Source organism: Agromyces capsici (assembly GCF_058349965.1).
This window is the reverse complement of the sequence record NZ_JBYRET010000001.1, coordinates 554,516-775,236: the sequence shown is the minus strand read 5'-3', so window position 1 is coordinate 775,236 and position 220,721 is coordinate 554,516. Positions and strand designations below refer to the sequence as shown.

General features: G+C 72.8%; 218 protein-coding genes and 1 pseudogene (1 of these 219 cut by a window edge). 106 read left to right on the top strand and 113 right to left on the bottom strand.

From position 1 onward, the window contains the following. Positions 1–13: 13 nt before the first annotated feature. Positions 14–391 (top strand): DUF485 domain-containing protein, encoded by a 378-nt coding sequence (locus AC3RKB_RS03830; RefSeq protein WP_491434651.1) that lies wholly within the window; start codon positions 14–16, stop codon positions 389–391. Beyond that, positions 391–2,004 carry a monocarboxylic acid transporter gene (locus AC3RKB_RS03825; RefSeq protein WP_491434650.1) on the top strand — a complete coding sequence of 538 codons (1,614 nt, stop codon included), beginning with the start codon at positions 391–393 and terminating at the stop codon, positions 2,002–2,004. The genes AC3RKB_RS03830 and AC3RKB_RS03825 overlap by 1 nt, the downstream gene beginning before the upstream one ends. Before the next feature lie 210 nt (positions 2,005–2,214). Here the strand turns inward: AC3RKB_RS03825 and AC3RKB_RS03820 are convergent, their stop codons facing one another. Both AC3RKB_RS03820 and lpdA read right to left on the bottom strand, forming a co-directional pair. Continuing rightward, complete coding sequence (locus tag AC3RKB_RS03820) at positions 2,215–2,733, bottom strand: hypothetical protein (RefSeq protein ID WP_491434649.1); 519 nt, start codon at positions 2,731–2,733, stop codon at positions 2,215–2,217. Between the two features lie 181 nt (positions 2,734–2,914). Continuing rightward, positions 2,915–4,315, bottom strand: coding sequence for a dihydrolipoyl dehydrogenase (gene lpdA / locus AC3RKB_RS03815; RefSeq protein ID WP_491434648.1), 1,401 nt, complete (start codon positions 4,313–4,315; stop codon positions 2,915–2,917). A 173-nt stretch (positions 4,316–4,488) separates the two neighbouring features. Here lpdA and AC3RKB_RS03810 point away from each other — a divergent pair, with 173 nt between their 5' ends. The 8 genes from AC3RKB_RS03810 to AC3RKB_RS03775 all read left to right on the top strand — a co-directional run bounded on the left by AC3RKB_RS03810 (position 4,489) and on the right by AC3RKB_RS03775 (position 11,254). Beyond that, positions 4,489–5,493 (top strand): DMT family transporter, encoded by a 1,005-nt coding sequence (locus tag AC3RKB_RS03810; RefSeq protein WP_491434647.1) that lies wholly within the window; start codon positions 4,489–4,491, stop codon positions 5,491–5,493. Between the two features lie 242 nt (positions 5,494–5,735). Then, on the top strand, positions 5,736–5,945 hold the full coding sequence (locus AC3RKB_RS03805) for a heavy-metal-associated domain-containing protein (protein WP_491434646.1): 210 nt from the start codon (positions 5,736–5,738) through the stop codon (positions 5,943–5,945). 11 nt (positions 5,946–5,956) lie between these two features. Further along, positions 5,957–6,961 (top strand): DUF8832 domain-containing protein, encoded by a 1,005-nt coding sequence (locus AC3RKB_RS03800; RefSeq protein ID WP_491434645.1) that lies wholly within the window; start codon positions 5,957–5,959, stop codon positions 6,959–6,961. Continuing rightward, positions 6,961–9,285: a heavy metal translocating P-type ATPase gene (locus tag AC3RKB_RS03795; RefSeq protein ID WP_491434644.1), complete on the top strand. Its 2,325-nt coding sequence runs from the start codon at positions 6,961–6,963 to the stop codon at positions 9,283–9,285. The genes AC3RKB_RS03800 and AC3RKB_RS03795 overlap by 1 nt, the downstream gene beginning before the upstream one ends. A 19-nt stretch (positions 9,286–9,304) precedes the next feature. Then, a complete protein-coding gene (locus AC3RKB_RS03790) occupies positions 9,305–9,664 on the top strand; it encodes a chorismate mutase (protein WP_491434643.1) in 360 nt (119 codons plus the stop codon). Next, positions 9,661–10,629 carry an SDR family NAD(P)-dependent oxidoreductase gene (locus tag AC3RKB_RS03785; RefSeq protein ID WP_491434642.1) on the top strand — a complete coding sequence of 323 codons (969 nt, stop codon included), beginning with the start codon at positions 9,661–9,663 and terminating at the stop codon, positions 10,627–10,629. Before AC3RKB_RS03790 ends, AC3RKB_RS03785 begins: the two co-directional genes overlap by 4 nt. After that, positions 10,626–10,838, top strand: coding sequence for a hypothetical protein (locus AC3RKB_RS03780; protein WP_491434641.1), 213 nt, complete (start codon positions 10,626–10,628; stop codon positions 10,836–10,838). The genes AC3RKB_RS03785 and AC3RKB_RS03780 overlap by 4 nt, the downstream gene beginning before the upstream one ends. After that, positions 10,835–11,254, top strand: coding sequence for a pilus assembly protein CpaE (locus AC3RKB_RS03775; protein WP_491434640.1), 420 nt, complete (start codon positions 10,835–10,837; stop codon positions 11,252–11,254). Before AC3RKB_RS03780 ends, AC3RKB_RS03775 begins: the two co-directional genes overlap by 4 nt. 64 nt (positions 11,255–11,318) lie before the next feature. Here the strand turns inward: AC3RKB_RS03775 and AC3RKB_RS03770 are convergent, their stop codons facing one another. Then, positions 11,319–11,708, bottom strand: coding sequence for an SHOCT domain-containing protein (locus AC3RKB_RS03770; RefSeq protein ID WP_491434639.1), 390 nt, complete (start codon positions 11,706–11,708; stop codon positions 11,319–11,321). Between the two features lie 129 nt (positions 11,709–11,837). Here AC3RKB_RS03770 and AC3RKB_RS03765 point away from each other — a divergent pair, with 129 nt between their 5' ends. After that, positions 11,838–12,374: a hypothetical protein gene (locus AC3RKB_RS03765; protein ID WP_491434638.1), complete on the top strand. Its 537-nt coding sequence runs from the start codon at positions 11,838–11,840 to the stop codon at positions 12,372–12,374. Positions 12,375–12,383: 9 nt separating this feature from the next. Here the strand turns inward: AC3RKB_RS03765 and AC3RKB_RS03760 are convergent, their stop codons facing one another. The 3 genes from AC3RKB_RS03760 to purL are packed head-to-tail and all read right to left on the bottom strand — an operon-like array spanning position 12,384 to position 15,469. After that, on the bottom strand, positions 12,384–12,638 hold the full coding sequence (locus tag AC3RKB_RS03760; RefSeq protein WP_491434637.1) for a hypothetical protein: 255 nt from the start codon (positions 12,636–12,638) through the stop codon (positions 12,384–12,386). Between the two features lies 1 nt (position 12,639). Continuing rightward, positions 12,640–13,137: an NUDIX domain-containing protein gene (locus AC3RKB_RS03755; protein ID WP_491434636.1), complete on the bottom strand. Its 498-nt coding sequence runs from the start codon at positions 13,135–13,137 to the stop codon at positions 12,640–12,642. 19 nt (positions 13,138–13,156) lie between these two features. After that, positions 13,157–15,469 (bottom strand): phosphoribosylformylglycinamidine synthase subunit PurL, encoded by a 2,313-nt coding sequence (gene purL, locus AC3RKB_RS03750; RefSeq protein ID WP_491436746.1) that lies wholly within the window; start codon positions 15,467–15,469, stop codon positions 13,157–13,159. 217 nt (positions 15,470–15,686) lie between these two features. Between purL and AC3RKB_RS03745 the strand changes: the two genes are divergently transcribed. Next, positions 15,687–16,220: a tetratricopeptide repeat protein gene (locus AC3RKB_RS03745; RefSeq protein ID WP_491434635.1), complete on the top strand. Its 534-nt coding sequence runs from the start codon at positions 15,687–15,689 to the stop codon at positions 16,218–16,220. A gap of 31 nt (positions 16,221–16,251) precedes the next feature. On the opposite strand, the gene AC3RKB_RS03740 is transcribed toward AC3RKB_RS03745, so the two are convergent. Then, complete coding sequence (locus AC3RKB_RS03740) at positions 16,252–17,067, bottom strand: shikimate 5-dehydrogenase (protein WP_491434634.1); 816 nt, start codon at positions 17,065–17,067, stop codon at positions 16,252–16,254. Between the two features lie 331 nt (positions 17,068–17,398). On the opposite strand from AC3RKB_RS03740, the gene AC3RKB_RS03735 reads away from it, so the two are divergent. Then, positions 17,399–20,581, top strand: a complete 3,183-nt coding sequence (locus AC3RKB_RS03735) for a carbohydrate binding domain-containing protein (RefSeq protein WP_491434633.1) — start codon at positions 17,399–17,401, stop codon at positions 20,579–20,581. Positions 20,582–20,677: 96 nt separating this feature from the next. Here the strand turns inward: AC3RKB_RS03735 and AC3RKB_RS03730 are convergent, their stop codons facing one another. Both AC3RKB_RS03730 and AC3RKB_RS03725 read right to left on the bottom strand, forming a co-directional pair. After that, entirely contained in the window at positions 20,678–22,189 is a 1,512-nt protein-coding gene (locus AC3RKB_RS03730) for a M28 family metallopeptidase (RefSeq protein WP_491434632.1), read from the bottom strand. Positions 22,190–22,309: 120 nt separating this feature from the next. After that, positions 22,310–22,771 (bottom strand): DUF3817 domain-containing protein, encoded by a 462-nt coding sequence (locus tag AC3RKB_RS03725; RefSeq protein ID WP_491434631.1) that lies wholly within the window; start codon positions 22,769–22,771, stop codon positions 22,310–22,312. A gap of 125 nt (positions 22,772–22,896) precedes the next feature. On the opposite strand from AC3RKB_RS03725, the gene AC3RKB_RS03720 reads away from it, so the two are divergent. The 3 genes from AC3RKB_RS03720 to AC3RKB_RS03710 all read left to right on the top strand — a co-directional run bounded on the left by AC3RKB_RS03720 (position 22,897) and on the right by AC3RKB_RS03710 (position 24,822). Further along, entirely contained in the window at positions 22,897–23,442 is a 546-nt protein-coding gene (locus AC3RKB_RS03720; protein ID WP_491434630.1) for a hypothetical protein, read from the top strand. 38 nt (positions 23,443–23,480) lie between these two features. Next, positions 23,481–24,014, top strand: a complete 534-nt coding sequence (locus AC3RKB_RS03715) for an adenine phosphoribosyltransferase (RefSeq protein WP_491434629.1) — start codon at positions 23,481–23,483, stop codon at positions 24,012–24,014. A 73-nt stretch (positions 24,015–24,087) separates the two neighbouring features. Beyond that, positions 24,088–24,822 carry a flavodoxin family protein gene (locus AC3RKB_RS03710; protein ID WP_491434628.1) on the top strand — a complete coding sequence of 245 codons (735 nt, stop codon included), beginning with the start codon at positions 24,088–24,090 and terminating at the stop codon, positions 24,820–24,822. 9 nt (positions 24,823–24,831) lie between these two features. Here AC3RKB_RS03710 and AC3RKB_RS03705 read toward each other — a convergent pair whose 3' ends face one another. Further along, positions 24,832–25,674 (bottom strand): formylglycine-generating enzyme family protein, encoded by an 843-nt coding sequence (locus tag AC3RKB_RS03705; RefSeq protein ID WP_491436745.1) that lies wholly within the window; start codon positions 25,672–25,674, stop codon positions 24,832–24,834. Between the two features lie 115 nt (positions 25,675–25,789). Between AC3RKB_RS03705 and AC3RKB_RS03700 the strand changes: the two genes are divergently transcribed. Further along, complete coding sequence (locus tag AC3RKB_RS03700; RefSeq protein ID WP_491434627.1) at positions 25,790–26,155, top strand: DUF1801 domain-containing protein; 366 nt, start codon at positions 25,790–25,792, stop codon at positions 26,153–26,155. Between the two features lie 2 nt (positions 26,156–26,157). Here the strand turns inward: AC3RKB_RS03700 and AC3RKB_RS03695 are convergent, their stop codons facing one another. Continuing rightward, positions 26,158–26,616: a hypothetical protein gene (locus AC3RKB_RS03695; RefSeq protein ID WP_491434626.1), complete on the bottom strand. Its 459-nt coding sequence runs from the start codon at positions 26,614–26,616 to the stop codon at positions 26,158–26,160. A gap of 160 nt (positions 26,617–26,776) precedes the next feature. On the opposite strand from AC3RKB_RS03695, the gene AC3RKB_RS03690 reads away from it, so the two are divergent. The 4 genes from AC3RKB_RS03690 (at position 26,777) to AC3RKB_RS03675 (ending at position 31,627) form a co-directional block, all read left to right on the top strand. After that, the gene (locus AC3RKB_RS03690; RefSeq protein WP_491434625.1) at positions 26,777–27,217 is read left to right on the top strand and encodes a Fur family transcriptional regulator; all 441 of its coding nucleotides are present in this window, start codon (positions 26,777–26,779) and stop codon (positions 27,215–27,217) included. Positions 27,218–27,345: 128 nt separating this feature from the next. Further along, positions 27,346–28,872 (top strand): catalase, encoded by a 1,527-nt coding sequence (locus AC3RKB_RS03685; protein WP_491434624.1) that lies wholly within the window; start codon positions 27,346–27,348, stop codon positions 28,870–28,872. 219 nt (positions 28,873–29,091) lie between these two features. After that, a complete protein-coding gene (locus tag AC3RKB_RS03680) occupies positions 29,092–30,240 on the top strand; it encodes a M14 family zinc carboxypeptidase (RefSeq protein ID WP_491434623.1) in 1,149 nt (382 codons plus the stop codon). A gap of 121 nt (positions 30,241–30,361) precedes the next feature. Next, entirely contained in the window at positions 30,362–31,627 is a 1,266-nt protein-coding gene (locus tag AC3RKB_RS03675) for a mechanosensitive ion channel family protein (RefSeq protein WP_491434622.1), read from the top strand. Positions 31,628–31,639: 12 nt separating this feature from the next. On the opposite strand, the gene purQ is transcribed toward AC3RKB_RS03675, so the two are convergent. Continuing rightward, entirely contained in the window at positions 31,640–32,338 is a 699-nt protein-coding gene (gene purQ, locus AC3RKB_RS03670; protein ID WP_491434621.1) for a phosphoribosylformylglycinamidine synthase subunit PurQ, read from the bottom strand. A 22-nt stretch (positions 32,339–32,360) separates the two neighbouring features. After that, positions 32,361–32,687 carry a phosphoribosylformylglycinamidine synthase subunit PurS gene (gene purS / locus AC3RKB_RS03665; RefSeq protein WP_491434620.1) on the bottom strand — a complete coding sequence of 109 codons (327 nt, stop codon included), beginning with the start codon at positions 32,685–32,687 and terminating at the stop codon, positions 32,361–32,363. 120 nt (positions 32,688–32,807) lie between these two features. Between purS and AC3RKB_RS03660 the strand changes: the two genes are divergently transcribed. Next, positions 32,808–34,136 carry a wax ester/triacylglycerol synthase domain-containing protein gene (locus AC3RKB_RS03660; protein ID WP_491434619.1) on the top strand — a complete coding sequence of 443 codons (1,329 nt, stop codon included), beginning with the start codon at positions 32,808–32,810 and terminating at the stop codon, positions 34,134–34,136. A gap of 8 nt (positions 34,137–34,144) precedes the next feature. Here the strand turns inward: AC3RKB_RS03660 and AC3RKB_RS03655 are convergent, their stop codons facing one another. From AC3RKB_RS03655 to AC3RKB_RS03645, 3 genes are all read right to left on the bottom strand, one after another. Then, positions 34,145–35,449, bottom strand: a complete 1,305-nt coding sequence (locus tag AC3RKB_RS03655) for an MFS transporter (RefSeq protein ID WP_491434618.1) — start codon at positions 35,447–35,449, stop codon at positions 34,145–34,147. A 10-nt stretch (positions 35,450–35,459) separates the two neighbouring features. After that, a complete protein-coding gene (locus AC3RKB_RS03650; RefSeq protein WP_491434617.1) occupies positions 35,460–35,834 on the bottom strand; it encodes a hypothetical protein in 375 nt (124 codons plus the stop codon). Positions 35,835–35,916: 82 nt separating this feature from the next. After that, the gene (locus AC3RKB_RS03645) at positions 35,917–36,324 is read right to left on the bottom strand and encodes a hypothetical protein (protein ID WP_491434616.1); all 408 of its coding nucleotides are present in this window, start codon (positions 36,322–36,324) and stop codon (positions 35,917–35,919) included. A gap of 195 nt (positions 36,325–36,519) precedes the next feature. Between AC3RKB_RS03645 and AC3RKB_RS03640 the strand changes: the two genes are divergently transcribed. Further along, positions 36,520–36,957 carry a DUF1304 family protein gene (locus AC3RKB_RS03640; RefSeq protein ID WP_491434615.1) on the top strand — a complete coding sequence of 146 codons (438 nt, stop codon included), beginning with the start codon at positions 36,520–36,522 and terminating at the stop codon, positions 36,955–36,957. Here the strand turns inward: AC3RKB_RS03640 and AC3RKB_RS03635 are convergent, their stop codons facing one another. The 3 genes from AC3RKB_RS03635 to kynA are packed head-to-tail and all read right to left on the bottom strand — an operon-like array spanning position 36,958 to position 40,147. Then, positions 36,958–38,211 carry a kynureninase gene (locus AC3RKB_RS03635; RefSeq protein ID WP_491434614.1) on the bottom strand — a complete coding sequence of 418 codons (1,254 nt, stop codon included), beginning with the start codon at positions 38,209–38,211 and terminating at the stop codon, positions 36,958–36,960. It lies immediately after the preceding gene. Positions 38,212–38,213: 2 nt separating this feature from the next. Then, complete coding sequence (locus AC3RKB_RS03630; RefSeq protein ID WP_491436744.1) at positions 38,214–39,257, bottom strand: amidohydrolase family protein; 1,044 nt, start codon at positions 39,255–39,257, stop codon at positions 38,214–38,216. Between the two features lie 5 nt (positions 39,258–39,262). Continuing rightward, entirely contained in the window at positions 39,263–40,147 is an 885-nt protein-coding gene (kynA, locus tag AC3RKB_RS03625) for a tryptophan 2,3-dioxygenase (RefSeq protein WP_491434613.1), read from the bottom strand. A 128-nt stretch (positions 40,148–40,275) separates the two neighbouring features. Between kynA and AC3RKB_RS03620 the strand changes: the two genes are divergently transcribed. The 3 genes from AC3RKB_RS03620 to AC3RKB_RS03610 all read left to right on the top strand — a co-directional run bounded on the left by AC3RKB_RS03620 (position 40,276) and on the right by AC3RKB_RS03610 (position 42,145). Continuing rightward, on the top strand, positions 40,276–40,572 hold the full coding sequence (locus AC3RKB_RS03620) for a DUF1905 domain-containing protein (RefSeq protein ID WP_491434612.1): 297 nt from the start codon (positions 40,276–40,278) through the stop codon (positions 40,570–40,572). Between the two features lie 256 nt (positions 40,573–40,828). Then, positions 40,829–41,470 (top strand): TetR/AcrR family transcriptional regulator, encoded by a 642-nt coding sequence (locus AC3RKB_RS03615; protein WP_491434611.1) that lies wholly within the window; start codon positions 40,829–40,831, stop codon positions 41,468–41,470. Between the two features lie 156 nt (positions 41,471–41,626). Continuing rightward, positions 41,627–42,145 carry a DUF1269 domain-containing protein gene (locus AC3RKB_RS03610; protein ID WP_491434610.1) on the top strand — a complete coding sequence of 173 codons (519 nt, stop codon included), beginning with the start codon at positions 41,627–41,629 and terminating at the stop codon, positions 42,143–42,145. Positions 42,146–42,170: 25 nt separating this feature from the next. Here AC3RKB_RS03610 and AC3RKB_RS03605 read toward each other — a convergent pair whose 3' ends face one another. Next, positions 42,171–43,112, bottom strand: coding sequence for a phosphoribosylaminoimidazolesuccinocarboxamide synthase (locus tag AC3RKB_RS03605; protein WP_491434609.1), 942 nt, complete (start codon positions 43,110–43,112; stop codon positions 42,171–42,173). Between the two features lie 49 nt (positions 43,113–43,161). Beyond that, the gene (gene purD, locus AC3RKB_RS03600; RefSeq protein ID WP_491434608.1) at positions 43,162–44,472 is read right to left on the bottom strand and encodes a phosphoribosylamine--glycine ligase; all 1,311 of its coding nucleotides are present in this window, start codon (positions 44,470–44,472) and stop codon (positions 43,162–43,164) included. Positions 44,473–44,620: 148 nt separating this feature from the next. Here purD and AC3RKB_RS03595 point away from each other — a divergent pair, with 148 nt between their 5' ends. Then, complete coding sequence (locus AC3RKB_RS03595) at positions 44,621–45,022, top strand: sterol carrier family protein (protein WP_491434607.1); 402 nt, start codon at positions 44,621–44,623, stop codon at positions 45,020–45,022. A 67-nt stretch (positions 45,023–45,089) separates the two neighbouring features. Next, entirely contained in the window at positions 45,090–45,581 is a 492-nt protein-coding gene (locus tag AC3RKB_RS03590; RefSeq protein ID WP_491434606.1) for a hypothetical protein, read from the top strand. Between the two features lie 3 nt (positions 45,582–45,584). Here the strand turns inward: AC3RKB_RS03590 and purF are convergent, their stop codons facing one another. Beyond that, positions 45,585–47,042, bottom strand: coding sequence for an amidophosphoribosyltransferase (gene purF / locus AC3RKB_RS03585; protein ID WP_491434605.1), 1,458 nt, complete (start codon positions 47,040–47,042; stop codon positions 45,585–45,587). A 311-nt stretch (positions 47,043–47,353) separates the two neighbouring features. Between purF and AC3RKB_RS03580 the strand changes: the two genes are divergently transcribed. Together AC3RKB_RS03580 and AC3RKB_RS03575 are read left to right on the top strand one after the other, a co-directional pair. Next, positions 47,354–48,304, top strand: coding sequence for a trypsin-like serine peptidase (locus AC3RKB_RS03580; protein ID WP_491434604.1), 951 nt, complete (start codon positions 47,354–47,356; stop codon positions 48,302–48,304). A gap of 102 nt (positions 48,305–48,406) precedes the next feature. Beyond that, complete coding sequence (locus AC3RKB_RS03575; protein ID WP_491434603.1) at positions 48,407–49,603, top strand: adenylate/guanylate cyclase domain-containing protein; 1,197 nt, start codon at positions 48,407–48,409, stop codon at positions 49,601–49,603. A gap of 24 nt (positions 49,604–49,627) precedes the next feature. On the opposite strand, the gene AC3RKB_RS03570 is transcribed toward AC3RKB_RS03575, so the two are convergent. Continuing rightward, positions 49,628–50,359 carry a glutamine amidotransferase gene (locus AC3RKB_RS03570; RefSeq protein WP_491434602.1) on the bottom strand — a complete coding sequence of 244 codons (732 nt, stop codon included), beginning with the start codon at positions 50,357–50,359 and terminating at the stop codon, positions 49,628–49,630. 32 nt (positions 50,360–50,391) lie between these two features. Next, complete coding sequence (locus tag AC3RKB_RS03565; protein ID WP_491434601.1) at positions 50,392–50,826, bottom strand: hotdog fold thioesterase; 435 nt, start codon at positions 50,824–50,826, stop codon at positions 50,392–50,394. Positions 50,827–50,888: 62 nt separating this feature from the next. On the opposite strand from AC3RKB_RS03565, the gene AC3RKB_RS03560 reads away from it, so the two are divergent. Beyond that, positions 50,889–52,217, top strand: coding sequence for an acyltransferase family protein (locus tag AC3RKB_RS03560; RefSeq protein WP_491434600.1), 1,329 nt, complete (start codon positions 50,889–50,891; stop codon positions 52,215–52,217). Here AC3RKB_RS03560 and AC3RKB_RS03555 read toward each other — a convergent pair. Further along, positions 52,198–52,815 carry a zinc-binding alcohol dehydrogenase gene (locus tag AC3RKB_RS03555; RefSeq protein ID WP_491434599.1) on the bottom strand — a complete coding sequence of 206 codons (618 nt, stop codon included), beginning with the start codon at positions 52,813–52,815 and terminating at the stop codon, positions 52,198–52,200. The genes AC3RKB_RS03560 and AC3RKB_RS03555 overlap by 20 nt on opposite strands. Positions 52,816–52,842: 27 nt before the next feature. Between AC3RKB_RS03555 and purM the strand changes: the two genes are divergently transcribed. From purM to AC3RKB_RS03540, 3 genes are all read left to right on the top strand, one after another. Beyond that, complete coding sequence (gene purM, locus AC3RKB_RS03550; protein WP_491434598.1) at positions 52,843–53,997, top strand: phosphoribosylformylglycinamidine cyclo-ligase; 1,155 nt, start codon at positions 52,843–52,845, stop codon at positions 53,995–53,997. Between the two features lie 2 nt (positions 53,998–53,999). Beyond that, complete coding sequence (locus AC3RKB_RS03545) at positions 54,000–54,761, top strand: LLM class flavin-dependent oxidoreductase (protein WP_491434597.1); 762 nt, start codon at positions 54,000–54,002, stop codon at positions 54,759–54,761. A gap of 62 nt (positions 54,762–54,823) precedes the next feature. Then, positions 54,824–55,483 (top strand): hypothetical protein, encoded by a 660-nt coding sequence (locus AC3RKB_RS03540; RefSeq protein WP_491434596.1) that lies wholly within the window; start codon positions 54,824–54,826, stop codon positions 55,481–55,483. A gap of 80 nt (positions 55,484–55,563) precedes the next feature. Here AC3RKB_RS03540 and AC3RKB_RS03535 read toward each other — a convergent pair whose 3' ends face one another. Beyond that, positions 55,564–55,761, bottom strand: a complete 198-nt coding sequence (locus tag AC3RKB_RS03535) for a DUF3073 domain-containing protein (protein WP_491434595.1) — start codon at positions 55,759–55,761, stop codon at positions 55,564–55,566. A gap of 177 nt (positions 55,762–55,938) precedes the next feature. Here AC3RKB_RS03535 and AC3RKB_RS03530 point away from each other — a divergent pair, with 177 nt between their 5' ends. Next, positions 55,939–57,108, top strand: a complete 1,170-nt coding sequence (locus AC3RKB_RS03530) for an FAD-dependent oxidoreductase (protein ID WP_491434594.1) — start codon at positions 55,939–55,941, stop codon at positions 57,106–57,108. An 18-nt stretch (positions 57,109–57,126) separates the two neighbouring features. Here AC3RKB_RS03530 and crcB read toward each other — a convergent pair whose 3' ends face one another. The 4 genes from crcB to AC3RKB_RS03510 form a co-directional block, all read right to left on the bottom strand. Then, positions 57,127–57,501: a fluoride efflux transporter CrcB gene (crcB, locus tag AC3RKB_RS03525; RefSeq protein ID WP_491434593.1), complete on the bottom strand. Its 375-nt coding sequence runs from the start codon at positions 57,499–57,501 to the stop codon at positions 57,127–57,129. Further along, complete coding sequence (locus AC3RKB_RS03520) at positions 57,498–57,917, bottom strand: fluoride efflux transporter FluC (RefSeq protein ID WP_491434592.1); 420 nt, start codon at positions 57,915–57,917, stop codon at positions 57,498–57,500. The genes crcB and AC3RKB_RS03520 overlap by 4 nt, the downstream gene beginning before the upstream one ends. A gap of 277 nt (positions 57,918–58,194) precedes the next feature. Then, the gene (locus tag AC3RKB_RS03515) at positions 58,195–58,806 is read right to left on the bottom strand and encodes a PadR family transcriptional regulator (protein WP_491434591.1); all 612 of its coding nucleotides are present in this window, start codon (positions 58,804–58,806) and stop codon (positions 58,195–58,197) included. After that, entirely contained in the window at positions 58,803–59,645 is an 843-nt protein-coding gene (locus AC3RKB_RS03510; RefSeq protein WP_491434590.1) for a DUF4097 family beta strand repeat-containing protein, read from the bottom strand. Before AC3RKB_RS03510 ends, AC3RKB_RS03515 begins: the two co-directional genes overlap by 4 nt. A 233-nt stretch (positions 59,646–59,878) precedes the next feature. Here AC3RKB_RS03510 and AC3RKB_RS03505 point away from each other — a divergent pair, with 233 nt between their 5' ends. Next, positions 59,879–60,637, top strand: a complete 759-nt coding sequence (locus tag AC3RKB_RS03505; RefSeq protein ID WP_491434589.1) for a MerR family transcriptional regulator — start codon at positions 59,879–59,881, stop codon at positions 60,635–60,637. A gap of 78 nt (positions 60,638–60,715) precedes the next feature. Here AC3RKB_RS03505 and AC3RKB_RS03500 read toward each other — a convergent pair whose 3' ends face one another. Continuing rightward, positions 60,716–60,973, bottom strand: coding sequence for a hypothetical protein (locus tag AC3RKB_RS03500; RefSeq protein ID WP_491434588.1), 258 nt, complete (start codon positions 60,971–60,973; stop codon positions 60,716–60,718). Positions 60,974–61,100: 127 nt separating this feature from the next. Continuing rightward, a complete protein-coding gene (yczE, locus tag AC3RKB_RS03495; protein ID WP_491434587.1) occupies positions 61,101–61,844 on the bottom strand; it encodes a membrane protein YczE in 744 nt (247 codons plus the stop codon). Positions 61,845–61,910: 66 nt separating this feature from the next. Between yczE and yczR the strand changes: the two genes are divergently transcribed. The 6 genes from yczR (at position 61,911) to AC3RKB_RS03465 (ending at position 70,676) form a co-directional block, all read left to right on the top strand. Beyond that, positions 61,911–63,353, top strand: coding sequence for a MocR-like transcription factor YczR (gene yczR, locus AC3RKB_RS03490; protein ID WP_491434586.1), 1,443 nt, complete (start codon positions 61,911–61,913; stop codon positions 63,351–63,353). Positions 63,354–63,449: 96 nt separating this feature from the next. Next, on the top strand, positions 63,450–65,177 hold the full coding sequence (locus AC3RKB_RS03485) for a choice-of-anchor I family protein (protein ID WP_491434585.1): 1,728 nt from the start codon (positions 63,450–63,452) through the stop codon (positions 65,175–65,177). Positions 65,178–65,387: 210 nt separating this feature from the next. Then, the gene (locus tag AC3RKB_RS03480; protein ID WP_491434584.1) at positions 65,388–68,834 is read left to right on the top strand and encodes an efflux RND transporter permease subunit; all 3,447 of its coding nucleotides are present in this window, start codon (positions 65,388–65,390) and stop codon (positions 68,832–68,834) included. 46 nt (positions 68,835–68,880) lie between these two features. Continuing rightward, complete coding sequence (locus AC3RKB_RS03475; RefSeq protein ID WP_491434583.1) at positions 68,881–69,312, top strand: hypothetical protein; 432 nt, start codon at positions 68,881–68,883, stop codon at positions 69,310–69,312. A 90-nt stretch (positions 69,313–69,402) separates the two neighbouring features. Beyond that, on the top strand, positions 69,403–70,170 hold the full coding sequence (locus AC3RKB_RS03470; protein ID WP_491434582.1) for a GntR family transcriptional regulator: 768 nt from the start codon (positions 69,403–69,405) through the stop codon (positions 70,168–70,170). Next, the gene (locus AC3RKB_RS03465) at positions 70,167–70,676 is read left to right on the top strand and encodes an HAD family hydrolase (protein ID WP_491434581.1); all 510 of its coding nucleotides are present in this window, start codon (positions 70,167–70,169) and stop codon (positions 70,674–70,676) included. The genes AC3RKB_RS03470 and AC3RKB_RS03465 overlap by 4 nt, the downstream gene beginning before the upstream one ends. A 6-nt stretch (positions 70,677–70,682) precedes the next feature. Here AC3RKB_RS03465 and AC3RKB_RS03460 read toward each other — a convergent pair whose 3' ends face one another. Together AC3RKB_RS03460 and AC3RKB_RS03455 are read right to left on the bottom strand one after the other, a co-directional pair. Beyond that, a complete protein-coding gene (locus AC3RKB_RS03460; RefSeq protein ID WP_491434580.1) occupies positions 70,683–71,054 on the bottom strand; it encodes a nuclear transport factor 2 family protein in 372 nt (123 codons plus the stop codon). Positions 71,055–71,189: 135 nt separating this feature from the next. Beyond that, a complete protein-coding gene (locus tag AC3RKB_RS03455) occupies positions 71,190–73,487 on the bottom strand; it encodes a heavy metal translocating P-type ATPase (RefSeq protein ID WP_491434579.1) in 2,298 nt (765 codons plus the stop codon). A 159-nt stretch (positions 73,488–73,646) separates the two neighbouring features. Here AC3RKB_RS03455 and AC3RKB_RS03450 point away from each other — a divergent pair, with 159 nt between their 5' ends. The 5 genes from AC3RKB_RS03450 (at position 73,647) to AC3RKB_RS03430 (ending at position 79,524) form a co-directional block, all read left to right on the top strand. Further along, positions 73,647–76,502 (top strand): cation-translocating P-type ATPase, encoded by a 2,856-nt coding sequence (locus AC3RKB_RS03450; RefSeq protein WP_491434578.1) that lies wholly within the window; start codon positions 73,647–73,649, stop codon positions 76,500–76,502. Between the two features lie 82 nt (positions 76,503–76,584). After that, positions 76,585–77,577 carry an NAD-dependent epimerase/dehydratase family protein gene (locus tag AC3RKB_RS03445; RefSeq protein ID WP_491434577.1) on the top strand — a complete coding sequence of 331 codons (993 nt, stop codon included), beginning with the start codon at positions 76,585–76,587 and terminating at the stop codon, positions 77,575–77,577. Between the two features lie 71 nt (positions 77,578–77,648). Beyond that, the gene (locus AC3RKB_RS03440; protein WP_491434576.1) at positions 77,649–77,936 is read left to right on the top strand and encodes an SHOCT domain-containing protein; all 288 of its coding nucleotides are present in this window, start codon (positions 77,649–77,651) and stop codon (positions 77,934–77,936) included. A 96-nt stretch (positions 77,937–78,032) separates the two neighbouring features. Then, positions 78,033–79,004, top strand: a complete 972-nt coding sequence (locus tag AC3RKB_RS03435; RefSeq protein WP_491434575.1) for an arginase family protein — start codon at positions 78,033–78,035, stop codon at positions 79,002–79,004. A 37-nt stretch (positions 79,005–79,041) separates the two neighbouring features. Continuing rightward, positions 79,042–79,524: a SixA phosphatase family protein gene (locus AC3RKB_RS03430; protein ID WP_491434574.1), complete on the top strand. Its 483-nt coding sequence runs from the start codon at positions 79,042–79,044 to the stop codon at positions 79,522–79,524. 48 nt (positions 79,525–79,572) lie between these two features. Here AC3RKB_RS03430 and AC3RKB_RS03425 read toward each other — a convergent pair whose 3' ends face one another. The 5 genes from AC3RKB_RS03425 to AC3RKB_RS03405 all read right to left on the bottom strand — a co-directional run bounded on the left by AC3RKB_RS03425 (position 79,573) and on the right by AC3RKB_RS03405 (position 83,086). Then, positions 79,573–80,310 carry an ABC transporter ATP-binding protein gene (locus tag AC3RKB_RS03425; RefSeq protein WP_491434573.1) on the bottom strand — a complete coding sequence of 246 codons (738 nt, stop codon included), beginning with the start codon at positions 80,308–80,310 and terminating at the stop codon, positions 79,573–79,575. Next, positions 80,307–81,131, bottom strand: a complete 825-nt coding sequence (locus tag AC3RKB_RS03420; RefSeq protein ID WP_491434572.1) for an ABC transporter permease — start codon at positions 81,129–81,131, stop codon at positions 80,307–80,309. Before AC3RKB_RS03420 ends, AC3RKB_RS03425 begins: the two co-directional genes overlap by 4 nt. Beyond that, the gene (gene modA / locus AC3RKB_RS03415; protein WP_491434571.1) at positions 81,131–81,925 is read right to left on the bottom strand and encodes a molybdate ABC transporter substrate-binding protein; all 795 of its coding nucleotides are present in this window, start codon (positions 81,923–81,925) and stop codon (positions 81,131–81,133) included. The genes AC3RKB_RS03420 and modA overlap by 1 nt, the downstream gene beginning before the upstream one ends. Positions 81,926–81,930: 5 nt before the next feature. Further along, positions 81,931–82,347 (bottom strand): TOBE domain-containing protein, encoded by a 417-nt coding sequence (locus AC3RKB_RS03410; protein ID WP_491434570.1) that lies wholly within the window; start codon positions 82,345–82,347, stop codon positions 81,931–81,933. 61 nt (positions 82,348–82,408) lie between these two features. Then, positions 82,409–83,086 (bottom strand): GNAT family N-acetyltransferase, encoded by a 678-nt coding sequence (locus tag AC3RKB_RS03405; protein WP_491434569.1) that lies wholly within the window; start codon positions 83,084–83,086, stop codon positions 82,409–82,411. Positions 83,087–83,304: 218 nt separating this feature from the next. Between AC3RKB_RS03405 and AC3RKB_RS03400 the strand changes: the two genes are divergently transcribed. Genes AC3RKB_RS03400 through AC3RKB_RS03385 form a run of 4 tightly spaced genes read left to right on the top strand, consistent with a single transcriptional unit; the run spans position 83,305 to position 87,188 of the window. Further along, positions 83,305–84,438: a ThiF family adenylyltransferase gene (locus AC3RKB_RS03400; protein ID WP_491434568.1), complete on the top strand. Its 1,134-nt coding sequence runs from the start codon at positions 83,305–83,307 to the stop codon at positions 84,436–84,438. Continuing rightward, positions 84,438–85,634, top strand: a complete 1,197-nt coding sequence (locus AC3RKB_RS03395) for a molybdopterin molybdotransferase MoeA (RefSeq protein WP_491434567.1) — start codon at positions 84,438–84,440, stop codon at positions 85,632–85,634. The genes AC3RKB_RS03400 and AC3RKB_RS03395 overlap by 1 nt, the downstream gene beginning before the upstream one ends. Beyond that, a complete protein-coding gene (moaCB, locus tag AC3RKB_RS03390; RefSeq protein WP_491434566.1) occupies positions 85,631–86,776 on the top strand; it encodes a bifunctional molybdenum cofactor biosynthesis protein MoaC/MoaB in 1,146 nt (381 codons plus the stop codon). The genes AC3RKB_RS03395 and moaCB overlap by 4 nt, the downstream gene beginning before the upstream one ends. Beyond that, on the top strand, positions 86,769–87,188 hold the full coding sequence (locus tag AC3RKB_RS03385) for a molybdenum cofactor biosynthesis protein MoaE (protein ID WP_491434565.1): 420 nt from the start codon (positions 86,769–86,771) through the stop codon (positions 87,186–87,188). The genes moaCB and AC3RKB_RS03385 overlap by 8 nt, the downstream gene beginning before the upstream one ends. 200 nt (positions 87,189–87,388) lie before the next feature. Here the strand turns inward: AC3RKB_RS03385 and AC3RKB_RS03380 are convergent. Next, positions 87,389–87,598, bottom strand: a pseudogene (locus tag AC3RKB_RS03380) (GntR family transcriptional regulator); the annotation flags it as partial. Between the two features lie 41 nt (positions 87,599–87,639). On the opposite strand from AC3RKB_RS03380, the gene AC3RKB_RS03375 reads away from it, so the two are divergent. Both AC3RKB_RS03375 and AC3RKB_RS03370 read left to right on the top strand, forming a co-directional pair. Further along, complete coding sequence (locus AC3RKB_RS03375) at positions 87,640–88,737, top strand: hypothetical protein (RefSeq protein WP_491434564.1); 1,098 nt, start codon at positions 87,640–87,642, stop codon at positions 88,735–88,737. 160 nt (positions 88,738–88,897) lie between these two features. Next, entirely contained in the window at positions 88,898–89,440 is a 543-nt protein-coding gene (locus AC3RKB_RS03370) for a hypothetical protein (RefSeq protein WP_491434563.1), read from the top strand. A 29-nt stretch (positions 89,441–89,469) separates the two neighbouring features. Here AC3RKB_RS03370 and AC3RKB_RS03365 read toward each other — a convergent pair whose 3' ends face one another. The 5 genes from AC3RKB_RS03365 to AC3RKB_RS03345 are packed head-to-tail and all read right to left on the bottom strand — an operon-like array spanning position 89,470 to position 93,015. Next, a complete protein-coding gene (locus tag AC3RKB_RS03365; RefSeq protein ID WP_491434562.1) occupies positions 89,470–89,769 on the bottom strand; it encodes a MoaD/ThiS family protein in 300 nt (99 codons plus the stop codon). Further along, complete coding sequence (gene moaA / locus AC3RKB_RS03360) at positions 89,762–90,829, bottom strand: GTP 3',8-cyclase MoaA (protein WP_491434561.1); 1,068 nt, start codon at positions 90,827–90,829, stop codon at positions 89,762–89,764. Before moaA ends, AC3RKB_RS03365 begins: the two co-directional genes overlap by 8 nt. Before the next feature lie 43 nt (positions 90,830–90,872). After that, the gene (locus AC3RKB_RS03355) at positions 90,873–91,148 is read right to left on the bottom strand and encodes a DUF6457 domain-containing protein (RefSeq protein WP_491434560.1); all 276 of its coding nucleotides are present in this window, start codon (positions 91,146–91,148) and stop codon (positions 90,873–90,875) included. Further along, complete coding sequence (mobA, locus tag AC3RKB_RS03350; protein WP_491434559.1) at positions 91,145–91,762, bottom strand: molybdenum cofactor guanylyltransferase; 618 nt, start codon at positions 91,760–91,762, stop codon at positions 91,145–91,147. The genes AC3RKB_RS03355 and mobA overlap by 4 nt, the downstream gene beginning before the upstream one ends. Next, positions 91,759–93,015, bottom strand: a complete 1,257-nt coding sequence (locus AC3RKB_RS03345) for a molybdopterin molybdotransferase MoeA (protein WP_491434558.1) — start codon at positions 93,013–93,015, stop codon at positions 91,759–91,761. Before AC3RKB_RS03345 ends, mobA begins: the two co-directional genes overlap by 4 nt. Before the next feature lie 93 nt (positions 93,016–93,108). Here AC3RKB_RS03345 and AC3RKB_RS03340 point away from each other — a divergent pair, with 93 nt between their 5' ends. From AC3RKB_RS03340 to AC3RKB_RS03330, 3 genes are read left to right on the top strand one after another with little or no spacing between them, the layout of a single operon-like run. Further along, positions 93,109–93,702, top strand: coding sequence for a sulfite oxidase-like oxidoreductase (locus AC3RKB_RS03340; protein WP_491434557.1), 594 nt, complete (start codon positions 93,109–93,111; stop codon positions 93,700–93,702). Further along, the gene (locus AC3RKB_RS03335; RefSeq protein WP_491434556.1) at positions 93,699–94,496 is read left to right on the top strand and encodes an FAD-binding oxidoreductase; all 798 of its coding nucleotides are present in this window, start codon (positions 93,699–93,701) and stop codon (positions 94,494–94,496) included. Before AC3RKB_RS03340 ends, AC3RKB_RS03335 begins: the two co-directional genes overlap by 4 nt. After that, complete coding sequence (locus AC3RKB_RS03330; RefSeq protein WP_491434555.1) at positions 94,496–94,753, top strand: DUF6510 family protein; 258 nt, start codon at positions 94,496–94,498, stop codon at positions 94,751–94,753. Before AC3RKB_RS03335 ends, AC3RKB_RS03330 begins: the two co-directional genes overlap by 1 nt. 84 nt (positions 94,754–94,837) lie before the next feature. Here AC3RKB_RS03330 and AC3RKB_RS03325 read toward each other — a convergent pair whose 3' ends face one another. After that, positions 94,838–95,512: a TetR/AcrR family transcriptional regulator gene (locus AC3RKB_RS03325; RefSeq protein WP_491434554.1), complete on the bottom strand. Its 675-nt coding sequence runs from the start codon at positions 95,510–95,512 to the stop codon at positions 94,838–94,840. Positions 95,513–95,639: 127 nt separating this feature from the next. Between AC3RKB_RS03325 and AC3RKB_RS03320 the strand changes: the two genes are divergently transcribed. From AC3RKB_RS03320 to AC3RKB_RS03300, 5 genes are all read left to right on the top strand, one after another. Then, positions 95,640–96,680, top strand: coding sequence for an NAD(P)-dependent alcohol dehydrogenase (locus AC3RKB_RS03320; RefSeq protein WP_491434553.1), 1,041 nt, complete (start codon positions 95,640–95,642; stop codon positions 96,678–96,680). Positions 96,681–96,774: 94 nt separating this feature from the next. Then, a complete protein-coding gene (locus AC3RKB_RS03315) occupies positions 96,775–97,263 on the top strand; it encodes a DUF6326 family protein (protein WP_491434552.1) in 489 nt (162 codons plus the stop codon). A 406-nt stretch (positions 97,264–97,669) separates the two neighbouring features. Beyond that, positions 97,670–98,809, top strand: coding sequence for a choice-of-anchor L domain-containing protein (locus AC3RKB_RS03310; RefSeq protein WP_491434551.1), 1,140 nt, complete (start codon positions 97,670–97,672; stop codon positions 98,807–98,809). Between the two features lie 155 nt (positions 98,810–98,964). Continuing rightward, positions 98,965–99,708, top strand: coding sequence for a hypothetical protein (locus AC3RKB_RS03305; RefSeq protein ID WP_491434550.1), 744 nt, complete (start codon positions 98,965–98,967; stop codon positions 99,706–99,708). A 62-nt stretch (positions 99,709–99,770) separates the two neighbouring features. After that, complete coding sequence (locus AC3RKB_RS03300) at positions 99,771–100,067, top strand: DUF503 domain-containing protein (RefSeq protein WP_491436743.1); 297 nt, start codon at positions 99,771–99,773, stop codon at positions 100,065–100,067. Between the two features lie 26 nt (positions 100,068–100,093). On the opposite strand, the gene hutI is transcribed toward AC3RKB_RS03300, so the two are convergent. From hutI to hutH, 4 genes are all read right to left on the bottom strand, one after another. After that, positions 100,094–101,422: an imidazolonepropionase gene (gene hutI / locus AC3RKB_RS03295; protein WP_491434549.1), complete on the bottom strand. Its 1,329-nt coding sequence runs from the start codon at positions 101,420–101,422 to the stop codon at positions 100,094–100,096. A gap of 10 nt (positions 101,423–101,432) precedes the next feature. Beyond that, the gene (hutU, locus tag AC3RKB_RS03290; RefSeq protein WP_491434548.1) at positions 101,433–103,154 is read right to left on the bottom strand and encodes a urocanate hydratase; all 1,722 of its coding nucleotides are present in this window, start codon (positions 103,152–103,154) and stop codon (positions 101,433–101,435) included. A 78-nt stretch (positions 103,155–103,232) separates the two neighbouring features. Next, positions 103,233–104,774 (bottom strand): M23 family metallopeptidase, encoded by a 1,542-nt coding sequence (locus AC3RKB_RS03285; RefSeq protein ID WP_491434547.1) that lies wholly within the window; start codon positions 104,772–104,774, stop codon positions 103,233–103,235. A gap of 239 nt (positions 104,775–105,013) precedes the next feature. After that, positions 105,014–106,657 carry a histidine ammonia-lyase gene (gene hutH, locus AC3RKB_RS03280; protein WP_491434546.1) on the bottom strand — a complete coding sequence of 548 codons (1,644 nt, stop codon included), beginning with the start codon at positions 106,655–106,657 and terminating at the stop codon, positions 105,014–105,016. 82 nt (positions 106,658–106,739) lie between these two features. On the opposite strand from hutH, the gene AC3RKB_RS03275 reads away from it, so the two are divergent. Next, a complete protein-coding gene (locus AC3RKB_RS03275; protein WP_491434545.1) occupies positions 106,740–107,516 on the top strand; it encodes an IclR family transcriptional regulator in 777 nt (258 codons plus the stop codon). Between the two features lie 19 nt (positions 107,517–107,535). Here the strand turns inward: AC3RKB_RS03275 and AC3RKB_RS03270 are convergent, their stop codons facing one another. The 6 genes from AC3RKB_RS03270 to AC3RKB_RS03245 all read right to left on the bottom strand — a co-directional run bounded on the left by AC3RKB_RS03270 (position 107,536) and on the right by AC3RKB_RS03245 (position 114,014). Next, entirely contained in the window at positions 107,536–109,419 is a 1,884-nt protein-coding gene (locus AC3RKB_RS03270; RefSeq protein ID WP_491434544.1) for a glycosyltransferase, read from the bottom strand. Continuing rightward, entirely contained in the window at positions 109,398–109,994 is a 597-nt protein-coding gene (locus AC3RKB_RS03265; protein WP_491434543.1) for an antibiotic biosynthesis monooxygenase, read from the bottom strand. The genes AC3RKB_RS03270 and AC3RKB_RS03265 overlap by 22 nt, the downstream gene beginning before the upstream one ends. Before the next feature lie 89 nt (positions 109,995–110,083). After that, positions 110,084–111,109 (bottom strand): YihY/virulence factor BrkB family protein, encoded by a 1,026-nt coding sequence (locus AC3RKB_RS03260; protein ID WP_491434542.1) that lies wholly within the window; start codon positions 111,107–111,109, stop codon positions 110,084–110,086. A 44-nt stretch (positions 111,110–111,153) separates the two neighbouring features. Continuing rightward, the gene (locus AC3RKB_RS03255) at positions 111,154–112,170 is read right to left on the bottom strand and encodes an alpha/beta hydrolase fold domain-containing protein (RefSeq protein ID WP_491434541.1); all 1,017 of its coding nucleotides are present in this window, start codon (positions 112,168–112,170) and stop codon (positions 111,154–111,156) included. Between the two features lie 88 nt (positions 112,171–112,258). Next, positions 112,259–113,401 carry a hypothetical protein gene (locus tag AC3RKB_RS03250; RefSeq protein ID WP_491434540.1) on the bottom strand — a complete coding sequence of 381 codons (1,143 nt, stop codon included), beginning with the start codon at positions 113,399–113,401 and terminating at the stop codon, positions 112,259–112,261. A gap of 94 nt (positions 113,402–113,495) precedes the next feature. Further along, on the bottom strand, positions 113,496–114,014 hold the full coding sequence (locus tag AC3RKB_RS03245; protein WP_491434539.1) for a GNAT family N-acetyltransferase: 519 nt from the start codon (positions 114,012–114,014) through the stop codon (positions 113,496–113,498). Between the two features lie 291 nt (positions 114,015–114,305). Between AC3RKB_RS03245 and AC3RKB_RS03240 the strand changes: the two genes are divergently transcribed. From AC3RKB_RS03240 to paaZ, 6 genes are all read left to right on the top strand, one after another. Beyond that, entirely contained in the window at positions 114,306–116,282 is a 1,977-nt protein-coding gene (locus AC3RKB_RS03240) for a DEAD/DEAH box helicase (RefSeq protein WP_491434538.1), read from the top strand. Between the two features lie 188 nt (positions 116,283–116,470). After that, positions 116,471–117,190, top strand: coding sequence for a hypothetical protein (locus tag AC3RKB_RS03235; RefSeq protein WP_491434537.1), 720 nt, complete (start codon positions 116,471–116,473; stop codon positions 117,188–117,190). A 161-nt stretch (positions 117,191–117,351) separates the two neighbouring features. Continuing rightward, positions 117,352–118,554 carry an acetyl-CoA C-acyltransferase gene (locus AC3RKB_RS03230; RefSeq protein WP_491434536.1) on the top strand — a complete coding sequence of 401 codons (1,203 nt, stop codon included), beginning with the start codon at positions 117,352–117,354 and terminating at the stop codon, positions 118,552–118,554. Between the two features lie 2 nt (positions 118,555–118,556). Further along, positions 118,557–119,321, top strand: coding sequence for an enoyl-CoA hydratase/isomerase family protein (locus AC3RKB_RS03225; protein WP_491436742.1), 765 nt, complete (start codon positions 118,557–118,559; stop codon positions 119,319–119,321). A gap of 47 nt (positions 119,322–119,368) precedes the next feature. Continuing rightward, the gene (locus AC3RKB_RS03220; RefSeq protein WP_491436741.1) at positions 119,369–120,181 is read left to right on the top strand and encodes a 3-hydroxyacyl-CoA dehydrogenase family protein; all 813 of its coding nucleotides are present in this window, start codon (positions 119,369–119,371) and stop codon (positions 120,179–120,181) included. A 127-nt stretch (positions 120,182–120,308) separates the two neighbouring features. Further along, positions 120,309–122,378 carry a phenylacetic acid degradation bifunctional protein PaaZ gene (gene paaZ / locus AC3RKB_RS03215; protein WP_491436739.1) on the top strand — a complete coding sequence of 690 codons (2,070 nt, stop codon included), beginning with the start codon at positions 120,309–120,311 and terminating at the stop codon, positions 122,376–122,378. A gap of 75 nt (positions 122,379–122,453) precedes the next feature. Here paaZ and AC3RKB_RS03210 read toward each other — a convergent pair whose 3' ends face one another. Then, positions 122,454–123,359 carry an SGNH/GDSL hydrolase family protein gene (locus AC3RKB_RS03210; RefSeq protein WP_491434535.1) on the bottom strand — a complete coding sequence of 302 codons (906 nt, stop codon included), beginning with the start codon at positions 123,357–123,359 and terminating at the stop codon, positions 122,454–122,456. Between the two features lie 126 nt (positions 123,360–123,485). Between AC3RKB_RS03210 and AC3RKB_RS03205 the strand changes: the two genes are divergently transcribed. Then, on the top strand, positions 123,486–124,607 hold the full coding sequence (locus tag AC3RKB_RS03205; RefSeq protein WP_491434534.1) for an acyltransferase family protein: 1,122 nt from the start codon (positions 123,486–123,488) through the stop codon (positions 124,605–124,607). 9 nt (positions 124,608–124,616) lie between these two features. On the opposite strand, the gene AC3RKB_RS03200 is transcribed toward AC3RKB_RS03205, so the two are convergent. From AC3RKB_RS03200 to AC3RKB_RS03180, 5 genes are read right to left on the bottom strand one after another with little or no spacing between them, the layout of a single operon-like run. Then, positions 124,617–125,015: an allophanate hydrolase-related protein gene (locus AC3RKB_RS03200; protein WP_491434533.1), complete on the bottom strand. Its 399-nt coding sequence runs from the start codon at positions 125,013–125,015 to the stop codon at positions 124,617–124,619. Continuing rightward, the gene (gene atzF / locus AC3RKB_RS03195) at positions 125,012–126,301 is read right to left on the bottom strand and encodes an allophanate hydrolase (protein ID WP_491434532.1); all 1,290 of its coding nucleotides are present in this window, start codon (positions 126,299–126,301) and stop codon (positions 125,012–125,014) included. Before atzF ends, AC3RKB_RS03200 begins: the two co-directional genes overlap by 4 nt. Then, positions 126,298–129,915: an urea carboxylase gene (gene uca, locus AC3RKB_RS03190; protein ID WP_491434531.1), complete on the bottom strand. Its 3,618-nt coding sequence runs from the start codon at positions 129,913–129,915 to the stop codon at positions 126,298–126,300. Before uca ends, atzF begins: the two co-directional genes overlap by 4 nt. Further along, positions 129,912–130,547, bottom strand: coding sequence for an urea amidolyase associated protein UAAP2 (locus tag AC3RKB_RS03185; protein ID WP_491434530.1), 636 nt, complete (start codon positions 130,545–130,547; stop codon positions 129,912–129,914). The genes uca and AC3RKB_RS03185 overlap by 4 nt, the downstream gene beginning before the upstream one ends. Continuing rightward, positions 130,544–131,389 (bottom strand): urea amidolyase associated protein UAAP1, encoded by an 846-nt coding sequence (locus AC3RKB_RS03180; protein ID WP_491434529.1) that lies wholly within the window; start codon positions 131,387–131,389, stop codon positions 130,544–130,546. The genes AC3RKB_RS03185 and AC3RKB_RS03180 overlap by 4 nt, the downstream gene beginning before the upstream one ends. 144 nt (positions 131,390–131,533) lie before the next feature. On the opposite strand from AC3RKB_RS03180, the gene AC3RKB_RS03175 reads away from it, so the two are divergent. Both AC3RKB_RS03175 and AC3RKB_RS03170 read left to right on the top strand, forming a co-directional pair. Further along, on the top strand, positions 131,534–132,202 hold the full coding sequence (locus tag AC3RKB_RS03175) for a TetR/AcrR family transcriptional regulator (RefSeq protein WP_491434528.1): 669 nt from the start codon (positions 131,534–131,536) through the stop codon (positions 132,200–132,202). Positions 132,203–132,339: 137 nt separating this feature from the next. After that, entirely contained in the window at positions 132,340–133,860 is a 1,521-nt protein-coding gene (locus AC3RKB_RS03170) for a high affinity choline transporter 1 (RefSeq protein WP_491434527.1), read from the top strand. A 174-nt stretch (positions 133,861–134,034) separates the two neighbouring features. Here the strand turns inward: AC3RKB_RS03170 and AC3RKB_RS03165 are convergent, their stop codons facing one another. Further along, positions 134,035–134,412, bottom strand: coding sequence for a SpoIIAA family protein (locus tag AC3RKB_RS03165; RefSeq protein WP_491434526.1), 378 nt, complete (start codon positions 134,410–134,412; stop codon positions 134,035–134,037). Positions 134,413–134,444: 32 nt separating this feature from the next. Beyond that, positions 134,445–136,547 (bottom strand): RecQ family ATP-dependent DNA helicase, encoded by a 2,103-nt coding sequence (locus tag AC3RKB_RS03160; RefSeq protein WP_491434525.1) that lies wholly within the window; start codon positions 136,545–136,547, stop codon positions 134,445–134,447. A 129-nt stretch (positions 136,548–136,676) separates the two neighbouring features. Between AC3RKB_RS03160 and AC3RKB_RS03155 the strand changes: the two genes are divergently transcribed. From AC3RKB_RS03155 to AC3RKB_RS03140, 4 genes are read left to right on the top strand one after another with little or no spacing between them, the layout of a single operon-like run. Next, a complete protein-coding gene (locus AC3RKB_RS03155) occupies positions 136,677–136,925 on the top strand; it encodes a hypothetical protein (protein ID WP_491434524.1) in 249 nt (82 codons plus the stop codon). Between the two features lie 52 nt (positions 136,926–136,977). Next, the gene (locus AC3RKB_RS03150; RefSeq protein ID WP_491434523.1) at positions 136,978–137,544 is read left to right on the top strand and encodes a TetR/AcrR family transcriptional regulator; all 567 of its coding nucleotides are present in this window, start codon (positions 136,978–136,980) and stop codon (positions 137,542–137,544) included. Continuing rightward, the gene (locus tag AC3RKB_RS03145; protein ID WP_491434522.1) at positions 137,541–138,287 is read left to right on the top strand and encodes an ABC transporter ATP-binding protein; all 747 of its coding nucleotides are present in this window, start codon (positions 137,541–137,543) and stop codon (positions 138,285–138,287) included. Before AC3RKB_RS03150 ends, AC3RKB_RS03145 begins: the two co-directional genes overlap by 4 nt. Further along, positions 138,284–139,081 carry an ABC transporter permease gene (locus AC3RKB_RS03140; protein ID WP_491434521.1) on the top strand — a complete coding sequence of 266 codons (798 nt, stop codon included), beginning with the start codon at positions 138,284–138,286 and terminating at the stop codon, positions 139,079–139,081. Before AC3RKB_RS03145 ends, AC3RKB_RS03140 begins: the two co-directional genes overlap by 4 nt. 61 nt (positions 139,082–139,142) lie before the next feature. Here the strand turns inward: AC3RKB_RS03140 and AC3RKB_RS03135 are convergent, their stop codons facing one another. The 3 genes from AC3RKB_RS03135 to paaI are packed head-to-tail and all read right to left on the bottom strand — an operon-like array spanning position 139,143 to position 141,634. Beyond that, positions 139,143–139,766: a TetR/AcrR family transcriptional regulator gene (locus AC3RKB_RS03135; RefSeq protein WP_491434520.1), complete on the bottom strand. Its 624-nt coding sequence runs from the start codon at positions 139,764–139,766 to the stop codon at positions 139,143–139,145. A 34-nt stretch (positions 139,767–139,800) separates the two neighbouring features. Next, entirely contained in the window at positions 139,801–141,147 is a 1,347-nt protein-coding gene (gene paaK / locus AC3RKB_RS03130; protein ID WP_491434519.1) for a phenylacetate--CoA ligase PaaK, read from the bottom strand. Between the two features lie 22 nt (positions 141,148–141,169). After that, entirely contained in the window at positions 141,170–141,634 is a 465-nt protein-coding gene (paaI, locus tag AC3RKB_RS03125; protein ID WP_491434518.1) for a hydroxyphenylacetyl-CoA thioesterase PaaI, read from the bottom strand. Between the two features lie 150 nt (positions 141,635–141,784). Between paaI and paaA the strand changes: the two genes are divergently transcribed. The 6 genes from paaA to AC3RKB_RS03095 all read left to right on the top strand — a co-directional run bounded on the left by paaA (position 141,785) and on the right by AC3RKB_RS03095 (position 146,734). Continuing rightward, entirely contained in the window at positions 141,785–142,756 is a 972-nt protein-coding gene (paaA, locus tag AC3RKB_RS03120) for a 1,2-phenylacetyl-CoA epoxidase subunit PaaA (RefSeq protein ID WP_491434517.1), read from the top strand. A 70-nt stretch (positions 142,757–142,826) separates the two neighbouring features. Next, positions 142,827–143,132, top strand: a complete 306-nt coding sequence (paaB, locus tag AC3RKB_RS03115; RefSeq protein ID WP_491434516.1) for a 1,2-phenylacetyl-CoA epoxidase subunit PaaB — start codon at positions 142,827–142,829, stop codon at positions 143,130–143,132. Beyond that, complete coding sequence (gene paaC, locus AC3RKB_RS03110) at positions 143,129–143,977, top strand: 1,2-phenylacetyl-CoA epoxidase subunit PaaC (protein WP_491434515.1); 849 nt, start codon at positions 143,129–143,131, stop codon at positions 143,975–143,977. The genes paaB and paaC overlap by 4 nt, the downstream gene beginning before the upstream one ends. 125 nt (positions 143,978–144,102) lie before the next feature. After that, the gene (gene paaD, locus AC3RKB_RS03105) at positions 144,103–144,603 is read left to right on the top strand and encodes a 1,2-phenylacetyl-CoA epoxidase subunit PaaD (RefSeq protein WP_491436738.1); all 501 of its coding nucleotides are present in this window, start codon (positions 144,103–144,105) and stop codon (positions 144,601–144,603) included. A 23-nt stretch (positions 144,604–144,626) separates the two neighbouring features. Further along, entirely contained in the window at positions 144,627–145,820 is a 1,194-nt protein-coding gene (gene paaE / locus AC3RKB_RS03100) for a 1,2-phenylacetyl-CoA epoxidase subunit PaaE (protein WP_491434514.1), read from the top strand. Between the two features lie 140 nt (positions 145,821–145,960). Continuing rightward, positions 145,961–146,734 (top strand): enoyl-CoA hydratase/isomerase family protein, encoded by a 774-nt coding sequence (locus tag AC3RKB_RS03095; RefSeq protein ID WP_491434513.1) that lies wholly within the window; start codon positions 145,961–145,963, stop codon positions 146,732–146,734. On the opposite strand, the gene AC3RKB_RS03090 is transcribed toward AC3RKB_RS03095, so the two are convergent. From AC3RKB_RS03090 to AC3RKB_RS03045, 10 genes are all read right to left on the bottom strand, one after another. Next, on the bottom strand, positions 146,718–148,343 hold the full coding sequence (locus AC3RKB_RS03090; protein ID WP_491434512.1) for a peptide ligase PGM1-related protein: 1,626 nt from the start codon (positions 148,341–148,343) through the stop codon (positions 146,718–146,720). The genes AC3RKB_RS03095 and AC3RKB_RS03090 overlap by 17 nt on opposite strands. Continuing rightward, positions 148,340–149,485: an adenylate/guanylate cyclase domain-containing protein gene (locus AC3RKB_RS03085; protein WP_491434511.1), complete on the bottom strand. Its 1,146-nt coding sequence runs from the start codon at positions 149,483–149,485 to the stop codon at positions 148,340–148,342. Before AC3RKB_RS03085 ends, AC3RKB_RS03090 begins: the two co-directional genes overlap by 4 nt. Beyond that, a complete protein-coding gene (locus AC3RKB_RS03080; protein WP_491434510.1) occupies positions 149,475–149,864 on the bottom strand; it encodes a response regulator in 390 nt (129 codons plus the stop codon). Before AC3RKB_RS03080 ends, AC3RKB_RS03085 begins: the two co-directional genes overlap by 11 nt. Next, a complete protein-coding gene (locus AC3RKB_RS03075; RefSeq protein ID WP_491434509.1) occupies positions 149,864–152,146 on the bottom strand; it encodes a hybrid sensor histidine kinase/response regulator in 2,283 nt (760 codons plus the stop codon). Before AC3RKB_RS03075 ends, AC3RKB_RS03080 begins: the two co-directional genes overlap by 1 nt. An 80-nt stretch (positions 152,147–152,226) precedes the next feature. Further along, on the bottom strand, positions 152,227–152,634 hold the full coding sequence (mnhG, locus tag AC3RKB_RS03070) for a monovalent cation/H(+) antiporter subunit G (protein WP_491434508.1): 408 nt from the start codon (positions 152,632–152,634) through the stop codon (positions 152,227–152,229). Then, positions 152,631–152,903 (bottom strand): MrpF/PhaF family protein, encoded by a 273-nt coding sequence (locus tag AC3RKB_RS03065; protein ID WP_491434507.1) that lies wholly within the window; start codon positions 152,901–152,903, stop codon positions 152,631–152,633. The genes mnhG and AC3RKB_RS03065 overlap by 4 nt, the downstream gene beginning before the upstream one ends. Beyond that, positions 152,900–153,577: a Na+/H+ antiporter subunit E gene (locus tag AC3RKB_RS03060; protein ID WP_491434506.1), complete on the bottom strand. Its 678-nt coding sequence runs from the start codon at positions 153,575–153,577 to the stop codon at positions 152,900–152,902. Before AC3RKB_RS03060 ends, AC3RKB_RS03065 begins: the two co-directional genes overlap by 4 nt. Beyond that, positions 153,574–155,166, bottom strand: coding sequence for a Na+/H+ antiporter subunit D (locus tag AC3RKB_RS03055; protein ID WP_491436737.1), 1,593 nt, complete (start codon positions 155,164–155,166; stop codon positions 153,574–153,576). Before AC3RKB_RS03055 ends, AC3RKB_RS03060 begins: the two co-directional genes overlap by 4 nt. A 20-nt stretch (positions 155,167–155,186) precedes the next feature. Beyond that, complete coding sequence (locus tag AC3RKB_RS03050; RefSeq protein WP_491434505.1) at positions 155,187–155,642, bottom strand: sodium:proton antiporter; 456 nt, start codon at positions 155,640–155,642, stop codon at positions 155,187–155,189. Next, positions 155,639–158,587 (bottom strand): Na+/H+ antiporter subunit A, encoded by a 2,949-nt coding sequence (locus AC3RKB_RS03045; RefSeq protein ID WP_491434504.1) that lies wholly within the window; start codon positions 158,585–158,587, stop codon positions 155,639–155,641. The genes AC3RKB_RS03050 and AC3RKB_RS03045 overlap by 4 nt, the downstream gene beginning before the upstream one ends. Before the next feature lie 138 nt (positions 158,588–158,725). Here AC3RKB_RS03045 and AC3RKB_RS03040 point away from each other — a divergent pair, with 138 nt between their 5' ends. Beyond that, positions 158,726–159,616: a sulfurtransferase gene (locus AC3RKB_RS03040; protein WP_491434503.1), complete on the top strand. Its 891-nt coding sequence runs from the start codon at positions 158,726–158,728 to the stop codon at positions 159,614–159,616. On the opposite strand, the gene AC3RKB_RS03035 is transcribed toward AC3RKB_RS03040, so the two are convergent. Continuing rightward, entirely contained in the window at positions 159,582–160,391 is an 810-nt protein-coding gene (locus AC3RKB_RS03035; RefSeq protein WP_491434502.1) for a class I SAM-dependent methyltransferase, read from the bottom strand. The two genes, AC3RKB_RS03040 and AC3RKB_RS03035, sit on opposite strands and share 35 nt — an antisense overlap. A 111-nt stretch (positions 160,392–160,502) precedes the next feature. Between AC3RKB_RS03035 and AC3RKB_RS03030 the strand changes: the two genes are divergently transcribed. Then, the gene (locus tag AC3RKB_RS03030; protein WP_491434501.1) at positions 160,503–161,474 is read left to right on the top strand and encodes an FKBP-type peptidyl-prolyl cis-trans isomerase; all 972 of its coding nucleotides are present in this window, start codon (positions 160,503–160,505) and stop codon (positions 161,472–161,474) included. Between the two features lie 225 nt (positions 161,475–161,699). Here the strand turns inward: AC3RKB_RS03030 and AC3RKB_RS03025 are convergent, their stop codons facing one another. Further along, entirely contained in the window at positions 161,700–163,013 is a 1,314-nt protein-coding gene (locus tag AC3RKB_RS03025) for a glycosyltransferase (protein WP_491434500.1), read from the bottom strand. Between the two features lie 243 nt (positions 163,014–163,256). Between AC3RKB_RS03025 and AC3RKB_RS03020 the strand changes: the two genes are divergently transcribed. Next, positions 163,257–163,673 carry a transferase gene (locus AC3RKB_RS03020; RefSeq protein ID WP_491434499.1) on the top strand — a complete coding sequence of 139 codons (417 nt, stop codon included), beginning with the start codon at positions 163,257–163,259 and terminating at the stop codon, positions 163,671–163,673. 111 nt (positions 163,674–163,784) lie between these two features. Next, on the top strand, positions 163,785–165,542 hold the full coding sequence (locus AC3RKB_RS03015) for an alpha-glucosidase (RefSeq protein WP_491434498.1): 1,758 nt from the start codon (positions 163,785–163,787) through the stop codon (positions 165,540–165,542). Between the two features lie 46 nt (positions 165,543–165,588). Here the strand turns inward: AC3RKB_RS03015 and AC3RKB_RS03010 are convergent, their stop codons facing one another. The 7 genes from AC3RKB_RS03010 to AC3RKB_RS02980 form a co-directional block, all read right to left on the bottom strand. Next, entirely contained in the window at positions 165,589–167,373 is a 1,785-nt protein-coding gene (locus tag AC3RKB_RS03010; RefSeq protein WP_491434497.1) for a carbohydrate-binding domain-containing protein, read from the bottom strand. A 97-nt stretch (positions 167,374–167,470) separates the two neighbouring features. After that, positions 167,471–168,310, bottom strand: a complete 840-nt coding sequence (locus tag AC3RKB_RS03005; protein ID WP_491434496.1) for a polyphosphate polymerase domain-containing protein — start codon at positions 168,308–168,310, stop codon at positions 167,471–167,473. After that, positions 168,307–169,011, bottom strand: a complete 705-nt coding sequence (locus AC3RKB_RS03000; protein WP_491434495.1) for a DUF4956 domain-containing protein — start codon at positions 169,009–169,011, stop codon at positions 168,307–168,309. Before AC3RKB_RS03000 ends, AC3RKB_RS03005 begins: the two co-directional genes overlap by 4 nt. A 167-nt stretch (positions 169,012–169,178) precedes the next feature. Then, positions 169,179–169,571 carry a hypothetical protein gene (locus AC3RKB_RS02995; RefSeq protein ID WP_491434494.1) on the bottom strand — a complete coding sequence of 131 codons (393 nt, stop codon included), beginning with the start codon at positions 169,569–169,571 and terminating at the stop codon, positions 169,179–169,181. Positions 169,572–169,664: 93 nt separating this feature from the next. Then, entirely contained in the window at positions 169,665–171,071 is a 1,407-nt protein-coding gene (locus tag AC3RKB_RS02990; RefSeq protein ID WP_491434493.1) for a sensor histidine kinase, read from the bottom strand. Further along, positions 171,064–171,741, bottom strand: a complete 678-nt coding sequence (locus AC3RKB_RS02985; RefSeq protein WP_491434492.1) for a response regulator transcription factor — start codon at positions 171,739–171,741, stop codon at positions 171,064–171,066. The genes AC3RKB_RS02990 and AC3RKB_RS02985 overlap by 8 nt, the downstream gene beginning before the upstream one ends. Positions 171,742–171,938: 197 nt before the next feature. Beyond that, positions 171,939–172,988 carry an LLM class flavin-dependent oxidoreductase gene (locus AC3RKB_RS02980; protein WP_491434491.1) on the bottom strand — a complete coding sequence of 350 codons (1,050 nt, stop codon included), beginning with the start codon at positions 172,986–172,988 and terminating at the stop codon, positions 171,939–171,941. A 217-nt stretch (positions 172,989–173,205) separates the two neighbouring features. Between AC3RKB_RS02980 and AC3RKB_RS02975 the strand changes: the two genes are divergently transcribed. Then, positions 173,206–174,642: an FAD-binding oxidoreductase gene (locus AC3RKB_RS02975; protein ID WP_491434490.1), complete on the top strand. Its 1,437-nt coding sequence runs from the start codon at positions 173,206–173,208 to the stop codon at positions 174,640–174,642. Between the two features lie 172 nt (positions 174,643–174,814). Then, on the top strand, positions 174,815–176,002 hold the full coding sequence (locus AC3RKB_RS02970) for a baeRF3 domain-containing protein (RefSeq protein ID WP_491434489.1): 1,188 nt from the start codon (positions 174,815–174,817) through the stop codon (positions 176,000–176,002). 44 nt (positions 176,003–176,046) lie between these two features. On the opposite strand, the gene AC3RKB_RS02965 is transcribed toward AC3RKB_RS02970, so the two are convergent. After that, positions 176,047–176,568, bottom strand: a complete 522-nt coding sequence (locus AC3RKB_RS02965; protein WP_491434488.1) for a hypothetical protein — start codon at positions 176,566–176,568, stop codon at positions 176,047–176,049. Positions 176,569–176,641: 73 nt separating this feature from the next. On the opposite strand from AC3RKB_RS02965, the gene AC3RKB_RS02960 reads away from it, so the two are divergent. Continuing rightward, positions 176,642–177,643: an LLM class F420-dependent oxidoreductase gene (locus tag AC3RKB_RS02960; protein WP_491434487.1), complete on the top strand. Its 1,002-nt coding sequence runs from the start codon at positions 176,642–176,644 to the stop codon at positions 177,641–177,643. A 299-nt stretch (positions 177,644–177,942) separates the two neighbouring features. On the opposite strand, the gene AC3RKB_RS02955 is transcribed toward AC3RKB_RS02960, so the two are convergent. The 3 genes from AC3RKB_RS02955 to AC3RKB_RS02945 all read right to left on the bottom strand — a co-directional run bounded on the left by AC3RKB_RS02955 (position 177,943) and on the right by AC3RKB_RS02945 (position 183,018). Beyond that, positions 177,943–178,230, bottom strand: coding sequence for a glutaredoxin family protein (locus AC3RKB_RS02955; RefSeq protein WP_491434486.1), 288 nt, complete (start codon positions 178,228–178,230; stop codon positions 177,943–177,945). A gap of 116 nt (positions 178,231–178,346) precedes the next feature. Continuing rightward, positions 178,347–181,919, bottom strand: a complete 3,573-nt coding sequence (locus tag AC3RKB_RS02950) for a TM0106 family RecB-like putative nuclease (RefSeq protein WP_491434485.1) — start codon at positions 181,917–181,919, stop codon at positions 178,347–178,349. 82 nt (positions 181,920–182,001) lie between these two features. Next, a complete protein-coding gene (locus tag AC3RKB_RS02945; RefSeq protein ID WP_491434484.1) occupies positions 182,002–183,018 on the bottom strand; it encodes a zinc-binding alcohol dehydrogenase family protein in 1,017 nt (338 codons plus the stop codon). Between the two features lie 64 nt (positions 183,019–183,082). On the opposite strand from AC3RKB_RS02945, the gene AC3RKB_RS02940 reads away from it, so the two are divergent. Beyond that, on the top strand, positions 183,083–183,475 hold the full coding sequence (locus AC3RKB_RS02940) for an MmcQ/YjbR family DNA-binding protein (RefSeq protein ID WP_491434483.1): 393 nt from the start codon (positions 183,083–183,085) through the stop codon (positions 183,473–183,475). A gap of 54 nt (positions 183,476–183,529) precedes the next feature. On the opposite strand, the gene AC3RKB_RS02935 is transcribed toward AC3RKB_RS02940, so the two are convergent. After that, positions 183,530–184,159: a TetR/AcrR family transcriptional regulator gene (locus tag AC3RKB_RS02935; RefSeq protein ID WP_491434482.1), complete on the bottom strand. Its 630-nt coding sequence runs from the start codon at positions 184,157–184,159 to the stop codon at positions 183,530–183,532. Between the two features lie 84 nt (positions 184,160–184,243). On the opposite strand from AC3RKB_RS02935, the gene AC3RKB_RS02930 reads away from it, so the two are divergent. From AC3RKB_RS02930 to AC3RKB_RS02920, 3 genes are all read left to right on the top strand, one after another. After that, on the top strand, positions 184,244–185,881 hold the full coding sequence (locus AC3RKB_RS02930; protein ID WP_491434481.1) for a purine-cytosine permease family protein: 1,638 nt from the start codon (positions 184,244–184,246) through the stop codon (positions 185,879–185,881). Further along, complete coding sequence (locus AC3RKB_RS02925) at positions 185,878–186,927, top strand: agmatine deiminase family protein (RefSeq protein ID WP_491434480.1); 1,050 nt, start codon at positions 185,878–185,880, stop codon at positions 186,925–186,927. Before AC3RKB_RS02930 ends, AC3RKB_RS02925 begins: the two co-directional genes overlap by 4 nt. A 127-nt stretch (positions 186,928–187,054) precedes the next feature. Next, positions 187,055–188,800: an amidase gene (locus AC3RKB_RS02920; RefSeq protein WP_491434479.1), complete on the top strand. Its 1,746-nt coding sequence runs from the start codon at positions 187,055–187,057 to the stop codon at positions 188,798–188,800. Positions 188,801–188,809: 9 nt separating this feature from the next. Here AC3RKB_RS02920 and AC3RKB_RS02915 read toward each other — a convergent pair whose 3' ends face one another. Further along, on the bottom strand, positions 188,810–189,280 hold the full coding sequence (locus AC3RKB_RS02915; protein WP_491434478.1) for a hypothetical protein: 471 nt from the start codon (positions 189,278–189,280) through the stop codon (positions 188,810–188,812). A gap of 312 nt (positions 189,281–189,592) precedes the next feature. On the opposite strand from AC3RKB_RS02915, the gene AC3RKB_RS02910 reads away from it, so the two are divergent. Continuing rightward, positions 189,593–189,958, top strand: coding sequence for an HNH endonuclease (locus AC3RKB_RS02910; RefSeq protein WP_491434477.1), 366 nt, complete (start codon positions 189,593–189,595; stop codon positions 189,956–189,958). Positions 189,959–190,083: 125 nt separating this feature from the next. Beyond that, positions 190,084–190,839: an SDR family NAD(P)-dependent oxidoreductase gene (locus tag AC3RKB_RS02905; protein ID WP_491434476.1), complete on the top strand. Its 756-nt coding sequence runs from the start codon at positions 190,084–190,086 to the stop codon at positions 190,837–190,839. A gap of 30 nt (positions 190,840–190,869) precedes the next feature. Here the strand turns inward: AC3RKB_RS02905 and AC3RKB_RS02900 are convergent, their stop codons facing one another. From AC3RKB_RS02900 to AC3RKB_RS02875, 6 genes are all read right to left on the bottom strand, one after another. Then, the gene (locus AC3RKB_RS02900; RefSeq protein WP_491434475.1) at positions 190,870–191,295 is read right to left on the bottom strand and encodes a TM2 domain-containing protein; all 426 of its coding nucleotides are present in this window, start codon (positions 191,293–191,295) and stop codon (positions 190,870–190,872) included. 79 nt (positions 191,296–191,374) lie between these two features. Next, entirely contained in the window at positions 191,375–192,073 is a 699-nt protein-coding gene (locus AC3RKB_RS02895; RefSeq protein WP_491434474.1) for an alpha/beta hydrolase family protein, read from the bottom strand. Further along, positions 192,070–192,993: a TspO-related membrane protein gene (locus AC3RKB_RS02890; protein ID WP_491434473.1), complete on the bottom strand. Its 924-nt coding sequence runs from the start codon at positions 192,991–192,993 to the stop codon at positions 192,070–192,072. Before AC3RKB_RS02890 ends, AC3RKB_RS02895 begins: the two co-directional genes overlap by 4 nt. A gap of 98 nt (positions 192,994–193,091) precedes the next feature. Next, complete coding sequence (locus tag AC3RKB_RS02885; RefSeq protein WP_491434472.1) at positions 193,092–194,312, bottom strand: carboxylate-amine ligase; 1,221 nt, start codon at positions 194,310–194,312, stop codon at positions 193,092–193,094. Between the two features lie 163 nt (positions 194,313–194,475). Continuing rightward, positions 194,476–195,684 carry an adenylate/guanylate cyclase domain-containing protein gene (locus tag AC3RKB_RS02880; protein ID WP_491434471.1) on the bottom strand — a complete coding sequence of 403 codons (1,209 nt, stop codon included), beginning with the start codon at positions 195,682–195,684 and terminating at the stop codon, positions 194,476–194,478. A 40-nt stretch (positions 195,685–195,724) separates the two neighbouring features. After that, positions 195,725–198,673, bottom strand: a complete 2,949-nt coding sequence (locus AC3RKB_RS02875) for an aminotransferase class III-fold pyridoxal phosphate-dependent enzyme (RefSeq protein WP_491434470.1) — start codon at positions 198,671–198,673, stop codon at positions 195,725–195,727. A 132-nt stretch (positions 198,674–198,805) separates the two neighbouring features. On the opposite strand from AC3RKB_RS02875, the gene AC3RKB_RS02870 reads away from it, so the two are divergent. Next, positions 198,806–199,024 (top strand): hypothetical protein, encoded by a 219-nt coding sequence (locus AC3RKB_RS02870; protein WP_491434469.1) that lies wholly within the window; start codon positions 198,806–198,808, stop codon positions 199,022–199,024. On the opposite strand, the gene AC3RKB_RS02865 is transcribed toward AC3RKB_RS02870, so the two are convergent. The 5 genes from AC3RKB_RS02865 to msrB form a co-directional block, all read right to left on the bottom strand. Then, on the bottom strand, positions 199,017–199,574 hold the full coding sequence (locus AC3RKB_RS02865) for a hypothetical protein (protein WP_491434468.1): 558 nt from the start codon (positions 199,572–199,574) through the stop codon (positions 199,017–199,019). The genes AC3RKB_RS02870 and AC3RKB_RS02865 overlap by 8 nt on opposite strands. 261 nt (positions 199,575–199,835) lie before the next feature. Beyond that, on the bottom strand, positions 199,836–200,591 hold the full coding sequence (locus AC3RKB_RS02860; protein ID WP_491434467.1) for a DUF8692 domain-containing protein: 756 nt from the start codon (positions 200,589–200,591) through the stop codon (positions 199,836–199,838). Positions 200,592–200,656: 65 nt separating this feature from the next. After that, a complete protein-coding gene (locus AC3RKB_RS02855) occupies positions 200,657–201,709 on the bottom strand; it encodes an FUSC family protein (protein ID WP_491434466.1) in 1,053 nt (350 codons plus the stop codon). Positions 201,710–201,752: 43 nt separating this feature from the next. Next, a complete protein-coding gene (gene msrA / locus AC3RKB_RS02850; RefSeq protein WP_491434465.1) occupies positions 201,753–202,298 on the bottom strand; it encodes a peptide-methionine (S)-S-oxide reductase MsrA in 546 nt (181 codons plus the stop codon). Further along, positions 202,295–202,768 (bottom strand): peptide-methionine (R)-S-oxide reductase MsrB, encoded by a 474-nt coding sequence (gene msrB, locus AC3RKB_RS02845; RefSeq protein WP_491434464.1) that lies wholly within the window; start codon positions 202,766–202,768, stop codon positions 202,295–202,297. The genes msrA and msrB overlap by 4 nt, the downstream gene beginning before the upstream one ends. Before the next feature lie 229 nt (positions 202,769–202,997). On the opposite strand from msrB, the gene AC3RKB_RS02840 reads away from it, so the two are divergent. Beyond that, complete coding sequence (locus AC3RKB_RS02840) at positions 202,998–203,951, top strand: 5'-3' exonuclease (RefSeq protein WP_491434463.1); 954 nt, start codon at positions 202,998–203,000, stop codon at positions 203,949–203,951. Positions 203,952–204,064: 113 nt separating this feature from the next. Here AC3RKB_RS02840 and AC3RKB_RS02835 read toward each other — a convergent pair whose 3' ends face one another. Further along, positions 204,065–204,544, bottom strand: a complete 480-nt coding sequence (locus tag AC3RKB_RS02835) for a PKD domain-containing protein (protein WP_491434462.1) — start codon at positions 204,542–204,544, stop codon at positions 204,065–204,067. Between the two features lie 329 nt (positions 204,545–204,873). Next, entirely contained in the window at positions 204,874–205,434 is a 561-nt protein-coding gene (locus tag AC3RKB_RS02830; RefSeq protein WP_491434461.1) for a hypothetical protein, read from the bottom strand. A gap of 113 nt (positions 205,435–205,547) precedes the next feature. Here AC3RKB_RS02830 and AC3RKB_RS02825 point away from each other — a divergent pair, with 113 nt between their 5' ends. Beyond that, positions 205,548–206,036: a nucleoside deaminase gene (locus AC3RKB_RS02825; RefSeq protein ID WP_491434460.1), complete on the top strand. Its 489-nt coding sequence runs from the start codon at positions 205,548–205,550 to the stop codon at positions 206,034–206,036. 12 nt (positions 206,037–206,048) lie between these two features. Here the strand turns inward: AC3RKB_RS02825 and AC3RKB_RS02820 are convergent, their stop codons facing one another. Continuing rightward, the gene (locus AC3RKB_RS02820; protein WP_491434459.1) at positions 206,049–206,861 is read right to left on the bottom strand and encodes a class I SAM-dependent methyltransferase; all 813 of its coding nucleotides are present in this window, start codon (positions 206,859–206,861) and stop codon (positions 206,049–206,051) included. 131 nt (positions 206,862–206,992) lie between these two features. Here AC3RKB_RS02820 and AC3RKB_RS02815 point away from each other — a divergent pair, with 131 nt between their 5' ends. Next, positions 206,993–207,583 (top strand): hypothetical protein, encoded by a 591-nt coding sequence (locus AC3RKB_RS02815; protein WP_491434458.1) that lies wholly within the window; start codon positions 206,993–206,995, stop codon positions 207,581–207,583. Between the two features lie 36 nt (positions 207,584–207,619). Here the strand turns inward: AC3RKB_RS02815 and AC3RKB_RS02810 are convergent, their stop codons facing one another. Then, on the bottom strand, positions 207,620–208,102 hold the full coding sequence (locus tag AC3RKB_RS02810; protein WP_491434457.1) for a hypothetical protein: 483 nt from the start codon (positions 208,100–208,102) through the stop codon (positions 207,620–207,622). Between the two features lie 248 nt (positions 208,103–208,350). On the opposite strand from AC3RKB_RS02810, the gene AC3RKB_RS02805 reads away from it, so the two are divergent. The 3 genes from AC3RKB_RS02805 to AC3RKB_RS02795 all read left to right on the top strand — a co-directional run bounded on the left by AC3RKB_RS02805 (position 208,351) and on the right by AC3RKB_RS02795 (position 211,815). Beyond that, on the top strand, positions 208,351–209,139 hold the full coding sequence (locus tag AC3RKB_RS02805) for a transglutaminase-like domain-containing protein (protein WP_491434456.1): 789 nt from the start codon (positions 208,351–208,353) through the stop codon (positions 209,137–209,139). Positions 209,140–209,168: 29 nt separating this feature from the next. Then, on the top strand, positions 209,169–210,059 hold the full coding sequence (locus tag AC3RKB_RS02800) for an NAD-dependent epimerase/dehydratase family protein (RefSeq protein ID WP_491434455.1): 891 nt from the start codon (positions 209,169–209,171) through the stop codon (positions 210,057–210,059). A 118-nt stretch (positions 210,060–210,177) separates the two neighbouring features. Continuing rightward, positions 210,178–211,815 carry a hypothetical protein gene (locus AC3RKB_RS02795; protein ID WP_491434454.1) on the top strand — a complete coding sequence of 546 codons (1,638 nt, stop codon included), beginning with the start codon at positions 210,178–210,180 and terminating at the stop codon, positions 211,813–211,815. A gap of 14 nt (positions 211,816–211,829) precedes the next feature. On the opposite strand, the gene AC3RKB_RS02790 is transcribed toward AC3RKB_RS02795, so the two are convergent. Further along, the gene (locus AC3RKB_RS02790) at positions 211,830–212,174 is read right to left on the bottom strand and encodes a hypothetical protein (protein WP_491434453.1); all 345 of its coding nucleotides are present in this window, start codon (positions 212,172–212,174) and stop codon (positions 211,830–211,832) included. 323 nt (positions 212,175–212,497) lie between these two features. Here AC3RKB_RS02790 and AC3RKB_RS02785 point away from each other — a divergent pair, with 323 nt between their 5' ends. Next, positions 212,498–213,241: a glucose 1-dehydrogenase gene (locus AC3RKB_RS02785; RefSeq protein ID WP_491434452.1), complete on the top strand. Its 744-nt coding sequence runs from the start codon at positions 212,498–212,500 to the stop codon at positions 213,239–213,241. A 2-nt stretch (positions 213,242–213,243) separates the two neighbouring features. Here the strand turns inward: AC3RKB_RS02785 and AC3RKB_RS02780 are convergent, their stop codons facing one another. Continuing rightward, a complete protein-coding gene (locus tag AC3RKB_RS02780) occupies positions 213,244–214,272 on the bottom strand; it encodes an NAD-dependent epimerase/dehydratase family protein (protein ID WP_491434451.1) in 1,029 nt (342 codons plus the stop codon). A 68-nt stretch (positions 214,273–214,340) separates the two neighbouring features. On the opposite strand from AC3RKB_RS02780, the gene AC3RKB_RS02775 reads away from it, so the two are divergent. Further along, a complete protein-coding gene (locus tag AC3RKB_RS02775; protein ID WP_491434450.1) occupies positions 214,341–214,976 on the top strand; it encodes a TetR/AcrR family transcriptional regulator in 636 nt (211 codons plus the stop codon). Here AC3RKB_RS02775 and AC3RKB_RS02770 read toward each other — a convergent pair. Further along, positions 214,945–215,334, bottom strand: a complete 390-nt coding sequence (locus tag AC3RKB_RS02770) for a hypothetical protein (protein WP_491434449.1) — start codon at positions 215,332–215,334, stop codon at positions 214,945–214,947. The two genes, AC3RKB_RS02775 and AC3RKB_RS02770, sit on opposite strands and share 32 nt — an antisense overlap. Positions 215,335–215,365: 31 nt before the next feature. Next, positions 215,366–216,235: a hypothetical protein gene (locus AC3RKB_RS02765; protein ID WP_491434448.1), complete on the bottom strand. Its 870-nt coding sequence runs from the start codon at positions 216,233–216,235 to the stop codon at positions 215,366–215,368. A gap of 98 nt (positions 216,236–216,333) precedes the next feature. Between AC3RKB_RS02765 and AC3RKB_RS02760 the strand changes: the two genes are divergently transcribed. Next, positions 216,334–217,281, top strand: a complete 948-nt coding sequence (locus tag AC3RKB_RS02760) for a GlxA family transcriptional regulator (RefSeq protein ID WP_491434447.1) — start codon at positions 216,334–216,336, stop codon at positions 217,279–217,281. Positions 217,282–217,314: 33 nt separating this feature from the next. Here AC3RKB_RS02760 and AC3RKB_RS02755 read toward each other — a convergent pair whose 3' ends face one another. Continuing rightward, on the bottom strand, positions 217,315–217,695 hold the full coding sequence (locus AC3RKB_RS02755; RefSeq protein ID WP_491434446.1) for a MerR family transcriptional regulator: 381 nt from the start codon (positions 217,693–217,695) through the stop codon (positions 217,315–217,317). An 87-nt stretch (positions 217,696–217,782) separates the two neighbouring features. Between AC3RKB_RS02755 and AC3RKB_RS02750 the strand changes: the two genes are divergently transcribed. Then, positions 217,783–219,039: an MFS transporter gene (locus tag AC3RKB_RS02750; protein WP_491434445.1), complete on the top strand. Its 1,257-nt coding sequence runs from the start codon at positions 217,783–217,785 to the stop codon at positions 219,037–219,039. Positions 219,040–219,042: 3 nt separating this feature from the next. On the opposite strand, the gene AC3RKB_RS02745 is transcribed toward AC3RKB_RS02750, so the two are convergent. Then, positions 219,043–219,570: a VanZ family protein gene (locus AC3RKB_RS02745; RefSeq protein WP_491434444.1), complete on the bottom strand. Its 528-nt coding sequence runs from the start codon at positions 219,568–219,570 to the stop codon at positions 219,043–219,045. Positions 219,571–219,819: 249 nt separating this feature from the next. Here AC3RKB_RS02745 and gap point away from each other — a divergent pair, with 249 nt between their 5' ends. After that, positions 219,820–220,721: the 5' portion of a type I glyceraldehyde-3-phosphate dehydrogenase gene (gene gap, locus AC3RKB_RS02740; RefSeq protein WP_491434443.1), read on the top strand. The gene runs 94 nt beyond the window's last position; 902 of the gene's 996 nt are visible here — the first part of the coding sequence; its start codon is at positions 219,820–219,822; the stop codon falls past the right edge of the window.

The window sequence follows — 220,721 nt, the reverse complement described above, 5'->3', positions numbered from 1 at the left end:
AAGGAGAGACGCCATGGGCAACGAGGCCCTGAGCGCGGACGTCGACCTGAGCCACGTCGACTATCCCGCAGTGCAGCAATCGCAAGAATTCCAAGAGCTCCGCCGGACGCACCGGAGCTTCGTCTTCCCCGTGCTGGGCGTGTGCCTGGCGTGGTACCTGGCCTACGTGCTGCTGGCGGTCTACGCGGTCGACTTCATGTCGACGCGCGTGTTCGGCAGCATCAACGTGGCCATGCTCCTCGGCCTCGCGCAGGTCGTCACGACCTTCGCCGTGACCATGTGGTACGTCCACTTCGCCAACAAGAACCTCGACCCGAAGGCCGAGCGCATCCGCGACGAGATCGAGACGGGCGTCTTCCTCGGCGAGGCCGACGAGGAGGTGGCGCGCTGATGTTCCACTTCGAAGCGGCATCCACCTCGCCCGGCGAGCCCTGGCTCAACATCGCGATCTTCGGCGCGTTCGTCGCCGTCACGATGGTGATCGTGTTCCGCGCCAGCCGGAACAACAAGACCGCGGCCGACTACTACGCGGCCGGGCGCTCGTTCACCGGCGGCCAGAACGGCTCGGCCATCGCGGGCGACTACCTGTCGGCGGCCTCGTTCCTCGGCATCGTCGGCGCGATCGCGATGACCGGCTACGACGGGTTCCTCTACTCGATCGGCTTCCTGGTCGCGTGGCTCGTGGCGCTGCTGCTCGTCGCCGAGCTGCTGCGCAACACCGGCAAGTTCACGATGGCCGACGTGCTCTCGTTCCGCCTGAAGCAGCGCCCGGTGCGCATCGCAGCGGCGACCACGACGCTCGTCGTCTGCTTCTTCTACCTGCTCGCCCAGATGGCGGGTGCGGGCGGACTCGTGTCGCTGCTGCTCGGCATCGGCGACCAGGTCGGCCAGGCCGTGGTGATCACCGTCGTCGGCGGGCTCATGATCCTCTACGTGCTCGTCGGCGGCATGAAGGGCACCACCTGGGTGCAGATCATCAAGGCGGTCCTGCTCATCGCGGGCGCCGGCATCATGACCGTCTGGGTCCTCGCGATGTACGGATTCGACTTCTCGGCGCTGCTCGACCGCGCCGTGGAGGTCACCTCGAACCCGGCGATCCTCGACCCCGGCCTGAAGTACGGCGTCTCCGAGATCACGAAGATCGACTTCGTCTCGCTCGGCCTCGCACTCGTGCTCGGCACCGCGGCGCTGCCGCACGTGCTCATGCGCTTCTACACCGTGCCCACAGCCAAGGAGGCCCGCAAGTCGGTCGTCTGGGCGATCTGGCTGATCGGCATCTTCTACGTGTTCACGCTCGTGCTCGGCTACGGCGCGGCGGCCCTCGTCGGCCCCGAGGTCATCGCCGCGGCGCCCGGCGGGCCGAACTCGGCGGCCCCGCTGCTCGCGTTCGCGCTCGGCGGCCCGCTCCTGCTCGGCGTCATCTCGGCGGTCGCGTTCGCGACGATCCTCGCGGTCGTCGCCGGCCTCACGATCACCGCGGCGGCCTCCTTCGCACACGACATCTACGCGTCGGTCGTGAAGAAGGGCAAGCCCGAGCCGGGCGCAGAGGTCAAGGTCGCCCGTCGCACGGTGGTCATCATCGGCATCGTCGCGATCATCGGCGGCATCGGCGCCAACGGCCAGAACATCGCGTTCCTCGTGGCGCTGGCGTTCGCGGTCGCGGCCTCGGCGAACCTGCCGACGATCGTGTACTCGCTCTTCTGGAAGGGCTTCACGACGCGTGGCGCCCTGTGGAGCATGTACGGCGGCCTGATCTCGGCGATCGTGCTCATCGCGTTCTCGCCGGTCGTGTCGGGGTCCGAGACGTCGATGCTGAAGACGGAGGCGATCGACTTCGCGATCTTCCCGCTGTCGAACCCGGGCATCGTCTCGATCCCGCTGGCGTTCCTCCTCGGCTGGATCGTGAGCGTGCTCGACAAGCGCCGCGAGGACCCGCTGAAGCAGTCCGAGATGGAGGTGCGCTCGCTCACGGGCCTCGGCGCGGAGAAGGCGGTGCACCACTAGGGGCTCCGGCGGCCGCCCTCAGGGGGAGCGGGGCGGCCGCCGGAAACGACTGCGACGGGGTGGGAACGCCTGCCCTGGCCTCGTCGCCGGCACGACGGGGGCGGATGCCTCGGACCTCGGGTCCGGGCCTCCGCCCCCGTTGCGCTGCCCGCGGGGTGTGAGGGTTGAGGAGGCCGCGGGCGGCCTCCTCAACCCTCACGGGCGCGGCGGTCAGGAACCGTCACGATCCGAGACGTGCTTGCGACTGACAACGCTCACGAGCAGCGTGTACCCGGCGAAGACCACGCCCGCGGTGAGCGCCGTCACGTACAAGGCCTCCTCGGCGGCAGGCCAGACGCCGGTGATGATCACGATCAGGCTGCCGGCGATGACGAGATGCAGCGGAAGCCCGACGACTGGGAAGAACCGGTCCACCGGTTCGAGGTCCTGACTGCGGTTGAAGGCTCGCAGATCGGCCGTGCTGTTCAAGCCGAAGACGGCGATCACCCACACGGTGAGCGCCGCGACGGCACACCACAGCCACAGCGGGTGTCCTTCCACGCCGTACCGTTCGACGGCGATCGGGATGAGAGCCAAGACCACCACCCAGACGCCGATGGCGAGCACCGACTTCAGGTAGACGACATCGTGCAGGTCGAGCCGCTCCGTGCTGCGCAGGCCGATCAGCGCCCCGAATCCGACGAAGATGCCGGCGATCTCGGCGAAGTGCACGAACAGCTCGGTATCCATGATCCCCCCGGTTGAGATTCTCGATCCGGCAGGGCGGGATCGCAACGAACGGGGCGGGTTACGAGACGGCCGCGAGCGGCCTCCTCTTCTCGAGGGTTGAGGAGCGAGCGAAGCGAGCGTCTCGAAACCCGGAACCCCGTACCCAGGGTTTCGAGACGGCCGCGAGCGGCCTCTTCAACCCTCACATGTTGATCATGTGACCGGCGAGGCCGTGGAACGCCTCCTGAAGCGCCTCCGACAGCGTCGGGTGGGTGTGCACGTTACGGGCGAGCTCGAGCGCGCCGAGGTCCCACTTCTGGGCGAGGGTGAGTTCGGGCAGGAGCTCCGAGACATCCGGGCCGATGAGGTGACCGCCGAGCAGCTCGAAGTGCGTCTTGTCGGCCACGAGCTTGACGAAGCCGACCGGATCGCCGAGGCCGTTGGCCTTGCCGTTCGCGCTGAACGGGAACTTCGCGACCACTACGTCGTGGCCCTCGTCGCGGGCCTGCTGCTCGGTCAGGCCGAAGCTCGCGACCTGTGGCGAGCAGAAGGTCGCGCGCGGCATCATCCGATAGTCGCCGAGCTCCATGGTCTCGGCGTCTCCGATCGTCTCGGCCGCGACGACGCCCATCGCCTCGGCCACGTGCGCGAGCATGAGCTTGGCGGTGACGTCGCCGATCGCGTAGATGTGCGGCACGTTGGTGCGCATCCGCTCGTCGATGGCGATCGCGCCGCGTTCAGTGAGCTGCACGCCCGTGTTCTCGAGCCCGAAGCCCTCGACGTTCGGGGCGAAGCCGACGGAGATGAGGGCCTTGTCGACCTCGAGCGATCCGGGCTGCCCGTCGGAGCCGGTGTAGGTCACGGTCACCGAGGATCCGTTGTCGACGACCGTCTCGACCTTCGTCGAAGCGAGGATCGGAATGCCGAGGTTCCGGTACTGCCGCGTGATCTCCTTCGAGACCTCGACGTCCTCGTTGGGGAGGGCCCGGTCGAGGAACTCGATGACCGTGACCTCGACGCCGTAGTTGCGCAGCACGTACGCGAACTCCATGCCGATGGCGCCGGCGCCGACGATCGCGATCGAGCGGGGCAGGTCGCGGGTGAGGATCTGCTCCTCGTAGGTGACGACGTTCCGCGAGAGCTGCACGCCGGGCAGGAGCCGCACCTGCGAGCCCGTCGCGATGATCGCGTTGCGGAACGTCACCGTCTCGACGCTGCCGTCGGCCTTCGTCACGTCGATCGTGTTCGCATCGCGGAAGCTTCCGCGGCCGTCGAACTCGGTGATGCCGTTCTTCTTCATCAGGAAGTGCACGCCCTTGACGTGCTTCTCCGACACCTGTCGGCTCCGGTCGAACGCGACGCCGAAGTCGAAGCGCACGTCGCCCGAGATGCCGAAGGTCGCGGCCTGGTCGTGGAAGATGTGGGCGAGCTCGGCATTGCGCAGCAGCGCCTTCGACGGGATGCAGCCCACGTTGAGGCACACACCGCCCCAGTACCTCTCCTCGATCACGGCCACCTTCAGGCCGAGTTGGGCGGCGCGGATGGCGGCCACGTACCCGCCCGGACCCGCGCCGAGGACGACGACATCGAACTGTTCGGTCATGGGGGTCAGCCTAGGCCGGACCGCGGCGCGCGGGCGGGTCGGGTTTCGAGACGGCCGCGGGCGGCCTCCTCAACCCTCAGGTGTGTGGCACCCTCCTGCCAAGGTTCGGCGGGTTCCGGACATCGCGTTCCGGAGGCCTCCCGGCCGGCAGAGCGCGGACGTACCGTGGGTCCGTGAGCACCCGCACCACCACCGCACAGGCCGCCGCCGCGGCATCCGTCGACCGGACCGCTGACAGCTCCGACGCGCCGGGCCGCCGTGGCGGAGTGCGCACCTGGGTGCAGTTCCTCAGCGCCGGGCTGGTGTGGGGCGCGAGCTTCCTGTTCATGGCGGTCGCCCTCACGGGGCTGTCGTTCACGCAGGTAGCGTGGGCGCGGGTGGTGCTGGGCGCGCTGACGCTCGGGGTCGTCGTGCTCGTCGCGCGCCCCCGGGTCGACGGCGGCCCGGTGCTGCCGCGCGAGCCGGTCGTCTGGCTGCACTTCCTGGTGATCGGCGTGACCGGGTGCGTGGTGCCGTTCCTGCTCTTCACGTGGGCGCAGCAGACGGTGACCTCGAGCCTCGCGTCGATCCTCAACGCGACGACGCCGATCATGACCGCGATCATCGCGACGCTCGCGTTCCGCGTCGAGAGGCTCGACGCGTCGCGCTGGCTCGGCGTGCTGATCGGCATCGTCGGCGTCGTGGTGATCATCGCGCCGTGGCAGGCCGCCTTCGGCGGCGACCTCGCCGGCCAGCTCGCGATCCTCGGTGCGACCGCGTGCTACGGCGTGATGTTCGGCTACACGCGCAAGTTCCTGAGCGGCCGGCCGATCGCGGCCACGACGTTCGCGTTCCTGCAGGTCGGCATGGGCGGCGCGGTCATGCTGCTGCTCACGCCGCTGCTCGCGATCGGGCCCGTGCGGCTGGACGTCGCGGTCGTCGTGTGCCTCGCCATCCTGGGCATCGCCGGCACGGGCCTGGCCTACGTGTGGAACATCGCCGTCATCCGGGACTGGGGCCCGACGAACGCGTCGACCGTGACGTACGTGACGCCCGTCGTCGGTGTCGTCCTCGGCGTCGCGATCCTGGGCGAGCCGCTCACGTGGAACGAGCCGCTCGGCGCGCTCGTCGTGATGGCCGGCATCCTGCTGGCGCAGGGCCGGGTCCGGATGCCGCGGCGCGCCGTCGCACGCACCTGATCGCGGCACGGCTCGCTGCGCCATCCGCTCGACCTGATCGCGCGCGCCGCGCGCCTCGCCGAGTGTTTCCGTCCGTCGCGAGTGCGCCCGTCGTAGGGGAGACGCTCGCGTCGAACGGAAACACTCGGCACGAGACGTCGGCTGCACACCGGTTGCGGAATACCCCAGTGGGGTATATGGTTCACATGAGTGATACCCCAGTGGGGTACTATCAAACCGAACCACATCCAGAGGGAGTCGAGATGAGCGAGCGCGAGTACCAGGTGACCGGCATGACCTGCGGCCACTGCGAGCTGTCGGTGCGCGAAGAGGTCGAGCAGCTCGGCGGCGTGACGGGCATCCAGGTGTCCGCCGCGGCCGGTCGGCTCACGATCACCGCCCCGGCCGACCTCGACGACGCCGGCGTGATCGCCGCGGTCGAGGAGGCCGGCTACAGCGCCGTGCGCGTCTGACCCCGGTCGACATGCACACGGCCGCCAAGCTGGGGCTGTTCGCGGCGGGTGCGGCGGCGGTCTTCGCCGTCGCGCTCGTCGCCGCCCCACTCGTCATCCCGGCCGACGCCTCGGCCGCATGGACCTCGAACGAGGAGCACCCGATGGACACCGCAGAATCCGGGCACGGCGGGCACGCCGGCGCCGCGACATCCGCTTCACCGACCGCAGCCGACGACGTGCGGGGCCTCTCGGTCTCGCACCGCGGCTACGCCCTCACCGCACTGACCGCCCCGGCGGCCGCGGGCGAGGCCGGCACGATCGCATTCACCCTCGTCGACGGTACGGGCGCGCCCGTGACCGAGTACGAGACCGCACACGACAAGCAGCTGCACCTGATCGTGGTGCGCACCGACGGTGCGCACTTCCGGCACGTGCACCCCGAGACCGACGGCCGGGGCACGTGGACCATCCCGTTCACGTTCGACGCCGCGGGCACCTACCGCGTGTTCGCCGATTTCGTGCCGAGCGCGCACGGCGAGACCGTCACCCTCACGAGCACGGTCGACGTCGCCGGCGACTTCATGCCCGAACCGCGCACCGCCGACGTGCTCGCGAGCACGGTCGGCGACCTCACCGTCGAGCTCGAGGGCTCGCTGGTCGCCGGCAGCGAGCGCGAGCTCGTGTTCACCGTGCTGCGCGACGGCGAGCCCGTCACCACGCTCGAGCCGTACCTCGGCGCGTACGGTCACCTCGTGGCGCTCCGCCAGGGCGACCTCGCGTACCTGCACGTGCACCCGATGGGCGAGCCCGGCGACGGCGTCACCGACGCCGGTCCCGAGATCTCGTTCATGGCGACCGCGCCCACCGCGGGTCGGTACCTGCTCTACCTCGACCTGCAGCTCGACGGCGTGGTGCGGTCGGTGCCGTTCGTCGTCACCGCGACGGCAACGGCGGCGGATGGCGCGAGCGCCGGGTCGCACGGCGACGGCGGGTCGCACGGGGCCACCGAGGGCGGCCACGGGGAGGACCACTGATGACGACCGACCTCGCGACGTCCGGTGCGGGCGCCGCGGCCGACGAGCGGATCGTCGAACTCGAGATCGGCGGCATGACCTGCGCGTCGTGCGCGATGCGCATCGAGAAGAAGCTGAACAAGCTCGACGGCGTCACCGCGACGGTGAACTACGCGACCGAGAAGGCGCGCGTGGCCGCGCCCGCGGGCGTCGACGCGGCGGAGCTGATCGCCGCGGTCGAGGCCGCCGGCTACCGGGCCGAGGTGCCCGCGCCGCCTGCACCGCCCGCTGCCCCGACCGGAGGGGCCGGCACGCACGCGGGCGCGGCCCCGGCCGCCGAGTCGCGCGCCGACGCCGAGCTGCGCTCGCTGCGCACCCGGCTCATCGCGTCGATCGTGCTCTCCGTGCCGGTCATCCTCATCTCGATGATCCCCGCGCTGCAGTTCACCTACTGGCAGTGGGCCTCGCTCGCCCTCGCCGCGCCGGTGGTCACATGGGCGGCATGGCCGTTCCACCGCGCGGCGCTCGTGAACCTGCGGCACGGCGCCGCGACCATGGACACGCTCGTCTCGCTCGGCGTGACCTCGGCATTCCTCTGGTCGCTGTACGCCCTGTTCCTCGGCACGGCGGGCGAGCCCGGCATGGTGCACCCGTTCGAGCTGACCGTCGCGCCGAGCGACGGCGCGTCGAACCTCTACCTCGAGGTCGCCGCGGGCGTGACCATGTTCGTGCTCCTCGGCCGGTACCTCGAGAAGCGCTCCAAGCGCGCCGCGGGTGCGGCGCTTCGCGCGCTGCTCGAACTCGGCGCGAAGGACGTCGCGGTGCTCCGCGCCGGCGTCGAGACCCGCATCCCGGTCGAGCAGCTCGCGGTGGGCGACGCGTTCGTCGTGCGTCCCGGTGAGAAGATCGCGACCGACGGCATCGTGGTCGAGGGGCGCAGCGCGATCGACGCGTCGCTCGTGACCGGCGAGTCGGTGCCGGTCGAGGTCGAGGCCGGCGACGCCGTCATCGGCGCCACGGTCAATGCGGGCGGACGCCTCGTGGTGCGCGCGACCCGCGTCGGCGCCGACACGCAGCTCGCCCAGATGGCGCGGCTCGTCGAGGACGCCCAGGCCGGCAAGGCGCAGGTGCAGCGGCTCGCCGACCGCGTCGCGGGCGTGTTCGTGCCCGTCGTGATCCTGATCGCGGTCGGCACGCTCGGCATGTGGCTCGGCGGCGGCTTCCCGCCGGCAGCCGCGTTCACGGCCGCCGTCGCGGTGCTCATCATCGCCTGCCCCTGCGCGCTCGGGCTCGCCACCCCCACGGCGCTGCTCGTCGGCACCGGTCGCGGTGCGCAGCTCGGCGTGCTCATCAAGGGCCCGGAGGTCCTGGAGTCCACGCGTCGCGTCGACACGATCGTGCTCGACAAGACCGGCACGGTCACCAGCGGGCGGATGTCGCTCGCCGGGGTCCACCCGGCCGACGGCGTCGACGAGTCCGAGCTGCTCCGCCTCGCGGGCGCGCTCGAGCACGCGTCCGAGCACCCGGTCGCGAAGGCGATCGCGGATGGCGCGGCCGCTCGCGTCGGCGCGCTCCCGACGTCCGAGTCGTTCGAGAACCGCCCCGGGCTCGGCGTGCACGGCGTCGTCGACGGGCACCTCGTGCTCGTGGGCCGGCCCGCGCTGCTCGCCGAGTGGGCGATCGAGCCCGACGCGAGAGTCGCGGCATCCGTCACCGCTGCCGAGGCCGAGGGCCGCACCGCGGTCGTCGTCGCGTGGGACGGCGCCGTGCGCGGCGCGCTCACCGTCGCCGACGCCGTGAAGCCCACGAGCGCCGATGCGGTCGCCCGCCTGCGGGGGCTCGGGCTCGAGCCGATCCTGCTCACGGGCGACAACGAGACCGTCGCGCGGCAGGTCGCCGCCGAGGTCGGCATCGACCGCGTGATCGCCGAGGTTCTGCCCGCCGACAAGGCCGCCGTGGTCGCGCGCCTGCAGGGCGAGGGACGGTCGGTGGCGATGGTCGGCGACGGCGTGAACGACGCCGCGGCACTCGCGCAGGCCGACCTCGGCATCGCGATGGGCACCGGCAGCGACGTCGCGATCGAGGCAGCCGACCTCACGCTCGTGCGCGGCGACCTGCTCGCGGCCGTCGACGCGATCCGGCTGTCGCGGCGCACGCTCGGCGTCATCCGGGGCAACCTGTTCTGGGCGTTCGCGTACAACGTCGCGGCGATCCCGCTGGCGGCGCTCGGCCTGCTGAACCCGATGCTCGCCGGGGCGGCGATGGCGTTCTCGAGCGTGTTCGTCGTCGGCAACAGCCTCCGACTCCGTGCCTTCCGTTCGGCGGTCGGGAGCGGCCGGGCCTGAGTGGCCGTAGGGTCGAAGCATGACCGCCGAGACCCCCGCCGCCCCGTTCGACGATCGCGACGCCGCGATGACGGAGCTGCTCGGCATCCGCTCGAGCATCGACAACATCGACGCGGCGCTGATCCACCTGCTCGCCGAGCGCTTCAAGTTCACCCAGCAGGTCGGGCGCCTCAAGGCGACGCACGGGCTGCCGCCGAGCGACCCCGATCGCGAGCGGCGCCAGATCGCCCGGCTGCGGGCGCTCGCGGAGGACGCGCACCTCGACCCGGCCTTCGCCGAGAAGTGGTTCAACTTCGTGGTGGCCGAGGTCATCCAGCACCACGAGGCGCTCGCCGACGGCAACGGCGCGGACGCCCCCGTCGGCACGGACCGCGCGTGAGCTGGTACCCGGTGCCGATCCCGTCGCAGGCGGGGCGCTCCGTGCTGGTCACGGGCGCGAACGCCGGGCTCGGGTTCTTCACCGCGGCACGGCTCGCCGGCGCGGGCGCGAACGTCACGTTGTCGGGTCGAAGCCGCGAACGGCTCGCCGCGGCCGTCGCCGCGATCAGGGAGCGGATGCCGCAGGCCGCCGTCGACACGCTCGTGATCGACACGTCCTCCCTCGACTCGGTGCACGCGGGCGTCGAGCACCTGCTCGATCGTGCGCCGCTCGACGCGATGGTGCTGAACGCCGGCATGGTCCACACGCCCGGCGCACGCCTGGAGAGCGTCGACGGGCACGAGCTCGTGCTCGCCACCAACGTGCTCGGGCACTTCGCACTGCTCGCGCGGCTCGTGCCGAACCTCGCCGCGGGCGCGCGGGTCGTGACGCTGGGCTCGCTGTCGACGCGGCTGTCGTCGTTCCGCGTCGACGACCTGGAGCAGCGTCGCTCCTATGATCCGTGGCGCGCGTACGCGCAGTCGAAGATCGCGGCGGCGTCGATCGCGTTCGAGCTCGACCGGCGGCTGCGCCGTGCGGCGGAGGATGGTGCGGAGGCCGTCGGCGCGGCATCCGCGACGCCCCGCGTGCACAGCCTCGTCGCCCACCCGGGTTATTCGATCTCGGGTCGCACCCCGCGCGTGCCCGGGGTGAGCGCGCCGCCGCGCATCGACCGGTTCGCCGACGCGCTCCAGGCGCCGTTCGCGCAGGGCAAGCACCGCGGCGCCGAGGTGATCGTGCACGCGGTCGCGGCCGACGACGTCGAGGGCGGGCAGTTCTGGGGTCCGAGATATGCCGTGAAGGGCGAGCCGCGACTCGCGACGCCGACGCGCACGTCGCGCGACCCGCGCGTCGGGGCGCGCGTGTGGGCGTTCGCTGAGGAGGCGACGGGCGTCCGATTCGACGCCGAGGCGGTCGGATCGTGATCCGCGGCGTGGTCGGGCGTTGGTGGTCGCAGCCGCGGACCCGGCTGCGGATCGCGCGCGTGCTCGTGATCGTCGGCGTCGTGCTCGGGGTGATCGGCATCTTCACGGCACGCTACGGGTTGCTGTTCGCGGGCATCATCATCGTCGGCCTGGCCGCGGGCCTCGGGCCGGCCCGCATACGGCGCCGCCCCGACGGGGAGTCCCGATGATCAGCCGCGAGCTGTCACTGCAGCTTCGCGACGCGGGGCTGGTGTGGCATCCGGACTCCGGCGACCGATTCCAGCTCGACCTGCCGAGCAACGTCGAGGCCGAGGTCGAGGCCGACACGTTCACGGTCAGCGACATGACGATCGAGACCCGCAAGTACCCCACGGGCACGATCCTCGCCTTCAACGGCACGACCGAGTGGGCGCTCGACTCCGTCGCGCTCGCCGACGCGGTGTGGCTGCCGCGCGAGGACCAGCTGCGGGAGCTGCTCCGCGCGACCTTCCGTGCCCTGCGCCGGCTGCCCGACGCATTCGAGGTCGAGATCGACCTCGCCGGTGAACCGCGTCGCTTCGAACACCCCGATGCGGCCGAGGCCTACGGGATGGCGCTGCTCGCGCTCATCGAACGCACCCGCTGAGCGCAGGCGACCGCCCGCGACATCCGTTCTGCACGGCGCCGCGGGCGATCGAACCCTCCGCTGCTCAGGCCGACTGGAGCGCCTTGGCCTTGAGCGTCTCGTACTCGGCCGCCGTGATGGCGCCGCTGTCGAGCAGTTTCTTGGCCGACTCGATCTCGCCCGCCGCCGATTGCTGCGTGCCCGCGACCGACCGGATGTACTCGCTCTGCTGGGCGTTCATCGCCTGCGCCCGTTCCATGTTGCGCTGGGTCATGCTCTTGCCCCGCGCGATCAGGTAGACGAAGGCCGCGAGGAACGGCAGGAACACGAGGAAGAGCACCCACAGCGCCTTCGCCCAGCCGTTCAGTTCCGGATCCCGGAAGATGTCGACGAACACCGTGATGAAGATCCAGATGCACGAGATGATCACGTAGAACCAGAAGAGCCAGACGAAGAAGTCCCAGATGGTGTTCACGGCGTTCCCCTTCTCTCGTGGGTGTGAGGGTCACTCCCGCGTGGCCCTGACGCTAGTGACGGGTCGCCGACGCCGCATGGGACTTAAGGCACGTCGCTTCCGAGCGCGCGCGCCGAATACGCTCGGGACATGGGTGGGGCGGATGCCGCGGCGGCGGTGGAACGGGCGCGTGAGGCCGTCGGTCGGGCCGTGCGGGCGCTCGCCGCGGCATCCGCTCGGACCGAGACGCTCGCCGAGTACGTGCCGGGGCGCCGGGTGATGGGGATCCCGCGCGCGCCTCGGATGCACATGATCGGGCCGGTCTGGCGGCTCGGAGTGCTGCTGCTCGATGCCCACGGGCGGCTGTACGCCACGGGACGGGTCATCCGGGCCGAGCGGGCGGTCCGCAAGAGCGTCACGGCGGAGGCCGTCGCGGAGCAGCGCGCCTACCGTGCTGCTGCGATCAAGGGCGGCCTGGCCGAGGGCGCGACCGTCGTGTTCGACGCCGAGCCGATCGAACTCGACGCCGGCGCGCTCGCCGCGGGCGCGACATCCGGCACCCTCGTGATGCGCGGCGACGAGGTGCTCGTACGGTGGAGCCCGACGCAACCCGACGCGCTCATCCCGTTCGAGTCGTACCTTGCCGAGCGCGTCGACCTGCTCGTGAACCCGCCGCAGGGCGCGTGAGCGGCGGCCTCAGCGTGCGCCGCGGCCGTCGTCGGCGTCGGTGCGCGAGGGGCGCTGCTCCTGCTCGGCGATCGACTCGATGACCGAGTCCTGCAGCCCGCGCTGCCCCGTGTGCAACTCCTGGTAGGTCTCGCCGGCGCCCATGATCGGACCGAACGCCGCCCGCATCCGCTGACCACGGGGCGCCCGGATCGCGCGTACCGTCATGCCCACCACGAGCGCCGCCGCGAAGAGCGCCGCGAGGATGCCGACCGCGACCTCCACGTCAGAACCCGAACGCCGTGATCGCGGGCAGGCCGCCGTCGCGCCATCCTTCGAGCGCGAACCGCTCGTGGTGCACGAGCCGCTCGGGCAGCGAGTCGAGCGGGAACCACTCGAGCGCGCTCGCCTTCTCCTCCTGCAGCGACGGGATGCCGCGCCACGACCGCGCGACGAAGAACACGTCGAGCCGCTGGTCGACCGGCAGGCCCGTGGGTGCCGTGCGGTGCATCGCGGTGATCGGCTCGAGGTCGGACTCGGCGACCTCGACGCCGAGTTCCTCGAGCAGCTCACGCACGGCGCCCGCCATGACCGTCTCGCCGAACTCGACGTGCCCGGCCGCGGAGGCCGCCCACCAGTCGTCGTAGTAGCCCGTGCCGGCGCGCATCTGCAGCAGCACTCGCTCGCCGTCGACGAGGAACACGTATGCGGCCGGAATGAGCGCGAAGGAGCCGTGCGCGGCGGCGTAGTCGGCGGGGTACGTGTGCCGCGGCTCGTCGTTCATCGCGCGCCGCCGGACCGGGTCAGTATCCGACGACCGGCCCGAACGCGTCGGCCAGCGGGGCGCGATTCACGCCGCGGAGCTCGTCGACCGACACCGTGAACGCGTCCTGCACCTCGAGCGCCTGCGACGCGGCATCCGTCACGCCGATGCGGCGCACGGCGTAGCCGCGACCCTCGCAGAGGCCGCGGAAGCGCACGTCGTCCTCGCGCGGCACCGTGACGATCACGCGACCGGTCGACTCGGAGAAGAGCGCCGTCGCGAGGTCGATGCCGGCGTCCTCGGTGACCTCGCCGAGGAACACGCGGGCGCCGACGCCGAAGCGGTTCACGGCCTCGGCGAGCGCGATCGCGAGGCCGCCGTCGCTGAGGTCGTGCGCCGAGTCGATGAGGCCCTCGAGCGCCGCCGCCTGCAGCAGCTCGGCGAGCTGCTTCTCGCGGGCGAGGTCGACGTACGGCGGGAGGCCGCCGAGGTGGCCGTGCACGACGCCGGCCCACGCCGAGCCGTCGAGCTCGGCGAACGTGTCGCCGAGGAGGTAGATGTTGTGGCCCTCGTCCTGCCAGCCCGACGGCACGCGGCGCGCGACGTCGTCGATCACGCCGAGCACCGCGACCACCGGGGTCGGGTGGATCGGCACGTCGCCGGTCTGGTTGTAGAAGCTGACGTTGCCGCCCGTGACGGGGATGCCCAGCTCGAGGCATCCGTCGGCCAGGCCCTCGACGGACTGCGCGAACTGCCACATGACCTCGGGGTTCTCGGGGGAGCCGAAGTTGAGGCAGTCGCTCACGCCCATGGGCTTCGCGCCCGTGACGGCGACGTTGCGGTACGCCTCGGCGAGGGCGAGCTGGGCACCGGCGCGCGGGTCGAGCTGCGAGTAACGGCCGTTCGCGTCGGTCGCGACCGAGACGCCGAGGCCCGACTCCTCGTCGACGCGGATCATGCCCGCGTCGTCGGGCGAGGAGAGCGCCGTGTTGCCGAGGACGTAGTGGTCGTACTGGTTCGTGATCCACGCGGCATCCGCCTGGTTCGCCGAACCCACGAGCTGCAGGAACTGCGCGCGCAGCTCGTCGCCCGTCTGCGGGCGGGCGAGGTCGGCGGCCGTGTCGGCCTGCAGCGCGTCGAGGTACGAGGGGTACCGGACGGGGCGCTCGTAGACCGGGCCGTCGACGGCGACGGTGCGCGGGTCGACGTTCACGATCTCCTCGCCGCGCCAGGTGATCGAGAGGCGGCCGGTGTCGGTGACCTCGCCGAGCACGGAGGTCTCGACATCCCACTTCTTCACGACCTCGAGGAAGCCCGCGAGCTTCTCGGGGCGCACGATGGCCATCATGCGCTCCTGGCTCTCGGACATCAGGATCTCTTCAGGCGTGAGCGTGGGGTCGCGCAGCAGCACGTCGTCGAGCACGATCGACATGCCGCCGTCGCCGTTCGACGCGAGCTCGGAGGTCGCGCACGAGATGCCCGCCGCCCCCAGGTCCTGGATGCCCTCGACGAGGTCGCCGGCGAACAGCTCGAGGCAGCACTCGATGAGCACCTTCTCGGCGAACGGGTCGCCGACCTGCACCGCGGGACGCTTGGTGGGGCCGCCCTCGGCGAACGTGTCGGACGCGAGGATCGATGCGCCGCCGATGCCGTCGCCGCCCGTGCGGGCGCCGAACAGCACGACCTTGTTGCCGGCGCCCTTCGCGTTGGCGAGGTGCAGGTCTTCGTGCCGGAGCACACCCACGGCGAGCGCGTTGACGAGCGGGTTCGCCTGGTACACCGGGTCGAACCAGGTCTCGCCGCCGATGTTCGGCAGGCCCAGGCAGTTGCCGTAGAAGCTGATGCCCGCGACGACGCCGTGCACCACGCGCGCCGTGTCGGGGTGGTCGATGGCGCCGAAGCGCAGGGCGTCCATGACGGCGACCGGGCGCGCGCCCATCGAGATGATGTCGCGCACGATGCCGCCGACGCCGGTCGCGGCGCCCTGGAACGGCTCGATGTAGCTCGGGTGGTTGTGCGACTCGATCTTGAAGGTGACCGCCCAGCCCTCGCCGATGTCGAGCACGCCGGCGTTCTCGCCCATGCCCACCATGAGGTGCTGCTTCATCTCGGGCGTGACCTTCTTGCCGAACTGGCGAAGGTAGATCTTCGACGACTTGTAGGAGCAGTGCTCGCTCCACATGACCGAGTACATCGCGAGCTCGGCGCTCGTGGGGCGCCGGCCGAGGATGTTGCGGATGCGCTCGTACTCGTCGGGCTTCAGGCCGAGCGCGCCGTACGGCTGCTCCTTCTCGGGGCTGGCGGCGGCGACCTCGACGGTGTCGAGCTTCGCGGTGCGGGGCGCCTCGATCATCTCGGCCGCGGCGGGGTCGCCCGGCCGTGCGGTGCTGGCAGCAGTGGGCGAGGTCTCAGTGGTCACGGGTGGCGAGCTCCAGAAGGTGGCGGCGAGCGGATGCCGCGGGGCGGATGCCGGACCCTGCGATTCTACCCGTCGCGCTCACGTGAGCACGGCGCTCGCATGCTCGGCGGTCGGAGCGGCGAGTGCTCGCGTGAGGCGGCAGGCTGGGGCGATGACTCCGACGCCTGGACTCGCCGACACCATCCGCCGCATCTTCGACGCCCGCGACCGCGCGGACATGCAGCCGACGATCGATGCGTTCCTCGCGCTGCTCGACGAGCACCCGGGCGACGCCGAGGTGCTCTACGAGGTCGGCGGGTCCTACGACACCGCCGGTGAGGAGCAGACGGCGCTCGGCTACTACGAGGCGGCGATGGCGGCCGGTCTTGCGGGCGAGTCGCTTCGCAAGTGCCTCATGCAGTACGGCAGCACGCTCCGGATCCTCGGCAGGTTCGACGAGTCGCTCGCCGCGCTCGAGCGTGCACGGGCCGGCTGGCCGGACTCGCCGTCGGTGCGCGCGTTCCACGCGCTGGCCCTGCACGCCGCGGGCCGCAGCAACGCCGCAGTGGGCGAACTGCTCGCCCTGGTCGCCGACGGGATCGCCGTGCCCGAAGTGCGCCGGTACGAGGCCGCACTGCGAGGCAACGCCGCGTACCTCGTCGGAATCGACGCCGAGCGCGTCGAGCGCGCCGAGCGCCACGCGTAGCCCGAGGGCAGCGGATGCCGCGGCGCCGGCCCTACTCGGCGCGGGAGAAGGCCGAGGCGCGCTCGACCTGGTCGCGCGTCAGCGCGACGCCCGTGTAGCGCTCGAACTGTCGCGCGGCCTGCAGCGCGATCACCTCGGCTCCCGTGATGACGGGCGTGCCCGACGCGCGCGCGGCCCGGATGAGCGGCGTCTCGGCGGGGAACGCCACCACGTCGACGACCGTCGAGGCGCGCTCGATGAACGACTCGTCGAAGGCCAGCGTCGCGGCATCCGCCCCCTGCATGCCCAGGGGGGTGACGTTGACGATGACGTCGAAGGATGGCTCGGGGTCCTCGCCCTCCCACGCGTAGCCGTACTTCTCCGCGAGCGCCGGCCCGGCCTCGGCGTTGCGGGCGAGCACGGTGAGGTCGTCGAATCCGGCGCCGCGGAACGCCGCGACGACCGCCTTCGCCATGCCGCCCGAGCCGCGCACCACTACGCGCTCCGCCGGGTCGAGGCCGTGCTCGGCGATGAGCTGGGCGACCGCCTCGTAGTCGGTGTTGGATGCCGAGAGCCGGCCGCCGTCGTTGACGATCGTGTTGACCGACTCGATGGCCGCGGCCGACTCCTCCATCACGTCGACGAGCGGGATGACCGCCTCCTTGAACGGCATCGACACCGAGCAGCCGCGGAAGCCGAGCGCGCGCATGCCCCGGATCGCGCCCTCGAGGTCGTCGGTCGTGAACGCCTTGTAGAGGAAGTTCAGGCCGAGCTCGTCGTAGAGGAAGTTGTGGAACCGCGTGCCGAGGTTCGACGGGCGACCCGAGAGCGAGATGCAGACCTGCATGTCCTTGTTGAGGATGGGCATGCGCCCATTCTCCCCGTGGCCCGCACCCGACTCACGCGAAAGGGCCCGACATCGGGCCCTTTCGCGTGAGTCGGTGACCTGATCGGTGCGCGGCGGGCGTGACGGGGCCGAACGCGCGGCCGACGACGCTGGGATTTGTTGTGAGAGCGCTCTCTCGAAGAACGGGCCGGTGAGCGGTTTCCCGCAGGCGGATGCCACGACCCGCCCTGGGCGCGTCGAGAACCGCATGATCACAAGGGGTTGCGGACCGTCGGGTGATCTGCGTAACCTGACCCGGACCAGCTCGGTCGACCCATCCCACAACTGCAATGGAGCAAGAATGGACGTCAGAATGAGAGCGCTCTCACGCCCACTAGGGGTTCTGCTCGCCGGCACCGTCGTCGCGGTGCCCCTGATCGCGGCGGTCCCGGCGGCGGCGGCCGCGGGCAGCCTCGCCGTGATCGCCGACTTCGAGACCGGCGCGCCCGACGGCTTCTTCTCCTACGGCGCGGCCGGATTCGGCATCGTGGACGTCGCGGCGGACTCGCCCGACGCGAAGCCCGGTCAGACCGAGCCCACCAAGGTCGTCTCCTACGGTTGGGACGTCACCGCCCCCGGGTCGTTCGGCGGCGTCGGGCAGACCTTCGGAGCCGCACGGGACTACAGCGCCTTCGACGGCGTGCGCCTCATGGTCGACGGGTCCGGCAACGGCGCCGTGTACCAGGTCGAGCTCTTCGACGGCGGCCCCAACGCCGACGCCTCGGAGCGCTTCGACGTCGACCTCGTCGACGACGTCGACGGATGGCGCGAGGTCGTGCTGCCCTGGTCGGCGTTCGGTCGGGCCACCGACTACCAGCCCGGAGGAGCGCCCGACGACGGTCTCGGCCTCACCTCCCTCTGGGGCTACGCGATCCCCGCGGTGAACGGCGCCGACACGATCCGCGTCGACGACATCGCGGTCTACTCCGACACCGAGCTGCAGCCCTCCGTCTCGTTCGCCGTGGCGGAGGACCAGGCGATCGAGGGCGACGTGCTCGACGTCGAGGTGCGGCTCGACCTCGCGTCGACCGAGACGGTGACCGTCGCGCTCGGCGCCGTCGACGGCACCGCGACCGTCGGCGACGACGTCGTCGACCCGTCGACCACCGTCGAGTTCGCCCCCGGGCAGACGAGCCGCACCGTCCAGGTCGCTACCGTCGCCGACGACGCCGAAGAGGCCTCCGAGACGTTCACGCTCGAGCTGGCCGACCCGGCGGGCGCCGGTCTCGGCAGCGTGTCGGCGCTCGAGGTCACGATCCTCGACGACGACGGCGAGGTCGTCGGACCGCCCGACGGGCGGACCCTCATCGTCGACGACCACGAGGCGCCGCTCGTTCAGGGCGACGCGGGCGGGATCCCCGTCGGATGGTTCGGCGCGCAGGACCCGAGCAGCACGGTCGCCTTCGAGCGCACGGCTGTCGCGCCCGCTCCGATCCCCGGCGCACCCGCCGACAACGACGTGCTCGCCGCCGACTTCGACGTGACCTCCTTCGGCGTGGTCGTGCGCAACTTCACGAACGAGACGGCCGACGCGTGGACCACGCAGGACTGGTCGACGTACGAGGGCATCGGCTTCTGGATGTACGGCAACGGCTCGGGCACCGACCTGTTCCTCGACCTCCTCGACAACCGCAACCCCGGCTCGACCACCGATGACGCCGAGCGCTTCGTGGTGTCGTACAGCGACGACTGGCGCGGATGGCGCTTCCTCACGTTCGACTTCGACGAGTTCTCACGCAAGAACATCGGCAACAACGCCCCGAACGACGGCCTGACGCTGACCGAGATGCACGGCTACGCGTTCGGGTCGCTGCGCACGAACGCGCCGCAGACGTTCCGCTACGACGACGTGCTCCTCTACGGCGAGGCCGAGCCGCCCGCGCTGTCGGTCGGGTTCGACCGGGCCGGGTACGAGGTCACCGAGGGCGACACGCTCACCGGTGTCATCCGCCTGAACCGCGTCGCTGAGACGGAGGTCACGGTCGACTACGAGTCGCTCTCGATCGAGGCGCGCACCGCGACCGAGGACCTCTCGGCCACCGCCGACCGCGACTTCACGCCGGTCAGCGGCACCGTCACGATCCCGGCCGGCGAGCGTGAGGCGACCATCGAGCTGCCGACGCTGCAGGACGGCAAGTACGAGGTCGACGAGACCTTCGTGGTCCGGCTGTCCGACCCGCAGCAGGCCGAGTTCGGCTTCGTGCGCACCGCGACGGTGAGCATCCAGGACGACGACGAGAAGGACCCGACCCTGGTCGAGGACTTCGAGACGACGCCGTGGCTGTACGACACGACCGGCAAGTCCACGCTCACCACGCGCGAGATCGCCGCCGACTCCGGCGACGGCTACGAGGGACAGGACGCCTACGAGAACGTCGCCGACTTCGCCTACACGGGCGAGTCGACGCTCGGTCGCGAGTTCGCGGGCGGCCAGGACTGGTCGGACGCCGAGGGGCTGAGCTTCTGGGTGAACGGCTCGGCCAAGGCGACCCCGATCACTATCGAGATCCAGGACGACCCGGCGCCCGACGGCGGCCCCGACACGTGGGAGCTCGCGTGGAGCGACGAGTTCGACGGCCCGGCCGGCGCACCGGCGAACCCCGAGAACTGGACCTACGAGACCGGCGGCTGGGGCTGGGGCAACGACGAGCTGCAGTACTACACCGACAGCACCGACAACGCGGCGCTCGACGGCGACGGCAACCTCGTCATCACGGCCCGCGAGATCGACCCGGCCACGACCGACCTCGAGTGCTGGTACGGCCCGTGCGAGTACACGTCGGCGCGCCTGATCACCGAGCAGAAGCAGGAGTTCGAGTACGGCCGCATCGAGTCGCGCGTCCAGGTCCCCGAGGGCTCGGGCATCTGGCCGGCCGTGTGGTCGCTCGGGACCGACTTCCGCGAGGTCGGCTGGCCCCAGACCGGTGAGATCGACGTCATGGAGTTCGTCGGCCGCCTGCCGAACGAGATCTTCGGCACCATCCACGGTCCCGGCTACTCGGGCGGTCAGTCGTACGGCGGCATCTACGACTTCGGCGCCCCCGTGCCCGGCGACTGGCACGAGTTCGCGGTCGAGTGGACGCCCGAGGAGATCGTCTGGTCGGTCGACGGCATCGTCTACCACCAGGCCGACCCGGCGGATGTCGCGCCGAACGAGTGGGTCTTCGACCACCCGTTCTCGCTGCTCACCAACGTCGCCATCGGCGGCAACTTCGGCGGCGCGCTCGGCGATGACCTCGAGTTCCCGCAGTCGCTCACGGTCGACTACGTCCGCGTCTACCAGGCGCCGGACACGGCCGAGCGGTTCGCGGCGAGCACCGTCGTGCGCGGCACCGGCTGGCAGCAGGTCACCGTTCCGTTCGACGCGTTCGAGCGGGCCGACGAGCAGCCCGCGGGCGCACCCGACGACGGCCTCACGCTGACGGATGTGCAGGGCTACTCCCTGACGTTCGCCGGCAAGGGCACGGTGTCGATCGACCGCGTCACCGTCGAGTGACCGGGCGCTCCTGACCCGACGAACGAGGGCGGGGCGGATGCCGCGGCATCCGCCCCGCCCTTCGTCATGCCGGGACGAGGCGCCCCGGAGGTGCGACTACTGCACCGACTCGTGCTCGTGCTCGTGCACGGGCGGCCGGAAGTTGCCCTTGGACTTCGTGCCGTTGATGAGCTCGGTGCTCATCGCGTACGACAGCGAGGCGTAGGCGACCGCGTCCGAGTTCACATCGAGTGCGTGGTCGTTGTTGTTCGCGAAGGTGTCGCAGGCCAGGTGGTAGCACGGGTCGTACTGCTGTCCCGCCGTGCCGCCCCAGATCGCCGCCTCCTCGGCCGTCTTGATCCCCTCGGCGCCGGTGAAGAGGCCGCCGGCGGGGATGCCGGCGAGGATGAAGGCGCTGTAGTCGGAGCGACCGGAGAAATCGGTGCCCTTGTACGGCTCGTCGACGGACTCGAAGTACGCCTCGAACGTCTGCTCGATCTGCGCCGAACCGGCCGGCCCGGGACCCGCCCCGACACCGTCGGAGTCATCCCCGTCGTAGATGAAGAAGACGTGGTTCGGGCTGCCGATCATGTCGAAGTTGAGGTAGAGGGCGATCCGGTCGAGCTCGCTCTGCGGGAGGTTGGCGACGTAGTAGTTCGACCCGACCAGCCCGGACTCCTCGGCACCCCACCAGGCGAAGCGCAGGGTGTTCTGCGGCGTGACCTTGGAGAGGTTCTCGGCGATCTCGATGAGCGCGGCCGATCCGCTGCCGTTGTCGTTGATGCCCGGACCCGCGTTCACCGAATCCAGGTGCGCGCCGGCCATGACCACGTTGTTCGCGTTCTTGCCCGGCAGCTCGGCCAGGACGTTGTAGGTCGTCGCGATGCCGCGGAACGTCTCGGTCGCCACTCGCATGGTCAGGCCGGGGATCGCGGCGGCGAGCGCAGCGCCGTCAGCCTGAGTCGCGGACACGACCGGGAGGTCCAGCGAGAAGCCGTTTCCGAGCGTCCCGTTGATGACGCCCGCCTGGTTGTTCCAGATGACGACCGCCGTGGCGCCTGCGTTGTACGCGTTCGTCGCCTTGATCGCGAAGGTGCAGGAACCTCGCTGCACGAGGGCGATGTGGCCCGGCGTGAACCCGGCGAAGTCGGCGGCGTCGCAGCCCTCGTTGCCGCTGCCGGCGTCGGCCGGCCGACTGACTGCCGCCGTGACGTCGCCGCTGCCGGAATAGCTGAAGATGGTCGTCGACACGGGGCCCGCCGGTGGCGGCGCGATCCGCTCGAGCACGGGCGGCGTCAGGCTGATGAACGTCTGGAACTGGAAGTCCTGGACGCTGGTCTGCCAGCCCGCCGCGGTCAAGCGCTCCACGACATAGTCGACGGACTCGTCGTACCCGGGGCTCCCGGAGACGCGCGTGTCTCCATTGGCGTCGGCGATGTCCTGGAAGACCGCCTGGTGTTCGCGCACGCCCTCGAGCTCGACGCACTCCAGGAGCTTGGCGATGGTGTTGTTGACGCGGGTGTCGCAGGAGGAGGATGCCGCGGCAGCCGTGGCGACGGCGCCGCCGGTGATGATGAGAGCGGCCGACGCGGACAGGCCCGCAACCGCTCGGACGAGACGAATCCCCATGAGGTGCTCCTAGTCTTCGGTGGAGCGGGCGCGGTGCGCGTCCAGTGCGAGACTACTGAGCCTTCGTCACGACTGTCGAGGGTCGCTTCCGACCGAGCGGGTGCGCGGCAGCGGCCCCGGTCACGCCTCGCGGCCGCCGGGCGGGCCGACGACGAGCAGCGCGGCGAACACCGCCGCGACGCCGACCACGGCGAGCACGGTGAGCAGCACCGGCCGTGCGAGTCCCCAGCGCAGCAGCCGGTTCACGACGTTGTCGTCGGCGGGGTGATCGCCCGCCTCGCGACGCCAGTCGCCCGCGAGGCGGCCGCGGCGCACGAGCCACAGTTCGAACGGCACCGTGGCGTACGGCACGATCGCCGTCACGACGCCGAGCGCCATGAGCCCGATGCTCCAGCGCTGGTTCACGCCGACGAGCAGCACGGTGGCGGCGTACGCGAGGAAGACGAACCCGTGGATCGAGCCGCCGACGACGACGGCCACGTCGAGGCCGGCGGTGGCGCGGAGGATCAGGCCGGTGATGAGGAGGGTCCAGGTGATCGCCTCGGCGATCGCGAGGCTGCGGAAGAGACGGAGGGGTGACACGATGCTCCTGGGGGTGGGGGTCCCTCCATCCTCGCAATCGCGGCTGGGCGCGGCATCCGTCGAAGGATGGACGCCGCAAGACCGGCCGAGGACCGGGCACGGGCACGACGTCGGAGGGGGCGCCGATGGGCGAGGGCGACTCGGCCGGCCGCAACGCGGTCGACACCGCGGTGAAGCAGGCGGGGCTCGTGCTGCGCGCGTACCGCACGGAGTCCGCGATCTACGGCGTGGTGCTCGTCAGCGCGCTCATCGCGATCGGCTGGGAGGACGACACCGACCTCGAGGTGCTCCTGTTCACGCTCGGCACGACGGCCGTGTTCTGGCTCGCGCACGTCTACGCGGGCACGATCGCACGCGAGGAGGGACCCGAGTCGGGCCGGCCGCGGTGGCGTGCGATCTGGGCCGCCGCGCTCGCGTCGGCCGCCGACTCGTCGGGCCTGCTGCTCGCGATGGTGCTGCCCACCGCGTTCCTCGGGCTGGCCGCGATCGGCTGGCTCGACGAGTACGTGGCGTACTACCTCGCGCTGTGGGTCGGCACCGCCGTGCTCGCGGTCATCGGCTGGGTCACGGCGGCGCGTCGCGGCGGGTCGTGGGGATGGCACCTGCTCAGCGCCGTCGTCACCGCGAGCCTCGGCCTGCTCGTGATCTGGCTCAGCGCGCTCGTGCACTGAGCGGGCGGCCGCGCCGCCGCCGGGGATACCCTTGCCGGATGCACGAGTCCGAGGTCCGCGCCCTCGTCGAGTCCAAGCTCGCGACCATCCCCGACTTCCCCGAGCCCGGGGTCGTCTTCCGCGACCTCACCCCGGTGTTCGCGCACGGTCCGGCGTTCCACGCGCTCGCCGAGTCGCTGACGGCGCCGTTCGCGGGACGGTTCGACGACCTGGCCGGCGTGGAGGCGCGCGGGTTCCTGCTCGCGGGCGCGGCGTCGGCGCTCTGCGGCGCGGGCGTGCTGCCGGTGCGCAAGGCCGGCAAGCTGCCGCGCGCGGTGATCCGCGAGGAGTACGAGCTCGAGTACGGCACCGCCGCGCTCGAGGTGCACGAGGGCGAGCTCGAACCCGGGTCGCGCGTGCTGATCGTCGACGACGTGCTCGCGACCGGCGGCACCGTCGAGGCCGCCGCGCGTCTCGTCGAGCGCGCCGGATGGCACGTGGCCGGCATCGCGGTCGCGATCGAGCTCGAGGCGCTCGGCGGGCGTGCGCGGCTCGGCGACCGCTACGAGATCCACAGCCTGCTGACCTACTGAGGCCCCCTCGGCGCGCCTGAACGTCGCCTGTCAAGGCAGCGCCATCCGCTCGCGGTCGGAGTACGTTCGGCCCATGGCAGCCGAACCCGACTACAGCGACCTCAGCGCCGTCTTCGTCAACTGCACCCTGAAGCGCTCGCCCGAGGTGAGCAACACGCAGGGCCTCATGGATGCGAGCATCCGCCTCATGCGCGAGCACGGCGTCGCCGTCGAGAGCCTCCGCCTCGTCGACCACGACGTGGCGACGGGCGTCTACCCCGACATGCGCGAACACGGATGGCAGTACGACGCGTGGCCAGAACTGATCTGGCCGAAGGTCGCGGCCGCCGACATCCTCGTGGTCGGCGGACCGATCTGGCTCGGCGACAACTCGTCGGTCACGAAGCGGCTCATCGAGCGGCTCTACGCGATGAGCGGCGAGAAGAACACCGAGGGCCAGTACGCCTTCTACGGCAAGGTCGGCGGCGCGATCATCACCGGCAACGAGGACGGCATCAAGCACTGCGCGTCCAACATCCTCTACAGCCTGCAGCACATCGGCTACACGATCCCGCCGGCCGCCGACGCCGGCTGGATCGGCGAGGCGGGCCCGGGGCCGAGCTACCTCGACGAGGGCTCGGGCGGGCCCGAGAACGACTTCACCAACCGCAACACCACGTTCATGACCTACAACCTCATGCACCTCGCGCACCTGCTGAAGCAGGCGGGCGGCATCCCCGCGATCGGCAACGTTCGGTCGGAGTGGGACTCGGGCGAGCACTTCGGGTACGTGCCCGTGCCCGACGATCCGAACCCCGAGTACCGCTGACGCGGAAGCTCAGCGCGCGCAGCGGAAGCCGAGGTGCGTGGTCGCCGAGTCCTCGGCCTGCGACGACCGCGCGGCCGGGCGGTACCGCCGGCAGTACTCCGGCGCGCACAGGTGCGAGCCGCCCTTGGTGACGCGCAGCGCCTGCGACGCCGGGGCGCCCGCGAGCAGGTCGCCGCGCTCGCCGCGATCGACCGACGCCGCGCCGGGCGGCAGGTGTCGCGGCGTGAACGCATCAACGGTCCACTCCCACGTGTTGCCGATCATGTCGACGAGTCCGAACCCGTTGGCCGGGTAGGAGCCCACGGGCGACGTGCCGCCCCAGCCCTCGTTGCGGTACGGGAACGCGCCCTGCCAGGTGTTCGCCATGACCTCGCCGCCGGGCTCGCGCTCGTCGCCCCACGCGTACTCGGCTCCGGTGAGCCCGCCGCGCGCCGCGTACTCCCACTCCGCCTCGGTGGGCAGGCGGCGGCCGGCCCACTCGGCGTAGGCCGTGGCATCCGCGAACGAGACGTGCACGACCGGGTGGTCCATCCGATCGTCGATCGTCGAACCGGGCCCGAACGGATGGCGCCACTGCGCGCCCGGCACCCACCGCCACCACTGCCGCCAGTCGCGCAGGTCGACGGGGCCGTCGGTCGCCGTGAAGACGAGCGAGCCCGGCACGAGCTCGGCCGGATCGGCGCCTGCGAACTCGGCCGGATCGAGCTCGCGCTCGGCGACCGTGACCCATCCCGTCGCGGCGACGAACTCGGCGAACTGCGCGTTGGTGACCGGGTGCCGCTCGATCGCGAACGGCTCGACGCGGCGCTCGTGCTGCGGCGCCTCCTCGGGGTAATGCCGGTCGGAGCCCATGAGGAAGACGCCGCCCGGCAGCTCGACGAGTTCGGTGAGGCTCACCGGATCAGGCTACCCGCGGCGCGACCACCCGGGTCTGGCCGCGCCATCCGGCCGATGCCATACTGCTGGCATGGGGCAGCACGACCCGGTCGTCGACGCGTGGTTCGAGCGCTACGGCAACCCGCAGCGCGACTTGGTCATGGCCGTCCGCGACGCAGTCCTCGACGCCGACGAGCGCATCACCGAGACGATCAAGTGGCAGGCCCCGACCTTCATGTACCGCGGCAACATCGCGTCGTTCTACCCGAAGTCGACCAAGCACGTCAGCCTCATGTTCCACCGCGGCGCCGAACTGCCCGACCCGTCGGGCCTGCTCGAGGGCGAGGGCGACGTGTCGCGCGTGGCGAAGTTCGCCGACGCCGGTGACCTCGAGGCCAAACGCGCGGCCCTTCAGGACATCGTGCGGGCATGGGTCGCCGCCCGCGACGCGGACTGACCTCAGTTCATCGAGGTCGTGCCGTCCTCGGTTCCGTCCATGCCGGGCATCTCGCCGCGATCGCCGAAGCCGGGACGGCCGGGTCCGAAGCCGTCGCCGTCGCCGTCGTCCATCCAGCCCGGGCCGGATGGCACGCCCGTGGGCACGCCGAAGACGCCGTCGAACAGCGCGGCGGCGTTGCCCGCGACGAAGCCGCCCGCGAACGAGAGCAGCGCGAGCAGCACCGCGCCGACGGCGAGCACCCAGACACGGCGATACCAGGGCATGCGTTCCGGCGCGGTCACCGGCGCGGTGGAGACGGGCGGCGCCGCTCCGGCGGGCGTGGCCTGACCGGGCGCGGGCGCTGGCGCTGACGCGGCGGGCGCGGGGTGGAACATCGGCGGCGGCGCGTCTGCGGCCGGGGTGATGGGGTCGGTCGGCGCGGTCGGCGTGCTCGACGCGTCCGGGGTCGTGGTGGTCATTCGGTCCCTCCGGCATCCGGGCGAGACGGATGTCCCGCATGCTCCGAGCCTCCGACGCCACGCTATGCACGGGCTTTGCCCCAGCCCGGCGTGCGCCGCGAGTCCGTGACATCCGCTCAAGTTGTTTTGAACGACTCAAGACAACTGCTACGGTCGACGCATGGCGACCGCGATGCACCGAGACGAGGCCGAGGCACAGCTGCGCGCCGTGGGCCTCAAGGTGACGGCGCCGCGACTCGCCGTGCTCGGCGCCGTCACCGACAACGGGCACCTCGACGCCGATGCCGTGCACGCGCGGGTCGCCGAATCGCTGCCCGGCACGTCGCTGCAGTCGGTCTACAACGTGCTCGGCGCGCTGAACGACGCCGGGCTGCTTCGCCGCATCGAGCCCGCCGGCTCGCCCGCACTGTACGAGAGCCGCATCGGCGACAACCACCACCACGTCGTCTGCACGCGCTGCCACACCGTCGCCGACGTCGACTGCGTCGTCGGCCACGCGCCCTGCCTCGTACCGGGCGACTCGAGCGGCTTCGCCATCCACACCGCCGAGGTCACCTTCTGGGGCCTCTGCGCCGACTGCCAGCGGGAGGTCGCCGGCTAGTCCGTCGGCATCCGCTCGCCCCGGGCGCCCCTGCGCGCCGACCGCCCGACCGGGGCGGTGCTCGTCGTGCCCGCACGTCGTGCATCGCCGCGGCCGCGGCATCCGTTCACCGAAGAGAGAAGGACGACATGTCGAACCCCGCGAACCCGCCCGTCACGACGACCCAGACGGGCACGCCCGTCGCGAGCGACGCGCACTCGCTCACGGTCGGCGCCGACGGCGCGACCGTGCTGCACGACCGGTACCTCGTCGAGAAGCTCGCGCAATTCAACCGCGAGCGCATCCCCGAGCGGATCGTGCACGCGAAGGGCGGCGGCGCGTTCGGCCGGTTCGAGGCGACCCACGACGTGTCGGCCTACACGCGGGCCGCGGTCTTCCAGCCCGGTGCCGAGTCCGAGACGCTGCTGCGCTTCTCGTCGGTCGCCGGCGAGCAGGGTTCGCCCGACACGTGGCGCGACGTGCGCGGCTTCTCGCTGAAGTTCTACACCACCGAGGGCAACTACGACATCGTCGGCAACAACACCCCGGTGTTCTTCATCCGCGACGGCGCGAAGTTCCCCGATTTCATCCACTCGCAGAAGCGCCTGCCGGGCTCGGGCCTGCGCGACGCCGACATGCAGTGGGACTTCTGGACGCTCTCGCCCGAGTCGGCGCACCAGGTGACCTACCTCATGGGCGACCGCGGCCTGCCGAAGTCGTGGCGCGAGATGCAGGGCTACGGCTCGCACACCTACCAGTGGACCAATGCCGCCGGCGTGAAGTTCTGGGTCAAGTACCACTTCCGCTCGCAGCAGGGCGACCTGCACCTCGACGCGGCGACCGCCGAGGCCATCGCGGGCGCCGACGCCGACTTCTATCGCCGCGACCTGTACGAGGCGATCGAGCGCGGCGAGTTCCCGAGGTGGGACCTGCACGTGCAGGTCATGCCCTACGACGACGCGAAGACCTACCGCTTCAACCCGTTCGACCTCACCAAGGTGTGGCCGCACGCGGACTACCCGCTGATCCCGGTCGGCACGCTCACGCTCGACCGCAATCCGCAGAACTTCTTCGCCGAGATCGAGCAGGCCGCGTTCTCGCCCGCGAACACCGTGCCGGGCATCGCCATCAGCCCCGACAAGATGCTCATGGCGCGCGTGTTCAGCTACCCCGACGCGCAGCGCTACCGCGTGGGCACGAACTACAACCAGCTTCCGGTGAACGCGCCGCACGCGGCATCCGTGCACAACTACTCGCAGGACGGCGCGGGGCGGTACCACTTCAACTCGCCCTCAGCGCCCGTGTACGCGCCGAACTCGTTCGGCGGGCCGGTGGCGTCGGCGGATGTCGCGGGCGAGGGCGGCTGGGAGGCCGACGGCGAGCTCGAGCGCACGGCGTACACGCTGCGCGCCGAGGACTCGGACTTCGGCCAGGCCGGCACGCTCTACCGCGACGTGTTCTCGGTCGAGGCGAAGGCCCGGTTCCTCGAGACGCTGTCGGGCCAGGCGCACGCGATCTCCATCGACGAGATCCGCGAGCGGTTCTTCCAGTACTGGACGAACGTCGACGGCGACCTCGGCGTCGCGCTGCGCGCGGCGTACGCGGCGGGCCTGAACGCCCACGCGCCGCAGCAGCCCGAGGCCGACGAGGCCGACGAGGACGTCGCCGCGGCGTAGTCCCGGCGCGGGCGTCCGGGTCGCGTGCTGCGCGATCCGGGCGCCCGGATCGACGGACGTTCGGTGCGGACTTCGTCCGGACCGCGGACGATTGTCCCTCGACAACCGGAGATGATCGTCCGTAGGCTCGCCCCAAGTCCTCGGGAAAGCCTCTTCCGGGCGGACACTGGGGACCTGTGCCGCCTTCACCGGCACGACCGTCTCGAGGGGGAGTCTCAGATGACCATCGGCCCGAACCCACCGCACCGCCGCCGTCGCACCACCGCCATCGCCGCCGCCGCGGCGTTCGCCGTCGCCATCCCGTTCACCGCAGGCGCCCCGGCCCTCGCCGACGCGACCTTCCCGTCGCCCGAGGGCACCACCAACATCGCGAGCATCACGACCTACGCCGACCTCGTCGCCGAACTCGAGCGCATCGAGAAGACCTCGCGCTTCGGCGTCGACGTGTTCACGCTCGCCGAGGCCGGCACCGAGGTCTCGACCTCCGAGCAGGGCCGCGACCTCCACGTCGCCACCGTCGGCGACGGCGACGAGCACGTCTGGCTCCAGGGGCGCATCCACGGCAACGAGCCGTACGGCACCGAATCGCTGCTCGCCGTGCTGAAGGAGATGGGCACGAACGGGTCGCCCGACTGGACCCTGCTGCGCGAGACGTACACGTTCCACGTCATCCCGATGTACAACCCCGACGGGTCCGAACTGAACATCCGGCACACCATCCTGCAGGACGGCTCGGAGCAGCGCATCGACCTGAACCGCGACTGGGGCGTCGGCAAGTTCGCCGCCGCCGAGTCCAAGGCGTTCTACGAGTACTGGACCATGGTCGACCCGGCGTTCGCGGTCGACATCCACCACCAGGGCCTCAAGCGCGAGTACGGCACGGGCGACGAGGTCACGCTGTCGCTCGGCATCTCGCTCGCGCCCGGCGGCCCGACGCTCCCTGGCGTCGAGGGCGGCGCCTACGACGTGCTCACGCGCCAGATGCACGTGCACGTCTACGACGAGCTGCAGCAGGCGGGCTACGTCAACATGGACCGCTACCAGGTCGGCGGCAGCCTCGAGATCGACATCAAGGGCGGCGTCGTGTCGGCCATGATGCTCGGCCTGAACCACGACGGGCTCAACCCCGAGGGCCACAGCAACCCGGCGATCTTCTTCGAGACCAGCGGCAACACGAGCGACGGCAGCCTCGGCCAGAAGGCGCGCGGCAAGTCGATCCAGCAGAACATCCTCGCCCTCACCGAGCTGCTGACCGGCATGGCCACTGGCGAGGTCCAGCAGGAGGACCCGGAGCGCTGGGAGGAGATCCCGCACGCACCGGTCACCGGCTACCAGACCGACGACGGGATCATCCCGGCGTCGTACTGACCGGCGCGCGCGAGCGCGACGCGACACCTCGGGGCGGGGCGGCTGGACGGCCGCTCCGCCCCTCCTGTCAATCCGCTGGGCTGGTTTGAGACCCGGCGGGGATGCTCGCAAGGCTGGAACGATGTCCCCGCTCCAGCAGTCCTGGTCCGCGTTCGCCCTCGCCGTGCTCGCGGTCGTCATCGCGGTGGGCGTCGTGTCGGCGCTCGCCTCGCTCGCCGTGCGCGCCATCGCGCGCCGCCGCGACTGGGCGATCGTGCTGATCGGCCGCGTGCGCTGGCCCTTCCGCACGGTGCTCCTGGTCGGCGGCCTCTGGATCGCCGTTGCCGCAGCCTTCCCGGCGGGCGAGTGGCGCGAGGCGGTCGATCACGCGTTCCTCATCGCGATGATCGCCACGGGTGCGTGGTTCATCTGCCAGGCGATCCTGTTCCTCACCGACCTCGGCATGCTCCGCTACGACGTCGACGTCGCCGACAACCGCCTCGCGCGCCGCGCCCGCACCCAACTGCTCGTGGTGCGCCGGCTCATCGTGGTGGTCCTCGTGATCGTCGCGCTCGGCGCCATCCTGTTCACCTTCGACAGCGTGCGGGCGCTCGGCGCGTCGGTGCTCGCGTCGGCGGGCATCGTGTCGATCGTCGCGGGCTTGGCGGCCCAGTCGGTGCTCGCGAACCTGTTCGCCGGGATCCAGCTCGCGTTCAGCGATGCGATCCGCGTCGACGACGTGGTGATCGTCGAGGGCGAGTGGGGCCGGATCGAGGAGATCACGCTGAACTACGTCGTCGTCGGGCTTTGGGACGACCGCCGTCTCGTGCTGCCGTGCACGCACTTCACGACGAAGCCGTTCGAGAACTGGACGCGCACGTCGAGCCAGCTGCTCGGCTCGGTCGAGCTCGACCTCGACTGGCGCGTCGACCCCGCGGCGATGCGCGAGCACCTCGACGTCGTGCTCGAGCGCACCGACCTGTGGGACGGCCGCGCCAAGGTGCTGCAGGTGACCGACGCGGTCGGCGGGCTCGTGCGAGTGCGCATCCTCGTCACGGCGATCGACGCGCCGACGCTGTTCGACCTGCGGTGCTACGTGCGCGAGGAGATGGTGCACTGGATCCGGCGCGCGCAGCCCGAGGCCGAGCCGGCGCAGCGCGTGCTGCTCGCCGGCGGCGGCTTCGCTGCCGAGTCCGAGGCGTCGGCGCGAGCGGATGGCGCGTCCGCGCGCTCAGTCGACGGCGCCGTGGTCGCGACGGACGACCACCGCCCCGGCGACGGCGACCGCGCGGGCCTGTTCACCGGCACCCCCGAGGCCGAGGAGCGCGCGCAACAGTTCACCCAGGCCATCCCGGTCGTGCGGCCGGATGACGCGGAGCCGGCGCCCGAGCCGCAGCCGACCCGGTAGCCGCGCGGCCGGCTACGCCTCGACGAGCGCCTTCCGCACGACGCTCGTGAAGAAGCCGAGTCCGTCGACGCCCGAGCGCATCGCGGCCGCGGTGTCGGGGCCGAAGCCCGGCTCGACCGCGTGCTCGGGGTGCGGCATGAGGCCGACGACGTTGCCGCGCTCGTTGGTGATGCCCGCGATGTCGCGCAGCGATCCGTTGGGGTTCACGCCGACGTAGCGGAACACCACGCGGCCCTCGCCCTCGAGGCGGTCGAGCGTCTCCTCCGACGCGATGAAGCCGCCCTCGCCGTTCTTCAGCGGGATCGTGATCTGCTGGCCGGCCTCGAACTCGCCGGTCCAGTCGGTCGAGGTGTTCTCGACGCGCAGCACCTGGTCGCGGCAGATGAACGAGCCGTGGTCGTTGCGGATCAGGCCGCCCTCGAGCAGGTGGGCCTCGGTGAGCATCTGGAAGCCGTTGCAGATGCCGAGCACCGGCATGCCCTTGTTCGCCGCGTCGACGACCTCGGTCATGATCGGGCTGAGCGAGGCGATCGCGCCGCAGCGCAGGTAGTCGCCGTAGCTGAAGCCGCCGGGCAGGATCAGGGCGTCGACGCCCTCGAGGTCGTGCGAGCCGTGCCAGAGGGCGACGGGCTCACCGCCCGCGAGCCGCACGGCGCGCTGCGCGTCGCGGTCGTCGAGCGAGCCGGGGAACGTGATGACGCCGATGCGCATGCGGGGGCCTCCGGTCCGGATCTCAGTGGGTCTCGCCCGCGGGCGCGTCGTAGCCCTCGTGGTGGTGGGCTTCCGCGGCCTCCTCGGCGAGCTCGACGTTCGACTGCTCGTAGTGGATGCCCACCACGTCTTCGATCACCGCGTTCGACAGCACGTTCTCGGCGAGCGCCGCGACCTCGGCCTTGACGGCGTCGTCGATCGGGCCGTCGACCGTGAGCTCGAACCGCTTCCCGACCCGCACGCCGGAGATGGAGCCGTGGCCCGTGCGGGCGAGGGCGCCGGCGACGGCCTTCCCCTGGGGGTCGAGCAGTTCGGCCTTGGGCATCACGTCGACGACGATGGTGGGCACTGCGGTGCTCCGTTCGATGGGGGAGATGCGGATGCCTCGATTCTATCCGGCACTCGAACCGCTCGGTCGCGCCGCCCCCGTCGCCCCGGCGTGCGCACGCCGCGGTCGTAGACTGCGGCCGTGGCCAGCCGTGCGGCGGGGCGCGAACGGCTCTCGCCGGCCGACGCGTCGAACATCGTGATGGACGCGCCCGACCAGGTGAACGCGTTCCTCATGGCCGGCGTGCTCGCGCCCGGTGGTCCGGTCGGCGCCGATGGCGAGGTCGACCTCGCGGCGCTCCGCTCGTCTGTCGGGCGGCTCGTGCCGGCGGTCCCGCGGATGTCGCAGCGCGTCGTGCGCGACGGGCGCGGGTACGCGTGGGAGCCCGTGCCCCTCGACCTCGAGCGGCACGTGCGGCTGGTCGACGCCGTCGACGGTCGCCGCGGGCTCGAGGCGCTGTGCGCCCGCCTGATGGTGACCCCGTTGCCGATCGACCGCCCGCTCTGGGAGCTGCTGATCGTCCCAGGCGTCGCGCCCGCCCGCGTGGGCATGGTGCTCCGCATCCAGCACGCGATGGCCGACGGGCTGGCCGCCGTGCACCTCGTCGAGGAGCTGCTGCGAGCCGGCGCGCCATCCGTGCCGGCCGAGACGGCACCGACGGATGACGCGGCGCCCGCCCTGCCCGCGGCCCGCCGGGGCCTGCGCGCCCGCCTGCGCACCCTGGCCTCCGGGTGGGAGCGGACGGTCGCGATCCTCCGCCCGGCGGTCCCGCGCACCGTGCTCCTCGGGCCGATCGGACCGCGGCGCGGCGTCGCGTTCGTCGACGCGCCCCTCGAGTCCGTTGCCGCGGGCGCCGCGTCGGTCGGCGCGACGGTGAACGACGCGCTGCTCGCCGCGGCCGTCGCCGCTGCCGAGGCGGCCCTGCGGGCGCGCGACGAGCCCGTGCCGCCCGCGATCCCCGTGAGCGTGCCGGTCGCGCTCGCCGAGCGCGGGCGGTCGGGCAACGCGGTCGGCGTCATGCTCGTGCCGCTGCCCACGGGGGAGGCGGATCCGGCGCGCCGCCTTCGCCGCATCGCGGAGCTCACCCGGGCGCGCAAGGCCGACGCGCGCTCCCGCGGCTCGTTCGAGCTCACGAGGACGCGGTTCGGCGCCCGCCTGTTCGTGCGCGCGGTACGGCACCAGCGACTCATCGCCTTGTTCGCGACGAACGTGCCCGGCCCGCGGCATCCGCTCGCCCTCGCCGGCGCGCCCCTCGAGCGCGCCTGGCCGCTCGCCGCGATCCAGGGCAACGTGCGGCTCGGCGTCGCGGCGCTCTCGTACGCCGGAGTGCTCGGCTGCGCCGTGCACAGCGATGCCGACGCCGTCTCGGCCGACGTGTTCGCGCAGGCCCTCGCCGAGGAGTTCGCCGCCATCGCCGGGCTCGCGGGGCTCGCCGGGCCGCCGGCGGGCCGGGCGGGCTCGCCGGCCTAGTCGTACCGCTAGGCGGGCTGCGCCATCCGCTCGGCCCGGTGCCGTCGCAGCACCACGACCAGCAGCACCGCCGCCGCGACCTGCAGCACGGCGACGATCGCGACGAGCACCGGCACGCTGCCGTACAGGGCGCCCGCCACGGTCGCGCCCGCGAGCGCGCCCACGCCCTGGAACACCGCGAACCAGCCGTACGCCGAGCCGCGCTGCTCGGCCGGCACGAGGTCGGCGACGAGCGCCTTGACCGTCGAGTCCTGCACGCCCGTCGCGAGGCCCCACACGACGACGCCGGCGATGACGAGCCCCAGTTCGCCCGCGAGAGTGAAGCCCGGCACGAACGCCGTGAGCAGCGGCACGACCATGAGGATCGCCGAGCCCAGGCGGTCGTACGCCCATCCGGTCGCGAGGGCGGCGACGGCGGCGGCCGCCATGCCGGCGGCGTACACCAGCGGCACGCCCGCGACCGGAACGAGATCGGCTGCGACGAGATGGAACGACATGACGCCGAAGCTGAGCAGTCCGAACGTGGTGAGCGCGGCGAACGTCGCGAACAGGAGGAACGTGGTCCGCACGTGCGTGGGGATGGAGGCGAGGCCGGCCAGGCGCGCGAGCATCGAACGGCGGGCGGATGGCGCGGGACCGCCGCCGGCGGCGGGCACGGCGGGCGTGGCACCCGTCGGCGTCGCGGCGTCCCGGTACACGCTCGTGTCGGGCACGCGCGACCGCAGCCACATGAGCAGCACCATCGCGACCGCGGCGGGCACGGCGAGCGCGAGGAACGCCGGCCACAGTTCGCCGGTGAGCGCGACGATCGCCGCGACGACGAGTGGCCCCGCGAAGGCGCCGATCTGGTCGAGGAGCTTGTGCACGCCGAAGCCCGTGCCGCGGCCGACCACGCCCGCGGCATCCGCGAGCAGCACCGTCTTCGACGGGCCGCGTACGGCCTTGCCCGTGCGCTCGACGAGGATGAGGGAGCTCGCTGCGGCGAGTGAGGCGGTGCCGAGCACGGGCGTGAGCGCGAGCAGCGGCACGCTCACGGCGCTCATCGCGTACCCGGCGATCGTGAACCCCCAGTAGCCGCCGGTCCGGTCGGCCCACGGTCCGGTCACGAGCCGGAGCACCAGCGCGATGGCCGTGGCGGCGCCCGTCACGACGCCGACGAGCGCCGCGGAGGCGCCGAGTTGCTCGAGCAGCGCGCCGCTCACCGAGATCGCCCCGTCGGAGACCATGTCGATGAAGAGGCTCACCAAGCCGAGCCCGATCACCATGGACCAGGGGCGCAGGCCCGGCGATCTCGTCGTGGCAGCGTCCGTCACGAACGCGAGACTACCGCCGGAAGATCGAGCGGAAGATCGCCCCGACGCCGACGAGCAGCGCCACGCCCGCGGCCAGGGCGAGCACGATCACCAGCGTCGGGTTCTGGCGGTACTTCTCCTCGACCCATTCGGCCGCGTCCTCGATGAGGTCCTCGGCGTCGTCGAGCGCGTCTTCCGTGACGGCCTTCGCCTGGCTCGCCGCATCCGAGATCGCCGCGGCGCCCTTCTGCGCGGCGTCGGCCGCGGCCGACTTCATCGCATCCAGGGTGTCCTCGGCCTCCTTCGAGGCCCGGTCGGCAGCGGCCTTGGCCTCGCCGATGGCCTGCTCGACCCGATCGTCGAGCTCGTCGCCGGACGCATTCGGCTGGTTCGTCGCATCCGTCATGGAACGTCCTTCCGTCGGGCATCGGCTGATGCGGCCATGCTACGCGCGTCGGGGCGGGCGGAGGCAGCCCCCGCCGTCGGCCTCAGCGCCGACGTCCGAGCCCGCGGGCGATCGCGCCGAGGAGCACGACCGCGCCGACCGCGGCGCCGATCACGACGCCGGGGCGTCGCCGGTACTCCTCCTTGATGCGTTCGGTCCACTGGCCGGTGGCGCGCTTGGCCTGGTCGGCGAGCTCGTCGAGGTCGGCGCTCTGCGCGGCCTCCTTCAGCTTCGCGCCCGCCTGCTTCGCGGCGTCCGCGGCGGAATCGGCGATCTTCGTCACGGGGGAGCCCGAGGTGGCGCCGACCGCGTCCGACCCGATCGGGGGAGTTGCCGGCATGGTGGTCGGGTTGCCGGATTCCCCGTCGTTCACGCCGCCCGCGGTCGTGGTCGCATCCGTGGTCGCGTCGCTCGTGGTGGCGTCAGTGCGCGTGGTGTCCTGGTCGGTCATGCTTGTCGCTCCTCGGGTCGCGGCGCGCCCTCCGGTGCATGGGCTCGGGTGTGCGAGGGGGTCGCGCCACTGGCAGTCTCACCCGGCCCGGAGCCCACGTCGAGGGCATTGACATCCCTCGACGCACGGCATAGCAGCGAGATTGCCCGTGAACGAGGGTCATCGCCGTTCCTGAATCGGAGGACAATGCCACGCATGAACGGGGTCGCGCAGGTCCTCGCCGCCCTCATGGCGCTGACGCTACTGGTCATCGGCGCGCTCGAGTCCTTCTTCTTCCGGAGCGCGGAGCTGTACCCGATCTTCCTCATCGAGCCCGACGAGTACGACGCGGTGGCACTGTGGACGCGCAACGTCGGCGTCTACAACATGCTCATGGGACTGGTCATCGTCGTCGGACTCGTCCTCGTACGCCGTGGGCAGGTCGATGCCGGACGGGCGCTGATCCTCGCGATGAGCGCGATGCACGTCGTGCTGGGCGTCAGCCTCGTCGTGACCGCGCCGGAGCTGTGGCTCTCCGCCGTGTTCGAGTCGGGGCTGTCGCTGGCGGTGTTCCTCGCGACGCTCCTCGGGGGTCGGCGCGCTGCTCGGACCGACGCCGCCTCCGGCCCCGGCTCCGCGCGGGCCCGCGCCTAGCTAGCCGAGCCCCGCCCGCTCCGCGAGCACCTCGCGGAGCACCACGCGCGTCGCGTCGAGCCCGCGGTAGACCTCCTCGTAGCTCGTCGAGAGCGGCGCGAGCCCGACGCGGAGGCCCCCGACGTCGCGGTAGTCGGGGATCACGTCGCGCTGCCAGAGCCGCGCCGTCACCTCGCGCATGGCGTCGTGCTGGAGGAGCACGTGACCGCCGCGCTCCTCCGGATCGCGCGGCGTGCCGAGCGTGACGCCGAGCGGGCCGAGCCACTCGTCGGCGAGGTCGATCGCGAACGCGGTGAGCCCGATCGACTTGGCGCGGACGGCCGCCAAGCCGGCCTCCTCGATCATCGCGAGGGTCTCCTGCATGGCGATCATCGCCGAGATCGGCGACGTGCCGCTGACGAAGCGGCGGATGCTGCGCGCGGGCACGTACTCCGGCCCCATGGCGAACAGGTCGGCGGTGCCGAACCAGCCCTGGATCGGCTGTCGCAGTACCGCGTGGAGGTCGTCGCGCACGTAGGCGAAGGCGGGCGAGCCCGGACCGCCGTTGAGGTACTTGTAGGTGCAGCCGACGGCGAGGTCGAACTCCCACCGGTCGGCGTGCACGGGCACCGAGCCGGCCGAGTGGCAGAGGTCCCACAGCACGAGCGCGCCCGCGTCGTGCGCGATGCGCGTGAGCTCCTTGGCGTCCGCGATGTACGCGGAACGGTACGAGACGTGGTTGAGCACGACGAGCGCCGTCGTCGGCCCGACGGCCTGGGCGAGTTGCTCCGAGGTCACGCCGCGCGTGAGGTCGACGTCGATCCAGCGGAGGTGGCATCCGGTCTCGCGCGCGATGCCCTCGAGCACATAGCGGTCGGTGGGGAAGTTGTCGCGGTCGACGACGATCTCGCGCCGCTGCGGATCGCGTGCGATCTGCGCGTCGACCGCGGCGCGGGCGAGCTTGTAGATCAGCACCGTGGTGGAGTCGCCGATGACGGTCTGCCCGGCCTTGGCCTCGATGACGGCGCGCCCGATCTGGTCGCCGATCTCGTACGGCAGCTGCAGCCAGGCCTCGTCCCAGCCGCGGATGAGGCGCCCGCCCCATTCCTCGCGCATGAACCGCTCGACGCGCGCGATCGCGGCGGCCGGCGGGCGGCCGAGCGAGTTGCCGTCGAAGTAGACCAGGTCGGTCTCGGCGCCGACGAAGCGCTTGCGGTAATGCGCGAGCCCGTCGGCGCGGTCCATCCGGCGGGCGTAGGCGAGCTGGGGGTCCATGGTCAGCAGGGCTCCAGTTCCTCGGTGGGCAGGATGCGCGCGGTGCCGAGCCAGGCGGCGACCACGTCGGGATCGGCGAGTCGGTCGGGCTCGGGGGCGGGGCCGGGCACGAAGGTCGCGACGCCCGCGTCGGTCCAGTCGGCCGTGGCGTCGGGCCACGGGTCGGCGAGGGCCGCGATGACGTCGGATGCCGCGAGCCCGGCCCGCACGAGCGCGGCGACCTCGTCGGGGTTCACGCCGGGCACGAGCTCGCCGTTGCCGAAGTCGGTGCCGTAGAGCACGCGGCCGCCCGCGGCGTGGAAGTGCCGCACGTTCTCGATCGCCGTCTCGGCGGTGCTCGCGTCGTCGCGGACGTGGATCGCGAGGGTCGAGATCCACGCCTGCCCGGCGGTCGCCGCGCGGCGCACGAGCTCGTCGGGCAGCCGCTCGGTGAACGGCGCGTGGACGAGCACGTCGATACCCGCGTCGATCGCGAGCTGCGCCATCCCCTCGCCCTCGGCGTGCGCCGCGAGCGGGAGGCCGCGCTCCCGCGCGGCGGCGACGATCGCGTCGAGCGTCGCGCGGTCGAACACGGGTCCGGCGACCGAGTTGAGCATGACCTTGATCAGGGATGCCCCGAACGAGCGCTGCTCGTCGACCGCGGCCTCGATCGGGCCCGCGAGCGCGTGATGCGATCGCTCGCGCGCCAGGTCGGCGGCGGCGGCGTCGCCGTCGACGGACGGCAGCTCGCGCACGCTGCCGTCGGGGCGCCACGGCCGGTCGGACGGGTAGCCGCCCGGCGCGGTGAGGAACGCGCCCGCGTAGCGGACGTGCGGCAGGCCCTCGGTGCGGGCGATCGTCGCGATGGCACCCGGGTCGGCGCCGAGGTCGACGACCGCCGCGATGCCGCGCGCGACCGCGTCGTCGGGTCGCGCCAGCTGCAGGTGCACGTGGTGGTCGACGAGGGGCGGGAGCATGGTGCCCATCTCGCCCGGGTGGTCGCCGTTGAGCGAGCGGCGCACTCGCAGGGCGAGCGGGCCGAGGCTCGGAGCAGCGCCATCCGTCATCTCGCTCACCCCGGGATCTCGGTGCGGACGGCGAACAGCTCGGGGAAGAACGTCAGCTCGAGTGCCCGCCGCAGGAACGGCGCACCGCTCGATCCGCCGGTGCCGGTCTTCGAGCCGATGATGCGCTCGACGGTCTTCAGGTGCCGGAAGCGCCAGAGCTGGAAGTTGTCCTCGAGGTCGACGAGTTCCTCGCAGGTCTCGTACGCGGCCCAGTTGCCCTCGGGGTCGGCGTAGATCGCGGTGAACACCGGCACGAGGTCGGGCCTGAACGTCCAGGCCCGCGTCACGTCGCGCTCGAGCACGTCGGTGGGGATGTCGTAGCCGGATCGCGCGAGCAGGCGCAGGAACTCGTCGTAGAGGCTCGGTGCCTCGAGGGCGCGGCGCACGATCGCGGATGCCGCGGGGTCGGCGTCGAAGACCTGCAGCATCCGCTCGTTCTTGTTGCCGAGCACGAACTCGACCGCGCGGTACTGGTACGACTGGAAGCCGCTGGCGTTTCCGAGCACCCCGCGGAACTGGGCGTACTCGCTCGGCGTGAGCGTCGCGAGCACCGACCACTGCTCGGTGAGGGTCTTCTGGATGTGCTTGACGCGCGCGATGCACTTCAGGGCCGGCGCGAGCTCGTCGGCGCGCATGAGCCGGCACGCCGTCTCGAGCTCGTGCAGCACGAGCTTCAACCAGAGCTCGGTGGTCTGGTGCTGGATGATGAACAGGAGCTCGTCGTGGTGCTCGGGCCGCGAGATGGGCCGCTGCGCCGCGAGCAGCGTGTCGAGGTCGAGGTAGCCGCCGTAGCTCATCCGATCGCTGAAGTCGGTGACGACGGATGCCTCGATCCGCCGGGTGTTCGCCTCGACGCCGTCGGCGACGCGTTCGTCCTCGTTCGGTGCCACGCCGCCAGCCTAGCCAGCAGGGCGAGTCGCGCGTCAGGGGGTTCGGGAGGTCGGATGTCCGGGGTTCCGGACGCTCGGCGGCGGTGAGGGCGGGTGTCGGTGTCGGTGTCGGTCGATAGGGTCGCCCCATGGGCGAGACGTACCGCTTCACCAGCCGCGTCTACCGGTGGGAGGAGCGGGCGACCGATTCGTGGTACTTCGTGGACGTGCCCGAGGAGGAGTCCGACGACATCCGCGATCGGCCGCGCATGCCACGCGGCTTCGGATCGGTCCGCGTCGAGGTCACGATCGGCGGCACGACCTGGCGCACCTCGATCTTCCCTGGCGGGCAGCGCTACGCACTGCCCCTGAAGAAGGCGGTGCGAGTCGCCGAGGGCATCGAGCCCGGCGACGAGGTCGAGGTGCGGATCGACATGCTCGAGTGACCACGGCGGAACTCGATCGGCCGGATGGAATGGGGCGCGGCGGGCGCCCCCCCATCGCCCCACTTCCACGATGTCGCCCGCCGCACCGCCCCCTCTCCCCCGAGAGGCCGGTCGCTCCGCTCGGCTAAACGGAGGATCCACTCCGAATGCTATCCCATCCGCGGGCCCCGCCCGACCGCGTGACGCCGTCCGACGCGTGCGACGCGCGCGGGCCGTTGGTCCCCGGCGCGACTTCGACGGGGCGTAGATTTGTCGCGTGGGATCGATCGCGTCTCCGCGCCGCGATGCGCGGCGGAATCACGAGCGCCTCCTCGTCGAGGCGAAGCGCCTCTTCGCAGAGCGCGGCATCGACGCACCCCTCGACGAGCTCGCGACCCGCGCCGCCGTCGGCGCGGGCACGGTGTACCGGCACTTCCCGACCCGCGACGCCCTGATCCGCGAGCTCTACGACGACGGCGTCGCCGACCTGCGCGCGTTCACCGCCGACATCATGGCCGCCGAGACCGGATGGGGCGCCATCGAGATGTGGCTCGAGAACCTCGCCTCGTGGCTGATCGAGCGCCCGTTCCTGCCGGCCGTGTTGCGGCGGGTCGCCGAGATCGATCCCGATCACCGGCCGGGCGCAGAGCTCCAGGAGGCCGCCGACGGCATCGTCGAGCGCGCCCAGGCCGAGGGGGCCCTCCGGGCCGACGTGAGCTCGGTCGATCTCAGCGTCCTCGTCGACATGCTCGGCTCGCTCGGCCAGTACGGCGGCGCGTACCTGCCGTTCTGGCGGCGCCAGCTCGCGATCATCCTCGACGGCCTGCGGGCGCGCGAGGACCTCACGCCGCTGCCCGGCGTCGCGCTCGAGTTCGGCGAGTTCCACGACATGTCGCACCAGAAGCGTCCCGAGGGCTGAATCCCGAGGGCTGAATCCCGACGCGGCGGCGGAGTGTCGCGGGTTGTCGGCGGGCGCCGGGACGTTGGGCCCGAGCGCGTCGCGGGCCGCGACCTACCGTGGTCACCGATCAGCGCCCGCGACCGCGGGCGCCGGAGGGGGAAGGGTGCCATGGGAATGGACAACCTGATGCTGTACATCGCGACGTACGACGACGCCGCGTCGGCCACCGAGGACTATCGGCAGCTCAAGGCGGCCGAGGCGGCCGACCTCGAGATCGTCTCCTCGGTCGTGGTGCACCGCGACGACGACGGTCGCGTCAGCGTCGACGAGCACGGGACCGGGCACGTCGCGGGCGGGGCGGTGATCGGCGGTGCCGCCGGACTGGTCCTCGGCCTCTTCGCCCCGCCGCTGCTCGCGGCGACGGCGATCGGCGCCGGCGTCGGGGCGATCGCGGGCAAGATGGCGGAACGGCACGAGGAGAAGAAGATCGGCGTCGATCTCGAGGAGACGCTGCCGAAGGGGTCGTCCGCGATCGTCGCGGTGATCGACGACCGCTACCTCGACCGGATCGACGCGGCCCTCGCCAATGCGCTGAAGAAGATGGACAAGGCCATCGACCGCGACGACTACGAGGCGCTGCAGAAGGCGATCGACGAGGGCGGCGACCAGATCGCCAAGGCGATCGCGTCGTAGGCGGCTCGCGAGGGGCCGCCTCCCGCTACAGCCCGAGCGTCAGGCGCTCGACGAGCGCCCGATACCGCTCGGACGTCTGCTCGACGATCTCGGCGGGCAGCGACGGCGGCTCCTCGGTGTCGGCCTGGTTCCAGTTCGCGGCGAGCCAGTCGCGCACGATCTGCTTGTCGAAGCTCGCCATGCGCACGTCGGGGGTCACGCCCGTCAGGTACGCCTCGAGGTCCCAGTAGCGGCTCGAGTCGCTCGTGAGCACCTCATCGGCGAGCGTCACGATGCCCATCTCGCGGTCGGCGCCGAACTCGAACTTCGTGTCGGCCAGGATCAGGCCGCGTTCCTCGGCGACGCTCGAGGCGTGCTCGAACACCTCGAGCGAGATCGCCCGCAGCTGCTCGGCGACCGTCTCGCCGACGAGTTCGACGGTGCGCTCGTAGGTGATGTTCTCGTCGTGCTGGCCGAGCGGCGCCTTCCACGCGGGGGTGTAGATCGGCTCGGGCAGGCGGTCGCCGTCGCTCAGCCCCTCGGGCAGCGGGATGCCGCCGATCGCGCCGGTCGCGACGTACTCCTTGTACCCGCTGCCGGTGAGGTACCCGCGCACGACGCACTCGATGGGGAACATGTCGAGCGAGCGGCACAGCATCGCCCGCTCGGCGACCTCGGCGGGGATCGGCGGCAGGTCGTAGCGGTCGTCCTCGGCGTACGCGAGGTGGTTCGGCACCTCGGGCAGCTGGTCGAACCACCAGCGGGTGAGCCGGGTCAGCAGCGCGCCCTTGCCGGGGATCGCGGGTTCGAGCACGTGGTCGAACGCGCTCACGCGGTCGCTCGCGACGACGAGCACGACGGGGGAGACGCCGAGCGGGTCGCCGGTCCACGTGTCGTCGTCGGTCATCAGGCTCGTCGGCACGTAGAGGTCGCGCACCTTGCCCGAGTACACGTGGGTCCAGCCGTCGAGGTCACCGGTGTCGGTCATCCCTGTCTCCTCTCGATGGTCGGTCGGTGGGCGGATGTCGCGGCGCGCGTCAGTCGGCGACGCGCGCGGCGATGTCGGTGCGGTACTGCCCGCCCTCGAGCCGCAGCCGGCCGAGCGACTCGTACGCGCGGCGCCGTGCCTCGGCGAAGTCGGCACCGACGGCCACGACGTTGAGCACGCGGCCGCCCGTGGCGACGAGGTGCGGCTCGGCGTCGTCGGCGGTCGGGCCGAACGCCGTCGCGGCGTGGGCCAGGTGCACGCCGGGCACCGATGCCGCGGCGTCGAGTCCGTCGATGCGCCGGCCGGTCTCGGGCGACTCGGGGTAGCCCTCGCTGGCCAGCACTACCGTGACCGCGGCGTCGGGACGGAACTCGGGGCGCGGCTGCTCGCCGAGCTGCCCGGTCGCGGCCGCGAACAGCAGGCCCGAGAGCGGAGTGGCCAGGCGCGGCAGCACGACCTGCGTCTCGGGGTCGCCGAACCGCGCGTTGAACTCGATGACGCGGATGCCGCGGCTCGTGATGATCAGGCCCGCGTACAGCAGCCCGATGAACGGCGTCTGCTCCTCCTCGAGTCGCCGCACGGTCGGCAGCGCGATGGTCTCGATGACCTCGTCGACGAACGCCTGCTCGCTGCCGAACCGCTCGTCGAGCCACGGCAGCGGCGAGTACGCCCCCATGCCGCCGGTGTTCGGGCCCTCGTCGCCGTCGCGGAGGCGCTTGTAGTCCTGGGCGGGCGAGAGCGGCAGCACGTTCCAGCCGTCGGAGAGCAGGAACAGCGAGACCTCCTGGCCGTCGAGGAACTCCTCGACGAGCACGGGCCCCTGCTGCAGGTAGTGCGCGGCGTGCGCGAGTGCGGCCTCGCGGTCGTCGGTGACGAGGACGCCCTTGCCGGCGGCGAGGCCGTCGGCCTTGACCACGTAGGGGGCGCCGAACTCGTCGAGCGTCGCGACGACCTGGGGCAGCGACTCGACGAGGCTCGCGCGCCCGGTCGGCACGCCGGCCTCCTCCATGACGCGCTTGGCGAAGGTCTTCGAGCCCTCGAGCTGCGCGGCCGCCTTGCCCGGGCCGAAGGTCGCGATGCCGCGCGTGCGGAGCGCGTCGGCGACGCCCGCGACGAGCGGCGCCTCCGGGCCGATCACGACGAGCTCGACGTCGTTGTCCATCGCGTAGTCGGCGACGATCACGGGGTCGGTGGGGTCGAGCGCGATGGTCTCGACGCTGCCGCGCGACGACGAGGTCGGGGATGCCGCGATGCCGGCGTTGCCGGGCGCCGCGATGATCTCGTGGCCGGCCTCCTCGTCGAGCAGGGCCAGGATGATGGCGTGCTCGCGCGCGCCCGAACCGAGGACGAGGATTCTCACCCCGTCAGGCTACCGCCTCTCAGAATTCAGGAATCGCTCGCGGATCGTCGACCGTAGGGCGGCGAAACGCCGCGCCGACCGAGCCCGGCACCCGGCGGGCTCCTGAATTCTGCGCGATGGGTCTGCACGAAGGGGAGAGGATGGGGGCATGGCACGCGCGCGGATCGGGGACGACGTCGGCAGGGCGGCGGTCGGGGTGGTGGTGCGCGTCGGCGGCGCCGACGGCGCGACCGGCGGCATCGCCGTCGACCGCACGACGCTCGCGCTCGCGGTCCGCTACACGCTGCAGCTGCTCGCCGAGCAGTCGCCCGGCGGATCGGTCGAGGTGCGGGTGCCGCCGTACGGGGCGGTGCAGTGCATCGAGGGCCCGAGGCACACGCGCGGAACGCCGCCGAACGTCGTCGAGACCGATGCCGCGACCTGGCTCGCGCTCGCGACCGGCGGTCTCGCCTGGGCCGACGCCCGCGCGGCTGGCCGCGTGCACGCGTCGGGGCAGCGCGCCGACCTCGACGGCGTCGTGCCCGTGATCGACGCGTCGCGCGTGCGCTGACCCGGCGGCGCCGGCGACCGGTCTGTCGTCTCCCGGGCGGATGACGCGGGTGGGGGAGAATGGTCGGGTGAGCGATGCGCCGAAGAGCCCCGAGCCGACCGAGCACGAGCCGAGCGAGGCGTCGCCGGCCGCGCCGGAGGTATCCCGTCGACAGGCTCAGGACGGCGCCGTCGACCGCGTCGAGCCGCTCGCCGAGCCGCCGCATCCTACGGTCGCCCACATGGATGTCGACCCCGACGCGCCCACGGGCGAGCACCTCGAGACCGCCGTCACGAGCGACGCGGTCACCGTGCGCAGGGCGCCGCGGTATCCGGCGTTCATCGGGCTCGGCGTCGTGCTCGGCGCATTCGTCGCCCTGGTGCTCACCTTCGCGTACCCCGAGAGCGGCGAGTACGACCGGGGTCAGGTGTTCGGCTTCCTGCTGCTGTGGTTCGGCGCGGCCGGCGCCGCGCTCGGCAGCATCGCGGCGCTCATCATCGACCGGATGCTCGCCAAGCGTGCCGGCACGGCCATCGCCGAGCACGAGTCGACCCACTTCGTCGACGACGAGCAGGGCTGAAGATCAGCTCAGCTGGGTCTTCTCCACCCAGTCGAGGTACTCGGGCGTCACGGTGCCCGTGACGTACTCGCCCGTGAAGCACGAGAGGTCGAGGTCGGTGATCCCGGTGCCCTCGGTGATCGCGGCTTGGAGGTCGGCGACCTCCTGGTAGATCATGTGGTCGGCGCCGAGCTCGCGGGCGATCTCCGGGATCTTCCGGTCGTGCGCGACGAGTTCGCGCCGGCTCGGCATGTTGATGCCGTAGACGTGCGGGTAGCGCACGGGCGGCGCGGCCGAGGTGAACGTGACCTTGTTCGCGCCGGCGGCGCGGGCCATCTCGACGATCTCCTTCGATGTCGTTCCGCGCACGATGGAGTCGTCGACGATGAGGATGTTCTTGCCGCGGAACTCGGTGCCCATCGCGTTGAGCTTCTGCCGGACCGAGCGCTTGCGCGCCGCCTGCCCGGGCATGATGAACGTGCGGCCGACGTAGCGGTTCTTGTAGAAGCCCTCGCGGTACTCGATGCCGAGCTTCTGGGCGACCTGCATCGCGGCAGGGCGCGACGAGTCGGGGATCGGCATGACGACGTCGATGTCGCCCTGGTCCATGTGCGCGGCGATGGTGCTCGCGAGGCGGTCGCCCATGCGCAGCCGCGCCTCGTACACCGAGATGCCGTTCATGACGGAGTCGGGGCGGGCGAGGTAGACGTACTCGAACGAGCACGGCACGAGGCGCGGGTTCGCGGCGCACTGCCGCGAGATCATCTCGCCGTCGAGCGTGATGAAGATCGCCTCGCCGGGCTCGACGTCGCGCACGATCTCGTAGTCGCCGTTCTCGAGCACGAGCGACTCGGATGCCACGATCCACTCGTCCTTGCCGGCCTCGGTGGTGCGGCGGCCGAGGATGAGCGGGCGGATGCCGAACGGGTCGCGGAAGGCAAGCAGGCCGTACCCGGCGATGAGGGCGATGACGGCGTAGGAGCCCTCGACCCGCTCGTGCACGTGCGACACGGCCTGGAAGACCTGGTCGGGGTCGAGCTCGAGTCCGGTGATCTGGCCCTGGAGCTCGGTGGCGAGCACGTTGAGCAGCATCTCGGTGTCGCTCGTGGAGTTCACGTGGCGGCGGTCGATGCGGAAGAGGTCCTCGGAGAGCTCGCGCGTGTTCGTGAGGTTGCCGTTGTGGACGAGGATGATGCCGTACGGCGCGTTCACGTAGAAGGGCTGCGCCTCCTCCTCGCGCTCGGCGGCGCCCTTCGTGGTGTAGCGCACATGGCCGAGGCCGATGTTGCCGAGCAGCGATCGCATGTCGCGCGTGCGGAACGCCTCGCGCACCTGCCCGCGCGCCTTCGTCATGTGGAAGACGGGGCCGTCGGCGGTGGCGATGCCGGTCGAGTCCTGGCCGCGGTGCTGCAGGAGGAGCAGGCTGTCGTAGATCTGCTGGTTGACGGGCTCGGTGGAGACGATGCCGACGATGCCGCACATGCGAGCGATGGCTCCTCGTGGTGTGGGGATGCGTCCGAGCTGGACGGTCCATCATCCCACACGCGCGCGTGTGAGCCGGCTGAGCGGATGGCGCTGCTCACGTGAGCGCGACCGACAACAATAGCCCTGAAACCGCTCCGTGCGACCAGGTCTTCGGTTCCGTGCGGATCTTCGTCGATTCCCACGAATCCGCGCTCGAGGGCTCCCCCCGAATGAGGGTCACCTGTCAGGCTCTCCCGCATTCCGTTTCACCGCGGCGCAGGGACCGACCAGGGGGGACCGGCCGCTGCCAGAGAAAGGACGAACCGTCCATGAAGCTCACCTTGCTCCGCGCCGCCCTCACCGGCGCGGCCCTCGTCGCGTGCGGCCTGCTCGCCGTGCCGACCGCGGCCTCCGCCGCGCCGCCGTCGGTCCCGCCGGGAATCGACCAGCACGCCGTCCCCGCCGCGGAGGCGGCCGCGGCATCCGGCTACTGGACGGCCGAGCGCATGCGCGCCGCGATCCCCGCCGAGACGCTGCTCGCCGGCAAGGCGGCATCGACGCCGGCAGCCGAGGTCGCCGCGGGGGATCCGGTGACCTACGGCAGGCCCGCTCCGAGCGGCGACATCGACCTCATGGCGGCGAGCGTCTCGCCGATCTCGAACATCGGCAAGGTGTTCTTCACCCTCAACGGCCGCAACTACGTGTGCTCGGGCAACTCGGTGAGCGCGGCGAACGGCAGCGTGGTCTCGACCGCGGCGCACTGCGTGCACGGCGGCAAGGGCAAGTACGCCACCAACTGGGTCTTCGTCCCGGCCTACCTGAACGGCTCCGCACCGTACGGCCAGTGGGCGGCGCGCAAGCTCACCGCGCCGACGCAGTGGACCAAGGGCGGCGACATCAGTTACGACACCGCGTTCGCGACCGTCGGCACGGTCGGCGGCAGGACGCTGTCGGCCACGGTCGGCGGGACGGCGATCGCGTTCAACCAGGCACGCGGGCTCGGCTACACCGCGTACGGCTACCCGGCCGCCGCGCCGTTCGACGGGCAGTCTCTGAAGTCGTGCTCGGGCACCGCGAGCCCCGACCCGTACGGGCAGACGCAGTCGCAGGGCATCCCGTGCGACATGACCGGCGGTTCGTCGGGCGGGCCCTGGTTCCTCGGCAGCGGTGCGCAGAACTCGGTGAACAGCTTCGGCTACAACAACATCCCGAACGTGATGTTCGGGCCGTACTACGGCTCGGTCGCCCAGGCCACGTACGCGACCGCCGCGGCATCATGACGCGCTGACGTCGCTCACACGGAGCGCCCCGCACCGAGGGACAGGTGCGGGGCGCTCTGCCGTCTCCGGGCCGACGCGGCGTCCGGCCGATAGGCTGCAGTCGTGGCCTGGTGCACTCGCGAGGAGGCGGCCGGTCGGGCAGGGGTCGAGCCCGACTACATCGCGCGCCTGGTCGAGATCGGGCTGCTGAATCCCGAGCGGTCCGATCGCTTCTCGGAGGGCGACGTGCGCCGGGTGCTGACGGCCCGATCGCTCGAGGACGCGGGCATCTCGCTCGACGAGATCGTGGCCGCGATGGATCGAGGCACCCTGTCGCTCGACTTCCTCGACGCCGCTCCGTACGAGCGCTTCGCGGCGCTCGTGCCCGAGACGTTCCGCCAGGTCAGCGAGCGGACCGGGGTCCCGATCGAGCTGCTGACCGTGATCCGCGAGGCGATCGGGATGGCGGAGCCGTCGCCCGATGACCGCCTTCGCGAGGACGAGATGGAGATCGTGCCGTTCGTGGAGCTCCAGTGGTCACGGGGCTTCCGGCCGACGGCCATCGAGCGCCTCCTCCGCGTCTATGGCGACAGCATCCGCCGCATCACGGAGCAGGAGGGCGCCTGGTGGTCCTCGGAGGTGATCGGACCGGCGGTGACGGCGGGACTGGGCCCCGAGGCGATCGCGGACGCCGAGCTCGCCGAACTGACTTCGCCGCTCGCCGAGCGGGCGGTCCTGGCCGTCTACCACGCACAGCAGGCGCGCGTATGGACCGGCAACATCATCGACGCGTTCGAGACGATGATGGCGAACGCCGGGATCCACAGCCGCCTCGACCGACTGCCGGCGATCTGCTTCCTGGACATCGTCGGCTACACGCGGCTGACTGAGGAACTCGGCGACGATGCGGCCGCCGATCTCGCCGGGACGGTCTCGCTGCTCGTAGGGCGCAACAGCGTGCAGCACGGCGGGAAGCCGATCAAGTGGCTGGGCGACGGCGTGATGTTCCACTTCGGCGACCCCGGCGAGGGCGTGCGCGCTGCGCTGGGGATGGTGGATGAGCTCGCCCATGCCGGCCTGCCCCCGGCGCACGTCGGCCTGCACGCCGGGCCGATCCTGTACCAGGAGGGCGACTACTTCGGCCAGACCGTGAACCTCACGGCGCGGATCGCGGACTACGCCCGCCCGGGCGAGGTGCTGGTCACGCAGGTCGTCGCCGACGCCTCGGGCGACGCCGGCATCGGGTTCGACGACATCGGCCCCGTTGAGCTCAAGGGCGTCTCCGGCACGGTGCACCTGCTGCGCGCCCACGGCGCCTGACGGCCCTCCCGGACGGAGCCCGCCCTACCGGGCGTGCAGCTCCACGAAGTTGCGCAGCATTCGGCTCGGTTCCGACACGACCGCCCGTCGCGCCGCGGTGAGGGTGAGCTCGAGCTCGTCGTCGGCGAAGTAGCCGTAGCTCGCGTACGCGTGGATGCGCACGATGATGCCCTCGAGGTCGAGCTCGGGGTGGAACTGCGTCGCGTAGACGTTCGAGCCCACCCGGAACATCTGGACCGGGCAGGTCGGCGACGACCCGAGCAGGGTCGCCGAGGCGGGCAGGGCGCGGATCGCCTCCTTGTGCCCGACGAAGGCGTTGAACGTCGGCGGCAGTCCGGCGAGCAACGGGTCGGATGCCCCGGCGCCGCTCAGCGTCACCGGGACCACGCCGATCAGCTCGCCGTAGGTGTGGTCGATCACGGCGCCCTGGTGCACGCCGAGCGTGCCGACGCCGTAGCAGGCGCCGAGGAACGGGAAGTCGCGCTCGACCACCTCGTCGAGGAGGACCGCGAACTCCGCCTCGACCCGGTGCTGCACCGCCGACTTGCGCTCGGCCGGGTCGGACGCGTTGAACGGCCCCCCGCCCACGAAGATGCCCGACAGTCGATCGAGATCGAGCCTCGGCATCGGCTCGGCCTCGAGGCGCACCCGGATGAGCTCGCGCTCGTCCAGTCCGGTGCCGCGGAGGAAGAGCGCGTACTCCTCGTCGGCGGGCACGTCCTCGGCGCGGGTCGCCAGGAGCACGAACGGCTTCACGGCCCCACGATACCGAGGCGCCCGGGCGGGCGTCAGTACTGCGACGGCGTCGCGAGCACCGCCATGGTGCACCGCGAGATGCACACGAGGCGCCCCTGCTCGTCGGTGATCCGGATGTCCCACACCTGCGTCGTGCGGCCGCGCGTGATCGGGCGGGCCTCGCCGTACACCCAGCCCTCGGTGACGGGGCGCACGTGGTTGGCGTTGATCTCCATGCCGACGCAGTAGTACTGCGCCGGGTCGACGGTGAACGACGCGCCCCAGCTCGCAAGCGTCTCCGCGAGGGCGACCGAGGCGCCGCCGTGGAGCACCCCCGCAGGCTGGCGGGTGCGGTGGTCGACCGGCATCCGGCCCTTCAGCGAGTCCTCGGTGAGCTCGGTCATCTCGATGCCGAGGGTGCTGATCATGGCGTGCTCGCCGCGCGAGTTCGCCCACTCCAGCGAGGGGTCGCCGAACCAGATGCTCATGCGGTCGAGTCTGCCACGCGTCGCTGGTGCGCTCGCGGCGACCGGGCGTCCATGATGTTCACATGGGGGACCAGGATCGGACCCGGGCGCTGGCCCATCCGATGCGCGCCGCGACATCCGGGCCTCGCGATCTCGTCGTCGACCTCGCGAGGGTCGCCTGCATCCTGCTCGTGGTGCTGGGTCACCTCCTCATGGTCGGCGTCGGAGTCGATCCCGCCGGGCGGATCGTGCTCTCGCGCCCCGTCGAGGAGCAGCCGTGGTTCGTCCCGGCGACGTGGGCCGGGCAGGTCATGCCGCTGTTCTTCGCGCTGGGCGGGTTCACGGCGGTGACCTCGTGGCGTCGCCGTCGCGCGCAGGGCGGCACCGACGCCGGCTTCGTCCGCTCCCGGACCCTGCGCCTCGCGGCGCCGGCGCTGCCGCTGTTCGCCGCGATCACGGCCGCGATGACGATCGCGACGTTCGCCGGCGTCGATCCCGGGCTGCGCGACGCGATCACCGCCGGCATCGGCGTGCCGTTGTGGTTCCTCGCCGCGTACCTCCTCGTGCAGTGCCTGGTGCCGTGGCTCGCCGAACTGCACCGGCGGGCGCCGGGGCTCACGCTCGCCGGGCTGGCCGCCGCCGCGATCGTCGTGGACGTCGCACGGTTCGACACGGGCAGCCGCGAGGTCGGACTCGTGAACCTCCTCTTCGTCGGCGCGTTCGTGCAGCAGCTCGGCTTCTGGTACGCCGACGGCTGGTTCGGCCGGCGCACGCGGCTGCAGCTGGGCGTGCTCGCGGTCGCGGCGTACTCGCTCGCCTGGCTGGGCGTCGCCGCAGGATGGCACGCGCCGAACATGCTGACCAACCTCGACCCGCCGACCGTGTCGCTCATGCTGCTCGGCATCGCCCAGATGAGCCTGCTCACCCTCGTCCATCCGGCCCTCGTGCGGCTCATGGCGGCCCGCCCCGCGCGCGCCGTCGTCGCCGCCGTGTCGACGAGGGCGTTGACGCTCTACCTCTGGCACCTGCCAGTCATCGCCGCGATCGCCGGACTCTCGCTGCTCGTACCCGACGCGGCCCCGGACCCGGCGGACGCCGCCTGGTGGATCGGGCGTCCGCTGGTGTTCACCGCGGTGCTGGCCGTCGTGTGGGCCATCTCGTACCCGCTCGCGCGGTTCGAGCGGTTCGCGGCCGCGGTGCCCGCGGGATTCCGTCCGCCGTCCACGACCGCGATCGTCGCGGCGGCCGTGCTCGCGCTCGTCCCGCTGCTCGCCGTGATCCTCCGCTCGCTCGACCTCGCGCTCGCCGCCGTCGGGACGGTGCTGCTCGCCGCGTCGGTCGTGCTCGACCGGGGTCGGCCGATCCGGTCAGCGGCGGTGCGACGCGGGCGGCTCAGGCGAGCTCGGCGATGATCGGGTGGATCGCGTCGTCGAACGCCGCGGCATCCGCCCGCAGCGAGTCGGTCACCGCCACGGTCTTGCGGCCGATCCACCAGACACCGGATGCCGCGAGCGGCAGCACCTCGACGTTCAGCTCGAACGAGTGGGCACGCCGGCCCACCTCGCGCTCGTGCTCGGCGATGCTGCCCGCGTACGCACGGTACGTGTCGCCCGACCGCGCCGCGGACGCGGTGCGGTACCGCTCGTGCGCCCAGTCGGCCCACGCGAGCGCCGCCTCGGCGTGCGGGCGGATGGCGGCGGCCAGCGCCTCGGCGCCCGTGACCGGCAGGGCGATCGCCGTGCCGTACTCGTCGACCAGCTCGAGCGGCACGGACGACGGGTGCTCCTCGGGCTCGACCGTCATCGTCCACCAGTCGCGCCACTGCTTCTCGAGCGCGTCGTGCGCGTCGACGTCGCGCGGCCCCTCGGGGCCGACGCGGCCGACGTCGCGCAGGCGCGGCAACTCGGCCGGCGAGGCGATGCCGAGCACCTCGCGGAGGTAGAGGGCGAGCAGGGTCGCGGTGCTCGCGTTCTCGCGAATCACCCACGACGGCGTCGACCCCGCGTGCATGCCCGGATTCTACCGCCGGCCCCTGTCATGCGGCCCGGAGGCGCGCGCCCGCACGGGTACCCTTGTCGGGTGAGCGCGAACTCGTCCTACGCCGCTGCCGGAGTCGACACCGCCGCCGGCGACCTCGCCGTCGAGCTGATGAAGGAGGCGGTCGCGAAGACGCACGGGCCGAACGTGCTCGGCGGCGTCGGCGGCTTCGCCGGCCTCTACGACCTCTCGTTCGCCAAGGACTACCGCCGGCCGCTGCTCGCGACCTCCACCGACGGCGTCGGCACGAAGATCGCGATCGCCCAGGCGCTCGACGTGCACGACACCATCGGGCAGGACCTGGTGGGTATGGTCGTCGACGACATCGTCGTGGTCGGCGCGAAGCCCCTGTTCATGACCGACTACATCGCGTGCGGCAAGGTCGTGCCCGAGCGCATCGCCGCGATCGTCACCGGCATCGCGCGCGCGTGCGCCGAGACCGGCACCGCCCTCGTCGGCGGCGAGACCGCCGAGCACCCCGGGCTGATGGGCGTCGACGACTACGACGTCGCGGGCGCCGCCGTGGGCGTCGTCGAGGCCGATCGCGCGCTCGGAGCCGACCGCGTCGGCGCGGGCGACGCGGTGATAGCGATCGAGTCGAGCGGCCTGCACTCCAACGGCTTCTCCCTGGTGCGGCACATCCTCGCGAACGCGAACCTGCAGTACACGGATGCCGCGGCCGACCTCGGAACGACCTGGGGCGAGGCGCTCCTCGAGCCCACGCGCCTCTACTCGGGTCCGCTGGTGAAGCTCCTCGAGCACGAGCGGCTCGGCACCGCGATCCACTCGCTCTCGCACGTGACGGGCGGCGGCATCGCCGCGAACCTCGCGCGCGTGCTGCCCCGCGGCTCGTGGGTCGAGGTCGACCGCTCCACCTGGTCGCCGCAGCCCGTGTTCCGCGTGCTGAACGACCTCGCCGGCACGACGCTCGAGTCGACCGAGGGCACGTGGAACCTCGGGATCGGCTTCTTCGCGGTCGTCGCGGCCGATGTCGCGGCCTCCGTCATCGCCGAGCTCGAGACGCTCGGCCTGCCGTCCTGGCAGGTCGGCACCGTCGCGACCGGCGCGTACGACACCTCGGCCGCGGGCTGGGAGCAGGGCGCGAAGGGCGTCGACGGCGGCGCGGTGCGCCTCGTCGGCTCGTACCGGAGCTGATCATGCGCGCGGCGCTCTCGCTCGGCCTGCCCGGCGCGACCGACCACGACCTCCTCCGCGCGCTCGCACCGCGGCTCGAGCGGCTCGGCTTCGAGCGGCTCTGGCTCAACGACGTGCCGGGCGGCGACTCCCTCGGCGGGCTCCGGGCGGTCGCCGAGGTGACCGAGCGGCTCGGGCTCGCGACCGGGGTGATCCCGCTCGATCGCAGACCGGTCGGGAAGCTCGTCCTCGACGGGCTCCCCCTGGAGCGCACGACCATCGGGATCGGCTCGGGCGGTGCGCGCCATCCGCTCGTGATCGTCTCCGAGGGCATCGCTGCGCTGCGCGACCGCACGGATGCCGCGATCGCGGTCGGCGCGCTCGGCCCGCGGATGCGGCGACTCGCCGCCGAGCAGGCCGACGCCGCCGTGTTCAACTGGCTCACCCCGACGGCCGCCGCGGGGGCGATGGACGACCTCCGCCGCGATGCCGGCGAGCGAGCCGACGTCGTGCGAGGCGTGCTCTACGCGCGCACGATCGTCGACGGCGCCGCCCGCGCCGCGCTCCGCCGCGAGGCCGACCGCTACGGTTCGTACGCGTCGTACGCGGCGAACTTCGCGCGGCTCGGGGTCAACCCGATCGACGCGACGATCGACCGGGGCGCCACGCTCGCCGCCTACGACGTGGTCGACGAGGTCGTGCTGCGCGCGATCACGGTCGGCGGCACGCTCGCCGAGCTCGAGCAGTTCGCCGACGAGGCCGCGCGCTGGCGCGCCGCCGCCTGAGCCGCGAGCGTACGGGACCATCGGCCGTCGCCGCGCACGGTGCCCCGCCCTAGCGTGGACGCATGTCCGACCCGACGCTCGCGTCGCCGACGCGCACGCCCCGCTCGACCCGATTCCGGCTCGGGCGGTGGGTCGGCTTCACGGTGCTGGGCGAGAGCCTCGGGTTCCTCATCCCCGTGACGGGGTTCGCGCTCGCCGCGCTCCTCGGGCTGGAGGCGTGGGGCGCGTGGGCGTTGCTCGTCGTGTTCGGTGCGGGGGAGGGCGCGCTCCTGGGTCTCGGCCAGTGGCTCGGGCTCCGCGGCTCGAGCGCGGAGGTGCCGATCGGTCGCTGGGTCGCAGCGACGGCCATCGCGGCCTCAGCGGCATGGGCGATCGGCATGCTGCCGACCACGCTCGCCGACCTCGGCGTCGTGATCGACTGGTCGTCGCCCGTGACGTGGACCGTGGTGGGCGTGGCCGGACTCGTGCTCCTCGCGACGATCCCGTTCGCCCAGCGGCCCGTGCTCGCGCGCGCCGGAGTGCCGCGGGCCTGGCGCTGGGTGCCGATCAACATGGGCGCGTGGCTCGGCGGCATCGTGTTCACGTTCCTGCCGTCGCCGTTCATCGACGAGTCGAGCCCTCCGGCGCTGGTGTTCGCGCTGTTCGCGGTCGGCGGCGTGCTCATGGCGTCGACGGTCGCGCTGCTGACCGGCCTGGGCCTGCGGCGGATGCTGCGGGGATGACGTGCCGCGCCGCGCCGGTCGGCGCGGTCGATCAACGGATCAGCGGCGCCCCGGGAAGGGCGCCGCTCACGCGTGGGGACTCAGGCGCGGTGACTGCCGTCGTCGGGCACGTAGGAGTCGTCGTCGGAGTACTCGGACCACTTCGACACCTCGTCGTCGTGATCGTGGTTCGAAGCCGTGAGCTCGCGCTCGAGCGCGCTGTAGTCGGTCACGGGGCTGAAGTACTTCAGCTCCCGCGCGACCTTGGTGTGCTTGGCTTTCTGACGGCCGCGCCCCATGCGTGACCCCCTTACGACGTCTGGCCGGGTGGGATGGTCGTCACCCGGCTCTTTCTGATATGAACAATCCCGGCTGGTAGTTTACCACCGCCGCGAGGCCCGAACGGCTGCCGCGACGGCGATGCGGAGGCCCTCCGAGCGGCGCCGCGACCGCTCCGGACATGGTGGGATAGACGGGTGGATGCGATCCCCGACCGTGTGAAGGTCGCGGTGATCGGCGCCGGACAGGCGGGGCTGTCGGTCGCCTATTACCTGCGGCGCTTCGAACTCGTCTCCGACGAGGATTTCGTCATGCTCGACCGCGCCCCCGGACCGGGTGGCGCGTGGCAGCATCGCTGGTCGTCCCTGCGCCTCGGAACGGCGCACCGGGTCAACGACCTGCCGGGCATGGGGGAGCTCGGCCTCAGCTTCGAGACGGCCGACCGGAGCCTTCCGGCCAAGCAGGTCGTCGCCGACTACTACGGGCGGTTCGAGCGGCATTACGACCTGCGTGTCCACCGCCCGGTCAACGTGCGACGGGTCTCGAACGACGGCGTCGACCTGCGCATCGAGTACGAGGACCTGAGCCCGCAGCCGACCGAGGAGCTGACGAGCCGCGGCTTCTTCGGTCGCCGCCGCAGGACGTTCCAGGAGCCCGAGACCCCAGCGGCGCCGCGTGGCGAGCTGCGCGCCCAGTACCTCGTGAACGCGACGGGCACGTGGGGCTCGCCGTTCGTGCCGTTCTACCCGGGCATGGGCGAGTTCCGCGGCCGGCACCTGCACACCTCCGACTTCGCCTCCGCGGAGGACCTGCGCGACCGGAACGTCGTCGTGGTCGGCGGCGGTACCTCGGCGATCGGCTTCATGCTCGAGCTCGAGGGCGTGGCATCCGAGCTCACCTGGGTCTCGCGCCGGCCGATCGACTGGCTCGACCGGCAGGAACTCGATCTCGAGGGCGCCTCGGCCGCGGTCTCCCGGCAGGATGAGGCGGCTCGTGCAGGCCGCGCGCTGCCCTCCATCGTGAGCGGCACGGGCGTGCCGAAGAACCGCCGGATCGCGGCCGGCATCGACCGCGGGCTCCTCCGCGCCCGGCCGATGTTCGACCGCATCGAGGCCGACCGCGTGGTGTGGGCGGATGGCACCTCGGCGCACGCCGACGCGATCATCTGGGCGACCGGCTTCCGTCCCGAGCTGCGGCACCTCTCGCCGCTGAAGCTCCGCGAGAAGGCGGGCGGCGTGACGGTCGGCCAGGGGGCCTCATGGCAGGACCCGCGGATCTTCCTCGCGGGCTACGGGCCGCAGGCCTCGACCATCGGCGCGAACCGGGCCGGGCGCATGATCGCCCGGCAGATCCTGGCCATGATCTGATCGGCCGGATGGCGCGGCTCAGGCCGAGCGCACGAGCAGGTACGCGCCGACGGCCGCGCCGAGTCCCAGCGCGAGCGTGACGAGCACGTTCAGGATCGCGGCCCGCCAGCGCCCGCCATCCGCCAGCTCGATGGTCTCGACGCACCACGTGCTGAACGTGGTCAGCCCGCCGCAGAACCCGGTGACGAGCACGAGCCGCAGGTCGTCGGAGAGTGCGGCGCGCTCGGCGAGGCCGATCACGACGCCGGCCGCGGCCGAGCCGACGACGTTGACGATGAGGATGCCGCCCGGCAGGTGCCCCGGCCGGACCGGATACGCGCGCGACAGCGCGTACCGGATCACCGCGCCGATCGCGCCCGCGACGAGCACCGCGGCCACCACGAGCGGGCTCACAGCGTCGCCCCGTCGTCGGTGACCTCGGTCGGCATGGGCCGGTGCGCGAGCGCGGAGCCGAGCTTGAGCCCCGCCGCCGCGAGCGCGAGGCCCGCGACGAGCGAGACGCCGAGGTAGGCGGCCGCGAGCCCGACCTCCCCCTCGCGGCCGAGGATCGTGATCGAACCCATGACCGCCGAGAGGGTCGTGAACGATCCGATGACGCCCGACCCGATGCCCGCCTTGAGCCAGGTCGGCGTGCTCGGCCGGGTCCACAGCCCGCCGGCCAGCCAGCCGAGCACGAAGGCGCCGACGAGGTTGACCAGGAGGGTGGACCACGGGAACCCGTCGTCGGCGTGCGGGAGCGCGACATCCGCGGCGAACCGCAAGCCCGTGCCGATGAGACCGCCGGCGAACACCGCGAGGTAGGGGAGCACGCGTCGAGGCTACGCCGTGCTCGCGTCGCAGGGCGGCGGCACCCCGTGCGCGTCAGCACGAACGCATGAGGATCCGCATCATGCGCCGTGAGCAGCGGCAGGATGCGGCATCGACTCACGCGAATCCGCCCTCAGGTGGGCATTTTCGCGTGAGTCGCCTGCTCCCCGACCGGGTCTCCCGGCACTCCGGCGCGTCGGAACGCATGAGAATCCGCGCCATCCGCCCCGGGGAGCGGAAGGACGCGGATTCTCATGCGTTCGCGAGCAGGGCGCGCGCTCAGCGCTGCGCGAGCTCGCGCAGCACCTCGGAGCGCACGTCGGCGAGCCGGGAGCGGAGCAGCGACACGGTGTCGCCGCTGACGCGGCCGCGGTTGGCCTGGTTGCGGAACTCGAGTCGGAGCTGCTGGCGGAACTCGGTGATGACGAGGTCGGCCTCGTGCATCGCCCGCGTCGACTCGGCGTTGGGCTGCGGCGTGGCCGACTCGGTGCTCGCGGCCTTCTTCGCCTCGCGCGCGGCGTTGGCGAGCTCGGCGCGGAGGGTGCGCATCGCGGAGTCGACCTCCGCGCGCACGCCCTCGGCGAGCCGGCGGACCGAATCGGTCACGTCGTCCTCGATGGCGTCGAGCTCGTGCCGGCGCGACTCGAGCTCGGCGCGGCCGGCGTCGGTGATCTCGTACACCGACTTGCGGCCGTCGGTGCGCTTGGTCACGAGCCCCTCCTCCTCGAGCTTGGCGAGTCGGGGGTAGATCGTGCCGGCGCTCGGCGAGTACGTGCCGCCGAACCGGTCGGACAGGGCCTGGATCAGTTCGTACCCGTGGCGTGGCTGCTCCTCGAGCAGGGCGAGCAGGTAGAGGCGCAGGTTGCCGTGGGCGAACACCGGGGGGGTCATGCGGATGCCTCGCCGGCCTCGGCGGGAGCGCCGGCCGGCTGGCGGCGGATCACCGCGATGTTGCCCGACACGCTGTTCGCGCGCAGGTCGAGCCAAGTGCCGTCGAGCTCGCCCGTGACGCGCTCGAAGCCCTTGCCGAGGGTGCCCTTGATCTGCGTGTCGTCGAGCAGCAGCGAACCGGTCACGGTGTTGACCCGGTAGCGCGCGCCTGTGCCGGAGTCGAAGCGCAGCGTGAGGTCGCCCGACACCGTGTTGGTGTCGACCCGGCCGGGTGTGCCCTTCACGTCGAGGATCATGTCGCCCGAGACCGTGTCGGCGTTGAACGAGCCGACCTCGCCCGTGACGGTCACGTCGCCTGAGACGGTGTGCGCGGTGATCCGGCCGGTGTGGTCGCCGACCGACACCTCGCCCGACACGCTCGTGCACTCGATGTCGCCGGCGTGGTTGTCGATCACGAGGTCGCCCGACACCGAGCTGAACCGGCCGTCGTTGTCGAAGCCCGACACGAGCGCGTCGCCCGAGACCACGCCGAGCTTCATGGCGACGTGCCGCGGGGCGAGGATCGAGACCTGTGCCTTGGCGCTGCCGGTGAAGCCCTTGAAGACCTCGACGAAGTTGTCCCAGCGGAGCTGTGGGTGGTCGATCTCGAGTGAGTCGCCGTCGATCTGGACCATGAGGTCCTTGCCGGTGACGCTCGAGATCTCGACGCGGGCGCCGGGCTCGTCGTGGGCGATCACGTCGACCTTGCCGCCGATGAGGCTGACCTTGAGCTTGCGGACGAGTTCGAGGTCGATGACCCGGCTCTCACCGGGGTTCACGACCCACTTCTCGATGGCCATGCGGTTCTCCTTCGTTCTGCGGCGGGCGGATGGTTCCGCTCGCGCTGCGCCCGGGCGGCGCAAGTCGCGATATATCGCGTGTGATGAGATCACGATATATCGCGAACAGGCGCGAGTCAAGATATATCGCGTTCGTGGCGGCGTGCGTGCGGCTGCGCCATCCGCTTGACCTTGACGCTGCGTCAACTTCTAGCATCGTGGTGAACCGGATGTCGTGGGGAGAGGAGACGTGCATGGACTGGTCGATCCAGGAGATCGCGAGGCTCGCCGGCACCACGAGCCGCACGCTGCGCCACTACGACGACATCGGCCTGCTCGAGCCGAGCCGCGTCGGCGCGAACGGCTACCGGTACTACGACCGGGCCGCGCTCGTGCGGCTGCAGCGCGTGCTGCTGCTGCGCGAGCTCGGGCTGGGGCTGCCGGCGATCGCCGAGGTGCTCGACGGGCAGCGCGACGAGTCCCGCGCGCTCGAGGGCCATCTCGCGTGGCTCCGGCAGGAGCAGGATCGGCTGGCGCGACAGGTCGCGTCGGTCGAACGGACCATCGAGGCACTGGAAGGAGGTGAGGAGATCATGGCGAAGGACATGCTGGACGGCTTCGACCACACGCAGTACCGCGAGGAGGTCGAGCAGCGTTGGGGTCGTGACGCGTACGCCGCGGGCGACCGCTGGTGGCGCGGGATGAGCGACGACGAACGGCAGGCGTGGAAGGAGCGGGCCGCCACCCTCGGTCGCGACTGGATCGCCGCCGCGGAGTCGGGAGCCGACCCGGCGGGCGACGCGGGGCAGGCGCTCGCGCAGCGCCAGTTCGACTGGCTGCGCGGCATCCCGGGCACGCCCGGCGGCGGCGCCGACGGGCCGACGAAGGAGTACTTCCTCGGCTTGGCCGAGATGTACGTGGCCGACGATCGGTTCGCGGCCAACTACGGCGGTACGCGAGGCGCCGAGTTCGTGCGCGACGCGATGACCGCGTACGCCGAGGCGAACCTCTAGCCCCGGCGCCGGGTCGCCACTCCTGCAGGGACGGCGCTGACCGTTCCAGGCGAGAGTGGCGGCTCGGCGCTTCCGGTTCTACTCTCCCGAGCAGTCCTCCCACCGGGCGAAGTCGCCGATGACCGCGCCGAAGCTGACGGGGATGAAGCTCTTGATCTCGGCGATCCGACGCGCGATCGCCCCGGGCTCTCCCACCGCCTGCGGCACGAACGTCGTTCCGACGCAGGAGGCGTTCGGGCTCACGCCGGACTCAGCCGCGAATGCGGGTGCCGCGAAGCCGAGTGAGCCGGCCAGGGCCAGGCCGGCGGCTGAGAGGGCGATGGTGCGTCTGCGCATGTGGTTCCCCGTCTCTCGTCGCGGAGCAGGCTCGGGTCCGGATGACACGTGCCCGCGACCGTGTGCGGTCACGCTAGCGCGGAGCGGCGGTCGTGGCGGCGCGCCACACCCGTGGCCCCGCGAGAGGCTACTCGACGACCGGGGTGGCGGGAGTGCCTGCGGCCCGACGCGAGGGCGTGCGGCGACGAGGGCGGGCGGTGTGCGCCGCGGGCGCCGCGGCATCCGTCGCCCGCTTCACCGCGAACAGCGGGATCGTGTACCCGCACAGCGGGCCGATGAGCAGCGCGAAGGCGAGCGTGCCGACGCCGACGTTGCCGCCGAGGAGGAAGCCCGTGACGAGCACGGTGAGCTCGATGCCCGTGCGGACGATCCAGATGCGCCATCCGGTGCGGCGGTGCAGGCCGGTCATGAGCCCGTCGCGCGGGCCGGGGCCGAAGTGCGCGCCGATGTAGAGGCCCGTCGCGACCGCGAGGACGAGGATGCCGCCGAGGAGCATGAGGATGCGCGCCCAGAGGTCGAGGCCGGTCGGGATCATCCAGAGCGACAGGTCGGCGAACGGGCCGACCAGCGGTGCGTTCATGAGCGTGCCGAAGCCCGGCTTCTGCCGGATCGGGATCCACAGCAGGAGCACGATGCCGCTCGTGATCACGGTGATGAGGCCGAAGCCCAGTCCGGTCTGCTTCGCGAGGCCCTGCGTGAGCACGTCCCACGGGGCGACGCCCAGCTCGCCGCGCACGATGAGGGCGATGCCGAGGCCGTAGAGGTACAGGCCGACGACCAGCTGGACGACGCGTCGCGCGAAGACGGGCGCCGGATCGGCGGTCCGGAAGCGGGCGGCGGCCGGGCGGCGGGTGCGGACGGTGCGGGGCATGACAGCAATCCAATCTCGGAATTGGCCTGTTCGCAAAGAGCCAATCGCGGTAAAGTGGCTCGCACCATGGAAGCCACCCTGAGCGCCCGCGCCCTCGAGACCCTCCTCGGCGACTGGCGCGGCGACGTCGGCAGCGCCTATCGCGCCCTCGCCGAGCGCATCCGCCTGCTCGTCCTCGACGGCCGGATCCCGGTCGACACGCGCCTGCCCGCCGAGCGCGACCTCGCCGAGCGGCTCGGGCTCAGCCGCACGACCGTGACCGCCGCCTACCGCGAGCTGCGCGAGCAGCGGTTGCTGCACAGCGTGCGCGGCTCGGGCAGCGTCGCGCGCCTGCCCGGCGCACCGGCACTTCTGCCCGTCCCGCCCGCGGCCGAGTACATCGACTTCTCCAAGGCCGCGCTGCCCGCGCTGCCCTGGCTGCCGGATGTCGCGCGCGCGGCCGTCGACGACCTGCCCGCGCACCTCGGCGACCCGGGCTTCGACCCGATCGGCATTCCGGAGCTGCGCGCCGCGATCGCCGACCGCTACACCGCGCGCGGCCTTCCCACGAGCCCCGAACAGGTCATGGTCACGATCGGCGCGCAGCACGCGATCGCCCTCCTGTCCCGCGCGCTCGTCGGTCGCGGCGACCGCGCCCTCATCGAGGCGCCGACCTACCCGCACGCCTACGAGGCGCTGCGCGCGGCCGGCGCGCGGCTCGTGACCGTCGCGACCGCCCCGCACGACTCGGGCCCCGAGGGGTTCGGCGCCGCCGACGAGGCCGCCGACCTCGTGCGCGCCATCGGGCACGCCAATCCGGTCGCGGCCTACCTCATGCCCGACTTCCACAACCCCACCGGGCGCTCGCTCTCCGCCTCGGCGCGCGAGCGCGTGCTCGACGCGGCCGCCCGCCAGGGCACCGTCGTGATCGCCGACGAGACGACCGCCGAGCTCGACATCGACCGCGGCCTCGACCTGAAGCCGCTCGCCGCGTACGGCCCGGCCGTGATGGTCGGCGGCGTGGGCAAGACGGTCTGGGGCGGCGTGCGCGTCGGCTGGATCCGCGCCGACCGGCCGCTGATCCGCCGGCTCCTCTCGGTGCGCTCGCCCGGAGACCTCGGCACGCCGATCCTCGAGCAGCTGATCGTGACCCGCCTGCTCGGTCGCATGGACGACATCCTCGACCTGCGCCGCCAGCAGCTGCGCGCCGGCCGTGACCGCCTCGAAGGCCTGCTCGCCGACGCGTTCCCCGACTGGCACGTGCCGCACGTCGACGGCGGCATCGTCACCTGGGTCGGCCTCGGAGCGCCCGTGAGCTCGCAGCTCGCGCTCGCCGCGCGCTCGCACGGCCTGCTCATCGCGGCCGGTCCGCGGTTCGGCATCGATGGGGCGTTCGAGCGCTTCCTGCGCCTGCCCATCTGCTACTCGCCCGAGGCGACGGATGCCGCGGTGCAGGCGCTGCGCCGCGCCTGGGGCTCGCTCGCCCGCACGCCCGTGCCCGACCAGAGCGTGCTCGCCGCCGTCGTCTGAGCGGCGCCGCCCGGCGTTCACCTGCCGTCAACGCCCCGGTCGTCCGGTGCGGAGAGAGTGGTCCGGTCCATGCCCCCACCCGACCGAAGGTGACCCATGCTCTCCCCACGAACCCGACTCCGGCGTGCGGCGTCGGCGACGCCCGCCGTGTTGTGCGCGGCGCTCGTCGCCGGCCTCCTCGCCGCCGGTCCCGCCGCGGCCCAGCCCGGACCCAAGCCCGCCCCGCTCGTCGCCGACGCGATCGAGCTGTCGGCCGCGGACGCCGAGCTCTCGCTCGCACCGCTCGGCACCTACGAGAGCGGGGTCTTCGACGAGTCCGCCGCCGAGATCGTCGCGTACTTCGACGAGCGCCTCTACGTCGTGAGCGCGCAGGCCGGCCTCGTCGAGGTGCTCGACGTGAAGAAGCCGTCGAAGCCGAAGAAGGTCGGCGAGCTCGTCGCCGACGGCATCCCGAACTCGGTCGCCGTGCGCGCCGACGGACTCGGCGTCGTCGCCCTGGAGGACGCCGACGACAAGACCGCTCCGGGTCGACTGGTGTTCTTCGACGCGACGAAGAAGACGCCGCGCGTGCTCGGCAGCGTGGTCGTCGGCGCCCTGCCCGACATGGTCGCGCTCTCGGCGGACGGCACGCGGGCGGTCGTCGCGAACGAGGGCGAGCCGGCCGACGACTTCGCGAGCGACCCCGAGGGGTCGGTCGCCGTGGTGGCCCTGCCCGCGACGGTCGCGGCGGCGAGCCAGGGCGACGTGCGCATCGCCGACTTCCATGCCTTCGAGACGGATGGCACGAAGGAGCTGCGAGCCGAGGTGCGCGTGTTCGGACCGACGCCCGAGGCCGACCTCCCGGTGTCGCGGAACCTCGAGCCCGAATACGTCGCGATCGACGGCGGCACCGCGTACGTGACGCTCCAGGAGGCGAACGCCGTCGCCGTCGTCGACCTCGAGACGGCGACCGTCGAGGAGATCCTGCCGCTGGGCTTCGTCGACCACTCGGTCGCGGGGCACGCCATCGACGCGTCGGACCGTGACCCGCAGGGTGCGCCGACCTACGCTGCGCGCACCTTCGAGGGGCTGAAGGGCATGTACCTGCCCGACGGCCTCGCGGCGTACGAGGCGGGCGGCGAGACCTGGCTGGTGTCGGCGAACGAGGGCGACGCGCGCGAGTGGGGCGACTACGTCGAGCCGGCGCGCGTCAAGGACCTCGGCAAGGGCGGCCTCGCGCCGATCTGCGCGTCGAGCCCGGTCGCGGAGCTGAAGGGCGACGCCGATCTCGGGCGCCTCAACGTCTCGACGGCGATGGGACTCAGCGCCGACGGGAGCTGCTACGAGGAGCTGTACGCGTTCGGCTCGCGCTCGTTCTCGATCTGGTCGACCGCCGGCGAGCTCGTGTTCGACTCGGGTGAGGACTTCGAGCGCTTCACGCACGAGGCCGCTCCCGAGTTCTTCAACTCGAACCACTCCGAGTCGAACCTCGAGGGGCGCAGCGACGACAAGGGCCCGGAGCCCGAGAGCCTCGCGATCGGCGAGGTCGACGGTCGCACCTATGCCTTCATCGGCTTCGAACGCGTCGGCGGGGTCGCCGTCTACGACATCACCGAACCGACGGATGCCGCGTTCGTGACCTACCTCAACCACCGCGACTTCTCGGTCTCGGTCGAGGTCGACGGCGTCGAGCGCCTCTCGGAGGCGGGCGACCTCGGTCCGGAGGGCCTCACGTTCATCCCGGCGGCCTCGAGCCCGACGGGAGCGCCGATGCTCGCGGTCGCGAACGAGGTGTCGGGCACCACGACGCTGTACGCGATCGACGCGGCGACCGCCGCGGAGTAGCCGCACGGAGAGGACGGGGGCGGTGGAACCCGAGGCCACCGCCCCCGGCCGGTCGCGTTCCCCGATGGCGCGACCGGCCGTGCCGCGACCCTGGCCGAGGCGTGATCGTCCGTACCCACCCCGGACGGGGGACACGGGTCCATGCCCTCGCCGGCACGTTCACACTTTCGGGTGACGCCGGCACTCATCCCGACTGAGAGAATCGGACGCATGTCCGTGCTCGCGAAGCTCAGCATGCGGAATCGCGCCCTCATCGCCCTCGTCACGATCGTCGTCGCCATCTTCGGCGGCATCGCGCTCAACGGACTCAAGCAGGAGCTCGCGCCGTCCATCCAGCTCCCGCAGCTGTCGATCATCACCGCCTACCCCGGCGCATCACCCGACGTGGTCAACGCCGACGTGTCGACGCCGGTCGAGACCGCGATCCAGGGCATCACGGGCCTCGAGTCGACCTCGACCACGAGTTCGACGGGCATCTCGCGCGTGGTCGCGAGCTTCACCTTCGGCACCGACCTCGCCTTCGCCGAGCAGAAGCTCCTCTCGGCGGTCAACCGCATCGCGCCCGACCTGCCCGAGGACGTCGAACCACAGGTCGTCGCCTTCAGCTTCGACGACCTGCCCGTGCTCGCCGTCGCGGTGACCGGGGCCGAGGACCCGTCGACGCTCTCCGACGAACTGGTCCGCACGACGCTGCCCGAGATCCGCGACATCGACGGGGTGCGCGACGCGACGCTCGTCGGCGACCAGGGCCGGCGCGTGGTCATCACGCCCGACCAGGCGCAGCTCGCGGCCTACGGGCTCACGAGCCAGGCCATCCGCGACGCGCTGCAGCAGAACGGCGTGCTGCTGCCGGCCGGCGAGATCACCGAGGGCGACTCGACGTTCGCGGTGCAGGCCGGAACGCGGCTCGGCAGCGTCGAGGACATCAGTGCGCTGCCCCTGCTCGGCGCGACCGAACCGCAGGCGGCGCCCGAGCTCGACGCCGACGGCAACCCGATCGAGCCCGAGGCCGGCGCACTCCCAGACGGGGAGATCGGCACCGGCACCGGCGCCGAGACCGGGACCGGCGCCGATCTCGGCCTGGACGCCGCCACGGGCCTTCCCGCCGCGCCCGCGCCCGTCGCGCTCACCATCGGCGACGTGGCGACCGTCGAACTCACCGAGAACCCGCAGACGAGCATCTCGCGCGTGAACGGCGAGCCGGCGCTGGCGATCTCGGTCACCAAGCTGCCCGCCGCGAACACCGTCGAGGTCTCGAACGCGGTGCGCGACGCACTGCCCGACCTGCAGGCGGCGCTCGACACGACCAACCCCGGCGCCGAGTTCACGGTCGTGTTCGATCAGGCGCCGTACATCGAGAAGTCCATCGAGTCGCTCGCGGTCGAGGGCCTGCTCGGCCTCGTGTTCGCGGTGCTGGTGATCCTCGTCTTCCTGATGTCGGTGCGCGCGACCCTCGTCACCGCGATCTCGATCCCGACCTCGGTGCTCATCACGTTCATCGGCCTGCAGGCCGCCGACTACACGCTGAACATCCTCACGCTCGGCGCGCTGACGATCTCGATCGGCCGCGTCGTCGACGACTCGATCGTCGTGATCGAGAACATCAAGCGCCACCTCGTCGCGGGCGTCGACAAGGCGTCGACGATCATCCACGCGGTACGCGAGGTCGCCGGCGCGATCACGGCGTCGACGGTCACGACGGTCGCGGTGTTCCTCCCGATCGCACTCGTCGAGGGCGTCACGGGCGAGCTGTTCCGTCCGTTCTCGCTGACCGTCACGATCGCGCTGCTGGCGTCGCTGCTCGTCTCACTGACGATCGTGCCGGTGCTCGCGTACTGGTTCCTGAAGCCCGCGAAGCCCGCGAAGGGCCAGAGCGAGCAGGATGCCGCGGCGGCGGCCGCATTCGTCGACGAGGTGTGGCTCGCCCCCGAGCTCCGCAATGCCGACGGCGGCACGGGCCTGCGGCCCAAGCCGGCACCGGATGACGCGCCCCGACCGGCCACGACGGGCACCGCCGCACCGGTCGACGAACTCGAGCACCCGTCGCGCCTGCAGAAGGGCTTCCTCCCGATCCTCGGCTGGACGCTCCGGCACTCGGCGGTGACGATCATCGTCGCGGTGCTCGTGCTCGCCGGCACGGTCGCGCTCGCGCCGCTCATGAAGACGAACTTCCTCGGCTCGAGCGGTCAGAACACGTTCCGCGTCACCCAGGAGCTCCCAGTCAGCTCGAGCCTGGAGTACATGGCCCAGGCGTCGATCCCGGTCGAGGAGGCCATCCGCGGCGTCGAGGGCGTCGAGACCGTGCAGACCTCGATCGGCACGTCGACCGGCGGCGGCGCCCTCGCGGCGTTCGGCGGCGGCGGGTCGACCGTGGCGTACAACGTCACGACCGACGAGGACGCCGACCAGGAGGCGTTGCAGGCGGAGGTCCGGGCCGAGCTCGCCGAGCTCGACGACACCGGTGAGATCACCGTGTCGGCGCAGAGCGGCTTCGGCGCCTCGAGCGACATCGAGGTCGACATCACGGCGTCCAACCAGGAGGATCTCCGCGACGCGACCGACGCCGTCGTCGCCGAGCTCACGGAACTCGACTCGCTGAGCCAGGTCACCTCGAACCTCGAGGAGTCGCGACCCTACATCGCGGTCCAGGTCGACCGGCGGAAGGCCGCCGACGTCGGATACTCCGAGGTCGCGCTCGGCGGCGTCGTCTCCGCCGAGATGCAGCCCCAGGCGGCGGGGTCGATCGTGATCGACGAGCAGACGCTCACGATCTACCTCTCGGGCGGCGCGCCGCCCGCGTCCGTCGCAGAGCTCCAGGCGCTCGAGGTGCCCACGCCCACCGGGCCGGTCCGCCTCGACTCGCTCGCCACCGTCGCGCAGGTCGACGGCCCGGCCTCGGTCACGACCGTCAAGGGACTGCGGAGCTCGACCGTCTCCGCCACGCCGGCGGGCGACGACCTCGGCGCCGCCAGCGGGCAGGTGCAGCAGGCGCTCGCCGCGGTCGACCTCCCCGCCGGCACGTCGGCGTCGATCGGCGGCGTCACGGCCGACCAGCAGGAGTCGTTCTCGCAGCTCGGCCTCGCGCTGCTCGCGGCGATCCTGATCGTGTACGTCGTCATGGTCGCGACGTTCCGGTCGCTGCTGCAGCCGCTGCTGCTGCTCGTCTCGGTGCCGTTCGCGGCCACCGGCGCCATCCTGCTGCAGATCATCACGGGCATCCCGCTCGGCGTCGCGTCGCTCGTCGGCGTGCTCATGCTCGTCGGCATCGTCGTGACCAATGCCATCGTCCTCATCGACCTCGTGAACCAGTACCGGGAGCGCGGCATGAGCGTGCGCGACGCCCTGCTGCACGGCGCCTCGCGCCGACTCCGGCCGATCCTCATGACGGCGCTCGCGACGATCTTCGCGCTGCTGCCGCTCGCGCTCGGGCTCACGGGCAGCGGCGGGTTCATCTCGCAGCCGCTCGCGCTCGTCGTGATCGGCGGACTGCTGTCGTCGACCGTACTCACGCTGCTCGTGCTGCCGGCGCTGTACGACCTCGTCGAGGGTGGGCGCGAGCGTCGCCGCATGAAGCGCGCGGCGAAGCGCGCCGCGGCCGAATCGGGCGAGGCCGGCGGCGGAGCGGATGCCACGGCTCCCGTCGGCACGGGCTCCTAGCGCTCGATCCGCCCGGGTGTCGGCGGTATCCGGCAGCATGGGTTCCATGGAACGCACGACGATCGACGTCGACGGCTGGCTGGCCGAGCTGGAGGGGCCGCGGGCCGATGCGGCACGCGAACTCGACCGCGTCATCGCCGCCGAGTTCACCGGGCTCGATCGGGCCCTGTGGCAGGGCGTGTTCTGGGGCGGCACCGAGCAGTCGATCATCGGGTACGGCGCGATCACGCAGTCGCGTCCGCGCGGCGAGCCGGTCGAGTGGTTCCTCGTGGGGCTGGCCGACCAGGCCGCGCACCTCAGCGTCTACGTCAACGCCGCCGAGGAGGGCGAGTACCTGGTCAAGCGTCGCGCCGGCGAGCTCGGTCGCGTGAAGGTCGGCTCCGCGGCGATCCAGATCGCCTCGCTCGACCGGCTCGACCGCGACGGATTCGTGCGCCTCCTGCGCCGCGCACGAGAGCTCGCGCCCGAGGCGCGCTGAGCGTCACGTCGACCGCGGTTCACCGAACCTTCACCGGAACGTCGCGTCGCGCCCACCCGTCGGGCTGCGGGGAGTCCGTACCGTCGAGGCATGTCCAGCGAGGTGCCGCTCCATCAGCGGGTGACGAGCACGCTCCGCGAGCGCATCGGGCGCGGCGAATGGCCGGCCGGCATGCGCCTGCCGAGCGAGGCGGCGTTGTGCCGCGAGTTCGGCCTCTCCCGCGGGCCGGTGCGGCGCGCGCTCGCCGTGCTGCGCGAGGAGGGGTTCATCGTCGGCGGTCGCGGCCGCGCCCCGATCGTCGGCCGGGTCGTGCCGACGCAGCCGTTCTCGACGTTCTCGTCGTTCACAGCCTGGGCTCGCTCGATCGGCAAGACACCCGGCCAGCGCACCATCGAATCCGCGAGCCGGCCTGCCCCGTCGACGGTCGCCGGCTTCCTCGGGCTCGACGAGGGCGCCGCCGTCGTGCAGGTCGTCCGCGTGCGCACGCTCGACGACGTGCCCACGATGGTCGAGCGCACGTCGTTCCCGCCCGAGGTCGGCGCGCTGCTCGACGACATGGACTGCGACCGAGGGTCGCTGCACGCGCACCTCATCGCCAAGGGCGTCGACCTGCGACGCGCCCGGCACACGATCGACGCGGTCGCGGCGAACCCGCTCGACGCCGAGTCGCTCGACGTCGGCCAGGGCAGCCCGCTGCTGCGCGAGCGCCGGATCACCTACGACTCCGCCCGCCGCCCGCTCTCGTACGCCGACGACCGGTATCGGCCCGAGCTCGCGACATTCACGATCGAGAACGAGGTCGACCGCCGCACGCCGTTGACGCGGTCGCAGCCCGACGACCAGGGCAGGCGCCGATGATCAGCCTCGTGGTGCTCGGGTTCGAGGGTGCCGTCGTGCGGCGGTCGACGGATGCCGGCGCCCCGCCGGTCGCATTGCGCGGCGTCCAGGCGACGCTCGTCGAGCTGCGCCGCCGGGGCGTGCGCGTCGCGCTCGTGTGCGAGCCCGATCGGGCGATCGCCGAGGCGTCGCTCGACGCGCTGGGCTGGACGGGGGTGCCCGGCGCACCGGCCGGCCCGGTCGACGCCGTCGTGTGCGGCGACGAGGTCATCGCACCGCCGCCCGCGCCGTACGCGGTCCACCATGCGATGGAGCTGACCGGCACGCTCGACGTCCGGCAGGTGCTCGTGGCCGGCGATTCCCTCGCGTTGCTCGAGGCGGGCCGCGCCGCCGGAGCCGGATGGGTGGTCGGCGTGCTCAGCGGCGCCGCCCGGCGGGCCGAGCTCGAGGGCGGGCCGCACGACGCCATCCTCTCCGACGTCAACGACCTCATCGCGCTCGCGATGCCCGCGGCGCCGGCCCGGTAGGCGGAGCTAGCCGACGTTCAGGCCGAGCGGCGTGCCCTGGTGGAACAGCATGCGCGGCCGGTCGCCGGCGATCCGCCAGAGCGAGCTGCGCCGGCTGCGCGCGCCGTCGGCGTCGAGCGTGTAGGTCAGCAGTGCGAGGTCGGGTGCCACGAGCTCGACGTGCTCGCCCGTCACGACCGCCGACTGCACGTCGACGGCATCGGGACCGGTCATCACGTCGATGAGCTCGTCGCGCGTCCAGAGCCGTCCGCTGCGCCCGATCTCGCGGAACGACTCGTGGAGCAGGTCCTCCAGCGCCGTGGGATCGCGTCGCACCTCGGGTTCGAGCAAGCGCCGTTCCGCTCCCGTCACCAGTACCGCGATCGCCTCGTCGTCCATGCCGGGAGCCTACGCCTATGGCCGCGGCGCGCCGAGGCGGACCGGCCGGGTGCCCGGCCGGCGGCACCCGCATCGAGTGGGCGATCTTGGCGGTCGCCGTCCTGCGGACGGCGCCAGGATCGCCCACTCGATGTGTCAGGCCCGCTCGAGTGCGGCCCGCGCGGACGCCTCGGGCCGCAGGTCGAGGCGCCGCAGCAGCTGCGCGTTGGCGGCGACGATGATCGTCGACAGCGACATCAGGATGGCGCCGACCGACATCGGCAGCACGAACCCGATGGGCGCGAGCACGCCCGCCGCGAGCGGCACCGAGATCAGGTTGTACCCGGCCGCCCACCAGAGGTTCTGCTGCATCTTGCGGTACGAGGCGCGCGACAGCTCGATCACCGAGAGCACCGAACGCGGGTCGCTCGAGGCCAGGATGACGCCGGCCGAGGCGATCGCGACATCCGTGCCGGCGCCGATGGCGATGCCCACGTCGGCCTGGGCGAGCGCCGGGGCGTCGTTGACGCCGTCGCCGACCATCGCGACCGAGAGGCCCTCGCGCTGGAGCTCCTGGACCTTCGCCGACTTGTCCTCCGGCCGCACACCGGCGAAGACCCGGTCGATGCCGAGCTCGGCGGCGACCGTGCGGGCCACCGGCTCCGCATCGCCCGTGATCATCACGACCTGCACGCCGACGGCGTGCAGCGCGTCGACGGCCTCGCGCGACTCGGGCCGGATCTCGTCGGCCAGCGCGATCGCCCCGGCGACCTCGTCGCCGACGACCACGTGCAGCACGGTGGAGCCGCGCTGGGCCCACGCGGCCGACTCCGGCAGCGGGTCGAGCCCTTCGCGGGCGAGCAGGCCCGGACCGCCGACGTGCACCTCGCGCCCGGACACGCGCGCGGTGACGCCCACCGCGGCGGAGGCCGCGAAGCCGGTTGCCGCCTGCAGTGCGAGCGAGCGTCGACCCGCCTCGGCGACGATGGCCTTCGCGAGCGGGTGCTCGGAGTCGTGCTCGGCCGATGCCGCGAGGGCGAGCACCTCGTCGAGATCGTGCCCGGGGGCCGCCGCAGCATCCGTCACCGCCGGCTCGCCCTTGGTGAGGGTGCCGGTCTTGTCGAAGAGCACGGCCTGCACGGTGCGCATCGTCTCGAGCGCGAGCCGGTCGGTGACGAGCACGCCGCCGCGGGCCGCGCGCTCGGTCGCGATCTGCACGACGAGCGGGATGGCGAGGCCGAGCGCGTGGGGGCAGGCGATCACGAGTACCGTCACGGTGTGGATGACGCCCTCGTCGGGCAGGCCCACAGCCGCCCAGGCGACAGCCGTGATCGCGGCGGCGACGAGCGCGAACCAGAACAGCCAGCCGGCGGCGCGGTCGGCGAGGCGCTGCGCGCGCGAGCTCGATGCCTGGGCCTCGGCCACGAGGCGCTGGATGCCGGCGAGCGCGGTGTCGTCGCCGACCGCGGCGACGCGCACCCGGATCGCGGTGTCGGTCGCCACGGTGCCGGCGACGACGCGGTCGCCGGGACCGCGGCTGACGGTGCGGGACTCGCCGGTGATCATCGACTCGTCCACTGCGGCGGTGCCGTCGACCACGTCGCCGTCGGCCGGCACGCGGCCGCCGGGGCGGACGATCACGACGTCGCCGACGGCGAGCTCGGACGGCGAGACCGTCTCGACCGTGGTCGTGGCATCCGTGCCCCCGCTGCTCGAGCCTGTCGAGACCACGCGCTCGGCCTCGTCGGGCAGCAGTGCGGCCAGCGCGTCGAGCGCCGACGAGGTCGCCGCGAGCGAGCGCATCTCGAGCCAGTGGCCGAGCAGCATGATCACGATGAGGAGCGCGAGCTCCCACCAGAAGTCGAGGTGATGCGGGAAGATCCCGAGGCTCGCGCCGAGCGACGCGACGTAGGCGACCGTGATGGCGAGCCCGATGAGGAGCATCATGCCGGGCTTGCGCGCCTTCAGCTCGGACCAGGCGCCGGTGAGGAACGGCGAACCGCCCCAGAAGTACAGCACCGAGCCGAGCACCGGCGGGATCCACTGCACGATCGGGTTGTCGGGCAGCTCGTAGCCGAGCAGGTCGGCGAACATGCCGCTGAAGGCGATCGTCGGGATCGCGATGACGAGCATGATCCAGAAGAGCCGGCGGAACTGGCCGACGTGGTCGCCGTGGCCCGCGTGCCCGCCGTGACCGGCGTGGGCCATCGCGCCGGCGTGGGCGTCGTGACCCGCGTGCGCCTCGTGCCCGGCGTGCCCCGCATGCTCGGCGTGCGCCTCCGTGGCGATCGTGCCGGATGCCGCGTGGTGCTCGTGCCCCGAGTGCCCCGAGTGCTCGGCGTGCGCGTCGTGCCCCGCGTGCGTGTCGTGCCCCGCGTGCATGTCGTGCCCCGCGTGCATGTCGTGCCCCGCGTGCGGATCGTGCGTCGCGTGCTCGTCGTGCTGCGTGTCCATGGTGACCTCCCAGAACCTGGGTCCGAAATATACCCCTATGGGGTATCAGGCACAACCCGTCCGGCACCGACATCATTCCCCGATCCGACCGATCCCGCATCCATCGCGCGGGCCTTCCGTCCGTTGCGACCGCGGCGGCGCCGCCCGGAGGATGGAACCATGGCCGCGATTCCGGGAGAGACCTCGATCGGGCTCGATCCGGCGCGCACCGACGTCGACGAGGTCGCCCGTCGCCTCGGGGTCGACCCCGAGCGCGGACTCTCGGCCGGCGACGCGGCCGCGCGCCTCGCCGTCCACGGCGCGAACGAGTTGCGGAGCGCGAGACGCAACCCCTTCTGGCGCCGCGTGCTCGCGCAGGTCGCCGATCCGCTCATCCTGCTCCTGCTCGCCGCGGTCGTGATCTCGGTGATCGCCTGGCTCGTCGAGGGCGCCGAGGGCTGGCCGATCGACGCGGTCGTGATCCTGGGCATCATCGTGCTGAACGCGGTGCTCGGCCTCGTCCAGGAGTCGCGGGCCGAGCGCGCCGTCGCGGCGCTGGCGGTGATGACGCAGGCCCACTCGACCGTGCTCCGCGACGGCGAGCTGCGCACCGTCGCGAGTGCCGGGCTCGTCCCCGGCGACATCCTCGTGCTCGCCGAGGGCGACCAGGTCGGCGCCGACGCCCGGCTGTTCCGCGCCGCCACGCTGCAGGTGGCCGAGGCCTCGCTCACCGGCGAGAGCGCTCCGGTCGCGAAGCGCCCCGACACGCTCGCCGACGAGGTGCCGCTCGGCGACCGTCGCGACATGGTGTTCAAGGGCACGGCCGTCAGCCGCGGCACGGGCCGGGCGATCGTGACCGCGACCGGCATGTCGACCCAGATGGGCGCGATCGCGACCATGCTCGACGAGACCGAGGACGAGCCGACGCCGCTCCAGGTCGAGGTGGGCCACCTCGGCCGCATGCTCGGCCGCATCGTGGTGGTCATCGCGATCGTCGTGATGCTCACGGTCGCGCTCGTACAGGGCGTTCGCACGCCGGCCGAGTTCGTGACCGTGCTGCTGCTCGGCGTCTCGCTCGCGGTCGCGGCCGTGCCGGAGGGGCTCCCGGCGATCCTGTCGCTCGTGCTCGCGCTCGGGGTGCAGCGGATGGCGCGGCGCAACGCCGTCGTGAAGGCGCTCTCGAGCGTCGAGACGCTCGGCTCCGCCTCGGTGATCTGCACCGACAAGACCGGGACCCTCACCACCAACCAGATGACCATCCAGCGCGTCGTGACCGCGTCGGGCGCGGTCGACCTCGCCGGGGTCGGCTACGAGCCCGTGGGTGCGGCGACGGTCAAGGGCCGGCCGCTCGAGGCGGGGCCGCTGCGCCTCGAGGCGCAGATCGTGCTCGGCGCGGGTTCGCTCGCCAACGATGCCCAGCTCGCCGAGCACGGCGGCGAATGGGCGATCGAGGGCGACCCGACCGAGGCGGCGTTCCTCGTCGCCGCCCGCAAGGTCGAGGGCACGACGACCGAGGCGGCCCGGTACGATCGCGTCGGCGAGGTGCCGTTCAGCTCCGAACGCAAGATGATGTCGACCGCGCACCGCCATGAACGCGGTGACCTCGTCGTGCTGAGCAAGGGCGCGCCCGACGTGCTGCTGCGGCACTGCACGCGCATCCAGGTCGGGGCCGAGGTCGCCGCGCTCGACGCGGTGCGTCGGGCCCGCGCGCTCGCCGAGGCCGAGGCGCTGTCCGAGGAGGCGTTCCGCACGATCGGGGTCGCGTATCGTCCCGCCCCGGAGCTCGAGGGCGGCGAGGGCCGTGCGGATGCCGCGGGCTTCGACGAGTCGGCCGAGGAGGATCTCGTCTACGCGGGCGTCGTCGGCATCATCGACCCGCCCCGCCCCGAGGTCCGGCCGGCGATCGCGGAGGCGCGCGCCGCCGGCATCCGGGTGGTCATGATCACGGGCGACCATCCGGCGACCGCGGCGCGCATCGCGCGCGACCTCGGCATCATCGGCGACGAGGGGATCGCGCTGCCGGGCGCGCGGCTCGACGGGATGGACGAGCGCCAGCTGCGCGACGCGGTGCGCACGGTATCGGTGTTCGCGAGGGTCGCACCCGAGCACAAGCTGCGGATCGTCGACGCGCTGCAGGCCGAGGGCCTGATCGTCGCGATGACCGGCGACGGCGTGAACGACGCGCCCGCGCTCAAGTCGGCCGACATCGGCATCGCGATGGGCATCACGGGCACCGAGGTCACGAAGGAGGCGGCGAACATGGTGCTCGCCGACGACGACTTCGCGACGATCGTGCACGCCGTTCGCGAGGGCCGGGGCATCTTCGACAACATCCGGAAGTTCCTGCGCTACCTGCTCTACTCGAACATGGGCGAGGTGCTCACGGTGTTCCTCGGCGTGGTGTTCGCGGGGGCGCTCGGCTTCACGGCGGCGAGCGACGGTGGGCTGGTGCTGCCGCTGCTGGCGACGCAGATCCTCTGGATCAACCTCGTCACCGACTCGGGTCCGGCGCTCGCGATGGGCGTCGATCCCGAGATCGACGACGTCATGGCGCGCCCGCCGCGCGGCATCCACGACCGGGCCATCGACCTCGGCATGTGGATCGGCATCGGGGTCACGGGGCTGGTGATCGCGGTGGTCACGCTGCTCACGATGGACGTGTTCCTGCCCGGCGGCCTCGTGCCGGGCGGCTCCGACTCGTTCGACGTCGCCCGGACGGCGGGCTTCACGACGCTCGTGTTCGCGGGGCTGTTCACGGCGTTCAACGCACGCTCGGCGACCTCGAGCGCGTTCCGCGGGCTGTTCACGAACGGCTGGCTGTGGGGTGCGGTGGGGCTCGCGGTCGTGCTGCAGGTCGCGGTCGTGTCGCTGCCCGTGCTGCAGGTCGCGTTCGGCACCGCGCCGCTCGACGCCGCGCACTGGGCGGTCTGCGCCGGCATGGCGTCGGTCGTGCTGTGGGTCGAGGAGCTCCGCAAGCTCGGCATCCGCGTGGCGATGCGGCGGCGGGCGGGTGGCGCGGCGCTGGTGGTCGAGTAGCAGCGAAGCGGCGTATCGAAACCCGGTTCGCGCTGCGTGAACATGCGCGCGATCGGCAGGCCGCCCGTGCTGTGATGACGGCATGGACCTGCTCATCCTCGGTGGAACCCAGTGGCTCGGACGCGCGCTCGCGCAGGAGGCGCTCGCACGCGGGCATCGGGTGACGTGCCTCGCTCGCGGCGAGGCGGGCGCGATCGCGCCGGGCGCCGACCTCGTCGTCGCCGACCGCGATCAGGCCGGCACGGCCGCGTACGACGCCGTGGCCGGGCGCGAGTGGGACGCCGTGATCGACCTGACCCGGCAGCCCGGGCACGCGCGCCGGGCGGCGGCCGCGCTCGCCGGGCGCGCGCGGCACGTGACGTTCATCTCGTCGTGCAGCGTGTACGCGCGTCACGACGAGCATGGCGCCGACGAGTCGGCCGCCCTGCTTCCCGCTCTCGCGTCCGACGAGTCGACGCCCGAGACCTACGGCGAGGCGAAGGTCGCGTGCGAGGACGCCTGGCGCGACGCGGGACCCGAGCGGCTGCTCGTCGTCCGGCCGGGACTGATCGCCGGCCCCGGCGATCCGTCCGACCGTGCCGGGTACTGGGTCGCGCGGTCGGCGCGGGACGACCTGCCCATGCTCGTGCCCGACATCCCGGATGCCGCGGTGCAGGCGATCGACGTTCGCGACCTCGTGGCCTTCGTGCTCGACGCAGTCGAGCGCGGGCTCGAGGGCACGTTCGACGCGGCCGGCGAGCCGACGACGTTCGCGGACTGGCTCGCGGTCTCGCGTGAACTCGGCGGGCACGACGGCGAGCTCGTCGCGGCATCCGGCGACCGTCTCGGCGAACTCGGCATCCAGGAGTGGTCCGGGCCCGACTCGCTGCCGCTGTGGATCGTCGACCCGACCTGGGATGCGTGCCTCGACCGCTCGAACGCCGCCGCGGTGCGCGAGGGGCTGCGGCTGCGTCCGCTGCGGGACACGCTCACCGACGTGCTCGCCTGGGAGCGCGAGGCCGGCCTCGATCGCGAACGGCGCGCGGGCCTCGGCGCCGCGCGCGAACGCGAACTCGTGGGGGTCCTTCGGCCCTGAATCATCGGTCGCGGCGACCTACGATCCAGTCAGCGGGGCCGGGCGGCCGCGCTGCATCGGAGGTGAGGCGGGTGTTCTGGGATCACTACGGCATGGGCTGGGGCTGGAGCTGGGTCTGGGTGCTCCTGCCGATCCTCCTCATCGTCGCGGCAGTGGTCGTCGTGATCGTGCTGCTCACGAACCGGTCGGCTGATGCGTCGCACCATCCGGGACCGGTGCCGCCCGAGCACCGGGCGGCCCCGCCGACGGGCACCGCGCGGTCGATCGTCGCGGAACGGCTCGCCCGCGGAGAGATCACGCCCGACGAGTACCGCGAGATCGTGCGCGCGCTCGACGAGACGCCGCCGCCGGGGCCGTGACCGCCGCCGTGGACGTCGGCGGCACGTCCGGAATCGCAGACGCGGCGCGGCGCGCGACCCGTCCGGCGCGGCATCCGCGTCGCTAGCGTCGAACCCATGGCACTCTCGCACGATCCGCTCTGGCCCCGCGCGGGGGACTGGCCGCGCCTCGAGGAGCTCGCCCCGGGCGCGCGCGCCGACCTGGCGCTGCTCGGCGTGCCCGCGTGGCGCACGTCGCTCTCGCCGACGAACTCGTACGCGACGCCGGCCGCGATCCGGGATGCGCTGCGGCGATACAGCCCGGCGCTGGTGCCCGATCGGGCGGCGGCGGCGACGGCGACGGATGGCGCGCCCGCCCCGGCGCGACCGGTGGGCGTCGTCGACCTCGGCGCACTCGCGTGCGCCGACGCCGGTGACATCGAGGAGCCCGACGGGGAGGCCGGCGAGGCGCGCACGCGCGCCCGGGCCGCCGAGGTGCTCGCGCGCTCCGAGACGCTCGTCGCCCTCGGCGGCGACAACTCGGTCACGGTCGCGACCGCGCTCGGCGCGTGGGGCGACGACCTCGCCCGTGCCGGGCTGGTCACGATCGACGCGCACTACGACCTCCGCGACGGCGTCTCCAACGGCTCGCCCGTGCGGCGGCTCGTCGAGGCGGGCCTCGACCCGCGCCGCATCGTGCAGGTCGGCATCCAGGACTTCGCGAACTCCGCCGCGTACGCACGCCGGGCGGCCGAGCTCGGCATCACCGTGATCCACCGCGACGAGCTGCACGGCCGCCCGCCGGCGGAGGTCATGGCGGAGGCGCTCGAGGTCGCCGGCGCCGCGGGCGGCCCGGTGCACCTCGACGTCGACGTCGACGCGTGCGACCGCTCGGTCGCGCCCGGCTGCCCCGCGTCGGTCCCGGGCGGGCTCGCGGCGTGGGAGCTGCGTGCGCTCGTCCGCGCCGCGGCATCCGACCCGCGCCTGCGCAGCGCCGACCTCGCCGAGATCGACGCGACCGCCGACACGCCCGACGGCCGCACGGTGCGGCTCGCGGCGCTGTGCGTGCTCGAGTTCGCGGCGGGAATCGCGACGAGGATCGCCGCCTGAGGGTGCCGCCGGCCGCGAGCGGTGGCAGACTCTGCGCATGAAGACGCTGGTGCTCGTCCGGCACGCGAAGTCGGCGTGGGGCGATCCGACGCTCGCCGACCACGACCGGCCGCTCAACGACCGCGGACTGCGCGACGCGCCCGAGATGGGCCGCCGCATCCGTGAACGCGGCATCGTTCCCGGCGCGATCCTCTCCAGCACCGCGGTGCGCGCCCGGAGCACGGCCGAGGCGATCGCGGCGGAGCTCGGCGTGGCGCCCGGCGCGCTCACGCTCGACGAGCGGTTGTACGGTTCCTCGCCCGAGACGATCCTCGACGTCGTGGCCGAGACCGACGACGAGCTGTCGACCGTGCTCGTCGTCGCGCATGACCCCGGCATGTCCGACCTGGCGTACCGGCTCTCGGGCGAGATCGAGCACATGCCCACGTGCGCGGTCGCCGAGTTCCGGTTCGCGGCGTGGTCGTGGTCGGAGATCGCGAAGACGGAGCCGGTCGAGGTGCACCTCGACACGCCGCGCTGACGCGACGCGTCGAGTTCGCCGGCGGCTCGATCCGTCCGGTGCTCGGCCTCAGTCGGCGGATGCCGCGAGCATGCGCCGCACGTAGGGCGTCGCCGGTTCGGCGGCGAGCTCGGCCAGCGCGCCGCGCTGCGTGACGCGCCCGCCCTCGAGCACGAGCACCGAGTCCGCGAGGGCCGCGGCGTCGGCGGGGCTGTGCGTGACGAGCACGGTCGCCCCGCCGAACTCGCGCACGTGCGCGGCGAGCTCGGCGCGCATGTCGTCGCGCAGCTCGACGTCGAGCGCCGACATGGGCTCGTCGAGCAGCAGCACGTCGGGCTCGGCCGCGAGCGCCCGAGCGAGCGCGACCCGCTGCGCCTGTCCGCCCGAGAGCTCGCCGGGCAGCCGGTCGGCGAGCGCCGCGAGCCCGTACCGCTCGAGCCACGGCTCGGCGGCGGCGCGCGCCGCCGCGCGCGACCCGCGCATGCGCGCTGGGAACGCGACGTTGTCGCGCACGGTGAGGTGGGGGAACAGCACGTAGTCCTGGAACACCACGCCCACGCGCCGCCGCTCGGGCGGCAGGCCGTCGACGACGCGGTCGCCGATGCGCACTCCGCCCGCGTCGACCGGCACGAGCCCGGCGACGGCCGCGAGCAGCGTGGTCTTGCCGGCGCCGTTCGGGCCGATGATCGCGAGCGGATGTCCCGGCGCGACGTCGAACGCGGCGGCGACCGTGTGCGCGCCGCGCGTGACGGTCACGTCGGCGTGGAGCACCGGGTGCCCGGTCGGAGTGGCGGCGGCGGGCGTCATCCGCGCACCCCCGGCGTCCAGCGGTCGCGGAGGAGCAGCAGCACGCCGACCGACACCGCGAGCAGCAGCAGCGCGAGCGCGACGGCCTCGTCGGGGTCGGTCTGCATCGCGAGGTAGCTCGCGATCGGCAGCGTGCGCGTCACGCCCGGGAGCGATCCGGCGAACGTGATCGTCGCGCCGAACTCGCCGAGCGCGCGCGTGAAGCACAGGATGGCGCCGGCCGCGACGCCGGGCGCGACGAGGGGCAGCGTGACGTGGCGGAAGACCTGCGAGCGCGACGCGCCGAGCGTGGCGGCGGCGAGCTCGGTGCGGCGATCGGCCGAACGAAGCGCGCCCTCGACCGCGAACACGAGGAACGGCATGGCCACGAAGACCTGCGCGAGCACGACCGCGCCGGTCGTGAACGGCACGGTGAGGCCGAACCACTCGTCGAGCGCACCGCCGACCAGACCGCGCCGCCCGAGCAGCAGGAGCAGCGCGATGCCGCCGACGACGGGCGGCAGCACGAGCGGCACGGTCACGGCCGCGCGCAGCACCCGGCGGGGGAGCACCGACCATCCGGTCGACCTCGCGAGCAGCGCCGCGAGCGGCACGCCGAGCACGAGGCACACCGCGGTCGCGAGCACGGCCGTCACGATCGAGAGCACGAGGGCCTCGACCACGGACTCGCGCGTCACGAGCTCGGCCAGGTCGCCCCACGGTGCACGCACGACGAGCGCGACGAGTGGCAGGGCCAGGAACGCCAGGCCGACGCCCGCGAGCACGGCGACGGGCCAGGCGAGCCGGCCGGGCGGGCGCGGCGCGCGGCGGGCGCCGGCCATCAGGGCGCCCCGAATCCGAGCCGTTCGAGCACCCCGCGCGCCTCGGCACCGGTCGCGAAGGCGACGAACGCCGCCGCCGCGTCGGGGTCGGCCGCGTCGGCGAGCGCTGCGATCGGGTAGCGGTTGACGACGGATGACGCGGCCGGCACCTCGTTGCCCTCGACCGCGTCGCCCGCCGCGAGCACGTCGGTTCGGTACACGAGCCCCGCGTCGACCTCGCCGAGCGACACCTTCGTGAGCACCGCCTTCACGTCGGACTCGAGCGTGTCGGGCTGCGCGGCGACGCCCTCGGCGTCGAGCAGCGTCGCCGACGCGGCGCCGCACGGCACCGAGACGTCGCAGAGCGCGATCCGCAGGTCGGCGCGGGCGAGGTCGTCGAGCCCGGACACGTCGCCCGGGTTGCCTGCGGGCACGACGAGCTCGAGCGTGTTCGTCGCGAACACGACGGGGTCGGCCGCGAGGCCCGCGTCGACGAGCCCCTGCATGGGCGGCTCCGCCGCGGCGGCGAACACGTCGGCAGGGGCGCCCTCGACGACCTGCTGCGCCAGCGTGGCGCTGCCGCCGAGGTTCAGCGCGACCTCGACCGACGGATGGCGCGCCTCGAACTCGTCGGCGAGTTCCTCGAACGCCTCGGTGAGGGAGGCCGCGGCGAAGACCGTGAGCGAGGACGGCCCGAGCTCGCCGGACTCCGGGGACGCGGGTGGGGCGGTGCCGTCGCCGGGGGCGGGGGCGCACCCCGCCAGCGCGAGGCCGACGACGGCGAGGCCCGCGAGCGCGGCGGCGCGCCGCGACATCCGCGTCACGCCTCGCCTCCCGGTGGGAGCTCGATCGAGACGACCGTGGCCTTCGCGCTGGCGGCGGCGAGGACGCCCGGTTCGAGGCCGAGCTCGTCGGCGGCCTCGCGGCTCATGAGCGAGACGACGCGGAACGGCCCGGCACGCAGCTCGACCTGCGCCATGACGCCGTCGCGGTGCACCGCGGTCACGATTCCGACGAATCGGTTGCGCGCCGACGCGCGGGCGAGCGGGAAGGCGTCGGCGAGTGCCCCGCCCTCGGGCTGGTCGGCGAGCAGCCGCACGAGCTCGGTGCCCTCGACGACCTGCATGCCGTTGGCCGCACGGCCGAGCGCCAGCCGGCCCTGGTCGGCCCAGCGGCGTACGGTGTCGTCGCTCACCCCCAGAAGGGCCGCGGCTTCGCTGATGCGGAACTGCGTCATGATCGCATCCGCGTATGCGTGGTCATTCCGCGATCATAGCCGCGGATGCGGTTCGGCGCCCTTACGCGGGCGGACCGCCGGCGGCGCGCCCGTGGAGCTCGCGCCAGCGGTCGGCGGAGAGCACCATGATGCGCTCACGTCCGCCGGTCGGACCCTCCGCGAACCCGAGCCGCTCGGCCAGGCCCTTGGACGCCGTGTTCGCCCAGGCCATGTGCGCCTCGCACCGCGCCGCGCCGAGCCGGCCGAACGCGAGCTCGAGCATCGCCTCGGCCGCTTCGCGGGCGTACCCTCGACCCTGCCACTGCGGACCGATGACCCAGCCCACGTCGACGCGGCGGTCGACGCGATCGAGCGACCGCAGGTGCAGCGACGCGTCGCCGATGAGCTGTCCGTCGAGGATCACCGCGAGGGCGAGGAAGTCGTCGAGCTGTTCGAGCCGGGTGTGCCGCGTGCGATGTGCGAGGTGCACGAACGACTCGGCGCGCGTGCGGAGCGGCCACGACAGGTGCTCGACCACGCGCGGGTCGGACTGCAGCGCGTACCAGGCGTCGGCGTCGGCGAGCCGGTGCGGGCGGAGGAGCAGTCGCTCGGTGCGGAGGACCGGCGAGCGCACGCCGTCTGGGATGCGCGGCCCGCGCAGGAACCGGGGGCGCTGCGGCACCATCGAGCGCAGCAGGCGCGCGAACGAGTGCTCGTCGTGGTCGTCCACGTCGGGACGCCCCTCGCTCGTGCGACTCATGCTCAGCCCTTCGTGACGCTGGCGCGGTGCGGGCCTCGGTGTCGACCCGGTTCGGTCAGGCGCCCGGCGCGGGAGATCGACGTGTCGCCGGTACCCGAGCCGCGGGCCATGCCACTACGCTACGCCCGGATGCTGAGAAAGCGTCAGGCGTTGCGGCACTAGGATCGCGCGCGCTATGCAACCGCGCCGGTGTGCTCGGGTCCTGCGAGAATCGAGGCATGGCGGCCATCGACCCCGGCGCACCCCGGTATGCGCGGCAGCGCGTGCTGCCCGGCTTCGGCACGGCGGGCCAGCAGCGGCTCGCCGACGCGCACGTCGTGGTCCTCGGAGCCGGCGGGCTCGGCAGCGCCGTGATCCCGCCGCTCGCGGCCGCCGGCATCGGTCGCCTCACGATCGTCGACGACGACCGGGTCGAGGTGACCAACCTGCACCGGCAGACCCTGCACGCCGACGCCGACCTCGGGCGGCCCAAGGTCGACTCCGCGACGGATGCCGCGGCGATCCTCGCGCCCGATGCCGTGCTGCGCGGCGTGTCGGTCCGGTTCGACGAGGGCAACGCCGACGAGCTGCTCGACGGCGCCGACCTCGTGATCGATGGCACCGACGACATCCTCACCCGATACGTGGCCGACGCGGCCGCGGCCCGCGCCGGCATCCCGCTCGTATGGGGGTCGGCCGCGCGGTTCTCCGGGCAGGTCGGCGTCTCGTGGGAGGCGCGCGGCGTCTCGTACCGGGACCTGTTCCCCGAGCCGCCCGCCGACGCGGGCCTCAGCTGCGAGGTCGACGGGATCCTGCCGAGCGTGTGCACCGTGACCGGCGGGCTCATGGCGGGGGAGGCGCTCAAGCTGCTCACGGGCATCGGCGAGCCGCTCGTCGGCCGGGTCGCCGTGTACGACGCACTCACGGGGCGCACGCGGGAGATCGCCTATGCCCGAGCCGAGTCCTCCGGTGGTCGGGTAGCGCGCGAGGCGCCCGTCACGAGAGCCGCCTCCGCCGGTACTTCCAGCGGTGCGCCCGCCGGCGCACCTGCATCGGTCTTCGAGGTCGACGCCCTCGCGCTCGCCGACGAGCTCGCCTCGGCCGCGCCGCCGCTGCTGCTCGACGTGCGCGAGCCGTGGGAGGCCGACCTGGTCGCGATCCCCGGCTCGACGCTGATCCCGCTGCACGAGCTCGGGGGCCGGGAGCGCGAACTCGACCCCGCGGCATCCGTCGTCGTTTACTGCCACCTCGGCGTGCGTTCGCGGCTGGCGGCCCAGCACCTGGCCGCGATCGGCTTCGCCGACGTGCGCAACCTCGCGGGCGGCATCGATGCCTGGTCGCGCGCGGTCGACCCGAGCCTGGAGCGCTACTGATGCCCGATCGCATCCCCGTCGACGAGCACGGGCGGTTCGTCCGGTCGCTGCTCGCATCGCTCGGTGCCCGGCCGACCGAGCGGGTCGGGCTCGACGCCGCGCTCGGCCGGATCACCGCGTCGCCCGTGGAGTCGCCGATCGCGCTACCGCCGTTCCGCAACGCGCAGATGGACGGGTTCGCGGTCCGTGCCGTCGAGGTCGCGGACGCCCCGGTCGTGCTCCCCGTCGCCGGGGAGGTGGCCGCGGCGCCGGGCGCCCCTGCGGCACTCGCGGTCGGCACGGCGGTGCGGATCATGACCGGAGCGCCCGTCCCCGACGGCGCCGACGCGATCGTGCCCGTCGAGGACACGGAGCCGGGCGGCGACGGCGTCGTGCGCATCCTGCGGGGCCGGGCCGTCGGCGAGTACGTCCGCGAGGCCGGGTCCGACCTCGCCGCGGGGGCCGACGTGCTTCCGGCCGGCATCCGGCTCGCGCCGCGCCATCTCGCCGCGGCCGCGGCGTCCGGCCTCACCGAGTTGCTCGTGCGCGAGCGCGTCCGCGTGGCGATCGTGAGCACGGGCAGCGAACTGGTCGCGCCCGGCAGCACCCTCGGGCCGGGTGAGATCCCCGACGCGAACGGCGTCGCGCTCGTCGCGGGCGTCGAGGCCGCGGGCGCGGTCGTCGTGCACACGGCGCGCGTCCGCGACGACGTCGCGCGGCTGCGTGCCGAGCTCGACGCGGCGGTCGACGCGGGCGCCGAGCTCATCCTGACCAGCGGCGGCATCTCGCAGGGCGCGTACGAGGTCGTGCGCGAGCTCATGGAGCCGCTCGGCGCGTGGGTCGGCTCGGTCGCGATGCAGCCCGGCGGACCGCAGGCGACGGGCGTGTACCGGGGGGTTCCGCTCATCGGCTTCCCGGGCAACCCGGTGAGCGCGCAGCTGTCGTTCGCGCTGTTCGTCGCACCGTCGCTGCGTGCGATCGCCGGGTTGCCACCCGTGCGGGCCGAGCGGATGCCGCTGGCCGAGGCCGTGACGTCCGTCCCGGGTCGCCGGCAGTTCCTCCGCGGGCGGCGCCTGTCCGACGGGATGGCGCTTCCGGTCGGCGGCCCCGGGTCGCACCTGGTCGCCGCTCTCGCGGCGTCCGATCTGCTCATCGTCGTGCCCGAGGGCGTCACGTCGCTCGACGCCGGCGAACTCGTCGATACCGTGGACCTATGAGCTCGCTCACCCACCTCGACGACGACGGCCGCGCACGCATGGTCGACGTCGGCGGCAAGCCCGTGACGCACCGGGTCGCGATCGCCGAGGGCCGACTCGACACGACGCCCGAGGTCGTCGGGCTCGTCCGCAGCGAAGGCCTGAAGAAGGCCGACGTGCTGCCGACCGCGCGCATCGCCGGCATTGCGGGGGCGAAGCGGACCAGCGAGCTCATCCCGCTCGCGCACATCGTGCCGCTCGACGCGGTCTCGATCGACTTCGGCTTCGAGGAGGCCGCGGTCACGATCCGCGCGACCGTCTCGACGACGGCGCGCACCGGCATCGAGATGGAGGCGCTCACCGCCGTGGCCGTCGCGGGCCTCACGCTGCACGACATGGTCAAGGCCGTCGACCCGGCAGCGCGGCTCGGCGGCATCCGGCTCGTCGAGAAGCGCGGCGGCAAGCGCGGCGTCTGGCGGGCCGACGACGCCGACTCCGCTGGTCGGGGAGGACGCGAAGCGCCCGTTTCGAGATCCGTCGACGCGGATGCCGCGCCGTCGCGCCGCGCGATCGTGCTCGTCGCCTCGACCCGCGCGGCCGCCGGGACCGCCGCCGACACGACCGGCCCCGTGATCGTGCACTGGCTCGCCGAGCACGGCCTGGAGGCCGAGGCTCCGCGAGTGGTCGCCGACGCCGACATCGCACAGGCGCTCGCCGTCGCCGTCGCCGAGCGACCCGCCGTCGTCCTCACCACCGGCGGCACCGGGGTGAACCCCCACGATCGCACCCCCGAGGCCACGCGCGCGGTGCTCGACCAGGAGCTGCCCGGCGTCGCCGACGCGATCCGCGCGGCCGGGCGCGACGCGACGCCGACCGCGGCGCTCAGCCGTGCGCTCGCCGGCGTCGCCGGACGGACGATCGTCGTGAACCTGCCCGGCTCGCGCGGCGGCGTCGCCGACGGGCTCGCCGTGCTCGACGACCTGCTGCCGCACCTGCTCGACCAGGTCGCCGGCGGCGACCACGCCCCGCGCGGCCGGCACCCGCGGGGCGACGCCGCCGAGCACGGCCACGAGGCGCACGGGTCCACCCGGCCCAGCGGAGGCGACTCGCCGCCGACTGGCGAGGCCGACCGCCTCGAGCACGGGGGTGCCCCGCATGCCTGAGCCCGAGGTGTTCGCGCGCGTCACCACCGACCCGCTCGATCGCGCCGCGATCGAGGCGTTCGTGCTCTCACGCCAGGATGGCGCGCTGGTCACCTTCGAGGGCGTCATCCGCGACCACGACCACGGCGACGCCGTGACCGCCCTCGACTACGAGGCGCATCCCGAGGCCGAACGCTTCCTGCACGAGACGTGCGCCGAGGTCGGCCGGGAGACGGGGCTGCGCGTCGCCGCCGCCCACCGCGTGGGCGAGCTCGCGATCGGCGACGTCGCGCTCGTGGCCTCCGTCGCCGCCCCGCATCGCGCGGAGGCGTTCGCGGCGTGCGCGCTGCTCGTCGACCGCATCAAGGAGCGCACGCCGATCTGGAAGCGCCAGCACCTCGAGGGCGGCACCACCGAGTGGGTCAACCTCTGACGCATCTCACCGACGCGTGCGCTCAAAGCTGCGCGCCCGATGCGAGCCCCCGTCGTGGGGGGATCACGCCACGCTGCGGATGATCTCGATGAGCTCGTCGAGTCGGTAGCCATGTCGTCGCGCGTACTCGACGAGATCGCGGGAGCGGCGCACAACTTCGCCCCGTTCGGGTGAGGCGGCCACGGAGATGCTCGACCCCTGCGGAACTCGAGCAGGCCCTCGTCGCGCAGGGTGCGCAGTGCCCGCAGCACGGTGTTGGCGTTCACGCCCAGGACGGCGGCGAGGTCCTTCGCGGGTGGGAGGCGGTCGCCCGCGTTCGCCTCGCCGTCGGCGATGGCGCGGCGGATCTCGCCGGCCACCTGTTCGTGGAGGTCGACGGGGTCATCCTTGTCGATTTCCAGATGCACCATGGTGCTAATGATGCTATCATCATCCGAGGAAGGGACGGATCATGGTGGTCATCGCACCGCCGCATCGGCCCGACTCCCGCGATGCCGAATCCACCGTCGAGCCGGACCGGGGCGGCGAAGCCCTCATCGAAGAAGCCAAGCAGCACGCCCGACGGCGCAGACGCCGCGTCGCGGTCACCGCGGTACTGACCTCACTGGCGGTTGTCGTGGCGACCGGGCTCGCGTTCGGGTTCGCGGGAGCGACCGGTGAGCGCGGGCAGGAGTCCGCGGTAACGAAGGTCGATCTGGTTCCCGCGTACCCTGTGGCGAGCGCCGAGCTTGTCGCCTCGTTCTACACGCACTGGTCCTCCGGCGCGGGGGACAACTTCAGGTACGTGTACGACGACGGCCGGGTCATTTCCAGGCTCGGAGCGGGAGATTGGGAGCAGCAGTGGTTGACGCCGCACGGCGTCGAGCTGCTTCGGGCCGGGATCACCGCCAGCGGCATCCTCGGGCCGGACAGGTACGCGGAGGCCCCGGAATTCGGGTCGGGCGGATTCGTGCAACTGCGCATCGATGGCGCCCTGATGGTGGCCTGGCAACCACCGGGGCCGGCCGATGATGGTGCCGTCGCCGTGTTCGACCGCACTATCGGCCAGCTCATCCGGTTCGACAACTGGCTGCCCGCCGACGCGTGGGCGCAGCACGCGATGACGGCCTATGTGCCGCCCGGGTACGCGGTGTGCGCCGATGCTCATGCTGGTCGGAGTTCATTCGCGACCGCGGCCGACCGGGACGCTGCGATGGTGCACCTCCCCGAGGATGCCGCCGCCGTGCTCGCTGCCGGCCCGAGATTCCTGACCTTCGACGTCGAGGTCGATGCGTACATCGCGAGCGGGTCGTCTCCGAGCTCCGATGTCATCGGCTGCCGCCACCTCACGCCCGCGCAGGCGCAGTCCGTCGTCGACACCCTCGTCCGCGCGGGCTGGGGCGTAGAGCACTCCGGGCCGCCTCCCGCCGGCGAGCGCGTCGTGCTCGCCGAGCGCGAGCGCATCGACCCGTTCGACATGGGGTCCGTGGTTCCGGGAGTCGGGTGGGTGGGTGTGAGCTTCGGCCCGATCCTCCCGCACGGCGTCCCCGAGTTCGCGTCGTACGGGTGACGGTACGGCCCCGGGAACGGAATCCCTAGCGAAACGAGGGAACCTCATGAGCGCAATCCCGAAACTCGTAGTCGCGATCCTCCTGGCAGTGGGTCCGATGGCTGTCCCGCTCCCGGCGAGTGCGGACTCCGATGGGTGGGGGCAGGGTGACGCTGAGGCGATGCTCAACACGTACCCGCCGGGGCTGAACATCTTCACGCGTCTCGATACGACCGGATTGCCTGGGCTCGATATCCGCCCGTTCGAGTTCTACGGGAACTTGCCCTACTGCGTCGACGACTGGCACGTGGTCGCCTTGGCGTGGTCTGACGGTGCGGTTGCCGCGGAGGATCAGGGCATTCTCTACACCCGGGCCGACGTGGTGGCGTTCCTCGACGGGTCCGATGCGGAGTTCCGCCTCGACGGTGCGCCGATGGATGTTGTGCGCACGCCGATCAAGCCGGTGCTCAACGAACAGAGCCTCGCGGATTTCGCCGCCTTCGTGGAAGAGACCTTCGGCTCGGAGGCCACGGCCGGCCCGTTGCTGGGTCTCCAATGGGGCCGCGTGCTCGCTCCATCTGACCTCGCGGTCGGCGACCACACCCTTCGCGTGGCGGTCACATACGTTCCCGATGGAGTTGTCTTCTTCGATCAGAGTGTGCAGTTCACCGTCTCGTCATCCAACTCGCCCGAATGCGCGCTCTGGCTGCGAAATCCTGGCTAGGGGCCAGCGGCTGCGCCAGCCGGTGCCGCTCAGCCGCCGGCGAAGGGCGGGAGCACGTCGACCTGCGCGCCGACCGTCGCAGCCGGGTCGCGGCGTACGACGCCGTCGACGAGGAACGACCCGTTCGCGACGACGCGCGCCATCGCGGCGCCGTAGCGCTTCACGAGCAGGTCGCGCAGCGCGCCCACCGTCGGCGCGAGGCCATGCAGCGTGAGGCGCTCCTCCTCGACACCCGCCGCCTCGGCGGCCGCCGCGAAGTAGCGCACGAGCACGGTCGTCGCCGCTGCGTGATCCTGGGCCGCGACATCGGTCGCCGTCGATTCACCCACCGATGCCCCCCATCGTCCGGACCGGGCGCACGAAGTCGAGGTCGTCGATGCCGTGCCCGGCCTTCTTGCCCCACATCGTCGCGCGCCAGCGGTCGGCGAGCTCGGCGTCGGTCGCGTCCGAACGCAGCAGCGCGCGCAGGTCGGTCTCGTCGTCGCCGAACAGGCACGAGCGCACCGAGCCCTCGGCCGTGAGCCGGGTGCGGTCGCACGCGCCGCAGAACGGTCGCGTCACCGAGGCGATGATGCCGACGGTGGCCGGTCCGCCGTCGACGAGCCACTCCTCGGCGGGCGCCGCCGGGTCTTCGCGGCCGACCGGTGCGAGCGCGAAGCGCGAGCCCAGCACCTCGAGCAGCTCGGCGGCGTCGACCATGTTGGCGCGCTGCCACGCCTCGTCGGCGTCGAGCGGCATCTGCTCGATGAAGCGCAGGCGGCATCCGTGCTCGATCGCCCAGGCCAGCAGGTCGGGCGCGTCGTGCAGCGTCTCGCGCATCAGCACCGCGTTCACCTTGAGCGGTCCAAGTCCGGCGCGGTGCGCCCCCGCGATGCCCGCGAGCACCGCCGGAAGCCGGTCGCGGCGGGTCAGTCGCGTGAAGTGCTCTCGGTCGAGCGTGTCGAGCGACACGTTCACGCGCGACAGCCCCGCGTCGCGCAGCGCCTCGGCCTTGCGGTCGAGCCCGATGCCGTTCGTCGTCATCGACAGTGGCGTGCCCGGCGCCGCGAGGGCGCTGAGCCGCACGATCTCGACGAGGTCGGGGCGCGTGAGCGGCTCGCCGCCCGTGAACCGCACCTCGCGCACGCCGAGCTCGCGCACCGCGATCTCGACGAGCCGCGCGATCTCGGCGGGGGAGAGCAGCTCGTCGCGCGGGATCACGGGCAGTCCCTCGGCGGGCATGCAGTACGTGCAGCGCAGTGAGCACGCCGACGTGATCGAGATGCGCAGGTCGTGCGCGACGCGGCCGAAGCGATCGACGAGCGCGGGCGTGTCGGGGCGACCGTCGACCGGCGGTGCCTCGGAGGGCGACCGCCGCACCGTCGGCATCCCGAGCGCGAGCGTCGTCATGCACCCACCCTAAGCGGGCGGCCCGGCCGTGTGACCGTGGAGGTCACATCAGTGACCCGTCCGAGGCGCCGCGCTGCTCGGCCAGCGCGCCGAGGCGGTCGGCGAGGGCCTCGAGGTCCTCGGGCGACCGACCCGACCCGACCGCGAGACCGAGCAGGAAGGTCGTCACGGGCGCCGCCGGCCGCGCGACGCCGTGCGCGGCGCGTCGAGCGAGTTCGAGCACGGTGCCGATCGGCACCTCGGACGGGTCGATGCCGAGCTGCGGGGCGGCCTCGGCCACCCACGCGTCGAGGACCTCGGGGTGCTGCGATCCGGTCATGGCGATGCCTCCTGTCGTGCGGCGCGCGCCTCGGCGAGGTCGTGCCACGTGTCGATGTCGTGCGTCGTGCCGTCGTCGGCGACGACGATCAGGTCGAGGGATGCCGCGAGCCGGCGCATGGCAGCGCCGTGCACGGTCGCGGTGTCGCCGTCGGCGCCGTGCAACGCGTGGAGCGCGCGGGCGAGTGCCGCACCGGAGTACACGGCGGCGAGCCACTGCGTGCGGCCGGAGTCGTCGACGAGGCAGACGCCGTCGGCGTCCGGGGCAGCGGCACGGGCGCTGCGCAGCCGCGCGGCCGCAGCCTCTGCGTCGGGCATGTCGCACGCGAGCACGAGCACGTCGCCGATGGGCGCGTCGAGGGCGCCGAGCCCGGCCGCGAGGCCGGCCACGGGACCGCCGAACGGCGGGTCCTCACGCACCACGAGGCATCCGGGAGCCTCGAGCTCGAGCGGTCCGACGACGACGATCCGCGTGCAGTCGGCCGAGCGCGCCGCGGCGATCGAGGTCGCGAGCAGGCGCCGGCCGCCGACCACGAGGTCGGGCTTGCTCGCGCCGTCGAGTCGCTCGGCGCGTCCGCCGGCGAGGATGACCGCGTCGAGCCCGCGCCCGCTCATCGCGTGATCGCCACCTCGACGAGGTCGCCCGCGGCCACCTGCTCGACGTCCTCCGGGACGATCGCGAAGCCGTCGGCGTGGGCGAGGCCGGCGACGAGGTGCGAGCCGGCGCCACCCGCGGTCGCCGGCCGCACCGCGAGCGCGCCCCCGTCGCGCGAGGAGAGCGCGATCGGCATGAACTGGCGGCGTCCGGCGGTGGAGCGCCATCCGGTCTCGGCCACGGCACGCCAGGTCGGGCGGCGCACGTCGGCGCGACCCAGCAGGCGCAGCAGCACGGGCCGCACGAACGCCTCGAACGAGACCGCCACGCTCACCGGGTTGCCGGGCAGGCCGAACACCGGCGTGCCGTCGGGCAGCGTGCCGAACGCCTGCGGCTTGCCCGGCTGCATCGCGACGCGCGCGAAGCCGACGGTGCCGAGCTCGCCGAGCACGTGCCGCACGACGTCGTGCGCGCCGACGCTCACGCCGCCCGCGAAGACTACGACGTCGCACGCTCGCCGCGCCGCGAGCCAGCCGCGGAGCGCGCCCGGGTCATCGGGAAGCCGGAGCCGCTCCGAGACGACGCCACCCGCCTCGGCGACCAGGGCGGCCAGCAGCAGTGAGTTCGAGTCGTGGATGCGGCCGTCGCCGAGGGGCTCGCCCGGCTCGACGAGCTCGCTGCCGGTCGCGACGACGGCGACGCGGGGGGCGTCGGTGACCGGAAGCTCGGCGAGTCCCGCCGCGGCGACGGCGGCGATCCGCCGCGCGTCGAGCACCACCCCGGCGTCGAGCACGCGATCGCCGGCGTGGAGGTCCTCGCCGCGTCGGCGGATGTGGTGCGCCGGGCGAGGCGCGGCGTGGATCGCGACCCGCGCGGTCGCGCCATCCGTCTGCTCCACGGTGACCACGGCATCGGCGCCGCGCGGGATCGGGGCGCCCGTCATGATGCGCGCGGCCTGGCCGACGCCGACCTCGACGTCGCCGGACGAGCCCGCGGGCAGGTCGGCGACCACGTCGAGCACGACCGGGTCGTCGGGAGTCGCCGCCGCGACATCCGCTCGCCTGACGGCGTAGCCGTCCATCGCCGAGTTGTCGAAGCCCGGCAGGTCGACGCGCGCATCGATGGAGGCCGCGAGCGTGCGCCCCGCGGCATCGGCGAGCGGCACCGCCTCGACCCGCCGCAACGGCGCGACGGCGGCGAGGATGCGCTCGAGGTGCGCGTCCACCGACACGAGGGCATCGACGCCGTCGGGCGCCGGCGGGAACGTCGGCATGACCCAACGGTAGCCCTCGACCCGGTGACATGACGGGCGTACGTCACTAGTCTCGAACCCGACGGCGTCCGATCCGAGCGGGAGGAGACGGGCATGTCGTTCATCACGAGGGGCTTCACCGGGCGCGGACGCGAGCGGGACGACCGATTGCCGCCCGGGCAGACGCTCGTGGGCGACTTCCCCGTGCTCTCGGCTGGGCCGACGCCCGACATCGACACGGCCGACTGGGCGTTCACGATCCGCACCGAGACCGGCGGCGAGCACACCTGGTCGTGGGACGAGCTCATGGCGCTGCCGATCGAGGACGTCACGACCGACATCCACTGCGTCACGCACTGGTCGAAACTCGGCACCGGCTGGCGGGGGGTCGCGCTCGACACGCTGTTCGAGGACGTCCAGACCGACTACGAGTACACGATGGCGCACAGCTACGGCGGGTACACGACGAACGTGCCGCTCGAGGACCTGCTCGACGGCAAGGCGTGGGTCGCGTTCGAGTTCGACGGCGAGCCGCTCGATCCCGAGCACGGCGGGCCGGCGCGACTGCTCGTGCCGCACCTCTACTTCTGGAAGAGCGCGAAGTGGGTGCGCGGGCTCGAGATGATGGCCGAGGACGAGCCCGGGTTCTGGGAGCAGAACGGGTACCACCTGCGGGGCGACCCGTGGAAGGAGGAGCGGTACTGGTGAGCGCCGACGGGGTCGCGCCATCCGTCGCCTCGCCGGTGTCGGCGCTCCGCGCGGTGCCGAGGGCCGGATGGCACGTCGCCACCGTCGCGGCCACGCACCGCGAGACGCCGAACGCCGCCCGCATCGAACTCGACATCGACGGCTGGCCCGGCAACGCCGCGGGGCAGCACCTCGACGTGCGGCTGACCGCGCCCGACGGGTACACGGCGACGCGCTCGTACTCGATCGCGTCGTCGGGGTCGTCGACGCGGGTCGTGCTCGCGGTCGACAAGCTGCCGGATGGCGAGGTGTCGCCGTACCTCGTCGACGAGCTGCGCGCCGGCGACCAGCTCGAGGTGCACGGGCCGCTCGGCGCGTTCTTCGTGTGGCGACCGGCCGCCGAGTCGGGCGATGCGCGGCCCGTGCAGCTGATCGCGGGCGGGTCCGGCGTCGTGCCGCTCTACGCGATGGCCCGGGCGCACGGCGACGCCGCCGACCCCACGCCGTTCCGGCTGCTGTACTCGGTGCGCACGCCCGACGACGTGTACTTCGCCGACGAGTGGCGCGCGCTCGTGGAGGCATCCGCGCCCCTGCAGTTGGATCTCGTCTACACCCGGCGCGCGCCCGCCGGGTGGCCCGCGCCGCCCGGCCGCATCACGCGCGATGCGCTGGCGTCCGCCGCGGTGCCGGCCGGCGAACGGCCGCGCGTGTACGTGTGCGGCTCCACCGGGTTCGTCGAGCTCGTCGCCGGATGGCTCGTCGAGCTCGGGCACGAGCCCCGAGACATCCGCACCGAACGCTACGGAGGCACGTGATGACCCCGCACCTCGACGGCAACGCGCTCGCCGGCCCCCTCGCCGACTTCTTCTCGTTCGACATCACCACGGCGACCGGCCGGTGCAACGGATGCGGCACCGTCGCCGAGTTCGCGCGGGCGATGGTCTACGTCAGCGGCGCCGGCACGGTCGTGCGCTGCGCGACGTGCGACAACGTGCTCGCCGTGCTCGTCGACGCGGGCGACCGCGCCTGGATCGACCTCGCCGGGGTCAGCGCGATCGAGGTGCGGCGGTAGTCGCCGGTCCTGCCGGTTCGAGGAGGTCACGGCCAGCGCTTCCGCCGGGCGGGCGACAGCTCGGTAGCCGGTCCGTCAGCGTCGCTACGCGGAGGCTCTCAGGGGCTCGAGGGCGGCGAGGATGAGGTCGAGGCCGAAGACGAACTCCTCCGCCGGGTCGTAGCCGGCAGCGAGGAGCGCCGCGGCGGACTCGTTGAGGAAGGGGAACTCGCCAGGGGGCAGCTGGGGCAGGAAGACGTCCTCGGTCATGTCCGCGAACTCATCGGCGGTGTCGAACTGCAGGCTGGCCTCCTGCAGGGCGAAACCGTAGACGTAACTATTGAGCAACCAGTTCGCGTGCGTCGCCATCGAGACCGAGAAGCCGGCCCTCCGCAGGCAGGCGGTGACCGCCTCGCGGTGGCGGAGGTTCGCGGGCCCCGGCGACGTCCGCGACTCCATCAGGGCGATCGCCCACGGATGGCGCGCGAGGGCCTGTCGGGTCGATATCGCCTCCCGTCGCATCGCCGACTGCCAGTCGGCCTCTGCGGGCGGGAGCTCGATCTCCTCGAACACGACGTCGATCATGCCGTCGAGCAGCGCGTCCTTGCTCGCCACGTAGTGGTAGAGCGACATCGCGCCCGCGCCGAGCGCGCCGGCCAGCCGGCGCATGCTGAGCCCGTCGACCCCCTCGAGGTCGGCGAGCCGGACCGCCTCGGCCACCACCCGGTGCTTGCTCAGCCCCGCGTTTGATGCGTCCTGGCGTTGCTCCCTCTCGGACACGGGCCTCCTCGCTCGAACGGCTTGACAATCGTACAGCGTACGGGTCATAGTACAGCGTACGACGTACGGTGTACGACAGACGGTGTACGAGCCTGCGAGGGTCGCAGCTCGACGTGAGGAGGCTTCCGTGGGAATCGAACGGCGATCGAATGCCGAAGCACGCGAGGTGCCCGGTGCGAGCCCGCCCGGGGCGGCGACGATGCGGGCCGTCGTCCAGCACCGCTACGGCCCGCCCTCAGTGCTCGAGTCGTCCGAGGTCGCGCGACCGATGCCCGGTCGAGGGGAGGTGCTCGTCCGGGTGGGTGCGGCCTCGGTGCATCCCGGTGACTACTTCGTGATGACCGGTGTGCCGTACGTGGTGCGCCTGGCGTTCGGGCTCCGGCGGCCGCGCCACGGCATCCCCGGCATGGACCTCGCCGGTGTGGTGGCAGCGGTCGGGAAGGATGTCACCGCACTCCGCCCCGGCGACGAGGTGTTCGGCTGGAGCACCGCTGGAGCGCTCGCGGAGTACGCCAGCGTCCCGGCGGACAACCTGGTGCCCGTGCCTGCCGGCCTGTCGGTCGAGGAGGCGGCAGCGGTCCCCACGTCGGCCATGACGGCGTTGCAGGCAGTGCGCGACATCGCGAACGTTCGACCGGGCCAGGCGGTGCTGGTCACGGGCGCGTCGGGCGGCGTGGGCTCCTTCGCCGTGCAGATCGCCAAGGCGTTCGGCGCCGAGGTGACGGGTGTGTGCAGCACCCGCAACGTCGACCTGGTCCGCTCGCTCGGGGCTGACCACGTCGTCGACTACACGTCGACCGACTTCACCGACACCCGCATGCGCTACGACGTCATCCTCGACAACGTGGAGGCGAAGCCGCTGGCGGCGGTCCGCCGAGCACTGACGCCCACCGGCACCCTCATCCCCAACAGCGGGCGCGGCGGCCGCTGGCTCGGCCCGATCGGTCGGATCGTCACGGCTCGCCTGCTCTCGGGGTTCACCCGTCAGCGGCTGAGGCCCTTCACGTCGGTCGGAAAGCGCCAGGACCTGCTCACCCTGGCCGACCTGCTCACAACCGGGCAGGTCGCGCCCGTCATCGACCGAACGTACGCCCTCGACGACGCCGCCGACGCCCTCCGCCACGTCGCAACCGGCCACACCCGGGGGAAGGTCGTGATCACCGTCTGACCGCACCGACGAGACCCACCCGACCCGTGCGTCTGCACGCCCAGACCGGCCGCCACCCCGGCGGACGGACCGCTTCTCTCGAAAGGACGAACCGATGACCACCCCGACGACGACCCCGAAGCTGCTCGACACCCCGCCGATCCCCGTGCAGGCCAGGCTCGCCGCCGCCTGGACCAGCTTCATGTTCCTCTACGTCTACGTCGACATCTTGAATTTCTACAAGCCCGGCGTCGTCGACGGCATCCTGAACGGCCTCGTCTGGCGGTTCGACATCAGCTCGACGTTGTTGACCGTCTTCCTCGTGTCCGTGTCGATCCCGGCCCTGATGGTGGTGCTCTCCATGACGCTGCCCGCCCGGGTGAACCGCGCCACGAACCTCGTCGTCGCTTCCCTCCTCATCCCCTACTCGATGTTCAACGCTGCAGGGGCGTCGTGGGACTGGGCCGCCTTCTACGGCATCTCCATCGGAATCGAGGTGTTGCTCCTGGCCTTCATCCTGCGCTCCGCCTGGGCATGGCCGCGAACCCCCGCCGTCCCCGCCGGTCCCGCGACGACCGATCTTCGACAGGATCTTCGCCAGTAGGAGTCGCGCGGGGGCGCGCCCCGCACTCGAATGCGGATGGGGATCACCGCTTTACAGGCGCGTCCATCGAGAGGATAGTTGCAGATATTTGAGGAGAAATCATTTCTGGGGGGAAGTGGTGACTCATGGCAGACGCGATCACGACACCGGGCGCCGAGCTTCAAACGCCTTCGCAGCAGCGGTCGAGGACCGGTCCGCTTCGACTCGGCCAAGGGTGACGAGCCGGCCCAGATCTGGCTGAGGCCGACCAGGAATCGCTCGGCGCTGCGACGACGCGGGCACCTCGGGGCCCGTCCTCTCCGCAGCGGGAGGGGATCCGCTTCCGGACGGCCTCGGAGCCTTCCTTCACTGACTGCTCCACGGTGAGCAGTCCCAGCCGCATCCATCGCGACATCCGGAGGACTCGATGCGACGCAACATGGCAGGGTGGGCCGCTGCCGCCGCGGTCGTCGGCTTCGCGAGCGTTGCGGCTTTCGGGTTCGCGAGCGCCCCAGATGCGGCCACCGAGACGGAAGACCTCGCCGACGGTCTGACACCGACCGAACTCGCGCAGGAGCTCGCAGGTGCCGGCGTCGAGGTGTCGAACGTGCGGTACACCGGAACAGACGAATCCGCGGGCAGGGTCGTCCAGCCGGACGCATCGGTCTACGGCTTCACCGAAGGCGTGGTGCTCGCGACCGGGTGGGTCGACGGACTCGCCGGGCCCAATGCCGATCCCGGGATGACCCAGTCCCTCGGGACACCGGGAGATGACGACCTCTCGGCGCTCGCCGAGTACAGCACCTTGGACGCATCCGTCCTGGAGTTCGACTTCGTCCCGACCGCCGACACGATCTATGTCAGCTACGTCTTCGGCTCGGAGGAGTACACCGAGTACGTCGGCACGAGCTTCAACGACGTCTTCGCCTTCTTCGTCAACGGAACGAATTGCGCGGTCACCGACTCGGGCACTCCCGTGTCGGTCAACACCATCAACGGTGGGAGCGCGCAGGGTGCCGACGCGGCACACCCCGAGCTCTACCGCGACAACGCGGAGGGGGCGCTCGACACCCAGGCCGACGGGCTCACGGTCGTGCTCGTGTGCGAGGCCCCCGTCAGGCCGGGGGAGACGAACACGATGAAGCTCGCGATCGCCGACGGCAGCGATGACGTCCTCGATTCGTGGGTGCTGCTGGCGGCCGGGGGCATCACGACCGAGCCACCCGCGCCGGCGATTCCCGCGGCGGCGGTCGTCGCCGGCATCGTGCTGCTCGGCGGCGTCGGAGCCGGCGCCGCCGCGATCACGTTGAACACGCCGCGACGGCGGCAATCGCGGCTGTTGCGCAAGCACGTGCGATTGGCGCCGCGCGAGGACGCCACCGGGCGCCACACCTCGACGCCCGCCGCCTCACCGCCTGCCTTCGGCCTCGCACCGCGTGCGGGCCGCTGGGAGCACGTCGTCAGCGAGGACTCTCGCCGTGACGGCCGCAGCGGGCAGGGCGACGGCGGGCACACGAAGGACGGTCCGCCGCCTGGACGGCGCGCCGGAGGGGAGGATCCATCATGAGCGCCACGACCGTGTCGCCGAGGCCGACCGCGGCTGCGCCGACGGTGAGTGACCTGCTGCTCCCGGGCGGGGAGCCGCCGCCCGCGCTCGCACACGCGGCAGGTGCCGCGGCCAAGCGCGAAGGCCTCGACGGGGCGCTGGCGCGCCTGACCCCGGTGGGCCTCGACATCCTCGGCGCGCGGATCGGCCGACTCGTCGGCGAGATGCTCAACGTCGATCTGGGCAACGTGGTGGGTTCGGCACTGACCAAGAGCCGAGCGATCGCCGATGCACTTCGGTCGACCGCCGAGAAACCCGGTACGGAGGCAGTCGTCCCGCTCGCCGATCACACGCTCACGTCGACCTACTCCCCAGCGGTCGACATCGTCGTGGACGGATCCACGGTCACCAGCATCCCATTCGAAGTCACCCTCGCCACGAAGATCGAGGGCGGGCTGCTCGTCATCAACCACGGGCGGATCGTGTCCGTTCGGGCGGGTCGGGCGAATCTCAAGGCGAGCCTCGCGTGCGAGGGGATCCCGATCACCGAGCGACAGCTGGACCTCGACCTGCCCGCGGTCATGCGCCTGCCCGCAGCCGACGCGCAGGTCGGCGCCATCGTGACGACGGGCGAGACGGAAGAGACGGCGACGGATGCGCCCGGTGGGGTGGCGCGGGATGCCGCGATCGGCGCGGCCGGTGGAGTGACCCCTCGTTCGGGCGACCCGGGTCTTGTCGGTGTTGCGGGCCCAGCAGGCGATGCGACGGGAGCGGCTTCACCGGTCGGGCTCATCCACAACGGCTGGCGTTGGACGGCGGCGGGAACGTGGGAGCCTGCGGGCCCCTATCGACCCGGGGATATCGTCAACGGTCACCGCCTCAACGCGACCGGCAGCGCGTGGGAGCCACTGCCCCGGTGAGCCTGCCGCACGCCGGTCATGAGTTCGGCGTTCGCGAGCACGCGGTGTGGGAGGCTGACGGCGTGTGGATCGGGTGGATCGAGTTCGACCTGCTGCTCGGCGACGTGCGCTCGCTGAAGGAGAAACGGGGAATCCTGCGCCCCGTGCTCGCCGAGCTGCGGCGCGCGACCGAGGCGTCGGTCGCCGAGGTCGGCGATCAGGAGCTGCACCGGCGCGCCGCGATCGGCGTCGGCGTGGTCGCGGGCGGCGCGGACCGCGCGACCGAGGTGCTCGACCGCGCCGAGCGTCTCGTCGCCGCTCACCCCGAGTTCACCCTGCTGTCGGCGAGGCGGCGCCTCAGGCGCAGCGACGACGACTGAGCTCGGAGGGTGGTGTGCGTGTCGGCTCAGGCGACGCGCACGCCGTCCTTCCACGTCTCCGCGACGAGCGGCACGCCCGGCCGGTACGCCAGGTGCACGTGCGACGACGCATCGAGCAGCACCAGGTCGGCGCGCGCGCCCGGGCGCAGCGCGCCGACATCCGCCCGCCGAAGCGCCGCTGCGCCGCCTGCCGTCGAGGCCCACACGGCCTCGGCCGGCGTCATCCCCATGTCGCGCACCGCCACGGCGATGCAGAACGGCATCGAGCTCGTGAAGCTCGACCCCGGGTTGCAGTCGCTCGCGAGCGCGACCGTGACGCCCGCGTCGATGAGGCGGCGGGCGTCGGGGTAGGGCTGGCGCGTCGAGAACTCCACGCCCGGGAGGAGCGTCGCGACGGTGCTCGAGCCGGCGAGCGCCGCGACATCCGCGTCGGTCAGGTACGTGCAGTGGTCGACGGATGCCGCGTCGAGCTCGACCGCGAGCCGGACCCCGTCGCCCGGCCCGAGCTGGTTGCCGTGCACGCGCACCCCGAGGCCCGCCGCCGCGCCGGATTCGAGCACGCGGCGCGACTGCTCGGCCGTGAACGCACCGCGCTCGCAGAACGCGTCGACCCAGCGCGCGTGCGGCGCGCACGCGTCGAGCATCTCGCCGACCACGAGGTCGACGTACGCGTCGGCGCCCGGACCGTCGGGCTCGCGGAACTCGAACGGAACGACGTGGGCGCCCAGGAAGGTCACCTCGTCGGTGACCTCGCGAGCCAGCCGGGCGAGCCGGGCCTCGTCGTCCACGCTCAAGCCGTAGCCCGTCTTGACCTCGAACGTCGTCGTGCCCTGCCGGTGCAGCTCGCCGACGAACCCGGCCAGCCGGGCGCGCAGCTCGTCGTCGGTCGCCGCGCGCGTCGCCGCGACCGTCGAGCGGATGCCGCCCGCCTCGTACGCGCGCCCCGCCATCCGCGCCGCGAACTCCTCGGCCCGGTCGCCGCCGAACACGAGGTGCGTGTGCGAGTCGACGAAGCCCGGGATGGCGGCGCGCCCGCCGGCGTCGACGACCTCGATGCGGTGCGGATGCCCGACGCGTTCCGTCGAGTGGGCGATCTTGGCGGCCGCCTCGCGGCTCGCGCCGCCAAGATCGCCCACTCGAGGAACGGAGGTGGGGATGGTGGAGGGAGCGGATGCCGCGACGTCGGGCGCCTCGGCGGACGGCCCGATCCACGTGATCACGCCGTCCTCGGCGAGCAGCGCCGCGTCGCGCACGACTCCGAGCGGGCCGCCCTCGCGCCCGGGTGCGGGATCGTTCGTGACCAGCTCGCCGATGCCCGTGACGAGCAGCCGCGAGGAATCGGCGGGACGCGCCATCCGTCGCCCCTCAGCCCTCGAGCATCGGCACGCGCAGGCCTCGCTCGCGCGCGACCTCGATCGCGTGCTCGTAGCCTGCGTCGACGTGGCGCATGACCCCCGTGCCGGGGTCGTTGACGAGCACGCGCGCGATCTTCTCGGCCGCGAGGTCGGTGCCGTCGGCGACCACGACCTGGCCGGCGTGGATGGAACGCCCGATGCCGACGCCGCCGCCGTGGTGGATCGAGACCCACGTGGCGCCCGACGCGGTGTTGAGCAGCGCGTTGAGCAGCGGCCAGTCCGCGATCGCGTCGGACCCGTCGGCCATCGACTCGGTCTCGCGGTACGGCGACGCGACCGAGCCCGAGTCGAGGTGGTCGCGGCCGATCACGATCGGCGCCGAGAGCTCGCCCGAGGCGACCATCTCGTTGAACTTCAGGCCCGCGAGGTGACGTTCCTTGTAGCCGAGCCAGCAGATGCGCGCGGGCAGCCCCTCGGAGTGGACCTTCTCGCCGGCCTGCTCGATCCAGCGGCGCAGGTGCGCGTCCTCCGGGAAGAGCTCGAGGATGGCACGGTCGGTCGCCGCGATGTCGGCCGGGTCGCCCGAGAGCGCCGCCCAGCGGAACGGCCCCTTGCCCTCGGCGAACAGCGGCCGGATGTAGGCGGGCACGAAGCCCGGGAAGTCGAACGCGTGCTCGTACCCGCCGAGCTCGGCCTCTCGGCGGATCGAGTTGCCGTAGTCGAACACCTCGGCGCCCTCGGCCTGGAAGCCGACCATCGCCTCGACGTGCTTGGCCATCGAGCGGCGGGCGAGCGTCGTGAACTCCTCGGGGTCGGATGCCGCGAGCGCGTGCCATTCGCCGAGCGAGACGCCTTCGGGCAGGTACGACAGCGGGTCGTGCGCGCTGGTCTGGTCGGTGACGATGTCGATCGGCACGCGGCGCTCGAGGAGCTCGGGGAAGATCGTCGCGGCGTTGCCCACGACGCCGACGCTGAGGGCGCGGCGCTCGGCCTTCGCCGCGAGCACCCGCTCGATCGCGACGTCGAGCGACGGCGCCACCTCGTCGAGGTAGCCGTGCTCGACGCGGCGGCGGAGGCGCGTCTCGTCGACGTCGACGATCAGCACGGCGCCGCCGTTCATGGTGACGGCGAGCGGCTGCGCGCCGCCCATTCCGCCGCAGCCGGCGGTTAGCGTGAGGGTTCCGCCGAGCGTGGCGTCGGCGACCTCGGCCGCGGACCCGCCGCGCTTGGCGGCGAGCGAGCGGGCGACCGCGCCGAAGGTCTCGTACGTGCCCTGCAGGATGCCCTGCGTGCCGATGTAGATCCACGAGCCGGCGGTCATCTGGCCGTACATCGTGAGGCCGAGCTGCTCGAGCCGGCGGAACTCGGGCCAGGTGGCCCAGTCGCCGACGAGGTTCGAGTTCGCGATGAGCACGCGCGGGGCCCATTCGTGCGTGCGGAAGACGCCGACGGGCTTGCCCGACTGCACGAGCAAGGTCTCGTCGGGCTCGAGGTCGCGGAGGGTGCGCACGATCGCGTCGTACGCCTCCCACGAGCGGGCGGCCTTGCCGGTGCCGCCGTAGACGATGAGGTCCTCGGGGCGCTCGGCGACCTCGGGGTCGAGGTTGTTCATGAGCATGCGCAGCGGCGCCTCGGTCTGCCAGCTCTTCGCGGTGAGCTCGGTGCCGTGCGCGGCGCGGACGGTGCGGGGACCGGCGTCGACGCCGGTCGAGGTGGGTGCAGCGGTGGTCATGCTCCGATCTCACACCGTGCGGGTCCGGCGCTCAACGGATGTCGCGTGGCGGACGTCCGGTATCCCAGACGTACTCGCTCAGCCGAGCTGCACGCCGCGGGCGACCATGAACGGCACGGCGTCGACCGCCGATCCGTCGATGCGGACCTCGAAGTGGAGGTGGCATCCGGTCGACGCCCCCGTGCTGCCGACCGCGCCGATCAGCTCGCCGGCCGTGACGGCCTGCCCCTCGGAGACGAGGATCCCGCCGTCGCGGAGGTGCGCGTAGCCGCTCGCGACACCCGAACCGTGGTCGATCAGCACCCAGTTGCCGTAGGTGCCGTTCGATCCGGCCTGGATGACGACGCCGTCGGTCGCGGCGAAGATGCCGGTGCCGCACTGCGCGGCGACGTCGGTGCCGCGGTGGAACTCGTTGACGCCGGCGAGCGGCTTGATCGGCCGCGGGCCGTAACCGTCGGTGATGCTGCCGGCGACCGGCGACGCCCAGCCCTGCTCGCTCAGCTGGCCGGAGTCGGAGGGCAGGTTCTCGAACGTCGCGACGCCCGCAGCGGCGAGCCGGGCCTGCGCGCCGTTGAGCTCGGCACGCGCGGCCGTCACCACGCCCTCGGCCTCGGTGACGGCGTCCTCGAGCTCGCCGATGGGGATCGCGTCGACGGCGACCCACGCCGCGGCGGCGCTGGCCTCGGCCTCGTCGGCGTCGAGGTCGCGCAGCTCCGCGATCTCGCGCAGGCGGCCGGAGTCGCCCGCGAGGTTCTGCACGCGCTCCATGCCGCCGAGGCCGGCGAGCAGGTCGTTGCCGGCGCCGAACGCGGCGCTCATCGACGAGAGCGCGGCGCCGTCGCCCTCGACGGCGTCGAGGTAGACGCCCGCAGCCACCTCGGCGGTGTGGCGTGCCTTCACGGCGCGCTCGTCGAGTCGCTCGGCGACCGCCATCGCCACGACCCTCGTGCTCCGCGCGGACTCGAGTGCCGATTCTGCGGAGCGGAGTTCGGTCATCGCCAGGTCGAGCTTCGCTCGCAGCCCCGCCATCGAGGCGGCCTGGGTGCCCGCGGACGAGATCGAGGTGGTCGTGATCATCCGCGCGACGGGTCCGTCGCCGACCAGCACGAACGGAGCCAGCACGCCTGGGAGGGCGCTCCCGGTCGGGCTGGTGATCGGAGTCGAGGTCGGGGTGTTGGTCGGCGTCGGCGTCGGCGTCGGCGTCGGGTCGGGCGTCGGCGTCGGGTCGGGCGTCGGCGTGGGCGTCGGGTCGGGGGTCGGCGTGGGCGTGGGGTCGGGCGTCGGCGTCGGCGTCGGCGTCGGGTCGGGCGTCGGCGTGGGCGTCGGATCAGGAGTCGGCGAGGGCGCGGGCTCCTCGGTGGGCGCCGGCTCGCTCGTGGGCGCGGGCTCCTCGGTGGGCGCCGGTTCGGTCGTGGGCGCCGGCTCCTCGGTGGCCACGGGTGCCTCGGTCGACGTCGGCGCGGTGGGATCGGTGGGAGCGATCTCCTCGGCATGGGCGGGCGCGATGCCGGCGAACCCGATGAGCGCTGCAACCGTGACCGACGTCGCAGCGATCCTCGTCGCGCCGCGGCGTGCGTACCACGGGCGTTCGGGTTCGGAATCGAGTCGGTGGGGCGTCATTGGTTCCATTCGGGGACCGACCTCCGGGTCGGACCCTGTCCAGTTTGGCACCGGCGCGGAACGGAGACAACACCCCGCGGAATGCCCGGAGTGCCCCATTCGGGGGCAAACCGCGTCGGCCCGCCCGTCCGGCGCGCTCCGCCCGCGCCGTCGACGACGTGAACGGCCGCTTCCGGCGGACCGATCTCTGCGGGGCGGGCGCCCGGTGGGCGACCCTCACGTGGCCCGAGTCGCGCCGATCAGTCGAGGGCGACGACGGATGCCGCGCGGCGGACCACCGCGCCTGAGGCGACCGACTCGGCGACCGCCTCGATCTCGGGCGAGAGGAACCGGTCCGCCCCGGGGACCGCCCCCGTCGAGGCGACGAGTTCGACGACCGCCGCGGTCGCCCTGCCCGGCTCGAGGGGTGCGCGCAGCGCGAGTCCCCGCGCGGCGGTCATGACCTCGATCGCGAGCACGCGGGCGAGCCCGTCGATCGCGCGGCGGAGCTTGCGCGCGGCGTGCCATCCCATCGACACGTGGTCCTCCTGCATCGCCGACGACGGGATGGAGTCGACCGACGCCGGTGCGGCGAGGCGCTTGAGCTCCGACACGATCCCGGCGGCGGTGTACTGCGCGATCATCAGGCCGGAGTCCACGCCCACCTCGTGCGCGAGGAAGGGCGGCAGCCCGTGGTTGCGCGCCTTGTCGAGGAACCGGTCGGTGCGCCGCTCCGACATCGACGCGACATCCGCCACCGCGATCGCCAGGAAGTCGAGGACGTAGGCGACGGGCGCGCCGTGGAAGTTGCCGTTCGACTCGACGCGGCCGTCGGGCGTGAGCACCGGGTTGTCGACGGCGCTCGCGAGCTCGGCGTCGGCGACGGATGCCGCGTGCGCGAGCGTGTCGCGGGCGGCGCCGTGCACCTGCGGCGCGCAGCGCAGCGAGTACGCGTCCTGCACGCGGGTGCATTCCGGGCCCTTGTGGCTCGCGACGATGGCCGACCCCGCGAGGAGCGTGCGCAGGTTCGCCGCCGACACCGCCTGCCCGCGCTGCGGGCGCAGTGCGTGGAGGTCGGCCGCGAACACCGCGTCGGTGCCGAGCAGGCCCTCGATGCTCATCGCCGCGGCGATGTCGGCGGTCGTCAGCAGCATGCGGAGGTCGTCGATGGCGAGCGCGAGCATGCCGAGCATGCCGTCGGTGCCGTTGATGAGCGCGAGGCCCTCCTTCTCGCCGAGTCGGAGCGGCGCGATGCCGGCGGCGGCGAGCGCGGTCGCGGCGGGGATGATCGGTGAGGGGTGAGGAGCGCCCGACGCAGGAGGACGCGTCTCGAAGCCCGCCTCTGCGGTCCGCACCTCCCGCGGTGCGACCCGCACCTCTCCCTCGCCCATCGCCACGAGCGCGCAGTGCGCGAGCGGGGCGAGGTCGCCCGAGCAGCCGAGCGAACCGTACTCGCGCACGACGGGCGTGATCCCGGCGTTCAGGATCGCGGCGTAGGTCTCGGCGGTCTCGCGCCGCACGCCCGTGCGACCCGTCATGAGCGTCGAGAGGCGCAGCAGCATGAGGGCGCGCACGACCTCGCGCTCGACCTCGGCGCCCGAGCCGGCGGCGTGCGAGCGCACGAGGCTGGCCTGCAGCTGGGCGCGGCGGTCCTCCGCGATGAAGGTGGTCGCGAGCGCGCCGAAGCCCGTCGAGATGCCGTAGTGCGGCTCGGGGTCGGCCGCGAGCCCCTCGATGATGCGACGGCTGCGCGCGACCTCCTGCAGTGCGGCGGGGTCGAGCACCACGGCGGCGTCGTGCCGGGCGACGGCGACGACGTCGTCGATGCTGACCGGTCCCGTCCCGACGGTGACGGTGGTGACGGATGCCGCGGCGCGGGCGTTCTCGGGCGCGATGGTGCTCATGCCACCGATTCCACACCCCGGCGGTGCGCCGCGGAACGGCGCGGAGTACGCTTGCGTCCGGGATTCCGGACAGGAGGCGGGGATGGCCGAGTCGAAGGTGCCCGCCGCCGACCAGGTGCTGGCGATCCTCGCGCACCTGGCCGCGCAGCGCGGGCCCGTGCCGGCCGCCGCCATCGCGCAGGCGCTCGGCCTGCCGCGCTCGACGACCTACCACCTGCTCGCGGTGATGCAGGAGCGGGGGTTCGTCGTGCACCTCCCCGAGGAGCGGCGGTACGGCCTCGGCGTGGCCGCGTTCGAGCTCTCGAGCGGCTTCAGCCGGCAGCAGCCGCTCACGCGGCTCGGCCGACCGCTCGTCGCCGGGCTCGTCGACCGGCTCGGCGAGTCGGCCCACCTCGCGGTGCTGCACGGCCGCGACGTGCTCTACCTCGTCGAGGAGCGGGCGCCGCGCCGCCCGTCGCTGGTGTCCGACGTGGGCGTGCGCCTGCCCGCGCACCTCACCGCGTCGGGCCGGGCGATGCTCGCTGCGCTGCCGCCGGCGCAGCTGCGCGCGCTCTACCCCGACCGCGACGCATTCAGCGAGCGCCATCCGTCGCCCGCGGCCGAGATCCCGTGGACCTACTCGCGGCTCAAGTCGGTGCTCGCCGAGGCGCGCGCCGCCGGCGTCGCGGCCGAGCACGGCGAGGTGACCGAGGGGCTCGCCTCGGTGGGCGCGGTCGTGCTCGATCATCTGGGCTGGCCTGCCGCGGCGATCGCGGCGACGTTCGCCGAGGGGTCGCCGCCCGAGCTCGTCGACGCCGCGACCGACGGCGTGCGCGAGGCCGCCGCGACGCTCTCGCGCCGCATCCGCGGCAGCCGCTGACGCGGGGCGCCTCAGGGCGTCAGTACCGCGGCAGGGCGCGTCGGCGCACGCGCCCGGCGACGCGGCGGGGAAGGTCCCGCGTGTCGGGGTGCACCGCGCCGCCGTCGAGGCGCGCCTGCGCATCGCCGGCCTCGACGAGGAGCGTGACGCGGATCGGCCCGCCGCCGTCGAGCAGCGCGGTCTCCTCGCGCGTCAGGCGGACGCGGACCTGCCCGGCCTCGACGACCGCCGTGCGCCGCAACAGTGCGCCCGTGCGTCGGCGCATGAGCTGAACCGTGGCGTGACCGCCATCCCGCACGCCCTGCAGGCGTGCGCGCACCCGGAGCCGACCTCGCGGACGCCGGAGCCGCACCTGCTCGAGCGTCGCCGGCAGCGGCACCACGACGCGATGGTGGCGGGCGGCGGCCGCGCGCTGCACCTCGCCCCAGCGCACGGTGATGCTCGCCTCGTCGAAGCGCGACGCGGTCGCCCGTGCGGCACGGCGCAGCCCGGCGCGCCGGAGCGGCGGGAGCCCGGCGACCTCGGCGATCGTCCGAGCGAGCGCCGCCTCGTCGCCGGGCGCGACGAGGAAGCCGTTCACGCCGTGCTCGATGAGGTCGGCGGGCCCGTACGCGATGTCGTACGCGATCGGGATGCAGCCGCGTGCCATCGCCTCGAGCAGCACGAGCGGGGCACCCTCCGAGGTGCTCGTGAGCAGGGCGACGGATGCCGCGGCGAACGCCTCCGCGGCGTCGGGCCGGTGCCCGGCGAACACGACGACTCCGTCGACCCCGGCGCCCGACGCGACCTCACGCAGCCGGCCGAGCTCTGGCCCGTCGCCGACGACCGTGAGCTCGGCGGGCACGCCGGCGTCGCGCGTGAGGCGGATCGCGCGGACGGCGTGGTCCACGCGCTTGCGCGGGGTCAGTCCCGCGACGAGTGCCGCGGAGGCGGGCCGGCGCGCGGCGTCGTCCGCGATCGCGTCGGCGTCGTCGCCGCCGGCGGTGCCGTTGCCGGTGCCGTCGTCGGACGACCCGGCCGGCATCACGGCCGCGTTCGGCACGACGGCGAGGTTGCCCGGATCGGCGAGGAGGGCCGCGACATCCGCCCGCTGCCGCTCGGTGAGGAACACGAGCGAGTCGAACCGCTCGGGGTGCACGAGCGCGTCGCGACGTGAGGGGCGCAGGCGGCCGATCGGCCCGCTGCCGGGTTCGAGGTGCGCGTTGTGCACGACGTGCAGCGTCACCAGGCGGGGCAGGCGGACGTGCGCCATGAAGCGCGCGGCGGTCTTGCTGTCCACGATCGCGAACGCGTCGGCGCCGCCGTCCGCGCCGCCGTCGCCGTCGAAGGCGACCTCGGCGATCCACTCTGCGTAGCAGGCGCGCGCCGAGCGCCACTGCCGCACCGGCCGCTCGCCCGTGTCGAACGCCGTGATGAGGCGCCGCGGCCCACCCGGCCGGTCGCGCTCGTCGAGCACGGCGAGCGAGCCGTCGGCGCGCAGGTGCGCGATACGCACGCCGCTCTCGAGCGACCGGTGCTCGACCCGCGCGGCGCCGTCCGGGGCCGCCTCGCGCCGATGGGCGTCGCCGAGCCCCGCGATGCCGGGCTCGACGCCCACGAGGCCCGGTGCCACCGGCTCGTCGCGCAGGCGCTCGTACAGGTTGCGGAGCCGCACGCCCTCGACGAGCTCGCCCAGCCCGGCGAGCCGCTCCCGGACGGCCGGGTAGTCGGGGCGCCCGTCGAACGTGAGCACGTCGACCTCGGCGCCGGCGAGCCGGGCGAAGCTCCGCGACCGGCGCAGCAGCGCTGCGGTCATGCCGCCGAACCCGTCGGGGATCGACCACGTGATCGCGAGCTGGCGTCCCGGCGGCAGGAGGCGGTCGTCGGCCGGTGCGCGGCCCGTCACGCGGCCGGCGCCAGCCATCCGCGCAGCAGCCGCGTCACCCATGGCAGCACCCAGTACGTCATGATCGGCGTCAGCACGAGCGTCGTGATGAGCACGCGCAGCGCGATCGGCACCGCCTCCCAGCCCGGGACGAACACCATCAGCAGCGCGAACGCGAGGTTCACGGGGAAGAAGCCCAGCCAGATGCTCACGGCCTGCTTCCACCGCGGGGGTGCGGGCGGCAGCGCCGAGGCGTCCGCGGCGGTCGCGCCATCCGCCACCGCCGGCACCGACCCCGTCGCCGGCTCGTCGAACCAGCCCTCGATGCCCGTGCGGCGCCGCGACCGCTCCGCGCGCACGAACCCCCGCCCCATCTCGAGCCACCAGGCGCGCTCGGGCGACCGCTCCCACGCCTCGAGCGTCTCCTCGTTCGCGAAGCGGTACAGCATGTGCCACACGTCGGAGTCCTCGCCTGCGCGCACCCACCCCGAGCCGAGGAAGCCGGGGTAGCGGTTGGCGAGGTTCACGCCGGTCTGCACCCACACGGTCGCCTCCGCGATCCGGTCGGGATCGACCTCGCGGCGGATCGACACGGTGATCGGTTCACTGCCCATGCGTCCATCGAACCGCATGCATGCTTCGGGGACGTTGCGCGCGCACTGCGGCGGCGGCGCGGGCGCGACCCGATCCCGGGCCGGCCCGCTCAGGCCGCGCCGTCCGCGTCGGCCTCGGCGCCGACCCGCATCGCGGCCGACGCGCGCACGTCGGACGCCCGCTGCTCCCGATTGAGGCGCACCAGGCGGTCGTCGCGCAGGTCGAGCTGGAGCACCTCCTCGGCGGGCACGCCGGCCCGCAGCTGGCGTGCCCGTTCCACCTCGGTGTCGAGCACGGCCCCGGCCAGCACGGCGAGGTTCGACAGCCACAGCCACAGCAGGAACGCCACGATGCCGCCGAGCACCCCGTACGTGCGGTCGTAGCTCGCGAAGTTCCACACGTACACCGCGAAGGCCGCGGTCGTGAGCATCCACACGACGAGCGCCACGGCGGCGCCGACCGAGAGCCAGCGCAGGCTCGGGCGCCGCACGTTCGGCGTCGCCCAGTAGAGGATCGCGATGATCAGGGCGGCCAGGGCGGCGAGGAGCGGCAGCTTGCCGAGGTCCCACGCCAGGGTCGCGTCCTCGTCGAACCCGAGCGAACGGCCGACGGAGGTGGCGACCGCGCCGCTCACGACGAGCCCGCCGACGACCAACGAGCCGAGCACCACGATCACGCTCGCCGCCGCCAGCATCGCCGGGCGCGACTTCCAGAACGGGCGTCCCTCGGGCACGCCGAGGATCCGGTTCATCCCGCGTCCGAACGTGCCGAGGTAGCCGGACACCGTCCACAGCGTGATCGCCAGCCCCGTGAGGAGGGCGAGGCCCGCCTGCGACGCGCCGAGCAGCTGGTCGACCGGCTCGACCAGCGCCGCGACGGTGTCGTCGCCACCGAGGTCGCGGACGACGTCGAGCGCCCCGTGCGCCACCGGCTCGGCATTGCCGAACAGCCCGATGAACGCGGTCGCGGCGAGCAGCGCCGGGCACACCGAGAGCACCGCGTGGTACGTCAGCGCGGCGGCGATGTCCCAGCACTGGTGGATGCGGAACTCGTGCGCGGCCCGGGTGGCCACGACGCGCCACTCGGGCGTCGCCGGCGCAGCGTCATCCGTCGTGTCATCCGTCGATTCCCCCATGGATCGAGCCTAGGCACGCGGGGCCGACCGCGCAGGGGATTGCGTCAGCCCAGCCGGGCGTGCAGGAACGCGGCGACCCGCCCGCGCAGCGGCGCGTCGAGGATGCCGATCGAGTGGGCGTCGCCCGGGACCACCGCGAGCTCGACCGGCACGGCGGAGGCGCCGAGCGTCTCGGCGAGGCGCACCGACTGCGCGACCGGCACGACCTCGGCGTCGGAGTGCCCGATGAAGAACGGCGGATCGCTCGGGTCGACGTGCGCGGTCGCGGACGCCTCGATCGCCTGCGGGCAGTCGAGGTCGCTCGCGCCGGGCTCGCACGACAGGAACTCGCCGACGATGCTCCGCAGCCAGTCGGACGCCGCGTCGGCCTCGAGCTCGGCCTCGCCGAGCCCGACCGGGCCCGAGAGCTCGACGACGGCCGCGACGCGCGACCCCTCGTCGAGCGGACCGTCGCCGAGCGTGCCGAGCAGCGCCGCGAGGTGACCGCCCGCCGAACCGCCGAACGCGGCGATGCGGGCCGGGTCGATGCCGAACCGGTCGACCTGCTCGGGCTCGCGCAGCCAGGCCACGGCCGCCGCGACGTCGTCGACCTGCGCCGGGTACCGCGCCTCGGGCACGAGTCGGTAGTTGACGGATGCCGCGACGAAGCCCTCGCTCGCGAGCCAGAGGCAGACCGCGCGCCAGTCGGCGTTGGCCTTGTCGCCGCGGGCCCAGCTGCCGCCGTGGACCGACACGACCGTCGGCAACGCGTCGCCGATCGCGTCGTCGACCGCCGGTCGGCAGACGTCGAGCGTGAGCAGGGTGCCGTCGTCGGCGACGCCGTACTCGAGGTCGGCGTCGACGCGGAGCCCGGCGGGCGGCGCGAACGTGCGGATGCCGATGATCTCGGTGCCCGCGACCTCGCTCGAGGCCTGCGCGGCCGTCGGGTCGATCTCGCGCAGCGGCTGGTGGAACGCCGAGACGGCGGCCGCGATCGCGAGCGCCGCGGTGACGGCGAGGGCGACCCGGACGGGCCGGCGGCGCCGGCCTCCGTGACCGCCGGAGAATCGGGTGGGGGTCACAGGGGCTCCGGGTTCGGGGGTGGAGCGATGCTATCCCAGGTTCGGCCCCTCGCAACCATCCGGTGCGGTGTCGCGCCGCGGCCGATCGTCAGCCGAGGATCTCGCCGGTCACCGCGTCGAGCTGCACCGACGCATCCTCGTACGCCGAGTCGAGCATGACGAGCACCCGCACCGGGCGCGCCCCGGTCTCGTCGGCCACGGGCGTGCGCTCGACCGACACGATCACGGAGGTCGGGGCGGCGATGCCGGAGTGCTCCTTCGCCGCGGCGATGTGGTCGGGGATCGCGGACCAGTCGACCTCGTCGACGTCGAAGAGCGCGGCGGCCGGGTCGTCGGGCTGGATGAGCTCAGGCCCCTGGTGCTCGGTGCGGTCGTACCGGTACTGGTAGGAGTCGATCGTGAGCGCACCCGGCGCACTCGGCGCCGCTGCGAGCGCGTAGCCGTCGTAGAAGCCGATCCGGATGAACTGCGTGCCGCCGGTCTCCGCGGCGAGCGCGTCGACGATCTCCCGGTGCCGGTCGCCGAGCACCACCCCCGCCGAATCTGGGTCGCCCGACGCGATCGCCTGGACCGTGCGGCCGATCGTGTCGTACGCGGGGATCAGCACGATCGCGGCCGTCGCGACCGCGACGCCGGCGAGCAGCACGGTGCGCCACGGGCGACGGGCCCGCTTCGGGCCGCCCAGGAGCCCCTGCGGCTCCGATGCCCACGCGGGCGCCTGCGAGGCGAGCGGCACCGTCCGTTCGGTGCCCGTGCGGAGCTGCTCGGCGTCGCGCACGCGCGCCCAGTCGTCGGGCGGGGTCGGCTCGAGCACCACGTTCGCCTTCGCGTCATCGGGCCGGCGCACCACGACGATCGACCCGGGCTGCACCTGCGGCAGCGCGACGACGTCGACGATCTGCCGGAGCACGGTCGTGTAGGCGGCACGGAACCTCGGCGCGACCGTGAGGGTGATCTCGACCTGCGGCTGGCCGTTGATGGTCAGGCCGGTGCGGCCGATGCGTTCCACGCGGGCGAGCGAGAGTTCGCCCGCCGGCGGCGCGGCCGGTGCACCGGCCCGCCCGCGGCCGAACAGTCCGGCGGCGCCGAGGCCGGCGAACGTGCCCGCGAGGATCGCGACCGTGAGCGAGATGCTCCACAGGATCGTGTAGCGAGGGTCGCCGGTCGCGATCGCGCCGATGGCGCCGCCGATCGTGATGCCGAACGCGACCGCCGAGATGAACGCGAGCATGGGCCCCCTCCGAGAACGATCCGTGTGTTCCGAGGATGCCGCGTCGCGGGGCGATCCGTACAGCCGGCGTCGGCTCAGCCGGTCGCGGCGTCGCTCACTCGCCGACGGCGAGCGGGCGCTCGCCGAGGACATCGCCCGTGAAGCCCACGAGCGACTTCGCCATGCACACGCTCGACGGCTCCCCGACGTACCGGCCGAACCGTTCGACGCGGTGGTACCCGTGCTTGGCGTACAGCGCGAGCGCAGGATGCTGCAGGCGGCCGGCCTCGAGCACGATCTCGCGCAGCCCGCGCTCCGCGGCATCCGTCTCGATCCGCTCGATCAGTGCGCTCGCGATGCCGGCGCCGCGCGCCCCGGCGTCGATGTACATGCGCTTGAGCTCGCCGCGGCCGTCGCCGATGCCGTCCCCCTCGACGATCGCCGCCACCCCGATCGCCCTGCTGTCGCCGTCGCGCGCGACGTAGACGAGGGTGCCCGGCGCCTCGAGCTGCGCGACGTCGAGGAGCTCGTCGGCCGGGTACAGCGAGCGCGCGTGGGCGCTGCCGGCGTCGAGCAACTGCTCGATTCCGGGCGCGCGAGGCGACTCGACGGAGATCGACGGCGGTGTGGTCACGACGAGAGCGTACGTGAGCCGGGTTACCGGGTCGTTACATTCCGATCCGCTCGGATGCGGCGCCGGGCTGATTCACAGGAGGGTGTCCGGTACCATCGTGAGGTCGGTTCTGGACACCGTGCCGTGCACGGATGGGTTTGTGAGTCCTGAGGGCCGGTCCCGCGCGCGGTTCGCGCGCGGGAAGTCACCGTATGTGAACGGCCCCGGTCGAGGAAGCACCCGGGTTCCCAGTTGCGCCGCGCGCTCGCGCGGCGTGCTGCCATGTACACGAATACAACCCGGAAAGCATCCATGCCGAAGAACAAGAAGCCCGCCGGCGGTCGTCCCGCCCGCAACTTCGACCCCTCGTACGCCTCCGCGACGAAGAAGAAGCCCGGCTCGCGCAGCCCCGGCCACCGCGGCCACCGGCCCGAGGAATCGACCGACGACCGCAAGCCGCGCTGGTCGCGCGACGAGCGCGTCGCGTCGGGTCGTGCGCCGCACCGCTCGGAGCGACCGGGTCGCGACGAGCGCCCCACGGCCGGTCGGGGAGCACCGCGCGGCGGAGCGTCTCGCGACCGCGACGTCCGTCCGGCCCGCTCGTTCGACCGTGACGAGCGTGCCCCGCGTCGGTTCGACCGTGACGAACGCGCCCCGCGTCGCTACGACCGTGACGACCGCGCGCCGCGTTCGTACGACCGCGCGCCGCGTTCGTACGACCGCGACGACCGTGCCCCGCGTCGCTACGACCGTGACGAGCGTGCCCCGCGTTCGTACGACCGTGACGACCGTGCGCCGCGCCGTGACGACCGCGCCCCCCGCCGGTTCGACCGCGACGAGCGCCCGGCGCGTTCGTACGACCGCGACGACCGCGCGCCGCGCCGCGACCGCGAGTTCGACCGTCCGGGCTTCCGCGACTCCGAGCGCCGGCCGTCCTCGTTCTACCCCCAGGACGAGCGCCGCGAGCGCTTCCAGCCGGCCGACGACGTCGTGCTCGAGCGGCTCGAGGCCGAGGCCATCCAGGCCGAGGAGGTCGACGGCATCGGCTTCGCCGACCTGGGCCTCGGCGGCAACATCGTCCGTGCGCTGAAGGAGCTCGGCGCCGAGTCGCCGTTCCCGATCCAGGCCGCGACCATCCCGGTCGTGCTCGAGGGTCGCGACGTGCTCGGCCGCGGCCGCACCGGTTCGGGAAAGACCATCGCGTTCGGCGCCCCGACCGTCGAGCGCCTCATGAACCTGTGGGCCGAGTCCGGCAAGTCGGGCGGCAAGCGCCAGTTCGGTCGGAACCCCCGTGCGCTGATCCTCGCGCCGACCCGCGAACTCGCCCTGCAGATCGACCGCACGGTCCAGCCGATCGCGCAGAGCGTCGGCCTCTTCACCACGCAGATCTACGGCGGCGTCCCGCAGGGCCGCCAGGTCGGCGCGCTCCAGCGCGGCGTCGACATCGTGATCGGCACGCCGGGTCGCGTCGAGGACCTCATCGAGCAGGGACGCCTCGACCTCAGCGAGGTCGCGATCACGATCCTCGACGAGGCCGACCACATGTGCGACCTCGGCTTCCTCGAGCCCGTGCAGCGGATCCTCCGTCGCACGGCCGACGGCGGGCAGAAGCTGCTGTTCTCCGCGACGCTCGACTCGGGCGTGGCCTCGCTCGTCGACGAGTTCCTCGTCGACCCGGCCGTGCACGAGGTCGCCGGCGAGGACCAGGCGTCGGGCACGATCGAGCACCGCGTGTTCGTGATCGACAACCGCGACAAGCGCGACATCGTCGCCCAGCTCGCCGATCGCAACGGCAAGACCCTGGTGTTCTCGCGCACGCGCGCGTTCGCCGAGGACCTCACCGATCACCTCGCCGACGCGGGCATCCTCGCGGTCGCCCTGCACGGCGACCTCAACCAGTCGCGCCGCACGCGCAACCTGCACCAGCTCACGAGCGGCCGGGTCGACGTGCTCGTGGCGACGGATGTCGCGGCCCGCGGCATCCACGTCGACGACATCGACCTCGTCATCCAGGCCGACGCGCCCGACGAGTACAAGACGTACCTGCACCGTTCGGGCCGCACCGGCCGCGCGGGTCGCACGGGCCGCGTCGTGACGCTCATCCCGCGCAACCGCCAGCGTCGCATGAGCGAGCTCCTCGGTCGTGCCGAGATCGAGGTCGACTTCGAGGACGTGCGCCTCGGCGACGAGCTGCTCGCCGACCTCGGCCCCGTCGAGGTCCAGGCCGGGGCCGAGCCGGCGTCGGTGGAGGTCGCCGAGCGCGAGTCCGACGGCGAGCTCGTCGCGTAGCACGCCGCACCGCGGCATCCGCCCGCCCCCGCACGCAGGGTCCCGACCGCGCCGGTCGGGACCCTGCGTCGTCGTCCGCGAGGATCGCGGGACCAAAGGCACAGGCCGGGCGGTTGCAGGCCGTAGCATCCTCGCGACGCCCCATTCCGGGTTGCCGGGGCGGCGGGGCGCGGATGGGGGAGGCGCGGATGAGCACCGAGCAGGAGGCGACGCCCGGATCGACGGACCAGGCCGCGAAGACCGGGAGCCCTCCGCCGCAGCCTGTGAGCCGCGGATGGCTCATCGGCGTCGGCATCGGGGTCGTCGTGCTGTCGTTCGTCGCCGCGTTCCTCGGCGCGTCGCTCGCGGGGTCGGGCGACGCCGACGAGGTGGTCGCGACCGCCTCGCCGACCGACGAGGCCGAGGGCGGTGGAGACGAGGCCGCCGACGAGGTCGCGTACGAGGAGGCGCTCGAGGACATCCTCCCCGCGGGCTCGGCGGTGCGCGCGGGAACGGGCGTGCCGGAATCCGGCAAGGGCTACGAGGGCGACGTCTACATCGACCTCGAGACCTCCGACGTCTACCTGTTCCAGGACGGCGACTGGACCCTGGTGGGCAACATCCGCACGTCGGCCGCCGAGAACCTCACGGGCGCGACGGGGGCGCAGGGCGAGCAGGGCGAGGCGGGTGCGCAGGGCGAGCAGGGTGCGCAGGGCGAGCAGGGCGAGCAGGGCGAGCAGGGCGAGGCCGGTGCGCCGGGCACGCAGGTCACGCTCGGCCTCGGGGTGCCCGAGCCCGAGAAGTGCACGGCCGACGGCGACATCTACATCGACACCGAGACGGTCTCGTTCTATGAGTGCCGCGGCGGCGAGTGGACGCTGTTCGGGCCCACGGGCGACACCTCGACGGGCGCACCCGAGGAGGGCTGAGCGGCCGCGCCGACCCGCCCGACTGGCGGATGCGCCATCCGTCGGTCATACTTACTGACTGAACGGTCGGTTGTGAATGCAGCCGAGATCGGATGACGCGGCCGCCGGTACGCCGGCGGCGACATCCCGCGACATCCCGGACAGCGTGGTCAGGAGCAGGCATGGCGGAGGCGTTCCTCGTCGGTGGAGTACGGACCCCGGTGGGTCGCTACGGGGGCGCGCTCGCGAGCGTGCGGCCCGACGACCTCGCGAGCCTCGTCGTCGGCGAGCTGATCCGCCGCGCCGGCGTCGACGAGGAGGCCATCGAGGCCGGCGCGATCGACGAGGTCATCCTCGGCGCCGCGAACCAGGCCGGCGAGGACAACCGCAACGTCGCCCGCATGTCGGTGCTCCTCGCGGGCCTGCCCGACTCGGTGCCCGGCATCACGGTGAACCGGCTCTGCGCGTCGGGCATGTCGGCGATCATCATGGCCGCGCAGGCGATCCGCGCGGGCGACGCCGACCTCATCATCGCGGGCGGCGTCGAGTCGATGACGCGTGCCCCCTGGGTGCAGGCCAAGCCCGAGAAGCCGTGGGCGAAGCCCGGCGACACGTACGACACCTCGATCGGCTGGCGCTTCCCGAACCCCGAGCTGCTCGCACGCGAGAAGGCCACCTATTCCATGCCCGAGACCGCAGAGGAGGTCGCGCGCCTCGACGGCATCACGCGCGAGGACGCCGACGCGTTCGCCCTGCGCAGCCAGCAGCGCGCGGCAGCCGCGATCGACGCGGGGCGGTTCGAGGCCGAGATCGTCGGCGTGCCGACCGCGAGGGGCGAGGTCCTCGTCGACGAGGGGCCGCGCCGCGACACGTCACTCGACGTGCTCGCGGGTCTGCGGCCGGTGGTGCGCGGCGGCTCGGTCGTGACGGCCGGCAACTCGAGCTCGCTCAACGACGGTGCGAGCGCGATCCTCGTCGCCAGCGCGTCGGCGGTCGAGCGCTACGGACTCACGCCGCGGGCGCGGGTCGTCGTCGGCGCGTCCGCCGGGCTCGCGCCCGAGATCATGGGGCTGGGCCCGGTGCCCGCGACCGAGAAGGCGCTCGAGCGCTCGGGCGTCTCGCTCGCCGACCTCGGATCGATCGAGCTCAACGAGGCGTTCGCGACGCAGTCGCTCGCCAGCATGCGCCGGCTCGGCCTGGACCCCGAGCTCGTCAACGCCGACGGCGGGGCGATCGCCCTCGGGCATCCGCTCGGCTCGTCGGGCGCGCGGCTCGTCGTCACGCTGCTCGGCCGGATGGAGCGCGAGGGCTCGCGCTACGGGCTCGCGACCATGTGCGTCGGCGTCGGGCAGGGCACCGCGCTGATCGTCGAGGGAGTGCGGTGAGCATGCCGGATGTCGCGGTGTCGCCCGACCTGCCACCCTTGCTGCTCGTCGAGCGCCGCGACGATCGCGTCGTGGCGACCCTGAACCGCCCCGACAAGCGGAACGCCATCGACCAGGCCACGATCGACGCCCTGCACGCACTGTGCGCGGAGCTCGAGGCCGAGCCGCGCACGCTCATCCTGACCGGCGCGGGCGGCGTGTTCGCGTCGGGCGCCGACATCGCTCAGCTGCGCGAGCGGCGGGCCGCCGACGCGCTCGCCGGCATCAACGCCAACGCGTTCGTGCGCATCCACGAGCTGCCCATGCCCGTGATCGCGGCGGTCGAGGGGTGGGCCCTCGGCGGCGGGGCCGAGCTCGCGTTCGCCGCCGACATCCGCATCGCCACGCCCGACGCCCGGTTCGGCAACCCCGAGACCGGGCTCGGGATCATCCCGGCCGCCGGCGCGACCTGGCGGCTGAAGGAGATCGTCGGCGAGGCGCGCGCGACCGAGCTGCTGCTCACCGGCCGGATCGTCGACGCCGCCGAGGCGCTGTCGATCGGCCTCGTCACGGGCGTGCACCCGGCCGCCGACCTGCTCGCCGAGGCGCACGCGATCGCCGACCGCATCGCGCGGAACGACCGCGACGCCACCATCGCGACCAAGCGCGTGCTGCGCGCCCCGCGCGCCGACCACCCGCGCGTCGACCTCGAGGCGCAAGCCGTACTGTTCGAGAGCCCCGAGAAGCACCGGCGGATGACCGAGTTCCTGGAGAGGCGGAAGAAGTGACTGGATCCAGCGCACCCGAACGCGTCGGCGTGCTCGGCGGCGGACGCATGGGCGCCGGCATCGCGCACGCGTTCCTCGTCGCCGGCTCCGACGTGACCGTCGTCGAGCGCGACGCCGCCGCCGCCGAGGCCGCCCGCACCCGCGTGCTCGACTCGGTCGCGGCATCCGTCGCCCGCGGCACGACCGCCGAGACCGCCGACGCGATCGGGAGCCGGCTCGGCGTGGCCACCGACGTCGACGGCTTCGCCGGCGCCGGCCTCGTGATCGAGGCCGTGCCCGAGGACCTCGACCTCAAGCTCGACGCGCTCACCCGCGTCGAGGCGGTGCTGGGGGCGGATGCCGCGCTCGCGACGAACACGTCGTCGATCTCGATCGACGCGCTCGCCGACCGGCTCGAGCGCCCGGCCCGGTTCCTCGGCCTCCACTTCTTCAACCCCGTGCCCGCGTCGGCGCTCGTCGAGGTCGTGCGCGGCACGGGCACCGACGGCGCGCTCGTCGAGGAGGCGCGCGGGTGGGTGCAGGCGATCGCGAAGACCCCGATCGTCGTGCACGACGCGCCGGGCTTCGCGTCGAGCCGGCTCGGCGTGGCGCTCGGGCTCGAGGCCATCCGCATGCTCGAGGAGGGCGTGGCCTCCGCCGAGGACATCGACGCCGCGATGACGCTCGGCTACAAGCACCCGGTGGGCCCGCTGAAGCTCACCGACCTCGTCGGACTCGACGTGCGGCTCGGCATCGCCGAGTACCTCGCGGGCGAGCTCGGCGACCGATTCGCCCCGCCCGCCCTGCTCCGCCGCATGGTGGAGGAGGGCAAGCTCGGCCGCAAGACCGGCGAGGGCTTCTACCTGTGGGACGCGCAGTGACGCGGTGGTGCGGCACGCCCGGCGCGCCACTTCGGCGGCGTCTGCGCCACCCGGACTGGCGCAGCGGACGTGCAACCGGCGCAGCGGCGCGGAGCAACCCGACCGCATGAACGAGGAGAGACAGCAGATGACCGACATCCTGCCCAGCTACGTCCGCGACGCGTGGTGGACCCCCGGCGACGACGCCGCGGCCGCCGCTGCCGAGGTGCGCGACGCGTCGACCGGCGAGCTCGTCGCGCGCGTCTCGACCGAGGGGCTCGACCTCGGCGCCGTGCTCGAGCACGCGCGCACGGTCGGCCAGCGCTCGCTCGGCGAGCTCACCTTCCACCAGCGCGCGGTGCTGCTCAAGCAGATGGCGCTCGCGCTCACCGACCGCAAGGCCGAGCTGTACGAGCTGTCGGCGCGCACCGGCGCGACGCAGCGCGACTCATGGGTCGACATCGACGGCGGCATCGGCGTGCTCTTCACGTACTCGTCGAAGGGGCGCCGCGAGCTGCCCAACGCGAAGGTGCTCGTCGACGGCCCGGTCGAGCCGCTCTCGAAGGACGGCTCGTTCATCGGCCGCCACGTCTACACGCGCCTGCCCGGCGTCGCGGTGCAGATCAACGCGTTCAACTTCCCGGTGTGGGGCTCGCTCGAGAAGTTCGCGCCGGCGTTCCTCGCGGGCGTGCCGACGGTCGTGAAGCCCGCGACGCCGACCGGCTACCTCGCCGAGGCGTTCGTGCGGATCCTCGTCGAATCCGGCCTGCTGCCGGCCGGATCGCTGCAGCTCGTGTCGGGCAGCGTGCCCGACCTGTTCGACCACCTGAAGCTCGGCGACCTCGTCGCGTTCACCGGTTCGGCGTCGACCGCCGAGCGGCTGCGCGCGCACGACTCGGTGCAGACGGGCGGCGTGCGGTTCTCGAGCGAGACCGACTCGATCAACGCGTCGGTCCTCGGTACGGATGCCACGCCCGAGACGCCCGAGTTCGACGCCTACGTCAAGCAGCTCGTCGTCGAGATGACCTCGAAGGCGGGGCAGAAGTGCACGGCGATCCGCCGCGCGATCGTGCCCGCGGCCTCCGTCGACGCCCTGGTCGACGCGGTGCGTGCCCGCCTCGCCGAGCGCGTCGTCGTCGGCGACCCGCGCGCCGAGGGCACGACGATGGGCCCGCTCGCCTCGACCGGGCAGCGCGACGAGGTGCTGCGCCAGGTGCGCCGGCTGCAGGAGGCCGGTGGCGAGCTCGTCATCGGCTCCACCGAGCCGCCGTCGGGCGTCGATGCCGAGGGCGCGTTCGTGCAGCCGATGCTGCTGAAGTTCACGGATGCCACTGCGCCGGCGGTGCACGAGGTCGAGGCGTTCGGCCCCGTGGCCTCCGTCATCGCCTACGACTCGCTCGACCAGGCCGTCGACCTCGTCGCGCGCGGCGGCGGCTCGCTCGTCACGAGCGTCGCGACCCACGACCCCGAGGTCGCGGTCGCGCTCGCCACCGGCATCGCCTCGATGAACGGCCGGCTGCTGTTCCTCGACCGCGACGACGCGCGCAGCTCGACCGGCCACGGTTCGCCCGTGCCGCACCTCGTGCATGGCGGCCCGGGCCGGGCGGGCGGGGCCGAGGAGCTCGGCGGCATCCGCGCGGTCAAGCACTTCATGCAGCGCACCGCCGTGCAGGGGTCGCCGGCGATGCTCACCGCGCTGACGGGCGTGTGGCACTCCGGCGCCGAGGCGCGCCCCTACCAGGAGGCCGGCGAGCCGCACCCGTTCCGCAAGTCGCTCGCCGACCTGCGCATCGGCGACCAGGTCGCGTCGGCGCCGCGCACCGTCACGCTCGAGGACATCGAGACGTTCGCGAACTTCACCGGCGACACGTTCTACGCCCACATGGACGAGGAGGCGGCCGCGGCGAACCCCTTCTTCCCCGGCCGCGTCGCGCACGGGTACCTGCTCGTGTCGTGGGCCGCGGGCCTGTTCGTGGACGCCGCGCCCGGCCCGGTGCTCGCGAACTACGGCCTCGAGAACCTGCGCTTCATCACGCCCGTGTCGCCCGGCGACTCGATCCGGGTCGAGCTCACGGCGAAGGAGATCTCGCCGCGCGAGACCGACGAGTACGGCGAGGTGCGCTGGGACGCGGTGCTGAAGAACCAGGACGACGCGATCGTCGCGACGTACGACGTGCTCACGCTGGTCGCGAAGGAACCGGTGCCCCAGCCGGCATAGTTCCGCGGCCGGCGCGACCGGACCGCTCGATCACGCGGCACCCGCACGCACCCGGTGGGGACGTCGGGAGGACCGTCAGTCCCGGGCGGCTCCGCCGAGCTCGGCGGAGCCGGCCGACGACTGGATGTCGGCGGCGAAGCGCCCGGCGAGGTACGCGTACCCGGCGTGACTGAGGTGGAGTCCGTCGCCCGCGTCGAACCCGGCGCTGTTCGCCGCCGTGATCCAGGGCACGGGTGCGGAGGGGTCCACGAGGATCGCGCCGGCCTCCACCGCCGCCGCGCCGACGACCGCCGCATGGCGACTGCGCTCGGTCCCGTTGGCGAGGGGCTCGGTCGGTCCGAACACGATGACCGCGGCATCGGGCCAGGCGGCCTGCGCCGCCCGAATCGCCGAGGTCACGGCGGCGCGCTCCTGGAGCGGCGTGGCCTGGTCGTCGTTGAGCCCACCCTGGAGGACGATCACGTCGTACGCCTCGCCCGCGGCGGCGTGGAGACCGAGGCGCTGCAGGTAGGCGACGCCGGTCCGACCGTCGGTCGCGACGTCCTTCCAGAACCCGGTTCCCCCGATCGCGTCGATCGTCGCGGTCCACCCGAGCGAGTCGGCGGCGAGGCTGGCCCATCCGCGATCCACGGCGATGGTGGTGAGTTGGTCGCCGTCCCCCATCCCCCCGATCCCCTCGGCGAACGAGTCGCCGATGATGAGGGCGCGCGGCTGCTCGGGCAGGCGTCGAAGCGCCGCTTCGGCGACGGAAGCCGATACGGCCTCGTTCGGCGACGGCGACGGCGACGGCGACGGGGTAGGGCGTGGCCGGGCCGTGGCCGTCGGTGACGGTTCGCCGGACGCCGGCGGGGCCGTCGCGTCGAGGCCGAGGCCGAGCGCGAATCCGATCCCGATGCCGAGGACGGCCCCGATCGAGCCGATCGCGGCCCGCCCGGCGATCCGCCTGCCACGTGAGCGCGGACGAGCGGAACCGTTGGGCATGGGTCGATGTTAGGACACCCGGCGTCGCGGAGCTCACCACGTCGACTTCGCGGCACCCGGCATTCGGGTTACGCTGATCCCTCGACCGACCGAGCCCCCGCCGCCCCCCGACCCGATCGGCCCCTGATGTCCCCCGCCCCCCTCGCCCGACTGCGCTCACTCGACGGATTGCGCGGCATCGCCGCCGTCGTCGTGCTCGTGCACCACAGCCTGCTGACCCTCCCCGCGCTCGCCGCGCCGTATCGCGACGGCCAGGCGGTCCCGGCTCCGGCGGGCTGGCTGGTGCACACGCCGCTGCATCTCGCGTGGGCGGGCACCGAGGCGGTCTACCTGTTCTTCGTGCTCTCGGGCATGGTCCTGGCCATGTCGACGAACAGCCGGACGTTCAACTGGAACTCGTACTATCCGTCCCGGCTCGTTCGCCTGTACGTGCCGGTCCTGGGCGCCGTGCTCCTCGCGGCGGTCGTCATCGCGGTGTTCCCTCGCGGGGGCGAGGCGGAGAGCTGGTGGCTCGCCGACCGACCCGACGAGTACTCGGTGAAGTCCATGCTCACCGACCTGACGTTGGTGGGCGGGGCGTCCGACGTCATCAGCCCGCTGTGGTCCCTCCAGTGGGAGGTGCTGTTCTCGCTGCTGCTCCCGGTGTACATCTACGTCGGCCGACGACTCCGTCCCGGAGTGCAACTGGTGGTCTACACCGCGCTCGCCGCGCTGGGCGTGTGGGGCGACGTGCGCGCGCTCACGTACCTCCCGATGTTCGGGATCGGCGTCGCGCTGGCCGGCGCATGGGATGCGTTGTCGCAATGGTCCGATCGCGCCGAGGTGCGACGTTCCGCCCGATGGTGGAGCACTCCCGCCATGCTCTGCGGGCTCGCGCTGATGGTCTCCTACTGGATGCTGCTCCCGGCGCTCGGAGAGTGGGCGCGGGTCGCCACCATCGTGCCGACGCTCGTCGGCGTCGTCCTGGTCATCGTGGCGTCGGCGTTCGGCCGGCCCATCGCGGGCCTCCTCGGCTCGGCGCCGTTCCGCTTCCTCGGCAGCATCTCGTTCAGCCTCTACCTCGTCCACGAGCCGATCGTGATCGCCGTCGCGGCCCTGCTTCCCCGGCCGGCGTTCACGCTCCTGATCGCGGCTCCGATCTCCATCGCGCTCGCGATCGGGTTCTACTACGCCGTCGAGCGCCCGTCCCACCGGTTCGCCCGGCGCGTCCGCGCGGACGCGCAGCATCGGCTCGTCCTCGTCGCCTGAGGCCCGGCGCTACTCGACCTCCGAGACGGCGAGGTACTCGCGCCATCCGCCGTGCCGGCTGATGTCGGCGGCCCCGTCGACGGCGATCGGCTCGACGAGGAATCCGCTGACGAGCGTGCCGTCGGCGAGTTCGACCTTGCCGATCGCCATGGGCTGCGGCAGGGCCGCGACGAAGTCGCCGAACGCCGCGGCGTCGAGCCGCCAGACCTCGACCCGCAGCGCGACGCCGCCGTCGGCGACGCGCACGACCCCTGGCTTCGGCGGATCGGTCGCGAGGGCGAACAACCGGTACGCCGGCGCGGTCGTGGTCGACCGCTCGAGCACCGCGCCGCGGTCGGTAAGCTGGTGGTTCAGCGGCTGGCCAGTGAGGTGCGCGCCAGCGACGGCGAGCAGGATGCCGCCGCTCATCGCGCCGACCTCGCGATCTCGCCGAGCATCCGATCGCTGAACGCCGGCCCGACGAGCTGCACGCCGAACGGCAGGCCGTCGACCTCGCCCGCCGGCACCGCGAGCGCTGCGAGGTCGAGGAGGTTCGCGAAGTTCGTGAACCGGCCGAGCCGGGAGTTCACGCCGACGGGATCGGCGGCCACGGCGGCGAGCGTCGGATGCTCGACCGTCGTCGGCAGGAGGAGCGCATCGATGCCGGCGAACACGGCGCCGGTCGTCCGGCGCACCTCGTCGAGGCGGGAGAAGTCCTGGTACAACCGCCACGCCGGGATGTCGCGCGAGCGCGCGATGATGCCGCCGACCGTCGGGTCGACTTCGTCGGGGTGCGCGTCGACGAACTCGCCGACCGCCGCGTAGCGCTCGGCGACGAAGGCGCCGTCGTAGAGCATGCGCGCGACCTCGAGGAACGGCCGGATGTCGACCTCGACGAGTGCTGCACCGGATGTCGCGTACCGCGCGCATTCCGCCGCGAACGCCTCGGCCCACCCGGGCGCCAGCTCGCCGAGCTGCCCCGGCTGCGGGATGCCGATCCGCGCCGGCTCGTCGAGGCCCGGCGGGTCGGCGGGCACGTCGCGCGAGAGCGGGTCGCGCTCGTCCGCGCCGGACATGATCGATGCGGCGAGCTCGGCCAGCTCGAGGTCGGCCGACATCACGGTCACGACGTCAAGGCTGCGGCAGGCGGGTACCACCCCGGCCGCGGGCACGCTGCCCTTGGTCGGCTTCACGCCGTACAGGCCGTGGAGGGCCGCCGGCACCCGGCCGGAGCCGGCGGTGTCGGTGCCGAGCGCGAGGTCGGCGACGCCGAGGGCGACGGCCACGGCCGACCCGCTGCTGGAGCCGCCCGAGATGCGCGAGTCATCCGTCGCATGCCGCACCGCGCCGTAGGGGCTGCGGCTGCCGACGAGGCCGGTGGCGAACTGGTCGAGGTTCGTCACGCCGAGCACGACCGCGCCGGCGTCGCGCAGCCGCTGCACGGCGGTCGCATCGCGTTCGGGCCGGTACGCGAACGCCGGACATCCTGCCGTGGTGTCGAGCCCGGCCACGTCGATGTTGCCCTTCACCGCGACGAGCGCGCCCGCGAGCGGCAGGTCGGCGCCCCCGGCCGCGCGGGCGAGCACGGCGACGAGCTCGTCGGCCAGCTCGATCTCCGGGCGCAGCCGGATCCACGCCTCGGGCCGCGACTCGGCGAGGGCCAGCCTCGCGGCCACGTGGGCGCGGGGGTCGGATGGCACGTCGATGCGGGTCACGCCGCCTCCTCCGCTTCGTAGTCCGCCGGCGCGACGGACGGCTCGATCACGGCGAGCACCGTTCCCGGACCGACCTGGGCGCCGAGCCCGGTCGTGATCGCGACGACCCGCCCGGCGACCGGCGCGGTCACGCTCGCCTCCATCTTCATCGCCTCGACCGCGACGATCGCCTGTCCCTCGGCGACGACGTCGCCCTCGGACACGTCGATGCGGAACACGTTCGCGACGAACTGCGCCTCGACGCCGGCGAAGCCGTCGGGGATCGCGACCTCCGGCTCCGGTGCGGCGGCGGGCTCGGGATCCGTCCGGTCGAACTCGCCGGCGAGCTCCCACGCGGTCCGCTCGGCGGCGAACGCGGCCGACTGCCGGGCACGGAAGTCGGCGATCGACTCGGCGTGCTCCGCGAGGAAGGCGTCGTACTCCGCCATCCCGAACTCGCCCTCCTCGATCCGCAGCGCGAGCCTCCCGGCGGCCATGTCGGCGCGCATCTCGAGGAGCTCGTCGGGCTCGACGGGGTACCAGCGGATGCGGTCGAAGAACCGGAGCAGCCACGGCACGCCCGGCTCGAACGGCCCCTCCTGCCGGTGCGTCGACCAGACCTGCACGGTGCGCCCGACGAACTGGTAGCCGCCCGGGCCCTCCATGCCGTAGATGCAGAGGTAGGCGCCGCCGATGCCGACGGCGTTCTGCGGCGTCCAGGTGCGCGCCGGGTTGTACTTCGTGGTCACCAGGCGGTGCCGCGGGTCGAGCGGCGTCGCGACGGGCGCGCCGAGGTAGACGTCGCCGAGCCCCAGGACGAGGTACTCGGCGTCGAACACCGTGCGGTAGACGTCCTCGACGGTGTCGAGCCCGTTGATGCGGCGGATGAACTCGATGTTCCACGGGCACCAGGGCGCGTCGTCGCGCACGCCGTTCATGTAGCGCCGGATGGCCTCGCGCGTGGCGGGGTCGTCCCACGAGAGCGGCAGCCAGACGGTGCGGCTGGGCACGCGGATGTCACCCGTGGCGGGCAGGGCAGCCTCGGCGGCGAGCGCGGCCGCCGCGACCTCCGCGACGCTCGTGCGCTCGGGGTCGAGGTGCACCTGCAACGAGCGGATGCCGGGGGTGAGCTCGATCACGCCGGGCAGCGCGCCCGCGTCGGCCTGCGCCTGCAGCGATTCCATGAGGGCATGCACGCGCATCCGCGAGGCGAGCTCGAGCGCCTGCTGGCCGAACTCGACGAGCACGTTCGCGTCGCCGCTGCGGCGGACGGTCACCGACGGGGAGCCCGGGCGCTCGGGCACCGAGTCGAGGATGCCGCCGTCGACGACCGCCTCGCGACCGGCGACGACCAGCGCGAGCGGCGCGTCGCGCACCGCGTCGGCCTGCTCGGCGGTGACCGGCACGAACCGGACCGTGTCGCCCGGCCGCAGCTGGCCGAGCTTCCACAGGTGGCCGCTGGCCACGGTCGCGGGGCACGTGAACCCGCCGAGGCTCGGCCCGTCGGGCCCGAGCAGGATCGGCAGGTCGCCGGTGTAGTCGACGGCGCCGACCGCGTACGGGGTGTCGTGGATGTTCGACGGGTGCAGTCCCGCCTCCCCGCCGTCGGTACGCGCCCACTCCGGCTTCGGCCCGACGAGGCGGACGCCCGTGCGCGCCGAGTTGAAGTGCACCTCCCAGTCGGCGGCGTAGAACGTCGCCATGTCGGCGGCCGTGAAGAACTCGGGCGCGGCGTGCGGACCCTCGAGCACGGCCAGCTCCCACGAGCCAGTGAAGGCGGGGCGCTCGCCGACGGGGACCGCGCGGGCGGTCTGTGGCGACGCGGGGGCGACGATACCGACGACGTCGCCGGCCCGCACTGCGCGACCGGCCGCGCCGCCGATGCCGCCGAGGTCGAACGTCGAGGACGAGCCCATCACGTCGGGGACGTCGAGGCCGCCCTCCATGAGGAGGTAGGTGCGCATGCCCCGTTCCGCGGTGCCGATCTCGAGCACCGATCCGGCCGGCACCGTCACCGGCTCCCACTGCGGCACCGGCGAGCCGTCGACGGTCACGGGCGTCGGGGCGCCCGTGACCATGACGCGCGTCTCGCGGTGCAGGCGCACGGTCGGGCCGGACATCGTGCATTCCAGGCCCGGTGCGCCCTCGCGGTTGCCGAGCGCGACGTTGCCGAGGCGGAACGAGCGCGCGTCCATCGGGCCCGACGGCGGGATGCCGACGGGCCAGTAGCCGACGCGGCCCGGCCAGTCCTGGACCGTGGTGAGCATCCCGGGCTTGAGCACCTCGAGTCGCGGGGCCAGGTCGCGCACGTGCTCGAGGGTCTGCGTCGAGTGGCGCGCCGCGAGCACCCGCTCGTCAGCCGCGATGGCGCGGAGCACGCCCAGGTTCGTGGCGATCCCGTCGACCCGGGTGCGCTCGAGCGCGTCGCGCAGCGCCGCCCACGCGGCATCCCGGTCGGGGCCGTGCACGATCACCTTGGCGAGCATCGGGTCGTAGGAGGCGGAGACCTCGGTGCCCGGCCGGAGCCAGGTGTCGACGCGCACGCCCTCGGGCAGCTCGAGGCCGGTCACCGTGCCCGAGCTCGGCAGGTTGCCGAGGTCGGGGTTCTCGGCGTAGATCCGCGCCTCGACGGCGGCGCCCGAGGGGGAGAGCGGCGTGCGCACCACGTCGGTGTCGCCCTGCGCGAGCCGCAGCATCCACTCGACCAGGTCGATGCCGTACCTCGCCTCGGTGACCGGGTGCTCGACCTGCAGCCGCGTGTTGACCTCGAGGAACGCAGCCTCCCGGCGCACCGGGTCGTAGATGTACTCGACCGTGCCGGCCGACCGGTACGACACGGAGGCCGCGAGCCGCCGCGCCGCGTCGGTGATCTCGTCGCGCACCGCGTCGGGCAGGTCGGGGCTCGGGGACTCCTCGGCGACCTTCTGGTTGCGGCGCTGCAGGGAGCAGTCGCGGTCGCCGATCGCGACGACCTCGCCGAGCCCGTCGCCGAAGACCTGCACCTCGACGTGGCGTGCGCCCTCGACCAGTCGCTCGAGGAAGACGTCCGACGAGGCGAAGCTCGCACCGGCGAGACGCCGGACGTCGTCCCACGCGTCGGCCAGCTCGGCCGCGTCACGGCAGGCCCGCATGCCGATGCCGCCGCCGCCCGCCGTGGCCTTGAGCATGACCGGGTAGCCGATGCGGTCGGCCGCCTCGAGCGCGGCCTGTCGCGTCTCGAGCAGGCCCGTGCCGGCGAGCATGGGCACGCCCGCGGCCTCGGCCGCCTCGCGCGCGGTGTGCTTCGCGCCGAACACCTCGAGCTGCTCGGGCGTCGGCCCGACGAAGACGATGCCGGCCGCGTCGCAGGCGCGCGCGAATTCGGCGTTCTCCGAGAGGAAGCCGTATCCGGGGTGGATCGCGCCTGCGCCCGTCGCGATCGCCGCCTCGATGACGCGGTCGATGCGGAGGTAGCTCTCGGCGGCCGGCGCCGGACCGAGGAGGACGGCCTCGTCGGCCAGCGCGGTGTGCAGCGCGCCGCGATCGGCCTCGGAGAACACCGCGACCGTGCGCAGGCCCATCCGCTTCGCGGTGCGGATGATGCGCACCGCGATCTCGCCGCGGTTGGCGACGAGCAGGGTGTCGAAGCGGCTCACGAGGCGGCCGTTCCGCTGGAGACGATCATCTCGGCCCGGCTCGGGTCGAAGCCGTTGCAGGGGTTGTTGACCTGCGGGCAGTTCGACACGACGACGAGCACGTCGCGCTCGGCGCGCAGGCTCACGCAGAGACCCGGCGAGGAGATGCCGTCGACGATGCCGAGCGCGCCATCCGGATCGACGGGCACGTTCATGAACCAGTTGACGTTCGAGACCTGATCGCGCTTGCCCATGCCGTGGCGACCGAGTTCGGCCAGGAAGTTGTCGGCGCACGCGTGCTGGGACCACGTGTGGTGGCCGTAGCGCAGCGTGTTGCTCTCCTTGGAGCAGGCGCCGCCGAGGGTGTCGTGCCGCTCGACGTCGGTGGCGACGATCGTGAGGAGCGGCTCGTACTCGTTGGTTCGCAGCACCGATCCGGTGACGAGGAACACCGAGTCCTGGCCCTGCAGGGTCGCCTGGGCGCTGTAGGCCCTGGCCGTGTCGTGCGCGTCGTAGGCGAGGAAGTCGACGGCCTGGTTGCCGTCGACGTCGACGATCGTGAGCACCTGGCCTGCGCGCAGCACGGTCGACCACGGGCCGCGCGGCGCGACGAGCTCGCGGCTGAGCTCGGTGCCGAAGTCGTTGCCGGTCATGCGATCCCCCTCGCGTCGAGGTAGTCGTGGGTGTTGAGGAAGGCCCGGCGGCCCTCGGGCGACGCGTCCCAGAGCGAGTCGGCGGGCGTAGTGGGGCGGTCGACCCAGGCCTGCACGTCGAGCGGTCCGGTCGTGTAGTCGAGCCGGGGGTCGATCGGATGGGCCGCGTTCGCGATGAGCACGATCGCGGGCAGCTCGATGCGGAGCGTGATCGACGCGCCGGGCCCCGCCGAGCCGAGGAACTCGGGACGCCCGTCCTCGTCGATGCGGACGCCCTGGAAGAACGAGACGCAGGGCGGGATGTCGCGGCGCTCGAGCCCGTGCTTCGCCGCGGCGAGCGCGAACAGCTCGCGGCCGGCCGGGCTCGGGCCGTGCGCGGAGCCGTCGCCGTAGCGCTCGAGATTCCGGGCTGCGGAGCTCGTGCCGTAGATCGCGTCGTGACGGCCTGAGGAGTCGTCGACGACGGAGGCCAGGACGCGCCCCTGGTCGGAGAGCAGCAGCTGCCCGGCGCCGCTGTACACCTGCCACTGCACCTTGACGGTGTCGGCGACGTTGAGGCGCTCGAACGGCTCGTCGGCGTTGTAGAGGAGGACGGCCGCGCAGGCCTCGCCCGTGACATCCGTGAGTCGCAGCACCGTGCCGCGCGCGAGGCGCTTGTGGGTGTAGCCTCCGCCGGCGACCCGCTCGGCCCAGCGGAGGCGGTCCGGGGAAATGCCGGCCGGAGGGTGCGCCGCGGTCGCGGGCAGCACCGGCTGCGCGTCGACGACGGTGCCCTCCTGGGCCCGCGCGTGGTCCCGCGCGCCGGCGGTCGTGGACGTCGACGACGTCTCGATCGTGGTCATCCGCCTGCCTTTCTACTGGTTGATAGAAAGCAGTTGAGCGGATGCCGGTATCGCCACCGTGCCGAACGTGTTTCGGTCGCGTAACAGAAACTCCGGGCGCACGCCGCGGTGGCCGGCGGATGGTGCCTGCTAGCGTTGGCGACCATGGCGCGTCCCACCGGTCGACCCCGCGCATCGGGGGAGTCGCCGACCGGACTCGGCACGCGGAGCGACATCCTCGCGGCGGGCGCGCGGCTGTTCTGCGCCGAGGGGTACGGCAGCACCTCGACGCACGCGCTCGCGAAGGCCGCCGGCATCCGCCAGGCCAGCGTGTACCACTACTTCTCGGGCAAGCACGAGGTGCTGCTCGAGCTCCTGCTCGGCACCGTGCAACCCTCGCTCGATGCGGCCGCCCGCTTGCTCGCGCTGCCCGACCCGCCCGAGCAGCGGCTCTGGGCGCTCTGCGCCGCCGACGTGCGCGTGCTCGCCGGGGGTGAGGACAACGTCGGCTCGCTGTACCTGCTGCCCGAGCTCGGCGACGAGCGGTTCGCCGCGTTCCACGAGCGCAGGTCGGAGCTCGAGACGGCGTACCGCACGCTCGTCTCCGCCTGCGGGGCGCCGGATGCGGCGCGCTCGACCGCGCTCGTGCTCGGGCTGGTCGAGAGCGTGATCCTGCAGCGGCGCCGCGCGCCGGGGTCGATCGACGACGAGACCGCCTTCGGGATCGCCGACGCCGCGCTGCGCGTCCTCGAGGTCGACGCCGCGGCCGTCCGGCGGGCGCGCAAGGCCGGCGCCGCGCTGCTCGACGAGGTCTCGTCGACCGCGGCACGCTGACCGCGTCATCCCGACTCGCGCGATTTAACACGATCGTTTCATGCCCGAAAGACGGGTGGCACGTCGGGCGACCAAGTTTACCTGTCAACCGATAGAAACCTGTCGGCGCCATCCCTCACCCCCATCGGGAGCACGCCATGATCATCCTCGGAGTCGGACTCACCGTCCTGGTGGTCCTCATCGTCGGCATCGCCGTCGCCCGCAAGATCGACGGCGACAGTGCCAACTACCTCGTCGCCGGGCGGCGGCTCGGAGTACCGCTCGTCGCCGTCTCGCTGACCGCCGCCGCCGTCGACGCGAACGCGACGGTCGGCAACACCGACCTCACCTCGCAGTTCGGCTTCTGGGCGGGCGCATCCCTCGCCATCGGGCTCGCGATCTGCCTGCTGCTCACCGGCCTGTTCCTCGCCAAGCCCATGAATCGCATGAAGCTGTTCACGCTCGGCGACTACTTCCGCATCCGCTACGGACGCACGACCGAGGTGCTCGCGTCGGCGATCATGCTGCTCTCGTTCACGACCCTGCTGGCGGGCAACCTCGTCGCCTGCGGGTACCTCCTCGAACGGTTCGCGAACGTGCCGTACGAGTGGGGCGTAGTCGTCTCGGTCTCCCTCGTGCTCGCCTACACGATCGCCGGGGGACTCTTCTCCGACGCGTACACGGCCGTGATCCAGACGGCCATCACGGTCGTCGCGGCCATCGCGCTGTTCGCCTGGGTCGCCGTCTCGTTCGGCATCGTCATCCCGCCCGGCATGGGTCCGCTCGACCTCGGCCAGCTCACCGATCCCGCCCAGGGTGCGCCGATCAACTGGGCCACGCTCATCGCGCTCGGCATCGGCGACATCGTCGCGATCGACTTCATGCAGCGCATCTTCGGCGCGAAGTCGCCCGAGACCGCGCGGCGCGCGTGCTTCATCGGCGCCGCGGGCACGGCCGTGATCGGCACGCTCTTCGCCCTCGTCGCCCTCAGCGCGAGCGCGGTGCTCGGCATCACCGTCGAGGACGGCCCGATCCTGTTCACGCTCCTCGACGAGTACGCCCCGCCGCTGCTCGCGGTCCTCGTGCTCTCGGGCATCGTCGCCGCGTCGTTCTCGACGGCCTCGGGCGCGATCCTCGCCACGTCGGCGATCGCCGTGCGCAACATCTTCAACGTGCGACGCGTCGTGTCGGGCGCGGCCGACCCGCTGCTGCGCTGGACGCGACTCGCGATGCTCCCCATCGTCGCGGTCGGCGTCGTCCTCGCAATCCGGGTCAGCCAGACCGGCATCCTGCTCACGCTGGCGTTCGACCTGATGCTCGCGTGCCTGGCGGCGCCGTTCATCCTCGGCATCTTCTGGAAGCGTCCGGGCGTGGTCGCCGCGCTCGCCGCGGTGATCGTCGGATTCGTCGTCCGGATGGTGCTGCTCGCCCTGACGCCGACCCTGTACGGCGTGCCGAACGACCTGCTGTACATCGAGAACGACCTCGTCGGACCCGAGTTCGACGGCTGGGCCACCCTGGTCGCCGCGTCGGTCGGCTTCGGCACGTACGCGCTCGTCGGACTCCTGCGTCGCCGGTCGCCCTCGGAGGAGCTCGGCGAGCTCGCCGAACTCGAGGCGCTCGAGCAGGAGCGGTCGCAGCGCGAGGAGCGCGAGGACCTCGAGCCCGTCGCCGTCTGACCCGATCCCCGTGTGAGGGTTGTGGAGCGACGGCAGGCCGCGTCTCGAAACCCGGTGCCGTCGTGGGTCGGGTTTCGAGACGGGCGCTGCGCGCCCTCCTCAACCCTCACAGGGTGCGGGCGCTGGGGCGCCCTCCTCAACCCTCTCAGGGGGCTGCGGCGTCGCGGCGCACGGCTACGTCGCCGCGGCTCCCTCGCCGACCCAAGCGACCGCGTCATCGAGCCGGGCGAGCGGGAACACGCGGAACTCGCCGGGCACGAGGCCGCCGAAGGCGACGGCGATCCCGGTGAGCACGTCGCGATCGGTGACGAACGCGGCACGGTCCCAGCTCGACAGCGGTCGCCCGAGGAGCTTGGCGTCTTCGACCATGGCGCCGAGCGAGTAGTGGTCGAAGTCGTCGTCGATCACGATGACGAAGTCGAGCCTGCCGCGCTCGGCGACGGCCGCGTCGATCGCCGGATCGAGCACCTCCCGGTAGTCGGCGGCGGTGACGGTGCCGACGGCGCGGAAGCCGATGGTGCCGGGCGGAAGGTCGTCGAGCAGTTCGATCATCGTGGTCCCCCTCGAGGACATCTTGCCCGTGCTCAGCCGCGCAGCGCGAGCACGAACGGGAGCACCTCGGCACTGCCCGCCAGTCGGAGCGTGCGGGCCGCGACGGTGAGGGTCCAGCGGCTGTCGGCGAGGTCGTCGACGAGCAGCACCGCGCCCGGCGGCACGTCGAGCCCGGCGGCGGTGAAGCGGTCCCACACGCCCGCGAGGCGGAACGCGCTGTTCCCCCCGGGTGCGCCGCTCGGGCCGCCGTCGACCGGAGTGAGTGCGCCGAGGTAGGGGAGTCGCCCGACCTCGGCGAGGCCGCGCGCGAGCGAGTCGACGAGTTGCGGGCGGGAGCGCGAGGGCACCGAGACGACCGCGACCGGCCGTTCGGCCCACGCCCAGTCGGCGAGCACGCGTACGCACGCCGCGAGCACCTGCGGCGGAACCGGCCCGTCGGGCGCGCCCGCGGCGAACAGCCCGCGCAGGGTGCCGCCCCACCCGAGGTCGGTGAGTCGCGCGAGTGCGCGCCCCTCGCCGGCCTGCTCACTCGGCGCGATGCGTCCCTTCACGGGCGCGCCGAGCCGATCGGCGCCCGTCGGCCAGGCCCGACGCGGCTCGATCGGCACGCCCACTCGGTCGAGCGCACCCGCCGCCGCATCGGCGGATCCGGCGGCCAGGCCCGTCGGGTACCACGCGCCGGCGCAGTTGTCGCACCGCCCGCACGGCGCCGCCGTCTCGTCGTCGAGCGAACGCTGGAGGAACTCCATGCGGCAGCCGTCGGTCGTCTCGTACTCGACCATGTGCTCCTGCTCGGCCTCTCGCTCGGCCGCGATGCGCCCGTACCGGTCGGCGTCGTACGCCCACGACTCGCCCGTGGCGATCCAGCCGCCTTGGACGCGGCGCACGGCGCCGTCGACGTCGAGCACCTTGAGCAGCAGCTCGAGCGGCGTGCGGCGGAGGTCGACCCGGGCCTCGAGCGCGGGCGTCGAGAGCGGGACGTCGGAGAGCTCGTCGATGACGCGCCGGGCCCGCTCCTCGTCGGGCATCGACGCGGTCGCGAAGTAGTGCCAGATCGCGCGGTCCTCCGGTCCGGGGAGCAGGAGGACGTCGGCGCTCTCGCTCGCGCGGCCCGCGCGACCGACCTGCTGGTAGTACGCGACCGGCGACGACGGCGCCCCGAGATGCACGACGAACCCGAGGTCGGGCTTGTCGAAGCCCATGCCGAGCGCGCTCGTGGCGACGAGCGCTTTCACCCCATTGCGCTTGAGGAGCGCCTCGGACTCCTCGCGCTCGTCGGGGTCGGTCTGGCCGGTGTAGGCGCGCACGTCGTGCCCACGTTCGCGCAGCAGCCGCGCGGTGTCGTTCGCGGCCGACACGGTGAGCGTGTAGATGATGCCCGAGCCCGGGAGGTCGTCGAGGTGGCTGAGCAGCCACGCGAGCCGGGTCGGCGCATCGGGCAGCCGCAGGACCCCGAGGCGCAGCGATCCACGCGCGAGCGGACCGCGGATCGTCAGGACCTCCGCTCCGTGCCCGAGCTGCTCCGCGACGTCGGCCACGACCCGGCTGTTCGCCGTCGCGGTCGTCGCGAGCACGGGCACGTCGGCGGGGATCTCGGCGATGAGGTCGCGCAGACGCCGGTAGTCGGGCCGGAAGTCGTGCCCCCAGTCGCTGATGCAGTGCGCCTCGTCGACCACGAGCAGGCCGATGCGGCGAACCAGCGAGGGCAGCTGCTGCTCGCGGAACGACGGGTTGTTCAGTCGCTCGGGCGAGACGAGCAGCACGTCGACCGCGTCGTCGGCGAGTCGCCGCTGCACCTCGGCCCACTCGTGCGGGTTCGTGGAGTTGATGGCCACGGCGCGCACGCCGGCGCGCTCGGCGGCGGCGATCTGGTCGCGCATGAGCGCCAGCAGCGGGGAGACGAGCACGGTCGGTCCGCCGCCCCGGCGGCGCAGCAGCAGGGTCGCGACGAAGTACACGGCCGATTTGCCCCACCCGGTGCGCTGCACGACGAGGGCACGACGCCGGCCTTCGACGAGCGCCTCGATCGCCTGGTACTGGCCGTCGTGGAAGTCGGCGTCGGCGCGCCCCACGAGGTCGCGCAGTGCGGCGAGCGCCTCGGCGCGCGTGTCGGCGGGGGCGGCGGTCGAGCTCATGGGTCCACTCTGGTCGATCCCGCCGACACCGCCTCATGTCGCCCGCTTCGGGGAATAGGGCATCTGCCCGATGTCCGGGTGCCACCTCAGGGAGGAGCGTGTGCGTACGACAGCAAGGAGACGGACATCATGCAGATCTCGGAGTTCAGCTTCCCGCACCTGCACGCGGCGCACGACGAGCGACTGTCGGTCGAGCTCGAACGTCAGCGCGTCGCGGCCGAGCGCCGTGCGGAGTCGACCACGCAGGATGCGATCACCCGGGACGCGACCGTGCGGGCCGGCGGCCGCGGCATCCGCTCGTGGTGGGCCGGACGTTCGCCCGCCGCGCAACTCGTCGCGCGCGGCCCGGCGAACGAGCCGTGCGCGACCTGCCCGTGACGCTCACGACGTGGCCGTTGCGAGCCAGAATGTGAGTCGCTAACATTATCGCGTGACCACCGTCGCACCCGACTCGAAGCGCGCGCGCACGCGGCAGCGGCTGATCGGCCACGGCCTCGAGCTGATCGAGCGCCAGGGGTACGACGCGACCTCCGTCGCGCAGATCGCCGCGGCGGCCGGCGTCACGCAGATGACCTTCTTCCGGTACTTCGCGACGAAGGAGCAGCTGGTCCTCGAGGATCCGTACGACCCGCTGCTCGCCGACGGCATCGGCGACCAGCCGCTCGACCTGACGCCGCTGCAGCGTGCGGCACGCGGCATCCGCTCGGCCTGGCGGGCGCTGCCCGAGCCCGAGCAGCCCGAGATCCGGCGGCGAGTGCGGATCGCCGCGCAGACGCCGTCGCTGCGCGGCGCCATGTGGCGCAGCACCGGCAACACCGAGGCGGCGATCACCGCGCGGCTGGCCGCCGACGGCACCCCGCCGCTCGAGGCGCGTGCCGCGGCATCCGCCGTGCTCGCCGCGCTCGTGACCGGGCTGTACGCCTGGGCCGACGGCGAGGTCGAGACGCTCGGCGCCGCGATCGAGCGGGCGCTCGACGTGGCGGAGGGCGTGAGATGAGCGCCGGCGTCGAGCGCGAGCCGCGCCTCGAGGCGAGCGGGCTGGTCCGCCGGTTCCGCGACGGCGCGGGCATCCACGGCATCGACCTCGACGTCGCCGCGGGCGAGATCCACGCGCTCGTCGGGCTGAACGGCGCCGGAAAGACGACGCTGCTGCGGTGCCTGCTCGGCATGCTGCGCCCCGACGCCGGCCGCGTGCGGCTGCTCGGTCACGACCTCGCCGCGGCGCCGCCCGAGGCGTGGTCGGCGGTGGGCCAGCTCGTCGAGCAGCCGTTCGCCTACCGCGAGCTCGATGTCGTGACGAGCCTCTCCGCGGCGGCCCGCCTGCGCGGGGTGCCCCGCGGCGAGGTCGGCGGGGTCGTCGCTCATGGCGTCGCCGCGTTCGGGCTCGGTGGCCTCGAGCGTCGCCGAGTGCGCGAGCTCTCGCTCGGCAACCGGCAGCGGCTGGGCCTCGCCGCCGCCCTCCAGCACCGGCCGCGACTCGTGGTGCTCGACGAGCCGTCGAACGCGCTCGATCCCGCGGGCGTGCTGCTGCTGCGCGCCGAGCTCCTCGCCCGTGCGGCCCACGGCGCGGGCGTGCTGGTCTCGAGCCACCACCTCGACGAGGTGGCCCGGGTCGCCGATCGCATCACAGTCGTCAACGCGGGCCGGGTCGTCGGCACGCTCGACCCCGGCGGCCCCGACCTCGAGCGCGCGTTCTTCACCCGCGTGCACGCCGACGACCTCGAGCGGAGCGGCGCATGACCGGCGCGCGGCACACGACCGTGGCGCGCCCCCTGCACGGGCTCGGCACGGCGATCGCCGTCGAGGCCCGCACGGCCGTCGCCTCGCGCGTGCTCCTCTGGACGACGGTGTTCCTCGTCGTCGGCATCGTCGTGCTCGCGGTCGGCGCGGCCGCCGGCGCCGCGTCGGGCGACGAGCGGCTCGTCGCGAAGCTCGGCCCGCTGGCCGGCGAGGGCGGCTGGACGGGCCTCGTCGGCGTCGTCGCACAGGTCGAGTCGGCGGCGGCGCTGCTCGGGTTCGGCATCGCACTCAGCTGGCTGTTCGGCCGCGAGTTCGCCGACGGCACGGTCGCGGGACTGTTCGCCCTGCCGATCCGCCGTTCGACCATCGCGGTGGCGAAGCTCGCGGTGTTCGGCGGCTGGGCCGCGATCGTCGCGGTGCTGCTGACCGCATCGGTCGGGGCCGCCGGCCTCGTCATGGGCTTCGGGGCGACGGATGCCGCGGGGTCGGCCGAACTCGTCCGGATCCCGGTCCTCGCGGTCCTGACCGCGCTGATCGCGACCCCGGCCGCGTGGGCCGCTTCGGTCGGACGCGGACTCCTCCCGGGCATCGCCGCGACCGTGGCGCTCATCGCGACCGCGCAGGTGCTCGCGGTCGTCGGCGTCGGCGGGTGGATCCCGTTCGTCGCGCCCGCACTCTGGGCGATCGAGGCGGCCTCGGCGCCGACGGTCGGGCTCGCGCTCGTGCCGGCGGTGCCGCTCGCGTTCGGCGCGCTGTGCGCGTGGACGTGGGCCCGGCTCCAGCTCGATCGTTGAGTGCGGGGCCGCGCGACGCACGTGGGTCGCGAGATCCCGGTCGGCGGATCGCGCTCCTCGATCACCGTTCGCCGACGGGAGCCGGCATGCGGAGCCCGTCGAGTGCGACCGCGACGACGTCGTCGGCGAGCCGCGCGGCATCCTCGCGCCCGCCGGGCCGGTACCACTCGACGATCGAGTTGATCATGCCGAACAGCAGTCGCTCGACGACGCGCACGTCGATGTCGCTGCGCAGCGACCCCTCGGCCTGCGCGGCCGAGACGAGCTCGGTCACGCGCTTGTCGAATGCGCGCCGGCGCGCGAGCGCCGCCCGTTCGACCTCGGTGTTGCCGCGCACGCGCAGCAGCAGCGTCACGTACGGCAGCTCGGCGACCAGTACGTGCACCGCCCCGCGCAGGACGTGGTCGAGCCGGTCGGCGGCCGATCCGGCCGACGCGCCGGCCTCGTCGAGCACGCCCTCGAGCGAGCTCAGCGCGAGGTCGAGGGCGCGCTCGAGGATCTCGTCCTTCGAGGCGAAGTGGTGGTAGATCGCCGACTTCGACAGGCCGAGCCGGTCGGCGAGCACGCCCATCGAGGTCGCGTCGTAGCCGTACTCGATGAACGCGGCCACGGCGACCTCGAGGATCCCGCGCTGGTCGTACCCCGGACGCCCGCGGCGCTGCGTCCCGTTCCCGTTCCCCGACATCCGTCTCAGTCTCGCATCACCGCGGCCCGCGGGCTCAGCGCGGCTCGCGCAGGTCGTACACGCGCTTGTACTTGCCCTCGCTGCGCGGCAGCGCGCCCGGCTCCTCGAGCTGGACCCGCACCGACGACCCGATGAACTCCTTGATCTTCCCGGCGAGCACCACGGTGGCGGCCTGGCAGGCATCGACCGGCAGGTCGGGGTGGCGCTCGATGCGCACGGTCATGTCGTCCATGTGCCCGGTGCGGGTGAGCTCGAGGATGAAGTGCGGCGTCAGGTGCTCGATCTCGAGCACGAGCTCCTCGATCTGCGTCGGGAAGACGTTGACCCCGCGCAGGATGATCATGTCGTCGTTGCGCCCGGTGATCTTCTCCATGCGGCGCATGCCGGGGCGGGCGGTGCCGGGCAGCAGGCGCGTCAGGTCGCGCGTGCGGTAGCGGATGACCGGGAACGCCTCCTTGGTGAGCGACGTGAAGACGAGCTCGCCCATCTCGCCGTCGGGCAGCTGCGCGCCGGTCTCGCCGTCGATGACCTCGGGCAGGAAGTGGTCCTCCCAGAGGTGCGGGCCGTCCTTCGTCTCGACGCACTCGTTGCCGACGCCGGGGCCCATGACCTCGGAGAGGCCGTAGATGTCGACGGCGTCGATGCCGAGCTTCTGCTCGATGCGGCGGCGCATCTCGTTCGTCCACGGTTCGGCGCCGAGGATCGCGACCTTGAGCGAGGTCGAGCGCGGGTCGATGCCCGCCTCCTCCATGGCGTCGGCGATGGTGAGCAGGTAGCTCGGCGTGCACATGATCGCGTCGGGCTCGAAGTCGCGGATGAGCTGCACCTGGCGAGCCGTCTGGCCACCCGACATCGGGATGACGGTCGCGCCCAGCTTCTCGATGCCGGCGTGCGCGCCGAGGCCGCCCGTGAACAGGCCGTAGCCGTAGGCGTTGTGCACCTTCATGCCGGGGCGCACGCCGCTCGCGCGCAGCGATCGGGCGATGAGCGAGGCCCACCGATCGAGGTCGTCGTGCGTGTAGCCGACGACGGTCGGGCGCCCGGTCGTGCCCGACGAGGCGTGGATGCGCGCGACCCGCTCCATCGGCACGGCGAACATGCCGAAGGGGTAGGTCTCGCGGAGGTCGGCCTTGGTCGTGAACGGCAGCTTCGCGACATCCGCCAGGGTCTGGATGTCGTCGGGGTGCACGCCGTGCTCGTCGAACTTGCGCGTGTAGAGCGGCACGTTCTCGTAGGCGTGGCGCACGGTCCACTGCAGGCGTTCGAGCTGGAGCGCCTCGATCTCGGCGCGCGACATGCGCTCCTCGGGGTCGAGCTCGTCGGGCGTGGCGGGCGCGACGCCCGAGACGGTCGCGGTGCTGGTAATGGTCGTCGTCGACACGGTGGACTCCAAGCGGGGTTGGTCAGAACGTGCGGTTGGTGGAGATCGAGCGGCCGCGGAACTCGGCGACGGCGTCGCCGTGCTCGTCGACGACCGTCACGTCGTAGAGGCCCGTGCGGCCGCTGCGGGCGCGGCGCACGGCGGTCGCAGTGAGCGTCTGCCCGGCGACCGTGGACTTCAGGAAGGTGATGTCGGCGCCCGCGGCGACGGTGACCCGGTGGTCCTCGTTGCAGGCGATCGCGAAGGCCGTGTCGGCCAGGGTGAAGACGAGCCCGCCGTGGGTGATGGCGAAGCCGTTGGTCATGTCCTCGCGCACGCGCATCGAGACGACGGCGTGACCGGGGTCGTCGCGTTCGACGACCATGCCGAGCGACTGGGCGGCGAGGTCGCGCTGCATCATGTCGCGGTTGAGGCGGGATGCCGCGGCATCCGTCGTCTCGCCGGCCGGCTGGGCCGCGTCGTGGCGTTCGGTCGCGACATCCGTCATGCGCTGCTCCTCGTCGAGTGCGTGGGGGTCGCCGCGAGCCGTGTTGCCGCGACGCTTGACAGAAGCCTATACTAACTGAACGATCGGTTGGTAATGTCGGATGCCACGGCGTCCCGCCGCCCGCCGGTCCCGAGAGCATTGGAGTCGACGATGACCGCACCCGCTGAGCTCAGCGTCGTGGAGGACGAGGCCGCCCAGGCCCGCTTCGACGACCTCATCGCCCAGGACTCGCGCATCGAGCCGCGCGACTGGATGCCCGACGCGTACCGCAAGACGCTGATCCGCCAGATCAGCCAGCACGCGCACTCCGAGATCATCGGCATGCAGCCCGAGTCGAACTGGATCTCGCGGGCGCCGAGCCTCAAGCGCAAGGCCATCCTCATGGCGAAGGTGCAGGACGAGGCGGGCCACGGCCTCTACCTCTACTCGGCCGCGCAGACGCTCGGCATCGGCCGCGAGGAGATGACGCAGCAGCTCATCGAGGGCAAGGCCAAGTACTCCTCGATCTTCAACTACACGACCCCGACGTGGGCCGACATGGGCGCGATCGGATGGCTCGTCGACGGCGCCGCGATCTGCAACCAGGTGCCGCTGTGCCGTGCCTCATACGGCCCGTACGGGCGCGCGATGGTGCGCATCTGCAAGGAGGAGTCGTTCCACCAGCGCCAGGGCTTCGAGATCCTGCTCGAACTCATGCAGGGCACCGAGGCGCAGCGGCGGATGGCGCAGGAGTCGGTGGACCGCTGGTACTGGCCCGCGCTCATGATGTTCGGCCCGCCCGACGACCAGTCGCCGAACTCGGCGCAGTCGATGGCGTGGAACATCAAGCGCTTCTCCAACGACGAGCTGCGCCAGCGCTTCGTCGGCATGCTCGTGCCGCAGGCCGCGGTGATGGGCGTCACGCTGCCCGACCCGAACCTGAAGTGGAACGAGGCCGAGCAGCGGTACGACATGAGCGAGATCGACTGGACCGAGTTCCACGAGGTGCTCGCCGGGCGCGGTCCCGCCAACGCGGAGCGCCTGCGCCGCCGGCGCGAGGCCCACGAGGACGGCGCCTGGGTGCGCGAGGCGGCCGCAGAGTACGCCCGCAAGCAGGCACTGAAGCAGCAGACCGCCGCATGACGCGCAACCGAGGGTTGAGGAGCGAGCGCAGCGAGCGTCTCGAAACCCGGACCGAGAAGGAGAACCACTGATGTCGACTCCCGGTGAAGTCGGAACCGAGGCTTGGCCCCTCTGGGAGGTCTTCGTGCGGGCCAACCGCGGCCTGAGCCACGTGCACGTCGGCTCACTGCACGCGCCCGACGCCGACATGGCCGTGCGCAACGCGCGCGACCTCTATACGCGCCGCAACGAGGGCGTCTCGATCTGGGTCGTGCCCGCCGACGCGGTCACCACGAGCGACCCCGACGCGAAGGGCGCGTTCTTCGAGAGCCCAGCGGGCAAGAACTACCGGCACGCCGTGTACTACACGAAGTCCGAAGGGGTGAAGCACCTGTGAGTGCCGAGGACCTGCACGGCGACGTCACCGTCGACCGCGTCGCGCTCGCCGAGGAGCTCGCCGGCTCAGAGGCAACGGCCGGCCATGCGGCATCCGACGACGTCGCGGAGTACGCCCTGCGGCTCGGCGACGACGCGCTCGTGCTCAGCCAGCGCCTCGGCGACTGGATCAGCCGCGCGCCCGAGCTCGAGGAGGACGTCGCGCTCGCGAACATCGCCCTCGACCTGCTCGGCCACGCCCGGTCGCTGCTGCACTACGCCGGCACGCGCGACGGCCGGTCCGAGGACGACCTCGCCTACTTCCGCGACGAGCCCGACTTCCGAAACGCGTGGATCTTCGAGCAGCCCAACGGCGACTTCGCGCACACGATCGCACGGCAGCTGTTCGTCGCGACCTACCTGCTCGAGCTCTACCGTGCGCTCGAGGGCTCGACGGATGCCACGATCGCGGCGATCGCGGCCAAGGCGTCGAAGGAGGTCGACTACCACCGCGACCACGCCATCCAGTGGACGCTTCGCCTCGCCGGCGGCACCGACGAGTCGCGTCGCCGCATGATCCGCGCGGTCGAGCAGACCTGGCCGTACGTCGACGAGCTGTTCCGCGACGACGCGCTCGCGTCGCGGCTCGCGGACCAGGGCGTGGCGCCGCTGCCGTCGTCGCTGCGGCCGGCGTTCGATGCCGTGATCGACGAGGTGTTCGCCGAGGCCGACCTCGCCCGGCCCGAGGGCCGGCTCGCGTTCGTGGTCGGCGGCCGCGGCCGGGAGGGCGAGCACACCGAGCACCTCGGCCCGATGCTCGCCGAGATGCAGGTGCTCGCCCGCGCGCACCCTGGAGCGTCGTGGTGACCGCCGACCGTGTGAGGGTTGAGGAGGCGCGCAGCGCCGTCTCGAAACCCGGTGACCTGCCCGGTGTGAGGGTTGAGGAGGCGCGCCGCGCCGTCTCGAAACCCGCCGAGGAGCTCGCGCGCCCCGTGCCCAGCGACCCGGTCGCCCGCGCCGCCTGGGACGTCGCGGCGACCGTGACCGACCCCGAGGTGCCGGTGCTCACCATCGAGGACCTGGGCGTGCTGCGCTCGGTCGCCGTCGACGCCGACGGCGCCGTGCACGTCGAGCTCACCCCGACCTACAGCGGCTGCCCCGCGATGGACGCGATGCGCGACGACGTCGTGCTCGCGCTCACGCACGCCGGGTACGACCACGTCGACGTGCGGATGGTGCTCTCGCCGGCGTGGACCACCGACTGGATGAGCGAGTCCGGCAAGGACAAGCTCCGCACCTACGGCATCCAGGCGCCCTCGGGCCATGCGCCCGTGCGCGACGGCGGGCCGATCCGCCTGAAGATGGCGGTCAAGTGCCCGCGCTGCGACTCCCTGAACACCCGCGAACTCGCCCGCTTCGGCTCGACGTCGTGCAAGGCGCTCTACGAGTGCCTCGACTGCCTCGAGCCCTTCGACTACTTCAAGGTGCTCTGATGGCCGCGATCAACATCGGTTCCATGGGTTTCGAGACGCGCCCGGCGACGCCGGGCGCTCCTCAACCCGCACAGGCGATCGCCGACGCGTTCCTGCAGAGCGCGGTCGGCGGCGACACCGCGCCGGCGCGCCGCCGCGCCCGGTTCCACCGGCTCGAGGTCGCCGAGGTGCGTCCTCTGACGGATGACTCGGTCGAGGTCACCTTCGCCGTGCCCGACGAGCTCGCCGACGACTACACGTACCTGCCCGGGCAGTACGTCGCCCTCCGCCGCGAGTTCGACGGGCACGAGCTGCGTCGCTCGTACTCGATCTGCCGGCCGCCCGTGCGCGGCAGCGTGTCGGTCGCCATCAAGCGCGACCTCGGCGGGCAGTTCTCGACGTGGGCGAACGCCGAGCTCGCCGCGGGCGACGAGATCGACGTGATGAGCCCGCAGGGCACGTTCACGTCGGGACTCGCGTCGCTCGACGGCAAGCACGTGGTCGGGATCGCCGCGGGCTCGGGCATCACGCCGCTCATGGCGCTCGCGCACACGGTGCTCGCGCGCTCCGACGACGCCCGCTTCACGCTGGTGTACACGAACCGGTCGACGCGCGACGTGATGTTCCTCGAGGAGCTCGCCGAGCTGAAGGACCGCTACCCGGCCCGGCTCGCGCTGCACCACGTGCTCTCGCGCGAGCAGCGCACCGCGCCGCTCCTCTCGGGCCGCATCGACGCGGAGAAGCTCGAGCGCATGCTCGACGCGCTGATCCCGCCGGCCACGGTCGACGAGTGGTTCCTGTGCGGGCCGTTCGAGCTCGTGCAGCTCGCGCGCGACACCCTCGAGGCGCGCGGCGTGCCATCCGGCCGGGTTCGATACGAGCTGTTCACGACCGACGCCGACCGCGCGACCGAACCCCGTCACGGGCGCCCGGTGGTCGTCGAGCGCGGCGAGAAGACGGTCGAGATCGAGTTCACGCTCGACGGCCTGTCGTCGACGGTGGAGAGCCCGGTGAGCGCGAACGAGTCGATCCTCAACGCGGCGCTGCGCGTGCGCGGCGACGTGCCGTTCGCGTGCGCGGGCGGCGTGTGCGGCACCTGCCGGGCGCGCGTCGTCGACGGCAGCGTGAACATGACCGAGAACTACGCGCTGGAGCCCGACGAGCTCGAGCGCGGCTACGTGCTCACCTGCCAGTCGCACGCGACATCCGACCGCGTCGTGGTGGACTACGACGTGTAGCCGCCCGCGGGCATGCGGCCGCGCCAGCGCTCGCACCCGCGGCCGCACCCCGCGCCGAATGTTTCCGCTCCCGGCGACGGTTACCGCTGCAACGGCCACACTGGACGCGAACGGCATCACTCGATGAGGAGAGGACTGCGATGATCGAGCTCGAGATCCACGACGGCGTGGCCGAGGTGGTGCTGAACGCACCCGAGAAGCTCAACGCGCTGGGCGAGGCGGCGATCGCCGAGCTCGGCGCGGCGTACGAGCATGCCGAGTATGCGGGCGTCCGCGCGCTCGTGCTGCGCGGCGAGGGGCGCGCGTTCTGCGCGGGCCGCGACATCGCCGGCGTCGACCCGCGCGACGACGACGTGCAGGGCTACCTCGGCGGGCTGGTCGAGCCGCTGCTGAAGCGGATGGCGCGGTTCCCCGCGCCCACGTTCGCGGTCGCGCACGGCGCCTGCCTCGGCGTCGGCCTCGGCCTGCTCATCGCGTCCGACATCGTCTACGTCGCCGACTCCGCCAAGATCGGCTCGCCGTTCAAGAACCTCGGCGCGACCCTCGACTCGGGCGGGCACGCGCTGTTCTACGAGCGGCTCGGCGCGCACCGCGCGATGGACCTCATCGTCACCGGACGGCTCATGTCGGGCGCCGAGGCGGTGGCCGCGGGCCTGTTCTCGCAGGTGTTCCCGGCCGACGAGGTGACGGATGCCGCCCGCGACGCGGCCCGCACCGCGGCATCCGGCCCCACCCAGGCCTTCGTCGCCTCGAAGCGGCTCATCGCCGACCTGCGCGACCACCGCCTCGGGCTGTGGGGATCGATGTCCGACGAGAACCGTGCGCAGGCGGCGCTCTGCGACACCGACGACTACCGCGAGGGGTTCGCCGCGTTCCAGGAGAAGCGCACGCCGCAGTTCACAGGCCGCGCGTGAGGTCCGGCCGGCCGGGGCCTTCCGGCACCCGGTGCGCGGGCGGCTCCGTGTCGGGGAGCACCGCGGCGATGCCGGCCTCGCGTGCCTCGTCGAGCAGCACCCGCCTCGCGCCCTCGTAGAGCTCCATCGCGCGCTCGGGCGTGTCGCCGACGGCCGTCATGCCGACGCGTCCGTGCTCGGTGATCGAGCTGATCATGTGGAACACGATGCCCTCGCGCCGCGAGTGGTCGTAGTGCAGGCCGTGCGCGGCGACCGCGTCGAACAGGTCGCCGATCGAGAGCGCCCGCAGCTCGGGCGACTCGAGGTGGTCGGTGGCGACGAGGTGCTTCTCGGCGCCGCTCGGCGTGAGGAACCGTCCGGTCGCCGCGTCGTACCTGCCGTCGGTCAGGAACTGCAGGGTCAGGAACGGATGCGTCGTGCCGCCCTTGCGCAGGTTCAGCTCGATCGCGTGCGCGGTCCATCCGCCCGCGGCATCCCGCACCACCACGAAGTCCACCGCGAACCTGCCGAGCACGCCCTCGGCGGCGAGCCGCTCGCCGATCGCCATGGCCGGCTCGCTGATGAGCCGCGAATAGTCCGGGTCGGCCGGGAACACGCAGCCCAGGTAGGTCTGCCCGCTCGCGCCGCCGAGGAGCTGGTCGTGCGTGGAGAGCAGCTCGACCCTGCCGCTCGGGAGCACCCGCAGCTGCACGCTCGGACTGAGGAGCTCCTCGCCGACGATCCGCTCCTCGACGATGCCGCCGTCGCGCTCGAGCCGTGCCGCGTACGCCTCGAAGGTCGCCTCGGCGTCCTCCAACCGCATGCTGCGGACGGCCTCGTCGATCGCCGCGCGTCGCTCGGCCGCGGGCCGCGCCGCGACGCCCGACAGGTCGACGAGCGCGTTGCCCGACCCGGAGACGCCCTCGTTGAGCTTCACGATGACCTCTCGGATGGCGGGTCGCTGCTCGAGCAGCTCCTCGATCGCGTCGACGACGTCGTCGATGCCGTGCAGGTCCTCGGCCCCGAGCGGGTACGCGACGCCGACCTCGCCGAAGAGGCGGCGGCAGCCGGTCTTGCTCCCGAGCCGGGCGAGCCGGGGATCGGAGCCGTACATCGGGATGCCGAACGTCAGCGCGAGGTCTCGTTCCAGCCGGGTGGTGCTGTACGGGATCAGATGGCTGTGGGCGCGGTTCGGGATGAGCGCCGAGATCTCGGCGAGCAGCCGCGGCCGCGCGAGGAGCTTCTCACTGAGCGGCTTCGCCGACGCGTCGCCGACCGCGATGAGGAACAGGCGGCGCCGCGCGTGGCTCGGGATCACGCCGGGCAGCAGCGCCAGGTAGTACTCGACGATCCTCGGGTCGATGGGCGACGAGGTGACGTAGATCATGCGGAGGCGCGGTTGCCGCAGCAGCAGGAGGAGGAACAGGAAGCGCTCCTCGTACGCCTGCGACAGGCTGCCGCTGCCGGGGACGGTGCGCGTGGCCGCGACCGAGGGCACCACCACGACCGACTCGTCCTCGAGGTCGTGTCCCATGGCCTCCCAGACCGGTGCCATGCGCTCCTGCAACGCGGCGAACCGTCGGGTGCGGGCCTCGTCGTCGAGGTCGGACAGCAACTGCGGCTCGGTCATGTGCCCACCACCCGGTTCTCCACGCTCGGCTCCGCGAGGCCCGTGACGGCGAACGTCCGGACCGGGCGGCTGAACCCCTTCAGCTCGAGCCCGCCCACCGACTCGCCGGACGCGAGCCCCTCGGTCGCCGTGAACACGCGTTGCGCGACGAGGATCTGGCCCGCGGCGGCCTCCGCGCAGAGGCGCGCCGCCAGGTTCGTCACGCTGCCGATCGCGGCGTAGTCGGATCGCCCCTCGAAGCCGATCCGGCCGAGCGTCGCGTAGCCCTGGGCGATGCCGATCCCGAAGCCGAGGTCGTTGCCGCGGCGGCGCCAGCCATCGGCCAGTTCGGCGACCCGGTCGCGCATCGAGACCGCCATCGTCACGGCGCGACCGGCCGGGTCGTCGCACGGCAGCGGGTCGTTGAAGAACACCATCAGCCCGTCGCCCGTGAAGCGCTCGAGGGTGCCCTCGAACCGGTCGATCAGCTCGCCCAGCACCGCGTGGTACTCGGCCAGCACGCCCATGACCTCCTCGGGCTCGCTCGCCTCGGCGAAGGCGGTGAACCCGCGGAGGTCGCAGAAGACGACCACGATCTCGCGGCGGTGGCTGCCGAGGAACTGCTCGTCGCCCGAGTCGATCACGAGGTCCACCACCTGCGGGGGCAGGAAGCGGCGCAGGCGGTTGACCCGCTGCAGCTCGTCGACCTGCGCGCTGACGCGTGCCTCGAGCCGGGAGTTCCACTCCGCGAGCTCGGCCGCCTGGCGTTCCACGGTGTCCTGGTAGCGCTTGATCCGGGCGAGGTTGGCGACGCGCGCGAGCAGCTCGCCCTGGTCGAACGGCTTGTTGACGAAGTCGTCGGCCCCGGCCTCGATCGCGCGGAGCTTCTCCTGGTCGCCGCTCGCGGTGATCATCACCACCGGCAGGAACTCCAGCCCCGGGGTCCGTCGGATGCGGCGGCACACCTCGTAGCCGTCGATCCCCGGCATCACGATGTCGAGGAGCACGAGGTCGGCCCCCGAGCCGGGCAGCATCGCGAGGGCCTCTTCACCGGATGTCGCGGTCAGCACCCGGTAGCCGCGCGGGCTGAGCACCGCGTCGAGCAGGCGCAGGTTCTGCGGCAGGTCGTCCACCGCGAGGATCGTGACGGGCTCATCGGGCATCGCGGTGTCCGTCGCTGAGGAAGTCGTCGACCTGCGTCGGCAGCTCGCGGACGCTGATCGGCTTGCTGAGGTAGCCGTCGAAGCCCGCGTCCGCGGTGCGTTCGCGGTCCTCCCGCATGGCGAACGCCGTGAGGGCCACGACGGGCACCTCGCCGATGCGCGGGTCCTGCCGGATGCGCCGCAGCGCCTCGTACCCGTCGATGCCGGGAAGCTGCAGGTCCATGAGCACCAGGTCGGGCGAGCAGGTGGCCGCGAGGCTGACGCCGTCCTCGCCGGTCTGCGCCTCGACGACCTCGTACCCGTACGCCGTGAGCACGTCGCGGACGAGCTTGAGGTTCAGCGGGTTGTCCTCGACGACGAGGATGCGGTGCCCCGACATCAGCTCGCCCCTCGCGACGGGACGGGCGGCGGGCCCTCGCCCGCGGGCGTCGCCGTGGACGGCGCGACGCCGACGCGGCGCAGCGCCCCGACCAGTTCCTCGCGGCCGACGGGCTTGATGAGGTAGTCGGCCGCGCCGAGCGCGAGGCCCCGCGACCGCTCGTCGAGGATGGAGACGACGATCACGGGGATCGCCCGGGTCGAGGCGTCCTCGCGCAGCCGGCCGAGCACCTCCCAGCCGTCCAGGCCCGGGAGCCGGATGTCGAGGATGACGGCCGCCGGGCCGAGGGCGCCGATCAGCTCGAGCCCCTCGCGCCCGTCCCGCGCGAGCACCACGCGCACGCCCAGGCCGTCGAGGTAGGCCGCCATCAGGTCGAGCGACGCGCGATCGTCGTCGACGACCAGCACGATCGGCAGGTGCCCCTCGTCGCCGGTCGCCTCGGGCCGCTCCTCGGCGGGGCGGCTGACCGGCACCGTGAAGCCGAACGTGCTCCCGGCGCCGAGCTCCGACTCGAGCCACATCCGGCCGCCGAGGAGCGACACGATCCGGCGGCACAGGGTCAGACCGAGTCCGGTGCCCTCCTCGTGCTGCGCGCCGCGTCGCCCCTGCTGGAACGACTCGAAGATGCGCTCGCGGTCCTCCGGCGGGATCCCGTTGCCGTCGTCGGTCACGGTGACCTCGACGTCGTCGCCCACGCGCCGGGCGGCGACGGAGACGTGCCCGCCGTCGGGCGTGAACTTCACCGCGTTGCTCAGCAGGTTCACGAGGACCTGCTTGACCCGCAGCTCGTCGGAGTCGATGCCGTCGACGGCCGGATCGACGTCGAGCGTGAGCGCGATGCCGTGGAGCCCGGCGCGCTCGCGCACCATCGAGATCCCGTACTCCATGACCGAGCGCATCGAGAACTTGGACGTGGTCAGCTCCATCCGCCCCGCTTCGACCTTCGAGAGATCGAGGATGTCGTTGAGCAGCTGCAGCAGGTGCCGGCCCGAGCTCAGGATGTCGCGGAGGTACTCGTCCTGGCGGTCGTTGAGCTCGCCGAACATGCGCTCGAGCAGGACCTCCGAGAAGCCGATGACCGCGTTCAGCGGGGTGCGGAGCTCGTGCGACATGCTCGCCAGGAACTCGGACTTGTGCTGGCTGACGACCTGCAGCTCGGCGGTCTTCGTCTCGAGCTCGCGGAACAGCTGCGCGTTCCAGACCGCGAGCGCCGACTGGCTCGCGAAGGTCTCGAGGAACTCGACCGTCTCGTCCGAGAACGTCCCGGGCCGCTTGCGTCGCACGACCAGCGCACCGATGATCCGCTCGCCGCGCAGCACGGGAACGGCGAGCACGGAGCGCCATCCGTCGTCGTGCAGGAGCTTCAGGTGCGGATCGAGCTCGACGGTGTCGAGGTCGGCGACGGCGATCGGATGCCCCTCGCGCGCGGCCCGCCCGACGAGCGTGGTCTCGAGCTCGACCCGGATCCTGCGGAGCTTGCGGAGCAGCTCGGCGCTGCTGGCGTAGGCGCTGCGGACGGAGAAGCACCGCTCGTCCTCGACGTACTCCATGATCGAGCCGCCGTCGCATCCGGAGAACCGGACGGCGTTCATGATGATGTTCTGCAGCACCTCGTCGAGCACGAGGCTGGAACTCACCACGCCGCCGACCTCGCTCAGCGCCTCGAGCTGCTCGACCCGCCTCGCGAGCTCGACGCCGCGTTCCTCGAGCTCGCGCACGAGGTGGACGTTGCGCACGACGATGGCCGCCTGCGCGGCGAACGCCTCGAGCAGCGCGATCGCGCGCTCGTCGAACGGGTCGACCTCGGTGCGCCACAGCGAGAGCGCCCCGACCACGTCGTCGTCGAGCAGCATCGGCGCGGACACGAGCGTGCGGTACTGCGCGATCTCCTGGACGTCCTGCCGTCCGTACTCCGGATCGCTGAGGACGTCGCCGATCTGCTGGACCTTCCGATCGAGCGTGACCCGTCCGATGAGGGTCCGGCGATCGCGCTGGAACGGGTGCTCGTCGACGTATCGCACGAACTCCTCGGACAGGCCGACGGACGAGGACAGCACGAACTGGTCGCCGTCGATGAGGTACACCTGGGCGGCCTCGCAGCGGCACAGGCGCCGCGCGCTCTCCACGACGGTGTCGAGCACCGCGTCGGGATCGGACGCCGACCGGCCGAGGGCGGTCAGCACCTCGCTCATCGCCGCGAACTGCTCGGTGGCGTCGGTGTAGTCACGCTGGAGGCGTCGGAACTCCTCCTCGTCGACCAGATGACCTCGCTCGCCGGCCATGCTCCCCCCTTGAGGGACCGATCGCGCGCACGCGACTACGGGGTCATTGTCCTCCCGGGCCGTTCGGGCGCGCAATGGCGTCAGCGCGGGCGGCCGTCCCCGGGCTCGGAAGCGTGATCGAGCGAGCCCTGCGAGTCCTCGTGCTCGTGCTCGTGCTCGGCGATGTCGTGCCCGAGGTCGTCCTCGATCAGCAGGTCGCGGCGCACGTTCTCGGAGCGGTAGGCGGCGCGTCCGAGCATGTGCGCGGTCATCGGCTGCGTGAGCAGCTGGAAGGTCATGACGAGCACGACGGTCGAGAGCACGCCCCAGGTCGGCACGCGCAGCACGATCGTGAGCAGCACGACCGCGAGACCGAGCACCTGCGGCTTGGTCGCCGCGTGGAGGCGGGTGAGCACGTCGGGGAAGCGGAGCACGCCGATCCCGGCGGCCATCGACAGGAACCCGCTCAGCAGGATGAGCGCCCCGATGCCGAGCTCCGCGGCGTTCACGAGGCATCCTCCTTCGAGATGAAGCGCGCGATCGCGATCGAGCCCACGATCGCGAACAGCGCCAGCACGAGCATGACGACGAGCGTGTCGGTGTGCCGGTTGATCGCCATCTCGGCGCCGAGGCCGCAGATCGCGATGGCGAGCAGCACGTCGGTCGCGAGCGCCCGGTCGAGGATCGAGGGGCCCGTGATCAGTCGCACGAGGGCGGCGATCGCGCCGATGCCGAACATGACGCCGGCCGCGAGGCCCATGATCACGAGCGGGCTCATGCGTCGTCCTTCCGTTCATCGAGCGGATGGCTCGGCGCGGCCTGTTCGGGCGCGATCTCGCGGGCCACGTGCGGCGGCACCTCGGCGGGCTCGGGCGAGACGGGACGGCTGCTGGTCGCGCGCCGGTGACGGCGGGCCTCGCGGACCGCGGCGGCCTGCTCGCGCGTGCCGATCGCGAGCACGATCCGCTCCTCGGTGCCGAGCACCTGACGCCGGACGTGGTCGAGGTCGTCGGCGTTCCGCGTGCCGAGCGCGTGGAGGTAGAGCAGCCCGCGCTCGCGATCGATGTCGACGACGACCGTGCCGGGCACCACCGAGATCGCCTCGGCGGTGAGCGTCGTGACGAGGTCGGATCGCGTGAGCAGCTGCACGGCGATGATCGCGTTCGTGGGCTTCCACCCCGGCCACACGGCGCGGAACGCGACCTGGATGGACGCCCGCACCACGTCGAACATCATGCGGAGGCCGAGCAGGAGGCCGCGCCACGGGTCGAATCGGCCGCTCAGCAGCACGGGCGGAAGGTAGAGCGTGCGCGTGACCGCGATGGCCAGCACGATCCCGGTGGTGATCGTGAGCACGTCGACGTGGTCCCAGAGGAACACCCAGAGCACGACGAGGCCGACGAGCAGGGGCGCCTGGCGCCACACGGCCTGCCATCGGGTGAGCTCGCTCATCGTCCCACCCCCTCGGGGAAGACCAGCGAGACGTACGTGCCCGGGTCGCGGAGGTTCTCGGCCGCGCGGCCGGAGAGCTCGTACAGCGGGCCGGCGAACACCGTGAGCGCCACGGTCAGCGCGACCATGGCCGCCGTGGCGGCCAGCATCATGATCGGGGTCGTGCGGGTCTCGACCATGGTCGCGCCCGCGGGGGCCTCCTGCACTGAGTCGATGAGGCGGGAGCGGTACCCCTCGAGCTCGCCGCGCGGGCGCCAGAACGCGAGGTTCCAGAACCGGGCGAGCGCGTACAGGGTGACGAGCGAGGTTGCGGCGCCGACCGCCACGACGACCCAGATCAGCCAGTCGGGACCGGTCGCCGAGGTGCCGAGGGTCTCGGTCGCGGTCGTGCCGTCCGCGGCATCCGCCCCGGCGATGAACAGGCCCACCTTGCCGAGGAAGCCCGAGAACGGAGGAATGCCGCCGAGGTTCATCGCCGGCACGAAGAACAGGATGGCGAGCAGCGGCGACGCACGACGGAGCCCGCCGAGGCGCGTGATCGACGTCGACCCGCCGAACCGCTCGATGAGGCCCGTCGTGAGGAACAGCGTGGTCTGGACGCTGATGTGGTGGATCACGTAGTAGATCGTGGCGGCGAGGCCGGCGACGCTCGCGAGGCCGATGCCGAAGATCATGTAGCCGATGTGGCTGACGAGCGTGAACGACAGCAGTCGCTTGATGTCGGCCTGCGTGAGCGCGCCGAGGATGCCGACCGCCATCGTCAGCCCGCCGATGACGAGGAACAGCGTCGTGAGGTCGCTCTCGGGGAAGAGCACGGTCTCGGTGCGGATGATCGCGTAGACGCCGACCTTCGTGAGCAGGCCCGCGAACACCGCCGTGACCGGGGCGGGCGCGGTCGGGTACGAGTCGGGCAGCCAGAAGGAGAGCGGGAAGACCGCCGCCTTGATGCCGAACGCGATGAGCAGCAGCAGGTGCAGGATCAGCTGGATGTCCTGCGGGAGTTCGGCGAGACGCACCGAGAGCTGCGCGATGTTCGCGGTGCCCGTGGCGCCGTAGACCAGCGCGATCGCGCTGAGGAAGAAGAGCGACGACACGAGGCTCACGATGATGTACGTCACGCCCGCGCGGATCCGCTCGCCCGTGCCGCCGAGCGTGAGGAGAACGTAGCTCGCCGAGAGCAGGATCTCGAAGCCGACGTAGAGGTTGAAGAGGTCGCCCGCGATGAAGGCGTTGAAGACGCCCGCCGAGAGGATCAGGTACGCCGGGTGGAAGATCGACACCGGCGTCTCGCGATGCTGGTCGGCGATGCCCTGGCCGACGGCGTAGACGAGCACCCCGAGCAGCATGAGCGCCGAGATGATGATCATGATCGCCGAGAGCCGGTCGACGACGAGCACGATGCCGAACGGCGGCGGCCACGCGCCGACCGCCACGACGATGCCCGCGTCGGCCCCGTCGACCTCGGCGAGCAGCACCGCGGCGATCACCGCGACGGCGGCCAGCACGCCCGTCGACACCGCCATCTGCGCGCGCAGGCGCCGGCCGAGGATCAGCGCTGTCGCCGCGCCGAGCAGCGGCAGCAGCACCATCAGGGGCACGAGGGCCTGGTTCACGGGCGACCACCATCCTCGTCGCTCGCGTCGAGCACCTCCTGGATGGCGCGCTCGTCGGCCGCGGAGCTGCGGATGAGGTCGGCGGCCTCCTCGGCGTCCTCGACCATCTCGTCCTCGTCGCCGATGAGGTCGCCGGCCTCGCCGAGCTGCGCGAGCCACCAGCTGCGGTAGATCAGGGCGAGCATGAACGCGGTGATGCCGAGGTTGATCACGATGGCGGTGAGGATGAAGGCCTGGGGGAGCGGGTCGGAGAGCTCGGCGGGATCGACGCCGTCGGCGAGGATCGGCGCGAGCCCGGGTTCGCCGCCCATGGTGAACATGAAGAGGTTCACGCCGTTCCCGACGAGCAGGAACCCGATGAGCACGCGCGTGAGGCTGCGCTCGAGCATCACGGCGATGCCCGAGCCGAAGAGCACGGCGGCGACGATCACGAGCGTCAGCGAGGCGGTCATGCGCGCACCTCCGCGGGGTCCTCGGCGACGGACTCGGGGCCGGCCTCGTCGATCTGGCGGTCGATCTCGGCACCGAGCGTGCGGAGGATGTCGAGCACCAGGCCCACCACCACGAGGTACACGCCGATGTCGAACAGCGTCGAGGTGCCGATCGAGATGGTGCCGAGCACGGGCACCTCGGCCTCGAACCAGCTCGACTCGAACACGGTCAGGCCGAAGACCAGCGAGGATGCCGCGGTGCCGGCGGCGAGGAACAGGCCCGTGCCGAGCAGCGCGCCCGCATCGACGGGTGCCGCCTCGCCGAGTTCGTACCGTCCGCCGGCGAGGTAGCGCGCGACCAGCGCGAGCCCTGCGACGAGGCCGCCCGCGAAGCCGCCGCCGGGTGCGTTGTGGCCGACGAAGAGCAGGAACACCGAGACGACGATCGCGGGGTGGAACAGCAGCCGCACGAGCACCTCGACGAGGATGGAGCGATTGCGCGGCGAGATGGTGCGACCCGCCAGCAGCCAGGTCTGCCGGGTCGAGGCGGCCTCCGCCGCGGCATCCGTCTCGTGCTCGACGTCGGCGAGCCGGCGTCGGGCCGACCGCATGCTGTCGGCCTGCTCGGGCAGTGGCCGCAGCCGCTCGCGTCGCCCGCCGGCCCCCTCGAGCCTCGGAGCGCCGCCCTGTCGGCCCGACACGAAGATGAGGCTGGCGACGCCCGTCGCGACCGCGACGAGCACCGAGATCTCGCCGAGCGTGTCCCACGCGCGGAGGTCGACCAGGAGCGCGTTCACGATGTTCTTCGCGTGCGCCTCGATGGCGAGCGGCGTCAGGCCCTCGGCGATGCTCGGCGCCGTCCGTGCGCCGAGCGCGACGACGCCGACGACCGCCATGACCGCGCCGGCGAGCACCCCGATCGCGATCCGGACGGGGGCGCGCACGACCGCGCGGCGCGTGGTGACGCGGCGGGGGAGCCGGCGCAGCACCAGCACGACCACGACGATCGTGATGGTCTCGACGAGCGCCTGCGTGAGGGCGAGGTCGGGCGCACCCGCCATGCCGAACACGAGCACCATGCCGTACCCGGTCGCGCCGACGAGCAGGACCGCCGCGATGCGCTGCCGCATGGCGACGGCCGAGACCGCGGCGACCACCATCGTGAGGCCCACCAGCGGCTGCGCGGGGCCGTCGGCGAGCCGGATGTCGGCGGGCCACGTGTCGTTCATCAGGACGGCGCCGCCGAGCCCGAGGATGAACACCGCGACGATCGTCGCGAGGTAGCCGGGCAGTCCGCCCGACTGGATGAAGCTCGTGAGCCGTGCCGCGCCGCGGTCGACGGCGCTGACGAGGTGGACGTAGCCGCGCGCCGCCTCGATCGTGTCGGGAACGGCGGCCTGCAGTCGCGCGACCACAGTGCGGCCCCAGACGAGCACGGCGCCCACGCCGAACACGAGCGCCGAGACCGCGAGCGCGGGCTCGAGTCCGTGCCAGAGCGCGAGGTGGTAGTCGTCGGGGCCGGGCAGCGTCGCCGCGTAGGTCGCGAGCAGCGGCTCGACCGCGGCCGTCGCGAACGCGGTGACGAGCGATGCCGCGGCGAGCAGACCGGGAGCGAGCGACATGAGCGCGGGCTCGCGGTGGAGCTCGACCGGTGCGACGTCGGGTCGTGTCCCGAACGCGCCCCACACGAAGCGCACGCTGTATGCCACGGTGAGCATGGAACCGAGCACGGCGGCGATGAGCGACATGCACGCCCAGGGCGCGCCGGCGGCGCCGGCTTCGAGCTGGGCGGTGAACACCGCCTCCTTGGCGACGAAGCCGAGCAGCGGCGGCACGCCCGCCATCGAGGCCGCCGCGACGGTCGTGAAGGCGGCGAGCCACGGCATCCGGCGTCCCAGGCCAGACAGCTTCCGCCAGTCGCGCGTGCCCGTGGCGTGGTCGACGATGCCCACGGTGAGGAACAGCGCCGCCTTGAACAGCGCGTGCGCGAGCAGCAGCGCGGTGCCCGCGAGCGCCGCGTCGCGCGTGCCCAGGCCGACGACCATCACGAGGAAGCCCAGCTGGCTGACCGTGCCGTAGGCCAGCAGCAGCTTCAGGTCGGTCTGCCGGAGGGCGCGCCATCCGCCGACCAGCATGGTGAACCCGCCGATGCCGACGACGATCGGATGCCACACCGCGAGCTCCGCGTAACCGGGGGCGAGCAGCGCGACGAGGTACACGCCGGCCTTCACCATCGCGGCCGCGTGCAGGTACGCCGAGACCGGGGTCGGCGCGGCCATCGCCGCGGGGAGCCAGAAGTGGAACGGCACGAGCGCGCTCTTCGAGATCGCGCCGACGAGGACGAGCGCGATGCCCACCTCGCCCGCGACGCCGGTCACCGGGTTCGCGACGAGCTCGGAGATCGAGGTGGTGCCACCGGCGACCGCGAGGATCACGATGCCGACGAGCATCGCGAGACCGCCGAAGGTCGTCACGGTGAGCGCCTGCAGCGCGGCGCCGCGCGCCTCGCGCTTGCCTGCGTCGTGCCCGATGAGCAGGTACGACAGCACGCTCGTGGCCTCCCAGAACGTGAACAGCACGTACACATCGTCGGCGGTGACGAGGCCGAGCATGACGCCCGCGAACGCGAGGAGGAGCGCCGCGAACCGGCCGAGCGAGGGCTCGTCGTCGCGGAAGTACCACGTGCAGTACAGCAGCACGAGCGCGCCGATGCCCGTGACGATCAGCGCGAGCAGCAACGAGAGCGCGTCGAGGCGGAAGGACAGCGCGATGTCGAGTGCGCGGATCCACTCGATGCGCTCGACCAGCACCTCGCCGCCCGCGACCGCGGGGACGAGCGTGAGGAGCCACGCGAAGACCGCGGTGGGCACGATCGCGACGACGGGGAAGATGCGGCGGCCGAGGGGCCTCGCGGCGAACGGCGTGACCAGGGCCACTGCGGCGAACGCCACGAGGGAGAAGATCATCCGTTCTCCCATCGCCCACGTATCGTCAGTCCGGCATCCAGTCTATCGGGGCGGTGGCGGCGATCCGGTTGACCGGTCCCCGAGGCGGCCGAGCGGTCGACCGGATGCCGCGGGGCCGGCGGATGCGAGGATGGCCCCATGCCGATCCTCATCCAGCCGGCCGAGCTCGCCGCCCGACTCGAGGCGGGCGTGGTGCCGACCGTCGTGCTCGACGTGCGCTGGACGCTCGCCGAGCCCGACGGCCGCAGCGCATTCCGCTCCGGGCATGTGCCGGATGCGGTCTACGTCGACCTCGACACCGAGCTGGCCGATCACGACGTGGAGGGCGAGGGGCGCCATCCACTGCCGACCGAGAGGGCGTTCACCGCGGCCATGCGTCGTTGGGGCCTCCGCCAGGGCGACACCGCCGTGGTCATGGACGACGCCGGCGGCACCTCGGCGGCGCGGGCCTGGTGGCTGCTCCGGCATGCCGGGTTCGCGGACGTGCGGATCCTCGACGGCGGGCTCGCGGCCTGGCGCGAGGCCGGCCTGCCCCTCGCGACGGGCGACGTGGAGCCCGAGCCCGGCGACGCGACCGCGCACTTCGGCGCGATGCCGGTCGTCGACCTCGACGAGGCCGACGCGCTCGCCTCGGCCGAGGGCGGCGTGCTGCTCGACTCGCGCGCGGGCGAGCGCTACCGCGGCGAGGTCGAGCCGATCGACCCGCGCGCCGGGCACATCCCGGGCGCGGTCTCGGCGCCGACCGTCGACAACCTCGGGCCCGACGGCCGGTTCCTCGCCGCCGACGCGCTCCGGAGCCGGTTCCTCGCGCTGGGGGTCGACGGCGCCCACCCCGTCGCCGCCTACTGCGGTTCGGGGGTGACCGCCGCCCACCAGGTGGCGGCGCTCGCGATCGCGGGCATCGACGCGGCGCTCTACCCCGGCTCGTTCAGCCAGTGGTCGAACCGGATCGACCGGCCGGTCGCGACCGGGCCGCTGCCCGAGGGCGGCGGCCTCACGCCTCCGTCGGCCGGTGGCCCATGGCGATGAGCGTCGTGACGTCGACCGACGCCACCTCGCGGGCCTCGAGCTCGGCGAGGTAGCGCTCGCGCACCCCGTCGAGCGCCTCCTCGTCGAGCTCGCCGAGCATCGCGCGGAAGCCGGTGCCGACCGCGATCCGCCACGCCAGCTCGGGCGTGAGGTCGAGGTGCCGCGGCACGGCCTCCGCGCGCACGTCGACGAGGCCGCGCTCGGTGAACCAGTGCGCGAAGCTGCCTGCGGTCTCGGCCCCGTCGATCGTGGGCCGGGCCGCGTCATCGACCGCTGGCACGCCGTCGCCGTCGCCGTCGGCCGGCAGCGCCGCCGCGAGCACCTCGCCGAGCGGTTCGAGCGCGCCGTGGGCCCACGCGGTGACCGCCACCCGGCCGCCCGGCCGCGCGCACTCCACGAGATGACGCATGCCGAGATCGACGTCGTCGAAGGAGGAGATGCCGAGCGTGCACTGCACGAGGTCGTAGCCCGTGTACGGCCACGCGGCCGGATCACCGACGTGCGGCCGCAGCTGCGGCATCCGCTCGCCCGCGCGCTCGCGCAGCAGGTCGATCATCGCCTCGGAGCGATCGACCGCGTCGACGACGCCGCCGGGCCCCACCAGCTCGGCGGCCGGCAGCGCCGTCGCGCCGACGCGCGCGCACGCGTCGAGCACCCGCTCGTCGAATCGCGGACCCGACCGGAGCACGGTCGCCCGCCCGATCGGATCCCACAGCTGCTCGTCCAGTTCCGCGAACGCGTCCGCGGACTCCACCCCTGCCCCGACATCCCCCATGTGCACATTCTCGGCGTCACCGGCGGATTCGAGAAGACTCAGGGAATCGAGACACGGATCGTGCAGACTGGTCCCTCGACCTCGCATCCGATCGAAACGAGAATCCCCACCATGAACCGTGCCCTCCGCCGCGGCGCGCCCATCGCCCTCGCGTCCGTGACCGCCCTGCTCCTCGTCGGCTGCGCGGGCAGCGGCTCCGACCCCGAGCCGACCGCCACCGACGAGGCCGCCGCCTGCCTCGAGGTCGAGGCCGGCGAGCAGAGCGACGCGATCGAGGTCACGGGCGACTTCGGCACCGCGGTCGAGGCGAGCTTCAAGACGCCGCTCGAGGCCGAGGACCTGCAGCGCACCGTCGACATCGAGGGCGACGGCGACGAGACCACGACGGGCGACGAGGTCTCCGCGGTCGTCACCGCGTTCTCCGGCACGTCGGGCGAGCAGGTGTTCTCGCAGCCCGCGTCGCTGACCGTGGGCGACGGCTCGCTCTACGAGGGCTTCCTCGCGGGCGTCGACTGCGTCGCGGTCGGCTCGCGCGTCGTCACGGTCGCGCCCGCGTCGGCGGTCTACGGCGACCAGGGCAACGAGGGCATCGGCGTCGCGCCGGGCGAGACGCTCGTCATCGTGACCGACGTACAGGAGATCGTCGAGGCCGAGGACCTCCCCACGCCGGGCGAGTGGACCGAGAACGTGCCCGAGGTGCAGTTCAACGGCGAGGAGCCGCCGACCGTCACGATCCCCGACGCCGAGCCGTCCACCGAGCTCCTCGTGAAGGTGATCGAGGAGGGCGACGGCGCCGAGGTGCAGCCCGGCGACACCGTCACCCTGCACTACCAGGGCCTCAACTGGGCGACGAAGGAGATCTTCGACCAGAGCTACGGCAAGGACGCGGCGCGCTTCGGCACCGGCGACGTGATCCCCGGCTTCGGCGGCGCGCTCGTCGGCCAGACGGTCGGCACCAAGCTCATCGTCACGATCCCGCCGGCCCTCGGCTACGGCGAGCAGGAGTCCGCGAACGGCCTCGGCGGGCAGACGCTCGTCTTCGTCGTCGAGATCCAGGACACCGAGTCGGCCGACGCCGAGTAGGCGGCGTCCCGCTCGGCGGGCACCGTTCCGGCCCGCCGCTTCGGGCCTTCCAGCTCCGGGTCTACAGGAGAAACGCAGATGTGCAGGACCGGATCTCGGATCCGGGCCTGCACATCGTGCATTCTCCTGTGAACCGGCGGCAGCAGCGGGCAGCGGCACCGGCACCGCATGGCGCAGGCCCGGCGCGGATGGCGCGGGGACGGCGGATGGCACGCGGCCGGCGGGTCAGCCGACGGGCGACTCGAGGCGCAGGCGAGCGGATGCCGCGACGGCGTCGAGCTCGGACGCGATGAGGTCGAACGTGTCGTACTCGCGGATCCGCGTCGCCATCGCACGCGCGCGGTCGCGGTACGTGCGGTCGGCGAGCACCTCGTCGACCGCCTTCGCGACGGCGGACGCCGTGGGCGTGCCCGTCCGCAGGTTCACGCCCACTCCCGACCACTGCACGCGCATCGACACCTCGGGCTTGTCCTCGGTGTCGCCGGCGGCGACGATCGGCACGCCGTGGCTGAGGGCGTACTGCGTGCCGCCGAAGCCGGCGTTGGTCACGAACACGTCGGTCTTCGGCAGCAGCCGGTCGTAGGGGAGGAACTCGGCCGCGCGGGCGTTCCCCGGCAGCTCGCCGAGCTCCACGATCGGGCGTCCGCCGGTCGCGACGACGACGAGCACGTCGCGGTCGGCGAGGGCGTCCAGCGTCGGGCGCACGAGCCGGCCGAAGTCCGTGTTGTCGATCGTGCCCTGGGTGACGTGCACGACCGGTCGGTCGCCGTCGAGCTCGCCCCACCAGTCCGGCAGGGCGGCGCCGGTCGGTGCGGGCGGCAGCACGGTGCCGACGAAGCGCACGTTGGGGCTGAGGTCGCTGCGCGGGTACTCGAACTCGGCGGGCGAGAGCTGCAGGTAGCGGTCGCACTTGCGGGTCGAGTCGAACACGAACGTGTCGAGTTCGGGCCGCCCGAGCTCGCGCATGATCCGCTGCGCGAGCGCCTGCGTCTTCCGGAAGACCACCTTCGTCACGAGCGCGTTCAGCACGCGGTTGCGCAGTCGCCCGGCCGCGCCGGGAGCGGGCGCGAGGCCGAAGCCGGCTGGGGCGGTGTCGACGCTGAGCTGCACGAGCGGGATGACGCCGACGCCGACGATCGGCGGACGCGACGCCGGGTCGTCGAGCAGCAGCGGGACGATCCCGGCGAACGCGCCCTCGGCGAGGATCGCGTCGGGCGCGAGGTCGGCGATCGCCCGCTCGACCGCGCGGAACTGGTCGGGCACAGGGCGCACGAACATCGTCTGCACGTCGTACTCGAGCTTGGCGATGCCGCGATGGCGATCGCGGTCGGGCAGGTGCTCGTGCATCACGCGGTCGTCGTAGTCGGCGATGCCGGCGAGTGCGCGGTGCGCGGCACCGGCCGCCTCGATGGCGTCGCGGAAGCGCGAGCCGGTGAGCACGGTGACGTCGTGGCCGCGGGAGACGAGGTCGCGCGCGATGGCGATGACGGGCGCGACGTGGCCCTGGATGGGGCTCGCGCAGAGGAGGTACGTCGACATGGGATGGGTCTTCCGAGGTGGTCCTGGGTCGTCGCCCGTGGGCGGCGATCGCGCACGCCGGGCGGCGGCACGACGGCGAAGCTACGGCCGCGGGACCCGCGCCGACAAGGCTTCCAGCGCGGAATCAGGGATATCCCCGCCGGTATTCAGGGCAGACCCCGAGACTCGGGAATGTCCCGGTCAAACGGGATGTTGTACCTGTATCCGGGAGCGGAGACTCCGCACCCGGCGAATGGAGGACACGTGGGCATCAGCTACGTCGAGTTCGAGGACGAAGCCGGGATCCTGCGTCGCTACCGCAAGCACGTCAACGGCCGCGGCCTCGTGGCCACGACCGCGAAGGTGGACCCGACGGCGTTCGTCGACCCGACCGCCTACGTCGACCCCGGCGCGGAGGTGCAGCGCGGTGCGACCATCTCGCACGGCGCCTGGGTCGAAGCCGACGCGATCGTCGCCGAGAAGGCGACCGTCGGCGTGAACGCACGCGTCGGCCGCGGTGCCGTCATCGGCCGCTTCGCGGTCATCGGCCCGTACGCGGCCGTCGGCGCGGGCGCGCGCGTGCAGAACGGCGCGCGCGTGCCGCGAGAGGCGCACGTCGCCGAGGGCGGCGAGCACCGCGCGTCGGGCGACGACCTGCGCCGGCTCGGCCTCGCGGCCTGAGCCGCGCGACACCGGTCGCGAACCGCAACGGATGCCCCGGGCACGCGCCCGGGGCATCGTCATGTCCGCCGAGGGGCTGACGTACCGGCCCGCGGCTGCGAGGATCGGGACATGTCGAACACGCTCGAGCCGCGGCATCCGTCGAACGCACCGGACTGGTGGAAGTCGGCTGTGGTGTACCAGGTGTATCCCCGAAGCTTCCAGGACTCCGACGGCGACGGCGTCGGCGATCTGCGCGGCATCCTGAACCGGCTCGACCACCTCGAACGGCTCGGCGTCGACGTGGTGTGGCTCTCGCCGATCTACCGGTCGCCGCAGGCCGACAACGGGTACGACATCAGCGACTACCAGGACATCGACCCCGCGTTCGGCACGCTCGCCGACTTCGACGAGCTGCTGGCGGCGATGCATGCGCGCGGCCTCCGGCTCGTGATGGACCTCGTCGTGAACCACACGTCCGACGAGCACCCGTGGTTCGTCGCGTCGCGCTCGAGCCGCGACGACCCGAAGCGCGACTGGTACTGGTGGCGTCCGCCGCGGCCGGGCACCCACGGCGGCGACCCCGGCGCCGAGCCGACCAACTGGGAGTCGTTCTTCTCCGGTCCGACGTGGGAGTGGGACGAGGCGACGGGCGAGTACTACCTGCACCTGTTCGACCCGAAGCAGCCCGACCTCAACTGGGAGAACCCCGAGGTTCGGCAGTCCGTGTACGACATGATGCGGTGGTGGCTCGACCGCGGCGTCGACGGCTTCCGGATGGACGTCATCAACCTCATCTCGAAGCACCCGCACCTGCCCGACGGGCCGGTCCGCGACGGGCGTCGGTACGGCGACGGCGGCGCGTCGTACGTGAACGGGCCGCGGCTGCACGAGTTCCTGCAGGAGATGCACCGCGAGGTGTTCGACGGCCGCGAGGGCCTCATCACGGTCGGCGAGACGCCCGGTGCGACGGTCGACGACGCCATCCTGTTCACCGATCCGGCCCGCCGCGAGGTCGACATGGTGTTCCAGTTCGAGCACGTGGGCCTCGACCACGGCATGACGAAATTCCGCCCGCGGCCGCTCGCGCCCGGTGAGCTCGCGGCATCCCTCGCCAAGTGGCAGGACGGCCTGCACGAGACCGGCTGGAACAGCCTCTACCTCGAGAACCACGACCAGCCGCGCTCGGTGAGCCGCTTCGGCGACGCCGAGGCGCACTGGTACTCGTCGGCCACCGCGCTCGCGACCATGCTGCACCTCATGCGCGGCACGCCCTACGTGTACCAGGGGCAGGAGCTCGGCATGACGAACGCGCCCTTCTCGGTGATCGACGAGTACCGCGACGTCGAGTCGCTGAACGCGTACGCCGACGAGGTGGCGAGCGGCACGGCCGTCGCCGATGCGCTCTACGGGCTCAGCCTCATGAGCCGCGACCACGCGCGGACCCCGGTGCAGTGGGATGCCTCGCCGAACGCGGGCTTCACGACCGGCACGCCGTGGCTCGCGGTCAACCCCAACCACGACCGCATCAACGCCGCCGCCCAGGTCGGCGACCCGGGCTCAGTCTTCGAGTACTACCGCGCGCTCATCGCGCTGCGGCACGAGCGGCCGGTCGTCGCGCACGGCGACTTCGTGCGGGCGGATGCCGCGCACCCGGCGATCTTCGCCTACGAGCGTGTGCACGGGGCGGAGCGGCTGCTGGTCGTGGTGAACCTGTCGTCGGCCGAGCACGTCCCGGTGTTCGGGGCGGATGTCGCGGGCCGCTGGAGCACGGAGGCCGGCGCCGAGGGCGACGTGCCGATCCTGACCAACACGCTGCCCGAGGCGCCCGCCCCGTTCGACGCGCCGCTCGCGCCGTGGGAGGCGCGCGTCTACGCCGCGGGCGACTGACCCGCGGCGCACACGCGCGTCCGCGCCGGCGGGGCCGCCGGCCGGCTCAGCCGCGCGGCGGCATCGCGCCGCCGCCCTGCCCGCCGCCCATGCCGCCCGAGACCTGCTCGCCGGCCACGGCCGAGCCGACGGTCGTGCCATCCGCGGTCACGGTGTAGGCCTCGCCGTTCACCAGGTCGGGCGTCGACACGGCGAGGGTCGCCGCGGCCTTCGTCGTGGTGATCGTGGCGACGACGGTGCCGTCGGGCGCGGTCACCTCGAGCCGGGTGCCCGCCGCCACGTTCGACGAGAGCGTCACGAGCACCGACGCCTGCGCGGCATCCGCGCCGGGCGCCATCGCCATGCCGTTCGAGCCGGCGGCGACGAGCGTGCCGCCGCTGATGTCGAACGCGCCGTCGTAGTCGAGCGCGCCGTTGTTCTGCGCCGTGGGGCCGTTCACGACCACGGTGCCGCCCGACATCGCGATCGACCCGTTCACGTCGATGCCGTCGCCGTCGGCGTCCACCGCGAGCTCGCCGCCGCCGATCTCGAGCGCGCTGCCGGCGTTGACGCCGTCGTCGGAGGCCACGACCGAGGTGGTGCCCCCGGCGATCGAGACGGATGCCGCCTCGAGGCCCTCGTACGAGCCGGTCACGTCGATCGTGCCGCCCGAGACGCTGAGCGCGACCTCGGCGTGCACGCCGTCGTCGCCGCTCGCGAGCGCGAGCTCGCCGTTCGCGAGGTGGACGGTGTCGTCGCTGTGCACCGCGTCCTCGGCGGCGTCGACCGCGACCGAACCGCCGTCGACGATCACCGCGACCGCGCCCTTCAGCCCCTTGGCCGACGCGTCGGCCGCGACGCTCGAGCCGGCACCGCCGCCCGCGGTGACGTCGAGCGTGCCGCCCCAGACGATCACGTCGGTCGCGGCATCCAGCCCGTCGCCGCCGGCGTCGATCGTGACCGTGCCGCCCGACATCGCGAGGTAGCCGCGGTCGGCCTCCTCGGCGTTGTCGGCCTTGAGTCCGTCGCCACCGGCGGTCACGGCGATCGTGCCGCCCGTGATCATGACCTCGTCCTTGCCGCGGATGCCGTCGTCGGCCGCGTCGACCGTGATGTCGCCGCCCGAGATCGTCAGGCCGTCCTTCGACGCGATGCCGTCGTTGCCGTTGCCCTGCACCGTGAGCGCACCGCCGCCGGTGATCTCGAGGTCGGCCGAGCTGAACAGCGCGGCGTTCACGTCGGCATCCTCGGCGGAGTTCGAGGTGTCGGCGAGCGAGCTGGTGCTGCCGTCGGCGAGCACGACCTGCACGCGCTCGGCGCTCGTGACGGCGAGCGCCGCGGTCGTGTCGCTCGTGATGTCGACGCCGTCGAGGATGATGCGCACGAGCTCGGCGTCGGCGGTGTCGACGACCACCTGTCCGGCGAGCTCGCCGGAGAGCCGGTACGTGCCGGCGGCCGTGATGGTGACGGTGTCGCCGTCGACGCTCACGCCGCTCGTGCCATCCGTCACCGAGGCCGTGTCGCCGTCGAGCGAGATCGCGACCTCGGAGGCCGCGTCCCACGTGTCGTCGCCGTCCTCGCCGGGCGGGGTCTCGTTCTGGGCCATCGCCTCGGCGGCGGTGACGCCGGGGTCGACGGATGCCGCGGACGCGACCGACACGGTCGAATCGGCGGTGTCGGAGCCGGCGTCCGAGCTGGTGGTCGTCGCCGTGCAGCCGGCGAACACGAGCGAGCCGGCGAGTAGCACGGGAGCGACGCGTGCGGCGGCGAGCCACGGGCGTCGGCGACCGCCGGTCGTGGCGGAGCCGGTGCGGTCGTCGTCGGCGGGGCGGGGGAAGCGGAACGGGGTCATGGTCGTGGTCCTCTCGGGGTTGTCGTGGTCTCGGGGTGGTCGTGGTTTCGGGGTGTCGTGGTTGGTCTGCGTCAGCCGGCCCGACGAGCCGGCCGGCTCAGCCGAGCGGTTCGGTGACCGCCGCGCGAAAGTGCCGGTCGAGCACGCGCGACCAGCGGTTGGCGGGCAGGCCCGGCCGGATGGCGGCCAGCCCGGTGGCGTACTTCGAGACGCGCATCGGCCGGTGCCCGGCGGCCCAGAGCGCGCGGTCGACCGCGCCCGCCTGGAAGCCGGACTTCGTCTCGACGATCGCCGAGCCCGGGGTGCGCAGCACGCGCCCGACCTGTCCGTCGACGCCGCGGTCGATCCAGGCGAGGTCGACGTCGATGGTCGCGCGGCTCGCCGGCCGGCCGGGCTCGGCCGGCAGCAGCAGCGTCGCGCGACGGTACGCCGTCGTGAGCACGGGGTCGAGGCTCGCCCGCCCCAGCTCGCCGACGCCGGCCTCGGCGAGCACGTGGTCGGCGTAGGCGCGTGCGTCGCCCGAGAGCGCCGCGGTCGCGCCGGGGTCGACGGCGATGCGGTCCTTGACGGTGAGGGCGCGCCCGCCACGGGTCTTCACCTCGAGGAAGCTCGCCTCGGAGTCGACATACGACCGCGTGCGGATCTTGAAGCGACGCCGCCTGGCGTGCGCCGCGAGCCGGAAGCTCGTGAGCTCGGGGGTGTCGAAGTACACCGACTCGTACGAGCTGGCGCGGTTGCCGTCGAGGTCGAGCACGCGCACCCCGTCGGGGAGGTGCTCGATCAACTCGGGCAGGGCCGCGATCGGCAGCATGTACTTGCGGTCGACGCGGGTCTGCAGCTCGGCCTCGGCATTGAGCTGCTCGAGGTCGACGGCGTCGAGGTCGTCGAGTCCGCGAAGGGCCTGGGGCGTGACGGATGCCGCGTGGCGCGCGATCATCGTCCCGCTCCCTCGAATCGCGCGGTGCCGGCCGGGGTGCCGGCCGGGGCGCCGAGGGCGTCGATCGACGCGCGGGAGCCGACCGGGAGCGGCGCGGTCGACGCGTCGACCTCGAGCTGCCGTGCAGGGCGCCGCCCCGCGGCATCCGCTCGCCCGCTCCTCGGCACCTCGTATCGGACCGTCACCGTCGTGGAGTCGTTCACGAGGTCGAGCTGGTCGACGCGCGTCGAGCGGATGCGGCCGCCGAGCAGGACCCCGAGGTGCTCGTGCAGCTCGGGCTCGTCTGAGATCGCGCGGTCGAGCACGAGCTGCTGCTGGCGAGTGCGCCGGAACAGCGCGGGGTGATCCCCGATCGCGAGCACGGCGAGCACGAGCGCCATGAGCCCGATCGTCAGCCAGCCGAACGACGCGCCGAGCCCGCCGAGCAGGCCGATCGCGAGCGCCGCGAAGTAGTACGCGACCTCGTGCTGCTCGATCTCGCTCGAGCGCAGCCGGATGATCGACAGCACGCCGAACAGGCCCAGGCCGAGGCCGGCGCCGATCGTGCTGCTGCCGAGCACGAGCGCGACGGCGAGCACGCCGACGTTGACCGTCAGGTACGCGACGACGAGGTCGCGCCGCCGGTGGCGTGGGAAGTAGAGGGCGAAGACGAGCAGGGCGACCGCGACGAGGTCGGCGGCGATGAGGAGGGTCTGATCCATGTGGGGGGCTCCGAACGTGTGCTGGGAGCTCCCATCCAGCCCGACCGGCCGAGGCGGGCCCTATGCCGATCCGATGACGTTCCTATGAGCGCCATGCGGGTCGGCTGGCAGATGCGACGAGGCGCCCCGGGCCGGGCCCGGGGCGCCTCGTGCTGCGGATGCGCCGATCAGTCGTCGGCGCCGTCCGCGTCATCGTCGTCGTCCGCGTCGTCGTCCTCGACCGCGACGACGTCGAAGTTCTCGTCGAGCGAGACCTCGACGTACGTCCCGGAGTCGAGCTTCACGTCGACCTCGTACGCGACGGCGCGGTCGCCCTCGCGGTCGTCCTCGCGGTCGGCGTCGACGACCTCACCCTCGCCGGTCTCGGCGAGCGCGGCATCCGTCGCCTTCTCGAGGTCGGCGCCCGTGAGCTGGTCGTCCTCGCGCTCGGTGCCCTGCGACGAGCCGGCGGGCTCCTCGGTCTCGAAGCCGTCGGTCGCGGCGTACGCGATCGCGGTGCCGCCGAGCGCGAGCACTCCGGCGGCCGCGGCGGACGTGATCCAGATGGTGCGCTTCTTCATGGTCGTGCCTCCCGTTCGAATGGTTCGCCACCAGACTCGCGGGAGGGTGCTGAAGCCAGCCTGAAGCGTCCTGAACGCGCCTTCAGGTGGTCGTCATCCGGCCGGTCGAAGGGTGACGGATGCCGCGGCCGGCAGCTCCACGCGCAGCCTCGCGCCGCCCGACGGGGCGTCCTCCACGTGCGCCTCGCCGCCGTGCGCGCGCGCGATCTCGCGGACGATGGACAGGCCGAGCCCGCTGCCGCCGGTGTCGCGGGCGCGGGCGTCGTCGAGCCGCACGAACCGCTCGAACACGCGATCGCGCTCGGCGGGCGGGATGCCGTCGCCGTCGTCGTCGACCGTGATCACGGCGGTCGCGATGCCACCGTCACCGTCGCCGTCGACCGGGGCGACCGCCAGGGCGAGCCTCGTGCGCGCGTGCCGCGCCGCATTGTCGACGAGGTTGCGTGCGAGCTGCGCGAGCAGCGCCGCATCCCCTCGGACCCGGGTCGCGTGCACGCCGCTCGTATCGACCGCGATCGACGAGGCGCCGCGCACGCGTCGCGCCTCCTCGAGGAGCAGGTCGTCGAGGTCGACGTCCGCCGCGTCGGGACGCAGCGCGCCCTCGTCGGCGCGCGCCAGCACGAGCATGCCCTGCACGAGCCGTTCGAGCCGCCCGCCCTCCTCGAGCACGACCTCGCCGAGCTCCTGCTCGCCGACGCGCTCGGGGTGGTCGCGGGCGAGTTCGGCGTACTGGCGAAGGGTGGCGAGCGGCGACTTCAGCTCGTGCGAGGCATCCGAGATGAACCGACGCTGGGTCACCTGCGCCGCCTCGAGCCGGCCGAGCATGCCGTTGAGGGTGTGCGCGAGGCGCGCGATCTCGTCGCCGGTTTCCGGCTCGTCGAGCCGCTCGGCGAGCGTGGTCGCGGTGACCGTATCGACCTGGCGTCGCATGCGCTCCACCGGCGCGAGTGCGCGCCCGACCACGAGCCAGGTCGTGAGCGCGACGAGCGCGACCAGCAGCGGCACCGAGACGGCGAGCAGACGCGCGACGGTGCCGAGCGTCTCGTCCACGGGCTCGGTGCTGCGCCCGACGATCACGGCCAGGTCGTCGTCGCCCTCCTCGGCGTCCTCCCGGGCGAACACGTAGGTCTCGTCATCGACGCGCAGGCTCGCGCCGTCGCGGAGGTCCGCGGCAGTGCGGGGCGCGTCCTCGCTCGCGGCGACGATCCCGCCGCCGGCATCGACGACGAGGACGATCCGGTCGTCGTCGAGCTCGCCGAGATCGCCGAGCGAGGCCGTGCCGCCCGCTTCGATCTGCGACGCCAGCGCCGCGGCATCCTGCTCGGCCGAGGCTCGCACCCCGTCGAGGAGCGAGGCGCGCAGCACGAACCAGAAGACCGCGGCCCCGAGCATGAGCGCGACCGCGACGACGGATGCCGCGGCGAGCGTGATCCGCCCGCGGACCCCCCTGCGGCGGCGGCGCGAGTCCGTGGCATCCGCTCGGCCGGTGGACTCAGCCACCGTCCACCGCCAGCCGGTAGCCCGCGCCGCGCAGCGTCTGGATGCCCTCGCGCGCGAACGGCCGGTCGACCTTGTTGCGCAGGTGCCGGATGTACACCTCGACGATGTTCGGGTCGCCGTCGAAGTCGAAGTCCCAGACGCCCTCGAGGATCTCGCGCTTGGACACGACCTCGCCCGCGCGGCGCATGAGGAACTCGAGCACCGCGAACTCGCGTGCCGTGAGCTCCACCGCGGTGTCGCCGCGACGCACCGCGCGGGTGGCGGGGTCGAGCTCGAGGTCGCCCGCGGACAGCACGGCGGGCCGCGGCGCGGCGCCGCGCCGGATCAGCGCCCGCACCCGGGCCACGAGCACCGCGAACGAGAACGGCTTGGTGAGGTAGTCGTCGGCGCCCGTGTCGAGCGCCTCGACCTGGTCCCAGTCGCCGTCCTTCGCGGTGAGCATGAGCACCGGCGTCCAGTCGTCGGCCTCGCGGAGGGCGCGGCACACGAGGTAGCCGTTCATCCCCGGCAGCATGATGTCGAGCAGGATCGCGGCGTACCGGTTCTCACGGGCGAGCCAGAGCCCGTCGGTGCCGTTCGCGGCGACGTCGACCGCGAACCCCTCGGCCTCGAGCCCGCGCTTGAGCCCCTCGGCGAGGCGCGTCTCGTCCTCGACCACCAGCAGCCGCATCGATCACCATCCTCCGCTGGGGCCATCCTGTCGGACTCGCGCTGAAGCGCCGCTGAAGCGCGCGGCACCGCCCGCCCACTTCCCCGCCGACTGTTTCCGTATATCGCGAGCTGTACCGGTCGGACGGGAACCGTCGAGCCGAACGGAAACAGTCGGTAGGCCGGTAGGCCGGTAGGCCGGTCGGCCGGGACGGTGGGTCAGGCGGCGAGGCGCTCGGCGAGCAGCTCGAGCGTGCGGACCCGGCCGGGCGCGGCATCCACCGGCTCGTCGGCCCGCGAGCCCGCGACAGGGGCGAGCATGACCTCGTCGATCCCGTGCCGCTCGGCCAGAGCGCGCACGGCCGACGCCGCGGCATCCGCCTCGCCGATCACCCACCGAGGGCGCATGCGCGCGATGACCTCGTCGACGTCGGAGTCGCGCGGCGCGGCGAGCGCCTCGTCGACGGTCTCGAGGGGGCGCATCGGCCGGTTCAGTCGCAGGCGTGCCATCGAGCGCAGCTGGGGGAGCGCGCGCTCGTCCGCCTCGTCGGCCGTCTCGGCGACGACGGCGTTCAGCGTCAGGATCGTCTGCGGGGCCGGATGCCGCTCGCTCGGCGTGTACTCGGAGCGGTACAGCTCGAGCGCCCGCTCGAGCCCCTCGCCCGAGAAGTGGTTCGCGAACACGTACGGCAGGCCCAGCTCCGCCGCGAGCCGCGCCGAGTAGTCGGAGCTGCCGAGCAGCCACAGCTCGGGCACCCCGGCGGCGGCGGGGGTGGCCTGGATCGGGTACTCGCGACCGCTCGTGAGGCGCAGGGTCGCGCCATCCGGCGACAGCATCGCCAGGATGTCGGCGACGTGGTCGGGGAAGCGGTCGACGTCGGCCGTCGGCCCCGAGATGCGCAGCAGCTGCGTGATCACCGGGTCGCTGCCCGGAGCGCGACCGATGCCGAGGTCGATGCGGCCGGGCGCGAGCGCCTCGAGCGCCGCGAACTGCTCGGCGACGACCAGCGGCGCGTGGTTGGGCAGCATCACGCCGCCCGAGCCGACGCGGATCCGCTCGGTGCGAGCCGCGGTCGCGGCGATGAGCACGGGCGGCGTCGTCGAGGCCACCGCGGGCATGTTGTGGTGCTCGGCGAACCAGTAGCGCGTGAAGCCGAGGCGGTCGGCGACCCGGGCGAGGGCGACGGATGCCGCGACCGCATCGGCCGACGACTGGCCGCTCCGCACGGGCACGAGATCCAACACGGACAGACGTGGCGAGGAAGACATCCCTCATCGCAACCGGGCCGGTCGGCGGACTATTCCGGAGGGCCCGGAACGCGGGATAACCCTGAGGCGAACGGCGGGATGGTCCTGATCCCCGAGGCCGGCCATCCGAATTGGATGGAACCCGTCGTGAGCGCCCCCGGACACCCGGGCGGCCGTCGGAACCAGGCATCACCCGCCGCCCGGCCCGCGACCCCCACGCACTCCGAGAGGACCACCCATGAACTCCCTTGCCTTCGACACCGCCGCGCTCTCACTGCGCGAAGCGTTCGCCATGCTCGCCGAGCGCCTCGACGGCCGGCTCGTGCTCCCCGGCGACGCCGAGTGGGACACCGCCCGCGCGGCCTGGAACCTCGCCGTCGACCAGCGGCCCGCCGCCGTCGTCATCGCCGCGTCGCCCGCCGACATCGCCCGCACCGTGCGCGCCGCGCGCGAGATGGGCCTCGCCGTCGCGCCGCAGGGCACCGGGCACAACGCCGCGCCGCTCACCGAGAGCGGCGGCCTGGCCGACGCGATCCTGCTGAAGACGCACGAGCTCCGCGCGGTCGAGGTGCGCCCGACCCAGCGCATCGCTCGCGTGGAGGCCGGCGCGCTGTGGAGCGACGTGGTCGCCGCCACCGCGCCGCACGGGCTCGCCGCGCTCGCCGGATCGTCGCACGACGTGGGCGTGGTCGGCTACACGCTCGGGGGAGGCGTCTCGTTCCTCGGTCGCCAGCACGGCCTCGCCGCGAACCACGTCGTCGCCGTCGAGCTCGTGACCGCCGACGGCGAGTTCCGCCGCGTCGACGCCGACCACGACGCCGAGCTGTTCTGGGCGGTGCGCGGCGGCGGCGGCGACTTCGGCGTCGTGACCGCGATCGAGTTCGGGCTGTTCGAGATCGACCAGGTCGTGGCGGGCACGCTGTTCTTCCCGATCGACCGGGCCGGTGAGGTGCTCGAGACGTGGGCCGAGTGGACCCGGTCCGTGCCCGACACGGTCACGTCCGTCGGCCGGGTGCTGCGCTTCCCGCCGATGCCGGAACTGCCGCCCTTCCTGTCGGACCGGTCGTTCGTGGTCGTCGAGGCCGTGATCCAGGAGTCGCCCACCCGGGCCGACGAACTCGTCGCTCCGCTGCGCGCCCTGGGCGCCGAGATCGACACCATCCACCCGCAGGCGCCCGCCGAGCTGCTGCAGCTGCACATGGACCCGCCCGGGCCCACCCCCGGCCACGGCGACGCCATGATGCTCGCGGACCTCCCGGCCGAGGCCGTGCGCGCCTTCGTCGACGCGGTCGGCCCCGACGCCGACACCGCGCTGCTCTCGGCCGAGATCCGCCACCTCGGCGGCGCGTTCGAGCCGGCCGCCGCGGTCGAGCTGGCCGCGGAGGCCGGACTTCCGGCACCGGGCGCGATCGCCGGGCTCGAGGGTCGCTACCTCGTCTTCGCCGTCGGCATCGCCGTGCCCGAGACCATGGAGTCCGTCGTCGCGTCGCTCGGCCGGCTGCTCTCTCGCATCGAACCGTGGCGCGCTCCGACCGAGTACCTCAACTTCGTCGAGCGTCCCGCAACGGGCGAGCACTTCTTCGGCGACGACGGCCGGCTCGCCCGCCTGCGTGCGCTGAAGGCCGCGATCGACCCCACGGGGGTCATCCGCTCGAACCACCCGGTGCGCCGCTGAGGCGGCACGCCCGTGCGGCGAGCGGAGGCGCCATCCGCTCGCCCGCCCCGCCTCGACAGGCCCGGCTGAACGCAGCCGGGCCTGTCGGCGAATCAGGGGTGTCGGATCGGGGTCGAGCTTCCTAGGCTGGGGTCACGCGACGACGTCGTCGCCGGAACCGGGGAGGGGACGCATGACGGTCCACTACGAACTGCCCACCACGACCGATTTCCAGGCACTGGCGGGTGAGCACCATCCGGCGATCACGATCTACGCGTCGACCTCACCCGTCGTGAGCGAACGCGAGCGCGCCGAGGTCGCCGTGCGGAGCCTCTTCGACGAGGCGTTCGAGCGCGTGCGCGCCGCGGGCGCCGAAGCATCCGAGCTCGACGCCCTCAGGGTCGAGCGTGAGGCCGTGCTCGCCGACAAGGGCATCTGGAGCGGCCTCGCCCGTTCGCTCGCGATCTTCGTCGCGCCGGGATTCAACGACGTCTACGTGCTGCCCAACCGCCTCGACGACGCCGTGCACGTCGGCTCGCACTTCACGCTCGGGCAGCTGCTGCGCGCGCCCAGCCAGGACCAGGAGGCCTTCGCCGTCCTGCTCTCCTCGAACGAATGGACGCTCTGGCACGCCGAGCCCACCGCCCGCGCCGAGCAGATGCCGCTCGACCCCGGCCTGCCGAAGAACCTCGAGGAGGCCGCGAACCGCGAGCCGGGCGACACGGGTCGCCGGGGCGGAGCCGGCGGCCACGGCGACCGCGGCATGAGCGAGGAGGACCGTCGGCCCGCGAACCTCGACATCTACGCCAAGCGCATCGCCGACGCCGTCCGGCACGAGCTCCAGTCGCACGATCCCGACGACCGCGTCCCGCTCTTCGTGTTCGCCGCCGAGCCGCTGATCAGCTCGTTCCTCGAGCGGGCGCGCAACGGGCGCCGCATCGTGCCGGTGCAGGGCGCCTCCGACCGGCTCGGGGCCGCCGATATCGACGAGGAGCTCCGCCGGCAGCTCGCCAAGCTCAACGTCGACGAGGCGAAGGCCGCGCTGCAGCGGCTGGCCGACGGCAGCGCCGGCCGCGTCGAGCGCGACATCGCCGCCATCGGCCGCCTTGCCGCCGAGGGCGCGGTCGAGACGCTCTGGTTCGACTTCACCACCTCGGTCAACGGCACGCTCGATCCCGAGTCGGGCGCGATCGAGTTCGCGACCGAGAACGGCAACGGCGAGGCGCTGCACGACGGCACCCATGCGGGCGACCTGCTGCCGCAGCTCGCGATGCTCGTGATCTCGAAGGGCGGCAAGGTCGTCACCGTCCGCAGCGATGACCTCGACGCGTCGGAGTGGTCGGGCCCGGCGATCGCCGAGCTGCGGTTCGCGCTGACGTAGACGGAGGGGTCGGGCCGACGGGCCCGCTCAGGCGACGGGCCCGCTCAGGCCGCGACGGCCGCGGGCGGGCCCCCGAACGAGGTGGCGACGGCGTGGAGCGCCGTGCGCGCGACATCCGATACCGCCCGCGCCGTCGAGCGCGACATCGCCCGAACCCGCTCGGGCCAGGCGATCCGCTCGCCCCGCGGGTCGGGACGCGACGCCCGCGCGCTCGAGCCGAATGACCCGCTCGCCTCGAGCACCGGCACCACGACGGCCGGCTGGCATTCGAGCCGCACCTCGACCTCGCGCGTGCGCGAGTCCTCGATGATCGCCTCGAAGGTCACCCGCGCCGAGCGCGTGCGGCCGCGTCGCCGCGGCGGCGTGCCCCGCACGCCGAGCGTCAGGCGTTCCGGGAGTGCGCTGCCGGGCAGCGTCGGTCCCGCCGGGACGAACTCCACCCTCCAGAGCTCGCTCGGGCAGACCGCGACACCCGACAGGTGGATGACGCGGACGCCACCGGTCGTGATCGCGACGGCCATGAGGTCGTCGGCGTGCACATGCGCGTGATCGGTCTGGTGGTGCATGGTCGCGACGCTACGGATGTCAAGGCCCGACGACCTCAGTGCTGACGCTGATTTCCGCGCCTAGGCTGGCCGGATGCGATTCGGATACTTCGTCCCCCAGGGATGGCGCCACGACCTCGTCGGCATCGAGCCGGCCGACCACTGGGCGACCATGCACGGCCTCGCCGCGCACGCCGATCGCGAGGGCTCGCCGTGGGAGTCGATCTGGGTCTACGACCACTTCCACACGGTGCCGGTCGCGAGCGAGACCGAGTCCACGCACGAGGCGTGGTCGCTGATGTCGGCCTACGCGGCGTCGACCTCGCGCGTGCGCCTGGGCCAGATGTGCACGTGCATGGCGTACCGCAACCCCGCGTACCTCGCGAAGGTCGCCGCGACCGTCGACGTGATCTCCGGCGGTCGCCTCGAGATGGGCATCGGCGCCGGATGGTACGAGCACGAGTGGCGCGCGTACGGCTACGGGTTCCCCGACGCACCCGAGCGGCTCCGCATGCTGCGCGAGGGCGTCGAGATCATGCACCAGGCGTGGACGACGGGGCGCGCGACCCTCGACGGCGAGTTCTACGAAGTCGACGGAGCGCTCGTGCAGCCGCAGCCGCTCCAGCCCGGTGGCATCCCGATGTGGGTCGCCGGCGGCGGCGAGAAGGTCACGCTGAGGATCGCGGCGAAGTACGCCGCGTACACCAACTTCTACGGCAGCCCCGACGAGTTCAGCCACAAGAGCGACGTGCTGCGCGGGCACACCGACCGGCTCGGCCGCGACTTCGCCTCGATCGTGCGGAGCGCCAACTTCAACACGGTCATCGGCACGTCCGAGGCGGATGTCGCGGCGCGACTCGAGCGCCTCGAGGCGCGGGTCGCGCCCTACCTCGGCGCGGGTGCGACGCGGCGGTTCATGCACGACTACCGATCGGAGTCGGCGATCGCGGTCGGCACGGTCGAGCAGGTCACGGAGCGGCTGCTCGACATGAAGCGGCGCGGACTCGGCTACGCGATCCACTACTTCCCCGAGCTCGCGTACGACCGCAGCGGCCTCGAGCTCTACGAGCGCGAGGTCATCCCGGCGCTGCGCTGACGGCGCGCCGGCGCGCCCTCAGCGCCCGTTCGTCGAGTCCCGTGTTCGTGCGGGTGCACCCGCACGAACACGGGATTCGCGGAGGGGTGGGTCGTGCGCGGGGGCAGGCTCTCGCGTCGAGTCCCGGGTGTGTGCGGGTATACCCGCGAGAACTCGGGATTCGCGGTGGAGTGGGTGCGCGCGTAGTGCGGTGCGCGCCTTGAATTCTCGTCGAGTCCCGCGTTGGTGCGGGTGCACCCGCACGAAGGCGGGACTCGCGCCAGGTGAAGGGGTCGGCGCCGGTACGCGGATGCCGCGGCTCAGGCCGCGGCGCCGTCCTCCTGCTGCGCGACCTCGTCGAGCTTCGCGCCGAGCTCGGCGTCGGTGGGCTCGGTGAAGTGCGTGCCGTCGGGGAAGACGACGACGGGGATGTTGGTGCGCCCCGAGATCGCCTTCGCACGGTCGGCGCCCTCGACGACGACCTCGAGGTCGACGTACTCGTAGTCGACGCCGCGGCGGTCGAGCAGTGCCTTCGAGCGGCGGCAGTCGCCGCACCAGGCGGCGCCGTACATCGTGATGCGGGCAGGGGCGAGGTCGGGGGAGGTCATATCGATAACCTACGTGGGTATCCTGTGCGGCATTCCCAGACGGGGTTGCCGGCGGTCCAGGGTCGCGCCCGCCCGCCGCTCGGTGAGCGACCACGCGGCGCCGGCCCGCGACCCGATCAGGCCTGCGCCGCCGCCCGGTCGAGCGAGGGCAGCTCGACGCCGACGAGCCGCGCGAACGCGCTGAGCTGCGCGACGCCCTGCGGCGTGCGCGGCAGTGCATCGAGCAGGCCGGGGGAGTAGACGAGGAATGCCGCGACTTTCGCGCGGGAGATCGCGACGTTGAGCCGGTTCTTCAGCAGGAGGAACTCGACGCCGCGCGGCGCGGCCGCGGCCGACGAGGCCGCGAGCGACACGATCGCGACGGCCGCCTCCTGCCCCTGGAACTTGTCGACCGTGCCGACCGGAACATCGCGGTAGCCGGCCCGATCGAGTTCGGCGCGCACCAGCGTGAGCTGGGCGTTGTACGGCGTGACGACGATGACATCGGACTGCGCGAGCGGGCGGGGCTCGGCGCGCGTCGGCCCGTCGGGCCCGTCGGCCGTGTCGGCGTACGCCCGCCCGAGCACCGAGCCGACGAGGCGAACGACCTCGAGCGCCTCCTCGAGGGACTCGGTGGTGTTGCCCTCGTGCTCGATCGGCACCGGCGTGAGTCCGGGCTCGACGCCGTCGATGCCGCGGAGCGCCGCGCACGCGTGCGACTCGAGCTCGCCCTCGTACGAGAGCCGTGAGACGGGTGCGGCGAGCGCGGGATGCATGCGACGGCTCTCGGCGAGGAAGTAGCCGAGTTCGGCCGGCAGCACGTCGTGCCCGTCGGCGATCCAGCCGAGGGCGGACATGTCGACCGGCTCGGGATGGGTGCCCTGGCTGACCTGCGGAAGCTGCTGCGGGTCGCCGAGCAGCAGCAGGCGTCGGGCGGCGACCGAGGCGGCGATGGTCGACGCGAGCGAGAACTGGCCGGCCTCGTCGACGACGAGCAGGTCGAGCGCGCGCCGGCCGACGCGACCGGCGTTGGCGAAGTCCCACGCCGTGCCGCCATACACGAACCCGGTCGCCTGATGCGCGGCGAGGAACGTGGACGCGCCGTCCTTCTCGATCGCGGTCCACCCGCGCTCGGTCGTGTCGTCGCGGTCCTTCGGTGCCTTCGCGATGAGCCGTGGGTCGAGGCCGGCGGCGACGACCGCGTCGAGCAGGTGCTCGACGACCGCGTGCGATTGGGCGACGACACCGACTTTCCAGCCGTGGTGGCCGACGAGGCGCGCGATCACGCGCGAGGCGACGTAGGTCTTGCCGGTGCCGGGCGGCCCCTGCACGGCGAGGTAGGAGTCGTCGAGGTCGCCGAGCGAGCGCACGACGGCGCCGACGTACTCGTGGTCGGGCAGCGGTGCGAGCGAACCCGAGCGCGTGCGCGGCGGGATGCGACGCAGCAGGTCGACCGCGGCATCCTTCGGCCACCGGGGGTGGTGCTCGACGATCGGGCGCGCCCACTCGGCGATGGCATCCTTCTGGCGACCGGCGGGCGGAGGATTGCCCGGCACGAGCGCGGCCGGCAGTTGGCGCCAGGTCTCGCCGGCGACGGAACGTTCGGCGATGAGCACGCCGTGGGCGGTCGTCTCGAGCACGGTGGCACGCGTGGAGGCGCGGGAGCCCGGCCGACGGACGTCGGAGGGGAACGGTGCGGGCCACTCGTACAGCAGGTACAGGTCGGCGCCCGGGCTGAACCGCGACCCCGGCGCGACGCGGCCGCGCAGCAGCAGCTCTCTGCGATCCTGTTGCTGGCGGCCCTCGCGGTACCAGTCCTGCGTCACGACGGTGCGCGAGGGGTCGACCACGAGCACGTCGCGGTGGTCCTCCCACGCCTCGAGCGGCTGCTCGACGCGGAAGAAATGGCCCCACCAGAAGGTCTTCATCTCGCGGTCGTGGTAGTCGATCGCGGCGGCCGCCAGGGCGAGCGCCGTGCGGTCGGCGTCGTCGCGTCGCTCGTCGGCGGGGCCGGCCAGCCGGTCGAGCTCGACGGCGAGCGGGCTCGCGGCGTAGTGCTTGCCGGTCGGCTCGGCCAGCAGCAGTGCGGGCACCGGCGCGACGCCGTGGCGGCGGGCGAGCCCGAGCAGCCAGTCGCGCAGGCGCAGCGTGGAGACGCAGTCGTACTCGTTGTACTCGGCGAGGTCGTCGAGCACGTGCTGCGCGGCGGCCGCGCCCGAGAGCCCCGTGGCCTGATCGAGCCCGCCGGTCGCGAGCAGCTCGCGGGCCCGGACGTACTCGAGGATCGAGTCGCCGCCCGACTTCACGTCGGCCTCGCGCAGCCGGTCGCCCATGTACAGCGGCTCGAGCTTCTTGATCGAGTAGGAGCGGCTCCCGACCCGCACCGCGCGCTTCACGATGGGGTACAGGTCGACCAGCACCCCGTCGGCGAGCAGCTGGTCGACCTCGGCCTCGCCGACGCCGTGACGCGCGGCGATCGAGGTGAGATGGGTGCGCTCGTAGCTCGCGTAGTGGTAGATGTGCAGGTTCGGATGCCGCTCGCGCCGCTCCTTCACGAACGCGAGGAACGCCAGCAGCGCCTCGCGCTCCTCGGCGAAGCTGTGCGCCCAGATCGGCGTGAAGCGCTCGTCGACGTCGATCATCCCGAACAGGTAGTCGAGGCCCCAGTCGGTGGCCGCGCCCTCGGTGTAGAGCGGGTCGCCCTCGAAGTCGAAGAACAGGTCGCCCGCGTCGGGCTCGGGGATCGCGGCGAGCGCGCCCGGCTCGCGAACCTCGACGGGCGGCGGCAGCGGTGGGTCGTCGGGCGCACGCGTGCCCGACGCCGCGGCCTCGAGTTCGGCCGCCTCGGCCGCCAGCTGCAGCCGCGCCTGCACGCGCAGGCCCTCGAGCGTCGCGTCGAGCACCCCGTCGACCGGGCCGGACGACCGGGCGAGCTCGTCGATCGTGGTGATGCCGGCGTCGTGGAAGTGCGCACGCTGCGTGATGCGCAGGCCGGCGACGAGCAGCAGGTCGCGGTGCGACTGCACCTCGAGGTCGCAGGTCGGGCACCGGCCGTCGAGCGTGTACCGCGGATCGCCCCACTCGACCGGGCCGCCTGCCGCGACGCGTTCGTCGACGAGCTGCCGGAGCCGGTCGCGGCGGAGCAGGTAGACCGGCTCGATGTCGTCGAGCCGGTGCGAGCTCGTGGTGCCGTCGCCGAGCAGCAGCTCGACCGTGTCGGCGCGCGGGATGCCGAGCCGGTCGAGCTGCGTCGCGTAGGCCGCGAGCTGCAGCAGCGCCGTCACGCGGGCGCGGCGGGCGAGCTTCGAGTCCTGCACGAGGTAGCGGCCGTCGGGCTGCCGCACGATGAAGTCGGCGAACCCGACGAACCCGTCGTCGACGAACGTGGCCTGGAACACCACGGGCGCCGCCGACGCGAACGCTTCGCGCGTGGCCGCGACCGCCGCGGCGAGCTGCTCGGGGTCGCGCAGGTCGGGCCGGTCGATCTCGACGACGCCGTCGCCGAACTCGTCGCGGTAGCGCTCGAGCACCCGCACCTCGTGCGCGTCGCCGAGTCGCCCGGCGCGCTCGAGCATGGGATCGGCCACGGGCTCGAACAGCGTGTCGCGCCCGAGCTTCACGTCGAGCTCGCGCAGGAACGCGAACTCGCAGTCGGAGGCCTTCTTCAGGTCGCTCGCGCTCGTGACCACGGAGCCGTCCACCAGGTACATCGGGCTCCTTCCGCCGGCGTCGTCGAGATCACGCTAGCCGCGACATCCGACATCGATGCCCGCCACCCGGCCCGACGGCGGCTCAGCGCGTGAGCACGACCTTGCCGATGCTCCGACCGGATGCCACGAGCGCGTGCGCCTCGCGCAGGCCCCCCGCGTCGATCCCCGCGATCTCGCGCGTGAGCGTCGAGTGCAGCCGTCCGTCCTCGAACAGGGCGGATGCCGCGTCGAGCAAGTCGTGCTGGCCGATCATGTCAGGGGTTTCGAAGACGCCACGCGTGAACATCGACTCCCAGAGCCACGCGATGCTCTTCTGCTTGAGCACGCGCACGTCCATGTCGGGGTCCTCGTCGATCGCGACGATCGATCCGAACGGCCGCAGCAGGTCGGCGTAGACCGGCAGCCGGCCTCCCGTCGAGGGCGTGAACACGCGGTCGATCCCCTCGGGGGCGACGGCCCGAACGGATGCCGCGAGGTCGCCGTGGTGGTCGATGACGTGCTGCGCGCCCATCCGGCGCACCCACGCCTGCGACTCGGGACGCGACGCGGTGCCGATCACCGTCACGCCCGTGAGCGTCGTCGCGAGCTGGGTGAGGATCGAGCCGACCCCGCCGGCCGCGGCGACCGCGAGCAGCGTGCCCTCGCTGTCGGCGGTGAGCCGGAACCGCTCGAACAGCGACTCCCACGCGGTGATCGTGGCGAGCGGCATCGCGGCGGCCTCGGCCATCGAGAGGTTCGCGGGCTTGCGCCCCACGATCCGCTCGTCGACCGCGTGGTACTCGGCGTTCGTGCCCTGCCGGTTGATCACGCCGGCGTGGTACACCTCGTCGCGGGGCGCGAACATCGTGACCTCCGGGCCGACCGCGACCACGGTGCCGGCGGCGTCGTAGCCCAGCACTACAGGTGGCGCATCGGCGGCGCGACGCATCCGGGTCTTCACGTCGACCGGGTTCACCGAGACCGCGGCGACCTCGACGAGTACGTCGCGAGGCCGGAGCTCGGGCAGCGGCAGCTCGACATCGACGAGTGCGCGCTCGTCGTCGAGGGGGACGGTCCCGGTCGCGGCGACTGCGCGCATGGTCTTCGACAGCAGGCTCATGGTGTCCCCAACCGTCTCACGCCACCCGTTGTTCCGCGACCGCCCGCGGCGTAGCCTGTCGCGCATGATCGGCTGGGACGAGGTGCGCGAGCTCGCGCTCGGCATGCCCGACGCGACCGAGGCGGTGAGTTACGGCTCGCCGCACTGGCGGGTTCGGAACCGCGGGTTCGTGTGGGAGCGGCCGCTGCGCCGCGCCGACCTCGAGTTCCTGGGCCTCGACGATCAGCCGTGGCCGGTGCTCGGCGCGCGCGTCGAGGACGAGGCGGTGAAGTTCGCGCTCGCCGAGGACGACCCGGCGGTGTTCTTCACCACGCCGCATTTCGACGGCTGGTCGGCGATCCTCGTCAGGCTCGACACCATCACGCGCCGCCGCCTCGAGGAGGTCGTCGCCGACGCCTGGCTCGCGGTCGCGCCGAAGCGGCTCGCGCAGCAGTACCTCGCGCGGTTCGGCGACTGAGGCACGCGGGCGCTGAGCCGCGGAGGCACGATCAGGTCGAGCGGAAGTCGCGGCTCACACGCCCACGCCGAGCCCGCCGCGCGGCAGCCCGAGCATGCCCTCGACGGCGTGCCCGATCCGCGATCCGCGGTCGGCGGCGTCCTCCCAGCGCACGAGCGCGTGCGCGTTCAGTCCGTCGATCATGCCGAGCATCTGCCAGGCGACGGATGCCGCGTCATCCGTCTCGAACTCGCCGGCGTCGATGCCGGCCTCGATGATGCCCTGCACGAAGGTGCGCCAGCCGTCCATCTCGGTGCGGACGGCTTCGGCGAGCGCCTCGTTGCGGCGGCCGAGCGCCCACGACTCGACCCAGATCACGGTGACGTCGTCGCGAGTGCCGTCGAGCAGCGTCTCGAGGAGGCGAGCGAGTCGTTCGCGCGGCGTCGGCAGCGCGGCGACCAGGTCGTCGACCTCCGCGAGCTCGGCGGCCACGATCGTGGCGAAGGTGCTCGCGACGAGGGCGTCCATGTTCGGCTGGTAGTGGGCGACGAGGGCGGGGGCGACGCCGACGCGGGCCGCGATGGAGCGGAGGGTCACGGCGGCGAGGCCGTGCTCGAGCGCGACCTGCCGTGCGGCATCCGCGATCTCGGCGGACCGTTCGGCCGGGCTCTTGCGTGACGCTCGCGTGCGGGTGGGTGTTGACATCGTGCCGCCAGTCTATGTAGCCTCTCTCACTATTGATCATACGATCAATAAGAATTCATCGGCGAACGACGAGGTTTCCGAATCATGAGCACCCACACCCCCGCGAGCCCTTCCGCCGCGCCCCCCGACCCCCGACTCACGCGAAACAGCCCTATCGCGGGGCCCGGCGGGGCCGATTCGCGTGAGTCGGTTCAGGCGCATGCAGCCGCCCGCCTCCATGACCCCGTCTCCGACCGCGTCGGCCACATCGAGACGCACGGCATCGAGGTCATCCCCGACGGCGACCGCCACGGCCGCCCGTCGAGCCTCTTCTGGGTATGGATGTCGGCGAACGTCGTCTACCTCTACTTCGTGCTCGGCGGCGTGCTCGTGCTCCTCGGCCTCTCCATCTGGGAGGCGCTCGCGATCACCGTGATCGGCAACCTCTGGTGGGCCGCCGTGGGCTGGCTCGCGATCAGCGGCCCCGCCGCGGGCGCGCCGAGCGTCACCATCATGCGCGCCATGTTCGGCGTGCGCGGCAACACCGTCTTCGGGGCGGGCCTCGGCGTCGCCATCGGCCTGTTCTACGAGATCATCAACATCGCCGTCGCGACGCTCGCCGCGAACGCGCTGCTCGCCCTGCTCGGCATCGACCTGGGCCCGGCGGGCGGATGGATCGTGCTCGTCGTGATCGCCGTGATCAGCTTCGTCTTCGGCGTGTACGGGCACGCGACGATCCTCGCGCTGTCGCCCTACTTCTCGGCCGCGCTCGCGATCGCCTTCATCGTGCTCGCCGTCTACGTGCTCGGCGCGGCCGACTTCTCGTACGAGCCCGCACCGCTGCCCGAGGGCGAGCGGTGGGCGATGCTGCTGCTCGGCTACGCGATCATCGCGTCGGGTCCGCTCTCATGGGGCACCGGCGCCGACTACGCCCGGTACCTGCCGGCGGATGTCTCGAAGAAGCAGGTCGCCTGGTGGACCGCGCTCGGCGGGTTCATCCCGGCCGTCCTCATCGGCTCGCTCGGCGTGATCGCCGGGACGGCGATCGACATGACCGACCCGCAGCTGACGATCGGCGAGATCGTGCCCTCGTGGTTCACCCCGATCTTCCTCGCGATCGTCGTGCTCGGCAGCATCACGAACAACTCGCTCGTGGCGTACTCGACCGGCTTCTACGCGCAGGGGCTCGGCGTGCGGGTCTCGCGCGCGGGCACGGTCGTGATCACCGGCATCCTCGCGACCCTCGCCGCCGGCTGGTTCGTGTACGTCGCTCCGAGCTTCCTCGACACGCTGAACGCGTCGCTCGAGCTCAGCGTCACCGTGCTCGGCCCGCTCGTCGCCGTGTACGCCGTCGACATCCTGCTGCGCCGCAACCGCTACGACGGTCGCGCGCTCGCCGACCTGCGACCGGGCGCGCCGTTCTGGTACACGCGCGGATGGTTCCTGCCGGGCACCATCGCGATGGTCGTCGCCACCACGGTCGCCGTGCTCATGGCCAACACGACGCTCTACGTCGGGCCCATCGCGGCCGCGCTCGGCGGCGCCGACCTCTCCGCCATCGTCGGGCCCGTGCTCGGCGGCGCGCTGTACGCGATCCTCTGGCTGACCACCAACCCGTACCGTGATCCGGCGAACCGGCCGGGCGCTTCATCCGCCCGCCCCGAGGCATCCGCTGACCGGGCTGCCAATATCGAGACGGCGGATGCCGCGGCATCCGCCCGCACCCGGGAGGACCCCGCATGACCTGGCGCATGCCCGCAGAGACCGCACCGCACGAGCGCACCTGGATGGCGTTCCCGCGCGAGGGGATCACCCTCGGCGCCGAGGCCGCCGAGCGCGAGGAGGGGTACGCGGCCTGGACCGCGGTCGCCCACGCCGTCGCCGAGTTCGAGCCCGTGACGATGGTCGTCGACCCGACCGAGCTGGCGCGTGCGCGCCGCATGCTCTCGTCCGACGTCGAGATCGTCGAAGCCCCGCTCGACGAGTTCTGGATGCGCGACTTCGGCCCCACGTTCGTGCTCGACGACGAGCGGCCGGGCGTCCTCGGCGCGGTCGACTGGATCTTCAACGGCTGGGGCGCGCCCGAGTGGGCCGAGTGGAAGGTCTCGGCACAGATCGCCCGGTTCGCGGCCGAGCACGTCGGCGCCGAGCTCGTGAGCTCCGTGCTCGTGAACGAGGGCGGCGGCATCCACGTCGACGGCGAGGGCACGGTGCTGCTGACCGAGACCGTGCAACTCGACCCGCGCCGCAACCCCTACGCCGATCGCGCCCGCGTCGAGGCCGAACTGGCCCGCACCATCGGCGCGACGAAGGCGATCTGGCTGCCGCGCGGCCTCACGCGCGACTACGACTCGTTCGGCACGAACGGGCACGTCGACATCGTCGCGACCATCCCGTCGCCGGGTCGCGTGCTGCTGCACCACCAGGCCGACCCGGCGCATCCCGACTTCGAGGTGTCGCGCGAGCTGCGCTCACTGCTCGAGGGGCAGACGGATGCCGCGGGCCGCCCGCTCGAGATCCTCGACCTGCCCGCCCCCGCGACGCTGCACGACGACGAGGGGTTCGTCGACTGGAGCTACGTGAACCACCTCGTCGTGAACGACGGCGTCGTCGCGTGCGGGTTCGGGGAGCCGGCGGCCGACGCGCGTGCCGCGGAGATCCTCGCCGACGCGTACCCCGGGCGTCGGGTCGTGACCGTCGACTCGCGCGCGATCTTCGCGCGCGGCGGCGGCATCCACTGCATCACGCAGCAGCAGCCCGCGCTGCCGGCCGCGGAGGTCGCCCGATGAGCGCCGCACCCGACCGCCACCCCCGGCTCCGGTTCACAGGTCAACCACACGTTTGCAGGACCGGAACGCGCTATCCCGTCCTGCAGATCGCCGAAAGTCCTGTAATCCGGGAATTGGGAGGTGCGCGATGAGCGCGAATGAGACGTTCGACGTCGTCGAGGCGTCGATCGCCGACCTGCGCGCCGCGCTCGAGGACGGCCGCACGACCGCCGTCGGTCTCGTCGAGGCGTACCTCGCACGCATCGACGCGTACGACGGGCCGGGCACCGAGACCGCCCTCAACGCGGTCGTCGTCCGCAACCCCGACGCGCTCGACGAGGCGCGCGCGTCCGACGAGCGCCGCGCCCGCGGCGAGGTGCGCGGACCGCTCGACGGCATCCCGTACACCGCCAAGGACTCGTACCTCGTACAGGGCCTCACCGCCGCGGCGGGCAGCCCGGCCTTCGAGCACCTCGTCGCGCAGCGCGATGCGTTCACGATCCAGCGCCTGCGCACGGCCGGTGCGATCTGCCTGGGCCTGACGAACATGCCGCCCATGGCCAACGGCGGCATGCAGCGCGGCGTGTACGGCCGCGCCGAGAGCCCGTACAACGCCGAGTACCTCACGGCGGCGTTCGGTTCGGGCTCGTCGAACGGCTCAGGCACCGCGACGGCGGCGTCGTTCGCGGCGTTCGGCCTCGGTGAGGAGACCTGGTCGTCGGGCCGCGCGCCCGCCTCGAACAACGCGCTCTGCGCGTACACGCCGAGCCGCGGCGTGATCTCGGTGCGCGGCAACTGGCCGCTCGTGCCGACGATGGACGTGGTGGTGCCGCACACGCGCACGATGGCCGACCTCTTCGAGGTGCTCGACGTGATCGTCGCCGACGATCCCGAGACCCGCGGCGACTTCTGGCGCTCGCAGTCGTGGATCGCGCTGCCCGAGGCGTCCGACGTGCGACCGTCGTCCTATCCGGCGCTGCAGGTGACGGATGCCTCCGGCGCCCGCGCCGCACTCGCGGGCGCGCGCATCGGGGTGCCGCGCATGTACGTGAACGCCGACCCCGAGGCCGGCGCCGCGGAGCCGGGCGGCACGGTCGGCATCGGCGGCCCGACCGGGCAGCGCATCGAGACGCGCGGCACGGTGATCGAGCTGTGGGAGGCCGCGCGCCGCGACCTCGAGTCGGCCGGCGCCGAGGTGGTGCTCGTCGACTTCCCGGTCGTGTCGAACTACGAGGGCGACCGCCCGGGCGCGCCGACGATCGCGACGCGCGGGCTCGTGAGCCCGGACTACCTGAAGCGCGAGATCATCGACCTGTCGGCGTGGGCGTGGGAGGACTTCCTGCAGGCCAATGGCGATCCGCGGCTGCACACGCTCGCCGACGTCGACGGCGGGCGGATCTTCCCGCACCCGGCCGGCGCGCTGCCCGACCGCTACACGGGATTCGACGACGACATCGCCGAGTACCCGGACTGGGTGCGTACGCATCCCGGTGCGAGCTGGGCAGATATGCCCGAGCTTCCCGACGGACTGCGCGGCCTCGAGGAGACCCGCCGCGTCGACCTCGAGCAATGGATGGACGCGCTCGGCCTCGACGCGGTCGCCTTCCCGGCGGTTGCCGATGCAGGGCCGGCCGACATGGACGTGAACCCGGCCTCCGCCGACCTCGGATGGCGCAACGGCGTGTGGGTCGCCAACGGCAACCTGGTGCCGCGCCACCTCGGCATCCCGACCGTCACGGTACCGATGGGGCTCATGCACGACATCCGGATGCCGGTGGGCCTCACGTTCGCCGGTCGTGCCCACGACGACACGGCCCTGCTGCGCCTGGCCGCCGCGTTCGAGGCGCTCGCGCCCCGGCGCACCGAGCCTCCGCGCACCCCGCGCCTCCCGTGATCGTGTTCCTCACAGCGGGCGTGAGAGCTCCAGGGCGCGTCGGTGGCCCTCGCGGTCGAACAGGTGGAGCATCGTGGTCGAGATGACCTCGACGGGCGCCGCGAGGAGCCGGCTCGCGATCCGCTGAAGGGGAAGGTGCGCGACGCTTCCGTCGGCCGGGTCGGTCTCCGCGAGCAGGATCAATGCGGTGTCGTGCCGGTCTTTGGCGGAGGCGTCGAGCACCCGAACCGCCGTGGCTCGCCGATGCTCGTACTCGCGGATGAGTTCGGTGCGGCGCAGGCCGAGCCGTTCGAGCGGCGGGAGCGCGACGAGGGTGCGGTCGCTCTCGGATGGTGGGCGATCGCCGAGGTAGGCCGTCCTGGCCTCCGCGTATTCCGCGACGGCGGTCCGCACGACCGCCTTCTTGGTGGTGCGCAGGAAGAAGGCCAGTTCCGAGACCGTTCGGTCGGTCTCCTCATCAACCTTGATCGGCTTCTCCATCACGTGGTCTCCTCAGGTCGTGTGTGCGGCCGCGTTTCCGTGCGTCGGCGGCGGTCCGGACACGATCCCTTCGCGAACCCGGTACCGAAGTACCGGAGATCGTGCGACGGGAACATTCTTGCCCGGCGGCGACAGCGCGCGGGCTCGGTCGGGCGCGCCTGCCGAGGCTCGTCGCTGGGCGTGCGTTGGGGAGGACGAGTCGGCGACAACGCCGGGGAGTGCACTGCGGGCGACCAGCCGCGGGATTAGCCTGACCGCATAGCGGCGAGCCGAACCCGCGCGGCCGTGTACGCGCGGCGGCGCAAGCGGCGGATGGCGCGCGCGACGCACGATCTCAGCGACCTGCAGTGGGGTGCGCTCGTCGAGGCGTGGGGCGGGTGCGCGTACTGCGGCGCGACCGAGCGCGCACTCCAGCGGGACTGCGTGCTGGCGATCTCGCGCGGTGGGCGGTACACGCTGCTCAACGTGGTCCCGGCCTGCGGCTCGTGCAATGCGAGCAAGTGCAACGACGAGGTGACGTCGTGGCTGCGGCGCAAGCGACTCGACGAGGGGGCGTTCCTGGTGCGCCACCACGTGATCGGCCGGGCACTCGTCTTGCGATTCGACGGCGACGCCGCGGCCGCCGACACCGCGGCCGCCGACACCGCGGCCGCCGACGCCGACGCCGACGCCGAGTGACGCGTCCCGACAGGACGCAAGGCCCTGTCGGCGACCCCTCGCCCGTGCGACGGTGAGAGGGCGGCGAGCGGATGCCGCGGCATCCGCTCGCTCGAACCGGAACCGGAATGCGAGGAGACAGGCTCATGGCCCAGTACGACGTGGCGGACCGATCGGCGATCGTGACCGGGGGAGGGGGCGGGATCGGCCGCGCGGTGGCCCTCCTGCTCGCGGCGAACGGCGCGTCGGTGCTGGTCAACGACATGAACGGCGAGCATGCCGAAGCCGTCGTCGACGAGATCCGCGCGGCCGGCGGCGACGCCGAGGCATCCGTCGGCGATGTCACCGACCCGAGCTGGATCGAGGCCTCCATCCACGCCGCGAACGCGCTCGCGCCCCTGCGCATCGCCGTCAACAACGCCGGCATCGGCGGGCCGGCCGTCGCGATCGGCGAGTACCCGGTCGACGGGTGGGACAAGGTGCTCGACGTCAACCTGCGATCGATCTTCCTCGGCATGCGCGCCCAGCTCCCCGCGATCGTCGAGAACGGCGGCGGCGCGATCGTGAACGTCGCGTCGATCCTCGGCAGCGTCGGCTACGCGAACTCGTCGGCATACGTCACCGCCAAGCACGGCCTCGTGGGCCTGACCAAGAACGCCGCGATCGAGTACGCCACGCAGGGCGTGCGGGTGAACGTGATCGGCCCGGGCTTCATCAGGACGCCCCTGCTCGACGCGAACCTCGACGAGGCCACGCAGGAATTCCTCGCGGTCAAGCACCCGATCGGCCGCCTCGGCACGCCCGAGGAGGTCGCCGCGCTCGTCGCGTTCCTCGCGAGCGACGCCGCGAGCTTCATCACGGGCAGCTACCACCTCGTCGACGGCGGCTACACCGCCGTGTGACGGGCAGCCGTGCGGCGGGCACGCGGCGCCTCAGCCGCCGACCTGCGGCCACCACGGCAGCGTGGGCAGGATCTGCTCGACGAGGATCGAGAACGACTGCGTCACGGCGCCCATCACCCAGCCGAGCAGGACGCCGGCGGCCGTGACGATCCACGCGATCGTCTGCTCCTGCCGGGTGCCGAGCACCCTCCGGCCATCCTTGTCCTTCTGCGAGTTGGTCAGCGTCAGCACGAGGTCGACGAGCCACCAGATTCCGAAGCCGCCGATGGTCAGCAGCTTCAGGATGCCGGTACCGACCTTGCCCAGGTAGAAGCGGTCGACTCCCAGCACGCCGAGGAACCACGCGAACAGCCAGGTCGCGATGAACGACCGGTTCGACGTCATGTCCTGCGACGCACGTGCGATGTGCGGGTTCGGTGCGGCGGGTCCGGGCGTTGCCGGCGGGTACGCGCTCATGGTCTTTCCCCTCGAAGCCATCCGTTGCGTGCCTCCCACTCTGCGAGGTCGCGGGCGCGGCGCCGGGGTCGAAGGTCCCTCAGTTCCCGCGGTCGGAATCGACGTGCGCGTCGACGAACGCGGCGGCGCGCGGCGCGAGCGACGCGCCGATCTCGCCCGCGGGGCGCTTCGCGCCCTTCACCTCGAACGAGTGGTTCGCGCCGTCGATCCACTCGAGCACCGCGCTCGTGCCGAGGCGGCGCACCAGATCGTCGAGCTGCTCGTTCGGGATCGCGAAGGGATCGTTGCGCCCCTGCAGGAACAGCATCGGCACGCCCGTGAGCGACCCGAAGTGCTCGTCGCGCGCCTTCTCGGGCTTGCCCGGCGGGTGCAGCGGGTACCCGAGGAACACCAGCCCCGCGACATCCATGCCCTCGGCCACCGCCATCGACGCCATGCGGCCGCCGAACGACTTGCCGGCCGCCCAGACGGGTTCGCCGTCGAGCGCGTGCGACCGCGCGGCATCCGCCACGGCACGCCACGTCGCGATCGCGACCGGCGGCCGGTCGGGGAACCGCCGCCCCGCCGCGATGTACGGGAAGTCGAAGCGCAGCGTCGCGACGCCGAGCCCCGCCAACGCGCGGCAGAAGCCGCTGAGGAACGGATGGTCCTTGCCCGCGCCCGCGCCGTGCGCGACCACCATCGTGGCCCGCGCACCCTCGGGGCGGGCGAGCACGGCCGGCACCGTGCCGATGCCGTCGCCGACCTCGATCGTGAGGGGCTCCTCGTCGACGCTCATGCCTCCATCGTGCCCGGCGGCGGCGCGGCCGTCGAACCGGCCGCCCGCTCGCGCTCGCGTTCGGCCCACGCCCGCTCCATCCGGTCGGACCGGTCGGCCACGATCGCGCCGATCCGTGCGCCGACCGTGACGACGACGACCACGCCGACCGCGATGAGCGCCGCGATGCCCGTGATGCGCGACGCCGGCTCGTCGGTCAGCCGCGCGACGCCCACCCAGGCGAGTCCCCAGCACAGCGAGAGCATCGGTGCGATCCGGCCGCGGCCGGCGATCCCGATCGCGACGCCCACGCCCGCCGCGACGGCGATCACGACGACCGCCCACACCACGGGCGCGACGCCCCAGCCCTCGACGCCCGCCGCGGCGAGCACCGCGGTCGCGTTCGCGGCCGTCGCGACCACGACCCAGCCGAGGTAGAGCCCGATCGAGCCGTCGGTGATGAGCGCGTCGAGCGCGTTGCGCGGCGGCATCCGCCTGATCTGCACGAACAGCCAGGCGAGCACCGCGACGAGCACGGCGATGACGACCACGCTCACGCCCAGCAGGTCGAACTGGACCACGCCGATCCAGAGTGCGTTGAGCACGAGCGAGAGCGCCACGGCGTAGCCGATCCGCCGGTGCCGCGGCGCCGTGCGCTGCGCGGGCAGCAGTTGCCAGAGCGCGTAGGCGAGGAGCCCGGTGTAGATGACGCTCCAGATCGCGAACGCCGGGCGCGCGGGGGCGATGAGGGTCGAGTCGGCGTCGAGCCATCCGCCCGCGGCATCCTGGATCGGCGTGCCGACCACCGCACCCGACCCGATGAACGCGGCCCCGATCGCGAGCAGCGAGGTGAGCAGCACGACCACCTGGCGCACCGTGTCGGCGGGGCCCGCCGGCCGAGGCGCGACGTCGGCCCGGCGGTCGTCGGTCGTCGTGCTCATCGGATCTCCTGCGTCGTCGGTGGAGCTGCTCGGCGTGACGCCAGCCTAGGCCGCGGCACGGCCGCGCCGCCTCAACCCATCGATGGATCCGTGCGGGCTCAGACGGGGCCGTTCGCGACCCGTGGCTCGTCGGGTTCGTCGGGCCGGCGCGAGTCGCCGCCGAGGCGCGTGGGGCGGAGGGTCGGCGCCGCCGCGATCGTCGCGGCGTACAGCCGCCTGAGCCCGGCGTAGCCGTTGCGATGCCACGCCGCGAGCTGCCGTGCCGCGCCCGTCCCCTCGCGCAGGCGCCGTTCGAGCAGGTCGTGCACGAGCGCGCGGTCGCCCATCCGCTGGAGCGGCTCGGCCAGGTACCGCTCGAGCCGGCGGACCACGTCCGCTGCGGGCAGGAGCGCGCCGGTCGCGGGATCGACGGCGGCATGGGCCAGACCGGCGTGCGCGCCGTGCAGGTTCCCGGCGCTCAGCAGCTCGGGCGGGAGGTCGGGGTCGGGGTCGTCCGCCGAGCGCACGCGATGGAGCATCGCGGCGTGGTCCCGACCCGCCCGGTCGAAGTCGTCGACGGCTCGCAGGACCAGGGCGCGGCAGATCGCGGCGATGAGCACGGTGTCGTCGACGGTGAGCTGCGCATCCGCCATCCGGAACTCGATCGTCGGGAGGTGCTCGGACAGCCGCACGTTCCACGCGATGAGCGCCAGGTCGTTGATCCCCGCATGGCCGAGCAGCCGGCGGATGCGACGGTCGTAGTCGTCCGCGTCGGCGAATCGCGGTGGGCAGCCCGCCGTGGACCAACGTCGCAGCGCCACGGTGCGCCAGCTCTCGTACCCCGTCACGTTGCCGTGCCAGAACGGCGAGTTGCCGGTCATCGCCGTCAGCAGGGGCAGCCACGGTCGCACGGCGTTCAGCGCCGCCACGCCGTGCTCGCGGCTCGGGATGCCGATGTGCACGTGCAGCCCGCACATCTGGTGGTCGGCGATCAGTCCGGCCATGTCGCGCACGATCCGGTGGTACCGGTCGACATCGGCGACCGACGGGAACGCGTGCGCGTCGGGCGTCGTGCCGATGCTCGCGGCCGAGACCGCGAGCCGAGCCGCATCGGCGTCGATCTCGCGACGGAACCCCAGCAACGCGCCGCCCGCCTCCGCGAGCTCGGTGAACACGGGCGACGCGAACTCGATCTGCGAGGCGAGGAACTCGCGATGCGTCGTCTCGCCCCATCGCGGATCGGCGGCGAGCCGGGTGTAGACCTGCTCCGCGACATCCGCCGGCAGCATCGTGGACGGGTCGATGAAGAAGAACTCCTCCTCGATTCCGAACGTCGTCATCGCCGCCCCTCTCGACCACCGAGCGGACGCCCCCCAGCGACCCGCACCGTTGCTGCTGGCAGGATGCGCTGCGCGGGCCGCCGTGTCAAGGGCTTTCCGGACGGCGCATTCCGTGCGCGGAGGCGGCACCGGCGGCTGCCGGAGGTTCGCCCGGAGACCGTCGTCACCCGGTCGCGGTCGCCTCGAACACCGTGACCGGCTCGGCGAACCCCTTCAGCTCGAGCGGCCCGACCTCGCGGAAGGCCAGCGCCGGGTCGTCGGCCAGGTCGACGACCGTGCGCGACACGAGGGTCTGCCCGGCCGTCGCCGCGCCGGACATGCGCGAGGCCAGGTTCACGGCGCGGCCGAAGTAGTCGCCGTCCTGCATCACGACCGGGCCGGCCGCGATCCCCCCGTGCGCGGGCAGGCCCATCGCCGGGGCCGCGTCCACCATCTCGAGCGTCGCGCGCACGGCCTGTCCCGCCTCCCGGAAGTGGACCATGACCCCGTCGCCGAGCCACTTCACCGGGGTGCCGGCGTGATCGGCCACGACGCGCTCGACCATCGAGCTCATGCGGGCCGCGAGCCGCGCGCCCGCCGCGTCCCCCTGCGCGTCGGTCAGGTCGGTGTACCCGGCGAGGTCGATGAAGACGAAGCTGGGCGGACGTGCCGGCCCGGCACGCGACCCCTCGGACTCGAGGGCGCGTTCGATGCTCTCGACCATCCCCGCGGTCCATCCGCGTTCCTGCTGGCGGCGGTACAGCGCGAACACCATGCGATCGACCCGGGGTGTCAGTCGCTCCCCGAGCGCGGCGGCCCGCTCGAGCGCCTCGCCGTACGTGAGCCCCGCCCGCACCAGGCCGCCGACGAGGTAGGTCTGGAACAGCTCGTTCTCGGCCTCCGCGACGCGTCGCATGCCGTCGACGTACACCCGCCCGAGCCGGGTCAGCGCGTCGACGTCCACCATGTCCGCGACCATCTGCATCACCGAGAAGATCGCCTCGTCGTCCTCGCGCGTCCGGTCCTCGGGCGTGAGCACCCGGTTGGCCAGTGTCGTGCCGGTCTGCCGGATCAGCTCGAACGGCATGCCGAGCCGCGCGGCGAGTTCCCCGTACGTCTCGGTCCGGAGCTCCGACCATCGGTACTGCGGGCCGTCGAGGAACTCGAGGTGCACGCGGTCTGCGGCGACGGCCTCCGCGATCGCCTCGGCGCTCATGCCCGCCCGGTCGCAGGCCTCGATGAGACGCGCCCGCTGGACGTCGCCCCGGCCGAACGCTCCGTCGGCTCCGGGCGCGAGCACGCCCAGCTCGATCAGCCGGTCGACGAACGCGGCGTCGACGCCGGCGCGCTCGACCACGCCGTCGCGCGTGTACCGATCGGGCGACCCGTCCACGTGGCCGAGCGTAGAGGATGATCGCGCCGTCCGCGCGCGACTACCAGCCTTCGGCCAGCACCCGATCGAGCATCGCGACGAAGAAGTCGGCGCTCTCGCGCGTGACGACGAGCGGCGGCTTGACCTTGAGCACGTTCTGGTGGTCGCCGGTCGGCTGCATGATCACGCCGAGCGTCAGCAGCCGGTCGCAGATCGCGGCGGTCTCCTCGGTCGCCGGCTCGAGGGTCGCGCGGTCGCGAACGAACTCGACGCCGAGGTACAGCCCCAGCCCGTGCACGGCCCCGATGAGCGGATGGCGCTGCGCCAGCGCCTCGAGCCGGCCCTTGAGGTACGCGCCCGTGTTCGCCGCGTTCTGCTGCAGTCGCTCGTCGCGGAACGCGTCGAGCACGGTGAGGCCGGCGACGCTCGAGGCGGGGCTGCCGCCCGTCGACGAGAAGAAGTACCCCTGCGTGCGGAATCGCGCGGCGATCTCTCGCGTGGTGATCACCGCGCCGAGCGGATACCCGTTGCCGGCGGCCTTCGCGACCGCGATGACGTCGGGCACGACCTCCTGCTGCTCGAAGCCCCAGAACCACTGCCCGAGCCGGCCGTACCCGGCCTGCACCTCGTCGGCGATCGCGAGCCCGCCGACCTCGCGCACGGCCGCGTACACCTCGGCGAGGTAGCCGTCGGGCAGCGGGATGCCGCCGGCGTTGCCGTAGAACGTCTCGGCGATGAACGCGGCGGGCGGGCGACCGGATGCCGCGAGCTCGCGGATGCGGTCGGCGGCCTCGGGCGCGTAGCGCGCGGCATCCGCCCCCCGATGGAGACCGCGGAAGGGGTTGGGCGCGTCGAGCGCGTGCACCCAGTCGGGGCGGGTCGCGAGCGCGTTCGGGTTGTCGGCGGTCGACGTGCTGACCGCGTCGGACGCGTAGGTCCAGCCGTGGTACGCCTCGAGGATCGACACCACGTCGCGCCGGCCGGTCGCGGCCATCGCGACGCGGATGGCGAGGTCGGTGGCCTCCGAGCCCGAATTCACGAGGAAGACCGTGTCGAGCGGGTCGGGCGCGAGCGCCGCGAGCCGCTCGGAGAACTCGACGACCGCGCCGTAGTTGAACCGCGAGTTGGTGTTGAGCGTGCGCAGCTGCTTCGCGACGTTGGCGGCGAGCGTCGGGTGTCCGTGGCCGAGCGGCGTCACGTTGTTGACCATGTCGAGGTACACGCGGCCGTCGGTGCCGACGAGGTGCTCGCGCCAGCCGCGCTCGATCCGGGGCGGGGCGTCGTAGTAGTGCTCCTGCACCTCGGCGAAGGCGCGGTCGCGTCGCGCGATGAGCGCGGCCGCATCGTGCTCGAAGCCCGCGGGGCGAGGAGCGCCCGGCGCAGCCGGACGTGTCTCGAGACCCAGTCCCATCGCCGGATCCTCCGTCAGCGCGAGCCATCCCGCCGCGTACTCGGGCCGCACGAGGTGCGGCACGCGCACGCCCGCGGGCGTCGTCTCGAGCCGGATGCGTGTGCGGGTCCGGGCGGGGACCGTGCCGTCGAGGATGGTCGCGCCATCCGTGCCCTCGGTGACGAGCCGTGCCCCGCCGCCGGTCGCGGTCAGGTGCTGCGACGCTGCGAACCACACGTCGATCCCGGTCGGCACGGTCGCCGACGAGTCGGCCGAGCGGATGCGGCTCGCGCTCAGGCGCGGCCTTCCGCGATCGAGCCATGCGGCGGATGCCCCGGCGTCGAGGGCCGCGAGCGCGAGACGCTCCTCGAGCTCGGGCTCGAGCCAGGCGCCGGCGTCGACGTCGTCGGATGTGATGGAGACGTCGAGGCGCACGGCGCGGGCCGCGTCGAACCCGGGCGCGGTCTCGATACGACCCGACGGGGTGCCGGTCGAGGAGGGCGACCCGCGCCCGTCTCGAGACCCTGCCGGGTCGACGCCGAGCGCGTCGGCGATCACCCCCGTCATCACGGCCGCCGGCACGGAGGTCGCCTGCTCGAAGATGCGCCACTCGCGCTCGACGCCGGCGGCCGCGTACGCGTTCGCGCCGCCGTCGATCTGCACCTGCTGCTCGCCGCTGACGACGAGCACCGCGCCGCGGAGCACGACGAGCGGCCAGAGCGCGTGCACCTCGGCGGCCGACAGGGGCCGCAGCGCGTGGAAGGCGCGCACCGCGGGGAGCACCGAGGCCGGCTCCGCGCCGGCGTGGTGCAGCACCGACGAGATCGTGATCGCGAGCTCGGACACCGCCCAACTCGCGGTGACGTCGCCGAAGTCGATCATCCCGTCGGGCGTGCGGATGCCGCGCTCGGCCGAGCACACGACGTTGTCGTCGGTGAGGTCGAGGTGCACGGCCTGGATCGGCAGGTCGGCCGCGACGGCCTCCACCTCGGCCCAGGCGCGCGTCGCGGCATCCGTCACCGCGGCCCGCTTCGCGGGGTCGGGGTGGAAGCCCGCGAGCAGGTCGACGACGCGGTCGGCGTGGCGGAGGTCCCACTGCAGCACGCGGTCGAGGCCCGGGTGCGCGAAGTCGGCGAGCGCGAGGCTCGCGTGCGCGGCGAGCTCGCCCATGCGCGCGACGACCGCGGGAGAGAGGTGCGCGCTGCCGGTGAGCGTGCCGCCGGGAAGGTACTCGAGCAGGCGGATGGCGAGGGGCCCCTCGCTGGTGTCGGCGACGATGGAGCGCGGGGTGCCGTCGGCCGCGCGGCTGGTCGTCGCGATGCGCAGGTGCGCCGCGTGGGACGCGATGCGGGACGCCGCGTGGTCCTGCGCGTCGAGCTCGTCGGCGGTGAACGCGGGATTGGTGATCTTCACGACGCCGAGCACGCCGCCGGTCGAGGAGCCGGCGGTGTCCCGCGACCCGGCGGCGTCGCGCGCGAGGAAGTTCTGGTCCTGCTGGCTGCCGAGCGGGTCGAGGGCCACGTCGAGGCCCCAGTGCTCGCGCACGATCCGTGCGACCTCGTCGGCGGGGAGGCTCGGCGCGGGCAGCTCGCCCGCCGAGAAGAAGTCGAAGCCGCTCACGCCTCGACCCTAACGAGGGCGGATGGCGCAGCCGAGCGCCGCCGTGTCGATCCGCGGGCCGTTCGTCCACCGCGCAGGCGACTCGCGGCTCCGCTGCGACGGATGTCGGCGGCCTCGCCTACCGTGAGCGGCATGACGAACCGGACGCAACCGACGCTCGAGCCCGACGTGCTCGACGAGCCCTGCCTGCGCTGCGGTTCCGCCGCGGTGCGGGTCATCGTGTACGGCCCGCTCGACCTCGAGGTCGAGGCCGATGCCACGGCGGCAGGCCTGCACGCCTCTGCGCCGATCTTCGACTGCCGCGACTGCGGTTTCGAGTGGGGCGAGGCGGTCCGCGACCTGCTCAGCTGACCCGCTCGGCGCCGGCGCGCTGGAGCAGCGACGGCCGCGGCGCGTTCGTCGCCGCGATGTCGACGATCTCCCAGAGCGTCTCGGTCGCGATGGCGACCAGTTCGCCGTACGGGAACCGCGCTGGGTCGTCGAGATCGATGAGCATGGCGACCGAGTCGGGACGGAGCCCGTGATCGCGAGGGTCGACGAGACGCGGGTTCTGCGCTCCGAGCTCCGCGAACGCGCGCTCCAACTCGACCCGGCGTGCCTCGAATCGCTCGTACGTCTCGAGCCGGCCGAATGTAGCCGTCGAGAGCCGGGTCGTTCCAGCACGCGATCGGTCGGCGCGCTCGGCGGGCGACGCCGCGAGCGCTCCCGACGCCAGTCGAGCCTGATGCCTCGCACCGGCGAGCTCACGCCGCTGAGCGGTCCCCTCGGCGCCGTCGTCGAGGAGTCCGTCGCGCCAGACGGCGAACGCGTTGACCGCGTCTCGCACGACCTCGCCTCGGGTGCGCCCGAGCAGGTGGGCCAGGTCTCCGATCAGGCGATGCGTCTCGGCGTCGATCTTCACGGTCGTCATCCTGCCGTTGCGCTCCGGGCCGCTCATCGGCGCGATCGGGTCGATGCGCCGTCCCGTCCCGAGGCGGGATCGCGGCCCCGATCCGGAGCGGCAGGTGATGGCCACGGCCGGGGATGCCGCATCGCGACCGGGATTCGACGATAGGTTCTTGCTTCCATCATGGGAGAGAGGTATTCCCGGTATACCTCTCTCCCTCGCCACCGCGGGGAACCGTCATCGAGATTCGGCGACGGCGATCCTGGGGAGAACGAGTCACATCGAGGCGCCCGAGCGTGAGACGCGATCGACCGACGCTGTGGCGGCCAGCGTGGTCTCCGCCGATGCGGACTCGAGCGGGTCGGCGTCGCCGTCGCGCATTGCGGCGCGGATCGCGGTGAGAGCGGCGCGCGCGACGAACGTCGACCACGCGACGAGGGCGAGCAGCTTCGCACCGTCTTCGACGAGCACCGATGCCTGCGACGGCGTCACGAGCAGGTCGGCGAGCGCGGAGACGGCGAACCCGGCGAGGGCCATCAGGATCAGCCCGCTGTCGAGCCGCACCCTGATGGGGGCGAGGAATCGGCCGACGAAGGCGAGGAACGCCGCGCCGTACGCGGCGACGACGAGGTGTCCGCTCCAGGGCGAGAATGCAACGCTCTCGTGGATCAGCAGGAGGTCGTCGAGCGCGAACGCGAGGCTCAGCGGGAACGCCCACCTGAGCAGCGCCCCGAGTCCCGCGTCGGCGCGGCGCACCGCCATCCATCCCAGGAACGCGGCGCCGGCTGCGAGCAGCGTTGCGGTGATGCCGAGGTTCGAGAGCAGGCCGTACGCGGCGCTCGTGTCGCCGTGGCGGGCGGCGACGACCTGGCCGTCGCGGAGGAGATCGCTCGGGGCGAGCCACGGCTGCGTGGCGACGGCGACCATCGCGATCACGACGGGAACGACGACGGCGGCGTACGTCAGCGGCGGGGTGGTCGCGCGCGCGTCGGGCACGCGCTGCTCGGACGGAGGATCCTCGGATCGGGGCATCCGGCGAGGTTACGGGTGGAACCTGATCCGGCGGGGGCCCTTGACATCGGGGCGACGATCACGCATCACGCGCGTGCGTCGGGCGACGCCGCGTCATCCAGGAGCTCGTCGCGGATGCGTCGGAGGTCCTCCATGAGCGAGCCGACCAGGATCCAGTGGTCGGACTTGGGCGCCGCGACCGTGAGCGGTGCGGTCAGCGCGGGGATCGCCGACGTGAGCGGCTCCGGGTCGACGTCGGCGAGGTGGACCGCGAGCCGGATGTCGTGTGCGACGCGTCGCAGCTGCTCGGCGATCGCGCGCACCGTCGGTTCGCTTGCGAGTCCGTCGTCGTAGTGGTCGACGACGGCGCGCGTCATCCCGATGACCTGCGTCACGATCGGCCCGAGCCGTGCGAGCAGGCGGCGCTGCTCGACGAGGTCGCCGCGATGGGCCGACCGGCGCGGGTTCAACGTCAGCGATTCCTCGGCGTCGGTGATCGCGCCATCCGCCGCATCGCGCATCGGCCGCAGCAGGCGCGCCTCGATCATGAGGGCGTCGAGGTCGGCGCGACGCTGGGGCGCCTCGAGGGCCGCGGCCAGCCGGTCGACAGATGCCGCGAGCTCGCTGCCGAGCGCTGCGAGCTGCCCGCGCGCCGGGCCGACGAGCACGGGCGGCACGATCAGCACGTTGACGACGATGCCGATCGCCGCGCCGATGAGCGTCTCGAGGATGCGGTCGAGCGCGTACTCGGGCGAGGTGCCGCCGAGGGCGAGCACCAGCATCGCGCTGATCGCGACCTGGTTCGAGGTGGGCGTGGTCATGCGCGCCGCCCACGCGGCGAGGATCGCGACGACGATCGCGAGCAGGATCACCCAGCCGTTCGGCCCGAACACGAGGCCGAGCGCCGACGCGATCACGACACCCGCGATCACGCCGACGCTGCGTTCGATCGCCTTGCCGAGCGACTGGTCGACGCTCGGCTGCACGACGAGCAGTGCCGCGATCGCCGCGAACACGGGCAGCGGGCCGGGGATCAGCCAGCCCGCCACGAGCCATGCGGCGATCGTCGCGACCGCGGACTTCAGCACCTGCAGGATGGGCGCCCGCCGGGTCGCGCGGAACCGTTCGGAGAACCGCATGGTTCCACGCTAGCGGGCGCCCCCGGCGCTCAGCCGGTCGCTGCTAGCCGGCCTGAGCCGCGTCGCGCTTCGGCAGGCGCCATCCGGGTCGGACGAAGTGGCAGGTGTAGCCCCAGGGGATGCGCTGCAGGTAGTCCTGGTGCTCGGGCTCGGCCTCCCAGAACGCGCCTGCGGGGGCGACCTCGGTCACGACCGGTCCCGGCCAGATGCCCGAGGCGTCGACATCGGCGATCGTCTCGATCGCGGTGTCGTACTGGGCCTCGCTGGTCGGGAAGATCGCGGAGCGGTAACTCGTGCCGATGTCATTGCCCTGCCGGTTCTTCGTCGTCGGGTCGTGCACCTGGAAGAAGAACTCGAGCAGCTCGCGGTAACTCAGCTTCGCGGGGTCGAACACGACCTCGAGCGCCTCGGCGTGCGTGCCGTGGTTGCGGTACGTCGCGTTCGGGACGTCGCCGCCCGAGTAACCGACGCGCGTGTCGAGCACGCCGGGCAGCTTGCGGACGAGGTCCTCCATGCCCCAGAAGCAGCCGCCCGCGAGGACGGCGGTCTCGGCGCCAGGACGAGTGGTGATGGTGCCGGGGGTGGTCATGCGCGGTCCTCGCTCTCGGTGGTGGTGCTGGTGAACAGGTGGCGGTACTCGCCGTACCCCTCGGCCTCGAGGTCGTCGAGGTGCACGAAGCGCAGCGCGGCGGAGTTGATGCAGTAGCGGAGGCCGCCCTGGTCGACGGGCCCGTCGTCGAAGACGTGGCCGAGATGGCTGTCGGCGCCCGACGAACGGACCTCGACGCGCTTCATCCACAGCGAGCGGTCGACGTGCTCGGTCACGGCGGCGTCGGCGATCGGGCGGGTGAAGCTCGGCCATCCGGAGCGGCTGTCGTACTTGTGCACGCTCGCGAAGAGCGGCTGCCCCGAGACGACGTCGACGTAGAGGCCCGGGTCGTGGTTGTTCCAGTACTCGTTGCGGAACGCCGGCTCGGTCGCGTCATCCTGCGTGACCTTGCGCTGCAGCGGGGTGAGGCGGTCGACGGCCTCGGGAGTCCTGCGGTAGTCGTGTGACACGGTTGCTCCTTCTCCTGGCGGCTCCGGCTGGGCCGCCCTCGGACGATGCGAAACCGGCTGAACCGGTTACGCATTGCGTCCACATGGAAGAACCGCTGAAGTGCGGCGCGTGTTCCGGATGTTGCGCCCGCTCGCTGTGGGTTTGCTGTGACTGCCGTTGTGCGGGTCGAGGAGCCGCGCAGCGGCGTCTCGAGACCCATCCGTCGTCCGTCGGTGAGAGGATCACCCCATGCCCGATCGCCTGATGCTGCTCGACACCGCGTCGCTGTACTTCCGCGCCTTCTACGGCGTGCCCGATTCGATCAGGCGGGCGGATGGCACGCCCGTGAACGCGGTGCGCGGACTGCTCGACATGATCGCGCGCCTCGTGACCGACTTCGAGCCGACCCACCTCGTCGCGTGCTGGGATGACGACTGGCGGCCGCACTGGCGCGTCGAGTTGATCCCGAGCTATAAGGCGCACCGGGTCGAGGAGGTCGTGCCGGGCGGACCCGACGTCGAGGAGGTGCCCGACCCGCTCGAGGCGCAGGTGCCGATGATCCGCGAGGTGCTCGGCCTGCTCGGCATCCCCGTCGTCGGCGTCGAGGCGCACGAGGCCGACGACGTGATCGGCACGCTCGCGACGGATGCCGGCATGCCGGTCGACGTCGTCACGGGCGACCGCGACCTGTTCCAGCTCGTCGACGATGCCACCGAGGTGCGGGTGATCTACACCGCGCGCGGAATGAGCCGGCTCGAGCTCGTCACCGACGAGTGGGTCGTGGCGAAGTACGGCATCGAGCCGTCGCAGTACGCCGACTTCGCGACACTCCGCGGCGACACGTCCGACGGGCTCCCCGGCGTCTCGGGCATCGGCGAGAAGACCGCGGCCGGCCTGCTCGGCGAGTACGGCTCCCTCGATGCGATGCTCGCCGTCGCCTCCGGCGATCCCGATGCGGCGGATGCCGCGCCGCGGATGTCCGCGACGATGCGCGCCAAGCTCGTCGCCGCGCACGACTACCTGGCGGTGGCGCCCACGGTCGTGAACGTCGTCCGCACGCTCGACCTGCCGTCGACGGAGGACCTCGGCGCGCGCCTCGCCCCCGTCGCGGGGGAGGCGCGGTCGACGCTCGAGTCGCTCGCCGACGAGTGGAACCTCGGCGGCGCGGTGCCGCGGGTGCTCGCCGCGCTCGACCGCACCTGAGCCCCGTTCGGGCGCCGACGCTGGCGGCCGCGCCGGAGAGACCTTCCTTCCGCAAGATCCGGTACCGAAGTACCGAAGTACCGCGAGCTGTGGGATTGGTTGGTGTCTGCGGCTCAGCAGCCGGGGCCGTCGGGCGCGACGCGGCAGTCGCCGGTGACGAGTACGGTGTCGAACTCGCCCACGAGCACGCTCTGCGGTGCGCCGGGAACGCTCAGCGTGCCGTCGATCCACCGCCAGACTGACCCGTTGAACCGGTATTCGGCGACGAACACGACCGCAACGTCGACGGTGTACTCGCCGGAGGCCGTAAATACGTGACTCGTCGTCGTCTGCGTGAACTCGGCCTGCCCGAGCGCCTCCCACGTGGAGCCCGGCGTGGAGGTCTGGACGACGGCGCCGTCCGAGTGGGTCCACCGGTAGGCGACCGGATGGAAGCGCACCTCGGCCGACCGGCCGAGCAGCGTGCCCGACAGCGTTTGCATGGATGACTCGGCCACGAAGTTCGCCGGGAGCCCCACGACCGCCCAGCCGCCGGGTTCCATCTCGCTGCGGGGCTTCGCCGGCCGGAATGACGCGATATCGCGCATCGTCACGGCGGGCTCTCCCGCGGGCGCAGGTTCGGGCTCGGCGCCGGCCATTCGGCACTCCGCGGGATCTACCGGGCTGCAGTAATCGTCGACGGGGACGACGGGGCGTGCGGGTGCCGCTTCGCCCGCCTCCCCGTAGAACACAGGTGAGCGGTCCGTTCGAGAATCATCGGTGCGTACGGGTCCAGACGACACCTGGTCGTACTGCCCCTCGAGCTGCGCCGAGTCCGTCGCGAGTTTGCCGCTTAGTCTGCACACACCTGCAGCAAGCAGCTCTTCTGTGCAGTTCGGCGGCCCGTCTCCAGCGGCTAGAGGCAATACCGCGAACGCAGTCGTCAGCAGAAGTTCTCGCCAGACCAAAGCTCGCTCCCAGCCACCAGCGCAGAGTCGACGCCGAGCTCAAGCGACACCACCAAGGGGACCCGAGTATCGCGGTCAGAGGGTGTCACGTCTGACCCATCAGCATTGATAAGACGAGTGCCTGACACGTCCTGACACGCATACATGACGACAAGCTCATGGTCGCCACCACTCGATCGGTCGACCAATGATGTTGTGTCGAACGAATAGCTTCCCTGAAGACGCAGCCCGGACTCAAGGAAGGTGGAAAGTTCCTTGACTCGGGCGGCGCCATAGTCCTCTGTCGAGACGGAACGGATCCGCTCGACGTCGGCTGTCCCTTGCGCAACTTCTTGGCTCTGACGCAGATACTCCTCATACGCGGCGACCGCCGCGGCCAGCGCTTCCTCGTCCGACGCGAAGATCGGGGCGTTCGTCTCCGTCGCGGAGGGCGAGGGCGTCCGTTCGGCGGGCTCGCCCGGCGCGCACGCGGCGAGCGACACCAGGGTCGCGCTCGCGAGCAGCAGCGCAGCGAGGCGGCGGGCAGTGCGGGGCATGCGCTCCACCGTAGGGGATCCGCGGAGTGCCATCCGGTTTCATCCACAGCCCTGACAGCGGGCCGCGACAGAATGGGGAGCGCAGCGACATCCGCCATCGAGGGAGGCCCCGCGTGGACGACGCGACGAACGTGAGCGAGCACGATCTTGGGCACCTGTGGCGGTGCGTGGAGCTGGCGCAGCAGGCGCGGGATCGCGGGGACCATCCGTTCGGGTCGATCGTGGTCACGTCCGACGGGCGCGTGGTCGAGGCGCTGAACACGGTCGTGACGCGGCGCGATCCGACCGGGCACGCCGAGACGAACGTCGTCTGCGAGGCGGCCGCTCGGCTCGCCCCCGACGAGCACGAGTCGAGCACGCTGTACACGAGCACCGAGCCGTGCGCGATGTGCGCGGGCGCGATCTACTGGAGCGGCATTCCGCGGATCGTGTTCGCGCTGTCGGAGGCGGGCCTCGCGGGCATCGTCGCCGAGCAGGAGGGCGTGCCGACTATGCGCCTGCCCTGCCGCGAGGTGTTCGCGCGCGGCGGACGTGCGGTCGTCGTCGCCGGGCCCGCCGACCTGCCCGAGGCCGTCGACGTGCACGACGGATTCTGGGTCTGACCGCCCCGCGACTCACCCCGGCTCGCGTCCCGCCACGGCCCACGCCCGCGCGGTCAGCGCGATCGACCCGTCGGCACCTGCCACCACCGACGCCCCCACGCGTTCGCGGATCGCCTCGCGTGCGTCATCCGTCAGCTTCGCGAGGTAGGCCGGTGCCGGGCCCTGGCCGCCGAGGAACGGCGTCCAGAGGTCGTCGAAGTCGGCGAAGACGGTGTCGATCTCGATCGGCCAGACGCGAACGCGGGATGAGCCGCCGAGCGCCGACGTCACGGCCTCGCGCAGCGGCTCGGGTCGGCACAGCGGGAAGCGCCGACCCTCGTCGAGCGCGACGGCCTCGGGGTCGACCGCGATGGCCGCGTCCCAGAACAGCCGCATGAACTGCATGCCCTCGGCGTAGTCCCAGACGTACGAGCCGATGATCCCGCCCGGCGCCACGACCCGGCGGAACTCGGCGAGTGCCGCCGCCGGGTCGGGCACGAAGTTCAGCACGAGCCCGGACACCACGACGTCGACGGAGTCGTCTGCGGCGCGCAGCCGCAGCGCGTCGCCCTCCTCGAACCGCACGGCGGGCAGACCCGCCAGCTGCGGCCGGGCCCGCGCGGCGGCGAGGAAGCCCAGTGACGGGTCGACTCCGACGACCGACGCCGGGTCGCACCGGTCGACGATGGCGGCCGTGAGCGCCCCGGTCCCGCACCCGACATCCATCCACCGGATGCCGCGTGCCGCTCCGAGTTCGTCGACGAACCGGTCGGCGACGAGCCGGCTCCAGCGCCCGACGTACCGTTCGTATGGTGCGCCGCGCTGCCACTGGTCCGGGATGGGCATGCGCCGTTTCTACGCCTCCGGCTCCGCCGCGGCAACCGATTCACCCGGCCGGCGCCGAGCTGCGCCGGGCTGCGCCGGCGCTCGGGGCGCGCCCTGATCCGCGAGGGGTCGGGCCCCGATAGCCTCCGCGTATGGACTCGAACCGTCGCGCCATCCGTCGCGCCAGCGCGCGCCCCGACCACAGCCCCAGCCCCACCGCGGGTGCGAGCGCGAGTGCCCGCAGCCGCGCCCGCGTCGCCACCGTCTCCCTCGCCGCCGCCGCCGCAGCCGTCGCGATCACGCTCGCAGGGTGCGCCCCGAGCGGGCCGACCACCTCAGCGACCACCGCCCCGCCCGCCGAGACGACCCCGCCGCCCACGACTCCGATGCCGCCGGCATCCGACACCCCGGCGACTGGCAGCGCCGACCGCCCGCTCGAGGCGATCGACGCGTACGCGCTCTGCCGCGCGCAGACCTACGCCTACTACCCCGGCGACTTCGCGCTGCTCGCCTACGCGCCGTTCAGCGACGCGACCGTGCTGCAGCGCGACGACGGCGACTGGTTCGTCTACATGGAGGTCGACGACGGCAACCGCACGCCCGACCTCGTCGAGTCGGGGGGCAGCGAGTGCATCGTGGGCGGCACGATCGGCGAGCCCGAGTGGGAGTCCTTCGGCGTGATCTCACGGGATGGCGCGGCGGACTCGATCGCGAACTACAACCGTCCGCCGGCTCAGGCGTAGGGTTCGGTGAGCGGATGTCGCGACATCCGCTCACCGTCACGTCGGCACGCCCGGCGCGGTCGGTGCCGATGGAGCGAGCCAGTACTCCGGCGCCGGGAGCATCACGCCGGCCGACGCCGCCCAGATGACGACGAACGCGTAGATCGCGACCGCGATCGCGAGCGCCCCGAGTCCCATCGCGACCGGCACCGCCCACGAGACGGGCACGCCCGCACGACGGTACCGGGGGATCGCCATCCACGGCACCCACATGGCGGCCGCGCCGAACCCCGCGATCCACACGGTGCGCAGCGCCTGCCCCTCGAGCGGCGCGAACAGCGCGATGCCGAGCGCACCCGCGCCGATCAGCAGCCCTGCCCACGCGAACAGGCGCGCCATGCCGAGGCCGCCGACGTCGTACTGGTCCTGCCACCACGGCGTCGGGACCTGGCCCGGCTCGCCGGGCGTGCCGGGCGTGCCGGGCGTGCCGGGTTCGCGTGCGGGCTCGTCGCGGTCGCCGTGTTCGGCCGGGTCGGTCATGCGTCGATCGTACGAGCCGCGGGCCCGCCCCGCGCCATCCGCTCGCCCCGCCCTCCGTTCGCCGGCGCGCTCCCTGCGGCCCTGCGCCAGTTCGGCGCGCTCTGCACCACTTCAGTCGGCGCAGAGCCAGCGGAAGTGGCGCAGCGCTTGGCAAGGGGTGGACGCCGGCGGCGCCCGGCCCGCAGAATGGGCGGGTGCCGCTCGGCACGTCCAGTCCTGATCGACGATGACGAACCGGGGGTACTCCCATGCGTCGCACCGTGTCCGCCGAGATCGCGCTCCGCGTCGACGACCCCGCGCGGCTCGCGTTCATCGTGGCCGTCGTGGGCGCGACATCCGCCGAGCACCTGCAGCTCACCGCGGCGGGCCGCACGGTCGAGCCGGTCGAGCTGACGGATGCCGCGGGCAGCCGCATCCACGTCGTCGATGCGCCCGCCGGGCCCCTCGTGCTCGCCTACGAGGCCGAGGTCGACGGCCGTCACCCGGCCGCGCCCGTGCGGGACGTCGACCTGCTGACCTACCTGCGCCCGAGCCGCTACTGCGAGTCCGACACCCTCGCCGCGACCGCCGCGGCGGAGTTCGCGGGCCTCGGGGGCGTCGCCCTGCTCGACGCGGTCTCGTCATGGGTCGGCACGCGGCTCGCGTACGTGCCGGGGTCGAGCGGGCCGACGGATGGCGCGGTGCAGACCCTGCTCGCACGGCAGGGGGTGTGCCGCGACTACGCCCACCTCGTGATCGCGCTGCTGCGCGGGCTCGACGTGCCGGCGCGACTCGCCGCCGTCTACGCGCCCGGGCTCGAACCGATGGACTTCCACGCGGTCGCCGAGGCGTACGTCGGCGACGCGTGGCACGTCGTGGACGCCACGGCGCTCGCGCCGCGCTCGACGCTGCTGCGCATCTCGACGGGGCGCGACGCGGCCGACACCGCGTTCCTCTCCTCGTACGGCGGCGCCGTGACGCTCGAGTCCATCGAGGTGACGGCGGTCGTCGACGACCTCCCGGGCGACGACGTGACGCGCCTCGTCGAGCTCCGCTGAGGCGCGGGGAGTAGCATCCGTCATCGAGCGTGGCCGAGCGGCCCGCCGTCGAGGAGGAGCTCATGTCGAAGCGGATCTGCGTCACGGGCGCGTCGGGTCTCGCCGGCCGGGCGGTCGTCGCCGACCTGCTCGAGCACGGGTACGAGGTGCTCGCGACCGACGTCGTGTCGCCGTCGCCGCTGCTGCCGCCCCGCTGGTCGCGGCCCGACCTCGTGTACACGCAGGCCGACCTCACCGACTTCGGCGACACGTTCGAGGTGATCAGCGGCGTCGACGCGGTCGTGCACCTCGCGGCGATCCCGGCGCCGACCATCTTCACCGCGGCGCGCACGCTGAACGTGAACAACGCGATGAACTCGAACGTGTTCCTCGCCGCCGCGCAGGCGCGCGTCGAGCGCGTGGTCTGGGCGTCGAGCGAGACGACGCTCGGCCTCGACTTCGGCCCCGACAACCAGCCCTGGTACCTGCCGCTCGACGAGGACCACTACCCGCGCCCGACCTCGACGTACTCGCTGTCGAAGGTGCTCGCCGAGACCTTGGCCGAGCACGTGTCGGCCTGGTCGGGCATCCCGTTCGTCGCGCTGCGCTTCTCGAACGTGATCGATCCGGCGCGGTACGGCGAGTTCGCCGGCTTCGAGGCGGACCCCGCGTCGCGGCTCTTCAACGCGTTCGGCTACATCGACGTGCGCGACGCCGCGCAGTCGGTGCGCCGGGCGCTCGAAGCGGAGGTCTCGGGCGCCCGCGCCTACGTGATCGCCAACGCCGACACCGTCATGTCGCGGCCCACGAGCGCGCTCGTCGACGAGTTCTTCCCCGGCGTCGAGCTGCGCCGCGTGTTCGGCGAGCACGAGTCGCTGTTCTCGATCGAGCGGGCGCGGGCCGAGCTGGGCTTCGAACCCGAACACGGATGGCGCGACTGACGGGCACCGCCGCCCCCTGAACGGGGGCTGCGGACCCGACCCCGCCGTGCAATGCTGACCCCGGCGCCGACGACGACGTCCGCGGAGCCCGCGCGCGAGCGGGCCACAGGGGGACCGCATGCGCACCTCGAACCGCGCCCGCGTGAGCCGGGTCGCACTCGCACTCGCCTGCGTCGCGGGGCTCAGCGGCTGCGTGTTCGGCCAGGTCGAGGCGACCCGTCCGACGACGACCCCGCCCGCGGACCTCACGGCCGCGGGCGGTCCGCTCCCGGGCGACGCGTCGATCGTCGCCGACGAGCTGGCCTGCACCGAGGCCGCCGACAACGCCCCGTGGTACCCGGGCATGGCGACCTTCGAGGTCCACGACTCCGGGCGCACCCACCTGTACGAGTGCGCGAGCTTCCTCGGCGACACGGGCGGCGACGACAACGACGTCTTCGCGTACCAGTCCGAGCAGGTCTACGTCACGCCGTACAACATCGTCGACCGCGGCCCCGACGAGCTGTACGTCTACGGCGGCGGGTACGGCGACGACCCCGCGGCATCCGGATCGTTCGTCTCGCGCGTCGAACCCGCCACGTTCAACGAGGTGTGGCGGCGGGTGCTCATCAACACCCACGTGACGGACGAGTGGAACTACCCCGGCGTGCTCAACGCGCTCGCCGACGACGACCTCATCGTCGTCTACGGCTACCGCATCGCCCGGCTCGACCCCGACACCGGCGACGTGCTCGCGCAGACGACGCTGCCGACCGGCGATTCCGACCCGGGGAACACCGCCTACAACGGCTACGACGCGTTCCCCGACGGCACCATCATCGCCAAGACGGTGAACCGCCAGCCCGGATGCACCGAGCAGGGGTTCTCCGCGTTCCTGCAGTGCCCCGACCCGTCGTCGGCGCCCGCGTCGGTGCTCGTCGCGATCGACCCGGGCACGCTGGAGGTCATCGACCAGGTCACGCTGCCCGAGATGATGGGCGGCCGCGTGACCACGACGGTCTACGAGGGCGAGAACATGATCTACCTGCCCGGCGCGACCAAGCTGTACCGCTACACGTTCGCGGACGGCGAGCTGGCGGCGGATGACTCGTGGGGCCCCGTCGACTACCTGAAGGACGGTCAGACCGCGGCCTCCGCCATGGCCGTCATCGGCGACCAGGTCGTCGGCATGACCAACGGCGGCGCGCCGACCTCGACGCCCATGAGCGTCTTCGCGGTCAGCCAGGCGGATGCCACGCAGGTCGCGAACCTCCAGCCGTTCGCCGACTCCGGCTCCGACAACAGCTTCATCCCGTCGATGGTCTCGGCCGACCCCGAGAACGAGCGCGTCTACGTGATGGACGCGGGCGCCGCGATGCTCGGCGGCGTCGACGTCGGCGACGGGGAGCTCACGCTCGCATGGTCGGAGGAGCAGCGGACGCTGAGCTTCACGACGCTCATCGGGCCGGCCGACGAGCGCGTGCTGATCGGCACCCACATCCCGGTGAAGACCTTCTCGCAGCTGCAGGACTACACGACCGAGGAGGTCGTCTGGCGCGACGCCGACTCGGGCGATGAGCTCGCGCGCTCGAGCGTCTTCCCGAAGATGACGACCGGGATCCTCGTGACGCCCGGGTTCGGCGGCGTCCAGTACTACCTTCAGGCCGACGGCCACATCGTCGGGCTGCAGGTCGCGCCGACGCCGGCCCCGGCGACGGCCACGCCCACGCCCTCGCCGTCCCCCTCGCCGTCCCCGTCGCCGTCGACGTCGGGCTGAATCGGACCCCGGGCTCAGGCCGCCATCGCGTCGCCGACCGCAGCCGGCACGAACGAGACCGCGAGGATGCCGAGGGCGGCGACCCCGAGCATGAGCCCGGCGGTCGCGGGGCCGCTGGGGCGCTGCCCCGAGCGACGGGCGGCCGCCTGGACGAGGCCGCCGAGCACGACGGCGAGCACGCCGAGCACCGCGAGCACGCCCGTCGCGGCCGGGGGCCGGACCGGGGTCACGAACGCGACCGTCGCGGCGACCGCTCCGAGCGTCATGGCGAGGAATCCGAGGAGGCGCAATGCGCCCTGCACGACCGGCGGATCGGCCTGGGGATCGGGTGCGGCGGGACCGCGCGCGACAGCGGACATGCGTGACCGACCCCCCTTCTCCGATGCCCCGCGATCGCGGGCCTGGTTCCATCCTCCCGCGGCCGGAAAGCGAGAAACCCTTCTGTGACGCTCCGAACGATTGCGATCCGATCACGACGGTTGCGATCCGATCACGACGGTCACGGCGCGGTCACGAACGGACGGACGTCCCCGTTCGGTCACGTTCCCCAATGCTCAGCGGGCGTCCAGCCATCCGATAATCGACAGGTGTAGATTAGATGTGACGATGAGGTCGACACCGAGACCCGCTCCACCAGTCCGAGCCGCGATGCCGACCTCCCGAACAGAAGGAGAGTCATCGAATGGCACGCGTCAGCGGAAAGGTCGCACTCATCAGCGGCGGAGCACGGGGCATGGGGGCGTCGCACGCGCGACTGCTCGTGCAGGAGGGCGCGAAGGTCGTGATCGGCGACCTGCTCGACGACGACGGCGCCGCGCTCGCCGCGGAACTCGGCGAGGAGAACGCGCGGTACGTCCACCTCGACGTCACCGACTACGCGCAGTGGGAGGCCGCCGTCGCCGCGGCCAGCGACGCGTTCGGTCGCCTCGACGTCGTCGTCAACAACGCCGGCATCGCGAACTTCGGCCCGATCGAGGACTACACGATCGAGGCGTGGCAGAAGATCCTCGACATCAACCTCACCGGGGTCTTCTACGGCATCAAGGCCGCCATCCCGGCGCTCAAGCAGTCGGGCACCGGCTCCATCATCAACATCTCGTCGACGGCCGGCATCCAGGGCTACGAGGCACTGCCCGGCTACAACGCCGCGAAGTTCGGCGTGCGCGGGCTCACCAAGAACGCGGCGCTCGACCTCGGGCGCTACAACATCCGCGTCAACTCGGTGCACCCGGGCGTCATCCGCACGCCCATGACCGAGGCGCTCGACACCCCGCAGAACCACGTCGCGCTGCACCGCGTCGGCGAGCCCATCGAGCTGTCGAACCTCGTCCTGTTCCTCGCGAGCGACGAGTCGAGCTTCTCGACGGGTGCCGAGTTCATCGCCGACGGCGGCGAGACCGCGGGCCTCGCGCACTACGAGAGCTGAGGTCAGGGCCGCACGAGGCCGAGCTCGACGAGGCTCCGCGCCGACGCGAGCACGGCCTCCTCACGCGGTCGCGGCACCCAGCCGAGCACGCGCGTCGCCTTCTCGTGCGACGCGTCGAGGCGCACGTCGAGCTCGGCGGCCATCGCCCGCAGGTCGGCGCTGAACGGTGCACCCGCGCGCACGATCCAGTCGGGGATCGTGCGCGTGGGCACGCGCCGCGCCCGGTCGCCGAGCTCGGCGCGCAGCAGGCGTGCGAGCTCCGCGTAGGTGAACGCGTCGCCCGAGACGGCGAGGAACCGCTGGCCCGCGGCATCCGGATGTCGCATCGCGCGCACGTGCAGGTCGGCGACGTCGCGCACGTCGACCGCGTTGAACGTGCCGCGCGGCACGGCGGGGAACCGGCCGTCCAGCAGCGAGCGCAGCAGGCCGAGCGAACTCGAGAGGTCGCTGCCGATCGCCGGGCCGAACACGCCGACCGGGTTCACGACCGCCAGCTCGAGGCCGCGGCCCTCGCGCGCGACGAAGTCCCATGCGGCGCGCTCGGCCAGCGTCTTGGATCGCACGTACGCGGTGACGCCTGGGCGGTCGGGATCGGTCCAGTCGGTCTCGGTGAACCGCCGGCCGGGATGCGGCCCGTACCCGACGGCCGCGAACGACGACGTGACCACGACGCGTCGCACGCCCGCGTCGCGCGCGGCCCGCAGTACGCGGAGGGTGCCGTCGCGCGCGGGCGCGATCAGCTCGTCCGCGTTCCGCGGCTGGCGGGGCGGGAAGGGGGAGGCCACGTGCAGCACGAACGTCGCGCCGTGCACGGCGTCGCGCCATCCGGTGTCGTCGAGCAGGTCGGCCGCGACGATCTCGACCGCGCCCGGGTCGGCGCCGCCCGACCGCACGAGCGCGCGAAGGTCGTCGGCGCGGGCGAGGCCCCGCACGGTCGTGCGGACCCGCGTGCCGTCGGCGAGCAGCCGGAGGATGCAGTTCACCGCGATGAACCCCGTGCCGCCCGTGACCAGCACCAGTTCGTCGTCCATCCGCGCCTCCGGCTCGGACTCTACTCCGCCTCCGTCGCGACGCCCGGCGCCGTGGGTAGGGTGACGGCATGACGAACGCGGATGCCGCGCCGGCCGCCGGCCTCGGACCGTCCGCCGGCGACGACCCGCGCCTGCTGCGAACGCGCGCCGCGCTCACCTCCGCGCTGCTGCGCCTGCTCGAGCACGCGCCGCTCGACGAGATCTCGGTCGCCGCGCTCTGCCGCGAGGCGGGCGTGCACCGCACCACGTTCTACGGGCACGCCCCGAACGTCCACGCCTTCGCGCTCGCCGTGTTCACGCAGGACCTCGACCAGCTCACGGCCGTCGCGGTCGAGCCGTCGTTCGAGACGCCCGAGCACATCGCCGAGCGGTACCTCGACTCGCTCGTGCGCGTGCTCGAGCACGTCGCCGACGAGCGGGCGGGCTATCGGGCGCTGTTCGGCTCGGCCAGCCGCGGCGTCTTCCGCGCCGCGCTCGACGAGCGGATGCGCCGGCGCGCGCGCATCGCGCTCGAGGTGTGGCGCGCCAAGCGCGTGCCGGGCGCGCCCGTCGCCGATGCGGCGATCGACGAGGCCGCGGCGTTCATCGCCGGTGGGCTCGTCGGCGCGGTCGAGACGTGGGCGATGGGCGACGAGACGGATGCCGCGGCATCCGCTGCCCGCATCTCGGCGCTCATGCCGGGCTGGTGGCCCCGCCGCCGCTGACGTCGACGGACCCGCCCCGGGTCGCCGCCGCCCACCGGTCGATCAGGATCGGGATCAGCGTGCGCACCCAGAACGATGGGAGCACGTGGCCGTCGCTCATGCCGCTCCCGGTGACGAACTCGGCCACGCGCAGCGGCTCCGTCGTATCCGTCAGCGCGTGCCCCGTGATCCGCTGGAACTCGCGCTGGACGGTGCTGCGCACGTCCCAGAACGCGGTCGGCATCGGCACGCCCGCGAGGTCGCGGCGCATCGCCTCCCAGAGGCGCGGGTCGCCGCGCAGCCCCCACTGCATGACGCCGCGCTCGAACAGCGAGGCGAAGTCGGCATCGGATGTCGCGGGGCTGGCCGTGGAGGGCATGCGGCCACGGTACCCCTGCGCGTCGCCGACGTCACTCGGTCGCGAGGGTGGGCTCGCGAGGCGGGCCGATCCGGAGTGGCGCGAGGCCGGGATGCTGCTCGACGCCGACGCGACCGTGGGTGGCGAGGATCGACCAGACGGCGACGAGGGGCGCGCCGCGGCCGACCAGGCGCATCGGAGCGACGCCCGGGAACTCGAAGGTCACGCTCCAGACCTCGGGGGAGGGATAGCACGCCGACATGGTGTCGAAGGGGAACGAGAGCCATTGACCGTTCGCATGGACGGCGAGCCGCTGGTTGGAGATGAGGATCCGGGCGTGCTGCTGCTCGCGCCACTGCTCGGCGGCCTGCCGCATCGCGGCCGACTTCGCCGAGGCGTTCGCCACGGCATCGATCGCGAGTCCGGCCATGACGAACGAGGGACGCCCGAGGTACATGGTGTTCTGGCTCCGGTACTCGACGGTCGTGCCGTAGAACCGCTCGTATCGGGCGTCGACGTCGTAGAAGAACACCTCGTCGCGCGCTGGGATCAGCCCCCACACGGTGATCGGCGACGGGAGTCGATCCTCCCGCACCTGTCCGACCAGCGCGGTGGCGGCGGCCCAGGCATCCCGGTCGGCGTGATGCTCGGCGAGCGCGGCCTGCTCCTGCGGCGTCAGGATGCCCCGCCGGCGCCGCCCGTGCTCGTAGGTCCGGATCGCGTTCCGGATCGCGACGACGATGCAGATCACCGCGCCGACGGCGACGAGCGGCCAGGCGATCAGCTGGGTGACGACGAGGTTGAGCGCCTCAGGTGAATCGGCCGTCATGGCGTTCGAAGTCACTCCACCGAGCACGGCGACGCCGAGGAAGAGCACGAGCAGGAGGACGATCGGGATGATCCATCCGAGATGTCGGCGCACGCGGGAGATCGTATCGAGCCGACTGACGGATGCCCGGATATCCGCCATGGGTTCCGGATCTCGTGCGCGATCCTTGCGATCGGTGGCATCCTTGCCAGATGACCAGGCGCAACCATCGCGTCGCGGTGCTCGTGCTCGACGGCGCGAAGCCGCTCGACGTCGGCATCCCGGCGCAGACCTTCACGACCCGCGCCAGCATGCCGTACGAGGTGCGCGTCTGCGGCGCGCACCCCGGACCCGTGACGGGCGGCGACGGGCTCTCGTACCACGTGGCCGACGGGCTCGAGGCGTTCGAGTGGGCCGAGACGATCTTCATCCCCGGGTACCGGCACCCCGATCGCGAGGACCCGCCGGCCGCGGTCGTCGATGCGCTGCGCGCCGCGCACGATCGCGGCGCCCGGATCGCCGCGATCTCGACGGGCGCGTTCGCGCTCGCCGCGACGGGGCTGCTCGACGGACGTCGGGCCACGACGCACTGGCACTACACGCGGGCGCTCGCGGCGCGCCATCCACTCGTCCGGGTCGACGAGAACGTGCTGTTCGTCGACGAGGGGCAGGTGCTGACGTCGGCGGGCGCGGCATCCGGAATCGACCTCTGCCTGCACCTCGTGCGGCGCGATCACGGCGTCGCGGTCTCCAACCACGCCGCACGGCGGCTCGTCGCGGCGCCGTACCGCAGCGGCGGGCAGGCACAGTACGTGCCGCGCGCGCTGCCCGAGCCGCTCGGCGACGTGTTCGCGGCGACGCGACAGTGGGCGCTCGAACACCTGGACGAGCCGCTCACGCTCGTCGACCTGGCGCGCAATGCGAACGTGTCGCCGCGCACCTTCTCGCGGCGGTTCGTGGACGACACGGGCTACACGCCCATGCAGTGGATCCTGCGCGCCCGCATCGACCTCGCGCGCGAGCTGCTCGAGCGCACCGACTTCGGCGTCGAGCAGGTCGCCGACCGGGCCGGGCTCGGCACGGGCGCGAACCTGCGGCTGCACTTCCAGCGGATCCTCGGCACGTCGCCGAGCGAGTACCGGCACACGTTCGCCGCGTGAGCGCGGCGACGCGCGGCCGGACCGCCCGGACCGTCAGGCGCGCGCCTCGGAGAGCAGTGCGGCGTGCTCGGTGCGCGCGAGGAAGTCGCGGATGGTGTCGCGGCTGCGCGTGAGGCACGCGATCCGCTCCTCGATGCCGGTGAGCTCGCGCGCGAGCATGTCGGCGACGGTGCGCGGGCAGCTGGGCCGCTCGTCGGCCGCCGCATCCTCGAGCTCGAGCACCTCCTTGACGAGGCGGGTCGTGAGCCCGGCCTGCACGAGACCGGCGATGCGGATGACGCGGGCGACGTGCTCCTCGTCGTACTCGCGGTACCGGTTGGCCTGCCGGGTCGGCGCCAGCAGGCCCTGCTGCTCGTAGTAGCGGACGAGCCTGGGGGACACGCCCGCGCGGCTCGCGAGCTCGCCGATCCTCATGCGGCCACCCTCCCGTTCGCGATCTGCGAATCGACCTGTGACGCAGACCTTGACATTGACATCAATGTCAAAGTTTAGCGTCGAGACATGACCGACACCACCGCCTCCTCCGTCGCCCGTTCCGCGGCGTCCTCCGACGCGCCCGTGCGCGACCCCGGCATCCCGTGGCCGTCGCTGCTCGTGCTCGGCGGTACCGCGTTCGTCATGGTCACCGCCGAGATGCTGCCGACCGCGGTGCTGCCCGAGATGAGCACGGGCCTCGGCGTGAGCGAGGCGCAGACCGGTCTCCTCGTGTCCATGTGGGCGGCCGTCGTGGTCGTCGCGAGCCTGCCGCTCGTGCGGGTGACGCGGCGGCTCGACCGACGGGCCGTCGTCGTCTGGAGTCTCGTCGGGCTCGCGGCATCCGTCGTCGTGACCGCCCTCGCGCCCACCTACCCCGTCGCCGTCGGCGGACGCCTCGCCGGGGCGCTCGCCGTGGGACTGCTCTGGGCGACGACCAACGCGTACACCGCCGACCTCGTCGCGGATCGCCACCTCGCGCGGGCGGTCGCGGTCGTGCTCGGCGGGGCGACGCTCGGCACGGTGCTCGGTACGCCGGTCGCGAGCCTCGTCGCGCAGGGCCTCGGATGGCGCGCGGCGTTCGCGGGTCTCGCGGTCGCCGCGCTCGTCGCCGCCGTGCTCGTTCGGGCGGTGGTGCGGCGCCCGCCGGCGTCGCCGCGAGCGGTCGCATCCTCCGTCGCCAGCGGGACGGAGGCGTCGACGGCACGTGCCGCCTCGGCGGGCCTCGGCCCGATGTTCGCGATCGTCGGGCTCGTGGCACTGCTCATGGTCGGGCACTACGGCGCCTACACGTTCGTGACGCGTCTCGTGGAGGCGCCGGCGGCGGGGGTGCCGGGAGGTGTCGGCGGGATGCTGCTCGTGTTCGGCGTCGCATCCTGGGCGGGGATCGTCCTGGCAGGCCGGTTCGGCGAGCGGACCGGGCGCATGCTCGTCGCGGGGGCCGCCGCGACGGCCGCCGCCGTCGCCGCGCTGGGCGTGGTCCACGTGCATCCGCTCGTCGGCGTCCTCGTGGTGACGGTGTGGGGTGCGGCCTCGGGCGCGCTTCCCGCGCTCGCGCAGACGATGATCCTCCGGCTCGCCGGAACCGAGCGGCGAGACCTGGCGGGCGCGCTGATCCCGGTGGTGTTCAACCTGGGCATCGCGATCGGCGCAGCGCTCGCCGCGCTGGTCGTCGGCGCCTCGGGCACGGCGGCCCTGCCGCCGCTGGGCGCCGCGGTCGTCGCGGTCGCAGCGCTCGGGCTCGGGGTCGTCGTGCGGGAACGTCCGCGTTCGGCGCGGGCCTGAGGGTCAGCGACCCGAGCGGCTCGTCGTCAGCTCACCCGTGCGACTCGCGTCGCGCACCGCCGCCACCGCGGGTCCCGGCCGCATCGCGGTCGCCGGTCGGGTCGCCCGCATCGCCCGCGTTGCGAGGCGGACGATCGCGTCGAGCATCCGCGCGGCGATCACGCCGATCAGCGCGCCGACGGTGTTCGCGACGAGATCCCGCGGGTCGGAGATGCGGTCCGACATCGGGATCTGCACGAGCTCGATCGCGAGGCTGAATCCCGCGCCCAGCATCGCCGGCACCAGGAACGACACGCCGCGCAGGGCGAACGCGAGCAGCGCGCCCAGCGGCACGAACATGAGCACGTTGAGCACCATCTCGGACTCGAGGCCCGTCGTCCAGGTCGACGGCTCGAACCAGAGCCGCCAGTCGAGCACCCCGTTCGGGGACTGGTTGCCGAAGCCCGCCCACGGGACCGGGCCGAGGGTCGCCCAGAGCACGAGACCTGCGTAGAGGAACAGCAGGACGGCGGCGGTTCGGGACGGGCGCATCCCCCAATGCTGGCGAGGCTGCCTGAGACTCCCCTCCGAGTCGCCCATGCGCGGCCAGTGCGGGCGCTGTGCGAACTCACCCTCTCTTCGAGTGGGCGATCTTGGCGGCGGCGCTGGTCCGGAAGGCGCCGACATCGCCCACTCGTGACGGGATGGCGAGATCCTTTCGCATGCTGGCGCTCAAGCCACTGCCGCGACATCCGCTCGGTGACGACAGTGGGATGCGGCAACAGAAAGGAACCACCTGCCATGACTCGCATCGCCGTCAACGGTTTCGGTCGAATCGGCCGCAATGTCGTCCGCGCCCTCATCGAGCGCGACGCCGACCTCGAACTCGTCGCCGTCAACGACCTCACCGACCCCGCCGCGCTCGCGCGCCTGCTGAAGTACGACACCGTCGGCGGCCGCTTCGGCCGCACGGTCGAGGTCGACGGCGACACGCTCGTCATCGACGGCCGCCGCGTGAAGGTGCTCGCCGAGCGCGACCCCGCCAAGCTGCCCTGGGGTGAGCTCGACGTGGACGTCGTGCTCGAGTCGACCGGTCGCTTCACCGACGCCGAGGCCGCGCGCGCGCACCTCGACGCCGGCGCGAAGAAGGTGCTCGTGAGCGCCCCGGCGAAGGGCGCCGACGTGACCCTCGCCTACGGCGTGAACACCGACGCCTACGACGCCGACGAGCACGTGATCGTCTCGAACGCGTCGTGCACGACGAACGCGCTCGCGCCGCTCGCGAAGGTGCTCGACGACCTGGCCGGCATCGAGCACGGCTTCATGACCACCGTGCACGCCTACACGCAGGACCAGAACCTGCAGGACTCGCCGCACTCCGACGCGCGTCGCGCGCGCGCCGCGGCCGAGAACATCGTGCCGAGCTCGACCGGTGCCGCGAAGGCCATCGGCCTCGTGCTGCCCAACCTCGACGGCAAGCTCAACGGCGACGCGATGCGCGTGCCGGTCCCGGTCGGCTCGATCGTCGAGCTCAACGCGACGGTCGCGAAGGAGGTCACGCTCGAGGAGGTCCTCGCGGCGTACCGCGCGGCCGCCGAGGGCCCGCTCGCCGGCGTGCTCGAGTACTCCGAGGAGCCGCTCGTCTCGAGCGACATCGTCGGCAACCCGCACTCGTCGATCTTCGACGCCGCCCTCACGCGCGT

Excerpts from the sequence above, each read along its gene's own strand:
- AC3RKB_RS03710 (WP_491434628.1), top strand. The coding sequence starts at position 24,088 with ATGGCAGCCGAACCCGACTACAGCGACCTCAGCGCCGTCTTCGTCAAC.
- AC3RKB_RS03345 (WP_491434558.1), bottom strand. The coding sequence starts at position 93,015 with ATGCCGACGTTCCCGCCGGCGCCCGACGGCGTCGATGCCCTCGTGTCG.
- AC3RKB_RS03185 (WP_491434530.1), bottom strand. The coding sequence starts at position 130,547 with ATGACCGGCAACGACTTCGGCACCGAGCTCAGCCGCGAGCTCGTCGCG.
- AC3RKB_RS03160 (WP_491434525.1), bottom strand. The coding sequence starts at position 136,547 with ATGAGCTCGACCGCCGCCCCCGCCGACACGCGCGCCGAGGCGCTCGCC.
- AC3RKB_RS03400 (WP_491434568.1), top strand. The coding sequence starts at position 83,305 with ATGGCGGCCATCGACCCCGGCGCACCCCGGTATGCGCGGCAGCGCGTG.
- AC3RKB_RS03275 (WP_491434545.1), top strand. The coding sequence starts at position 106,740 with ATGGCCGAGTCGAAGGTGCCCGCCGCCGACCAGGTGCTGGCGATCCTC.
- AC3RKB_RS03640 (WP_491434615.1), top strand. The coding sequence starts at position 36,520 with ATGAACGGGGTCGCGCAGGTCCTCGCCGCCCTCATGGCGCTGACGCTA.
- paaA (WP_491434517.1), top strand. The coding sequence starts at position 141,785 with ATGACCGCACCCGCTGAGCTCAGCGTCGTGGAGGACGAGGCCGCCCAG.
- AC3RKB_RS02745 (WP_491434444.1), bottom strand. The coding sequence starts at position 219,570 with ATGCGCCCGTCCCGAACCGCCGCCGTCCTGCTGTTCCTCTACGCAGGT.
- AC3RKB_RS03080 (WP_491434510.1), bottom strand. The coding sequence starts at position 149,864 with ATGTCGGGGCACCGCATCCTCGTCGTCGAGGACAACCCGCTGAACCTC.
- AC3RKB_RS03410 (WP_491434570.1), bottom strand. The coding sequence starts at position 82,347 with ATGACGCAGTTCCGCATCAGCGAAGCCGCGGCCCTTCTGGGGGTGAGC.
- AC3RKB_RS03090 (WP_491434512.1), bottom strand. The coding sequence starts at position 148,343 with ATGACCGAGCCGCAGTTGCTGTCCGACCTCGACGACGAGGCCCGCACC.
- AC3RKB_RS02945 (WP_491434484.1), bottom strand. The coding sequence starts at position 183,018 with ATGAGCCTGCTGTCGAAGACCATGCGCGCAGTCGCCGCGACCGGGACC.
- AC3RKB_RS02870 (WP_491434469.1), top strand. The coding sequence starts at position 198,806 with ATGACGAACCGGACGCAACCGACGCTCGAGCCCGACGTGCTCGACGAG.
- AC3RKB_RS03270 (WP_491434544.1), bottom strand. The coding sequence starts at position 109,419 with ATGGCTGGCGCCGGCCGCGTGACGGGCCGCGCACCGGCCGACGACCGC.
- AC3RKB_RS02890 (WP_491434473.1), bottom strand. The coding sequence starts at position 192,993 with ATGAGCACGACGACCGACGACCGCCGGGCCGACGTCGCGCCTCGGCCG.
- AC3RKB_RS03545 (WP_491434597.1), top strand. The coding sequence starts at position 54,000 with ATGCGCGCGGCGCTCTCGCTCGGCCTGCCCGGCGCGACCGACCACGAC.
- AC3RKB_RS03595 (WP_491434607.1), top strand. The coding sequence starts at position 44,621 with ATGGCACGCGCGCGGATCGGGGACGACGTCGGCAGGGCGGCGGTCGGG.
- AC3RKB_RS03000 (WP_491434495.1), bottom strand. The coding sequence starts at position 169,011 with ATGGATCAGACCCTCCTCATCGCCGCCGACCTCGTCGCGGTCGCCCTG.
- AC3RKB_RS03800 (WP_491434645.1), top strand. The coding sequence starts at position 5,957 with ATGCACACGGCCGCCAAGCTGGGGCTGTTCGCGGCGGGTGCGGCGGCG.
- AC3RKB_RS03355 (WP_491434560.1), bottom strand. The coding sequence starts at position 91,148 with ATGACCGGATCGCAGCACCCCGAGGTCCTCGACGCGTGGGTGGCCGAG.
- AC3RKB_RS03170 (WP_491434527.1), top strand. The coding sequence starts at position 132,340 with ATGATCATCCTCGGAGTCGGACTCACCGTCCTGGTGGTCCTCATCGTC.
- AC3RKB_RS03050 (WP_491434505.1), bottom strand. The coding sequence starts at position 155,642 with ATGACCGCCTCGCTGACGCTCGTGATCGTCGCCGCCGTGCTCTTCGGC.
- AC3RKB_RS02795 (WP_491434454.1), top strand. The coding sequence starts at position 210,178 with ATGCGCACCTCGAACCGCGCCCGCGTGAGCCGGGTCGCACTCGCACTC.
- paaZ (WP_491436739.1), top strand. The coding sequence starts at position 120,309 with ATGACCGACATCCTGCCCAGCTACGTCCGCGACGCGTGGTGGACCCCC.
- AC3RKB_RS02925 (WP_491434480.1), top strand. The coding sequence starts at position 185,878 with ATGACCTGGCGCATGCCCGCAGAGACCGCACCGCACGAGCGCACCTGG.
- AC3RKB_RS02985 (WP_491434492.1), bottom strand. The coding sequence starts at position 171,741 with ATGCGGCTGCTGGTGGTCGAGGACGAGACGCGCCTCGCCGAGGGGCTC.
- AC3RKB_RS02775 (WP_491434450.1), top strand. The coding sequence starts at position 214,341 with ATGACGAACGCGGATGCCGCGCCGGCCGCCGGCCTCGGACCGTCCGCC.
- AC3RKB_RS03180 (WP_491434529.1), bottom strand. The coding sequence starts at position 131,389 with ATGACCACGATCGAGACGTCGTCGACGTCCACGACCGCCGGCGCGCGG.
- AC3RKB_RS03005 (WP_491434496.1), bottom strand. The coding sequence starts at position 168,310 with ATGATCGCGCGCCACGCGGCATCCGTCACGCCCCAGGCCCTTCGCGGA.
- AC3RKB_RS02895 (WP_491434474.1), bottom strand. The coding sequence starts at position 192,073 with ATGAGCGTCGACGAGGAGCCCCTCACGATCGAGGTCGGCGACGGCATC.
- AC3RKB_RS03435 (WP_491434575.1), top strand. The coding sequence starts at position 78,033 with ATGGCACTCTCGCACGATCCGCTCTGGCCCCGCGCGGGGGACTGGCCG.
- AC3RKB_RS03715 (WP_491434629.1), top strand. The coding sequence starts at position 23,481 with ATGCACGAGTCCGAGGTCCGCGCCCTCGTCGAGTCCAAGCTCGCGACC.
- AC3RKB_RS03795 (WP_491434644.1), top strand. The coding sequence starts at position 6,961 with ATGACGACCGACCTCGCGACGTCCGGTGCGGGCGCCGCGGCCGACGAG.
- purL (WP_491436746.1), bottom strand. The coding sequence starts at position 15,469 with ATGATCGAGGCGCCCCGCACCGCGAAGCTCGACACCGTCGAGGTCGCC.
- AC3RKB_RS03065 (WP_491434507.1), bottom strand. The coding sequence starts at position 152,903 with ATGAGCCCGCTCGTGATCATGGGCCTCGCGGCCGGCGTCATGTTCGGC.
- AC3RKB_RS03565 (WP_491434601.1), bottom strand. The coding sequence starts at position 50,826 with ATGAGCATCTGGTTCGGCGACCCCTCGCTGGAGTGGGCGAACTCGCGC.
- AC3RKB_RS03685 (WP_491434624.1), top strand. The coding sequence starts at position 27,346 with ATGTCGAACCCCGCGAACCCGCCCGTCACGACGACCCAGACGGGCACG.
- AC3RKB_RS02900 (WP_491434475.1), bottom strand. The coding sequence starts at position 191,295 with ATGAGCGCGTACCCGCCGGCAACGCCCGGACCCGCCGCACCGAACCCG.
- AC3RKB_RS03095 (WP_491434513.1), top strand. The coding sequence starts at position 145,961 with ATGATCGAGCTCGAGATCCACGACGGCGTGGCCGAGGTGGTGCTGAAC.
- AC3RKB_RS03425 (WP_491434573.1), bottom strand. The coding sequence starts at position 80,310 with ATGACGCCCGCCGCCGCCACTCCGACCGGGCACCCGGTGCTCCACGCC.
- hutI (WP_491434549.1), bottom strand. The coding sequence starts at position 101,422 with ATGGCGCGTCCCGCCGATTCCTCGCGGCTGCTCGTCACGGGCATCGGC.
- AC3RKB_RS03455 (WP_491434579.1), bottom strand. The coding sequence starts at position 73,487 with ATGGACACGCAGCACGACGAGCACGCGACGCACGATCCGCACGCGGGG.
- AC3RKB_RS03675 (WP_491434622.1), top strand. The coding sequence starts at position 30,362 with ATGTCCCCGCTCCAGCAGTCCTGGTCCGCGTTCGCCCTCGCCGTGCTC.
- AC3RKB_RS03395 (WP_491434567.1), top strand. The coding sequence starts at position 84,438 with ATGCCCGATCGCATCCCCGTCGACGAGCACGGGCGGTTCGTCCGGTCG.
- AC3RKB_RS03500 (WP_491434588.1), bottom strand. The coding sequence starts at position 60,973 with ATGCGCAGACGCACCATCGCCCTCTCAGCCGCCGGCCTGGCCCTGGCC.
- hutH (WP_491434546.1), bottom strand. The coding sequence starts at position 106,657 with ATGAGCACCATCGCGCCCGAGAACGCCCGCGCCGCGGCATCCGTCACC.
- AC3RKB_RS03700 (WP_491434627.1), top strand. The coding sequence starts at position 25,790 with ATGGGGCAGCACGACCCGGTCGTCGACGCGTGGTTCGAGCGCTACGGC.
- AC3RKB_RS02995 (WP_491434494.1), bottom strand. The coding sequence starts at position 169,571 with ATGAAGAAGCGCACCATCTGGATCACGTCCGCCGCGGCCGCCGGAGTG.
- lpdA (WP_491434648.1), bottom strand. The coding sequence starts at position 4,315 with ATGACCGAACAGTTCGATGTCGTCGTCCTCGGCGCGGGTCCGGGCGGG.
- AC3RKB_RS03820 (WP_491434649.1), bottom strand. The coding sequence starts at position 2,733 with ATGGATACCGAGCTGTTCGTGCACTTCGCCGAGATCGCCGGCATCTTC.
- AC3RKB_RS03340 (WP_491434557.1), top strand. The coding sequence starts at position 93,109 with ATGTCGTTCATCACGAGGGGCTTCACCGGGCGCGGACGCGAGCGGGAC.
- AC3RKB_RS03375 (WP_491434564.1), top strand. The coding sequence starts at position 87,640 with ATGGTGGTCATCGCACCGCCGCATCGGCCCGACTCCCGCGATGCCGAA.
- AC3RKB_RS03250 (WP_491434540.1), bottom strand. The coding sequence starts at position 113,401 with ATGCTCGCGTTCATCTCGGCGGTCGCGTTCGGCATCACGATCGGCGGC.
- AC3RKB_RS03485 (WP_491434585.1), top strand. The coding sequence starts at position 63,450 with ATGCTCTCCCCACGAACCCGACTCCGGCGTGCGGCGTCGGCGACGCCC.
- AC3RKB_RS02975 (WP_491434490.1), top strand. The coding sequence starts at position 173,206 with ATGAACTCCCTTGCCTTCGACACCGCCGCGCTCTCACTGCGCGAAGCG.
- AC3RKB_RS02970 (WP_491434489.1), top strand. The coding sequence starts at position 174,815 with ATGACGGTCCACTACGAACTGCCCACCACGACCGATTTCCAGGCACTG.
- AC3RKB_RS03055 (WP_491436737.1), bottom strand. The coding sequence starts at position 155,166 with ATGGTGCTGCTGCCGCTGCTCGGCGCGGCGACAGCGCTGATCCTCGGC.
- purF (WP_491434605.1), bottom strand. The coding sequence starts at position 47,042 with ATGTGCGGCATCGTCGGCATCGTCTCCACCGAGCCCGTCAACCAGCAG.
- AC3RKB_RS02790 (WP_491434453.1), bottom strand. The coding sequence starts at position 212,174 with ATGTCCGCTGTCGCGCGCGGTCCCGCCGCACCCGATCCCCAGGCCGAT.
- hutU (WP_491434548.1), bottom strand. The coding sequence starts at position 103,154 with ATGACCACCGCTGCACCCACCTCGACCGGCGTCGACGCCGGTCCCCGC.
- AC3RKB_RS03445 (WP_491434577.1), top strand. The coding sequence starts at position 76,585 with ATGGACCTGCTCATCCTCGGTGGAACCCAGTGGCTCGGACGCGCGCTC.
- AC3RKB_RS03420 (WP_491434572.1), bottom strand. The coding sequence starts at position 81,131 with ATGGCCGGCGCCCGCCGCGCGCCGCGCCCGCCCGGCCGGCTCGCCTGG.
- AC3RKB_RS03560 (WP_491434600.1), top strand. The coding sequence starts at position 50,889 with ATGGGGGACCAGGATCGGACCCGGGCGCTGGCCCATCCGATGCGCGCC.
- AC3RKB_RS03235 (WP_491434537.1), top strand. The coding sequence starts at position 116,471 with ATGAGCACCGAGCAGGAGGCGACGCCCGGATCGACGGACCAGGCCGCG.
- AC3RKB_RS03200 (WP_491434533.1), bottom strand. The coding sequence starts at position 125,015 with ATGAGCGGCGGCATCCTGCTCGCCGTCGCTGGCGCGCACCTCACTGGC.
- AC3RKB_RS03650 (WP_491434617.1), bottom strand. The coding sequence starts at position 35,834 with ATGACGGATGCGACGAACCAGCCGAATGCGTCCGGCGACGAGCTCGAC.
- AC3RKB_RS03030 (WP_491434501.1), top strand. The coding sequence starts at position 160,503 with ATGAACCGTGCCCTCCGCCGCGGCGCGCCCATCGCCCTCGCGTCCGTG.
- AC3RKB_RS03145 (WP_491434522.1), top strand. The coding sequence starts at position 137,541 with ATGAGCGCCGGCGTCGAGCGCGAGCCGCGCCTCGAGGCGAGCGGGCTG.
- AC3RKB_RS02940 (WP_491434483.1), top strand. The coding sequence starts at position 183,083 with ATGATCGGCTGGGACGAGGTGCGCGAGCTCGCGCTCGGCATGCCCGAC.
- AC3RKB_RS03605 (WP_491434609.1), bottom strand. The coding sequence starts at position 43,112 with ATGACCGACACCGGTGACCTCGACGGCTGGACCCACGTGTACTCGGGC.
- AC3RKB_RS02855 (WP_491434466.1), bottom strand. The coding sequence starts at position 201,709 with ATGCGGTTCTCCGAACGGTTCCGCGCGACCCGGCGGGCGCCCATCCTG.
- AC3RKB_RS03510 (WP_491434590.1), bottom strand. The coding sequence starts at position 59,645 with ATGGCCATCGAGAAGTGGGTCGTGAACCCCGGTGAGAGCCGGGTCATC.
- AC3RKB_RS03330 (WP_491434555.1), top strand. The coding sequence starts at position 94,496 with ATGACCCCGCACCTCGACGGCAACGCGCTCGCCGGCCCCCTCGCCGAC.
- moaA (WP_491434561.1), bottom strand. The coding sequence starts at position 90,829 with ATGACGACGCTCGCGCTCGGGATGCCGACGGTGCGGCGGTCGCCCTCC.
- AC3RKB_RS03040 (WP_491434503.1), top strand. The coding sequence starts at position 158,726 with ATGCCGATCCTCATCCAGCCGGCCGAGCTCGCCGCCCGACTCGAGGCG.
- AC3RKB_RS03635 (WP_491434614.1), bottom strand. The coding sequence starts at position 38,211 with ATGGACCCCCAGCTCGCCTACGCCCGCCGGATGGACCGCGCCGACGGG.
- AC3RKB_RS03790 (WP_491434643.1), top strand. The coding sequence starts at position 9,305 with ATGACCGCCGAGACCCCCGCCGCCCCGTTCGACGATCGCGACGCCGCG.
- AC3RKB_RS03230 (WP_491434536.1), top strand. The coding sequence starts at position 117,352 with ATGGCGGAGGCGTTCCTCGTCGGTGGAGTACGGACCCCGGTGGGTCGC.
- AC3RKB_RS03610 (WP_491434610.1), top strand. The coding sequence starts at position 41,627 with ATGGACAACCTGATGCTGTACATCGCGACGTACGACGACGCCGCGTCG.
- AC3RKB_RS03205 (WP_491434534.1), top strand. The coding sequence starts at position 123,486 with ATGTCCCCCGCCCCCCTCGCCCGACTGCGCTCACTCGACGGATTGCGC.
- AC3RKB_RS03370 (WP_491434563.1), top strand. The coding sequence starts at position 88,898 with ATGCTCAACACGTACCCGCCGGGGCTGAACATCTTCACGCGTCTCGAT.
- yczE (WP_491434587.1), bottom strand. The coding sequence starts at position 61,844 with ATGCCCCGCACCGTCCGCACCCGCCGCCCGGCCGCCGCCCGCTTCCGG.
- AC3RKB_RS02965 (WP_491434488.1), bottom strand. The coding sequence starts at position 176,568 with ATGCACCACCAGACCGATCACGCGCATGTGCACGCCGACGACCTCATG.
- AC3RKB_RS03135 (WP_491434520.1), bottom strand. The coding sequence starts at position 139,766 with ATGTCGGGGAACGGGAACGGGACGCAGCGCCGCGGGCGTCCGGGGTAC.
- AC3RKB_RS03740 (WP_491434634.1), bottom strand. The coding sequence starts at position 17,067 with ATGCCCATCCTCAACAAGGACATGCAGGTCTGCATCTCGCTCTCGGGT.
- AC3RKB_RS03535 (WP_491434595.1), bottom strand. The coding sequence starts at position 55,761 with ATGGGGCGCGGCCGTCAGAAAGCCAAGCACACCAAGGTCGCGCGGGAG.
- AC3RKB_RS02935 (WP_491434482.1), bottom strand. The coding sequence starts at position 184,159 with ATGTCAACACCCACCCGCACGCGAGCGTCACGCAAGAGCCCGGCCGAA.
- AC3RKB_RS02955 (WP_491434486.1), bottom strand. The coding sequence starts at position 178,230 with ATGACCTCCCCCGACCTCGCCCCTGCCCGCATCACGATGTACGGCGCC.
- AC3RKB_RS03260 (WP_491434542.1), bottom strand. The coding sequence starts at position 111,109 with ATGGGGGAATCGACGGATGACACGACGGATGACGCTGCGCCGGCGACG.
- AC3RKB_RS03680 (WP_491434623.1), top strand. The coding sequence starts at position 29,092 with ATGACCATCGGCCCGAACCCACCGCACCGCCGCCGTCGCACCACCGCC.
- AC3RKB_RS03505 (WP_491434589.1), top strand. The coding sequence starts at position 59,879 with ATGGACTGGTCGATCCAGGAGATCGCGAGGCTCGCCGGCACCACGAGC.
- AC3RKB_RS03310 (WP_491434551.1), top strand. The coding sequence starts at position 97,670 with ATGCGACGCAACATGGCAGGGTGGGCCGCTGCCGCCGCGGTCGTCGGC.
- AC3RKB_RS03720 (WP_491434630.1), top strand. The coding sequence starts at position 22,897 with ATGGGCGAGGGCGACTCGGCCGGCCGCAACGCGGTCGACACCGCGGTG.
- AC3RKB_RS03580 (WP_491434604.1), top strand. The coding sequence starts at position 47,354 with ATGAAGCTCACCTTGCTCCGCGCCGCCCTCACCGGCGCGGCCCTCGTC.
- AC3RKB_RS03085 (WP_491434511.1), bottom strand. The coding sequence starts at position 149,485 with ATGCCCGATGAGCCCGTCACGATCCTCGCGGTGGACGACCTGCCGCAG.
- AC3RKB_RS02750 (WP_491434445.1), top strand. The coding sequence starts at position 217,783 with ATGACCGACACCACCGCCTCCTCCGTCGCCCGTTCCGCGGCGTCCTCC.
- AC3RKB_RS03695 (WP_491434626.1), bottom strand. The coding sequence starts at position 26,616 with ATGACCACCACGACCCCGGACGCGTCGAGCACGCCGACCGCGCCGACC.
- AC3RKB_RS02805 (WP_491434456.1), top strand. The coding sequence starts at position 208,351 with ATGCGTCGCACCGTGTCCGCCGAGATCGCGCTCCGCGTCGACGACCCC.
- AC3RKB_RS03045 (WP_491434504.1), bottom strand. The coding sequence starts at position 158,587 with ATGATCTTCTCCCTCGTGGCGTTCGCCGCAGTGGCCCTGGTCACGCCG.
- AC3RKB_RS03620 (WP_491434612.1), top strand. The coding sequence starts at position 40,276 with ATGGGCGAGACGTACCGCTTCACCAGCCGCGTCTACCGGTGGGAGGAG.
- AC3RKB_RS02915 (WP_491434478.1), bottom strand. The coding sequence starts at position 189,280 with ATGGAGAAGCCGATCAAGGTTGATGAGGAGACCGACCGAACGGTCTCG.
- AC3RKB_RS02905 (WP_491434476.1), top strand. The coding sequence starts at position 190,084 with ATGGCCCAGTACGACGTGGCGGACCGATCGGCGATCGTGACCGGGGGA.
- AC3RKB_RS03210 (WP_491434535.1), bottom strand. The coding sequence starts at position 123,359 with ATGCCCAACGGTTCCGCTCGTCCGCGCTCACGTGGCAGGCGGATCGCC.
- AC3RKB_RS03645 (WP_491434616.1), bottom strand. The coding sequence starts at position 36,324 with ATGACCGACCAGGACACCACGCGCACTGACGCCACCACGAGCGACGCG.
- AC3RKB_RS03515 (WP_491434591.1), bottom strand. The coding sequence starts at position 58,806 with ATGACCCCCCCGGTGTTCGCCCACGGCAACCTGCGCCTCTACCTGCTC.
- AC3RKB_RS02930 (WP_491434481.1), top strand. The coding sequence starts at position 184,244 with ATGAGCACCCACACCCCCGCGAGCCCTTCCGCCGCGCCCCCCGACCCC.
- msrA (WP_491434465.1), bottom strand. The coding sequence starts at position 202,298 with ATGACCACCCCCGGCACCATCACCACTCGTCCTGGCGCCGAGACCGCC.
- AC3RKB_RS02910 (WP_491434477.1), top strand. The coding sequence starts at position 189,593 with ATGGCGCGCGCGACGCACGATCTCAGCGACCTGCAGTGGGGTGCGCTC.
- AC3RKB_RS03465 (WP_491434581.1), top strand. The coding sequence starts at position 70,167 with ATGATCAGCCTCGTGGTGCTCGGGTTCGAGGGTGCCGTCGTGCGGCGG.
- AC3RKB_RS03735 (WP_491434633.1), top strand. The coding sequence starts at position 17,399 with ATGAGAGCGCTCTCACGCCCACTAGGGGTTCTGCTCGCCGGCACCGTC.
- AC3RKB_RS02885 (WP_491434472.1), bottom strand. The coding sequence starts at position 194,312 with ATGACGACGTTCGGAATCGAGGAGGAGTTCTTCTTCATCGACCCGTCC.
- AC3RKB_RS03475 (WP_491434583.1), top strand. The coding sequence starts at position 68,881 with ATGGAACGCACGACGATCGACGTCGACGGCTGGCTGGCCGAGCTGGAG.
- AC3RKB_RS03175 (WP_491434528.1), top strand. The coding sequence starts at position 131,534 with ATGGCGCGTCCCACCGGTCGACCCCGCGCATCGGGGGAGTCGCCGACC.
- paaB (WP_491434516.1), top strand. The coding sequence starts at position 142,827 with ATGTCGACTCCCGGTGAAGTCGGAACCGAGGCTTGGCCCCTCTGGGAG.
- purQ (WP_491434621.1), bottom strand. The coding sequence starts at position 32,338 with ATGCGCATCGGCGTCATCACGTTCCCCGGCTCGCTCGACGACCGCGAC.
- AC3RKB_RS03225 (WP_491436742.1), top strand. The coding sequence starts at position 118,557 with ATGCCGGATGTCGCGGTGTCGCCCGACCTGCCACCCTTGCTGCTCGTC.
- AC3RKB_RS03025 (WP_491434500.1), bottom strand. The coding sequence starts at position 163,013 with ATGTCGACGTACCTCCTCTGCGCGAGCCCCATCCAGGGCCACGTCGCG.
- mobA (WP_491434559.1), bottom strand. The coding sequence starts at position 91,762 with ATGAGCGGGCGCGGGCTCGACGCGGTCATCCTCGCCGGCGGACGCGCC.
- paaE (WP_491434514.1), top strand. The coding sequence starts at position 144,627 with ATGGGTTTCGAGACGCGCCCGGCGACGCCGGGCGCTCCTCAACCCGCA.
- AC3RKB_RS03430 (WP_491434574.1), top strand. The coding sequence starts at position 79,042 with ATGAAGACGCTGGTGCTCGTCCGGCACGCGAAGTCGGCGTGGGGCGAT.
- AC3RKB_RS03075 (WP_491434509.1), bottom strand. The coding sequence starts at position 152,146 with ATGGCCGGCGAGCGAGGTCATCTGGTCGACGAGGAGGAGTTCCGACGC.
- AC3RKB_RS03825 (WP_491434650.1), top strand. The coding sequence starts at position 391 with ATGTTCCACTTCGAAGCGGCATCCACCTCGCCCGGCGAGCCCTGGCTC.
- AC3RKB_RS02860 (WP_491434467.1), bottom strand. The coding sequence starts at position 200,591 with ATGCCCCGATCCGAGGATCCTCCGTCCGAGCAGCGCGTGCCCGACGCG.
- AC3RKB_RS03315 (WP_491434552.1), top strand. The coding sequence starts at position 96,775 with ATGACCACCCCGACGACGACCCCGAAGCTGCTCGACACCCCGCCGATC.
- AC3RKB_RS03450 (WP_491434578.1), top strand. The coding sequence starts at position 73,647 with ATGGCCGCGATTCCGGGAGAGACCTCGATCGGGCTCGATCCGGCGCGC.
- AC3RKB_RS03155 (WP_491434524.1), top strand. The coding sequence starts at position 136,677 with ATGCAGATCTCGGAGTTCAGCTTCCCGCACCTGCACGCGGCGCACGAC.
- AC3RKB_RS03690 (WP_491434625.1), top strand. The coding sequence starts at position 26,777 with ATGGCGACCGCGATGCACCGAGACGAGGCCGAGGCACAGCTGCGCGCC.
- AC3RKB_RS03010 (WP_491434497.1), bottom strand. The coding sequence starts at position 167,373 with ATGACCCCGTTCCGCTTCCCCCGCCCCGCCGACGACGACCGCACCGGC.
- AC3RKB_RS03460 (WP_491434580.1), bottom strand. The coding sequence starts at position 71,054 with ATGGACGACGAGGCGATCGCGGTACTGGTGACGGGAGCGGAACGGCGC.
- AC3RKB_RS02920 (WP_491434479.1), top strand. The coding sequence starts at position 187,055 with ATGAGCGCGAATGAGACGTTCGACGTCGTCGAGGCGTCGATCGCCGAC.
- AC3RKB_RS02755 (WP_491434446.1), bottom strand. The coding sequence starts at position 217,695 with ATGAGGATCGGCGAGCTCGCGAGCCGCGCGGGCGTGTCCCCCAGGCTC.
- AC3RKB_RS03470 (WP_491434582.1), top strand. The coding sequence starts at position 69,403 with ATGTCCAGCGAGGTGCCGCTCCATCAGCGGGTGACGAGCACGCTCCGC.
- AC3RKB_RS03405 (WP_491434569.1), bottom strand. The coding sequence starts at position 83,086 with ATGAGTCGCACGAGCGAGGGGCGTCCCGACGTGGACGACCACGACGAG.
- yczR (WP_491434586.1), top strand. The coding sequence starts at position 61,911 with ATGGAAGCCACCCTGAGCGCCCGCGCCCTCGAGACCCTCCTCGGCGAC.
- AC3RKB_RS02815 (WP_491434458.1), top strand. The coding sequence starts at position 206,993 with ATGGACTCGAACCGTCGCGCCATCCGTCGCGCCAGCGCGCGCCCCGAC.
- AC3RKB_RS03140 (WP_491434521.1), top strand. The coding sequence starts at position 138,284 with ATGACCGGCGCGCGGCACACGACCGTGGCGCGCCCCCTGCACGGGCTC.
- AC3RKB_RS03630 (WP_491436744.1), bottom strand. The coding sequence starts at position 39,257 with ATGACGGATGGCGCTGCTCCGAGCCTCGGCCCGCTCGCCCTGCGAGTG.
- AC3RKB_RS03830 (WP_491434651.1), top strand. The coding sequence starts at position 14 with ATGGGCAACGAGGCCCTGAGCGCGGACGTCGACCTGAGCCACGTCGAC.
- AC3RKB_RS03705 (WP_491436745.1), bottom strand. The coding sequence starts at position 25,674 with ATGGGCTCCGACCGGCATTACCCCGAGGAGGCGCCGCAGCACGAGCGC.
- AC3RKB_RS02820 (WP_491434459.1), bottom strand. The coding sequence starts at position 206,861 with ATGCCCATCCCGGACCAGTGGCAGCGCGGCGCACCATACGAACGGTAC.
- AC3RKB_RS02830 (WP_491434461.1), bottom strand. The coding sequence starts at position 205,434 with ATGCCCCGCACTGCCCGCCGCCTCGCTGCGCTGCTGCTCGCGAGCGCG.
- AC3RKB_RS03165 (WP_491434526.1), bottom strand. The coding sequence starts at position 134,412 with ATGATCGAACTGCTCGACGACCTTCCGCCCGGCACCATCGGCTTCCGC.
- AC3RKB_RS02785 (WP_491434452.1), top strand. The coding sequence starts at position 212,498 with ATGGCACGCGTCAGCGGAAAGGTCGCACTCATCAGCGGCGGAGCACGG.
- moaCB (WP_491434566.1), top strand. The coding sequence starts at position 85,631 with ATGAGCTCGCTCACCCACCTCGACGACGACGGCCGCGCACGCATGGTC.
- AC3RKB_RS03060 (WP_491434506.1), bottom strand. The coding sequence starts at position 153,577 with ATGAGCGAGCTCACCCGATGGCAGGCCGTGTGGCGCCAGGCGCCCCTG.
- AC3RKB_RS03755 (WP_491434636.1), bottom strand. The coding sequence starts at position 13,137 with ATGAACGACGAGCCGCGGCACACGTACCCCGCCGACTACGCCGCCGCG.
- AC3RKB_RS03745 (WP_491434635.1), top strand. The coding sequence starts at position 15,687 with ATGACTCCGACGCCTGGACTCGCCGACACCATCCGCCGCATCTTCGAC.
- AC3RKB_RS02780 (WP_491434451.1), bottom strand. The coding sequence starts at position 214,272 with ATGGACGACGAACTGGTGCTGGTCACGGGCGGCACGGGGTTCATCGCG.
- AC3RKB_RS03240 (WP_491434538.1), top strand. The coding sequence starts at position 114,306 with ATGCCGAAGAACAAGAAGCCCGCCGGCGGTCGTCCCGCCCGCAACTTC.
- paaI (WP_491434518.1), bottom strand. The coding sequence starts at position 141,634 with ATGACGGATGTCGCGACCGAACGCCACGACGCGGCCCAGCCGGCCGGC.
- modA (WP_491434571.1), bottom strand. The coding sequence starts at position 81,925 with ATGTCGCGGCGCGCCGCCGCGCTCGCGGGCCTCGCCGTCGTCGGCCTC.
- AC3RKB_RS02810 (WP_491434457.1), bottom strand. The coding sequence starts at position 208,102 with ATGACCGACCCGGCCGAACACGGCGACCGCGACGAGCCCGCACGCGAA.
- AC3RKB_RS03730 (WP_491434632.1), bottom strand. The coding sequence starts at position 22,189 with ATGGGGATTCGTCTCGTCCGAGCGGTTGCGGGCCTGTCCGCGTCGGCC.
- AC3RKB_RS02770 (WP_491434449.1), bottom strand. The coding sequence starts at position 215,334 with ATGCCCTCCACGGCCAGCCCCGCGACATCCGATGCCGACTTCGCCTCG.
- AC3RKB_RS02980 (WP_491434491.1), bottom strand. The coding sequence starts at position 172,988 with ATGTCTTCCTCGCCACGTCTGTCCGTGTTGGATCTCGTGCCCGTGCGG.
- AC3RKB_RS03805 (WP_491434646.1), top strand. The coding sequence starts at position 5,736 with ATGAGCGAGCGCGAGTACCAGGTGACCGGCATGACCTGCGGCCACTGC.
- AC3RKB_RS03285 (WP_491434547.1), bottom strand. The coding sequence starts at position 104,774 with ATGACGCCCCACCGACTCGATTCCGAACCCGAACGCCCGTGGTACGCA.
- AC3RKB_RS03555 (WP_491434599.1), bottom strand. The coding sequence starts at position 52,815 with ATGCACGCGGGGTCGACGCCGTCGTGGGTGATTCGCGAGAACGCGAGC.
- AC3RKB_RS03775 (WP_491434640.1), top strand. The coding sequence starts at position 10,835 with ATGATCAGCCGCGAGCTGTCACTGCAGCTTCGCGACGCGGGGCTGGTG.
- AC3RKB_RS03385 (WP_491434565.1), top strand. The coding sequence starts at position 86,769 with ATGCCTGAGCCCGAGGTGTTCGCGCGCGTCACCACCGACCCGCTCGAT.
- AC3RKB_RS03540 (WP_491434596.1), top strand. The coding sequence starts at position 54,824 with ATGTCCGACCCGACGCTCGCGTCGCCGACGCGCACGCCCCGCTCGACC.
- AC3RKB_RS02960 (WP_491434487.1), top strand. The coding sequence starts at position 176,642 with ATGCGATTCGGATACTTCGTCCCCCAGGGATGGCGCCACGACCTCGTC.
- AC3RKB_RS02840 (WP_491434463.1), top strand. The coding sequence starts at position 202,998 with ATGCCCGATCGCCTGATGCTGCTCGACACCGCGTCGCTGTACTTCCGC.
- AC3RKB_RS03480 (WP_491434584.1), top strand. The coding sequence starts at position 65,388 with ATGTCCGTGCTCGCGAAGCTCAGCATGCGGAATCGCGCCCTCATCGCC.
- AC3RKB_RS02760 (WP_491434447.1), top strand. The coding sequence starts at position 216,334 with ATGACCAGGCGCAACCATCGCGTCGCGGTGCTCGTGCTCGACGGCGCG.
- AC3RKB_RS03265 (WP_491434543.1), bottom strand. The coding sequence starts at position 109,994 with ATGGGCAGTGAACCGATCACCGTGTCGATCCGCCGCGAGGTCGATCCC.
- AC3RKB_RS03765 (WP_491434638.1), top strand. The coding sequence starts at position 11,838 with ATGGGTGGGGCGGATGCCGCGGCGGCGGTGGAACGGGCGCGTGAGGCC.
- AC3RKB_RS03015 (WP_491434498.1), top strand. The coding sequence starts at position 163,785 with ATGTCGAACACGCTCGAGCCGCGGCATCCGTCGAACGCACCGGACTGG.
- AC3RKB_RS02950 (WP_491434485.1), bottom strand. The coding sequence starts at position 181,919 with ATGTACCTGGTGGACGGCTCCGTGGTCACGAGCGCGAGCGACCTGAAG.
- AC3RKB_RS03220 (WP_491436741.1), top strand. The coding sequence starts at position 119,369 with ATGGGCGCCGGCATCGCGCACGCGTTCCTCGTCGCCGGCTCCGACGTG.
- purM (WP_491434598.1), top strand. The coding sequence starts at position 52,843 with ATGCGGCCCGGAGGCGCGCGCCCGCACGGGTACCCTTGTCGGGTGAGC.
- AC3RKB_RS03035 (WP_491434502.1), bottom strand. The coding sequence starts at position 160,391 with ATGGGGGATGTCGGGGCAGGGGTGGAGTCCGCGGACGCGTTCGCGGAA.